Annotated in this window: 204 protein-coding genes, 2 pseudogenes, 2 riboswitches and 1 other annotated feature; of the genes and pseudogenes, 169 read left to right on the top strand and 37 right to left on the bottom strand. The window is 43.3% G+C overall.

The genetic code is table 11. The features are described from left to right. Positions 1 to 370 precede the first annotated feature (370 nt). From MHH60_RS10740 to MHH60_RS10630, 23 genes are all read left to right on the top strand, one after another. Entirely contained in the window at positions 371 to 784 is a 414-nt protein-coding gene (locus tag MHH60_RS10740; RefSeq protein ID WP_076138340.1) for a phage tail terminator family protein, read from the top strand. Then, on the top strand, positions 781 to 960 hold the full coding sequence (locus tag MHH60_RS10735; RefSeq protein WP_076138341.1) for a hypothetical protein: 180 nt from the start codon (positions 781 to 783) through the stop codon (positions 958 to 960). The genes MHH60_RS10740 and MHH60_RS10735 overlap by 4 nt, the downstream gene beginning before the upstream one ends. Next, positions 960 to 2282 carry a phage tail sheath family protein gene (locus tag MHH60_RS10730; protein WP_076138342.1) on the top strand — a complete coding sequence of 441 codons (1323 nt, stop codon included), beginning with the start codon at positions 960 to 962 and terminating at the stop codon, positions 2280 to 2282. Before MHH60_RS10735 ends, MHH60_RS10730 begins: the two co-directional genes overlap by 1 nt. 1 nt (position 2283) lies before the next feature. Then, positions 2284 to 2754 carry a phage tail tube protein gene (locus MHH60_RS10725; RefSeq protein ID WP_036681245.1) on the top strand — a complete coding sequence of 157 codons (471 nt, stop codon included), beginning with the start codon at positions 2284 to 2286 and terminating at the stop codon, positions 2752 to 2754. A gap of 126 nt (positions 2755 to 2880) precedes the next feature. Continuing rightward, the gene (locus MHH60_RS10720; RefSeq protein WP_076129761.1) at positions 2881 to 3303 is read left to right on the top strand and encodes a phage tail assembly chaperone; all 423 of its coding nucleotides are present in this window, start codon (positions 2881 to 2883) and stop codon (positions 3301 to 3303) included. Between the two features lie 194 nt (positions 3304 to 3497). After that, the gene (locus MHH60_RS10715; protein WP_076138343.1) at positions 3498 to 5405 is read left to right on the top strand and encodes a hypothetical protein; all 1908 of its coding nucleotides are present in this window, start codon (positions 3498 to 3500) and stop codon (positions 5403 to 5405) included. Between the two features lies 1 nt (position 5406). Next, positions 5407 to 6159 (top strand): LysM peptidoglycan-binding domain-containing protein, encoded by a 753-nt coding sequence (locus MHH60_RS10710; RefSeq protein WP_076138344.1) that lies wholly within the window; start codon positions 5407 to 5409, stop codon positions 6157 to 6159. A gap of 9 nt (positions 6160 to 6168) precedes the next feature. Beyond that, positions 6169 to 7131, top strand: a complete 963-nt coding sequence (locus MHH60_RS10705) for an XkdQ/YqbQ family protein (RefSeq protein WP_076138345.1) — start codon at positions 6169 to 6171, stop codon at positions 7129 to 7131. A 5-nt stretch (positions 7132 to 7136) separates the two neighbouring features. Then, positions 7137 to 7433, top strand: coding sequence for a DUF2577 domain-containing protein (locus MHH60_RS10700; RefSeq protein WP_076138387.1), 297 nt, complete (start codon positions 7137 to 7139; stop codon positions 7431 to 7433). Then, positions 7430 to 7861 carry a DUF2634 domain-containing protein gene (locus MHH60_RS10695; protein WP_076138346.1) on the top strand — a complete coding sequence of 144 codons (432 nt, stop codon included), beginning with the start codon at positions 7430 to 7432 and terminating at the stop codon, positions 7859 to 7861. The genes MHH60_RS10700 and MHH60_RS10695 overlap by 4 nt, the downstream gene beginning before the upstream one ends. After that, positions 7854 to 8912, top strand: coding sequence for a baseplate J/gp47 family protein (locus MHH60_RS10690; RefSeq protein WP_076138347.1), 1059 nt, complete (start codon positions 7854 to 7856; stop codon positions 8910 to 8912). Before MHH60_RS10695 ends, MHH60_RS10690 begins: the two co-directional genes overlap by 8 nt. A 1-nt stretch (position 8913) precedes the next feature. Further along, positions 8914 to 9327, top strand: a complete 414-nt coding sequence (locus MHH60_RS10685; RefSeq protein ID WP_036681259.1) for a hypothetical protein — start codon at positions 8914 to 8916, stop codon at positions 9325 to 9327. A gap of 1 nt (position 9328) precedes the next feature. Then, positions 9329 to 10351, top strand: coding sequence for a DUF2793 domain-containing protein (locus MHH60_RS10680; protein ID WP_076138348.1), 1023 nt, complete (start codon positions 9329 to 9331; stop codon positions 10349 to 10351). An 11-nt stretch (positions 10352 to 10362) separates the two neighbouring features. Beyond that, the gene (locus tag MHH60_RS10675; RefSeq protein WP_076138349.1) at positions 10363 to 10698 is read left to right on the top strand and encodes a hyaluronate lyase N-terminal domain-containing protein; all 336 of its coding nucleotides are present in this window, start codon (positions 10363 to 10365) and stop codon (positions 10696 to 10698) included. A gap of 3 nt (positions 10699 to 10701) precedes the next feature. Next, complete coding sequence (locus MHH60_RS10670) at positions 10702 to 11313, top strand: putative phage tail protein (RefSeq protein WP_076138350.1); 612 nt, start codon at positions 10702 to 10704, stop codon at positions 11311 to 11313. A gap of 11 nt (positions 11314 to 11324) precedes the next feature. After that, positions 11325 to 12839 carry a hypothetical protein gene (locus tag MHH60_RS10665; protein ID WP_076138351.1) on the top strand — a complete coding sequence of 505 codons (1515 nt, stop codon included), beginning with the start codon at positions 11325 to 11327 and terminating at the stop codon, positions 12837 to 12839. A 12-nt stretch (positions 12840 to 12851) separates the two neighbouring features. Beyond that, positions 12852 to 13295 (top strand): XkdW family protein, encoded by a 444-nt coding sequence (locus MHH60_RS10660; RefSeq protein ID WP_076138353.1) that lies wholly within the window; start codon positions 12852 to 12854, stop codon positions 13293 to 13295. A 25-nt stretch (positions 13296 to 13320) separates the two neighbouring features. Next, positions 13321 to 13539: a hypothetical protein gene (locus MHH60_RS10655; protein WP_076138354.1), complete on the top strand. Its 219-nt coding sequence runs from the start codon at positions 13321 to 13323 to the stop codon at positions 13537 to 13539. Positions 13540 to 13633: 94 nt separating this feature from the next. Next, positions 13634 to 13915, top strand: coding sequence for a hypothetical protein (locus MHH60_RS10650; RefSeq protein WP_036681272.1), 282 nt, complete (start codon positions 13634 to 13636; stop codon positions 13913 to 13915). A gap of 2 nt (positions 13916 to 13917) precedes the next feature. Next, on the top strand, positions 13918 to 14118 hold the full coding sequence (locus MHH60_RS10645) for a hypothetical protein (protein WP_036681274.1): 201 nt from the start codon (positions 13918 to 13920) through the stop codon (positions 14116 to 14118). After that, positions 14087 to 14500 (top strand): hypothetical protein, encoded by a 414-nt coding sequence (locus MHH60_RS10640; protein WP_143766775.1) that lies wholly within the window; start codon positions 14087 to 14089, stop codon positions 14498 to 14500. Before MHH60_RS10645 ends, MHH60_RS10640 begins: the two co-directional genes overlap by 32 nt. After that, positions 14472 to 15164, top strand: a complete 693-nt coding sequence (locus MHH60_RS10635; RefSeq protein ID WP_076138356.1) for a M15 family metallopeptidase — start codon at positions 14472 to 14474, stop codon at positions 15162 to 15164. Before MHH60_RS10640 ends, MHH60_RS10635 begins: the two co-directional genes overlap by 29 nt. 12 nt (positions 15165 to 15176) lie before the next feature. Then, entirely contained in the window at positions 15177 to 15458 is a 282-nt protein-coding gene (locus MHH60_RS10630) for a holin (RefSeq protein WP_076138357.1), read from the top strand. Between the two features lie 103 nt (positions 15459 to 15561). On the opposite strand, the gene MHH60_RS10625 is transcribed toward MHH60_RS10630, so the two are convergent. From MHH60_RS10625 to MHH60_RS10610, 4 genes are all read right to left on the bottom strand, one after another. Beyond that, positions 15562 to 16872, bottom strand: a complete 1311-nt coding sequence (locus MHH60_RS10625) for an MBL fold metallo-hydrolase (protein WP_076138358.1) — start codon at positions 16870 to 16872, stop codon at positions 15562 to 15564. Beyond that, entirely contained in the window at positions 16869 to 18548 is a 1680-nt protein-coding gene (locus tag MHH60_RS10620; RefSeq protein WP_076138360.1) for an ABC transporter permease, read from the bottom strand. The genes MHH60_RS10625 and MHH60_RS10620 overlap by 4 nt, the downstream gene beginning before the upstream one ends. A 5-nt stretch (positions 18549 to 18553) precedes the next feature. Beyond that, on the bottom strand, positions 18554 to 19633 hold the full coding sequence (locus MHH60_RS10615; protein WP_076138388.1) for an ABC transporter substrate-binding protein: 1080 nt from the start codon (positions 19631 to 19633) through the stop codon (positions 18554 to 18556). Positions 19634 to 19723: 90 nt separating this feature from the next. Continuing rightward, on the bottom strand, positions 19724 to 20692 hold the full coding sequence (locus tag MHH60_RS10610; protein WP_076099886.1) for an ABC transporter ATP-binding protein: 969 nt from the start codon (positions 20690 to 20692) through the stop codon (positions 19724 to 19726). Between the two features lie 165 nt (positions 20693 to 20857). On the opposite strand from MHH60_RS10610, the gene MHH60_RS10605 reads away from it, so the two are divergent. From MHH60_RS10605 to glmS, 8 genes are all read left to right on the top strand, one after another. Then, positions 20858 to 21751 carry a LysR family transcriptional regulator gene (locus MHH60_RS10605; protein WP_076138362.1) on the top strand — a complete coding sequence of 298 codons (894 nt, stop codon included), beginning with the start codon at positions 20858 to 20860 and terminating at the stop codon, positions 21749 to 21751. 234 nt (positions 21752 to 21985) lie between these two features. Beyond that, complete coding sequence (gene ppc, locus MHH60_RS10600) at positions 21986 to 24778, top strand: phosphoenolpyruvate carboxylase (RefSeq protein WP_038573414.1); 2793 nt, start codon at positions 21986 to 21988, stop codon at positions 24776 to 24778. Positions 24779 to 25292: 514 nt separating this feature from the next. Further along, positions 25293 to 25859 (top strand): RNA polymerase sigma factor SigW, encoded by a 567-nt coding sequence (sigW, locus tag MHH60_RS10595; RefSeq protein ID WP_036681288.1) that lies wholly within the window; start codon positions 25293 to 25295, stop codon positions 25857 to 25859. A gap of 121 nt (positions 25860 to 25980) precedes the next feature. Next, positions 25981 to 26595, top strand: coding sequence for a zf-HC2 domain-containing protein (locus MHH60_RS10590; RefSeq protein ID WP_036681404.1), 615 nt, complete (start codon positions 25981 to 25983; stop codon positions 26593 to 26595). 214 nt (positions 26596 to 26809) lie between these two features. Beyond that, on the top strand, positions 26810 to 27640 hold the full coding sequence (gene cdaA / locus MHH60_RS10585; protein ID WP_036681290.1) for a diadenylate cyclase CdaA: 831 nt from the start codon (positions 26810 to 26812) through the stop codon (positions 27638 to 27640). Continuing rightward, entirely contained in the window at positions 27633 to 29093 is a 1461-nt protein-coding gene (locus tag MHH60_RS10580; RefSeq protein WP_081389163.1) for a CdaR family protein, read from the top strand. The genes cdaA and MHH60_RS10580 overlap by 8 nt, the downstream gene beginning before the upstream one ends. 88 nt (positions 29094 to 29181) lie before the next feature. Beyond that, a complete protein-coding gene (glmM, locus tag MHH60_RS10575; RefSeq protein WP_076138365.1) occupies positions 29182 to 30522 on the top strand; it encodes a phosphoglucosamine mutase in 1341 nt (446 codons plus the stop codon). A 640-nt stretch (positions 30523 to 31162) separates the two neighbouring features. Next, the gene (gene glmS / locus MHH60_RS10570) at positions 31163 to 32995 is read left to right on the top strand and encodes a glutamine--fructose-6-phosphate transaminase (isomerizing) (protein WP_076129781.1); all 1833 of its coding nucleotides are present in this window, start codon (positions 31163 to 31165) and stop codon (positions 32993 to 32995) included. Between the two features lie 1198 nt (positions 32996 to 34193). Here glmS and MHH60_RS33255 read toward each other — a convergent pair. Next, positions 34194 to 34937, bottom strand: a pseudogene (locus tag MHH60_RS33255) (ATP-binding protein). 3 nt (positions 34938 to 34940) lie between these two features. After that, on the bottom strand, positions 34941 to 35384 hold the full coding sequence (locus MHH60_RS10555; RefSeq protein WP_051491182.1) for a hypothetical protein: 444 nt from the start codon (positions 35382 to 35384) through the stop codon (positions 34941 to 34943). Between the two features lie 212 nt (positions 35385 to 35596). On the opposite strand from MHH60_RS10555, the gene MHH60_RS10550 reads away from it, so the two are divergent. Further along, entirely contained in the window at positions 35597 to 36019 is a 423-nt protein-coding gene (locus MHH60_RS10550) for a hypothetical protein (protein ID WP_036681299.1), read from the top strand. Between the two features lie 1051 nt (positions 36020 to 37070). On the opposite strand, the gene MHH60_RS10545 is transcribed toward MHH60_RS10550, so the two are convergent. After that, a complete protein-coding gene (locus MHH60_RS10545) occupies positions 37071 to 38831 on the bottom strand; it encodes an ABC transporter ATP-binding protein (protein ID WP_141118566.1) in 1761 nt (586 codons plus the stop codon). Between the two features lie 600 nt (positions 38832 to 39431). Here MHH60_RS10545 and MHH60_RS10540 point away from each other — a divergent pair. The 7 genes from MHH60_RS10540 to MHH60_RS10510 all read left to right on the top strand — a co-directional run bounded on the left by MHH60_RS10540 (position 39432) and on the right by MHH60_RS10510 (position 44683). After that, positions 39432 to 39929 (top strand): hypothetical protein, encoded by a 498-nt coding sequence (locus MHH60_RS10540; RefSeq protein WP_036681303.1) that lies wholly within the window; start codon positions 39432 to 39434, stop codon positions 39927 to 39929. Between the two features lie 20 nt (positions 39930 to 39949). Beyond that, complete coding sequence (locus MHH60_RS10535) at positions 39950 to 40531, top strand: MauE/DoxX family redox-associated membrane protein (protein ID WP_036681306.1); 582 nt, start codon at positions 39950 to 39952, stop codon at positions 40529 to 40531. Beyond that, positions 40532 to 41071, top strand: coding sequence for a TlpA family protein disulfide reductase (locus MHH60_RS10530; RefSeq protein ID WP_036681307.1), 540 nt, complete (start codon positions 40532 to 40534; stop codon positions 41069 to 41071). It abuts the gene before it with no gap. A 132-nt stretch (positions 41072 to 41203) separates the two neighbouring features. Beyond that, on the top strand, positions 41204 to 41647 hold the full coding sequence (locus MHH60_RS10525; RefSeq protein WP_036681309.1) for a hypothetical protein: 444 nt from the start codon (positions 41204 to 41206) through the stop codon (positions 41645 to 41647). Positions 41648 to 41660: 13 nt separating this feature from the next. After that, positions 41661 to 42086 (top strand): hypothetical protein, encoded by a 426-nt coding sequence (locus MHH60_RS10520; protein WP_036681312.1) that lies wholly within the window; start codon positions 41661 to 41663, stop codon positions 42084 to 42086. Positions 42087 to 42166: 80 nt separating this feature from the next. Continuing rightward, positions 42167 to 43318: a cysteine desulfurase family protein gene (locus MHH60_RS10515; RefSeq protein WP_162164268.1), complete on the top strand. Its 1152-nt coding sequence runs from the start codon at positions 42167 to 42169 to the stop codon at positions 43316 to 43318. Positions 43319 to 43963: 645 nt separating this feature from the next. Next, positions 43964 to 44683 (top strand): hypothetical protein, encoded by a 720-nt coding sequence (locus MHH60_RS10510; protein ID WP_036681316.1) that lies wholly within the window; start codon positions 43964 to 43966, stop codon positions 44681 to 44683. Positions 44684 to 45031: 348 nt separating this feature from the next. On the opposite strand, the pseudogene MHH60_RS10505 reads toward MHH60_RS10510, so the two are convergent. Then, positions 45032 to 45928: pseudogene (locus MHH60_RS10505) on the bottom strand (IS4 family transposase); the annotation flags it as partial. 12 nt (positions 45929 to 45940) lie between these two features. Continuing rightward, the gene (locus MHH60_RS10500; RefSeq protein ID WP_051491185.1) at positions 45941 to 46162 is read right to left on the bottom strand and encodes a hypothetical protein; all 222 of its coding nucleotides are present in this window, start codon (positions 46160 to 46162) and stop codon (positions 45941 to 45943) included. 832 nt (positions 46163 to 46994) lie between these two features. Between MHH60_RS10500 and MHH60_RS10495 the strand changes: the two genes are divergently transcribed. The 10 genes from MHH60_RS10495 to MHH60_RS10450 all read left to right on the top strand — a co-directional run bounded on the left by MHH60_RS10495 (position 46995) and on the right by MHH60_RS10450 (position 61125). Continuing rightward, entirely contained in the window at positions 46995 to 47276 is a 282-nt protein-coding gene (locus MHH60_RS10495; RefSeq protein WP_036681325.1) for a hypothetical protein, read from the top strand. Between the two features lie 78 nt (positions 47277 to 47354). After that, a complete protein-coding gene (locus MHH60_RS10490; RefSeq protein ID WP_036681329.1) occupies positions 47355 to 48875 on the top strand; it encodes an SAVED domain-containing protein in 1521 nt (506 codons plus the stop codon). An 18-nt stretch (positions 48876 to 48893) separates the two neighbouring features. Beyond that, the gene (locus MHH60_RS10485; protein ID WP_036681332.1) at positions 48894 to 50018 is read left to right on the top strand and encodes an SMODS domain-containing nucleotidyltransferase; all 1125 of its coding nucleotides are present in this window, start codon (positions 48894 to 48896) and stop codon (positions 50016 to 50018) included. Then, entirely contained in the window at positions 50002 to 51834 is a 1833-nt protein-coding gene (locus MHH60_RS10480) for a ThiF family adenylyltransferase (RefSeq protein WP_141118569.1), read from the top strand. The genes MHH60_RS10485 and MHH60_RS10480 overlap by 17 nt, the downstream gene beginning before the upstream one ends. Next, entirely contained in the window at positions 51834 to 52334 is a 501-nt protein-coding gene (locus tag MHH60_RS10475) for a Mov34/MPN/PAD-1 family protein (protein ID WP_051491186.1), read from the top strand. Before MHH60_RS10480 ends, MHH60_RS10475 begins: the two co-directional genes overlap by 1 nt. Positions 52335 to 52907: 573 nt before the next feature. Next, a complete protein-coding gene (locus MHH60_RS10470) occupies positions 52908 to 53711 on the top strand; it encodes a heteromeric transposase endonuclease subunit TnsA (protein WP_036681337.1) in 804 nt (267 codons plus the stop codon). A gap of 13 nt (positions 53712 to 53724) precedes the next feature. Next, positions 53725 to 55884 (top strand): Mu transposase C-terminal domain-containing protein, encoded by a 2160-nt coding sequence (locus MHH60_RS10465; protein WP_036681340.1) that lies wholly within the window; start codon positions 53725 to 53727, stop codon positions 55882 to 55884. Next, positions 55874 to 57589 (top strand): AAA family ATPase, encoded by a 1716-nt coding sequence (locus tag MHH60_RS10460; RefSeq protein ID WP_036681342.1) that lies wholly within the window; start codon positions 55874 to 55876, stop codon positions 57587 to 57589. The genes MHH60_RS10465 and MHH60_RS10460 overlap by 11 nt, the downstream gene beginning before the upstream one ends. Before the next feature lie 20 nt (positions 57590 to 57609). Beyond that, a complete protein-coding gene (locus MHH60_RS10455; RefSeq protein ID WP_036681344.1) occupies positions 57610 to 59526 on the top strand; it encodes a TnsD family Tn7-like transposition protein in 1917 nt (638 codons plus the stop codon). Between the two features lie 12 nt (positions 59527 to 59538). Continuing rightward, complete coding sequence (locus MHH60_RS10450) at positions 59539 to 61125, top strand: TnsD family Tn7-like transposition protein (RefSeq protein ID WP_081383675.1); 1587 nt, start codon at positions 59539 to 59541, stop codon at positions 61123 to 61125. A 766-nt stretch (positions 61126 to 61891) separates the two neighbouring features. Here MHH60_RS10450 and MHH60_RS10445 read toward each other — a convergent pair. After that, entirely contained in the window at positions 61892 to 62566 is a 675-nt protein-coding gene (locus MHH60_RS10445; RefSeq protein ID WP_076138367.1) for a DUF4097 family beta strand repeat-containing protein, read from the bottom strand. A gap of 254 nt (positions 62567 to 62820) precedes the next feature. Here MHH60_RS10445 and MHH60_RS10440 point away from each other — a divergent pair, with 254 nt between their 5' ends. Then, complete coding sequence (locus tag MHH60_RS10440; protein ID WP_076138368.1) at positions 62821 to 63615, top strand: MerR family transcriptional regulator; 795 nt, start codon at positions 62821 to 62823, stop codon at positions 63613 to 63615. A gap of 465 nt (positions 63616 to 64080) precedes the next feature. Beyond that, positions 64081 to 64485: a GNAT family N-acetyltransferase gene (locus tag MHH60_RS10435; protein ID WP_076138369.1), complete on the top strand. Its 405-nt coding sequence runs from the start codon at positions 64081 to 64083 to the stop codon at positions 64483 to 64485. A 176-nt stretch (positions 64486 to 64661) separates the two neighbouring features. On the opposite strand, the gene MHH60_RS10430 is transcribed toward MHH60_RS10435, so the two are convergent. After that, positions 64662 to 65864, bottom strand: a complete 1203-nt coding sequence (locus MHH60_RS10430) for a polysaccharide deacetylase family protein (RefSeq protein WP_076138370.1) — start codon at positions 65862 to 65864, stop codon at positions 64662 to 64664. A 234-nt stretch (positions 65865 to 66098) separates the two neighbouring features. Between MHH60_RS10430 and MHH60_RS10425 the strand changes: the two genes are divergently transcribed. From MHH60_RS10425 to MHH60_RS10390, 8 genes are all read left to right on the top strand, one after another. Next, entirely contained in the window at positions 66099 to 66587 is a 489-nt protein-coding gene (locus tag MHH60_RS10425; RefSeq protein WP_076138371.1) for a DUF2199 domain-containing protein, read from the top strand. 522 nt (positions 66588 to 67109) lie between these two features. Beyond that, on the top strand, positions 67110 to 67328 hold the full coding sequence (locus MHH60_RS10420) for a helix-turn-helix transcriptional regulator (protein ID WP_036681352.1): 219 nt from the start codon (positions 67110 to 67112) through the stop codon (positions 67326 to 67328). After that, a complete protein-coding gene (locus MHH60_RS10415) occupies positions 67329 to 67745 on the top strand; it encodes a hypothetical protein (RefSeq protein WP_076138372.1) in 417 nt (138 codons plus the stop codon). Positions 67746 to 67803: 58 nt separating this feature from the next. Further along, positions 67804 to 68175: an iron chaperone gene (locus tag MHH60_RS10410; RefSeq protein ID WP_076138373.1), complete on the top strand. Its 372-nt coding sequence runs from the start codon at positions 67804 to 67806 to the stop codon at positions 68173 to 68175. Between the two features lie 249 nt (positions 68176 to 68424). Next, positions 68425 to 69399 carry a phosphotransferase gene (locus MHH60_RS10405; RefSeq protein WP_076138374.1) on the top strand — a complete coding sequence of 325 codons (975 nt, stop codon included), beginning with the start codon at positions 68425 to 68427 and terminating at the stop codon, positions 69397 to 69399. Between the two features lie 16 nt (positions 69400 to 69415). Then, complete coding sequence (locus tag MHH60_RS10400) at positions 69416 to 69937, top strand: AAA family ATPase (RefSeq protein ID WP_076138389.1); 522 nt, start codon at positions 69416 to 69418, stop codon at positions 69935 to 69937. 24 nt (positions 69938 to 69961) lie between these two features. Continuing rightward, positions 69962 to 70825 (top strand): hypothetical protein, encoded by an 864-nt coding sequence (locus MHH60_RS10395; RefSeq protein WP_076138375.1) that lies wholly within the window; start codon positions 69962 to 69964, stop codon positions 70823 to 70825. A gap of 41 nt (positions 70826 to 70866) precedes the next feature. Further along, positions 70867 to 71355: a hypothetical protein gene (locus MHH60_RS10390; RefSeq protein ID WP_076138376.1), complete on the top strand. Its 489-nt coding sequence runs from the start codon at positions 70867 to 70869 to the stop codon at positions 71353 to 71355. 78 nt (positions 71356 to 71433) lie between these two features. Here the strand turns inward: MHH60_RS10390 and MHH60_RS10385 are convergent, their stop codons facing one another. Continuing rightward, the gene (locus MHH60_RS10385) at positions 71434 to 72267 is read right to left on the bottom strand and encodes a helix-turn-helix transcriptional regulator (protein WP_076138377.1); all 834 of its coding nucleotides are present in this window, start codon (positions 72265 to 72267) and stop codon (positions 71434 to 71436) included. 170 nt (positions 72268 to 72437) lie between these two features. Here MHH60_RS10385 and MHH60_RS10380 point away from each other — a divergent pair, with 170 nt between their 5' ends. From MHH60_RS10380 to MHH60_RS10320, 13 genes are all read left to right on the top strand, one after another. Then, positions 72438 to 74489 carry a beta-galactosidase gene (locus MHH60_RS10380; protein ID WP_076138378.1) on the top strand — a complete coding sequence of 684 codons (2052 nt, stop codon included), beginning with the start codon at positions 72438 to 72440 and terminating at the stop codon, positions 74487 to 74489. A 71-nt stretch (positions 74490 to 74560) separates the two neighbouring features. Further along, a riboswitch (TPP riboswitch) is annotated at positions 74561 to 74670 on the top strand. A gap of 103 nt (positions 74671 to 74773) precedes the next feature. Beyond that, positions 74774 to 76516: a phosphomethylpyrimidine synthase ThiC gene (gene thiC / locus MHH60_RS10375; RefSeq protein WP_076138379.1), complete on the top strand. Its 1743-nt coding sequence runs from the start codon at positions 74774 to 74776 to the stop codon at positions 76514 to 76516. 85 nt (positions 76517 to 76601) lie between these two features. After that, entirely contained in the window at positions 76602 to 77588 is a 987-nt protein-coding gene (locus MHH60_RS10370; protein ID WP_076138380.1) for a phosphotransferase, read from the top strand. Between the two features lie 254 nt (positions 77589 to 77842). Then, positions 77843 to 81394 carry an alpha-amylase family glycosyl hydrolase gene (locus MHH60_RS10365; RefSeq protein ID WP_143766776.1) on the top strand — a complete coding sequence of 1184 codons (3552 nt, stop codon included), beginning with the start codon at positions 77843 to 77845 and terminating at the stop codon, positions 81392 to 81394. Between the two features lie 359 nt (positions 81395 to 81753). Beyond that, entirely contained in the window at positions 81754 to 82317 is a 564-nt protein-coding gene (ahpC, locus tag MHH60_RS10360; RefSeq protein ID WP_076138381.1) for an alkyl hydroperoxide reductase subunit C, read from the top strand. A 14-nt stretch (positions 82318 to 82331) separates the two neighbouring features. Further along, positions 82332 to 83861: an alkyl hydroperoxide reductase subunit F gene (gene ahpF, locus MHH60_RS10355; protein WP_076138382.1), complete on the top strand. Its 1530-nt coding sequence runs from the start codon at positions 82332 to 82334 to the stop codon at positions 83859 to 83861. Between the two features lie 257 nt (positions 83862 to 84118). After that, complete coding sequence (locus tag MHH60_RS10350) at positions 84119 to 84940, top strand: methyl-accepting chemotaxis protein (RefSeq protein ID WP_076129804.1); 822 nt, start codon at positions 84119 to 84121, stop codon at positions 84938 to 84940. Between the two features lie 116 nt (positions 84941 to 85056). Then, positions 85057 to 85773, top strand: coding sequence for a purine-nucleoside phosphorylase (gene deoD / locus MHH60_RS10345; protein ID WP_076138383.1), 717 nt, complete (start codon positions 85057 to 85059; stop codon positions 85771 to 85773). Positions 85774 to 86074: 301 nt separating this feature from the next. After that, complete coding sequence (locus MHH60_RS10340; RefSeq protein ID WP_341161130.1) at positions 86075 to 92881, top strand: S-layer homology domain-containing protein; 6807 nt, start codon at positions 86075 to 86077, stop codon at positions 92879 to 92881. A 230-nt stretch (positions 92882 to 93111) separates the two neighbouring features. Beyond that, positions 93112 to 94143 carry a cation diffusion facilitator family transporter gene (locus MHH60_RS10335; RefSeq protein WP_081389086.1) on the top strand — a complete coding sequence of 344 codons (1032 nt, stop codon included), beginning with the start codon at positions 93112 to 93114 and terminating at the stop codon, positions 94141 to 94143. A 74-nt stretch (positions 94144 to 94217) separates the two neighbouring features. Then, on the top strand, positions 94218 to 94538 hold the full coding sequence (locus tag MHH60_RS10330) for a metal-sensitive transcriptional regulator (RefSeq protein WP_076128794.1): 321 nt from the start codon (positions 94218 to 94220) through the stop codon (positions 94536 to 94538). Positions 94539 to 94643: 105 nt separating this feature from the next. Next, positions 94644 to 94973 (top strand): four-helix bundle copper-binding protein, encoded by a 330-nt coding sequence (locus tag MHH60_RS10325; protein WP_076137074.1) that lies wholly within the window; start codon positions 94644 to 94646, stop codon positions 94971 to 94973. 221 nt (positions 94974 to 95194) lie between these two features. Beyond that, positions 95195 to 96193 carry a globin-coupled sensor protein gene (locus tag MHH60_RS10320; RefSeq protein WP_076137072.1) on the top strand — a complete coding sequence of 333 codons (999 nt, stop codon included), beginning with the start codon at positions 95195 to 95197 and terminating at the stop codon, positions 96191 to 96193. Between the two features lie 85 nt (positions 96194 to 96278). On the opposite strand, the gene MHH60_RS10315 is transcribed toward MHH60_RS10320, so the two are convergent. Beyond that, positions 96279 to 96449, bottom strand: a complete 171-nt coding sequence (locus MHH60_RS10315) for a hypothetical protein (protein WP_162636851.1) — start codon at positions 96447 to 96449, stop codon at positions 96279 to 96281. Positions 96450 to 96586: 137 nt separating this feature from the next. Here MHH60_RS10315 and MHH60_RS10310 point away from each other — a divergent pair, with 137 nt between their 5' ends. From MHH60_RS10310 to MHH60_RS10280, 7 genes are all read left to right on the top strand, one after another. After that, positions 96587 to 96910 (top strand): PadR family transcriptional regulator, encoded by a 324-nt coding sequence (locus MHH60_RS10310; RefSeq protein WP_076137071.1) that lies wholly within the window; start codon positions 96587 to 96589, stop codon positions 96908 to 96910. A gap of 16 nt (positions 96911 to 96926) precedes the next feature. Then, positions 96927 to 97463: a DUF2812 domain-containing protein gene (locus MHH60_RS10305; protein ID WP_076137069.1), complete on the top strand. Its 537-nt coding sequence runs from the start codon at positions 96927 to 96929 to the stop codon at positions 97461 to 97463. A gap of 237 nt (positions 97464 to 97700) precedes the next feature. After that, complete coding sequence (locus MHH60_RS10300; RefSeq protein WP_256715184.1) at positions 97701 to 98933, top strand: glycosyl hydrolase family 8; 1233 nt, start codon at positions 97701 to 97703, stop codon at positions 98931 to 98933. A gap of 40 nt (positions 98934 to 98973) precedes the next feature. After that, positions 98974 to 99096 carry a hypothetical protein gene (locus tag MHH60_RS10295; protein ID WP_256715183.1) on the top strand — a complete coding sequence of 41 codons (123 nt, stop codon included), beginning with the start codon at positions 98974 to 98976 and terminating at the stop codon, positions 99094 to 99096. A gap of 623 nt (positions 99097 to 99719) precedes the next feature. Continuing rightward, entirely contained in the window at positions 99720 to 100529 is an 810-nt protein-coding gene (locus MHH60_RS10290; protein WP_143766748.1) for a CPBP family intramembrane glutamic endopeptidase, read from the top strand. A 137-nt stretch (positions 100530 to 100666) separates the two neighbouring features. Then, positions 100667 to 103048 (top strand): ATP-binding protein, encoded by a 2382-nt coding sequence (locus MHH60_RS10285; RefSeq protein WP_076137065.1) that lies wholly within the window; start codon positions 100667 to 100669, stop codon positions 103046 to 103048. Then, a complete protein-coding gene (locus MHH60_RS10280; RefSeq protein WP_038573390.1) occupies positions 103026 to 103682 on the top strand; it encodes a response regulator transcription factor in 657 nt (218 codons plus the stop codon). The genes MHH60_RS10285 and MHH60_RS10280 overlap by 23 nt, the downstream gene beginning before the upstream one ends. Here MHH60_RS10280 and MHH60_RS10275 read toward each other — a convergent pair. Next, the gene (locus tag MHH60_RS10275; RefSeq protein WP_076137063.1) at positions 103663 to 104028 is read right to left on the bottom strand and encodes a hypothetical protein; all 366 of its coding nucleotides are present in this window, start codon (positions 104026 to 104028) and stop codon (positions 103663 to 103665) included. The two genes, MHH60_RS10280 and MHH60_RS10275, sit on opposite strands and share 20 nt — an antisense overlap. 122 nt (positions 104029 to 104150) lie before the next feature. Between MHH60_RS10275 and MHH60_RS10270 the strand changes: the two genes are divergently transcribed. The 9 genes from MHH60_RS10270 (at position 104151) to arsC (ending at position 111893) form a co-directional block, all read left to right on the top strand. Continuing rightward, positions 104151 to 104669 (top strand): DinB family protein, encoded by a 519-nt coding sequence (locus MHH60_RS10270; RefSeq protein WP_076137102.1) that lies wholly within the window; start codon positions 104151 to 104153, stop codon positions 104667 to 104669. Positions 104670 to 104685: 16 nt separating this feature from the next. Beyond that, a complete protein-coding gene (locus tag MHH60_RS10265; protein WP_162636847.1) occupies positions 104686 to 104829 on the top strand; it encodes a hypothetical protein in 144 nt (47 codons plus the stop codon). A 207-nt stretch (positions 104830 to 105036) separates the two neighbouring features. Continuing rightward, on the top strand, positions 105037 to 106998 hold the full coding sequence (locus tag MHH60_RS10260) for an ABC transporter ATP-binding protein/permease (RefSeq protein ID WP_076137061.1): 1962 nt from the start codon (positions 105037 to 105039) through the stop codon (positions 106996 to 106998). Between the two features lie 28 nt (positions 106999 to 107026). Further along, a complete protein-coding gene (locus tag MHH60_RS10255) occupies positions 107027 to 107695 on the top strand; it encodes a response regulator transcription factor (protein WP_076137059.1) in 669 nt (222 codons plus the stop codon). Beyond that, a complete protein-coding gene (locus tag MHH60_RS10250; protein ID WP_081389084.1) occupies positions 107696 to 109039 on the top strand; it encodes a sensor histidine kinase in 1344 nt (447 codons plus the stop codon). It begins immediately after the preceding gene. Positions 109040 to 109081: 42 nt separating this feature from the next. Beyond that, positions 109082 to 109624: a GNAT family N-acetyltransferase gene (locus tag MHH60_RS10245; protein ID WP_076137057.1), complete on the top strand. Its 543-nt coding sequence runs from the start codon at positions 109082 to 109084 to the stop codon at positions 109622 to 109624. 83 nt (positions 109625 to 109707) lie between these two features. Beyond that, entirely contained in the window at positions 109708 to 110034 is a 327-nt protein-coding gene (locus tag MHH60_RS10240; RefSeq protein ID WP_076137055.1) for an ArsR/SmtB family transcription factor, read from the top strand. Positions 110035 to 110162: 128 nt separating this feature from the next. Continuing rightward, the gene (locus MHH60_RS10235; protein ID WP_076137054.1) at positions 110163 to 111452 is read left to right on the top strand and encodes an arsenic transporter; all 1290 of its coding nucleotides are present in this window, start codon (positions 110163 to 110165) and stop codon (positions 111450 to 111452) included. Between the two features lie 21 nt (positions 111453 to 111473). After that, entirely contained in the window at positions 111474 to 111893 is a 420-nt protein-coding gene (arsC, locus tag MHH60_RS10230) for an arsenate reductase (thioredoxin) (protein ID WP_076137052.1), read from the top strand. Between the two features lie 18 nt (positions 111894 to 111911). Here the strand turns inward: arsC and MHH60_RS10225 are convergent, their stop codons facing one another. Beyond that, positions 111912 to 113096, bottom strand: coding sequence for an oxalate decarboxylase family bicupin (locus MHH60_RS10225; RefSeq protein ID WP_076137050.1), 1185 nt, complete (start codon positions 113094 to 113096; stop codon positions 111912 to 111914). Between the two features lie 164 nt (positions 113097 to 113260). Here MHH60_RS10225 and MHH60_RS10220 point away from each other — a divergent pair, with 164 nt between their 5' ends. From MHH60_RS10220 to MHH60_RS10205, 4 genes are all read left to right on the top strand, one after another. Next, positions 113261 to 114115: a copper amine oxidase N-terminal domain-containing protein gene (locus MHH60_RS10220; protein WP_076137049.1), complete on the top strand. Its 855-nt coding sequence runs from the start codon at positions 113261 to 113263 to the stop codon at positions 114113 to 114115. 55 nt (positions 114116 to 114170) lie between these two features. After that, a complete protein-coding gene (locus tag MHH60_RS10215) occupies positions 114171 to 115727 on the top strand; it encodes an SAM-dependent methyltransferase (protein WP_076137047.1) in 1557 nt (518 codons plus the stop codon). A gap of 45 nt (positions 115728 to 115772) precedes the next feature. Beyond that, positions 115773 to 116033: a binding site (T-box leader), on the top strand. An 81-nt stretch (positions 116034 to 116114) separates the two neighbouring features. Beyond that, a complete protein-coding gene (locus tag MHH60_RS10210; RefSeq protein WP_076137045.1) occupies positions 116115 to 117794 on the top strand; it encodes a glutamine--tRNA ligase/YqeY domain fusion protein in 1680 nt (559 codons plus the stop codon). 205 nt (positions 117795 to 117999) lie between these two features. Next, on the top strand, positions 118000 to 119292 hold the full coding sequence (locus tag MHH60_RS10205) for an Nramp family divalent metal transporter (RefSeq protein ID WP_076104178.1): 1293 nt from the start codon (positions 118000 to 118002) through the stop codon (positions 119290 to 119292). A gap of 94 nt (positions 119293 to 119386) precedes the next feature. On the opposite strand, the gene MHH60_RS10200 is transcribed toward MHH60_RS10205, so the two are convergent. After that, a complete protein-coding gene (locus tag MHH60_RS10200) occupies positions 119387 to 120535 on the bottom strand; it encodes an N-acetylmuramoyl-L-alanine amidase (protein ID WP_076137043.1) in 1149 nt (382 codons plus the stop codon). Between the two features lie 149 nt (positions 120536 to 120684). Here MHH60_RS10200 and MHH60_RS10195 point away from each other — a divergent pair, with 149 nt between their 5' ends. Both MHH60_RS10195 and MHH60_RS10190 read left to right on the top strand, forming a co-directional pair. Next, a complete protein-coding gene (locus MHH60_RS10195) occupies positions 120685 to 121692 on the top strand; it encodes a TIR domain-containing protein (protein WP_179088930.1) in 1008 nt (335 codons plus the stop codon). After that, complete coding sequence (locus tag MHH60_RS10190) at positions 121689 to 121928, top strand: hypothetical protein (protein ID WP_036680302.1); 240 nt, start codon at positions 121689 to 121691, stop codon at positions 121926 to 121928. Before MHH60_RS10195 ends, MHH60_RS10190 begins: the two co-directional genes overlap by 4 nt. A gap of 60 nt (positions 121929 to 121988) precedes the next feature. On the opposite strand, the gene MHH60_RS10185 is transcribed toward MHH60_RS10190, so the two are convergent. Then, on the bottom strand, positions 121989 to 123074 hold the full coding sequence (locus MHH60_RS10185; RefSeq protein WP_076137039.1) for an LLM class flavin-dependent oxidoreductase: 1086 nt from the start codon (positions 123072 to 123074) through the stop codon (positions 121989 to 121991). A 246-nt stretch (positions 123075 to 123320) separates the two neighbouring features. Here MHH60_RS10185 and MHH60_RS10180 point away from each other — a divergent pair, with 246 nt between their 5' ends. The 3 genes from MHH60_RS10180 (at position 123321) to MHH60_RS10170 (ending at position 126340) form a co-directional block, all read left to right on the top strand. Next, a complete protein-coding gene (locus MHH60_RS10180; RefSeq protein WP_076137037.1) occupies positions 123321 to 124673 on the top strand; it encodes an outer membrane protein assembly factor BamB family protein in 1353 nt (450 codons plus the stop codon). 163 nt (positions 124674 to 124836) lie between these two features. Further along, positions 124837 to 126120 (top strand): ArsB/NhaD family transporter, encoded by a 1284-nt coding sequence (locus MHH60_RS10175; RefSeq protein WP_076137035.1) that lies wholly within the window; start codon positions 124837 to 124839, stop codon positions 126118 to 126120. A 46-nt stretch (positions 126121 to 126166) separates the two neighbouring features. Continuing rightward, positions 126167 to 126340, top strand: a complete 174-nt coding sequence (locus tag MHH60_RS10170) for a hypothetical protein (RefSeq protein WP_218640687.1) — start codon at positions 126167 to 126169, stop codon at positions 126338 to 126340. Between the two features lie 431 nt (positions 126341 to 126771). Here MHH60_RS10170 and MHH60_RS10165 read toward each other — a convergent pair whose 3' ends face one another. Further along, the gene (locus MHH60_RS10165; protein ID WP_081389082.1) at positions 126772 to 129882 is read right to left on the bottom strand and encodes an S-layer homology domain-containing protein; all 3111 of its coding nucleotides are present in this window, start codon (positions 129880 to 129882) and stop codon (positions 126772 to 126774) included. A gap of 282 nt (positions 129883 to 130164) precedes the next feature. On the opposite strand from MHH60_RS10165, the gene MHH60_RS10160 reads away from it, so the two are divergent. The 8 genes from MHH60_RS10160 (at position 130165) to MHH60_RS10125 (ending at position 137995) form a co-directional block, all read left to right on the top strand. Further along, on the top strand, positions 130165 to 130986 hold the full coding sequence (locus MHH60_RS10160; protein ID WP_081389081.1) for an ABC transporter ATP-binding protein: 822 nt from the start codon (positions 130165 to 130167) through the stop codon (positions 130984 to 130986). 106 nt (positions 130987 to 131092) lie between these two features. Next, entirely contained in the window at positions 131093 to 131896 is an 804-nt protein-coding gene (locus MHH60_RS10155) for an ABC transporter permease (protein ID WP_076137033.1), read from the top strand. A 35-nt stretch (positions 131897 to 131931) separates the two neighbouring features. After that, positions 131932 to 132819, top strand: coding sequence for an ABC transporter permease (locus tag MHH60_RS10150; protein WP_076137031.1), 888 nt, complete (start codon positions 131932 to 131934; stop codon positions 132817 to 132819). 24 nt (positions 132820 to 132843) lie between these two features. Next, on the top strand, positions 132844 to 134451 hold the full coding sequence (locus MHH60_RS10145; RefSeq protein ID WP_076137029.1) for an FAD-dependent oxidoreductase: 1608 nt from the start codon (positions 132844 to 132846) through the stop codon (positions 134449 to 134451). Then, complete coding sequence (locus MHH60_RS10140) at positions 134448 to 134780, top strand: 4Fe-4S dicluster domain-containing protein (protein ID WP_036680289.1); 333 nt, start codon at positions 134448 to 134450, stop codon at positions 134778 to 134780. Before MHH60_RS10145 ends, MHH60_RS10140 begins: the two co-directional genes overlap by 4 nt. A 47-nt stretch (positions 134781 to 134827) precedes the next feature. Continuing rightward, entirely contained in the window at positions 134828 to 135886 is a 1059-nt protein-coding gene (locus MHH60_RS10135; protein WP_076137027.1) for an ABC transporter substrate-binding protein, read from the top strand. Positions 135887 to 136046: 160 nt separating this feature from the next. Continuing rightward, on the top strand, positions 136047 to 137657 hold the full coding sequence (locus MHH60_RS10130; protein ID WP_076137025.1) for an FAD-dependent oxidoreductase: 1611 nt from the start codon (positions 136047 to 136049) through the stop codon (positions 137655 to 137657). Continuing rightward, the gene (locus MHH60_RS10125; protein ID WP_076137023.1) at positions 137654 to 137995 is read left to right on the top strand and encodes a 4Fe-4S binding protein; all 342 of its coding nucleotides are present in this window, start codon (positions 137654 to 137656) and stop codon (positions 137993 to 137995) included. The genes MHH60_RS10130 and MHH60_RS10125 overlap by 4 nt, the downstream gene beginning before the upstream one ends. Before the next feature lie 66 nt (positions 137996 to 138061). Here MHH60_RS10125 and MHH60_RS10120 read toward each other — a convergent pair whose 3' ends face one another. Next, positions 138062 to 138607: a glutathione peroxidase gene (locus MHH60_RS10120; RefSeq protein ID WP_038573366.1), complete on the bottom strand. Its 546-nt coding sequence runs from the start codon at positions 138605 to 138607 to the stop codon at positions 138062 to 138064. 623 nt (positions 138608 to 139230) lie between these two features. Between MHH60_RS10120 and MHH60_RS10115 the strand changes: the two genes are divergently transcribed. From MHH60_RS10115 to MHH60_RS10090, 6 genes are all read left to right on the top strand, one after another. Beyond that, positions 139231 to 140307, top strand: coding sequence for a bifunctional 3-deoxy-7-phosphoheptulonate synthase/chorismate mutase (locus MHH60_RS10115; RefSeq protein WP_036680279.1), 1077 nt, complete (start codon positions 139231 to 139233; stop codon positions 140305 to 140307). A 195-nt stretch (positions 140308 to 140502) separates the two neighbouring features. Continuing rightward, complete coding sequence (locus MHH60_RS10110) at positions 140503 to 141948, top strand: SulP family inorganic anion transporter (protein ID WP_076137021.1); 1446 nt, start codon at positions 140503 to 140505, stop codon at positions 141946 to 141948. A gap of 218 nt (positions 141949 to 142166) precedes the next feature. Then, on the top strand, positions 142167 to 142649 hold the full coding sequence (locus MHH60_RS10105; protein WP_076137019.1) for an RrF2 family transcriptional regulator: 483 nt from the start codon (positions 142167 to 142169) through the stop codon (positions 142647 to 142649). Positions 142650 to 142670: 21 nt separating this feature from the next. Next, positions 142671 to 143669, top strand: coding sequence for an LLM class flavin-dependent oxidoreductase (locus MHH60_RS10100; protein WP_076128737.1), 999 nt, complete (start codon positions 142671 to 142673; stop codon positions 143667 to 143669). 192 nt (positions 143670 to 143861) lie between these two features. After that, positions 143862 to 144635, top strand: a complete 774-nt coding sequence (locus MHH60_RS10095) for a hypothetical protein (protein ID WP_076137017.1) — start codon at positions 143862 to 143864, stop codon at positions 144633 to 144635. A 105-nt stretch (positions 144636 to 144740) separates the two neighbouring features. Next, positions 144741 to 145574, top strand: coding sequence for a prohibitin family protein (locus MHH60_RS10090; protein WP_036680268.1), 834 nt, complete (start codon positions 144741 to 144743; stop codon positions 145572 to 145574). 175 nt (positions 145575 to 145749) lie between these two features. Here the strand turns inward: MHH60_RS10090 and MHH60_RS10085 are convergent, their stop codons facing one another. Together MHH60_RS10085 and MHH60_RS10080 are read right to left on the bottom strand one after the other, a co-directional pair. Further along, the gene (locus tag MHH60_RS10085) at positions 145750 to 146742 is read right to left on the bottom strand and encodes a ketoacyl-ACP synthase III (RefSeq protein ID WP_076137015.1); all 993 of its coding nucleotides are present in this window, start codon (positions 146740 to 146742) and stop codon (positions 145750 to 145752) included. A gap of 10 nt (positions 146743 to 146752) precedes the next feature. Then, positions 146753 to 147094: a hypothetical protein gene (locus MHH60_RS10080; protein ID WP_076099934.1), complete on the bottom strand. Its 342-nt coding sequence runs from the start codon at positions 147092 to 147094 to the stop codon at positions 146753 to 146755. A 297-nt stretch (positions 147095 to 147391) separates the two neighbouring features. Between MHH60_RS10080 and deoC the strand changes: the two genes are divergently transcribed. The 7 genes from deoC to MHH60_RS10045 all read left to right on the top strand — a co-directional run bounded on the left by deoC (position 147392) and on the right by MHH60_RS10045 (position 156785). Continuing rightward, positions 147392 to 148069: a deoxyribose-phosphate aldolase gene (gene deoC / locus MHH60_RS10075; protein WP_076137013.1), complete on the top strand. Its 678-nt coding sequence runs from the start codon at positions 147392 to 147394 to the stop codon at positions 148067 to 148069. Between the two features lie 311 nt (positions 148070 to 148380). Next, complete coding sequence (locus MHH60_RS10070) at positions 148381 to 149673, top strand: homocysteine synthase (protein ID WP_036680260.1); 1293 nt, start codon at positions 148381 to 148383, stop codon at positions 149671 to 149673. A gap of 210 nt (positions 149674 to 149883) precedes the next feature. After that, positions 149884 to 150954 (top strand): hypothetical protein, encoded by a 1071-nt coding sequence (locus MHH60_RS10065; protein ID WP_076137011.1) that lies wholly within the window; start codon positions 149884 to 149886, stop codon positions 150952 to 150954. 976 nt (positions 150955 to 151930) lie between these two features. Beyond that, entirely contained in the window at positions 151931 to 153070 is a 1140-nt protein-coding gene (gene aroB, locus MHH60_RS10060) for a 3-dehydroquinate synthase (protein WP_076137009.1), read from the top strand. Positions 153071 to 153393: 323 nt separating this feature from the next. After that, a complete protein-coding gene (locus tag MHH60_RS10055; protein WP_081389080.1) occupies positions 153394 to 155358 on the top strand; it encodes a heavy metal translocating P-type ATPase in 1965 nt (654 codons plus the stop codon). Positions 155359 to 155541: 183 nt separating this feature from the next. Then, a complete protein-coding gene (gene trxB / locus MHH60_RS10050; protein WP_076128718.1) occupies positions 155542 to 156483 on the top strand; it encodes a thioredoxin-disulfide reductase in 942 nt (313 codons plus the stop codon). Between the two features lie 68 nt (positions 156484 to 156551). After that, a complete protein-coding gene (locus tag MHH60_RS10045; RefSeq protein ID WP_076137007.1) occupies positions 156552 to 156785 on the top strand; it encodes a glutaredoxin family protein in 234 nt (77 codons plus the stop codon). A gap of 138 nt (positions 156786 to 156923) precedes the next feature. On the opposite strand, the gene MHH60_RS10040 is transcribed toward MHH60_RS10045, so the two are convergent. Continuing rightward, a complete protein-coding gene (locus MHH60_RS10040; RefSeq protein ID WP_036680251.1) occupies positions 156924 to 157124 on the bottom strand; it encodes a hypothetical protein in 201 nt (66 codons plus the stop codon). A gap of 192 nt (positions 157125 to 157316) precedes the next feature. Continuing rightward, a complete protein-coding gene (locus tag MHH60_RS10035) occupies positions 157317 to 158477 on the bottom strand; it encodes an ROK family transcriptional regulator (protein ID WP_076137005.1) in 1161 nt (386 codons plus the stop codon). 268 nt (positions 158478 to 158745) lie between these two features. Between MHH60_RS10035 and xylA the strand changes: the two genes are divergently transcribed. The 4 genes from xylA to MHH60_RS10015 all read left to right on the top strand — a co-directional run bounded on the left by xylA (position 158746) and on the right by MHH60_RS10015 (position 165352). Continuing rightward, positions 158746 to 160062 carry a xylose isomerase gene (gene xylA / locus MHH60_RS10030; protein WP_076137003.1) on the top strand — a complete coding sequence of 439 codons (1317 nt, stop codon included), beginning with the start codon at positions 158746 to 158748 and terminating at the stop codon, positions 160060 to 160062. 250 nt (positions 160063 to 160312) lie between these two features. Beyond that, a complete protein-coding gene (gene xylB / locus MHH60_RS10025; RefSeq protein ID WP_038573349.1) occupies positions 160313 to 161809 on the top strand; it encodes a xylulokinase in 1497 nt (498 codons plus the stop codon). 208 nt (positions 161810 to 162017) lie between these two features. Further along, complete coding sequence (locus MHH60_RS10020; RefSeq protein ID WP_076137001.1) at positions 162018 to 163805, top strand: sensor histidine kinase; 1788 nt, start codon at positions 162018 to 162020, stop codon at positions 163803 to 163805. Further along, entirely contained in the window at positions 163802 to 165352 is a 1551-nt protein-coding gene (locus MHH60_RS10015; RefSeq protein WP_076136999.1) for a response regulator transcription factor, read from the top strand. The genes MHH60_RS10020 and MHH60_RS10015 overlap by 4 nt, the downstream gene beginning before the upstream one ends. Positions 165353 to 165430: 78 nt before the next feature. On the opposite strand, the gene MHH60_RS10010 is transcribed toward MHH60_RS10015, so the two are convergent. Continuing rightward, positions 165431 to 165682, bottom strand: coding sequence for a hypothetical protein (locus tag MHH60_RS10010; protein ID WP_179088929.1), 252 nt, complete (start codon positions 165680 to 165682; stop codon positions 165431 to 165433). Positions 165683 to 165839: 157 nt separating this feature from the next. Beyond that, positions 165840 to 166748 (bottom strand): hypothetical protein, encoded by a 909-nt coding sequence (locus MHH60_RS10005; RefSeq protein WP_076136995.1) that lies wholly within the window; start codon positions 166746 to 166748, stop codon positions 165840 to 165842. A 427-nt stretch (positions 166749 to 167175) separates the two neighbouring features. On the opposite strand from MHH60_RS10005, the gene MHH60_RS10000 reads away from it, so the two are divergent. The 5 genes from MHH60_RS10000 to MHH60_RS09980 all read left to right on the top strand — a co-directional run bounded on the left by MHH60_RS10000 (position 167176) and on the right by MHH60_RS09980 (position 174794). After that, on the top strand, positions 167176 to 168156 hold the full coding sequence (locus tag MHH60_RS10000) for an ABC transporter permease (protein WP_036680239.1): 981 nt from the start codon (positions 167176 to 167178) through the stop codon (positions 168154 to 168156). A 65-nt stretch (positions 168157 to 168221) separates the two neighbouring features. Then, the gene (locus MHH60_RS09995) at positions 168222 to 169127 is read left to right on the top strand and encodes a carbohydrate ABC transporter permease (RefSeq protein WP_172628863.1); all 906 of its coding nucleotides are present in this window, start codon (positions 168222 to 168224) and stop codon (positions 169125 to 169127) included. Between the two features lie 141 nt (positions 169128 to 169268). Then, positions 169269 to 171026, top strand: coding sequence for an ABC transporter substrate-binding protein (locus MHH60_RS09990; protein WP_081389079.1), 1758 nt, complete (start codon positions 169269 to 169271; stop codon positions 171024 to 171026). 116 nt (positions 171027 to 171142) lie between these two features. After that, entirely contained in the window at positions 171143 to 173515 is a 2373-nt protein-coding gene (locus tag MHH60_RS09985; RefSeq protein WP_076136991.1) for a glycoside hydrolase family 95 protein, read from the top strand. A gap of 139 nt (positions 173516 to 173654) precedes the next feature. Next, positions 173655 to 174794 (top strand): transglutaminase domain-containing protein, encoded by a 1140-nt coding sequence (locus tag MHH60_RS09980; protein ID WP_076137092.1) that lies wholly within the window; start codon positions 173655 to 173657, stop codon positions 174792 to 174794. A gap of 109 nt (positions 174795 to 174903) precedes the next feature. On the opposite strand, the gene MHH60_RS09975 is transcribed toward MHH60_RS09980, so the two are convergent. Both MHH60_RS09975 and MHH60_RS09970 read right to left on the bottom strand, forming a co-directional pair. Beyond that, positions 174904 to 176385 (bottom strand): amino acid permease, encoded by a 1482-nt coding sequence (locus MHH60_RS09975; RefSeq protein ID WP_076136990.1) that lies wholly within the window; start codon positions 176383 to 176385, stop codon positions 174904 to 174906. A 199-nt stretch (positions 176386 to 176584) separates the two neighbouring features. After that, positions 176585 to 176796, bottom strand: a riboswitch (Lysine riboswitch). A gap of 101 nt (positions 176797 to 176897) precedes the next feature. Next, complete coding sequence (locus tag MHH60_RS09970) at positions 176898 to 178034, bottom strand: virulence factor (protein ID WP_076136988.1); 1137 nt, start codon at positions 178032 to 178034, stop codon at positions 176898 to 176900. 223 nt (positions 178035 to 178257) lie between these two features. Here MHH60_RS09970 and MHH60_RS09965 point away from each other — a divergent pair, with 223 nt between their 5' ends. Beyond that, the gene (locus tag MHH60_RS09965; RefSeq protein WP_076136986.1) at positions 178258 to 179223 is read left to right on the top strand and encodes an MBL fold metallo-hydrolase; all 966 of its coding nucleotides are present in this window, start codon (positions 178258 to 178260) and stop codon (positions 179221 to 179223) included. A gap of 155 nt (positions 179224 to 179378) precedes the next feature. Continuing rightward, entirely contained in the window at positions 179379 to 181004 is a 1626-nt protein-coding gene (locus tag MHH60_RS09960; protein ID WP_036680232.1) for an ABC-F family ATP-binding cassette domain-containing protein, read from the top strand. Positions 181005 to 181332: 328 nt separating this feature from the next. On the opposite strand, the gene MHH60_RS09955 is transcribed toward MHH60_RS09960, so the two are convergent. After that, entirely contained in the window at positions 181333 to 181518 is a 186-nt protein-coding gene (locus MHH60_RS09955) for a hypothetical protein (protein ID WP_036680230.1), read from the bottom strand. Between the two features lie 134 nt (positions 181519 to 181652). On the opposite strand from MHH60_RS09955, the gene MHH60_RS09950 reads away from it, so the two are divergent. Together MHH60_RS09950 and MHH60_RS09945 are read left to right on the top strand one after the other, a co-directional pair. Continuing rightward, the gene (locus MHH60_RS09950) at positions 181653 to 182522 is read left to right on the top strand and encodes a cation diffusion facilitator family transporter (RefSeq protein WP_076136984.1); all 870 of its coding nucleotides are present in this window, start codon (positions 181653 to 181655) and stop codon (positions 182520 to 182522) included. A 204-nt stretch (positions 182523 to 182726) separates the two neighbouring features. Further along, positions 182727 to 183836 (top strand): C40 family peptidase, encoded by a 1110-nt coding sequence (locus tag MHH60_RS09945; RefSeq protein ID WP_076136982.1) that lies wholly within the window; start codon positions 182727 to 182729, stop codon positions 183834 to 183836. 221 nt (positions 183837 to 184057) lie between these two features. On the opposite strand, the gene MHH60_RS09940 is transcribed toward MHH60_RS09945, so the two are convergent. Both MHH60_RS09940 and MHH60_RS09935 read right to left on the bottom strand, forming a co-directional pair. Then, positions 184058 to 184435, bottom strand: a complete 378-nt coding sequence (locus tag MHH60_RS09940) for a hypothetical protein (RefSeq protein WP_036680226.1) — start codon at positions 184433 to 184435, stop codon at positions 184058 to 184060. A gap of 223 nt (positions 184436 to 184658) precedes the next feature. Further along, entirely contained in the window at positions 184659 to 184826 is a 168-nt protein-coding gene (locus tag MHH60_RS09935; RefSeq protein WP_036680225.1) for a DUF1328 domain-containing protein, read from the bottom strand. Positions 184827 to 185015: 189 nt separating this feature from the next. On the opposite strand from MHH60_RS09935, the gene MHH60_RS09930 reads away from it, so the two are divergent. The 9 genes from MHH60_RS09930 to MHH60_RS09890 all read left to right on the top strand — a co-directional run bounded on the left by MHH60_RS09930 (position 185016) and on the right by MHH60_RS09890 (position 195495). Beyond that, the gene (locus MHH60_RS09930; protein ID WP_076136980.1) at positions 185016 to 185522 is read left to right on the top strand and encodes a DUF948 domain-containing protein; all 507 of its coding nucleotides are present in this window, start codon (positions 185016 to 185018) and stop codon (positions 185520 to 185522) included. A 59-nt stretch (positions 185523 to 185581) separates the two neighbouring features. After that, complete coding sequence (locus MHH60_RS09925; protein WP_076136978.1) at positions 185582 to 186106, top strand: hypothetical protein; 525 nt, start codon at positions 185582 to 185584, stop codon at positions 186104 to 186106. A gap of 237 nt (positions 186107 to 186343) precedes the next feature. Beyond that, complete coding sequence (locus tag MHH60_RS09920) at positions 186344 to 187510, top strand: SpoIIE family protein phosphatase (protein WP_076136977.1); 1167 nt, start codon at positions 186344 to 186346, stop codon at positions 187508 to 187510. Between the two features lie 2 nt (positions 187511 to 187512). Continuing rightward, positions 187513 to 191181, top strand: coding sequence for a response regulator (locus MHH60_RS09915; RefSeq protein WP_076137090.1), 3669 nt, complete (start codon positions 187513 to 187515; stop codon positions 191179 to 191181). Between the two features lie 79 nt (positions 191182 to 191260). Then, positions 191261 to 192127: a CheR family methyltransferase gene (locus MHH60_RS09910; protein WP_076136975.1), complete on the top strand. Its 867-nt coding sequence runs from the start codon at positions 191261 to 191263 to the stop codon at positions 192125 to 192127. A gap of 21 nt (positions 192128 to 192148) precedes the next feature. Beyond that, positions 192149 to 193819 carry a response regulator gene (locus MHH60_RS09905; RefSeq protein WP_076136973.1) on the top strand — a complete coding sequence of 557 codons (1671 nt, stop codon included), beginning with the start codon at positions 192149 to 192151 and terminating at the stop codon, positions 193817 to 193819. A gap of 96 nt (positions 193820 to 193915) precedes the next feature. Beyond that, a complete protein-coding gene (locus tag MHH60_RS09900; RefSeq protein ID WP_036680220.1) occupies positions 193916 to 194254 on the top strand; it encodes an STAS domain-containing protein in 339 nt (112 codons plus the stop codon). An 18-nt stretch (positions 194255 to 194272) separates the two neighbouring features. Continuing rightward, positions 194273 to 194728 carry an anti-sigma B factor RsbW gene (rsbW, locus tag MHH60_RS09895; protein WP_076136972.1) on the top strand — a complete coding sequence of 152 codons (456 nt, stop codon included), beginning with the start codon at positions 194273 to 194275 and terminating at the stop codon, positions 194726 to 194728. Then, positions 194725 to 195495: a sigma-70 family RNA polymerase sigma factor gene (locus MHH60_RS09890; protein ID WP_036680216.1), complete on the top strand. Its 771-nt coding sequence runs from the start codon at positions 194725 to 194727 to the stop codon at positions 195493 to 195495. The genes rsbW and MHH60_RS09890 overlap by 4 nt, the downstream gene beginning before the upstream one ends. 189 nt (positions 195496 to 195684) lie before the next feature. Here MHH60_RS09890 and MHH60_RS09885 read toward each other — a convergent pair whose 3' ends face one another. The 3 genes from MHH60_RS09885 to MHH60_RS09875 all read right to left on the bottom strand — a co-directional run bounded on the left by MHH60_RS09885 (position 195685) and on the right by MHH60_RS09875 (position 198683). Then, positions 195685 to 196017 (bottom strand): DUF5665 domain-containing protein, encoded by a 333-nt coding sequence (locus tag MHH60_RS09885; protein WP_036680215.1) that lies wholly within the window; start codon positions 196015 to 196017, stop codon positions 195685 to 195687. A 148-nt stretch (positions 196018 to 196165) separates the two neighbouring features. Continuing rightward, positions 196166 to 196663, bottom strand: a complete 498-nt coding sequence (locus MHH60_RS09880; RefSeq protein ID WP_038573324.1) for a YtxH domain-containing protein — start codon at positions 196661 to 196663, stop codon at positions 196166 to 196168. 253 nt (positions 196664 to 196916) lie between these two features. Further along, positions 196917 to 198683 (bottom strand): glycoside hydrolase family 13 protein, encoded by a 1767-nt coding sequence (locus MHH60_RS09875; RefSeq protein ID WP_305953781.1) that lies wholly within the window; start codon positions 198681 to 198683, stop codon positions 196917 to 196919. A gap of 446 nt (positions 198684 to 199129) precedes the next feature. On the opposite strand from MHH60_RS09875, the gene MHH60_RS09870 reads away from it, so the two are divergent. From MHH60_RS09870 to MHH60_RS09855, 4 genes are all read left to right on the top strand, one after another. Next, positions 199130 to 200479: a sugar ABC transporter substrate-binding protein gene (locus MHH60_RS09870; RefSeq protein WP_232061461.1), complete on the top strand. Its 1350-nt coding sequence runs from the start codon at positions 199130 to 199132 to the stop codon at positions 200477 to 200479. Positions 200480 to 200497: 18 nt separating this feature from the next. Beyond that, complete coding sequence (locus MHH60_RS09865) at positions 200498 to 201805, top strand: carbohydrate ABC transporter permease (protein WP_076136970.1); 1308 nt, start codon at positions 200498 to 200500, stop codon at positions 201803 to 201805. After that, positions 201802 to 202638 (top strand): sugar ABC transporter permease, encoded by an 837-nt coding sequence (locus MHH60_RS09860; RefSeq protein ID WP_076136968.1) that lies wholly within the window; start codon positions 201802 to 201804, stop codon positions 202636 to 202638. Before MHH60_RS09865 ends, MHH60_RS09860 begins: the two co-directional genes overlap by 4 nt. A gap of 308 nt (positions 202639 to 202946) precedes the next feature. Continuing rightward, positions 202947 to 203951 (top strand): asparaginase, encoded by a 1005-nt coding sequence (locus MHH60_RS09855; protein WP_076136967.1) that lies wholly within the window; start codon positions 202947 to 202949, stop codon positions 203949 to 203951. 130 nt (positions 203952 to 204081) lie between these two features. On the opposite strand, the gene MHH60_RS09850 is transcribed toward MHH60_RS09855, so the two are convergent. Continuing rightward, positions 204082 to 204306: a DUF1128 domain-containing protein gene (locus MHH60_RS09850; protein ID WP_036680203.1), complete on the bottom strand. Its 225-nt coding sequence runs from the start codon at positions 204304 to 204306 to the stop codon at positions 204082 to 204084. Positions 204307 to 204449: 143 nt separating this feature from the next. Here MHH60_RS09850 and yyaC point away from each other — a divergent pair, with 143 nt between their 5' ends. The 6 genes from yyaC (at position 204450) to MHH60_RS09820 (ending at position 212185) form a co-directional block, all read left to right on the top strand. After that, positions 204450 to 204974: a spore protease YyaC gene (gene yyaC / locus MHH60_RS09845; protein ID WP_232061460.1), complete on the top strand. Its 525-nt coding sequence runs from the start codon at positions 204450 to 204452 to the stop codon at positions 204972 to 204974. Between the two features lie 108 nt (positions 204975 to 205082). Then, positions 205083 to 205889, top strand: coding sequence for an alpha/beta fold hydrolase (locus MHH60_RS09840; RefSeq protein WP_076136965.1), 807 nt, complete (start codon positions 205083 to 205085; stop codon positions 205887 to 205889). 193 nt (positions 205890 to 206082) lie between these two features. Next, entirely contained in the window at positions 206083 to 206754 is a 672-nt protein-coding gene (locus MHH60_RS09835) for a DUF6483 family protein (RefSeq protein ID WP_076136963.1), read from the top strand. Beyond that, positions 206712 to 207572 (top strand): PhzF family phenazine biosynthesis protein, encoded by an 861-nt coding sequence (locus MHH60_RS09830; RefSeq protein WP_256715181.1) that lies wholly within the window; start codon positions 206712 to 206714, stop codon positions 207570 to 207572. Before MHH60_RS09835 ends, MHH60_RS09830 begins: the two co-directional genes overlap by 43 nt. Positions 207573 to 207660: 88 nt before the next feature. Then, positions 207661 to 208851 carry a class I SAM-dependent methyltransferase gene (locus MHH60_RS09825; RefSeq protein WP_081389078.1) on the top strand — a complete coding sequence of 397 codons (1191 nt, stop codon included), beginning with the start codon at positions 207661 to 207663 and terminating at the stop codon, positions 208849 to 208851. A 1618-nt stretch (positions 208852 to 210469) separates the two neighbouring features. Beyond that, positions 210470 to 212185: an O-antigen ligase family protein gene (locus MHH60_RS09820; RefSeq protein WP_081389077.1), complete on the top strand. Its 1716-nt coding sequence runs from the start codon at positions 210470 to 210472 to the stop codon at positions 212183 to 212185. Here MHH60_RS09820 and MHH60_RS09815 read toward each other — a convergent pair. Both MHH60_RS09815 and MHH60_RS09810 read right to left on the bottom strand, forming a co-directional pair. Further along, positions 212174 to 212830 (bottom strand): SdpI family protein, encoded by a 657-nt coding sequence (locus tag MHH60_RS09815; RefSeq protein ID WP_052097330.1) that lies wholly within the window; start codon positions 212828 to 212830, stop codon positions 212174 to 212176. The genes MHH60_RS09820 and MHH60_RS09815 overlap by 12 nt on opposite strands. Continuing rightward, positions 212830 to 213168, bottom strand: coding sequence for an autorepressor SdpR family transcription factor (locus tag MHH60_RS09810; protein ID WP_076136957.1), 339 nt, complete (start codon positions 213166 to 213168; stop codon positions 212830 to 212832). The genes MHH60_RS09815 and MHH60_RS09810 overlap by 1 nt, the downstream gene beginning before the upstream one ends. A 216-nt stretch (positions 213169 to 213384) precedes the next feature. Here MHH60_RS09810 and MHH60_RS09805 point away from each other — a divergent pair, with 216 nt between their 5' ends. The 18 genes from MHH60_RS09805 (at position 213385) to MHH60_RS09720 (ending at position 228889) form a co-directional block, all read left to right on the top strand. Then, positions 213385 to 214143: a glucose 1-dehydrogenase gene (locus MHH60_RS09805; RefSeq protein WP_076136955.1), complete on the top strand. Its 759-nt coding sequence runs from the start codon at positions 213385 to 213387 to the stop codon at positions 214141 to 214143. 350 nt (positions 214144 to 214493) lie between these two features. Next, complete coding sequence (locus tag MHH60_RS09800) at positions 214494 to 215108, top strand: DedA family protein (protein ID WP_036680184.1); 615 nt, start codon at positions 214494 to 214496, stop codon at positions 215106 to 215108. Continuing rightward, complete coding sequence (locus MHH60_RS09795) at positions 215105 to 215671, top strand: thioredoxin family protein (protein ID WP_076136953.1); 567 nt, start codon at positions 215105 to 215107, stop codon at positions 215669 to 215671. The genes MHH60_RS09800 and MHH60_RS09795 overlap by 4 nt, the downstream gene beginning before the upstream one ends. Before the next feature lie 4 nt (positions 215672 to 215675). Beyond that, on the top strand, positions 215676 to 216305 hold the full coding sequence (locus MHH60_RS09790) for an MBL fold metallo-hydrolase (protein ID WP_076128651.1): 630 nt from the start codon (positions 215676 to 215678) through the stop codon (positions 216303 to 216305). A 545-nt stretch (positions 216306 to 216850) separates the two neighbouring features. Continuing rightward, positions 216851 to 217396 carry an RNA polymerase sigma factor SigY gene (gene sigY / locus MHH60_RS09785; RefSeq protein WP_076136949.1) on the top strand — a complete coding sequence of 182 codons (546 nt, stop codon included), beginning with the start codon at positions 216851 to 216853 and terminating at the stop codon, positions 217394 to 217396. Then, positions 217383 to 217712, top strand: coding sequence for a YxlC family protein (locus MHH60_RS09780; protein WP_076136947.1), 330 nt, complete (start codon positions 217383 to 217385; stop codon positions 217710 to 217712). Before sigY ends, MHH60_RS09780 begins: the two co-directional genes overlap by 14 nt. Then, positions 217709 to 217921 carry a hypothetical protein gene (locus MHH60_RS09775; RefSeq protein WP_076136944.1) on the top strand — a complete coding sequence of 71 codons (213 nt, stop codon included), beginning with the start codon at positions 217709 to 217711 and terminating at the stop codon, positions 217919 to 217921. The genes MHH60_RS09780 and MHH60_RS09775 overlap by 4 nt, the downstream gene beginning before the upstream one ends. Positions 217922 to 217976: 55 nt before the next feature. Next, positions 217977 to 218168: a PLDc N-terminal domain-containing protein gene (locus MHH60_RS09770; RefSeq protein ID WP_036680175.1), complete on the top strand. Its 192-nt coding sequence runs from the start codon at positions 217977 to 217979 to the stop codon at positions 218166 to 218168. Further along, positions 218168 to 219082, top strand: coding sequence for an ABC transporter ATP-binding protein (locus MHH60_RS09765; protein WP_076136942.1), 915 nt, complete (start codon positions 218168 to 218170; stop codon positions 219080 to 219082). The genes MHH60_RS09770 and MHH60_RS09765 overlap by 1 nt, the downstream gene beginning before the upstream one ends. Further along, entirely contained in the window at positions 219079 to 219849 is a 771-nt protein-coding gene (locus MHH60_RS09760) for an ABC transporter permease subunit (protein ID WP_076128640.1), read from the top strand. Before MHH60_RS09765 ends, MHH60_RS09760 begins: the two co-directional genes overlap by 4 nt. 147 nt (positions 219850 to 219996) lie before the next feature. Then, the gene (locus MHH60_RS09755) at positions 219997 to 220380 is read left to right on the top strand and encodes a hypothetical protein (RefSeq protein WP_036680170.1); all 384 of its coding nucleotides are present in this window, start codon (positions 219997 to 219999) and stop codon (positions 220378 to 220380) included. Positions 220381 to 220629: 249 nt separating this feature from the next. Beyond that, positions 220630 to 220917 (top strand): Asp-tRNA(Asn)/Glu-tRNA(Gln) amidotransferase subunit GatC, encoded by a 288-nt coding sequence (gatC, locus tag MHH60_RS09750; protein ID WP_036680166.1) that lies wholly within the window; start codon positions 220630 to 220632, stop codon positions 220915 to 220917. 27 nt (positions 220918 to 220944) lie between these two features. Continuing rightward, entirely contained in the window at positions 220945 to 222402 is a 1458-nt protein-coding gene (gatA, locus tag MHH60_RS09745) for an Asp-tRNA(Asn)/Glu-tRNA(Gln) amidotransferase subunit GatA (protein ID WP_036680165.1), read from the top strand. An 11-nt stretch (positions 222403 to 222413) separates the two neighbouring features. Continuing rightward, positions 222414 to 223859, top strand: coding sequence for an Asp-tRNA(Asn)/Glu-tRNA(Gln) amidotransferase subunit GatB (gatB, locus tag MHH60_RS09740; RefSeq protein WP_036680163.1), 1446 nt, complete (start codon positions 222414 to 222416; stop codon positions 223857 to 223859). A gap of 122 nt (positions 223860 to 223981) precedes the next feature. Next, complete coding sequence (locus MHH60_RS09735) at positions 223982 to 224452, top strand: GNAT family N-acetyltransferase (RefSeq protein ID WP_076136940.1); 471 nt, start codon at positions 223982 to 223984, stop codon at positions 224450 to 224452. 45 nt (positions 224453 to 224497) lie between these two features. After that, complete coding sequence (locus tag MHH60_RS09730; protein ID WP_232061458.1) at positions 224498 to 226399, top strand: DUF4097 family beta strand repeat-containing protein; 1902 nt, start codon at positions 224498 to 224500, stop codon at positions 226397 to 226399. A gap of 126 nt (positions 226400 to 226525) precedes the next feature. Continuing rightward, positions 226526 to 226957 (top strand): peroxide-responsive transcriptional repressor PerR, encoded by a 432-nt coding sequence (gene perR, locus MHH60_RS09725; RefSeq protein WP_036680160.1) that lies wholly within the window; start codon positions 226526 to 226528, stop codon positions 226955 to 226957. A gap of 210 nt (positions 226958 to 227167) precedes the next feature. Beyond that, the gene (locus tag MHH60_RS09720) at positions 227168 to 228889 is read left to right on the top strand and encodes a glycosyl hydrolase family 18 protein (protein ID WP_076136938.1); all 1722 of its coding nucleotides are present in this window, start codon (positions 227168 to 227170) and stop codon (positions 228887 to 228889) included. A 117-nt stretch (positions 228890 to 229006) separates the two neighbouring features. Here the strand turns inward: MHH60_RS09720 and MHH60_RS09715 are convergent, their stop codons facing one another. Then, on the bottom strand, positions 229007 to 229372 hold the full coding sequence (locus tag MHH60_RS09715; protein WP_036680151.1) for a DUF2614 family zinc ribbon-containing protein: 366 nt from the start codon (positions 229370 to 229372) through the stop codon (positions 229007 to 229009). Positions 229373 to 229499: 127 nt separating this feature from the next. On the opposite strand from MHH60_RS09715, the gene MHH60_RS09710 reads away from it, so the two are divergent. Next, the gene (locus MHH60_RS09710; RefSeq protein ID WP_076128632.1) at positions 229500 to 230378 is read left to right on the top strand and encodes a nucleotidyltransferase-like protein; all 879 of its coding nucleotides are present in this window, start codon (positions 229500 to 229502) and stop codon (positions 230376 to 230378) included. Positions 230379 to 230686 lie beyond the last annotated feature (308 nt).

Here is a 230686-nt window from a genome sequence, read left to right as displayed (position 1 = left end):
AGCTTGTCTTCAATCGTGTACCTCCAAAAAACCGCTCTATACCATCCCAAAGCTAGTCAAAACCTCGTCCGTTTACCCTCTCCGCAAGGAAAATATGGGGGTATGATTATAACATGGCAAATGAAGCAAAAGAACACCGCAAGAGCATGAATGCTCTGCTAATAGTTCCGCCCTAAGGGTGATGAGAACAAATCGAGCGGTGAAAGATTCTTCTCGCATTTGCCTAATGAAGAAGGGATATTATCCAACCTCGGATAGTATCCTTTTTTCTTAAATCTAGTTGAGGGGGTGTCTGCTTAATGTTCATGCAGTTGAAGGTTAACACCATCAAGGATCGACGAACGGTCGCAGATCAGAAAGGAATGGAGTGATGTCGGTACAACAATTGCGAGAACACATTACAAGTACACTTGAACGGTATTTTCCTGATGTGCCTGTATATGTAGAAGGAGAAAAACCTCAAACCGCTTATTTTCATCCCGGATTGATCTCAGCAACACTGGATCGGCAGCGGGAGGGCAGGTATTTAGCGGTCTACCGTTTTGGCATCCGTTATGAGCAAGGCAATTTGCTGGAAGCTGAGGGAATGGCAGATAAGCTAAGTGAGGCGATGGCAGGAATGGAGCAGGAGGGTGGAGCTTTTCGTGTAGTTAGGCAAGCTTGGGAAGCTGGAACTGAAGGGCATGGACCGCTGTTTACAGTTGACTATATGTTGTATTTGCAAAACGACAAGCCTGACAGCATTAAGATGGGACAAATGATTGGAGGAGAACGATTAAAATGAGTACTAGAGGGAGTAACGGGAATGGGTTTAGTAAGGAACAGATTGTGAATTCCTCACTTTTTACGCCGAGGGAAAAGGATATATTGAACGTTATTTTGCAGGATGGTAAGAACTATACGCTCGAAGAAGCAAAGCAATCTATGGGATTGTTCAAAAATAAGGAGGTAATGAACTAATGGCAGGCGGAACATGGACAACGCAAAATAAGGTGCGCCCTGGGGTGTACGTAAATGTAGCATCAAATCAAGGTGCCATCGGCAAAATGGGAGAACGCGGGATTACGGCATTGGCGCTTGCCCTATCTTGGGGAGAGCCGGGAGTAATCATGAAGATTACCCCGCAGGATGATGTGAATAAGCTGCTGGGTGTTGATTTGGAACATCCGACTCTACTGCCAGTGCGTGAAGCGCTGAAACGGGCGGGAACCTTGCTGCTCTATCGATTGAATGAAGGCGTTAAAGCGGCAGTCACAAATAACGGCCTCCAGGTAACAGCTAAATACGGCGGTGTACGCGGAAATGATCTTTCGATTCTGATTGAGAAAAATATAGAGAATGCTGCTCTTTTTGATGTAAAGACGTTGCTTAATGGAACTGAACTGAACAAGCAAACGGTTGGAACGGCTGAGGAGTTGGTCGCGAACGATTATGTTCAATTCCAGAAAAATGGTGCAGAAGGCTTGAAGCTAATTGCAGGTATGCCGCTTACAGGGGGGGCTAACGGAACCGTGACGAATGGAGCACATAGTGACTTCCTGTCTGCTCTTGAGGTGCAGGAATTCCAAACCGTGGGTCTAGTATCGCAGGATAGTGCTCTGAAGGCACTTTACAGTTCTTTTGTGAGACGGCTTCGGGATACAGAAGGGAAAAAGATACAGGCTGTACTATCCGATTATGCGGCTGCAGGTCATGAAGGTGTGATTAGCGTGAATAATGGGGTAGTACTGAGCGACGGAACTACGATTGATAACGTCAATGCCGTTGCTTGGGTAGCTGGTGCTACAGCAGCAGCAGCTGTTAATGAATCGCTGACTTATCAGGGGTATGATGATTCGGTGGATGCTGATGTAAGACTTAGTCATTCTGAGACTACTGCTGCGTTGCTAAAAGGAGAGCTTATCTTTACTTACAGTGGCGGACGGGCTGTGGTGGAACAGGATATCAATACATTTACCGCGTTTTCACCGGACAAAGGCAAAGCATTCTCCAAAAATCGTGTACTGCGCGTGCTGGATGGAATTGCGAATGATATGAAGCGTATTTTTGAGAACTACTATATCGGTAAGGTCGCGAATAATGAAGATGGCCGTGCTCTTTTCTGGTCGCAGTGTGCGACTTATATGAATGATTTGCAGGATATGGGTGCGATTGAGGGCTTTAACGCGCAGACAGATGTTGTAGTTGTGGCTGGTGCAGATAGTGATAGTATCGTGCTGGATGTGGCTGTGAAACCGGTAGATTCCGTAGAAAAAGTATATATGAAAGTGAAGGTGGTTTAAGATGGCATTTTTAAAAGCTAGTGATACGATTTCCGGCCAGGAGGGCCGTGCTTATGCTGTGATTGGTACGCAAACCGAAGAGATGTTCTATGTGAAAACTCTTGAGGCTACAGTAGAAAAAACAAAGGCAGAGGTGAAAACACTGGGCCGCCGGGGTGTTCAGCATAAAGCGACTGGATGGTCGGGCAGCGGTTCGATGACGATTTTTTATATGACTAGTCGTTTCCGCCAGATGATGCTTGATTATATGAATACGGGTGTTGATCAGTACTTCGATATTGAGGTTACGAACGAAGATCCATCGTCCAGCGTGGGGGCACAACGGATTATTCTAAAAGGGGTGAACCTCGATAGCGTCATCATGGCCTCACTCGATACAGAGTCAGACGCTCTGGAAGAAGAAGTTAGCTTTACCTTTGAAGATGTGCAGATTGTGCAAGCTTTTGGTGCTCCGGCAGGTTCCGGGCTTTAATTAAGACAACTAGATAGATTGGAGCAAGCAAGACCCGAACGTAGAATGAGCGGCGGGTCTCTTCTCTGTCTATTGGCAGCTAGTAGCAGGAGAAGCATCTAAATAAATAATTCTAGGAGGAAGACAATGAGCGAATTAAGTTTGTTTTTTGCCCAAAATGTAGCATGTGACACGACCGAGGAGTTTGTAGTATCCCAGCGTTTTAAGGATAAGGAAGGAAATGCGGTAGCTTGGAAGCTGCGCAGTATGACTGAGGATGAGAATCAGGAATGCCGCAAGGCCGCAACCCGCAAAGTCAAAGGTAAAAACGGAGTCTATACCTCTGAAATTGAGCCTAACGATTATATGGCGAAGCTGATGACCTCAAGTGTAGTGCATCCGGATCTAAAAAATGCTGAATTGCAGCGTTCTTATGGCGTACTTGGCGCTGAGACACTGCTGCGTAAAATGCTGCTTCCGGGTGAATTCGCGGCGTTAGGTGAGCGGGTGCAGGCCTTAAATGGTTTTGGCACGGACATGAACGAGCTGGTGGATGAAGTAAAAAACTAATCAACGAGGGCGATAGTGAAGCTAATTTTGCTTATTACGCCCTCCATGAGCTGCACATTTTACCCCATGAGCTGATGAAGCTGTCTTCCCGCGAACGCGCCGCAATATATGCGATGATTGCTGTTCGTGTGGAGAAGGAGAAGCGGGATCAGGCACGGAGTAAGGCGAGGAAGAGATAGTTAGGGGGTGAGAGAATGAAGATAGACGCATCTAAAGCCGTAATGCTACCGATGAAATCTCTGGCAATTTGGAAGAGTGTTAATAAACAATGTGTTCGTGTGAACAGCAATCTGGATATCGTTAATCGATTGGTCAAGGGAGTGCAGGTAGTTGTTAAGCGGTCAAGCGATGAGATGAGCCGTTCTCTGAATCTAGTGAACCAATCTTTGCAGGACATCAATGATACGCTGCTTGAAGGTTTTAAGAGACTTCCTCCTAAGGTCATAGTTTCCAGAGATATAGTTATCGAGCAAAGCCAACAAGCGGGACAATCACAACAGTTAGCGCTTCGAACATTGAATAACTCCCCAAGTGTGCAAAAAGGTAAGGCTGAAGAAGAAGAAAAGGCGAAAAAGGTAGAGTGGTGGAAAGGGCTAAAAGCGAAGGAGAAAAAGAAAGAAGAGGAGAAAAAGCCTGAGGTTAAGGCTGATCCGATCCCCAAGCCCAAAATTAATCTGAAAAAGGAACCTCCGGTTCCACCATCCCCACCAACTCCTGACTCAAGAATTATGAAGTTTCTCAAGACAGTTGATGTGGTAAAGCCATTTAATGCCGTAAAGTCTTTTGGGGAGAAAGCTGTAAAAGCTGCGGCAAAACCAGGAGATATTGAAGACTGGAATGAACTGAATAAGAATACCGATGCAGCGTTTGGGAAAATCGGTGAGAAAGCAATGGGTGCCCTAAGGCCAGTGATGGATACCTTGAACAATGCGCTGACTTCAGGCCAATTTATGCCGATTATAGATGCTATGGCTAATGGATTTCTGATCATTGCTAATGTGATTGGCATGGTAGTGGATGGCTTATTATGGTTGGTTGGAGTGGTGCAGGAGAACTGGTCTTGGATTGAACCGATCCTTGAAGCGATAGCCATTGTCTATCTAGCAGCTATGATTGTGCAGGTGTATTCCCTTGCAGCAGCATGGATGGTAGCGAACTGGCCTATTTTAGTAGTTATTGCTGTTATTGCAGCTCTTATTTTGATTTTTCAGTTGTTAGGTATTTCTGCAGGGGATGTTGTTGGAGCTATAGCAGGGGCATTTGGCTGGTTAGGGGTCCATATACAGAATATTATAATATATTTGCAAAATATATTTATAAGTTTTAAGGATTTTCTTCAGAACTTGTTTATAGATCCTGTTTATGCCATTAAGAAGCTCATTTACGACTTAGCAGTTAACTTCTTGGATCTTATGTATCAGATGGCAATTGGTGCTGAAAACTTTGCAGGCGGATTTATGAAGGTAGTAGCACAAGCTATTAATAAAATGTTACCAAGTGTTAAGAAACTACTGGATTTGTTGAGCAAAATACCAGGATTAGAAGGATTAGCTAATATAAAAATAGATTATTTAAATCCTGAAGAACCCCATGCTGTGAGCGGAATGATTAAAAATTTGAAGGGCCAATTGGTTGCCCCAACCAGTGATAAGGCTGTGAAAAACTCTGAGAAGAAAGAATTTTTAGAATATGCGGATACAGTTAATGCTTACGCCCAAAAGGGGAAGGATTTCGCTGGAAAATTTAGTGATTTAGGGAGGAAGGCAAAAGAGGTTACGGAAAAAGCTAAAGGGGAAACAGGTGGATCAACAAGCTCACAAACAGGAATTTTAGCTAACCAAAGTACTAATCTGAACACCGTCAACCGTGTGAACGAGCTCGGCTCCATCAACGACACCGTAGACATCTCCAGTGATGATCTGAAAATGCTGCGCGAGCTGGCCGAGATTCAGGCGATCCAGAATTTTGTGGAGCTTACGCCGACGGTGCAGGTGACGACCGGGAATATTAACAATGCCGGAGACATTGATACGATTATCAACAAGATCGGGCAAAAGCTGAACGAGGAGTTTGTCTCTACGGCGCAGGGGGTGTATACGTAACGTGGAAGAGTACGGGATTTTTTTGGGTTTTAATAATCAGGAGGATGCAATCCGGCTGCCAGTCAATCCAGAGACCTTGGAAATCAAGGAGAGTGGAGATGGAAAAAGCTATACCATTATCGATCTGGGTGAGATCAATACGATTGCTTATCCGAAGCTTACGGAGATCACAGTTGAAAGTATTTTCCCGGCACAAAGGTATCCGTTCGTATTGGTGCAAGAGGATGGACTGAAAAGGCCTTTTGAATATGTGGAGCTTATTAAGAAATGGATGAATAGTCGTCGGCCTATTCGGTTTGTGTTCTCTGGTGTGAGGTATCCCGATGATACAAAAAAAGATGAAAAGAAGTTAAACAGACCGCAGAAATGGCTAGAGGAATCTTCAATTAGTGAGGATAGATCTTTAGAAATTGATTTTGCTGTGAATATGGCTATGAGCATTGAAGGTTTCACTTGGAAGCTTAGTGCGGGTACGTCAGGGGATATTGAATATTCATTATCTCTCAAAAAATACGTATTCTATCAGGCGGTAGCTGTGAAGGTTGTCAAAGGTGAAGTGAAGGCGGAACAGAAGCGGGCCAATGAAAAAGCAAAGCCTACCACCTATACCTTAAAAGCTGGAGACAGTCTATGGAGCATCGCTCAAAAAAACCTAGGAGATGGCTCGAAGTACAAAGCCATTCAGAAGCTTAATGGCATTCCGGATAGTGAGCTGAAAAAGCTGCCCATCGGTAAAGTCATCAAGCTGCCGTAGGAGGATGTTATGGAACTGCTAGTGAAGAATAAAGAAGGGAATCTATGGGATATTTCTGGCATCGTCTCAGATATTTCTTGGAAAACCGCACGGTCAGGTAAACCGTCAACGCTAGAGTTAACGCTTGTGGACAGCGGAATCTATCAGCTCCCCAAATTCGGGATCAGCAATGGTGATATTATTCAGTTCAGTAAAGATAATGTGGATGTATTTTACGGATTTGTGTTCAGCATTGATACCGGCTCGAATCAGGAGATTAAGCTGACTGCCTATGATCAGATTCGTTATTTGCTGGGCAATGGTAGTTATGTTTTGCAGGATGTTACGGCTAGTGATGTGATCAAGAAAATAACAACGGACTACGGATTAAAGACAGGTGTGCTGGAGGAGACAGAGTACCGGATTCCTTCTTTAATTGAAGATGACAAAAAGCTGTTGGACATCATTATGGGAGCCATCGGCAGTGAGCTTCAGTATAAGGGGCGGTTGATGGCTTTTTACGATGATTTTGGGAAGCTGACGCTGCGTAAACCGGATTCTATGCTGCTTAACCTGGTGCTCGGAGCGGGTCATTATCTGTACGATTATTCGCTCAAAAAAAGTATTGATGACGATACGTACAACACGATTTTTCTGTACAAGGATAACGAGGCATCGGGCAAACGTGATTTCTATCCGGTTAGTGACAAGGACAATGTGAAACGCTGGGGTATCCTGCACTTGTATCAGAAGGCTGATGACAAAGCGAATGCTGCCCAAGTTCAGGAGAAGGCAAACAATTTACTGAAAATGCACAACCGTGAAAAGCTCAGTCTCTCCGTGCAGGCGATTGGTGATATGCGTGTAAGAGCAGGCAATTTCATTTATGTCCTATTGGATGAATTCGAGACTCAATTGTTTCTGGTAGACCAATGCAGCCATAAGATTTCTGGAGGGGAGCATACAATGTCCCTCGATATTAAGGTGGTGTAGAAATGATGTTAGATATTATTAAAAAAGCTAGTCTAGGAGCCGTGGGAAGTACAAATCCCGTGGCTTTTTCTTATGGAACGGTAACGGAGGCAGCGCCTTTGCAGATCCAGGTGGATCAGCGGTTTATTTTATCGGGGAATGCGTTAGTGCTGCCTGAATCGGTAATGGAAAGCAAGATCGCCATCGAGGGCAAAGAAGTAATACTTCGGCGGGGATTAGCGAGTGGGGACCGCGTATTAATGGTTCGAATGCAGGGCGGACAAAGCTACATTGTTCTAGATCGGCTGGTGAGCCCGATATGATCCCGGCGATTGGAAAAGCTGGACCGATAACGGCCCTGCTTGAGGGGGAGGTCAACCTTGAGCGTGGGGAAAGTCCTAGTCTTACGTACCGAATGGATTGGGAGAGAAGAAGGATTACAGGCCAAACGGATGGACTAGAAGCAGTTCAACAGGCAGCGGCAAAAATTTTGCGAACTGATCGGTTTGAACATCTGATTTACAGTTCAGATTACGGAACAGAGTGGCGGTTGGTGCTTGGCAAGGATCGGCTGCTGGTTAGAGCTGAAATCAGACGTATCGTTAGTGAGGCACTACTTCAGGATGAACGAATCCTTAGCTTAGAGAATATTGTTGTTTCGTTTACCGCAGATAATCTAACTTTTGACTGCAAGGTCGTCACACGTTACGGAAATTTTCAGCTGAGAAAGGAGTGGAATGAGGATGTATGAGGATCAGACGTATGAGGCTATTTTAGAGCGGATGTTGGACCGGATTCCATCAGGATTGGATAAACGCGAGGGCAGCATCATTTATGACGCATTGGCTCCAGCAGCCGCTGAGTTGGCACAGATGTATATTGAGCTGGATGTGAATAATAATCTGTATTTTGCAGATACGGCTACCGGAGAGTACTTGGAGCGAAGCATCTCCTGGTCAGGCATTGTAAGGCGTGAAGCCAGCAAGGCACAGCTGAAAGGGATTTTTTATAAGGCGGATGGGGGATTGCTGGATGTTCCACTCGGCAGCCGCTTCTCACTCGAAATGCTGAATTATACGGCTGTGGAGAAGTTATCTCCTGGAGTGTATCGCTTGGAAAGTGAAACCGCTGGAGAAGAAGGAAATCGATATTTTGGCTCTTTACTGCCAGTGGATTATATTTCAGACCTCGCGCGCGGAGAAATAGCTTCTCTTCTGATCCCTGGGGAGGACATTGAAACGGATGATGCGCTACGCCAGCGTTATTTGGATTCAGCCAGACGCCCAGCTACTAGCGGAAATAAATATCACTATATGGAGTGGGCACTGCAAGTTTCGGGTGTGGGAGGTGCACGTGTTTTTCCATTATGGAAAGGTCCTAAAACTGTGAAGGTGATTATTGTGGACGCCGAAAAAAAACCCGCATCCGAGCTGTTGGCGGCTCAGGTGCAGCAATATATTGATCCGGTCTCAGGAGCTGGTGAGGGACAAGCACCGGTAGGGGCTGTTGTGACCGTGGCGCCGGCTGCGGGCAAAAACATCAGTATAAGTGCCAAGGTAACCCTTGCTTCTGGCTATGCACTGCAAGCTGTAAACCAAGGCTTTCAGGTGATGCTTGAGAAATATCGCAAGGAGAAGGCTTTTTCAGCAACCTATATCAGTCAGTCTGTCATCGGGGCATTATTGCTTGCTACTGAAGGAGTCGCGGATTACACAGAGCTGAAGTTGAACAGTGGAGCGGGCAATGTGATGTTGAACGAAGAAGAAGTACCGTTGTTCGGTAACGTTCTACTGGAGGTGTAGCATGGGTTATCCAGAGCAAATTGATATTTTTCAAGAAAAACTTAATAAAAAAGCAAACGGTAGCAGCTATGTTATCGAAGAGAGATTACCGCTTGTAAATGGCGTTTATAGTGGTCTTCTAGCGCATGACAATATTAATAATCAGACCATTGCGGTGTACACAGGGTCACAGTATTCCGGGATCGAGCTACGCAATTTCACTGTGTCTTTTCCGGATGAGGCGCCCTGGCGGCGGTTGATTAAGATTTTTGCCGATGTGCCTGAGGTATATGTTACTTACGAAACCCCCGGTGATACGGTTGAAGCAGAGGATATTAACGGTTTGCAGGTGAGTCTTACCGCTGTCCAAACTGAAATAGAGCGTTATAAGAACAAGGGCCAGATTGACGGAGGATCATTTAGAAGAGAGGTGTAAAATGGCACAGACCATACAAATAAAGCGGGGTACAAAGGCTGAGCTAACGAGTTATGGCGTGTTGAAGGCAGGTGAGCTTGGTTTTTGCAGTGATACTAAGGAAGTTTATATTGGTGACGGCACGTCCAATTCCATGGTCGGCAGGGCGCTGTCAGGGCCAGAAGCTTCGCGTCCGGTTGCAGGATCCGTTGGTCGTTTGTATTACGTGACTACGGGTTCGAACAGCGGATATTTATATTTTGATGATGGGGCAGCTTGGCGGCGGGTGAATGCGCAGAAGCTTACCGATCTGACAGGTACAATTGATGATATCGCTGATGGAGCAACCTATGCGAAGGTGCTTAAAGCGGATATTAGTGCGGGACATATCAATAAAGTATCGGATGGCACAAACGTAAAGACTGCCGCTGAGATCAAGACTCACATTGATGATGTGGCCAAGCACCGGACAATCAATGATGCAGGGACTACGATTACAGACTTGTGGTCTGCGCAAAAGATTAAAAATGAAATTGAGCTGGCTAAGCATAACATCGAACCGCAAGCATCGGTAAAAGACCAGAACCTGCTGGCTCCACCTGCCAGTCCGGTTGAGGGTGATCGTTATATTATTCCAGCAGGGGCAACCGGGGGATGGGCGGGCAAAACGAATCAAATTGTTGAATACCAATCTGCCGCTTGGGTATTTTATGTTCCTGCCGTCGGTTGGACCGCTTACGTCGATGATGAGCAGAAGATTTACAGCTGGAACGGCAGCGCATGGGTACGTACCGGTGGTGCACTACAGACCATTACAGCCGGGAACGGGCTGATTGGTGGGGGTCAGGCCGATGCTGTGACGCTGAACATTGGTGCGGGCAATGGGATCACAGTCACTGCAGACGCGATTGCGGTTACCGCTGGAAAAGGAATCACCGTGGATGCAGCTGGTGTAGCTGTAAGTGTGGATGGAAGCAGTATCGTTTATGATGCTGCGAATGGCAATAAACTTACCGTGGCCAGTATTGATGGCGGAACATTTTAGGGGGCGGGACAATGGCTCTAAAAACATTGATTCAAATACGCCGCGGCTTGGAAAGCGCCATTGAAGCGCTGGCTATTGGTGAGCTTGGGTATTGTACAGACAGTGGCAAGCTGTACATTGGTTCTGCCGCTGGTAATGTCTTACTGGTAGCCGCGCAGAGTACCGGGGATATGCTGAAAAGCATTTACGATACGAATAACAATGGCAAGGTGGATTTTGCGCAACAAGCGGATAGTGTAGCTTGGGCGGGGGTAGCGGGTAAACCAACGGTATTTCCTCCAGCGGCGCATACACATGACTATTTGCCCAAAGGCCCCCTAACCTGGAATCAACTGAAGGGGGTGTAGAGGATGAGTTACGGCAGCTCTTTATACAGCGAATTGCAATATTCCGCAGATAAAGATTCGAGCCATCCGGGTGAAGTCGAGGCGCCTGATCTAATGCAGTATTTGCCGGATTATTATAAGGATGTCCGCGAAATGGAGAAGCTTCAGGAGACTATAGGGCTAGAAATTGGTGGACTGAGGTTAGGCACTATTGACGTACTGGATCAGGCGTTTATTGAAACGGCTACAGTGAGCCTTGGTCGCTGGGAATCCGAACTTGGACTCAGCAGCGATCCATCCAAGTCTTATGCCACTCGTCGAGAGATGATTAAGGCAAAGCTGCGTGGAAATGGGACCACCACACCGGAGATGATTCAGCGGACGGCGTCAGCTTTTTCAGGTGGAGTGGTTGAAGTGAAGGAAGTGCCTGAGGAGTACCGTTTTGAGATTCATTTTGTGAGTACACTGGGGATTCCTCCGAATATGGCAGGGTTGATTCAAATCATCGAAGAGATTAAACCTGCGCATTTAGCTTATGAATTTGTGTTCAGCTATACCTGGTGGGACTCTGTTAAAGCCTTGACTTGGGAGACTGCTCACAGTAAAACATGGAACGAATTAAGAACTTATAGATAGGAGAGTGACATATGCAAACCACAGGAAATTTGGGCTTAAAGAAGCCAGAGGGAACAGATATCGTTGATATTGCCGATCTGAACGGGAATATGGACATTTTGGACAATGCCGTTAATGGCAAGGTCGATAAAGTTACTGGCAAACAGCTATCTACGAACGACTACACCGCAGCTGAGAAAACGAAGCTGGCGGGTATTGCTACGGGAGCGAATAATTATGTTCACCCTAATCACACGGGGGATGTTATTAGCACTGGTGACGGGGTTACCGCGATTGCGGCTGGGGTGATTGTAAACGCCGATGTTAATGCTTCAGCCGGAATTGATGCTTCGAAGATTGGGACTGGCGTGGTCTCGAACGCAGAGTTTGGGTATTTGGATGGGGTGACTAGTGGGATTCAGGGGCAGTTGAATGGTAAGGCGCCGTTGGTTACTACGCCTCAGCAGACGACAGCGGATATTACGTACTACGTACGGACGGACGGGAATGACAATAATACGGGATTGGTGAATACGGCGGGTGGGGCGTTTAGGACGATAACAAAAGCTGTGACCATGATTCCGCAGATTGTTAACCACACGATAGTTATTAATATTGCAAATGGGACTTATGCGGAAACTGTTTCTGTATATGGATTAGGTGGGTCAGGGTCAGTTGCATTTAATCCGAGTACAGGTGCTATTAATGATTCATTGATGATTAACGATATGATTGTTGCAAGATGTTCCATACCTATTCTTATAAGAGGTATTAAGGCTATATCAACTTCAACCGATGCGTTTTCAGTTTGGGATAGTATTAATGTGCAATTCCTCTACTGTAAATCTGATTCTACTGCCTTGAACAATACAGGAATATTAGGAAATTCTTCAAAAGTTTATATGTATGGATGCATCACATCTAATAAGAGATACGGAATATATGGTGCATTAAACGCTGATATGTTTAGCTTCAGTAACTTAGGATTGGGAAACGTTGTTGGTACTTATGCTGCCGAAGGTGGGCGGATTTCTATTACGGGAACCTCGCCAGTTGGAACATTGCCTTCGACTACTGGAAATAGTGGGCTAATTCTATCTACTGGAGTGATAAACCCATGGGGAGATAATACAACTGCATCTAGAAGTGGATTCTCAGCAAATCTTTCAGCTAACCAAGCAATTACAGGTAGTGCGACAACTAAGCTATTGTACGCGGCAAAGGGCTGGGATAATTTATCAGAATATAATACAACCTTAGCGCGGTTTACTTCAAAGTCAGGAGGAACTTATCTTGTGTCAGCGTCAATAAGTTTGCTATGGGTACCGGATGCGGCTCGTTTAATAATGGATGTTTTCAAAAATGGTTCATTCCATACACGATTACAAGACATAACAACGGGGCAGCAGAATGATGCATCTATAGCGGGAGCAGCTGTTATGGGGCTTTCCAGCGGAGATTATATCGAGATTTATGTGTATATTGGAGGCTATAACATAACAGCTTTTCCAATTGGTAGTCATTTTACTGTTTTAAGATGTGCATAAAGGAGGATAAACATGAATAAAGCACTAGCAATAATGTATCTATACCCACAGGCTGATCCATCGAGGGACTTTATGATACAGAATGACGGTCCTGAACCTCGATACCTTAAAGACCCACCCATGAAGAAGTATCTTCGGGAGTCAGCAGCTGAGAAAAGGCCCTCCGAATGGATAGAGGGTATTGATTATGTGTTGCTCCCACAGCCGTTGGATGAATTGGTTGAAGGCATTGACTATGTGCTAGAGGAACGTGGCCCATACATCGCAGCTTGGAACCTAGACGCCCCGCAACCAACGGAAGAAGAACTCGAAGCCGCATGGGAAGCATATCTAGAAGCAGAAGCTAACAAACCACCAGAATTAAGCGAAGTCGAGCAACTCCGTGCTGAGAATACTGCTTTGCAAGACAGGCTTCAAGATATAGAAGTCATTATGGCTGAATTACTCAGCATATAAACCCAAAAGGAGGTGAGTTGTAATCATGAAAATGAATTCATTAACAGCTGCCAAAATCCGCTTGATGGCCAATGCCTGCATCACTCGTTCTGATCGTGAGGAAGGTCCGATAGAGAATATCATTTCTTCCTATAACATGCAGCCGGATAATGAGATTTTGGTAAAGGATCAGATTATCGAGAAACGATCAGATATTCATTTTGCTGAAAACGATTCGACTGAGCAAGCTTCATCAGCCAAATAATTAGCACGCATCCACACAGGAGCGTGTTTTTTTGTGCCCTCGGTGGTGCCGGGGGCTATTACGCATCAACATCATTATAGAAAGGAGCGGACGAATGGGCGAAGGGGATATTGCGCAATTGGAGAAGCTGCTGCCGCTGGCGGATAAGTATGGGCTGGCTTATATTGTTGCTTTCATTTTGATGATCGTGCTGATGGTGTTATTGCGTGCGATTGTCAAAGGGAACCTTGTACCGCGAGAAATGCTGGATCGGGCAGAGGAGGATCGGGATCGTCTGCAAGCGATTTTGGATAAGGAGCGCTCGGAGTTTATGCAGCCCACACTGGACGTCTTAAAGAAACTGAAGATTGACCATACGGAAGACAGGGGGAGTTAGGAATGCTGTCACAATGGATTCGGCGGCTGCTTCTCCCCCGGCATGTTGATAAAGAGATGGAGCTCCGCAGAGCCTCTACCAGCGTTACACTGACCATAAGTCATTATAAAAATGTCTCGCAGGAAATTCAGGAGGAGATTGATCGTAACCGGTTCGCCAAATATTTAGTTTATGATCGAGGGGATCATGATGCACATGATTGAATTTTTATTATTGGTGCTATATGGCACTACTATGGCTTGCGGATTATACATTATTTATCGCCACAGGCAATATTTTTACGAAAGATTCCAAAAAGGTGTGGTCAGCGTGTTTATGCTGGCTATGCTTTTTTTCTTATTGGCTTATACATTCAATATGCTTATCGTTCTACTATTCCGTTTGGCAGAATTACTAGGAGTGGACATGGCAACATGGCTGACTTGGCTAAATTATAGCTGGGCTATTGCCCAATTCGGTACAACTGGTGGAATTATCATATTAGCGATACTGACACGTTCCGGCAAATATGACCAATTTATTTATCTGAAAAAGATAGACAGAAAAGAGGAACATCATGCTGACATTAACTCAGGTGAAAAATAAATCAGCCCAACGCCTAACAGGTCTACACCCCGTAGTCCGTTCCGCTGCTACTGCTTTAATCGAACGTTGCTACAAACTCAATATCCCCATTCTCATTACGCAGGGACTTCGCACAATCGCCGAGCAGGATGCTCTATACGCACAAGGACGAACTAAGCCCGGAGCTATTGTCACCAATGCACGTGGCGGATTTAGCTATCACAATTTTGGATTGGCCGTAGATTTTGCTCTTTTGCTGCCGAATGGATCTAGTGTGTCTTGGGATATGTGCCGGGATGGAAATAACAACCAGATCCCAGATTGGCAGGAGGTTGTGAAGGAGGCAAAAGGGCTGGGCTTCGAGTGGGGAGGCGACTGGACAAGCTTCAAGGATTACCCCCATTTTCAAATGGCGTTTGGGTTAACACTCACACAGTTACGAGCAGGGACAAAGCCCTCAACAGCTGCGGTGGAGTCAGCGTATAAGGTCATCAATCGGAAGGAGGAGGAAGAATTGAAGAGTGATGTTATTGCTGTCGTAAAGGTTAACGGGGTTAAGGTTGCAGATGGAGTGCTTGAAAAAGGCATCACCTACGTCCCTGTACGTGTTATTGCAGAAGCGCTGGGTGCTCAGGTAGGTTATGATTCTGCGACTCGAACGGTTGAGATTATAAGTACCCGCTAAGGAGGGAAAAGGATGGAAACTGGAACAATTTTAGATGATGTTATGGCGTTCGCCTCTATATTAGCAGTATTCGTACTGGCACTGGTTCAGTTGGTCAAAAATAGTATCAACATCCCACGTAATGCAGTACCGATTATCGGACTATTGATAGGTTTGTTCATCGGCCTAGTAGCGTATCCTTTTACCGAACTTGATTTAGTGCTTCGCCTTTGGGCTGGGGGTCTTGCAGGCTTATCTGCAACCGGGTTGTTTGAGCTAGCTTTTAAGGATCGCCCGGGCACGACGAAAGAGTAAGTAGATAATAGGTACGAATCATAAAAAGGGCTGTTCCAAAAGTCTGAACTAAGACCTAAGGAAGAGCCCCACTGTTTTTCTCATGATATTACATAAATTAGTTTCAGAACGAAAGCGTGCTGCCGGGTTGTAAAGAATATAGTCCTGTGAAACCTTCTTCTTTTAATATAGAAGCTACATGGTCGATATGTGGTTTGGGAGCATGGACGAGCACTGTCCGGTGGCTGGGAATCGTTTGGAGCATTTTGCGAATGTCCGGCAAGCCTTGATGGACTTTATAGCGGATAAGTGAGATTGTACAGCGTACGCTGCTAGATTCTTCGATCATAGCTTGCTTAACGAGACGATGTCCAAAGCTTCCCGCCGCTAAATGTCCCGTAAAAATCACATGGTTGTCAGGAGAAAGAGAGAGCTGGTGAAAGTATTCTTGTGCTTTAGCCGACTGCATCATCCCGTCATTGGTAAATACGATAGCTCCCTTAAGATTCAACATTGCCTTCGCGCGTTCGTCCGAATTAGATACAACACACAAGTTTTTTCTGTTAAAAAGCGCATTTACGCGCTGAATAGCGTCCTCTTTCAGCCATTCCACCTTGTCGCTTAAAGCTCGTAAAGGAGCGACGAGTGCTTCTTCAACGATCAATTGATGATCTGGAAAACATTCATTTGCCCATACGATCAATTCCTGGCTTCTGCCATGGATAGGCACGGGAAGGAGGACGGAGCCCCCTTTTTGCAAGGTGTTATGGATGGCTATCTCTAATTGCTGTAATTTTACAAGCTGCTCATCAGGATCTGCCCCATATGCGGCATCGATAATGGACAGATCAGCCACATTTTTAGCTTCGGCTTCCATAATTGCTGGTGTGTCTGCCGTGAGCAGCTGCGATTCCTCCGAATAATCCCCCGAGAAAAATACAGTCTTGCCCTCCCATTCTAGGGCCAGCCAAACCGAACCTGCTAAATGCCCGCTACGTCCCCATTGAACTCGAAGGTTAGGCGCAAGCGTCAGCCAAGTTTGAGGGGAGACATGCTCCTCTAAATACATGAATTGAATAGCTTCTTTATCCATTTCCTCATAGGGGAGCGGGGCGGATTGAGCCGCCACATATTTATCCCAGGCCTCGAAATAATCAGGAAGCTGTAATGAGGTCGATCTAGTAGTCCATACCTTACCTCTGTATCCGTGTTTATAAAGTAAGGGCAGTGCTATGGAATGATCCTCATGCGCATGAGACAGAAATACTGCCTGCAAATGTGGAATAATATCCTTATCAAGTAGGGGGTATTCCCCTGGGCCTTCTTTTTTTACGCCACAATCTAGCAGGATGCCATTTCGTGAATCCTTGCCCTGCAAAAGATAGGAGGAACGGCCATGCTCTCCGGCCCCTCCCCAAATCGTTAGTCTGCTCATTGTTGTCTCCGCTTTCTATCTGGGCTTAAATATTCTAAGACTAATAGTAGTAGGGTAGTAATGCCTACAGAGATAACAGCCATGGCCATCCCCATGGCTACCGCACCTTGTTCAAATTGGGCAAAAATATAGGTTGCCGAGGTCTGCATTGAAGGTGGCAGAATGAGTAATGAGGCTACCAGTTCCCGATTGGAAATGGTGAAGGTCATCATCCAGCCAGCTACCATCCCCGGAAGGATGAGGGGAAGCAGGATACGGCGGAACACATACAGCTTACTTCCTCCGAATACTTGTCCCGCTTGCATCAGAGAGGAATCGATCTGCCCATAGCTTGCTTTTACATACTGAACAGTATAAGGAAGGAAAAGTACGACATAAGTCAGTACAACCATCCAGTAGGTATTATAGAGCGGGATAGGCATCCAGCGGGCATTCCACAGCAGAATTAGCCCTACTACAATTACAATTCCCGGGACTGTATTTGGAAGCAAGCTGAATAAATCTGTAATTTTCTGCTTGAATGTAGCCCCTTTTCCTACCGTTAAGGCAAACCAAGTCCCGAGAATAACAGCGATACTGGAAGCAACGATAGCTAATGTAAAGCTATTTAATAAGGCCTCAAGTCCTTGCGAACCCGGGGATAACAGCTCTGCATAATGTTTTAAGGTTAGATTGCTCCAGGATACGCCTTCTCCCCGAAGCTTCAATAATGAGGCTGTTATGATAGAGAAATAAGGAATGCCGACGGATGCCAGAAGCAACATAAGAACATAACCCCAGCTAAGAAACCCTACGATTCCTGTACTCTTATAACGTTTAGTACGAGTTCCTTTTCCGCCAATCAGACGGTAAGAGTAGCGGCTGCTGATGAGAGTTTGGATGTACCACATGACAAGACAAACTCCGAGCAGCAAGGAGGCTAGTGAAGTAGCCTTACCAAAATCAATCGGCCAACTGGAGATATATTTATGGATCTCAGAGGTCAGAACGTAAAAGCCGATCCTGCGGCCAAAGGTCGCAGGGGTACCGAATTCAGCAATTGTTTTGACGAAGATGAGCAGTGCTCCAAGCCCATAGCTAGAGAGCAGTAAAGGAATAATCACTCTTTTAAATCTGTAAAAGAAGGGGGCGCCGTGAACCGAGGCTGCTTCCTCCAGATTGCCCCCGATCTGCAAAAGCGCATTGCGCAGCAGCAAATACAAGAAAGGGAACAGATGAAGGCCCATGATCAGCACCATACCCCCATAGCTAAAGAAATATGGTGTAAGCACGGAGGAGGAGGGCAGAAACTGCTCCATATATCCGCCCGTCTGCATAAACAACATCCAGCCCATAGAACCAATGTAAGGTGGCGTCATAAATGGAATTAACAGCACGACATCCAGCCAGTTGTGGCGCCCTAAGTCGGTTTTTGCCATAATCCAGGCTAGAGGCAGCGCAAACAACGTAGTTAGCAGAATAACGCTTACCCCAAGCCCGATAGAATTCAGCAGCACCTCTACTAGGTCATTGCTCCCCATAATGGTTCGTAGTGGTGCGGCTATGTCGAGATGCCCCTCTGGATAAATACTGGTCCAGAAAATGAGCAGGAGTGGCAGCAGCACGAGCACGGTTAGTATAAATAAGGCCAGTCCACCGCTCACCCATTTAAATGAGCGCAAAGAGTTAGTATTCATTACGCTTATTTAAAAATTTGTGTGAAGGTCGAGGAAACTTCATCGCCGTGCTCGTTCATCCATTCCCAATTCACATCAAATGTTTTGATTTCTTCAAGATTGGCACGATTTTCTGCCTTCACGTCAGTTCTGCCTGGCAGCAAATAGGCTTTGGCAACAAGGGCTTGCGCTTCATCGGAGAGCAGGTAGTCGATAAAAGCCTTAGCGTTATCTACATTCGGGCTTGTCTTAATGATCGCAGCCGGACGAGGGCTGATTACAGTTCCTTCAGCAGGGTAGACGATATCCACTGGTTCTCCGTCAGCTTTTGCTTTATAAGCCATGTAATCTACGCCAGCAGCAACGACGGATTTAGCACCGGTAATCACCGGATCAAGTGCCTCTTGATTGGCGCCTGCCATAGCTACTTCATTGCTTTTATATTGTTTAAAAAGTTCCCAGCCACTGTCCCCTTTAGCACTTAAATACCCAGTCATGAAATCAAGAGCCGAGCCGGAAAGTGAAGGATCGGGGATATTGACTGCACCCTTCCATTCCGCTTTGCTGAGGTCATCCCAGGAGGTCGGCGGTGAGCTTACTTTTTTGGTATTGTAGACAATACCGAGTGCGGATGCACTGTAACTGAAATAGTTACCTTCATCTGTATCTGACCAATCGCTAACCAGCTTGTCTGCATTAATCGCTTCTTTATATGGAAGTAATAATCCGTCGTTTTTCATTCCTTGCATGGACGGAAGAGAGGCGAGGACAACAACATCAACGACCGGATTGGATTTTTCTGCTTCCATGCGGGCAAGTATTTTTCCTGTAGTGCCTTGGAACATTTCAACTTTAACGCCAGTTTTGGCTTCAAAGCCGTCTTTGATTTTATTGGCTAAACCTTCAGGGCCTGCACTGTAAACGACAAGATTGCCGCTTAGTATCTTTTCTGTTGGTTGAGGGGCTTCAGTTTGCGTCGCCGCCGCAGTATCGGTTTGGTTGTTGCTTGCGTTAGCCGCAGGGGTGTTCGAGGAGCCGCAGCCTACTAAAGTAATACCAAGTGCAGTTGTTAGAAGAAGTGAACTTAACCCTTTTGTCTTTTTCATTTGATTCAATGTAATTGCCTCCCTAATATTGTTGTGTGCATCTTGCTGCATGGAACAGCTACATATAGAGCCATTCCATGCAGTGGACGCTTAATTCAGATGATGGATCTGGTGTTCTGAAGCGTACAGCTGGATCTTTTCTCCTACAGGTAGGCGCCGATCATGATAAGCGGTCCAAGTCCCATTGTGCTCCATATTCAGAATGATCTCATAGCGATCCCCCATATAACTCACATGCTGAATAGTCCCTGTAAAAGGAAGAAAGGAAGCATCCTCCTGAGACCAGCGTAAATGTTCTGGACGCAGCATCTGTTTATCCGGAACGATCCAGTTGGATTTTCCAATAAAGTGTGCTACAAAGGGATGACTCGGTTTACGATAAATGTCCTCAGGAGATCCACTCTGTAAAATAGTGCCACCTTGCATTACAACTACTTCATCTGACATAGACATCGCTTCGGTTTGATCATGCGTCACATACAGGGCTGTAATGCCCATGTTTTTCACCAAGGAGATTAACTCCAGCCTCATTTCATCTCGCAAGACCGCATCCAGCGCACTTAATGGCTCATCGAATAATACAAGCTGAGGGCGCATGACTACGGCTCTGGCAAAAGCAACCCGCTGCTGCTGTCCACCAGACAACTGATGTGGAAAACGCAGTTCCAGCCCCTCCAGCTTGACCGATCGAAGCGCCTCCTGCACCCGAACCCGTAAATTCTTTTTTTGTTTGGAAGCTCGAAGTCCGAAGGCTACATTCTCGAACACAGTCAGATGCGGCCAGAGGGCGAAATCTTGAAAAACCATGCCAAAGTTACGGCGATGAATGGGGTGGCTAATTCTTTTGCTGCCTGAAAAAATAAACTCATCATCGATCAGAATTTCTCCTGCATCCGGTGTTTCCAGCCCAGCAATCAGACGGAGTAGTGTCGTCTTTCCACAACCTGAAGGACCGAGTAATGTCGTAAAGCTTCCAGCGGGAATCTTCAGATCTGCAGCCTTCAAGGCATGCACATCTCCGAATTTCTTTTCCAATCTGTGGATTGTAATTTCCTTCATTCTATCTACCTGCCTGTTCTTAAGCTTGTTCTTAGTGTAAAGGTAAAGAATTCCCGCTATATTTGCTGAATGTAACTGTGATATTAACTTTTTTGCCGATTTATTTTAACATTCATAGAATTCTTCTATGTTACCGTTTAGGAAAAGGCGAGGGAGTGGAAGAGAATGAACCTTAATCTAATGAAGCTGGAAATTGTAGAACTGCTGAATAAACATAAAAAAGTTACCACGGTAGCAGATAAACTCGGACTAAAGCAGCCCACCGTTACATATCATTTGAAGAATTTAGAGCAGCAATTGGGGGAAAAGTTATTTGAATCCAGAATGGATAAAATGATTCTTACGGAGAGTGGCAAAGCTTTTCTTCATTATGCGATTAAAATCAATGCGCTTGCTGCGGAAGCGGAGCGGGTGGTAAAAGAGTTCAGTCAGGCAGGTCGGGGGACGCTGAAAATTGGCGCCAGTTATGTTCCAGCTACTTATATTCTTCCACAAATATTGGGGCTGTTTGGCGAACAACATCCGGGGATTACCATTTCTTTATCGGTTAAGCCTTCACCGGTGATCAAAGAAATGCTTGCCAGTCATGAGATTGATCTTGGTATTTTGTCTACGGAATCTTTTTATCTGCCTGATCTGCATACTCAAGCCTTATGCGAGGATGAGCTTGTCCTTGTTTTTGCACCTACACATGATTTTGCCGGATTTTCTAATTTAAACTCAGCGATGATTGCTTCAGCGAGCTTTATTTTGCATGACAAGGAATCAAGCACACGCCAGTTGACGGATAAATGGTTTGAACGAGAGGGAAAAGAATCAAAACCGCATATTTTGCTCGATTCACTGGAGGCAATTAAGCAATCGCTCATGAGTGGACAACATGTTTCATTTATTTCACGACTTGCTGTGGAGGACGAGGTAGCCAGAGGAAGATTGCTAATGCGAGCCATTCCGGATTATAATTTTGAAAGACATATTTATTATTCGTATAACCGTGATCGCCATTATTCTCCTTTAATTGGACTGTTCATTGATCAGCTCCGCACAATCCGAATATAAGCATACATAGAGAATATACGATAGAGCCATTATATATATGAAAGAATACATAAAATATAAGGACTGTATAAATTCAGAAATTGGTGTATAATCTTAGGTACTGTGTCGCTTTACAGCACAAAAAAGTTGCAGATTTTCAAACGGTTTTATTGTATGATATGAGGAAGCTTTAATAGACGATATTTAGACAGACAAACTTAACACATTGATCCGGAAGAGAATGGGGGGAGCAGCATGACCGAACTTACGACTACCGTCAGCAAAAGCAACTCTAACAATCTGCTGCGACGGGACGTACGGTTCTTGGGGAACATTTTAGGAGAGGTCTTGGTTCACCAAGGCGGTAACGAACTGCTAGAGATCGTGGAGAAGATCCGCGAGACCAGTAAATCGCTACGCTCACTATTTTTACCTGAACTGCATAGTGAATTTAAGGAGTTAATCAATTCTTTGGATCCGGAGAACCGTCATCAGGTAATAAGAGCGTTCGCCATTTATTTTCAATTGGTGAATATTGCCGAACAGAACCACCGGATTCGCCGTAAACGTGACTATGAACGTTCAGCTGGGGAGACAGTACAACCCGGTTCTATAGAAAGCGCTATTCAAGAGCTTCGTGAACGTGATTTCTCTCATGAGGAAGTTAACGAGATTATTGAAGGATTGTCTCTGGAACTTGTAATGACGGCACATCCAACGGAAGCTATGCGCCGTGCGATTCTCGATATTCATAAACGGATATCCGATGATGTTATGGGTCTTGATAACCCTACTTTAACTTTCCGTGAACGTGAACAGCTTCGTGAGAAGTTATTAAATGAAGTGATTACGCTTTGGCAAACGGATGAGCTGCGTGACCGCAAGCCAACAGTACTCGATGAAGTGCGTAATGGAATGTATTATTTCCATGAGACGATTTTCCATGTATTGCCCGACGTGTATCAAGAGCTTGAACGCTGTCTGAGCAAATATTATCCAGGACAGAATTGGCATGTGCCAACCTACTTGCGTTTTGGATCATGGATTGGCGGAGACCGTGATGGTAACCCTTCGGTAACCTCAACAGTCACTGCGCAGACTTTACGCATGCAGCGTAAGCTGGCCATTCGTGAATATCAGCGTATTATGCGTGAACTCATGAAATATCTAAGCTTTAGCACAAGTATTGTTAAAGTGACGCCTGAGCTAGTAGAATCCATCGAAGCTGATCGTCAGATCATTAACCTAGGCAAGATGGAAGAATGGCGCAATGACAATGAACCTTACCGTATTAAACTTAGCTACATGATCTCTAAGACACAAAATGTTTTGGATGATGAGAAAAAAGATACTCCTGAGCGTTATGCTACACCTGAGGAGTTCATAGATGATTTGAATGTCATTGACCGCAGTCTACGGCATCACTACGCCGACTATGTGGCCGATACTTATATTAAAAAGCTAATCCGCCAAGTGGAGCTGTTCGGATTCCATACGGCAACTCTTGACGTGCGTCAACACAGTCAAGAACATGAGAATGCCATGACAGAAATTTTGGCGAAGATGAACATTTCGCCGGATTACTCTAAATTAACGGAGATTGAGAAGATTGATCTGCTGGAGAAATTGCTGAATGATCCACGTCCGTTGACCTCTTCTTATCAGACGTATACTGAAAGTACAGAGGAGTGTCTGGCTGTTTACCGGACGATCTTCGCATCGCAGGAAGAGTACGGCAAACAATGTATCACCAGTTATCTGATCAGTATGGCTGAAGCTGCAAGTGACATTCTGGAGGTTATGGTCTTCGCCAAAGAGGTAGGACTATTCCGCAAGGATAACGACGGTACAGTTGTATGTACCCTGCAAGCTGTGCCACTTTTTGAAACGATTGATGACTTGCATGAAGCACCGCAAATTATGAATACACTGCTCAATATGCCGATCTACCGTGATGCGGTAAGAGCAATGAATGATTTGCAGGAAATCATGCTTGGATATTCAGATAGTAATAAAGATGGCGGCGTGGTTACTGCTAACTGGGAACTGCGTGTTGCCCTAAAAGAAATTACAGCGACAGCGGATAAGTTCGGAATCAAGCTGAAGTTCTTCCATGGTCGTGGTGGAGCGCTCGGCCGCGGGGGTATGCCACTTAACCGCAGTATTCTTGCTCAGCCAGCTTCGACAATTGGCGGCGGGATTAAGATTACCGAGCAGGGAGAAGTGATCTCCTCCCGTTACTCGATGCAAGGGATTGCTTACCGCAGTCTGGAGCAAGCGACATCTGCACTTGTAACTGCAGCAATTAGTGCGAGAGTGCCACAAGCGGATCTTTATGAAGAGAAATGGGAAGAAATTGTTGCCCGGATTTCTGAAGTCTCGCTGAACAAGTATCAGGATTTGATCTTCCGTGATCCGGATTTCCTGACTTATTTCAAAGAATCAACACCTCTGCCTGAGGTTGGAGAGCTTAATATCGGTTCCCGTCCTTCCAAGCGGAAGAACAGCGACCGTTTTGAAGATCTGCGCGCAATTCCTTGGGTATTTGCATGGACACAAAGCCGTTATTTGCTCCCAGCCTGGTACGCTGCTGGAACCGGACTGCAGAGTTTCTATGAGGGTAAGGAAGAGAATCTGAAGATAATGCAACATATGTATGAGAACTTCTCATTCTTTACTACACTGATAGATACGCTGCAAATGGCTATTTCAAAAGCGGACTTGATCATTGCTAAGGAATACGCCAGCATGGGCAAGAACGAGGAAGCACGTCAACGGATCTTTGGCCAGATTGAAGATGAATTTAATCTGACCTCTGAGCTGATCCTGAAGATTACAGGCCAGCAGGATATTCTGGATAACGTTCCTGTGATTCAAGAGTCGATCAGACTCCGCAATCCATACGTTGATCCGCTTAGCTACCTGCAGGTTCAATTGCTATCCGAGCTTAGAGCGCTCCGTGAAATTGATGGAGATGATAGCGAGCTGCTTCGCGAAGTATTGCTTACCATCAACGGCATTGCCGCCGGTCTTCGGAATACCGGCTGATATAGTCTTAACAACAAAAAGTCCGCCCTATTTGGGGCGGACTTTTTTTGCCTAATACAAGTTGTTGTGATCATAAACTGTATATTGTTGCTGTGGATTTTACTTGTTCCTAAATATTGGAGAGTCAAACCCGAGATTTCTTTTTTTACCCTACCCAAGTAACCGAGATGTAATCGGAGGTGAATTAGGAGGGATATAAAATTAGGGGAAAGAGTGCATGGAAAAGAATTTTGGAACTGTAGGAGCGCCAGCATTCGCCTTTATCCTCAGATTTCGACCGCTATATGCGGTTTATAATCAGGAAATGTGAGGATAACAGCGACCGAAAGTCTAAATGTTTCTCGGAGCTGCACTTAATCGCCTATACCAACTTGTCCAGTTTTTAACTCAGTTTACATAGAAGGTTACAATACAATCCTTGATTTTTACACAAACTTGAATTACGATTTAATTGCTTGTACCGTGGATATTTGCGAAGAAATACCAAGGGCGGCAAGTCTGGGGGAGTTAACAGGTGGAGAATTTGGAAGGCAGATTGACAAAGCTCGCCTTGAAGGGCGACCAAAGGGCATTTGCCGAGCTTGTGGAACTATATAAAGACAAAATATATCATTTAGCTTATAGGATGTTGAACAATCGCCATGAGGCGGAGGATATTGTTCAGGAGACCTTTTTGCGTGTGTATAGGAATTTGGATCGTTATGATGATAAACAGAAGTTCTCCACATGGATTTACCGGATTGGAACGAACCTCTGTATTGATAGATTGCGTAAACGAAAACCAACCTATTCGCTGGATGCTGAAATGAACGATCAGGAGGGCCTTGATGGCTATTCGTTGATTCCGAGCGACAATGTGACACCTGAGACCGAGCTATTGCTCTCGGAGACGCAGGGGCTAATTTATGAAGCGATTGACAGTCTGCCTGTGAAATACAGGTCGGTGATGATTCTGAGATACCTGCAGGATCTGTCCCTTCAGGAGATTAGTGATGTCCTGGATATGCCCGTGACCACGATTAAGACGCGTGTACACCGAGGCCGTGAATTTTTGCGTAAAAAATTAGGCCCAAAAATGTAAAAATAGATTTTATTTATGAAACATCTTTTCGAGAGCGACGTATGTAAGTTAAGCAAGTCTTATGTGTCCTGACCCTTTGTCTTAGGATAATTAAATAGCACTCATGAAAGGATTGGCTCCTATGGAATGCAAACTGGCCGTCTCTATGATGCATGACTACTTGGATGACGACTTGCCCGAACAGCAGCAGAGGGAATTGAAGGAGCATCTTCTATCCTGTCCAGATTGCCGTGCAAAGTTTAAAGAATTGGAACAGACAGATATGTTGATGTTCTCCCTAATGCATCAGAATCCTGTAGCTTCAGATGATCTTGTGAGCCGGATAATGAGTTCATTGCCAAAGACTAAGAAAGAAAAAGCCTTTATTACCTGGATCAAGAGACACCCTGCACTTACAGCGGCATCTCTATTCCTTGTCGTTATGCTGATGAGCACCGTAACTTTTTGGAGTCCAGACCGACAACTTGTAGTTAGAGGTGTTGATTTGGATCAAGTGGTCATCAAAGGGGATACTGTAATTGTACCTTCCGGCAAAATTATTACCGGAGACCTTACCATAGAGAACGGTAAAGCACAGGTATATGGAGAAGTGAACGGCAACGTGACAGTCATTGACGGATCTCTATATCAGGCTTCAACAGCTCATATTTCTGGGCAAGTCAAAAGCATAGACCAGGCAGTAAGCTGGTTCTGGTATAAAGTGACGAACATGTTCTCTGAAGTTGCCTACCGTTAATGCGGGCAGTGGTTACCTTGAGCAGGAATATTAATTAGCGCCTCTTTTTCCGGAAAGATGGCGCTTTTTTGTTTCCTTAAACTGGGTGGTTTCGGAAAGGATTGAGGGACTAAACTTGCAACTGAAGCCCGAACGTTATAACCTAGATATGATACAGAGCTAACAGACATTTTACATAAACCCAGCTAATTTGAAATGACGGGGGTTTTAGGCAATGAGTTATTTTACTGAGCTAACATGGAAAGATTCCATTAAAGATATAATTGATATCCTAATCGTCAGTTACATTATTTATAAAGTGCTTAATATGGTACGCGGCACGCGGGCGATTCAGCTTTTAAAAGGGATACTGGTTCTGGTCTTGATTTGGGCGGTAAGCACAATCTTGGACTTGTATACACTTAAATGGCTAATGAATCAAATGTTTACTTTCGGGGTCCTAGCTGTCTTTATCATTTTTCAGCCGGAACTACGAAGGGGACTGGAGCAGCTTGGACGGGGCAGATTTTTCGGACGGGCTGGAGAAAGTGACGAAGAGATCAGTAAGTTAATCGGCGAAGTGATTAAAGCCGTGAATTATTTATCTCGCAGAAAAATAGGGGCGTTAATCGTTTTTGAGCGGGAGACGGGGCTAAATGAATATACAGAGTCAGGTATACCCATGCGTTCCCTGGTCAGCTCCGAATTGCTCATTAACATCTTCATTCCCAATACACCTCTGCATGACGGAGCCCTTATTATGCAGGGAAATCAGATTGCTGCGGCTGCTTGTTACTTGCCATTGTCCGAGAATCCTTTTATCAGCAAAGAACTGGGAACCCGGCATCGGGCTGCTATAGGAATAAGTGAGGTTGCGGACTCAGTGTCTGTCATTGTCTCAGAGGAGACAGGGCAGATTTCCCTTGCAATTAATGGCCAGATCGTGAGAGACATTAAGGAAGAATCCATGATATCGAAGCTCCATCAAGAGCTTAGTGTAAGCTCATCGCTGAAGGAGAAGGGTTCAACTTTCTGGAAACGGAAGGGGGACAAGAATCATGGATAAGTGGATGAACAATAACAATTTCAATAAGATTCTGGCCCTTGTGTTTGGGATCATTTTGTTTACGATGGTTCATGTCGATACTGCGCCTTCTGGACAGACAACAGTGGATATTAAAACAAAAACTATTGAGAATGTGAAGATTGAAGTGACCGGCCTTGACGAGGACAAATATGTCCTTGAACCCTTGGCTGTCGATAGTGTCAGTCTGGAGGTAGCGGGTAAAAATTCCGATATCTCCTTTCAGTTCTCGGATGACTATAAAGTGATGCTTGATCTGAGTAAGGTTGAACCTGGGGACACCACGTTGCCACTTTACTATAAATTACCCAAAGGTGTATCTCTGGTAAGAATGAATCCTAAAGAGGTTACTGTACATGTAGAACCGCGAAACACGAAGTCTTTTCCCATAACATTGGTTACAAAGGGAAAACCTGCAGCGGGCTATCAAATAGGCACGCCTGTCTTGCAGCCTACAGATACTGTAAAAGTGACACTTGCGGATAATGAACTAAGCAAGGTAGCCAAGATACAAGGGACTATTGAGCTTAACGGTGAGAACGAAACCTTTGTAGAAAAAAAGCTGAAGCTACACGCTTATGATAATAATGGAAATGAAATTAAAGATGCTGTAATTGAGCCTTCTACTGTATCTGTGGAATTGCCGATTACCTTACCTTTTAAGAGTGTGCCGCTGGAGATTGGCTTTACTGGGCAACTTCCAGATTCACTCGTATTATCCAAAGTGACCCCTGAGCAGGAAACGGTCGTAGTGTATGGACAAGCAGAGGCTTTAAAAGCTTTATCTGCTTATGAAGCTACAGTCGACCTTAGTGCAATAGATTCTGCGGGGACGAAACAAGTAAAGGTGGATCTGAAGCCTCCGGCTGGAACGGAGAAAGTTATGCCCGAAGCTGTGAATGTTTCATTAACCATCTCAGAAATTGCTGAGCGGACGATTGAGGCGGTACCCATCAAGCTCCAAGGCGTGGGGGATGATTTGGAAGGAAGTATTGTTAATCCTTCAAGCAAGGAAATTGCGCTTACCTTAAAGGGTGCACCTGCTTTACTTGATCAACTTGATAAGAAAAATATAGGGGTTGTGGCTGATGTTAGCGGACTTTCAGCTGGAACTCACGAGGTTTCTTTGCGGGTATCATTACCCAAGTTCATCGCACTAGCCAATGCAGGGGTGCCACTTACTGTGACCGTGCAACTGCTATCGCCTGCAGCACCAGTCCCTACGCCTCATCCAGATACGGGGGGTGTAACTACTCCTGAACCGAGTTCTGAACCTGTTATAGGCGATGTGGAACCTACGGAGAAGCCCACGCATAGCGGAGAGGCTGGTGGAGCAACACCAACGCCTGTCCCTACGGATAGCAATCCGGAGAATAACGGCACAGCTAACACAAGTACCAATTCCGAGAATCCTGTAGGTACAGGCGGGACGTAATCTTTTGAGCCCAGAGGTACACCAAAATAGTATGCAATTCATATGATAGTACATTAAGCTAACGTAGCGTATTCAAAGGAGAAAAATAATGGGGAAGTATTTTGGAACTGACGGTGTGCGGGGAGTAGCAAACCGTGAATTGACTGCAGAAATGGCTTATAGTATTGGCCGTTGTGGAGGATATGTACTAGCGGGTAACTTGGATAAACCGAAGGTTGTTATCGGAATGGATACACGTATTTCCGGTCCTTTATTGGAATCCGCACTGATAGCGGGCTTATTGTCTATTGGAGCCGATGTAATCCGTATAGGCGTTGTGAGTACCCCTGCTGTTGCTTATATTACGAGATTGTTGAAGGCAGACGCAGGCGTCATGATTTCAGCTTCTCATAATCCTGTAGAGGATAACGGCATTAAGTTCTTTGGTGGGGATGGCTTCAAGCTTACAGATGAAACTGAACTGCGCATTGAAGAGCTTATGGATGCTGAGGTAGATGAATTGCCACGTCCTATCGGTTCGGGTTTAGGTATGGTTACCGTAGATAATGATGCTAAGTATCTTTATCTGGAGTATTTGAAAACCACCATTTCACAGGACTTTAAAGGAATCAAGGTTGTACTGGACTGTGCGCATGGCGCAGCGTATGAGCTTGCTCCAAGACTGTTCAGAGAGCTTGGCGCTGAGGTTATTTCTATCGGGGCTGAGCCAGATGGATTGAATATTAATGATGGATTTGGTTCGACACATCCAGAGACTTTGCGTGAAGAAGTCTTGCGTCAAGGAGCCGATTTGGGACTTGCTTTTGACGGAGATGCTGACCGCCTGATCGCTATTGATAATAACGGTGATGAAGTCGATGGTGACTTTATCCTTTGTATTTGTGGTGATGCCATGAACCGTGCAGGTAAGCTGAAGGATAGCACGATTGTATCAACCGTTATGAGTAACATCGGATTCTATAAAGCTACCGAGAAATTATCCCTGAATACTGCTAAGACAGCTGTAGGGGATCGTTATGTTATGGAAGAAATGCGTCGTGGGGGCTTTAATCTAGGCGGAGAACAGTCTGGACATGTTATTTTCCTGGATTACAATACAACTGGTGATGGTATTCTTACAGCTATTCAGCTGGTAGACACGCTTAAGGCTACAGGCAAACAGCTTAGCGAAGTTAAGAGTATGATGACTAAATACCCGCAGGTGCTGGTTAATGTTCGTGTACAGGATAAGACTAACTACCCTAATAACCCGGCTATAGAAGCGGCTATCGCTGAAGTGGAAGGTAAGCTAGGTGACAATGGCCGTGTGCTTGTACGTCCGTCAGGTACGGAATCTCTAATCCGCGTTATGGCAGAGGGACCGGATAAGTCAGATCTAGATCTTTATGTGAATCAAATTGTGGAAGTAGTTCAACGCGAATTGGTATAATCCATTACCTTAACTATAAGGCTGGTGCAGTGAGCGGGAGCGATTCGGACTCGTTGCACCAGTGTTATTTTATTTTAGGATTGGATCGTTTGAACTGGTTTTGTAAAATTTAGGTTGGTGCGCCATTGCCAAAGTACTACAAGGTGCATATAATAGATTAAGTGTCATTCTAGAAGGAAAGCGGGGATTGTGAGGTTAGCAATAGCAAGCGCCAGAGCTTGGTCTAGCGCGGGGGAGAAGGGAAAGCTGCTTACTTGTTATGTAGGCTATGGCTTGAACGGATCACGGCAGACGTAAGCTGACGAGGTGGAGGTGTTCGAAATGTTCGGCGGGGACCTCCCGGTGATGCACCAGAGCCGTAAATGGATACGGAAAATGAAAGGGCGACCTTTCACACAACGTTTTCATGGGTGCAACAAATTATATTATTCATGTGTGCGCGCATCAGAAGGAAACACGTTATTTCTGCCACGGCAGAGGAGAAGGCTGTGCATTTCATGAACATTAGAATGTAAGTGACAGTTTATTTTGTTGATCCTAAAATACAACAGAATATTTGCTTTTTCTCAAAAACATGCCGCACGGCACGTTTCTTTCCTTATGCCGCCACATTACGATAACTCGGACGGGGGAAATTATAATGTGTGGTATTGTAGGATATATTGGTAATCAGAATTCGCAGGGGATCTTGGTTGAGGGTTTGAAGAAATTGGAATATCGTGGATATGATTCCGCTGGTATTGCTGTATTCACCCAAGAAGGACTGCAAGTAGTGAAAGCTCAAGGCCGTTTGGCGAATCTGCAGTCGAAGCTCGAAGACAGCCCGCTGGCAGGTAGCGCAGGTATCGGACACACACGCTGGGCGACTCACGGTAAACCATCCGATGAGAATTCACATCCACATACGGATAACAGCATGAAGTTCTCGGTAGTTCACAACGGTATTGTCGAAAACTATCTGGATCTGAAAGAAGAGCTGATCGCTGGCGGATGCCACTTTGTCTCTGAAACCGATACAGAAGTTATTTCACATCTGATTGCTCGCGAATATGACGGAGATATCGTGAAGGCTGTACAAAAAGCGATTACGTTCATGCGCGGTGCGTTTGCATTAGGCGTCCTGACTGAATATGAACCAGATAAACTGGTGGCTGTGCGTCAAGCTAGCCCGCTCATTATCGGTCTTGGCGAAGGAGAAAACTTTATCGGGTCAGATATTCCGGCACTGCTTGAATATACCCGTAACGTATATATTTTGAACGACGGCGAAATGGCTGTGCTGACAAGAGATGCTGTCGAATTGATGACGATTGAAGGCAATTTTATTTCTCGGGAAATGATTACTGTCGATTGGGATGCAGTTACCGCAGAAAAAGGCGGCTACGAGCATTTCATGCTGAAAGAAATACACGAGCAACCTAAGGCTTACCGCGACACCATGCGTGGTCGTATCAATGCCGAAGGCAACAAGGTTGTATTGCCTGAACTGAACATGACTGAAGAACAAATCAAGAACATCCGTAACATTCAAGTCGTTGCTTGCGGAACGGCATACAACGCTGGTGTGGTAGGACGTACTATGATCGAATCTTTGGTTCGTATTCCGGTTGAAAATGATATCGCTTCGGAATATCGTTACCGTTCACCAATCGTGACTCCAGAAACTTTGGTTATCGTAGTCAGCCAATCCGGTGAGACTGCAGATACTTTGGCAGCTCTGCGTGAAGCACAAGCTAACGGGGCACATGTATTGGCGATCACTAACGTTGTGGGCAGTTCTATCGCTCGCGAAGCAAATGATGTGTTGGTAACCTTGGCAGGTCCAGAAATTGCAGTAGCTTCGACCAAAGCCTACACTTCACAATTGATCGCATTCGGATTGTTTGCTCTTTACTTGGCTGAAGTTCGTGGAACACAAACCGAAGCACAAGTTACTAAGATTCTTGCAGCTATGCAATCTCTACCAGAGCAAGTGGAAGAGATCCTAGCTCAAAAAGAAGCGATCAAAGGTTATGCTGAACAAATTTCTGAACACAAAAACTTGTTCTTCATCGGCCGCGGCGTAGACTACGCTGTTGCTCAAGAAGGATCCTTGAAGCTGAAAGAAATTTCTTATATTCACTCCGAAGCTTATGCTGCAGGTGAATTGAAACACGGTACATTAGCTCTGATCGAAGAAGGCGTTCCAGTTATTGCCCTGGCAACTCAGGAAGCTGTACTTGAGAAGACCGTCAGCAACATCAAAGAAGTGAAAGCTCGGGGCGCAGATGTGCTGGCAATCACGCACCAAGAGCATTTAACTGACCTGCTTAGATCAGTTGATCAAGTGTTCGTGATTCCTAAGACACTGCCAATGCTGACAGCAGCTTTGTCCGTAGTGCCTCTGCAATTATTGTCTTATTATGCTTCTCTTGCACTGGGTCATGATGTGGATAAACCACGTAACTTGGCGAAGAGTGTTACTGTGGAGTAGGATTGGTGATGTAAAAGTATAGATGTTAGATGTCCAGTGACATTAAAGATGTGAAGTGGACATTAAAGATGTGAAGTGGACATTAAAGTTATGAAGTGAATATTTAAGCTGTGAAGTTGTTTAATGTAAAGATTGGACAACAACCTAGACTATAAAGCCGTCCTGAGATCATAGGACGGCTTTATATTTTACTTAATAGGATCTAAACTAAATTTGAATTTTTGGTTTCTTTAAATTCGTTCTGTTGATGTTGGATGACAACTAAGTTAATAACTGACGGAAGTCATCAAATAAAGTGCCTTTTGTGCTTTATTTTTTTGGATATGACATAACGAATATTGAAAGTTGACTATAAGAAAATCGCCTAATTATTCGAAGGCGGTTTATTGAGTTATTGTGTCCCGTTAGTGTAACAATCATTTTGTGGAGTCAAATTACTATCTTCAAAATAAATTGACATGATTTTAGACACGTTATCTGTAATTTTATTATTAATGGATTGAGTAAAGTCTCATCAAACCAAAGGAATTGCTGATTGCCCTATTTTGAGGTGATTTCAAATGTACAAACATAAAATGTAATGTTATTAATTCAAGCTTTTGCAGTATTGGGTTTATGCGTTATGATTTATCGTGTAAAATCGCATCGGATTCTGTAGCTCTACTAGCATATGGTATGTATATTCTACTATCGTATGTGTATTGGAAATCGAAGTACGCAGCCTTCATTGTATTTTTAGTCTTTTTGTTTTTTATGTTCTTTATGTTATTTCTTGATATCATCATTCCAGGAGGATTGTTAGATACTTCCAATATAATTTTGCAAAATAGTATGATTGTTATTGGTACAGTTGCACTTGTTTCATGTACGATTTGGTTCTTTGTACTTAGAAAGAAAAACAAGTATAGACTTGATAAAACAAGCTTCACAGAAAACTGTGAGGCTTGTTTGTTACTCTTATGTCATGAAAAAATCAACTAAAGAAAGAAGATGAAATAAATGTTAAATAGGTTCTCCGTGTTCATTGATAAGAGAACATCCGTAACTGTTGTGAAAAGAAAATATCGTGATTGACTAAAAAATTACTAGAGTGAATATTTCGATGAAATAGAGCCATCGTTCACGTAATGAGTGAGCCAGTTCTTCGGAAAAATTAAGCCACCCTCGAGTGGCGGCTCCGTGATGATGATTTGGCTAGTTAATTTATAAGTCCTTTACGTTTACTCATCGATTCCATGCCTTCAAGTGTGATCGTGTATGATGAGTATACGGTTCGATCAAGAATAGCGTCTGCCAGTGTACTTTCTCCAATTTTACCGTGCCAACCAGCATGAGTAAATTGTGAACAGAAAATTGTTGATCCAATTTGATGGCGTGCTTCTACGATCTCAAGCAGGTCTCAGGCCTCAATTTCTTTTAACGAAACTAGGAGCCATTCATCTAGAATTAACAGGGGAACTTTTTTGTAGGATTTCATGACTCGTTTATAAATACCCTCGCCTCGAGCTACTGCCAATTCATTTATTAGTTCAGGCAAACGAATTTATTTAAACGGATAGAAATTACGTTATGCAGCAGTACCGAATGCACAGGCCAAATAGGTTTTTCCTGCACCGGATGTGCCCATGATAATGTTATTAAGTTTATCTTGAATATAAGAGCCTGTGGCTAAACGAAGGATCTGCGTCCGGTCAAGTTTTCGGTCAGCACGATACTCAACATCCTCAATACAGGCGTTGCTTTGTTGAAAATCCTTCTTTCGAATTGGTGAGGTAAGACGGTTGTTCTTGCGTCTGGACCATTCAATATCTACTAGCAATTCAAAGTGTTTTTAAAAATTTAGGGTTTAAAAACTTAGAACTAATAATTGATTTTGATAGTTCTCAGCCATTGCTGCGAGTCGCATTTCGTAAAGTTTGCGTAACGTAGGTTCATGTGACATGGTTTAACCCCTCCCGTGATAATCTGCACCACGAACGAATTCATGGTTTTCAGAAGAGAGTGGTTGTGGCTTAACTTCATTTATTGTTTCGAGCCGATCTTGACTGGTAGTTAAGATCGTTTTGATATTTTGAGAGCTAGGCCTAGGGGTGTAGGAAAATGCTTTGGCAAATGCTATTTCGAGGCGAACAACGCTGTTCTTATCTTCAAGTTTAAGGAGTGCCATGCAGCTTCTGTAGCCTTGTTGTTCGACCTTATATGAGGATAGAATTGCTTGAACACAAGAGGCTGTATAAGCACCAACGCTTTCTGCCCACGAGATAAAGCGACTAACATTCCATTGAATAAATTTCTTATGATTTTCTGGCGTGTGATCTCTTACAGTGCTGTCCTGTCCTGGCTTTCCTTTTGATGAGGGATGGGTAACTTGACTATTCTTCCTTAACATTAGGGGATTTTTCTAGGGAGTGCCAGTGAATGAAGAACATTATATTCATAGTAATGAAATTAATTCAACCTATGAATTTCATGTCAGTTTCGGCGCAAGGCTAGTGTGTTTAGTTAGGGTTATAAACAGATGAGTGAAATTACGAATTTTTTCATGAATAGTTTAATGAAGATTGGAGAATTATAATTTATAAAAAAAGGAGTGAGTGTACAGTGAGAAAAAAATTAGTAATATTGGTTGTTTTTTGTTTGGTTTACAATATTCTGAGCCTTAGTGTTTCAGCACATTCAAATTTACCTAAAACAATTACCTCAGGAAAATGGGCTGTTAAAGTTAATACAAGTATGTTGCCATCACCCGAACCCAGTAAATACAAAAGCTATAAATTAACAGCAACTAACCTGAGTAAAGAGAAGCTTGACGCCACATTTGAATTTTATCGTTCTGTGGAAAAAGAAAGTAAAGAAAAGATAATATTAATTGACCCAACTAGTTTTCCGGTTAAATCTAATGAGACAATTGAGTTTACTCGATTTTTCATCGATAAAAATGCAAAAGAATTCGAAGTATTAATTTCTTGGTTAGACCAAAATAAACGTAAGCATCTAGAGTGCATGAATATAGATCTGAAATAAATAACATGGTGCTGCAAATTTAAATTGGCAGCACCACTGTTTTTGCCGGGTAAAGTATTCATCCAAAGCTAAATTTGACTTTTAGCAGATAGTTTTTTACCTACTTGGTAGGTGATTTCTTTCATTAATTCCACTATTTTCTATAAATTCAATGATCACACCAGGGTACAGGCTACATGGCAAAGTAAATAAAACATTCCTTCGAGCGTACGTTTATGGGTGCTTTGCCAATGCAGTCAGGCCAAAAACATGTAACGAGAAAAGGCAATTGTGTTTTGGCTAATAAGCAGATCGTAGGGCGACCTTGGAACTCTTTTTGAAGGCGCAGCAAGGGTTGGCTCATTTGAAAAAGACTATCAAAGAGTACGTAAGTCGTTGAAACACCTGTGGTGATATCTCACGATTCAGAAGCTAGATCTGGGCAGCACGCAGAGCTTCTTTCCGCCGTTTGATACAGAAGATCGCTTGTCAATTTCCTGGGAGCTCCCGTGGAGTTCAGTCTTAATGAAACCTAGCAAGACGAAGTTCAAGGGGAGGAGTGTATGACCGTCCAACCAGCCTAAAGTAAGCATGCGAAATTTCTTAGAAAACGCACTGGTGAAATGATCCTTGATCCAAATCCGAGTGAGAAGTTCTAAGGAGTTACTAGTTTTTTATTAAAACATGTAATCGTCTACAATAAACACTGAAAATCGTGTTACAGAGTGTTTCAATTCGTTGAACGGTGTCACTGTTGAGCGAGATCAAAAAACGGTACCTAGCAAACCTGCTATAATTTAAGAAATCGGTAGGTAACATTTTTGTAAGCGTCAAATAGCCTACACCTTGACATCAAGATACGGGCTATTTTGACGCTTTTGGAACGATGCCTCAAATTTAATGGAGCTGTCCATATCCATATGAGATCCTCAATCTTATTTACACAATTTATATAGTTTCAAAAAGTTTACACAAAATTATTGACAAACCCTAGCAAACCTAAAATATAAACCTCGGATAAAACTTTGACACATAATATCTTGTTTTGCAATTTGAAAAATTCACCACTTTATCAAACTAAAGAAAAATAGTTTTGTGTAATCTGACTTGCTTGTAAAGAATACAACTTTTTAAATTCACCGTTTTTTTCCAACAGTTCACTTAGAGAACCGCTCTCAATAATGTTTCCAGACTTCATAACAATTATTCTATCAGCAAAATCTAAGGATATTAACTTGTGGGATATGAAAATCGTTGTTTTATCATTACATATTTCCCGGAAATTTTTATAAAAATCACTTTCAGACCTAGGATCCATCGCTGATGTTGGTTCATCCAAAATTAATATCTGAGAATTTCGCATAATTGAACGAGATAAAGCTAATTTCTGCCATTCCCCTCCGGATAGATCTTCACCTTCATATAATATTTGAGTTAAATATGTATCATATTTCATCTTGAGATTATCGATAAATAAATCTGCACCGGTTCTTTTAGCGACTTCTTTGATTAACTCGGAATTTTTAATCTGGGAAATTTGACCAAAACCTATGTTTTCAGAAACGGTGTAGGGATATTTAATGAAATCTTGAAATAATATAGAAATATTATTATTGAGTTCGTCTTGTGAAAAGTTGTTGATTGGAACATCATCTATTAAAATTTCTCCTTGTGAGATGGGGTAAATCCCCAATAAACATTTTACGAGTGTGGATTTGCCAGAGCCATTCTCACCAACAATAGCTATTTTTTCACCAACATTAACATTCAAAGTTATATCATTCAGAACTGGTTGTGAGTTTTGATTGTAATTAAAAGTAAGATGATTAACAGTAATTCCTTTTTTGATTGAATTAGGGAATTTCATTAATGAGGTGTCATCAGCTAAAATATGCTTTTCCTCAATAAATGAGAAATATTCTTTTAAATATAGTCCATTTTCAAAAATATTTGAAATATTAGTAGTTATAGAGTTTACTGAATTCTGCATTTGAACAATTGCTTGTGTAATAACGACAAAATCACTTATTTTGTAATTTTTTTTCAGTGTAATATTTATTGCTAAGATTAAATTAATGGCATAACATATTCCTTTTAAAATATCCGCCATAAAAGTAGCGATTTGAAAATTAGAAAATAACTTGAGTGAATCTTTACTATTTTCTTCGTATTTTCGACTCCAACGATCAATTAAGTATTTATGTAAATTCAACATTTTAATTTCTTTTGCGAACTGAGGTTCTAGTATCAGTCTTGATGTATATCCAATATCTCTTTGTGTTATAGAGTGAAATCTGAATAATTCGAATCTTTTATAACCAAATTTAATATTAACGATAAGCGCAGCAGTAGTATTTATTAATATGATTAATAAGAAGATCCAATGGAGAGAGAGCAAATATGCTCCAATTGATATTGTTGTAATTAGGTTTTTAATTAAACTAAATATTTCTGTTAAAGGAGCCAAAAACCTTTCGCCAGATGAACTTTGAATTCTAGAAAGATTATTTTGATAAGTGTGATTCTCTATAAGTGAGAGAGGGGAGTTTGAAACTTTAGAAAAGATATTGCTCTTTATGTTTAGTCCGAGACTATTTTCGGTTTTTTTTGTTAAAAAGTTCTGTGTTTTTGTCAGAAATGATAGAAAAATAATTATGAGAAATTGAAGGGTTATTATTATTAATACTGTTTGATAATGAAATTCCTTGGTATCTATTAAATTAATGATAGTATCTAAAAGTTTTTTTGAGAGTATCAAAGAAATAATGGGTTCAACACCAGAAATAAGAGCAAAAAATACACTGAAAAATAGCCAAGTTTTACTTCCATTCATTAAGATTGTCAGAACTTTATATATATTTGAAGATCGCACTTTTTGTCACCTTCTTTAAATGTTTTTCTGTGTTGCATGCTATTAATGGGTAAAATATGAGTAGAAAAACGAGCCTCTAGAATTACTTCTAAGGCTCGTTTTTCTTCAAGTATACTAATTAGAAAACTAAGAGGACTTTGTAGTGTTGAACATCTGATGTTAAAAAATTACAATTGGTCTTAGTAATAACAACATGTTTGAGTCATTGTTGAATTACAGTAGGATCCGTCGTAAGCATCTACCCATACATAAAAAATGTTTCCTGTTGAAGATGCTGGAGGGCAGTTGTATGGCTGGCAAGATTGTTGAACCTTTTTGTTAGTACAAACAACGCCCATAGGTGAAGCCGAACCGTCAAATCCAAGAAGTTTACCAAATAAATTTTCCATTAAAAAACCACCTTGTCATCAAATTTTTGTTTCTTTTTGTTATTACAAAAGGTGTGCCTCTACTATATACTTTTTTTCAATTAAAGTAAATGATTGACATATCGAACATAAAATTCTATCATATAAAATAATTAAATAGATTTATCGGGGAGGGAGCGAGATCAATAATACTGTGCTTTATGGACCTGTTTCAATTTTTATAATCTTTTTAGTGGTAATAATTATTTCTTTTAAATCGCTAAAAAAAGAATTATTGTACCTTACAACAAATAGTTTAATAAAATCAAATCCCCCTATAGTTGGAAAAAAGATTAATACACTTTACAGTAACTATGATATTTTTTTAGAAGGTTATTTTATGGTTTTTTTTGCTGATGCAAATTGTTCTAGTTGTTTTCCTGAACTTGAAGATTTAATAGATTTGAATAAGAAATTTGGAGCAGTTCCAGTCAAGGTTCTAGTCTTTGGAGAGCAGAAATCTGTGCATAACTTTATTAGAACCTATAGTAAATTTTTTGAAATTGTTGAAGCCTCTCCTAAAGATAATCTACCAGCAGATATAACTTTGTCATTTCCATCGATAGCTCTAGTGAACTCACAATTGTATATAGAGCGTCTATTCATGACTTCAAGGGAAGCTTATAACGTTTATAAAGCATTATCATCTTAAGGATAATTGGAGGGGTCCTAGTGTACTATGAAGGTCTAATGTTTTCACTTAGAATTTTTCTTGGGTTAATTTTCTTAACTTCTGGTTACGGGAAAAATAAAAACTTAAACTTACATAAGTACAAAATTGAAGGATACGGTTTTTTTCCTAAAAACCTGGTTAATTTCATCGCTATATTTGATGTTATTTTAGAGATTTTTATTGGAGTGTCCTTTATTTTTGGGATTCTTATTAATCAATTTCTTCTAGTGGCAATCTCTCTCTTTTTTATTTATGCCATAGCAGCCGTAATAAGCTTATCAAAAGAACAGGAGAAGGTATCTTGCGGCTGTGGTGGAATACTAGGTGATAAAGAAGCATCCTGGTTAGTTATAATTAGAAATTGTTTTTTTATTGGTATCTGTTTTGTTTTGTTAATCCGTGAAAACTTACTTGGGAATATAGACCTATTTTTAACAAATCAACATCCAATAGATCAAATATATAATTTTAACTATATATATTTTTTTTGTTTCTCTTTAATTTCTACATTTATTTATCAGACAACATCTAATTTATTAAATATGTATAAAACTATTCGTCTTTTTAGGGGAGGAATATAAGTGGAAACAGCAATTGTTCTTCTATGGATTACTGTGATTATTGAGGCTGTTCTTATTTTCTATTTATCAAAATTCGTATCTACTTTCCTGAAAAAGCTAAGAATCAACAATCAGAGTGAACTAATACCTGATAAGTTAAAAATAGGTGAAAAGGTGCCTCTTTTTAGAGAAGAGGATCAAGTAGGGCGGCTTATTTCTTTAGCTGAAAACTCAATGAATAATAATACTCTTATTATTTTTTCCTCTAGCCAATGTGTTTATTGTCATGAGGTTTTATCGAATATCTCTCTTATATCTTCCAATTTTAAAACATTGCGAATAATTGTTGTAGGAAAGGATGAGTTAGAAATTAAAATAACAGATGATGTCCATTATATTAAATCTAAAGTTATATTTGATAATTATTTAGTCCATGTAACTCCTACAATATTATTATTAGATAACCGAAATCATCTAATTAATTATTTGGATGTTCAACATTCACATGGATTGAATATTGTACTGAAAAATTACTTAATACCTACATTGTCTGTCTCATGATTTTCATTTTCTATATTGCCATTTACCACAAGCACCATTTGTACTGTTCTATATCAGGATAAGTAATTAATTCGGGATAATACCTTCTTTATATAGTAAATTAGTTCAAAAAATTGAGGTGGTAATTTTATAATGTCACTTACCATAGCTGAATTTTACAAAAAGACTAAAGATAAATTAAATCGTAAGAAAAATGGACAAGACTTTAGAGTGGGAAGTATCTTCCCGATAAAAAATAATAAACAAGAATTAAATAATAATGGGATTCTTGTTTTGTTCTTATCAACTTCATGCTTGTTATGTCTGGATATTCTTTCTATGATAAAGGAAATTAAAGATGATCTAGGAGATAAAGATCTTATTTTATTTATAAAGGGAGGAAAGAATGAACTTAGAAGTCTAGATGAGAATATATTTGCATCGATTAGTAATTATTATCTTATAAAAGATACGAGAAAATATAATGTCAAACTGCTACCATATTTTTTTTATTTATCAAACGCAGGAATAATTCTTTCTAAAGGAACTATAAATCGCCATGAAGAAATTAAAAATATCAATTTCAGTCGGTTATAGTGGAGGTTGCCAAATGAATAAAAATATAGCACAAATCAAACCGAGGAAGGTCTATAAAGATCAAAATAGTAATGTTATAGATTTAAATAATCCAACTTTCAGAAAGACTTCATTATTAATATTTATATCTATTTACTGTGTTAGATGCATTGAATTATTGACTAACTTAAATAAGTTGAAAAGCATATCAGATTTACCATTAATTATTTTTTCCGATGGAGACAAAAAGGAGAATAGAGAAATTGGAGAGGCCTTCTTAGATCAAATTTCGATTATTTCTATTACTGAAGAACAAATGTATAAAGATTTTCAAATTAAAACACATCCTTCATACATTATACTTGGTGAAAATAAAAATTTCATTGAATCAGGAAATATAATCAACATTGATGCTCTAATAGAAAAGTTTATTCTACATAACACAGGTAAAACTTTCTAAGGATATAAAGGTATCTACCGATTGTGACAACCTTTACTTATTAATAAATATGGAGGCGTTTAAAAATTAATAATATATATTTGGACTATTGTTCCTCTAGCCCATTATACCCACAGGTATATGATCTTTTGCTTAAAACATCGCAAGAATATTATTCTAATCCGTCGTCTTCACATTCTATGGGATATGAAGTAAGTAATTTAGTAGAAGAATCTAGAGAGACAATTTCCTCTATATTAAATGTTAAACCCTCTGAAGTTATATTTACTTCAGGAGCTACTGAGAGCAATAACATAGCAATTTTAGGAGCTATAAAATGGCTAATGGATAATAAAAAAAAACCTATTCATATAATCACAACAAGCATTGAACATTCCTCAGTTTTTAATTGTTGCAAAGAATTACAGGATGCAGGAATTGAAGTCACCTTTATTCCTGTTGACAGGAATGGGATTGTAGATACTTCTTTAGTTATAAAGCATATTAATGTAAATACAGCTCTAATCAGTATTATGCATGTTAACAATGAAACAGGTTCAATACAACCTGTAATGGAAATAGGTGCTCTTATTAAATCCTATGATTCAAATATTATCTTTCATGTAGATGGAGTACAAGGCTTCGGAAAAATACCGTTGAGTTTAGATGATATTGATATGTATACACTCTCAGGACATAAAATTGGTGCTCCTAAAGGAATTGGAATTTTAATAAAGAAAGATTTGGTGTGTATTAAACCATTAATCTTTGGAGGGAATCAAGAGTATGGACTAAGGTCGGGTACTACTAATGTTACAGGGGTATTATGTATATCTGAGGCTATAAAAATTTCCTATGAAAATCTAGAATTGAACATAAAACATATTTACATGTTATACAAGTATATGCTGGAGAAGCTTCAAGATTTTCCGGATATAATCATTAATAGTCCCAAAACACCACTTTCATCTCCACATATATTAAATATTTCTTTTTCGGGTGTAACATCAGCGGTATTGATACATTTATTTTCTGTTCGGGGTTTAATTGTTTCTTCCCAGTCAGCATGTTCTTCAAAATCAAAAAAGGTAAGTAGAGTATTAATGGAGATGACAAATAACGAAAAGATTTCTTCTAGCAGTATACGAATCAGTCTTAGTGAAAGAACTAGTTTTGAGGAAGTAGAATACTTTATAACTATACTAAACGATGTAGTAAGCCAAATTAAATCAGGAAAGAAGTACATTATTTAATTCATATTCATGGCAGCTGATGTTATACAAATTTGGACGGTAGAAAAATGAATAGAGACAAAGTGCTTTCCTTGTGTTGAAAAGTAGTCATCATAACCGACTTCTGAACGAAGGATTTTTCAATAATGTTTCATACTGTCATCGTACCTTGGCATCATTAACCTCCAGGAATTGATTCATGTTCTTTTCGAGGGTCGCCTATTAGATTAAGCCGCCACAAAGACGATGGCTTAATCTTGTAGGCGACCCTTCTTTGCCTGAGGGCGAGCAGGCGCATCTGGCAGCGATATAACGTTGACTGATTCCTTGACTATAGAGCCCGTAGGATTTCACGATATTGGGTCATTGTATGGCATCATCAGAATGATTTACACTGATCTTTAGATTGTCTATGAAAATCTTTCTTACAAGAGATTCATACCATGGATCTTACTAACCAGTATGATGACTCTTTTAGCTACGTAATATTCAATAGACTCGAATAATGTAGATACAGCCTGAAGCCTGAGAAATTATAGTACTAAACTGATCACAACATATTACGCTAACGGACGGGTTAAGATTAAAATCACTTGGAAATTGGAGGAGATTTAACGCGTTGATCCAATACGAATTAAAGTAACTTAAATTAAGGAGGTATGAAGAATGTATGATTTAACAATTTCGTTAGACTACGGAGAACCTTTAAAGCTAAAACCTGATTATCGGTATGACTTTGTTACTTTTGACATTAATAATGACCACGGAAGAGGGTTACTGAACAATAGCGTGTTCGTCTTACGAACAATAACAGGAGGGAACGTAAAAGGCAATGTTCTTATTGATTTAATACACACATCAAATGTGAATGCTTTCGATGTAGCTTCTCATGCGAATTGTCATTTTCATCTATTAGAAAGCGACAAGCTACGAGAAGAAGGAATACTTATTAACGATAAAATCAATTTACAAATAACAGAGACCTCGGTCTCGTCTCAATATTTTGCAGAAATAAAGGATCAGGCCGTTACGAATAATAGTCCCTTTGGAGATAATACTAAATTGACTTTTACTACTTGCAGATACATTCTATTTACTCTTCACCATGAGAATACAGTAAATTCCAAAAATATTGAGCTGGCTACAATTTTTGATCTGCAAAAAGAACATATTTGGCATAACAATCGCTATCGTAATTTTAATAACTTACATACATTGGACATTGACCGTTATGTGAATCGTAAACTCGCCCCTTCGACTCCTTGGTCCGAAGTTAAAAAAATAATTGAAAGTGAAAATAAGAAGTGGCGAGATCTCTCGAATCAAAAGTTTAATCAATTGCTAGATAAAAGGGGAGAGCTTCCTTTTCTGGTGATTGAACGGTAGCCGTATTCTCTATCTTTAAATCGTATTTTGGACATTAATAGTGAGTTCTATTTTTCTTTACATATTTATTCATGGACTGATGAATGGGGAATAATCTTGCTATTATTCAGTATGGGGACTATTTAGTGAAGTAGATTTCTGGCACGTAGAGAATTTTGACGATTGAGCTAACGCGAAACGTTAGTTCTATAAAACAAGAAGACAGCCGATCACTCAACGTGATCGGCTGATTATGTTTATTAAATAGGCAGTTTAATAGAATGTATCCCGACTATATTGCCTCTTAATTAGAGGGGGTTCACTTTGTAATGAATGTTGTATCATTTACAGGCGTGTTGATTTACCACATTATGGGGTGGCAAAAATACCGAAAACCCCTTTACTCCTGAGCAGGCTAAACTGAACCTGCCACTCCGTCGGAAGATTAAACATCCGCAAATACTGCATAAATTCCCAAAAGGTCAGTTGAGCAAAGGTAGGCACTTTGGGATGAATTTGATCAAAAACGTATTTCAGGAGCACATAGACGGCAAGGGCCACAAATAACTGACAATATACCGCATTTTCTGTCGTTCCAAATAGACAAGGCACGTTCAAATGCTGTTTAATCCACCGGAAAAAGACTTCAATTTGCCAGCGTACCTTGTAAATCTCAGCGATAACGTGGGGGGACTCTTTTCTCAAATCGGTCACAACCCGCACGACTTCACCCTTATTATTTTTAAATTCAACAACCCGGTGCCGATTGGCCGATTGGCATTTCCCCTGACCGATATAACAAGTGATATCGCGTACAATTTTCGTATCTCCTTCTGCCGGTCGATTGAGTTTTCTCGGCTTCACCAAATGGAGATTGTCTTTGAGCCGAATCACAAACGACTGGCCAACGAGTAAATATTGATCCAATCCGCCTATTTTTCCATATGCCCGATCCTGCACCAAAATGTAGTTAGGATCTGCCAAAAGTTCTCCAAACGGAGCGTCATTGCGCTTTGCGATCGATTCCTCCACGTTTAAAGGTGTACACTGGTCATGAGACAGGGCGACATGCAGCTTAATGCCCCCTCTGAATTTTTTATACGGAGCCCAAGGTATTCGAGAGTTTGCCGCCGTGACCGTAGTGGAGTCAATTAATAGAAGATCTTTGGGAAAGTTCAGATGGCGCCGCGTTTGACGATTACATTTCTTGACGAGCATTTTAAACATACGTTTGAAGATATCATAAGGGGCCTCACCGGCTTTGTCGGAAAGTGTGGATTAATTAACCTTAGGCAAGTCGAAGCTTGGGCCCATGTTGGCACTTTGACGGAAGCTTTTCCATCCGTGACAGCTGGCTTGAACAAAGTAATCGAACAACAAACCGACAGTCATTTTGGTTCCTGTCTCTACGTAGTCTTTGGTTTGACCGATCACAGTTTGAATTTCTTCTTTTGTTAACACTTGTTTGAAAACAGCAAAAAATTGGGTATATTTATTCATGAGGTCGCCTCATTTCGGTTTGGTTTGGTGGTACTTACCATTACCCGAAATGGCGGCCCTTCTTGTCCCTTTTTTTGGTAAATCAACACACTTGTATCATTTATATCTTTTTTTCACCGTAAACTTCACGTAGTCTACCATGTTGATTTGTTGGCACACACAAACGATGAATTCGTCGAACCGTTTTTATTTTGACGTCAAACATATGAAATTTCCAGGGTATTTCGAAAATTTCACTGTTCCTCACGGTGGTTCTTTGACGATTACTCAAGCGCATGGATGACCTCCACAGGAGTATTTTGAAAAGCTATTTTCGTACAATGTCAGTAGGAAATAGTTATATGTGTGGGCGCTTTGTCGCAGCTGAAGAACCGCAACTACTGAGGAGAAAATTCAAAGATTTTTTAGACAGATTATGAGTTCAAGAGACATTAAAGAAGTCTGAATTGTAAGATTTAACGAACCGTATTCTAAGAAGAATAAAACATCAAATGGTGTTGTGTTTTTATATGTAAAAGAAGATGCAAAATTTAATTAGTATTAATCGTGTATTAATTATAGAGTAGGAGATAATATATTATAAATAGTCATACCTTTTTGCCTAAAATATAAATTTTCAACTAAATAATATTTATGAAAACACCATGGGGGTACTGAAACTTATCAGCAGCAGATCATATTATACAAAGCAGAATGTTAATATGCTGAGTTAGGATGTAATAACTGGGATTCATAATTGTTTACTTTGAAATGAAATTATAGAGAAAACTTTGTTTTAGATCCTACAGAATTTGCTGTAATCTATAACAACTAGCTTTAAGGAGGGGAATAATTGCTTAACACTCATATGCTAGATCGACCATATATTCGAGATGTATTAGAACATTTGCAATGTTTAGGCTATGAACTCGATAAAACAAAAGAATTATTAATACGATTTTATCGATCTATTAAACGAACTTGCGGCTTTAATCCTAATGCGAGGGATTTTGCGATGATCGTACATGAGCTAAACGAAGCAGTCCACCGAAAATATGATCCAGCAGATCCTAATCAAATATTCATTGGTCATCTAAGAGGAGTAATTCAGAAGGTTAGAAAACCAGCAGAGTAGGCTTGAATATATAAGGTTGTTGTGAGATAATTATTAAGGGAACATAAGTTCTTCAATTTACTTTTAGGACTGTGATATATGGGAAAAGCAATTGATGCAATTAATGCTGGTTTGACATATCAGAATCTGTATTTTTGGTTGTTTGCTTCTGAGTTGCTCCATAATGATACCAATATTAAGGAAGTATCATACGAGGATGATCGTATTAAATCTCTCGACGATGTTGTAGTTGAATATATTGAACCTATAAGAGGGGATTACAGCATCGATGATGAAATTACTTTGGACTTTTATCAGGTGAAATATCATGTTAAGAATTCGCAACAGATAGAACTATTGGACCTCATTGATCCTTCATTTATTAATGCCTCTACACACTCCTTCTTAAATCGTGTACACGATGCTCTGAAACAAGGTTATACTACAGCACGATTTCATTTAATTACACCATGGAATATAAAAAAAGGCGACCTACTAGAAGTTTTATTGGACAATCATGATAATAAACTACACTTGAATGCGATATTTGACGGAAAACAAAAGAGTAAAATGGCCTTAGCTCGAAAATCTATGATGCAACATTTGAAGTTAGATAATGAGGCGGAACTAAGTACCGTTTTAAGTACTATTCGTATTCAACATAGCAAACCAGGCATTTCCTCGTTAATCAAGGAACAACTCAATACTAAATTAATGCTAGCAGGACTCAAACCTCTTGATTTTAAGGTTCTTGTAAATCCTTATAATGATTTGATAGTAAACTGTGCAAGTAAGGGAAGTAAACGCTTTAATAAAGATTCCCTTCTTAAGCTCTGTCGCACAGAGCGATTGTATACAGGCCAACCGCTATTATACAAAGATGATGTCCCTGTAGGAATTCGCAGTTTTCTTCCGTATACGGAAACTCTGGAGGAAGAAACAAACCATCTATTATGTCTTAGTGAAAATTTTGATGGACGATTACTTAAATCAGATAAAAGTTGGAATGGAGATATTTACGCTAGATTAGTAGAGTTCTCAAAACAAATCTTTTCTCCGGGTAATGCATACCTCATTCAATTCAATACACATCTTTCTATAACATTTGCTGCTGGTTTAATTCTTAATCCAAAATCAGGTGTCAAGGCATTTCCTGTTCAGCGTGGAGATGGTTTGATTGCATGGATCCCGGATATACCTCATGAAATAACATCAGTTTATCCAATGTTCAATGAGGAGTATACAGATAACTCTCCTATTGAAGGTGATACAGTTGTTGCTATCAGTATAACTCGGAATGTTAAATCTCATGTTGAGTGGTACAATGAGGAGAATAAATTAACTCTAAAATCGTCGTATCATTTTTATTTACCTTTAGAGGGGATTAAGGCAATTCAAGATGGTACACATGCCTGGTTATTAGCAGAACAGGTCATTCGGACTTTAGATAGACGTAATCCGAAACAGAGAAAAGGTAAGGTTCATTTTTTCATTGCTGCTCCTGGTGGTTTTGTTTTCTTTCTTGCTCAACAAGCTGCAAATATCCCGGAGATCATTTTATACGAACATAATTTTACTGGGGATGGATCATATTCCCCTTCACTTATACTACCTGTTTAAACACTCGGAGGTGTTATTGTGAATATTCCTACTTACTTTGCTAGATTTCTTAAAGAAATTCGTTTAACTGAAAATCAAGTCAATGATTTAATCAAAGGACATACTACGTTAAGAAAAAGATTAAAAGAAGATGAAGATATGTCTAAAATTATTGTAAGTACATTCCTGCAAGGAAGTTATCGGAGATCTACTGCTGTTCGTCCAAAGGGAGATAGCCGTTCAGATGTAGATGTAATTTTGGTGACTAAATTGAGTATGGAGGAATACAGTAATCCAGAAGATGCTATCAATGTATTAAAACCATTTATGGAAAAACATTACGCAGGAAAATATCAAATTCAAGGTCGTTCTATAGGAATTTCCTTAAGTTATGTAGATTTAGATGTTGTCATAACAGCCGCACCCTCAGAGAGCGAAGAAGGTATTTTGGAGTCAGCTAGCGTTACTGATATGCGTGCACTGGAAGATATTGAAACGTGGTCATTGAAGGGGTCATGGGAAGTTCTGAATGAAACAATAGAAACAAGCTCTATTTTTAAGACTTATTCGAATGCTAATGAACCAGAGTGGAAAACAGTTCCTCTTTGGATTCCAGATAGGGACGCTGAGGAATGGAAACAAACAGATCCCCTGGCACAAATTAAATGGACACAAGAAAAAAATAAATCATGTAACCGGCATTACGTCAACGTAGTTAAGGCTCTAAAGTGGTGGAGAAGAATAAACAATGTGCCAAAACATCCAAAAGGATATCCGCTGGAGCATCTCATTGGTTTATGTTGCCCAGATGGAATACAAAGTGTTGGTCAAGGTGTAACCGAGGTTTTGGAGGCTATAGTGAATAACTATTCAACAAAGCCGGTTATGTCAGATCACGGCGTACCAGAGCATGATGTAATGGGCAGAATTACTGAAGAAGAATACGGAGAGTTTTATGAGCTGGTTAAAAAAGCTGCAGAAATTGCTAGAAAAGCATCAGATGCCACCACTGTTAAAGAAAGTGCCGAAGAATGGAATAAACTCTTTGGTTCGAAATTTCCGACATCTGAAGCTACAACAGCTAATAACCAGAGTAGTTCTCTAGTTTTTTCAAAAAGAGAAAGCCCAATTAGCTCTGATATTGTGGGTGGACGGTTTGGATAATCCTTCAATACCGGAAAGTATATTAATCGGGTGTACCCAATTAGAAACTGTTGAAGGATATCAGCAACTCCAAGACCTTTATTGGTATGGGGATTTTAAGAATTGGATTCTCCAGTTTAGTATAAATGTATCAGGGGTAGATGGACAATCTATTCCCCACACTACGAATTGGTATATGTTAATAGATCCTCTTTATCCGAGAGGATCTATTGGTATATATCCGGACAAAGTCAATAGTATTACTCAAACCTATCAGCATATGAATGAGAATAAAGAAGTAAATGAAATTCCTTGGCGATTAGGTAAGATTTGTACTGATTGGGATAATGGTTTACTTGAATTATTATCAGATACTGAAGAACAGATGGATGCAGATCAGCGTATTTCGTGGCATGTAGAGCGATTAAAAAATTGGTTACTCAATGCCTCAAATCATTCGTTAGCAAGACCAGGAGATTTTTTCGAATTACCACACGTACACTTTAGTACTGAGTTGCAAATCGTTTTTGCTGAAGAGCAAAAGAATATTAGTTATTGGAATGGAATGAGAAACAGATCTGGGTGGGTATCCCTTAAAGAAATATCAGAATATCAAAATATCTTATTCGTGTCTGCGTTTTTGGATAATAAGTCGAATGTAATACATGAATATGAGTGGGGGAAACTTGTTCATGCTGGTGTAGAATCTAAACATCATAATGGGGTATGGCTGCTACTTCCATTTCAGCCTATATTGGAACCTTGGTATTATCCTAAAACAATAAAGGAATTAGAAGCTATTTGCAAGAAACATCATTTTGACTTATGGCGAGAAATATACAGGCACATGTATATCTTTAGAGAACAGGAACAACACAATTACCTATTGCTTGGATTTCAAATTCCTCAATTAGTCGGAGAGCAGAATGTAATTGTTCATTGGATAAGTATAGAAATTGGGAAGTTAGCCAAAAAGGTAAACAAGATTACCGGATTCAGAAGAGCAAATGACTTCTATTTTCAACGAGATCGCATAAATCTGTTACATCCAGATAAGAGCTTAAGGTATGTTCGCACAGAGAACTGGAGTAAAGAATCCGTGCTTAGCCGAGGGAGTATAAATGAGAAAACACATCATGATGGTGTATTTTTAATCGGTGCGGGTGCTCTTGGCTCAGCCATCGGGGAACTACTTTCTCGTATAGGTATTTCTAAAATAATTGTTTGTGACAAAGATATTTTAAAAGTTGGTAATTTATCTCGACATACGCTAGGTATTAATCACTTATCCATGAAAAAGGCTGAGGCATTATCATATAGAATCAATTACAATAATGTACACACTTGGTCTGTAGCCATCAATAGTGCTTTTCCCAATTTAAGCGACGATGAAGTGGAGGTACTGGAGAGTCAAGATATCATTATAGATACTACAGGAAGTGATGCAGTTATTGATCATTTATATTCCTTTGACTGGACGATTCCGAAAAGATTCGTTTCAGTATCACTAGGATTTGGAGCAAAAAGAATGTTTATCTTTTTGTCCAATAAGCATCCCTTTCCTCGCCAGTCTTTCTACAACTTCCTCAAGCCGTGGATTGAATTGGAGCGAGAAGAGAATAAAGACATCATCTTGCCTAGGGATGGTATAGGATGTTATCATCCTCTATTTCCTGCTCGCGCAGATGACATTTGGATGATGGCAGGTCTAGCAATAAAAGAAATCGAGGCATGGTGGCTTAAACCATTTGGTCCCAACATCTTTGCTGTTTATGAACAACAACATATAGATGGATTATCCGCAGGTGTTTTACTAAAGCAACGAGAGGTGTTTTAATGCTTGTTCATAGATACAGAGATATTGAAGGCAATCTTGAGATTGAATTTAGTGACGATGTATTAACATTTATGTTAGCTCAATGTACCTTAAGCGGAGAATTAGAAACAGGTGGTATTCTGGCCGGATACTATGATGATGCGTTGAATAGGGCAGTTATTATAAAGAGCAGCCCTGCCCCTATCGATTCAAAACAAACAAGAACTAGATTTTATAGAGGAGTACAAGGTCTCAAAGATTGGCTTAATACCTTATGGAAGTTAGACAAGGCCTATTATGTGGGGGAATGGCATTTTCATCCTTTTGCATCAAGTAAAATGAGCTTAATTGATTCCAAGCAAATGAACTCAATTTCTAATAATAAGTCAATGAACTGTCCAGAACCCATATTACTTATCATTGGAGGAAACCCTCGAAAAAGGTATTCTGTTTCTATCAGTATTTTTATGAAAAATAAGAAACCGATAGAGCTTAATGAGTACTTACCGGAAATAATCTAGAATAGAAGTTTAAGTTAAGTATCTGAGACGTGACTCGAATAAAGGGCACCCGATGGGTGTCCTTTATTCGAGTTCATTCAAGTATTTATTTAGATAGTTTTCTCTTAGAGCGTTTTAATTAATGTGAGGTGGAGATAATAGAGATAGAGCCCCAGTGAGGTGCTTAGCGATGAATTAAAGATGACGTTTATAAGTTGCATCAATTTACTGAGTTTATATGTAATAACTCGGAAACAACAAAATCAAATAGATTAATACAAAAGGAAATTGTTCACGTTTGCTGAAGATTATATCCAACGAATTTTTGTTTTAAATCAACTGCTAAAAATTCATGAGAAGACTCGTGAAGATCTCGTTAATTATTGTGCAGATAATTATTTTTCATGTACGAAGAGAAACTCTATAAAAATATGATAAATATTGAAATTATTTTCTTGAATTTCTGACAATATATATCCTCATTATTACTTGTTTAAGAATAGGATACTGAGGTTAATGGGGTACATATACTGCAGCCAGAGACGCATAACAAATTAGTTATGCGTCTTTATGTTTTAAGAGGAGGTTAGCTTGATGACAAACACCGTATATAGAACTCATGTAAATCGACTTAAGGATGGAAGAGGGCAAGGCAGAGGGGCAGACTACATTCCTTTTATTCAAGCGAACGATAATAAAGTGGCATCAGAGGGATGGTTAACCCGTACTCCAGGGTGGCATTCAAATCGAATACATCATACACTGTCCAAATATGAGTATCAATACCTGCTTGTACAGGATTGGACAGATCAAGTTATAGATATCAGAGAGCAATATCCCCTTCCAATTGAAGAAACACAACGAATAGCGAAGAAGTTAAATATAATTCATGCGAATCTAAAGGGACAAGATGTAGTTCAGACTTCTGATTTTATGTTAACAGTTCCAAATGGTGAGAATGGAGTAAAGGATGTAGCCAGAACGTTTAAGCCAACTAATAAATTGACCAAAAGGACGCTTGAGTTATTTGAAATTGAAAGGCGTTATTATAAAGAAATCGGCCTTCAGTGGAAAGTTGTATTTGATGTAGGAAGACCTATTAATTTCATAAAAAATATTGACTGGTTGCACGATGCAAAGCGGCCAGATGTACGTCCAGGATTGGATAACGAAATGGTAAATATGATTGCTGAACCTTTATTTGAATTATTGATTAAAAATGATCAACGCTTATCAATAAGCAAGAGTTGTTTAAAGTGCGATCAGAATATTGGTCTAGAACCAGGAACGTCAATGTTTATGGTTAAACATATGCTCGCTAATAAGCGTTGGATAACAGATATGAACGTATTAATACGTGAAAGCGCTCCTTTGGTGATAGAGAAACCTATAAAATAGAGGTGGTGAAAAAATGATTTATCAAAATTCTATTATCTGTTTCCTTGATGTTGGTCTTAATAAAAAACGAACTTTTGAACGTGTATTGTGGATCGCTCCTGATCGATCTCAAGTTGTCCTCATTAACATTGATGATAAAAAGAAAATACCATTTCCTTATTTCCGAGATTATAAAGATTTATTATTTGACCTGGAATGCGGTAATGCCCAAATAGAACCTATCGACCCCGACATGCGTTTGATCGCTCCTGATGAAAAATATCTAAATAAATACTCCAAAAGAAGAGATGAAAAATTCGCGATTATTGAGAATATTGTATGTAAAGAACCCAATATTTACATACCTGAAAAAAGAGGAAAGCTAGTTAGTGAGGTAGCAGATCAATTCAAGAAACAAGTGAATTGGGTCTATAGTTTATTGAAGAAGTACTGGTTCTATGGAAAGAAAGTGAATGGTCTTTTAAATGATTATTTTGACGTTGGGGTTTCAACTAGCCCATTAAAAAGAAATATAAATACAGGCCCGAAACCTGAGAATGGTAAAAGTTTCATTATAACCAAGGAGGACAAAGACAAGTTTAAAAAAGCAATTAAGAAATTCCATACGGACCAAGGAATGAATCTTAGAGCGACGCACAAACATATGTGTGAGGAAGAATACTCTGATGGACATTATAGAAAATATAACGAGTTAATTCCAATAGTTGCTGGCCCTTCATTGAGGCAGTTTATGTATTGGTATAATAAGGAGTTTAATAAAAAGAGAAAAACTGCTGCTAAATTTGGCCCGCGAAAAGCTGAAATGATTGCAAGATCTCATCTTAAATCTGCAAATGGTGACCTCCAAGGACCTGGAGCACTATACGAAACGGATTCAACACCTGCTGATGTTATATTAGTCTCGATCGATCATAGAACTGTTATCGGAAGGCCACATGTTTATTTTGTAAAAGATGCCCTAAACAGATTGATTGCAGGGGTACACGTGTGTAAAACCCCTTCTTGGGAAGAAGAAATGGTAGCACTTGAAAATGCCGCAACTGATAAGGTCGCATATTGCGCACAGTTTGGGATAGCAATAAATGAAGAAGATTGGCCAGCTAAACATTTACCTAGATATATTGTTGGTGACCGAGGAGAAATGAAAAGCAAAAATTCTAACAACCTGGCACTTCTCAATGTACGTATAGGTAATCCTCCTTCCTATCGTGCGGATTTAAAACCCTATATAGAACAGCAATTCAGAAGTTTTTGCATGCGGATGAGAGAGGTCATGCCTGGAGGAGTGGATAAGGAACATAGAGTTAGGGGGGATAAAAATCCCGAAGAGAAGGCTGCGTATACATTTGAAGCATTCACAAAACTAGTTATTTTATTCGTCCTGGAATATAACCGAAAGGCATTAAGTGATGAATTTTTAGTTTCAAAGGAAATGTTCGTTGATAATGTGGAGTTGACTCCTCTATCAATGTGGAATTGGGGGATGGAACATAATCTTCTACAGGAGCAACCACGCAGTTTAATTCGACACGCACTTCTTCCTAAAGAAAAGTGCAAGATTACCCGAAGTGGTGTGATTTTAAAAAAACTGGGATACTTCTGCCAACGTGGTGAAGAAGACGGTTGGTTTGAGGACGAGATGATTGAAGGTAAAAGTGAGATAACCGTTAGTTATGATCCTCGAAATTGCAGCAGTGTATTTATCATGCTCAAAAACGGAAAAGAGGAGCAACTCTTTCTAACTGAAAGGTTTAAGGAGTATGAGGGTCTTCATTTTGAAGATGTAAATTCAATTATGAAATTCAAGAAAAAACAGTTAATGAAGGTGAAGGCAGATAGAAATCAAATTGAAGCAGAGCTAGATACAGTGGCCAAAAACCTGACTCAAGTAGAAGTAGCGAAAATAAAAGAAGCCCAAAAAGGCAAGCCCAGATCAGCTAAATTTAAAAATAAACGGAGTGTTAGGAAGCTTGAGAAGAGAATTGAATCCAGTGCAAATGCTTGGACAGCTACTACCGAATCTCAGAAGTCGCAGGTTATATCTGAAAATGCTAAACATGAGAACCGGGCTCCAATGATTTCTTCTATGGAAGAACCCCAGAAGTTGAATAAGATGCAGATATTTCTTTTAGGAAAAAATCAGGAAAGGAGGTCATCCAATAATGGTGGGTGAACAAGAACGTTATATTTATCTAAAGGGCAGACAAATTAAAGCATCATATCATAAACAGATTGTTGAGGCCTATCAGGGAAATCCATTCATAGAAGCAATACCGCCTAGGCTAAATCAAGATCAATTGTATCAGATGCTGGATTCAGCCCCTCGCTTTTCTGGAGATCTAAATCAGCTGGATCTGGAAGAGCGCTTAGAACTTATTCAACAAATCAAGCCGGGATATTGGAAGCCATTAATAACTCATTTCGAGAGATATCGAAATATATACAACATGATAAAAATTGGATATCAATCTCGAAACCCATTAAGCGCCATTTACCAAAGAGAAATGGCAATAGGTTTAGATGAAATTTTATCCCATGGCACAGATGAAGAGGGTAGAAATTTAGCTGGAAATATTCAAACGGCTCAAATGATGGCGGATATTGGACTTAGTGGCATGGGGAAAACGAAATCTTATGAAAGACTGCTAAGGCTTTTTCCACAAGTTATCCACCATGTGGCGTACGATGGAGAGCCCTTCCCGGTAAAACAAGTTGTTTGGCTTCACATTGAGTGTCCTAGTAATAAATCGGTAGGTGCACTTTGCCGAAATTTTTATTGGGCTGTTGATCAGTTATTAGGAAGCAACTATTATGAAGAATTAGCCGAAAAAGATGGTCGTGCTGAAGTTCTGGCCAAAAGAATGGCAAAGGTTGCCGGAAATATCAGTTTAGGTGGCTTATTCATTGATGAAATACAAAGGATTCACAAAGGGCACTCAGGTGGCGAAGAGAAAATGATCGATTTCATAACTGAACTTACAAATTCACTTGGTATACCAATTGTGCTAATTGGTACGTTTAAAGCTCTTTACTTATTTAAAACCTCTCTTGCTAATACTCGGCGCGGAATTCCAGACGGATACGCGGAGAATATTACGGATCGGATGAAGGATGATCTAGAATGGGATATTTTTTTAGAAGGAATTTGGGAACTACAATACACGAATAAGTTTACACCACTTACTCCGGAGCTAAAGGCGATAATGTATTATCATACACTGGGCATACCCGACTTTGCCGTGAAATTATTCATGCATGTTCAATGCCGGGCAATTTTATATGAAGATAATGAAATTATTACTACTGAATTGATTGAAAAAGTAGCAAACAGAACCTTTCGACTTGTTCAGCCGATCTTCGAACTTATAAGGAGAGGTGTAGACATTGATCCTAGTGAATATGAGGATTTAAAGCCGGATTGGATCACCTTTAAAGAATATCTGAAGGATTCGCAGCATCGCATTACTATAGATGGGCACCTCTCAGAGGAACATAAGCTTATTATGCTGCAGCATAATAGAAAAGTATTAATTGAGCAGCTTGTTACATTTGCGATGAAAATGGGTTGTGCTGAAGAAATTGCATTGTGCTATGCCGAAAAGGTCGAACTCCATAACCGGGAAGCTGGCCATGATATGGAATTATTATATTTAGAGATAGCTAAACTTGTTTTTGAAGGTAAATCTGATAGCCCAAATTATAATACTTCAGAAGTTGTTGGAATTACACGGAAAAGGGGAAGGAATAAGTCCACAAAGCTTGATTTAGACGAATGTGATATTCGTTTTATTGTTTCACAAGGGAGAACAGATAAATTAAGTGTTGATGAGGCACTTCGGAAAGCAGGGTTAGTTGGGGAATATGACGAGTTCTTATAGAGAGTAGATAGGAGGTACTTATGGGAAATATAGTGGCTTTTCCTTCAACGTATCCTGACGAAGATTTTCGGAGCATTGTGCATCGATATTACCTTCGATCTCCATTGACTTTCACGATGAGTAATATTGAATTGTTTGGAGAAAAAGGTGCTAGGAAAAAAGCAAATATAATTCCACTTAACCTTTCTCGAATTACTGATGAATTTGGACTAACTATTGAGTTTGCGCAAAGAATAATCGAAAATCACACCTACCTTCCTTTCTTTAGATCATTTCTAACTGTTGATAAACAAATAAAACTATGGGAGGTTATGTATTCGAAAAATTATGAATTAAGTGATCGATTTATGCTTCAGAGATTGACCCAATCTCTACTCCATAATACCTCTCATTATTGTCCTATTTGCATATACGATGATTTCTCTAAATACGGGATTGTTTACTTGCATCGTACACACCAATTTTCCTTTCTTAAAATGTGCCATATACATGGTAGTGGTTTAATTGACGTGTGTCCTATTTGTAATACATCATTAACTGATGAAAAAGGAAGTCAAATGCTTATTGAGCCAAAATGTCCAAATGGACATGAAATACTAATAGACAATAATAATGGGGTACAAGATAGCTTAGAAAATAAACAGTTACTTTCAGATTTTAATACTTTATTTCAGCTAAAGAGTATCAATCTGGAAATTATATATATAAAATTAATTTCTTATCTTGGAGTCAAAGGCTACATTCACTTTCGGGGAGAACATATATATAAGAAAAAATTACTTACTGATGTGATAAAGTTTTATGATAATTCTTACCTATCTACAATCGGACTTGATTCGATTCATCTTTTAGGTTCAAGAAGTATAATGTGTTTTCTTCAGAAGGATAACCTTAAGGAGAGAATAATTTTATATTTGTTAGTTATAAGGTTCCTTGCAGGTAACTTAGAAGATTTTATATATATAGATCAAAATTATTCTTTACCTGTACCTTTTGGTAATGGACCATGGCTTTGTATCAATGCAATCTGTCCGAAATATAATCAAAGAGCTATCCCTAATGTTAAACGCACAGCTCATGCTTGGATCACTGGTCGATTTATCTGTCCTTATTGTGGAATGATCTATACTAGAGGGGGACTTCCGCACCCGGAAGATGAAAAGCAATATACGATAGAAACAATGGGAGCATTATTTATGAATCGTGCAATCCAACTTTTTGAAGAAGGCTTGATAATGGATAAAATTGCAGCGCAACTTTTAACGAATCGAAGGACTTTAAGGAAATATCTAAAACCGTATAGAAATTTAAAACGTGATAGGTCATATCAAGACAAGCTTGAACAAGCAGCGATTTTGAAAATGGGTTATCACGAAACTGCTGCAAGTACATCGCTTAAAATAGAGGAGTATCGGAATACGGTGAAGGATGCCATAGAGGTTTCAGGTCCTGCTGCTTCGCGTTTGCAAATTCGTAAGTACAGTACTCGCCGTTATGACTGGCTTATGAAGAATGATCGGGAATGGATAGATGGGATTTTGCCCCCAAAACAAGGTAACCAGAAGTTTAATTTAGACACGGTAGATGAGGAAATGTTCCAAATTATCAATAAAGCTATTAAGCAGGTAAAAGCATACCCATCAACAAATCAATTTACTAAAGAGTGTTTTTTACGTGCTATACCTAAAACACTGAAAATTCGATATTACCACTTTCGTAAATATTTGCATCGCACAACAGAGCTAATGGAATCCAATGTAGAAACAATAGATGAATGCGCAATTAGAATATTTCCATATATATTAGAGAAGTTTATGGGTTCGAGTTATAGGAGATTAACAAAAAAACGACTACAGCATCTTAGTCATGTTTATAAAAAATGTTCTCCGAAAGCATTAGAGTGGGCAGAAAATGAGGCACTTAAATACTACAAATAATTATTAGAGAGAATGGGGTTATCGATGATTTATTTTCCACCTCCACTACCTGACGAACTATTGTACAGTGTTTTAGCCCGTTATCATGCTAGGTCTGGTAATGAAAGCACAAAAAAAACGATGATGGATATATTTAATAAGCAAACTGTGTGTGCAGTAACAGATCTTCCGAGCCACCTCATGCAGTTATATTCGCTGATCCCTGGTAAAGCAATTTCAGTAGACAAATTGTTAGATAAGCTTACCTTGCTGCCTTATTTTAAACCATTTATCTCTATAGAGCGCTACAACTGGGTTTATGAAGAAATGCTTTATGGAGATGGGCAGTCAATAAATATGAAAATGGGATTCCCAGCAAGTGGTGTCTGCAAACCAGCATATCTGCGATACTGTCCAGCATGTATAGGATCTGATCGCGAAAAATATGGCATAGCGTATTGGCATCGAGTTCATCAATTGACTGGTGTCTCAGTTTGTCCATTACATAATGCCACCCTTAGCGACTCTTCTATTTTGTTCTCTCAGCGAAAGAATAAGCATGAGTTTGTTATGCTCGAGTCTGTCTTAAGAGATGAACAAAATTTGGTTTCCTTCCGTGGTGAAGATAAAGAATTTTTGATTGCTACACGCTCAGCGCAAATATTGAAGATGAATAGCCAGCCTTTAATTCAAGAAGGAATAAGAAATATATATTTGCGGAGATTAGCTCAACGGGGGATGCTCACAGCAAAGGGAAATATCAGATTTAAGGAATTACTTCCTGACTTCATTACTTTTTATGGTATGGCATATCTAGACAAACTTGGTTGCTCTATAGATGAAGATAGTCAATTTACTTGGTTACATAAAATGCTTCGAAAACCGCGTCATCTTACACATCCTCTAAGACATATTCTGCTGCAAATATTTTTAGAGATAGAAATGAAGGACATTATAGAAGGAGGGAGCACTACTATTCTATCTCCATTTGGAGATGGGCCATGGCCTTGTTTAAATAAGGCAGCTACTCATTTTCGAGAAAAGATAATCGCTGACGTTGTTGTATCGAGATGTTCTGATACCGGAAAGCCGGTGGGGACGTTTAGTTGCGGTTGCGGATTTGTTTATTCAAGGCGTGGACCAGATAGCGATAAAAATGATGAATTCCGCATTGGGCGTATTAAACAGTTTGGCTCTGTCTGGGTCAATAAGCTAGAGGAGCTGAATAATGGGACTCTTGGATTATGTGAGAAGGCTAGAAGACTTGGTGTTGATCCTAGAACAATAAAAAACCAAAATGAGAAACTAAAGCTGGGGCGTACAGTAGTCTACGACGAACTGAAGATACTTATTAAACCTGTAGAGCGGAAAGCGAAAGAACACACGAAAAGGAGAACAAACAAAAAATACATAAGGGTGGATTGGACATTACGTGATACAGAATTTGTACAAGAGATTGATCGGGTAGCTAATAAGATCAGAGAATCCAGTGATAGATCTTTATCAAGAAATGAGGTGGGAAGACTCCTTCATCGCTCAACAATGTTACGTACAAAGTTGGAGAAGTTGCCATGTACCTCAGAACGGTTACATAGTTTAACGAAGAAAAGAAATGAATAAGTATGGTGAATAATTAAATCAATACTTTGAGTAAAGGAAATCATTGAGGAGTTAGTAACATTATTTTGCAAATAATGCATATCTATCTGGTTAACAAATTCTACTTGATTTGGGGCAAAAGAGGACCAAAGCTTGCTTTAAATATTTTATTAAAGCTGGTTTATAACGATTTAGTGAAAAGGTAGTTGGGATATATAATGAGTTTCTTGAACTCGTTAACCATTTTGGCTATCGTTTCAAGATATAATTATAAAGAAACGTATTACTTCACAACTATAATGTCATTAATAATTTTAACCCATTGTCACTTCATAACTTTAATGTAGTTTATAAATTTAAAGAAACAAGAAAAAACCTTGATATACAAGGTTTTTTCACTTCACAACATTAATGTATCTGAACATTAGAAGAAAATAAAGTATTAGACTGAGATGCTTCATTAAGCGAACTGGCAGGATGGTTTGAATATCCAATATACGGTATTATAATAATTATATCGATAGTTGTACTTTTTATATGCATCGGATACATTCAGTTCCAAGGGATGGTTCGAAACAGTGAAACAAAATCAATAAGGTATAAGCCGCTGTAATGCGGCTTATACCTTATTTTGATGGAATTCACGATCAAGCTTCATTTTGCCCTTCGGGTACATCATAAGATAATCGATTTACGGTCGGATTAATAACTTTATCAAGGTGCTTTTCCATTACAAGAGGGAGGGATATTGTATCTGACTTCATACAAGCTAGTATTTAACTGCTGGCTACTCAGAAAATTGTAAGGTAATATCACCGTTATTTGTATAAGCAGATAATTTTTTTGAACCATTCTCTTTATTGGCAGGCAAATTGCTATCTCCTTTCTTTACCTTGCTTAAGATCGCGAAATCATCATATGACCCTAGAATTGAACCGCTAATATTTCCGTTTTTTGTTTCAAGGGTTATAGCCGTCCCTACATTCAATTTGTCCAGTTGGATATTTCCGTTACTTATGTTTACTTCCACTGTCCCCAAAAACGCGATTGTTGGTAATACAATACTTTCATTTGATGTTTTTAAAGTCAAATTTTTTAAAGTTGCATCAGGTATCCATACCTGAATAGTTCTGGTTACTTGTGAGCCTTTTCCTCCGATATAGTCGTTCCATTCCTTATTACTGTCACTTACCATTGACAGTTCTTTATCATCAGATAGATCAATCTTGTAAAAATCTTTTTCGCTTTCATAGTAAACAATATGAATTTGTTCATCTTTAGATTGTTGGATAGTTATTTTTTTGTCCTTTACATCAATTGTTAAGGTATCAATCTTTTGGGCAGGGATGATGTAATTTTTTTCCTCCATGGAAGTGGTGTGGGAGGAGCATCCTGCCAATGATATCAATAGTGTCACCAAAATGCCTATAGTAGTTAGTAATTTTTTTGCAGTACTTTTCATTGTAAAATGCTCCTTTGTTAAATCATTTTTATTTTTAATATAGCCAGTCCTACGAATACCAATCCTAAGCTGCTCTGCAAAAAATTGCGATATGCAATTAAGCATTAGAGTTGAACATAATGATCTTGAAAAAGTCTACCCAAATATGTTGTAAGAGTTGGATCGGATCATTTTTGTATTTCGTTGCGTTTATCAGTCGCATATGTTTTAATCATCATAAACTTTTGTGTTACAAAAAGGTCAAGAGGGTAGATATGAACAACTATTTTACAATTAAGCAAGCAGCTGAAATCGTAGAGATGACCAGTGAGACCTTGCGGCACTATGATCGGATTGGATTAGTCAAGCCATGCCATAAAGATGAATTGTCGGGATATCGATACTATTCCGAGCAGGAGCTCGTAAAGCTGCAAACCATTGAACTGCTCAAAGCAATGGATCTTACTTTAATGGATATTAAAGATATATTGCAGCAGAATGATCTCTCTAAAGTAATTGAATTTCTAAAACAGGCAGAAAAAAGAGCAGACGATAAAATTGCTCGTCTGCAGTATGCAAAATCGAAAATTAAACGTGCCTATCTACATTATGAAAATAAGTTCCACAACGGTTATAGTCAAAGTGAAAATTACTTTGTCAGACACATTGAGGAAAGGGTAATTATGCTTTCGGATAAAATGGAAAGCCCAACACTTAAGAATTTATGGGACTATCACAGACATTTCTATCAACAAATTGAGACTTCTCTGCATTCACAATTTCTGTTTGAAGATATGGCGGGAATGTTCACGACTGAAGGAATAACACGGTTATTTGCTGTTTGCTTGAAATATCCGTCTTTAGAGGGGTTAACTGTGCTACCAGAAGGGGACTATCTGTGTGCAAACTGTACCGAAGAGAATAAGAATGCTGTATTACAAAATTTACTTGAAAGGGCAAAGACGGAATACGATGTGTGTCCAGATTTTGTTCTTCATAACATTATTGTGACTGGAATATTGCAGTGGGATTATCAGATACAACTGTTCATTAAGAAACGCACATGTTAGATTAAATACAAAGGAAAAGGTTTAGGAAGAGAGAATCGTTTGATTAAAAGTCGCTAATTTAGCGGCTTTTTTTGATTAAGCAATCACGTTTCTTGCCCCAGGCTGAGGACAAGAACGTTATACTTCGCCGATTAGCTAAATATTTAACTATAGTTCAATGTTATCTATTTAGCTAACTAGCAGATTAACGCTATAAGCCTCTTAGGATTAGTATGCTTAAGTAAAAAAGTATTCTCAAGAATTCTCTGATGTGAATAAATACAAATTCCACTTCAGTTAATCTATTTTCTATACATATTTTTAATAGTATATTGAGGTAAATAAAGTGATTATTCACTTTGATAAATCCGAAATTGCTTTGTCGGTATTATTTTATGACTTCGTAAGGATTGCAAAACCATCGAAATATGGGAGTTTAAAACAGATGCTGTGTCGTAGTTAGTTTTATGAAAGGAAGATATAGGGGTGAATATTTATTACACTTCAAGCAAAGAGGATGTCACTAAGGATGCACTCCAAGAGTTATTTCTTTCGGTAGAATGGGAGTCTGGCAAGTATCCAAACGAGCTTTTACAAGCAATCGGAGAGTCTCATTCAGTTGTTACCGCTTGGGAAGGAGGAAAGCTTGTCGGTTTAATAAATGCTTTGTCAGATGGTGTTTTAACGGTATATTTTCATTATATGCTTATTAATCCGAGTTATCAGAGTATAGGTATAGGTAAGGAAATGATGAATATAATGCTTGATAGATATAAAGGGTGTAAAACAAAAGTATTAATTTCTTATCCGCATGCAGTGGATTTCTATAATAAGGTTGGCTTTAATACAGAGGATGGAGCTACACCAATGTTTATCTCAGAGTTGATATGATTAAACTAACGGGTCACGATAATTGAACAACAACAGCGGTAGTCAAATACTTATTTTTTATGAATTTGACGATTTCAGCCACGTAGGTAAAAGATTCCTCCATGCGTCCGATTATCACTCGCTTGATACCGTTCGTATTCCCTCTGATATCTATGGTGCGAAATTTGAGTTATCACTCAAGCCTTGTTCAAGCTGCTGTGTGTCAGTTTCAATGTCCGGCTGCGGCGGTCGTAATGCATCTCTATCCCCAGTGATCTGCTTAGCGGGCCTAACGGAACCATCAATTTCCCATTCCTCAAATGCGGCTGAGTCCCGATAAGAGGCACCTTTCTGGAATTCACAGTCAACTCCATCAGCGGCTCAGTATGCTTCAGCTGTTCTATGGATAAAGCCGCGGTGAGGGTTTCGTCCCCTTCGTTAATCCGCGGTGCGTTCAGATTCGTTCTGGAGCTTAAGCCCTCCCGGGTATTGAATTTCAATTTGATTCCGAGTGAATCGCTTGCATCCAGCAGCTTTTCATTATAGGAACCGTAGGGAAAAGCAATAGCTGAATCCGTATTGCCTAGCTCTTCCTTTAGCCTGCGTTCCGCCAGAGCCAGGTCCCCGGTTACCCTTCTGTAGTATTCTTCATTTAGCTCATTGCGGTTCTCATCATCAATGTACAGCAAGGCACTCGCCGACGGACGGGTACCTCCTTCTGCATCGACAATGCCATAATAATGCAGATTGTACGTATGATTATAGAAGCCCATTCCGGCACGTTTCATCTCCCTCATCTGCTCCCAGGTCAGTTTTGGTACCTTCCGCCCATCCGGGTTATCAACATCAGAAACAATGATGAAGTTAATTGCGGTGTAGCCGTGCTTTTGCAGAATAGGAAACGCCAGTTTATAAAAGCTCTCATAACCATCATCAAAAGTCAGCAGAACTGCATTATCGGGAACCGGAGCATTCTCCAGCATAAACCGCCGGTATTGCTCCATCGTAATGACCTGAAAGCCCTCCTGCTTCAGCAGCCGCATTTGTTCATCAAACTGTTCTGCGGATAATACACCGGGATAAAGCGATAACGATTCTTCTGTGAGATGATGGTACATGAGTACCGCCACCTGATCTTTGTAGTAAATGCCCTCGGGAAGTGGAGTCTGCTTCTCCCAGCCGATACGGGCATTAAGAACCTGCTCAGCTACGTCTTTAGCAAGCATAAATTCATGATCCGGATACAGAACATAGGCATCTGTTGTGATCTTGTGTCCGTCAACACTGGTGATTTCCAGCTTAGACATAGTTTTATACGTAAGAAGTGAAGACAAGCAGACCATTAGCGATAAAATAACGAGGATATAATATTTTTTTAGTTTCAGTTTGTTTAGTTTCAATGTTCAAGTCTCCCTACATCCTGATTGCATTAATATATATATAACGCTTCAGACACCAAAAAATGTGACAGGGATTCTTGAACAGTTTTTCAGCCGATCAGAGCTGCCCTTTTTTATAGAAGTAAAGGGCAGGATAACTAAGTGATTTCGCGAATACTCAACAGATGGAATTATCACAAAGTTCCCGAATAAGACGTATAAGAAATCGGCGAGAAACTATAAGGAGCAGAAAACATGAAATGCCCTCACTGTAACAACGAATTAAGTGAACTTCCTTTATGTTACGGAAGTGAAGCACCATATTATTTTTACACTGTACCAGAAGAGAAAAGAACAGAATTAATTAGAGATTTTTGTGTAATTGATGAACAGCATTTCTTTATTAGAGGCCATATTGAAATACCAATAATTGATAGCAAAGAGAAATTTATATGGAGTGTGTGGGTTTCTCTTAGTGAAGAAAACTTTCTGAAATCTAATGAATTATTGCACGTAGAAGGAAGGGAGACGGAAGAACCTTATTTTGGTTGGTTATCGACTGAACTTTCCATATATCCAATAACTACATTATCGTTAAAGACAATGGTGCATACACAAAAGGTTGGTGCTGTTCCGTTAATAGAATTAGAACAAACGAATCATCCACTTGCAGTTGAACAAAGAGAAGGAATTACAATGGAGAGAGTGAAAGAAATTGCTCATTTAATAAATCATAGTCAGTAAGAGAAGAATTTGAAAGTATAGTTGAAGAAGCTGCCGACAGCTTATTAAATCATATCTACGCCAGCAGACAACCCTGCAAGGCTAAACTCGGTGCGTAATGTCGTTTAAGCTAACAGGAGACTTTTGTTCAATGTAACAGAGACAGTCTAATATTTTATTTTCTGCTGACAATGCCGATGATGTGAATAATCATCGGGACTTTTTTATCCAAAAGGCAAACTTTCGGAGGGTATATTCTTGAGGTAGGCTAAGCTAACTGAAGTTTTCTTTCATAAGTTGTCGCCCGTGAAACACTCAACGTCACCCCGTACTCCTATAAGGGAGTTAACGGGTGTCGTTTTTTCATGCCCAATTTTACAGATGTACTATCAACAAGACGTGTCCTAAATCATTACACCTATAAAGATCACGGGTTAAATTGCAATCAATTTCAACTGATGGAAAGTTAGCTTTACATACACATTCCAATGTGTTATTCTTACGGAAAGTTAACTTTCCATAATTGCTTCAGGAGGTAAGATATTGAAAAACAGGCTTGAAGAGATTAGAAAAGAAAAAGGTATTAAACAAGAAGAACTAGCGGATAAATTGGAAGTATCAAGGCAAACGATTGGTTCACTTGAAAATGGCCGGTATAACCCATCCATCATTCTTGCATTTAAGATTGCGCGATTTTTTGAAATGAGTATTGAAGATATTTTCATTTACGAGGAGGAGCTGGGTAATGAAAACGGCAAGTAAATGGGTGCTCTAACAATTGCAGGTGCTATTATGGTTTATATGGGTGGATTCATTTTAACTGACGAGAAGCTAAAAGGAATTTCCGGTTTGCTCATTGGTGTGGGTTCAGTCCTTGCAGTGCTTGGAGTAGGAAATATGGTGTATTCGTTATGGCTAAATAAGCCCCAGAACAAAGTGAAAAATGATGAGAAAGTTAGAATGAGTAAAATTGAGGCTAATGATGAACGTAAAATAAGAATAAGAGAAAAAGCGGGTTGGAAAACTAATATTGTTAACTTTTACATCCTAATGGCTCTAACTGTTGTATTTAGTTTAATGGGAGTAGATCAAACTGTAGTCACTGTGTTATGTGGTGTTTTTGTTTTTCAAATCTCCTTAGGAATCTTCCTGTTTAATTATTATGCTAAGAGAATGTAATTGGAATGACGTAACATCAATTAGAATATTCGAAAATATTTTGTTAGGAGAGAATGACATGGAAGTATTTGCAGAATATTTAGCGCAGATTGATAACCCGCAACATCGGGAAAGAATGGAAGAGGTTTTAGCTTGGGTAGCTGGAAAATTTACTGATTTAAAGCCAAAAGTCGCGTGGAATCAGCCTATGTTTACCGATCACGATACTTTTATTATTGGTTTTAGTGTATCCAAACATCATTTGGCGGTTGCCCCTGAAATTGCAGGAATTAATCGTTTTTCTGATGAAATTGTGCAGGCAGGTTATGATCACACCAAGCAGTTGTTACGCATCCGGTGGGAAAGTCCAGTTGATTTCTCATTACTTGAAAAAATGATCGAGTTTAATATTTTGGATAAGGCAGACTGTTCAACTTTTTGGAGGAAATAAAACATATTATTTAGCGTTCAATTCATTTTAAGCAAATTTATAAGTGGAAGCACCAGAGGACAAGTCACTTTTAATATGTGATTTGTCTTTTTTATTAGAATTCTCAGCACAAATATTCAATATTTTGGAAGGTGGATGGAATGTTGGAAGCGAATTTATACACGTTAGTTCAACCTGATGAATGCTGAAAAATGGAAGTGAGACAAATGGCTACTGTAGGCGAGAGCCAATTCAGATTGGGGGATGAAAATGCCACTAAACGATGATCAACTATTAGAGCTATTAAGAGGTCAGGGTGTTCCTGAGATTCTTGAGATTATAAGAGCAAAACAAGAAATACGCAATCGAGCAGCACTCAATAAAATAGAAGTGTATACGAAAGACAATAAGGTTTTGTCGTTATTAGAGAAAATCACAAAGTCAGATCATATTCCATATGAAAATATGATTTATAATCATTACTCTACCAAGGATGTATCTATTCCGAGAGTCTTTTTTAATAAATATGATACAGCTGGACAAGTGGGTATATTGTTGATGGAAGATCTGACCCCGACACATACCAATTTAGCTGACTGGGAAGTGCCTATTGATTCTAATAAATTAGCAAACATTATTGATGTGATCACACAGTTTCATTCTGCTTCTTGGGAGACAAGCGAGTTAGCTCATCCCGAGCATTTGAAAAGTATAGAGCATTATTTAAAGCATATTTCGTATTTGGAGAGAGATTATCTGGCTTTTAGAAAGCACCAGACATATAACCTTGGGGAAGAACAGTTTAGTATTTACGAGAAGAGTTTACTTAGCTTGCGTGAAAATGCCCAGAAACATATTAGTCGTATCTCCAGATATCAAAATACAACATGCATCCATGGTGATCTAAATGTTGGCAATTTATTATATCCGATGTTCAGCAGTTCAAGGCCGTGCATCATTGATCTTGAAGCAGTGAAGGTTGGGCTTTGTACGGAGGATCTCGTTATGTTATTTATCCACGATTTGTTTCATGGCAGTGCCGAGACTACACGTATTTTTGATCTGTATTTTCATTCAATTAACAATAAAATCAGGAGCGCATATACGTACACACAATTTGTGGAGGACGTTAGATTATCGATTATGGAAGGAATCTTTTTTCCAATAAAGTTATTTGTTCATGAAGGAATTAAGGATGAGGAGCTTATATGGAAGTCGATAAATGCTTATAAGAATCTCGTCTGAAAGGAAGTGGCCCTCGTTGTTTTTTCTTCAGATGTCTGGATACCCCGGATCAGGGAAGTCTTCATTAGCCAGAGTAATAGCGCAGCATACTTCTGCTGTTATTCTTGATCACGACATTGTAAAGTCTTCTCTTATGGAATCACTTGGAGCAAACTTTGGGTTCAAGGAAGTTGGGAAAATTTCGTATGATATTGAATGGGCCTTGATAGATTTTCACTTATCTCAAGGTCATAATGTTATACTCGATAGCCCTTGTTTATACTCTGAGATGATAGAGAGAGGATTGAATCTGACCCAGAAATATAATGCGGAATATAAATATGTAGAATGTTTATTAAATGACTATGACGAGCTCAATAATAGACTGCGAAATAGAAAAAGAATGATTAGCCAGATTGAAAGAGTGCCTTCTGAAGAGACATTGCTTAAAACTATTGAAAATGCTAAAAAGCCATCTAATGTCAGAATACATATTGTTAATACAAAGGAACCGATTGAATCCTATATTAAAAGTGTCATTGAATACTTAAATACTTAGCCTGAATTTTGAGGAGGGGAACAGATGGATTTTGAGAAAGCAGCCCATTTCATTTGGACACATGGCAGATTACTAGAAAGAAGGGTTTTTGAATATATTTTCCACGGTGGATCAATGAGCAATGTTGTGACTTCACTAACAGCCTACCGGAACGAAGATGGTGGGTTTGGAAATGCAATAGAGCCGGATTTGCGGGCACCCGGTAGTCAGCCACTTTTCATGGAATTTGCACTACGTTTTTTATATGACTGTAACATAAAAGATGAAGAACTTTCTCAAAAAGCATGTGATTATATTTCAAAGCATGCTGACTTAAAAAAAGGGATTCCAACAATATTTCCTTCATCAGCAAACTATCCAAGAGCAGAACATTGGAATAACCCTCTTTCTACAGAGCCATCATTTAGCAGACTTACTGGTCTTGTCGGGCTTCTTAAATGGCAAGGGATAGAACATTCCTGGCTTGATAAAGCGACAGAAATTTGTTTGGAAGATATTCGCGCACAAGCCTATGATGATGCGCATACAATTTTGACTGCATTTTATTTATTGGAAAGCTTACCTCAATCGGATTTTATCAAAGGATTATTTCAAAAATTATCTAAGGAGCTTATTACTGCCAACTTTTTTTGCTTGGATGCGGCATCCCACAGTTATGGACTCTCTCCTCTAGAATTTTCGCCATCACCAACTTCTTACTGTAGCAGCATATTTTCTGATGAAACCATTCTTGATCATTTAAAAGTATTAGAATACCAACAGGAGGATGATGGAGGATGGCAGATAAAATGGGAGCCTCCCGGTGAAACAGCGAGGTTGGAATGGAGAGCCTATAAGACGCTAAAGAGTTTGATGATACTAAATTCATACAATAAGATTAATCTATAAATTGATCGCGGAGATAATAAACACTCCAAGGAGAGGAACCTATGAACAAATTAAGGGTGATTATAATTCCGTTATTCTTAATCTTTTTATTGGGATGTAGTGATGAGCAAATTAGCGATAATTCAAAAAAAGAATATAGCCAAGCTGAACAATTTATTACCGATATGGGCTATTTGATCATTAGTAATGAAGGAATTGTTTCTGAATATTTATTAGATAAAAAGCTGCTGACGGACATGCCATACATGCAATACTGGAGTGTTCAAAGTGTTGATCCAGTCGATTATATAGGCAAGGAAATAACTACAAGTAAGTTCATCGTTAAAAATCACCCCTTAGATAATGAGAAGGATAATACAAAAAAACAAACCCTGATTTTTCTGCTAGAAGCAGACGATCAAGTGATAGGAGGCTATAGTTTTCCTGATTTCGCTGAATTACATATGGGCTGGGTTTACACCATTGATGGAAAAACACTCGAAGAATTGACCGGAGAAGCATTCCCAAAATGGTCAAAGGAGTGGAATTAAAAGTACAAATAAAAATAATAATTTCATCTAGCCAAATTTTACGGAGCCCGAGCTCTTTAGTGAATAGGGGAAGATCGTCTACGCCCCAAAAGCCTGCCGGTATTTCACAGGAGACATGCCTTCAAACCTTCTGAACACTTTAATAAAATAGCTGGATTGGGCAAAACCGGACTGAGTAGCAACCTGAGCAATGGAGAGTCCTGTGGAAACCAGTAAAAGCTTGGCTTTAGCCAGCCGACAATCGGTTAAATAACGGTTTGGAGTTTTACCCATAACCACCCGGAACAGCCTTAGAAAATGATAGCTGCTGTAACCGGTCAATCTTGCCATCGATTCAAGAGACCAAGGGCTGGCACATTCGACATGAATGATATCTGCAGCACTGCGGATGGACTGCCTAACCTCGTGCGGTACTGAGCCGTGAAGTGGCTCGGAGTTCTGCAGCAATTTTACTAGAAGCTCATACAGCAGAGCAGATAGTCTTGGCTCGCTACGGGTCACGTAGGAAGCACTCAGTAGGTACATTTCCTCGAATAGCTCGTCCAGCTTAGCATCCAAATCAAAAGTGAACAGGTATGCACGAGACTGGTCCACTTCTTCTAATAAGGGAAGGACAATTTCAGTGTTAAAATGAACCCAGCGGACATCCCAAGGCTCGCCTGGGTCAGAGCCGTATTGCTGATAAGCCCCTTTAGGGTACAGAAAACCTCGTCCTCTACTCATCGGAATACGTTCGCCCTCATGGAATACATAACCCTCCCCACCAAAGATCAAATGCAGGTTATAGCTCCCCAGAAACCCTTCGCTTCTTCTCTCTGTATGTTTTGGAAAGTGAGTGTAATGTCCCAAAAATTCAGGATAACAGACATATTTTGAAAAAGCCGGGGTCGGCAAATACCATTGTTTCTTCATGTTTGGCAGCACCCATTTCTGTAGCGCAACAGAGCGCAAGTTGGATTAAGGCAATAAACGCAAGATTGTTATATGATAGCAATATTTTGTTATATAAGACCTCTTATCATTGATACTACAATAGAATTATAAAATATTGAAAGCATATTTTTAATACTTTGGAGGTAATGATGAAGAAACCTGTCGCAACTGAAAAATTCGAGCTTGGCGTCTGTTATTATCCGGAGCACTGGCCAGAAAACATGTGGGAGGACGATTATCGCCGGATGCGTGAACTCGGCTTTACGATCATTCGGATGGGGGAGTTTGCTTGGTCTATTTTTGAACCGGCAGAAGGGGAGTTTCAGTTCGGGCTCTTTGATCGGGCGATTGATCTAGCACATAAATATGGTCTTCAGGTTGTACTTGGTACTCCGACGGCGACGCCTCCAGCTTGGTTGACTGATAAATATCCCGAAGTTTTAAATGTAACCTACGAAGGTGTTACACTTCAGCATGGCATGCGCCGTCATTATAATTACAGCAGTCCTAAATACCGGGAACTGTGTGCACGTATTGCAGAACAAATGGCTGAACATTACGGCAATCATCCGGGTGTAGTTGGCTGGCAAATTGATAATGAACTCAACTGTGAGATCAGTGAATTTTATTCGGAGAGTGACCATAAGGCTTTCCGGGAATGGCTACAGCAGAAATATGTTACGCTTGAGCATTTGAACGAGGCATGGGGAGCTGTTTTTTGGAATCAAAGCTATAGTGACTGGTCTCAGGTCTATCTTCCACGTCCGACTCCAGTACCGAAGCAACCCAATCCTCATCAGGCATTGGATGAAAAACGGTTTATTTCGGACAATACAATTTCTTTTGCCAAAAACCAAGCGGATATCATCCGTAAACTTTCCCCTAAGCAGTGGGTAACCACGAACGGTCTGTTCGGGCATCTCGATAGCCATGAAATGACGGATGAACTGCTGGATTTCTTCAGCTATGATTCCTATCCTCAGTTCTCTACTATTTTTTATGACCCGAATGAGCAGAATCCGCTGAATGATAGAGGCTGGGGACTGTCGTTATCTGTTGTTCGTTCGATATCCCCGAATTTCTGCATTATGGAGCAGCAGTCGGGCCCGGGTGGCTGGGTGAACCGGATGGATATGCCTTCTCCAAAGCCTGGGCAGATGCGGTTATGGACTTATCAGTCGATCGCTCATGGAGCAGATATGGTGTTATATTTCCGCTGGCGGACAGCTACGATGGGCAATGAAATTTATTGGCATGGAATCAATGACTATCATAATCAACCTAACCGGAGAGTGCGGGAAGCGGGGCAGATCGGTCAGGAGCTGGCAGCAGCAGGTCAAGCGTTTGTCGGTACTCGTAATCAGGCTAACATTGCTATTGTTCGTGATTATGACAATGAGTGGGATGGAGAATACGATGTTTGGCATGGCCCGTTTATGTGGAAGAGCAATAAGGAGTGGTACAAGGCGCTTCAACGGAAGCATATCCCGAATGACGTACTCTATTTACGCAAAAAAACAACGCTGGAGGAGCTTGCAAGGTACGACGTGCTTATCTATCCTCACCCAGCGATTATGACAGATGAGACAGCAGCACTGCTGGATGAATATGTTCAACAAGGCGGCAAACTGATCTTCGGCTGTAGAACTGGCTATAAGGATGAGCGCGGTCAATGTTATATGCGTCCTTTCCCAGGTGCTGCTAAGGATCTATGCGGGATCACAGTTGAAGAATTCACAATGGTTAAGGGCAGTCGTCAGCCAACAACAATTAGCTGGTCGGGCGCGACCGAAGTCGTTACAGGAGCAGATGACTTTAATGATATTCTCAAAATAGAGGAAGCTTCGGTTGAAGTGATGGCGGTTTACGCCTCTGATTATTATGCAGGAAAACCGGCGGTAACTAGAAATCGTCGCGGCAAGGGTGAGGTTTGGTATTACGGAGCCGTATTTAATGAACAGGCAGCGGCTGAGATCATAAATTTAATGGATCTACAATCGCCAGCAGATTGGCTGGAGCTCCCAGAAGAGGTAGAGCTGCAAGTTCGTACCGGAGCTTCTTCCAGTTATGCTTTTTTGCTTAATTATAGTGAGGCTCCTGTCACGATCCATCTTCATGAGACCAAAACAGATTTACTGAGCGGCACAACATTCTCGGGCGAGGTGCTTCTGGAAGGATTTGGGGTACTGGTGCTATACTAACGTACACGTTGATCTCACATTTGAGTAGATTTGGATAATTCTCTCTTTTCGGTTATACTTGAAAGTAGCAATTATATAGTTACGGGAGCTTGGTGGGACCAGGCTGAGAGGATAGTTATAACTATCGACCGTCAAACCTGATCTGGATAATGCCAGCGGAGGAAATGGAGCTCTATTTCTATTTGTCTACTCTAAGGCCGCATCTTATACAGATGTGGCCTTTTCTATGTGTGGGGGAGTAGACCGTCTCCGCTTGATCAAATCACCTTATAGGAGGAATTGAGATGACAAGCGAATTGAACAACGATCCAATCAATTTATCAGCTTTTCCAGCAAGTCAAAAAGTGTATGTAAAGGGTTCACGGCCTGATATTCAGGTGCCTATGCGGAAGATCTTACTTAGTCCAACTGCGGGCATAGACGGCGAAGAGGAGAATGCCCCAATTCATGTCTATGACACAAGCGGGGCTTACACGGATGCTAATATTCATACTGATATTCGTCAGGGGTTAGAGCCCAATCGTCAAAGCTGGATTGAGGAACGAGGGGATGCGGAAGCGTACGAAGGAAGAACCGTGAAGCCTGAAGATAACGGGAATGCAACGGGAAAAGCTGTGGCGGAAGTGTTTCCAGCGCTCCATAGAAAAACTTTGCGAGCGAAAAAGGGGCGTAATGTCTCTCAAATGCATTATGCACGCAAAGGAATTATTACTTCCGAAATGGAATACGTTGCGATTCGTGAGAATGTGGCACCGGAATTTGTAAGAGATGAAGTGGCCCGCGGCCGCGCCATCATTCCAGCGAATATCAATCATCCAGAGAGTGAACCGATGATTATTGGACGAAATTTTTTAGTGAAGATCAATGCCAATATAGGAAATTCCGCAGTATCCTCCTCCATAGAGGAAGAGGTAGAGAAGATGAGATGGGCCACCCGCTGGGGTGCAGATAATATAATGGATCTTTCCACAGGTAAAAACATCCACACTACACGCGAGTGGATCATCCGCAATTCTCCTGTTCCTATTGGAACGGTGCCTATCTATCAAGCGTTGGAAAAAGTGAATGGAAAAGCGGAAGATTTAACGTGGGAAGTGTACCGTGATACGCTCATTGAGCAAGCGGAGCAAGGGGTTGATTATTTTACCATTCATGCGGGGGTTCTGCTTCGTTATATCCCGTTGACTGCACAACGTATGACAGGTATTGTTTCAAGAGGTGGCTCCATCATGGCGGCATGGTGTCTTGCGCATCATCAAGAGAACTTTTTATATACACATTTTGAAGAGATATGTGAAATCATGAAGCTATACGATGTTTCTTTTTCCCTAGGCGATGGATTACGTCCGGGTTCGATTGCTGATGCGAATGATGAAGCACAATTTGCCGAGTTAGAGACGTTAGGTGAATTAACAGCTATAGCTTGGAGTCATGATGTACAGGTGATGGTAGAGGGTCCAGGACATGTACCGATGCACTTGATTAAAGAGAATATGGATAAGCAACTTGAAACTTGCAACGAAGCCCCTTTTTATACATTAGGTCCACTGACTACAGATATCGCGCCTGGTTATGATCATATTACTTCTGCTATAGGTGCAGCGATGATTGGTTGGTTCGGTACAGCAATGTTATGTTACGTAACTCCGAAGGAGCATCTTGGCCTGCCTAATAAGGAAGATGTACGTGTAGGGGTCATTACTTATAAAATAGCGGCTCATGCCGCAGATTTGGCGAAAGGGCATAAAGGAGCACAAGACCGGGATAATGCTCTTTCAAAAGCCCGTTTTGAATTTCGTTGGCGTGATCAATTTCATTTATCGATAGATCCTGAGCGAGCGCTAGAATATCATGATGAGACATTGCCTGCGGAAGGCGCTAAAACAGCTCATTTCTGTTCCATGTGCGGGCCGAAATTTTGCAGTATGAAGATCTCTCATAATATCCGTAATTCGACGAGAATTGAATCAGGAATGCAAGAGAAGACAGAAGAGTTTCTCCAAGGCGGGAGCCTCATTTATAGATAACTTTTTCTGCTAAAAAGAAATATCTAAAAGAAGTCGTCATTGGCGGCTTCTTCTTTTATACTTTGAATAGATAGGAGTTGATGAAATGGAAGCGATTCGTTCAGAGGAAGCCATTTTAGAGGATTTAAGTAATAGTTTCTATCATTTTTTTGGATTGAAAGTCCTTCATGCTACCCCAATAAAACGTGGCTGGTTAAATCTTAAATGGAAAATCACAACGGATTCAGGGCAATTTCTACTTAAACAATACAACAAAAAAAGATATAAATTGTATAACCCAGAAGAGCTGAACTTTGCTTTTTCTCAACAGAAAAGATTGTATCTACAGGGGCTCCCCTGTCCCGGATTGTTGGCTTATAACCATAAAGTTTTACTGGAATCAGATCAGGGAGAAACGTTTATGGCTATGGAATATTGTGAAGGGCGTGTCATAGAGCCGGGTAAAATTAATATCCATCAAATGTTTGATTTGGGTCGTGCCACAGGTAAAATGCATCGTTTATTAAATGATGGGACCCTTAGTTTGAAAAGAAACCCACAATTTATTCCCCAAAGCCCTGAGGAACGTTTAGAACATTGGAATGTACTCCTACAACAATCAAAGGAAATGGGCAAAACCTCACTTATCACTGACCTAGAGATACAACTAAGAGCGACTGAAGAAATAGATCCGGAAATATTCGAAGGACTTGAAGCTGGATGGGCACATCGTGATTTATGGGTTGATAATCTTTTATTTCAAGATAGCCAATTGTCTGCAATTCTAGATTTTGATCGGTTCAAATATGATTATCCGCAGCTTGATGTTGCACGAGCAGTGATGTCATGTGCTCTAGATGAAGATTTAGATGGAGCACTAGCCTCAGCATTTATTGACGGATATCGTGAGGAACGAACGGTGGAGCAGGGGGATTTAACAAAATCATTGCAGTTATTGTGGTATATGGAAAGCCCATGGTGGATTAATGCCGAGATGGACAAACATAGTGTACCTCCAAAACGTTTTGCAAAAGAAATGAATTGGCTTGCTAAGAATCTGAACAACTTACCTGCTATCATAGGGAACTTATAGTGAAAACGATTGAATTATAGCCTAAAAGATGCATTGACCAGCAAAAGGTTTGGCGCCTATAATCTTAACAAGGAAAATCCATCAGATATTGAACTGTTTGTAAACGCATACAATGAGTTTTTTCCTTATTTTTTATTGAAGGAGGAGATCAAACCTATCAAGTATTTCTTTTTTTCTCATTTTTGCAAACGTTTGCACAACACGATAAGCATAAAAATCGTAGCTGCACTAAAAATTATGAGGAGGTTATTTACTTGGTATCCAAACAATCCAGGCGTTATATTTCGTGGTTAATTATTTTTTCGCTCATTTTTAGTTTATTTGGTTTATCGGGTGGCGCATCGGCCAGTAATACGGATCATACAGTCACCTATAGCAATCCTACAGCGACAGCTGTGACCTTACATTGGACTACGAATAACTGGGCTAATACTATGGACACGGTGATGACCAAAAATGGAATCACGTTCACCGCCAACCTCAATGTTCAGGAAGGCGCCACCCTAATTTACTGTTATCACATCACGGCTCCAACGGATAGTTGGGACAATAACGGCGGGAAGAACTGGACGGTTGTTATTCCGGTTGCCGGGAAATACGAAGCAGAGAGTGCATCCCTGTCTGGTGGTGCAAAAGTAAATACGAATCACACCGGATATTCGGGCACTGGTTTTGTTGATGGATATACAACTACAGGAGCAGCCACCACTTTTAACGTCCAGTCTTCCGCAGCAGGGTCCTATAATGCCACGCTTCACTATGCTAATGCATCCGGCAGTGCCAAAAAGGTGTCCATTTATGTCAATGGAATAAAGGTTACACAGACAACTTTATCGAACCTGGCCAACTGGGATACATGGGCAGACCAAACAGAAACGCTCTCCTTACAGGCAGGAAATAACACGCTTGCTTATAAATATGACTCGGATGATAGCGGGAATATTAATATCGATTATGTGACCCTTTCGGCCGGAGCTACACCAACACCTACGTTAACTCCTACACCAACGCCAACAGTTACCCCAACACCTACCATAACACCCACACCAACGCCAACACCTACGGTAACTCCTACACCAACGCCAACAGTAAATCCTACACCAACAGTAACGCCAACACCTACCGTAACACCCACACCAACGCCAACAGTGACGCCAACACCTACACCAACTTCAGCGGGGCTAACCGTTCACTTTAAGAAACCAGCAAGCTGGAATGCAGCGATTCGCATCCATTATTGGAATCTGAATCCGGCAACCGTTCCGACTAGTGGAGCGTGGCCGGGAATACTGATGAAATCGGACGGAAACGATTGGTATAGCTATACTGTTCCAAATGCTACAGGTGCAAGCCTGATCTTTAATGACGGCAATGGCAAACAGACGGCTGACTTATCTCGCAGCGTAAAAGAGGGCTGGTATAACTCAGATAACGTATGGTATGACGCCAATCCAGACGTTCCCAAGGTTCCGGTGATATCCGTCTCTCCTGCGCCCAAAACCTATGATTCTGCCCAAACGGTGACACTATCCAGTACAAATAGCGGCGATAAAATTTATTATACGACCAATGGCTCGACACCTACGACAACCTCAACGTTGTATACGACTCCAATCCAAGTCCCTTCATCTTTGACTATCAAAGCATTCGGCGTTAACTCTATAGGGCAAGCAGGTAATGTAGGCTCTTTTGCTTATGTGATTGATCTGAATGCCGATCTGCAAGCTCCGATTATCACAGCGAATCTGCCTGTTGGGAATTCAAGTTCAGCAGTTTCCGTATCTTTTAATATAAAAGACAACAAGGCGGCAACGACCACAGCATATTACACAGATAATGGTACGGAACCAACAACGAGTTCAAAAGTCTATATTTCAGGCAATGCACTGACTACTCTTGCGGGACCGTCTATCTTGATTAACAAGACGACAACCTTAAAATTCCTTGTGATCGATGGTGCCGGAAATGAAACTAAACAGAGCTTTGTTTATAACATTGGTAATAAGGGCGATTTTCGTGAAGATACGATTTATTTTGTAATTACTTCCCGGTTCTATGATGGCGATCAGAGTAACAACGAGCATGCATGGGAGGATGCCAAGGCAGGAAATCCGGACTCAGATCCAGCTTGGAGAGGGGATTTTAAAGGACTGATTCAAAAGCTCGATTACATTAAAGCCCTAGGCTTTAGTGCCATCTGGATTACACCTGTGGTGCAGAATGCCAGCGGTTATGATTATCATGGGTACCATGCAATAAATTTTGCGAAAGTAGATCCAAGATATGAATCCGCTGGGGCATCTTATCAGGATTTGATCAATGCAGCGCACGCGAGAGGGATAAAGGTTATTCAAGATATTGTCGTCAATCATACCGGTAATTTTGGAGAAGAAAATCTGTTCCCGATGTTTAAAAAAGATCCGACGGCGGCGGACACCGTGAGTAACATGCTCAAAATTACGGATAAACTGCCAGCTAACTATGATTCCATGACCCCTGATCAGCAATATCAGGCAAGACTCGCCTTAATGAAGACTGCGGAGACTAACAATAACATTTACCATACGGAAAAAAGTCTTTCTTGGGAGTCTTACACCGTCCAGACAGGACAGATTGCGGGAGACTGTGTAGACTTAAACACAGAAAATCCTCTAGTGAATCAGTATCTGATCGACAGCTATAATCAATATATTGATATGGGTGTGGATGCTTTTCGGGTCGATACTGTAAAGCATGTAAGCCGGTATATTTTCAACAAATATTTTGTGCCGGCATGGAAAACAAGAGGAGGCTCAGACTTCTTTGTCTTTGGGGAAGTGGCTACTCGGTACAGAGATGTCTGGAACAGTGGAATTCCGGCGATATCAACACCATTTTATACTTGGAAAAGCTCAAAATCCTATCCAGGTGATGGTCAAAATGATTACGCTTCCAACAAGCTATCGGTGGAGCAAGAGTGGGCAGATAACTCTACTACAGCAGGACAGCCTACCTCGAACAATGCATTTTTAACAGGAAATACTTATCATACGCCTGACTATTCGATGAAATCGGGTATGGATGTCATTGATTTTCCAATGCACTGGGCCTTCAAGACTGCTCAGGAAGCATTTAGTATGAGAAGCGGTGATCAATTCTATAATGATGCTACTTGGAATGTAACTTATATTGACTCTCATGACTATGCACCTGACCAGGCACCAGAAAATCAAAGATTTGCCGGCACACAGGACACTTGGGCTGAGAATCTCGCTCTGATGTTCACCTTCCGAGGAATACCTGCGATCTATTATGGTTCTGAAATTGAGTTCAAAAAAGGATCAGTCATAGATGTAGGTCCAAATGCGCCGTTAAGTACAACAGGCCGTGCTTACTTTGGCGATCATATTGAGGGTAGTGTTACTGTTCAAGATTACGGTAAATATACCAATGCTACTGGCACACTTGCAGACTCGTTAAATTATCCTCTGGCGAAACATATCAGACAACTTAATTTAATCAGAAGAGCTGTTCCTGCTTTGCAAAAAGGCCAATATTCTACAGAAAATGTATCAGGTGATTTGGCATTTAAAAGAAGATACACTGATAGTACCAAAGGAATCGATAGCTTTGCTTTGGTTACGATCTCAGGAAATGCAACATTCACTGGAATTCCTAACGGAACTTATGTGGATGCAGTGACTGGTGATACCAAAACCGTTACCAACGGTGTGATCACAATCAACTGCTCCGGTAAAGGAAATGCACGGGTGTATGTATTGAACGGTAGTGGTGGAATCGGAGAGTCAGGAACCTATCTGAAGTAGAACCTTGTATATTAGTTATCAAAAATAGCCTCAGTTCGGGATGAACCCGTACTGAGGTTACTTTATAGTACAGAATAGTTCAGCGAATAGTAGAAGACATCGAATTGTAGAAATTGAACTACATAAAACATGTAAACTAAACCATAATAGTCAATAAGCACGAATGAGCATCCGTCAGATGATAAAGTGTTGTATTTAAATCCGAAAGAAAGGAATTTGTATGAACATTTAGCGACTGACAACGATTATCATATTAGAATTATTATAAATAACTTGACAGGCCTTAATTTGGTTAATTATAATAATTATAAATAGTATCCACTCTATTCATAAATTAAACCCAAAGGAGATTAAACAATATGTCATTAATCGGAACAGAAGTACTACCATTCAAAGCAAGCGCATTTCAAGATGGGAAATTTATCGATGTTACAGAAGAAAACTTCAAAGGTAAATGGAGTGTAGTTTGCTTTTACCCAGCTGACTTCACATTCGTATGCCCAACTGAACTAGAAGATTTGCAGAACCAATATGAAACCCTCAAACAACTAGGTGTTGAAGTATATTCCGTTTCTACTGACACACACTTTACACATAAAGCATGGCATGAAAGCTCCGCAGCAATTGGCAAGGTGAAATACATTATGATCGGCGATCCTTCCCATGTGGTTTCCCGCAACTTTGATGTATTGATCGAAGCTGACGGTCTTGCTGATCGTGGTACATTCATCATTGACCCAGACGGTGTTATTCAAACTGTTGAGATTAATGCTGGTGGTATCGGCCGTGATGCTAGCTCTCTTGTTAACAAAATTAAAGCAGCGCAATATGTACGCAATCATCCAGGTGAAGTTTGCCCAGCGAAATGGTCGGAAGGTGCAGAAACTCTTAAACCAAGTCTCGATCTTGTAGGTAAGATTTAAGGAGCGAAAGCTAAATGAAACTAGATCAAGAAATAAAAGCTCAACTAGCGCAATACCTAGAACTCTTGGAAGGCGATGTAGTACTGAAACTCAGTGCAGGCGCTGACGAGGCATCACAAGAGATGACTGAACTAGTAGATGAAATTGCCAAAATGTCAGCTAGGATTACGGTGGAAAGAACCGAACTATCTAGAACCCCGAGCTTTAGTGTAAATCGTGTGGGTGAAGATACGGGTGTAACCTTTGCCGGAACTCCGCTTGGACACGAATTTACTTCATTAGTATTGGCACTGTTGCAGGTTAGCGGAAGAGCTCCTAAGGTTGAGCAAAGTGTAATTGATCAGATCAAAGGCATTAATGGTGAATATAAGTTTGAAACTTATGTTAGCCTGAGCTGTCATAATTGCCCTGATGTTGTACAAGCACTGAATCTTATGAGTATCTTTAATCCGGGTATTACCCATACGATGATTGACGGTGGAGTATTCAAAGAAGAGGTAGAAAGCAAAGAAATTATGTCTGTTCCAAGCGTCTACCTTAATGGTGAATTTTTCGAAAGTGGTCGTATGACGGTTGAAGAAATTTTAGCTAAAATGGGCAGCAGTGTGGACGCATCAGAGTTTGACAATAAAGCTCCATATGATGTGCTTGTTGTCGGCAGCGGCCCAGCTGGTGCAAGTGCAGCCATTTATGCGGCACGTAAAGGGATTCGTACAGGTATTGTTGCTGAACGCTTTGGCGGACAGGTTAACGACACGCTTGGTATCGAGAACTTTATTAGTGTGAAGTACACTGAAGGTCCTCAACTCGTAGCTAAACTTGAAGAGCAAGTAAAAGAGTATGGCATTGATGTAATGAAATTGCAGCGTGTCAGACGTCTAGACAAAAATGACTTGATTGAAGTTGAACTCGAGAACGGCGCTGTTCTAAAGAGTAAGACGGTCATTCTGTCTACAGGTGCTCGCTGGCGGAATATGGGCGTGCCTGGTGAAGCTGAATTCAAGAACAAAGGTGTAGCCTACTGCCCACACTGTGATGGTCCTTTGTTTGCAGGCAAAGATGTTGCAGTTGTTGGCGGCGGTAACTCAGGTATTGAGGCAGCTATTGACCTTGCAGGTATAGTGAAGCATGTAACGGTTCTGGAATTTGCTCCAGAGCTCAAAGCTGATGCTGTACTGCAAGATCGTCTTTATAGCCTTCCTAACGTTACTGTTCTTAAAAATGTGCAAACTAAAGAAATTACCGGAACTGATAAGGTAAATGGTATTTCTTATGTTGATCGTGCGACAGAAGAGACTCACCATGTTGAATTGCAGGGTGTATTTGTACAGATCGGTCTGGTTCCAAATACAGAATGGCTAGGTGACACAGTTGAACGTACTCGTGTAGGTGAGATTGTTGTAGATAGCCATGGTGCTACTAGCTTACCAGGAGTATTTGCTGCTGGTGACTGCACTAATAGTGCTTATAAACAAATCATTATCTCGATGGGATCCGGTGCAACTGCAGCGCTAGGAGCATTTGATTATCTGATCCGTAACTAATCGATATTGTTAGTAACAGCAAGAGAACGAAAGCCCTCACTTTTCACAAAGTGGGGGCTTTTTTTATCTTTTGTGAGAGAAAAATGGGGATTTGTAAACTTTTTTGGAGGATTTTATGAAGATTTTCGCGAATACATATCTAAAATATGAATTAAGCAAAATTAAATATTTAGATTAAATGCATGTATGTAAGGCATGATCTGGTTAGACTTGGTGCGCTATAAATAACGTTTTGCTGGAATGGAGACTATATTTCTGTGATTAACAACATTGAATCTTTAGACAAATTTATCTCACTTATACCTATTATAAAATTATCTATCCCCGCTGATTTATCAATAGCGATATGTGATTTGGAACGGTTCGTTGCTTATTTTCCTGGCGACACCATAAATTTAAATATTAACGAAGGACAACCTTTACACAAAGAAGAACCGCTTTACTTAGCGATACAAGAGAATCGTACCTTGAAGTCCGATGTTCCAGCCCACTTTTATGGATTTGAGTTTACAGGGACAGCAACACCTCTTCACGATCAAACGGGACAAGTCATTGGCGGGATTGCAGTTCAGATTCGAAGACAAAGTGAATTAAAAGCCATTGTAGAACAAATCTCGGAATCATTATCCCAAGCCAATGAGCAAATTAATAATATTTCCTATGGCGTAAGTTCACTTTCGGATCACTCTCAGGAACTACTCATTCAATCTCAGCAGGCTGGAAAAGATGTAGAGAATACAACAGAAGTCCTATCCATTATAAACAGGGTTGCTGATCAAACGAATTTACTCGGGCTGAATGCTGCAATAGAAGCAGCGCATGCAGGTGAGAAAGGTAGAAGTTTTGAAGTTGTAGCCAAGGAAATCCGGAAATTTTCAAGGGAAACCGTCGCCTCGACGCAAAATATAAATAAAACCATGTTACAGATCAAGGGAATTACGAATCAAATGGCTAATTCGATAGAGAAGATAGCAGCTATCGGCCAAGAACAAGCGGCATCTGTTCAGCATACTTCTACATTTATTGAAGAAATAAAAATAATGTCTCAAAAACTTAACGAGTTTGCTAATAAATTATAAATAGAGATTCAGTAGCAGTATTTTTGTCGCAATAAAAGAAAATTTTAAACGTATATTTAAAATCATGAATGGTATAGTAAGATAGTAATGAGTAATCAACATAGGAGGAATAAATTATGTCAACGCCGCACAATGCAGCACAAAATGGTGAAATCGCCAAAACAGTATTAATGCCAGGAGATCCTTTGAGAGCGAAGTATATTGCAGAAACCTATTTGGAGAACCCAACCCAATTTAATACGGTACGTAATATGTTTGGATATACAGGAACTTATAAAGGCAAAGAGGTTTCGGTAATGGGTTCGGGAATGGGAATGCCAAGTATCGGTATTTATTCTTATGAACTATACAAAAACTATGGTGTGGAAAACATCATTCGTATCGGTAGTGCTGGAGCATACACTGATAAATTGAATTTATTTGACGTGGTGTTGGCGGATAGCGCGTGGAGTGAATCTACATATGCCTATGTGCAAAGCGGTGTAGAAGGAGATATCCAGCTGCCAAGTAAAGAATTGAACGAAGTCATTGAAGCAGCAGCTACACGTATTAACAAGCCAGTTCTGACGGCGAGAATTCATTCCAGTGATGTATTCTATCATGAAGACAATGTGCCTGGAATTAATGAATTTTACAATGAACATGGCTGTGTTTGTGTAGAAATGGAGAGTTATGCGTTGTTCCATAATGCGAAAGTGTTAGGTAAACAAGCTGCATGTATTCTTACCATTTCCGATTCGTTAGTTACTCATGCTGTAACCACGGCAGAAGAAAGACAAAATTCTTTCAACGGCATGATGGAAGTAGCTTTAGAAGCAGCGATTTCTATTTAATAAAAAAGATTAAGCAGCTTAAAAAGTTCTACGAGCAAAAGCTTGAAAGCCTATTAAATTCAGGATTAAGTCCTGATATTTAATAGGTTTTTTTCTCATTTGTAAGGTTGTGGAAATGGATCGGTGAAGCGTGTAAATTATTGTTGTTTTTAATCAAAATTTAATGTTAAATTCGTAATAATTCTCTCGGATTATACCGATATAAAAATCAAACCAAATGGCTACAAATCTTAGAAAAGACATCTAATCTCCATATGGTGGAAGTATTTATATTTTGGTGTAATGCCAAAGGGGGAAAATTGTGATTAAGCGGAGTGGCAATCTTTTATTAGCAATAAGTTTAGTATTCTCTATCGTCAGTTCTCTGTTTATGCCTGCAGTAATTTATGCAGCACCCAGCAATAGCAATATCATAGATCAAAGCTCCACATCAGCTGGAAATTTGAGCAGTGTTGCATTTGGTAACAATGTTTTTGTAGCGGTGGGCCAAGGAGGGATATCTACATCATCAAATGGCGTAGATTGGTCTATTTCAAAAAAGGCGGGGAACCCCAAACTAACTTCTATTGTGTTCGCTAATGGGCTGTTCTTAGCTATTGATGGTAGCGAAAAGGCAGTATACAATTCACTCGATGGTGAAAATTGGACAAAAAAAACGTTAGCTATCACACCGGAAAGGTTGAAAGCGGTCAATGGAAAGTTTTTTGTATGGCAGTCAGTATATAAACCTGGCACCAATCCACCTTCTTATGATGTAACTCTACTACAATCCTCGGATGGCATTAACTGGACAGACACAGGAATCACTTCTACCAATGCAATATTCGGAATGCAAAGCTTAACGGATATTGCTTATGGCAACAACAAATATGTGGTCTCTGCTAACAATGCTGTCTATTATACCTCAACAAATCTGATCAATTGGACAACGGTCACCTTAACCGATCTTGTGATCAACCACTATAATTCTAGTTGGCCTTATGTTACGAATGTAATCTATTTAAATAATCGTTTCTTTAGTTATATCGTGACTCCTTATGCTAAAAAAGTATTCACCTCTACAGACGGTGCTAATTGGACCGTTGATGCCTCATGGGATAACAAGCAATTTTATGGGGGAGGTTCTTTAAACGGGAGCTATTTGTTGTTTGGGCAGGGTGTAATTTATAAATCTTCTGCGGCTCCGCTGGACAGCACCCAGTGGACATCTTCGGATACCCATACAACAATGATGGTGAACAATATGGTTTACGGAAATGGCAAATATGTTGCTTCAGGGGGCAACGGCTTACTGGTTTCTTCTGACCTATCGGCGTGGAGTAATGTCAGCGGTAATCTGAAAAGTACTGCTAAGGATGGTAATGGCAATTATGTTGCCGTCTCATCCGGGGAATATGGCTCTATTTACAAATCTAATAGCTCCGCAGTATGGAACGATGTCACACCCTCCAAGCTGCCGGGAATGAATGCGGTCACTTATGGAGCAGGGAAGTTTATTGCGGTTACAGATAAAGAAAACTACAATCTTAACGCCAAAGTGGTGACCTCGACCAACGGTGACACTTGGACTACGACAGATACCGGAGTGCAGGACAATCTGACAGGTATTGCTTTTGGCACAAATCAGTATGTTGCTGTTTCTGATTATGGCGGAATTTATTCTTCAGTTAACGGAACCTCATGGACAGAGAGATTTAAAAATGGGGATTTTGCATTTAATACAGTAGCTTACTTGAATAATCAATTTGTAGCTCTTGGGATGAAATACAATAGTACTACTTATGAGCAAGAGAGCGTTGTTATCGCAAAATCATCAGATGGAATACAGTGGAATGTGCCCTTAGAGATTGGGTTCCCCAATACTTCTTTAAAGGGAATTGCCTATGATGGCAGAGCTTATATTCTGGTTGGAGAAGATACACTTAGCCAGCAGGCAGTAATTCTAATCACAGAAGATTTGGTAACTTTTACGAAGGTTACAATATCAGCTAGCGCACTAAATAATATCAGCTTTGGTAATGGAAGTTTTCTGGCTGTTGGATTGAAGGGGGAGTTATTCTCTTCGGCAGACGGATCCACGTGGACTCAGGAAATATCAGAGCTTACTTCTAATCTTAATGGCATTATTTACGATGGTACTAACTTTAAGGTCGTGGGGGATTATTTCACTAAAATGACCCTGAACCTAGGACCTACTCTTGCATATAGCATCACCGCCTCAGCGGCGACGTTGACACCTGTTGTAGGTGTAGATAATGGGATTACGCTGACCGTGAAAAATTCGCTGGGCGATACGGATACAACGTTCACCGGATCAAAAGAAGTGACGGTAACGGGTTATGGTGTTGCGCCGGACGGAACGTACGGAAGCTTAGGAAGCACCGCTTTAGCGGCTTCACCGAGCAAGATCAACGTTAATTTCGTTGATGGTGTAGCTCAGGTGAACCTGAAGCTGAATAAAGCGGGAGCACAGGCTGTTGTGTTCAGCCAAGCAGGCGTAACCTCGCCAGCGGCAACAGCGCTGAACATTGCACCTGTCGCAGGTAGCACAGCGACAATGAAGCTGACTACGGGCGTAAGTGCTCCGCAGGCTAACGGCGGCAGCTTCGCGCAGCAGCCAGTGATAACGCTGCTGGACCAGTTTGGGAATGTGAATATTGGCGACAACAGTACGGTTGTTACTGTGTCGAAGAAGGATGCAGGAAGCTGGACGTTAACGGGAAATACGACGTTGACGGCAGTAGCGGGCGTCATTTCCTTTACGGATCTGGGAGCTACGAATGCAGCTGGAATCACAGGAGCCCAACTGGCATTTGATGCGACAGGTCTTGCAGAGATCACTAGCGCTACCGTGAATCTTCCACAGCCACAGGGAGCGCAAAGCATTACCGCCTCAGCGGCGACGTTGACACCAGTTGTAGGTGTAGATAATGGCATTACGCTGACCGTGAAGAATTCGCTGGGCGACACGGACACTCTGTTTACCGGAACAAAAGAAGTGACGGTAGCGGGTTATGATGTTGCGCCGGACGGAACGCACGGAAGCTTAGGAAGTACCGCTTTGGCCGCTTCACCGAGCAAGATCAACGTTGATTTCGTTGAGGGTGTAGCGCAGGTGGATCTGAAGCTGAACAAAGCTGGCGCGCAAGCGGTTGTGTTTAGCCAAGCAGGCGTAGCCACGCCAGCGGCAACAGCGCTGAATATTGCACCCGTCGCAGGTAGCACAGCGACAATGAAGCTGACCACGGGCGTAAGTGCCCCGCAGGCCAATGGCGGCAGCTTCGCGCAGCAGCCAGTGATAACGCTGCTGGATCAGTTTGGAAATGTAAACATTGGCGACAACAGTACGATTGTTACTGTTTCGAAGAAGGACGCAGGGAGCTGGACATTGACGGGAAATACGACATTGACGGCAGTAGCGGGCGTCATTTCCTTTACGGATCTGGGAGCCACGAATGCAGCTGGAATCACCGGAGCCCAACTGGCATTTGATGCGACAGGTCTTGCAGAGATCACTAGCGCTACCGTGAATCTTCCACAGCCACAGGGAGCACAAAGCATCACCGCTTCAGCGGCGACGTTGACACCTGTTGTAGGTGTGGATGATGGGATTACGTTGACCGTGAAGAACTCACTGGGCAATACAGATACAACGTTCACCGGAACAAAAGAAGTGACGGTAGCGGGTTATGATGTTGCGCCGGACGGAACGTACGGAAGCTTAGGAAGTACCGCTTTGGCCGCTTCACCGAGCAAGATCAACGTTGATTTCGTTGCGGGTGTAGCGCAGGTGGATCTGAAGCTGAACAAAGCTGGCGCGCAAGCGGTTGTGTTTAGCCAAGCAGGCGTAGCCACGCCAGCGGCAACAGCGCTGAATATTGCACCCGTCGCAGGTAGCACAGCGACAATGAAGCTGACCACGGGCGTAAGTGCCCCGCAGGCCAATGGCGGCAGCTTCGCGCAGCAGCCAGTGATAACGCTGCTGGATCAGTTTGGAAATGTAAACATTGGCGACAACAGTACGATTGTTACTGTTTCGAAGAAGGACGCAGGGAGCTGGACATTGACGGGAAATACGACATTGACGGCAGTAGCGGGCGTCATTTCCTTTACGGATCTGGGAGCCACGAATGCAGCTGGAATCACCGGAGCCCAACTGGCATTTGATGCGACAGGTCTTGCAGAGATCACTAGCGCTACCGTGAATCTTCCACAGCCACAGGGAGCACAAAGCATCACCGCTTCAGCGGCGACGTTGACACCTGTTGTAGGTGTGGATGATGGGATTACGTTGACCGTGAAGAACTCACTGGGCAATACAGATACAACGTTCACCGGAACAAAAGAAGTGACGGTATCAGGTTATGGCGTTGCGCCGGACGGAACGTACGGAAGCGTGGACGGCATTGCTTTGGCAGCTTCACCGAGCAAGATCAACGTTGATTTCGTTGCGGGTGTAGCACAGGTGAACCTGAAGCTGAACAAAGCGGGAGCACAAGCTGTTGTGTTCAGCCAAGCAGGCGTAACCTCGCCAGCGACAACAGCGCTGAACATTGCACCTGTCGCAGGTAGCACAGCGACAATGAAGTTGACTACAGGCGTAAGTGCGCCGCAGGCCAACGGCGGCAGCTTCGCGCAGCAACCAGTGATAACGCTGTTGGATCAGTTTGGGAATGTAAACATTGGCGACAACAGTACGGTTGTTACTGTGTCGAAGAAGGACACTGGAAGCTGGACGTTGACGGGGAATACGACGTTGACAGCAGTAGCGGGCCTCATTTCCTTTACGGATCTGGGAGCTACGAATGCAGCTGGAATCACCGGAGCCCAACTGGCATTTGATGCGACAGGTCTTACAGAGATCACTAGTGCAGTTATTGACCTTACCTGGCCTGAACTTGCTGCGCCAAGCATTGAGTCTGTAACAGCAGGGAACGGACATATTCGAATTACTTGGAGTCCCGTATATGGTACCGATAGTTACGCTGTATATCAGTCTACAGCTTCAGGTGTTTATGGAGCTGAGATAGCTACTATAAGTGGCTCTGAGAACAGTTATGATGCTGTAGGATTAATTAATGGAACTGCTTATTATTTTATTGTTAAGGCTGTTAATCCTGATGGTATCAGTGCGGCTTCCAATGAAGTAACCAGAACGCCTCAAGTTCCAGCACCGGGTGCGCCAATACTTCATTCACCTGTGGCAAGTAATGGCCTCATCGGCTTAACATGGGATCCGGTGAAGGGTGCGATTGGATACACTATATATCAAGGTATTACTTCCGGAATCTATGAGACCCAAGTGGCTACAGTAAGCGAATCCGTCTACAACTATGATGTGACAGGGTTAACTAATGGCCAATCTTATTATTTCGTAGTTAAGGCATCTAATCCGGGCGGGGAGAGTGCAGCTTCTAACGAAGTCAGCACGAAACCAAGAACATCACCATCTGCACCTACGGACTTAATAGCAGTAGCGGGAGATGGCGAGGCGACTGTGACATTTGCAGTTCCTGATTCGAACGGGGGAACTCCAATTACGAATTATGAGGTTACTGCTTCTCCGGGTAATATCGTAACAGTTGGGGCAACAAGTCCAATAAAGGTAACAGGTCTAGCGAATGGAACCACTTATTCGTTTACAGTTAAAGCGATTAATAGCGCTGGTAGTAGTGTAGTTTCTGAAGTTTCGAACTCCGTGACACCGAAGTCATCAACGGAGGTTGAGGTTACACCTACACCGCCAACACCAACGCCAACAGAATCACCGACATCAACACCGACTGCACCACCTTCAACAACTGCACCAACTGCAACAGCAGGATCCACTGCTACAGCTACAGCTACACCATCTAGCAGCATGGTTGAGGTATTGGTGAACGGTAAGGTTGAAAATGCCGGAACAGCAACGATATCTGAGCAAAACGGGCAGACGGTTACCACGATTGTTGTAGATCAGGCAAAAATAGAGCAACGTATCGAAAAGGAAGACCAGAATGCAATTATAACTATTCCTGTGACTGCGACTTCAGATGTGATTATTGGTGAGCTTAATGGCCAAATCATAAAAGATATGGAGCAGAAGCAGGCGCTGCTAATTATTCGTACTCCAAAAGGTACTTATACAATATCAGCAGCACAGATTGATATCAGTGCAATTTCAAAACAGTTTGGCACAGACATTGCTCTACAAGATGTGAAGGTGCAGATTTCAATTTCTGTTCCGACTGCGGATGTACTGAAAAGAATAGAAATGTTGGCAGCCAATGAAAAGCTAACGCTGGTAGCTCAGCCATTAGATTTCACGGTGAAAGTTACTTACGCTGGAAATACTGTTGAGCTGAGTAAGTTTAAGACTTATGTGGAAAGAACTATTCCTCTTGTAGATGGTGTAGACCTTAAGAAGATCACAACTGGGCTAGTGCTTGAAACGGGGGGGACGATCCGTCATGTACCCACACAGATTGTTGCCATTGATGGCAAACACTTTGCGAAAATACACAGTTTAACGAACAGTACGTATTTTGTAGTTCAAGACTCACAGAACTTCAAGGATGTCGTCAACCACTGGGCTAAGGACATTGTCAATGAGATGGCTTCCCGTAAGGTTATTAATGGAGTCGGCGACGATTTGTTTAACCCTAATCAGGAGATTACACGTGCAGAATTTGCGGCGATTATCGTACGTGGATTGGGATTGAAGTTGGAAAGCGGGACAACATCCTTTACGGATGTAAAGGTCTCAGATTGGTATAATGATGCGGTGCAGACAGCTTACTCCTATAAGCTAATCAACGGTTTTGAAGATGGAGCGTTCCATCCAACAGACAAGATTACTAGGGAACAGGCGATGAGTATTATTGCTAAAGCTATGGTGATTACCGATTTGAAGACTAAACTTTCTTCCAAAGAAGCAAGCGAGCTGCTGAGTATTTACACGGATGCGATTGAAGCATCGGGCTGGGCGAAGAGTGGCATCGCAGACAGCCTGCAAGCAGGAATCATCACGGGCAGAAGTGGAAATGTACTTGCCCCACAAGCCTTCATTACGAGAGCAGAAGTTGCGGCTATCATCCAAAGATTGCTGCAACAATCAGATTTGATTTAATACACGGTTCTGGTTTGAGAGGATCCTTCATGCAGGAAGAGCTGCGGAGGGTCCTCTTTATTTTATTAGGTCAGAGACAATCATTTGTTGCTTTTTTATTGACAAGAAGAAAAATCCAGTTAATAATAACATATGAACACATGCTCATATGTTATTATTAACTGGATTTTTTGAATGTAACTGCGCAGGGCTACGAATACTATCTAGCTGAAGGTAATAGGAGGTTAAGCATGATGAACAAGAAGAACAAACGCAATCATCAGGTCGAGAATGTACACGGGCAACAGGCCAATCACGATCACACTAACCACGACCACGCTCATGAAGGACACAGTCACGCTCATGAAGGACACAGTCACTCCCATGGCTCTCACGGGCATCAACATTTTGATCCTAGTGGAAATAAAAAAGGGCTTTTGATTGCGTTGATCATTACGGTTGGAATTATGTTTTTGGAGTTTTTTGGTGGGTTGATTACTAACAGCTTAGCCCTGTTATCGGACAGTGGGCATATGCTAAACGATGCAAGCTCTCTAGCATTAAGCCTAGTAGCGGTCTGGTTCGCAACTAAACCTGCTTCCCCGAACAAAACGTACGGATTTCATCGATTTGAAATTTTGGCAGCACTCTTAAACGGAGTTACTCTATTTGTAGTTGCTGGATTTATCATTGTAGAAGCTTATGGGCGATTTTTTGAGCCGCCGGCGGTTGCCAGTGGTTCTATGATGCTGATCGCAAGTATTGGTCTTTTAGCCAATGTGGCTAGTGCATGGTCGCTTATGAGAAAAGGGGATGTGAAAAATAACATTAATCTCCGTAGTGCTTATCTCCATGTGCTTGGTGATGCTTTAGGTTCAGTAGGGGCGATTATTGCCGGTTTAATTATGATGATTTTTGGCTGGTATGTTGCAGATCCTATCATAAGCGTATTGGTTGCTCTATTGATTCTTAGAGGGGCGTGGGGAATTATCAAACATACCGTTCACGTCCTTATGGAAGGCACACCGATTACAATCAATCCAGCTCAAGTAAAGGAAATCCTCGAAAGCATTGAAGGGGTTAAAAATGTTCATGACCTGCATATCTGGACCATAACTTCGGGATTAGATTCACTCAGCTGTCATATCTTAATTGAAGAGGAAGCAGATGACCAACGCATTTTGCAGCAAGCGATTCGGTTAATTGCCGATCATTTCAAAATTCAACATACAACCATTCAGGTTGAAACTTCCGCTATAGTTCATGAAGAATTGAAAATCTGATCAATGATTTATTTTTTGAATAGAATAGGGGGGCTATAGTATAATAAAAATACGAGGAAAGGAGTGATCGGTGCATGGATAATCTGACTCACGAGCATGAATCATGCAGTACGGATGAGCGGAAAAGTCATCACTCAGATAAAACTAAAAAGAATTTGATTAGCCGGCTCAATAGAATTGAAGGTCAAGTTAGAGGGCTAAAAGGGTTAATTGAAAAAGACACCTATTGTGATGATGTGCTGCATCAAATCTCCTCGGTCCAATCTGCATTGAACGGCGTGGGCAAGCTTTTGCTGGAGCATCATATGAAAAGTTGTGTGGTGGAACGTATCCAGGAAGGTGAGAACGAGGTACTGGATGAACTATTAGTTACCATCAATAAATTAATTAGATAATTGATCAATCGGAAGGATTCCCCGGAATCCTTTTTTATTTGCTCAAATTGGGTATATATAGAGTAGGGGACTATCCTAATTAATGAATTGAGAGGAGAATGTGTTATGGCACATCAAAACTACAAAGAGTGTATCGAAGAGTGTTTAAAATGTATGATAGCTTGTAATCACTGTTACTCAGCTTGTTTGGATGAGGATCATGTGGGGATGATGAAGGAGTGCATTCGCCTGGATCGTGAATGTGCAGATATATGCGAGTTTGCAGCTCATGCCATGTCGATGAATAGTAAATATGCAACAGAGATTTGTTTAGCTTGTGCAGAAGCTTGTGAAGCCTGCGGCAACGAATGCCAAAAGCATGATCATGAACATTGCCAGCAATGTGCAGAAGCTTGTTTTGCTTGTGCAAAAGTTTGCCGTGAAATGGCGGCGTAAATTTAAGCTTGAAACTGAAAGGGCTGCTGCGGCAGCCCTTTATTCATGAATAGGAAGCCAAATCTAAGGGCAACTAGTGAGGTTTTGTAAAATTATTAAGCAATATAGGTAAATATAGTGTTAAAATTTATTGAAATAATACCTTTATAATCAAGAGATATAGATGCCATAGGGGATGGCTGAGAAAAATAAACAGTTATGAGAGGGATGTTAACGACGGTATGATCAATCTTAGTCCAGAACGACTCCAGCAAGTTAGCTACATAGGGATTACTGAGGCTGATTTAGAATTATTAAAAAGCAAGGAGAAAGAATTCAACTTAATCGTTAGCTCATTGGTTGAGGAGCTGTATAAACAGATGACGATGGAGCCAGAACTGCTCCACATCATTGAGCAGCACAGTACACTGGATCGATTGAAAGAAACACAGCAGTGGTATTTTTTATCTATGGCCGCTGGTGTGATCGATGAAGCATTTATTGAAAGACGTTTGCTTATCGGGAAAATCCATTCTCGTATTGGATTAACAACAAATTGGTATTTGGGGACGTACATATTATATCTGGATTTGGCTACTGCTTATTTTGAACGGATATTACCAAACGAGTGGAAGCCTGTTATTCATGCCTTAACCAAGATGTTTAATCTCGATTCACAGCTCGTTCTTGAAGCCTATGAAGTGGATGAAAAAGCAAAAATAGAAAACTTGCTGGAGAAGCAAAATCACCTGCTTACAGGAGTGAGTTCAGCCGTTCAGGAGCTGGTATCTTTGATGGTTCAATTAAAGGATAGCAGTGAATCGATAGAAAGTTTAGCTAGTAAAAATGCTGATTATCAAGAAAAAACGCATCAAACGGTATTATATTTGGACAAAGAGGTGGAGTCTATTCATCAAGTGGGTACGATGATTAGAGAAGTGGCAGATCATACGCATCTTTTAGGCTTAAATGCGGCTATCGAAGCCGCCAGAGCTGGGGAGTTTGGAAGAGGTTTTGAAGTTGTGGCTAATGAAGTTCGTAAGCTAGCCCGCCGCTCAAAGGATTCATTGGTAACCATTGACCAGAAGCTAGACAATATCAATGCCACACTCTCCAAGGTGAAAAAAGAATCGGAACATAACTCGATGTATTCCAAGGATCAGGTCAAAAGCTCTCAAGAGCTGGCTTCATTCGTGAACTTAATTGAAAAAGTGACCGCTGAGTTAGAGAGCTTGAAATGAAACTGCCACGGATTGAAACACTCCTTCAGAAAATTCTGAGGAGTGTTTTTTTGTTTGAAATATAAAAAGTAATTAGCGGTATAGCTTAGACATCAGTTTTGGAGACACCGTTTAAGCTGGGCACATAATCAGCAGCCTTATCGATGTTCACCATCTGAGCGGCTTCATTGAAATTGTTGTTATTCTCCGCATTGTTTTTCTTACTTGGTTGATGTTTACCTGGAGCTTCTTTGGGATTGGCGTTATTTTTGGGCATGACATTCACCTCCATATTCTTCACCTAGTATGAGAAGGTAGTTTGAATTTTATGCCAGCAGTTGACAAGTGTATCATTAAAAGATATAGTTCATTTAATGATATATCTTTTAATGATATATATGGGGAGGTGATTAAGTGTCAAGAACAGACTCATTGGAAATGGGAGAGCTCACAGACACTGCTTTTTATATTCTCTTGTCTTTAGTCGAAGCCAAACATGGATATTTGATTATGAAATCGATCGAAACGATGACGAACAATCAATTTTCAATTGGGCCTGCTTCCATGTATACAACCATTAAGAAGCTGGTAGCGGCTGAATTTATTGAGCTGTATAAAGAAGAAGAGGATGACAAACGAAAAACGTATATTGCAACAGAAAAAGGGATTGGATTGCTAAGAAAAGAAGTAGAGCGCCGAAAAGAAATGATTAAACATGCAGAACAAATTCTCAAATAAAAGGTGGGGAATAGGCATGAAGAATACAAAATATGTGACCAGCGGGGGCTTAGCTTTTACTGAAAAAGGAGATATGCAGAAATTGAGTAAGTATGCCAAAAAGGGCTGGCTCCTGGAAAGCTTTGCACCATTTGGTTATAAGTTAAGAAAGGGAGATCCCCAGACTTTTGAGTACAGTGTAGATTATCACACGAATGTTGATGAGGAGTATTATTTGATTTTTGAAGATGCCGGATGGACCTATGTCTGTTCTGCCGGAAATGGGTTTCATATCTTTCGGGCAGCTGCAGGTACGGCGCCTATCTACTCAGACACTGGGACCCTCATTGACAAATATGAACGTGAAAAGAAAACGATGAGCAAAGCAGCCTTGCCATTGCTTATAGCTTTGATTGTTTTTATCTTCCTAGCGATCTTGGGCGTTAATGGATGGTTACCTGAGATGGTGAGGAATATCAGCCTAGTGTTAGTAGTGGTCACACTTTGTATGTTGGTCTTTCCGGGTCTTCCATACATTGCGTATCGACTTAAATTAAATAAATTACGAGAATAGCGAATGAATTTTTATCTAAAGGATGTTTGCACAGCCATGAATGAAGTTGGTTGTGGGATCCTCCTTTTTTAGTTGAGGAGTGAGAACAAATCTAAGTCTCAGATATATAGTACTAATGATCTATTAATGGGATTCATTATATATTAATTCCATATTCTGTATTACAATGATGACGAATACGAATTAGCTTGCTGTTTTCTTTCAAATTTATTACCACAATTGAAGAGGAGGCAATGAATGATGAAGAAGAATGCAAAGCTTAGGTTGAGTTGGAGAAGCCTTATTGTCGTATGTTTGATAATTAGTATTCTTCCTGCCGGTTCCGCGTTTGCAGCAGTGAACAAACCTTTTCCGCAACACACCACCTATACGAGTGGATCTATCAAGCCGAACAATGTAACCCAGACCAGTATGGATAATTCAGTGAAGACCAAATGGGATGCGTGGAAAACGGCCTATCTCAAACCAGCTGGCACTGGCAAATATTACGTTAAGTATAATTCAGATGGAGAAACGGTATCTGAAGCACATGGTTACGGGATGTTGTTCACAGTTTTGATGGCTGGTTATGACAGCAATGCTCAGACTTATTTTGACGGCTTATATAATTATTACAAGGCTCATCCAAGTGCAATTAATCCTTATTTGATGTCCTGGAAGCAAAACAGCAGCTTTCAAAACATTGAAGGCGAGGATTCTGCTACAGATGGAGATATGGATATAGCTTTCTCATTGCTGCTTGCGGACAAGCAGTGGGGAAGTAGTGGTACGATCAATTATTTACAAGCTGCAAAAGATATCATTAATGCGATTATGGACAATGAGATTAACCAGACACAGTGGACGATCCGTCTAGGTGACTGGGCGAATAGCGGCTCGTATAATACGGCAACTAGACCTTCGGATTTCATGCTAAATCATCTAAAAGCATTCCAACAGGCTACAGGAGATACCCGCTGGACGAATGTTATCGATAAAACGTACACGATTATAAATAGCCTTTATACGGGTTATAGCTCTAGCACTGGACTCTTGCCTGATTTCGTTGTTTACTCTGGTGGTGTGTATAAACCTGCTGCGGCGAATTTCCTTGAGGATGCCAATGACGGGAATTACAATTACAATTCTTGTCGTACCCCATGGCGGATCGCAACAGATTATTTGATTACTGGAGACAGCAGGGCACTTACTCAGCTCAATAAGATGAATAGCTGGATTAAGACTAAAGTAAGCAGTACACCCGGTAGTATAAAAGATGGGTACAAGCTAAACGGAACCGTATTTGGAAGTTACAATAGCGGTGCTTTCTATGCTCCATTTGGAGTCAGTGCGATGACCTCATCAACTTACCAAAGCTGGTTGAATTCTCTCTGGAGCCACACAGCAAGCAGTGCTGCAGAAGATTACTATGAAGACAGCATCAAGCTGTTTTCGATGATCGTTATGTCTGGTAACTGGTGGACCTATTAAGAGAACGTATAGTTAGAAAAAGGCTGTCCCCAAAACGTTCATGCCCAAAACCATAAAAGTCAAACAGAACAGCGATTTCCCTAATATTGGGCAATCGCTGTTCTGCATTTTTGGTCAACTACTGTTTGCTTCAGTAGATTATGGGCAAGTGAAAGCCACCTGATCTCTATCGTCACTTTTTTGTGCCGCAAAGCAGAAATCACTGGAATCCCCGAAATCCCCGAAATCCTCGTTTGTTCTTCGGTTATCCAAATACACTTTCCGGTTCCGTCACTCGGCGTACGGCGGAGCATCCTTTATTGAAAACCAATTGAATCAAGGGGCGTACCTAATGATGCTCCAAATGATGCTCCAAATGATGCAATAAGTGAAGCACTGATACAGCAATTAGGGAATTTCTCCCTGAAATTCAGAGATTTCTGTTCATCAGACATATAATTAGGGAAAACTTCCCTAAATTTTGGCCGATTCAGTAACTAATAAAGAAATCCCCCTGATTATTAGGGAGGAATTCCCTGATTTTGTCCTTTTAGAGCGAATATCGGCTATTTTCAGGGAGTATTTCCCTAATTAGTTTACACTTACGCTGCCCATCGCACATCGCACATCGCATACCATTTCACTATTTTTGGGACAACTTTACTGAAGACTTTGCGGCATACAGATAAGCAGTACCGCAAAAGAATTGTGGTTTTAACGAACGTTGTTTTCGGTGAAACGTCCTGCCTGTTTATATACAATTGGATTAAATAGGAAAATATAGTTCCTTATATCTAAAAAGGGTAGGTGATAATATTGCTCTCAGACAAGAAACAATCTCTTCTATTTATTATTATCGTATGGGCAATGGCGTTAGGGATGTTGCTGCTTCCGGAATCGGCGCAAGGTCTGTATGGATTTACTCCTTTTTTCACAGTATGTATCATGATGTTTCTAATTGTGAGAGATGGATACAGTGCTGAGGGATGGAGAAGGTTGGGCTTCAAATTTAGGGGAGGCAAAGAATACATATTGGCTTTAGTTATTCCCTTAGGTTCACTGGGAGCGGGATATGCTGTCTATTGGATGGGATGGAACTCAAGCTTAATTTCTTCAGATTCATGGATCAAGACTGCTATATATTTGCTCGTTTACATTGTTCTTGGTTCATTATCTGCTTTGGGGGAAGAGATCGGTTGGAGGGGCTGGCTGCTCCTGCGTTTTCAATGGATGGGAAGAGTAAGTTCTGGTGTAACAATGGGCTTAATCTGGGCTATATGGCATTATCCGGCGATTCTTGGGCCGCGTGCTTATCATTCCTCTGGAAGCCGCTGGCTCGTGGTGGTGCTCTTTACCTTATCTGTTATGTTTGCGGGCATCATTATAAATGAACTGCGTCTGTCCTCCGGTAGTATTTGGCCGGCAGTGCTTTTACACGGAACTAATAATGCTGTAGACAGTGTTTTGCACAATATTACTGTCAGTTCTTCACCTATGTTGGAGTATGTAGCCGGGGAGAGTGGTTGGGTTCCAGTGATTTTATATGGCTGCGCAGCTATATGGATTCTGAATCGAAACCACAGAGTGAACCAGCAAAAAGCCAGGATAGAGCTATAATTCAATGTGGATATTTAGAGGAGAAGGAATATCATGCATAAAAGTATATAATTTCCTTTGTGATTCATATAAAATGGTAGGGGAATACCAAATAAGAATAGAGATATGTATAATTTTGTTCGTTCGGGGGATTTGAAATGACAGTAAAACTCCGCCAGTTATTCATATCAGGGTTACTTTGCATTTTTGTTTTTCTTATTATTCATTTTGTGTGGGTCATTCACTCTAACATCTTGCTTGGCGTTGGTCTGGAGCAGAATGAAGAAGGCCAATATTATATTGCTGAGGCAGACGTTTCAAGCGAAGGGTATAAACAGAATCTAAGGGAAGGGGATATCTTATTACGGGTTAATGGGAAACCGATTGATAAAGTGGATGAAGCTGTGAGATATGGAAGCTTAACTCAGGTTCAATCCGTTGACCTTCTTCGTAACTCCAAAGGGGGGGCTCCACTTGCTTTGCATTATGATATTGAGAATAAATCCTCCATATATCATACGTTTACCCAGCTTGTAGTCCCTGGAGCGACATTTGTTTTTTTTGCAGTGTTAAGCCTTCTATTATACCGCAGGAGAAGCGGGGATCGCTCAGCAGAGCTGCTGATTTTATTCTTTTTATTAGTCGGAATAACTTACTTTGCGGGATATGCCTCAAGTAGATCTGATCTTATAAGTAGAATCGCGATGGGTTGCGTGTTGCCTTTGATTCCACTGGTTTTTATTCACTTTCTCCAAGTATATCTGAAACGATTTGATGTATTAGTTCTATCTACTACTGTAATCAAAATATACTATGGCCTGGTCATTTTACTAAGCCTATTTTCCACCTCCAGTCTAATGGTTTACTCATGGGATAGATCCTTGTATGCCTTCATAAGGTTAATTATTATTGGGTTCTTTGTTTTTGGGATTTTTTACAGCATATTTAAGCTGCTATATTTATACATTACTTATCGAAACACAGCGCTTAAATCGATGTTTAAAATTATGCTTACCGGACAAATCCTTGCGTTTACACCGTTTGTTCTCTTCTCAGCTGCACCCATTGCTGTTGGGGTGAACTTGATCCCTTACGAAATTACTACGATCTTTTTGTTTTTGATGCCAGTTACTTATTTTTATCTGCTGACGGCTAGGCAACTATTTGATATTGATTTCGCTTTTAATCGGTTTAAATATTATTTACTAATTGCTTTTTTTCCCGCGCTAATGATTGTAGCCGTGCTTGCGATCATTCAAAGCAGGCAAGAGTATGATTGGATCAAATGGATTCAGATGTTTTTGGTTGTATATTTATCTATTACAATCTTTTTATTCTCTAAGGAGAAAATAGATTATTATTTCCGGCCTAAACTGTTCCGTGAGCTTTATCATTATCAAGGTAGTCTGGAGCGATTCTCGAAGCAAATCTCCAAGGTGATGAAGCGGTCTGATTTGGAGGCTGCAATTTACAAGGAAATCAATGAGATTTTACCGGTTAGTCGGTCTGCTTTTTTTGAGAGAGATGAGGATATGAGTAACCTCGAACAAATAGTCGACAATTCGGGCCAAGAGATCAACATAGAATTTGTATCGAAATCTCCAGTTTTTAAGGTAGGAGAAGTAGTTCAACTCAAACAGGGGATCTTGCTCGTAATCGGACGTCACCAAAAAAAATTTCATCTCCTCTGGATTGATCATAAGAAGAACCATACAAAGCTTAATTCGGATGAGCTTAACTGGTTAAATACCCTCGCAAATTATGCGAGTATTGTCTATGAGAATTTATATCTTATTGAAGGCTTGATTGAAGACCTTGAAGCAGAGATGAAAAAAGAGCTACATGCAGCACCATGGGTTCTACGCCTGATCTTTAATTTATCAGAGAAAGAACGCAGAAAGCTTGCGGCGGATTTACATGATTCTGCTCTTCAGGATCAGCTCATTTGGCTTCGCAGGCTGGAAACACTAATCTCCGATCACGATATTGACGCGGATATTTTACCAGAGCTGCTTCAGATTAAAGAGGGACTTCTGGATGTGATATATCAGATTAGGGAGACCTGCAATGAACTGCGTCCGCCGCTGCTAAGAGAGACCGGAATTGTGAAGGCACTGGAACTATTGTTTGAGTATGCCCAGCTGCAGTCCAACTACATTATCACCTTTACATCCAGTCCGATTGGTGAGCTAAGTGATGACCTGGTGATTGCGTTGTATCGAATAGTACAGGAGCTCCTGCGGAATGCCGGGAAACATGCCAAGGCGAATCAGATTGAAATTGAGCTGGACCAGCAAGAGCAGCTCTATTTCCGATATAAGGATGATGGGATTGGCATGAATATAGTTGATATCAGGGAATCTTTTCAGCATATGGGCCTGTCCGGCATCAAAGAACGTGTTGCGAGCTTAGAGGGGCAATGCACTTTTAACTCGGAGAAAGGGAAGGGACTGGAGGTTATTATTTATTTACCGACAATGGCTTTTGTAGAAGAAAAGCACAGAGGAGGCGATGACGATGATACGTATCTTGTTGGTTGATGATCATCCTTCTGTCGGAGAAGGAACTAAAACTATGATTGAGCAGGACGCGGATATGGAGGTTACTTTTGTTTTGTCAGCGATGGAAGCTTTGGATAGGCTGGAGCAACAAGAATTTGATGTAATCTTATGCGACCTCAACATGCCTACGATCAGCGGACTTGAATTCGCCAAAAGAGCCGTTCAACGTGATCCTGAATCTAAAGTGGTGATTTATACCGGATATGAAATCAGTGCTCATTATAATCTTTTGATGGAGTCAGGGGTCACAGGATTTATCTCTAAGACAGCTTCCCGAGAACAGTTGTTAAATACTATTCGTTGTGCGCTGAGGAATGAGGCGGTCATTCCGGTGTCTTTACTTAAACAGCTACGAAGAAATGATATCAAGATATCTAATCACCGGGATAATCGTCTGCTTGAAGAAGTGTCCATTAATCAAAGAGAACAGGAAATACTCCAAGAAGTAGCTAGTGGAAAAAGCAATAAAGACATAGCCAGCAAGCTTTTAATGTCACAACGAACTGTGGAGTATAACCTGACGAGAATCTTTGAGAAGCTTAGTGTACATTCCAGATCCGAAGCTATAGTGGAAGGAAAGCGACTGGGTCTTGTTAGGATGGAGACTTTCTAAGTTGAATAATCATAAGAGTGCTGGAGACAGCGAGGGTTCCCAGTAGAAGAAATATGTCTCCTTCAAATTGCCCACCTAAGATCATCATTGCAATAAATTGAATAACGGCGACGATCAATCCGATCTGGAAAAATCGGTATTTGCCTTGCTTGATCGCAACATACATCTGAATGACCCCTACATTTAATAGAACATAAATAACAACGGCAATCGCTATCCACAGCCATTTAGCTTCCTCTGTTCCAGCAAATGTGGACCACATCGCTAGTGGAAGGGCATAACAATTAATCCCTATTAGAGTAATGGCCCATACAACCCAATACATAGTTTTGTTAGTTTTATTCATGGTGTTAAGCACCTCACTTTTGCATCTTGATCGTCATTACCTGTAATTCATAATTCTGAACCATTCCGGTATTTAGTTGTATTATTCTGAAGAATTCAAGGAGGAACATCCATATGATTGACATGAACCAAATATTTTTGATTACAGATATCCCAGGTTACTCGCCGCAAATCAGCCGACTTTTATCCATGATGAACTATGCAAGATATACAACATTAGAAGCCGTTAAGGGTCTATCTGTGGGACAACTGGATTATTTATTAGACCCACAGAGTAACTCTATTGGAGCGTTATTATTGCACTACGCTGCGGTAGAATTTGCATATCAAGTGGCAACGTTTGAGCAAAGAGATTTGTCTGAAGAAGAGCTAAAAAGATGGGGGCCAGCATTAAATTTAGGCGATGAAGGACGAGCCAATATTAAGGGGAATGACCTGAGCTATTATTTAGATCGCCTAAATGAAGTTAGACAAAAGACTTATGAATTATTCGCAACCGTCGATGATAATTGGTTATATACTGAAGAGGAATTCTGGCATAACAAACCTGCGAACTACTATTTTATGTGGTTTCACGTTTTTGAGGATGAAATCAATCATAGAGGCCAGATTAGGCTGATCCGAAAAAGAGCACTAGCTTAAGAAAGGAGGCGCGCGAATGGAGTACATAGAGAAAAATATAAAGCCTTTATTTAAGAAATATCCGCTGCTCTCGAAATTTGTATTAACAGTGGTGATTATAGACATCGTTTATTACGCCGGAAAACAAGTTGGAGGATTAGCTTATTACCTCATGCACTAATTTCTTTCGAAAATAAGTCGAATAGAGAAGGCGAGTTCCACTCATTTTGAGTGTGAATTCGCCTTTTTATATTGCTTAACCTAAATATCTGCTGTAGCTCTGACTCTTCCATGTGGCTATCCAGTTCATTATCAGTTCACACAAATTTGTTAGGATATGAAACATCAAAAGAGATATAGAGCATGACCAGGAGAGGAAGAGAAATAAATGAAAATATTAGAAGTTAAACATGTAAAGAAATCATATACTTTGTACGGTAAAGAAAAGGTGCCAGTACTCCATGATGTGAATCTAAGCTTTGAGACAGGTGAATTCGTCTCTATTCTAGGTGAGTCTGGCTGCGGAAAGTCCACACTGATGAACATCATTGGGGGAATGGACTCCGATTATGAAGGCGAGGTCCTTGTCCGCGGAAAGAATTTAAGCACGATGACCGAAAAGGAAATGGATGATTATCGCAAGAACAATATTGGCTTCGTTTTTCAAAATTTCAATCTGATCCCGCATCTGTCAGTTTTGGAGAATGTTACAGTGGCGATGCAGATGACGGATACCAGTGAGAAGGACCGTAATAAACGTGCTATAGATATTTTGACTGAGGTAGGCTTGAAAGAGCACCTGAAAAAACGTCCGAATCAGCTGTCCGGTGGACAGAAGCAAAGAGTGTCCATCGCCCGCGCGCTAGCGAATAATCCTGATATTATTTTGGCAGATGAACCTACAGGGGCCTTGGACAAGGATACCGGCGATCAAATTTTAGCCTTATTGGACAGCATAGCCAAAAGAGGGATATTGGTCATTACCGTGACCCACTCACAGAAAGTAGCCGACTCTGGTACCCGTATCGTAAAGGTTGAAGAAGGAAGGATTAAAGATGATATTCAGTTAAAGGACCGCTCTTTGATTAGTTACGATGGAGGAGAGGGGTCATCCCGGAATCTCAGTTTATTTGCATCTTTTAAAATGGCTCTGCAGAACATGAAGCTCAACGCCAAACGTAATGTATTGGTAGCTTTGGGTGGGTCTATTGGTATTTTAAGCGTACTGTTGATGCTTTCCTTAGGGAATGGAATTACGAACTATATGAATGACGAAATTAATTCAAGTATGGATCCTTTACTCGTGGATATAACTAAACCCAATGAAGAAGCTAAAGGTATGCAAGGTCCAGAGGCAATGATGTTGCCCGGCGAAACGTTTACGGCTGCCGATATTGAAACCATCAGAAATATTCCAAATGTTGATTATGTAGAAACCATCACTTCCATTTCGGGCAAATCTACTATGGTTTATGCAGATCAGACGGTTAGTCTTACACAATTAACAACCTTAACGGATGCTTTTGCTAAAGAGACGATTACCGCAGGGGCTTTTCCAGAGGGCAAAGAGATATTATTACCCGTGAAAACGGCAAGTAAATTAAGCGGAAACGACAGTCCGGAGTCTTTGGTAGGGAAGTCGATTTATCTATATATTAATGAAATGGATGCTAAGCATAAACCGGTCACATTGGAACAAGAAGTCACTATCTCTGGTATATATGAAAGCACTGATCCAAGAGCGCAAATGCAACCCACGGGTTATCTTCCAGCGCAGACTCTGGAGCAAATGTATGCTGACAAGGCGATTACAATAGGTCCAATACAAGTTAATGCTTTTGCAACCGATATGAAATATGTGAATGATATTAATGCAGCCGCTGTTGATGCTGGGTTCTCAGGTTCTCAATCGGCAAAAATCATGGAGCGAATCACAACTTATGTGAATATGGCTACTATAGTTCTCTCTGGTATTGCCGGGATTTCACTTCTCGTATCAGGAATCATGATATTGGTTGTGCTATATATCAGTGTAGTGGAACGGACTAAGGAAATTGGGATCCTTCGGGCAATTGGCGCAAGGAAAAAAGATATCAAACGTATATTCTTTTCTGAATCAGCTTTATTAGGTGTATTCAGTGGTATCTTTGCAGTACTCTTTGCTATTGTCATTAGTTATGTGTTAAATATTCTCTTGGACAATGCTTTTGGAGTGAAACTTATTAATCTATCCGGTTATTATGTGTTATTTGGGATCGTTGTGAGTACCCTGATTAGTATTATCGCAGGTTTGATGCCATCCTCTAAGGCTGCCAAACTGGATCCAATGGAATCTCTACGATATGAATAAATAGGTTAGCGGAGAGGAAAATTGAGAGATGAACACGATTCTAGTGGCGGATGATGATTCTCATATCCGTAGATTAATACGATTATATCTTGAAAAAAACCAATTTTCCGTAGTGGAAGCAGCAGACGGTCAAGAGGCATTAGACATTCTAGCGCATACAAAGATCGATTTGGTTATTGTAGATGTGATGATGCCAAATGTAGATGGTATTGAATTGACCGAAGATATCCGGTCTTATATCGATATTCCAATTCTGATGGTTACAGCTAGAGGAGAATCTAAGGACAAAGTCAGAGGATTTAATGCCGGATCAGATGATTATTTAGTCAAACCGTTTGATCCCATAGAATTGGTCCTGCGTGTAAAATCACTATTAAAAAGATATCATTTAACCTCCTCGAGTGTGATTCAATTAGGCGCAGTGATGATTGATCTGGGGAATTTGAACGTTGTTGCGGCTCAAAGAACGGTGGAGTTGAAGAAAAAGGAATGTGAGTTGTTATTTGCTCTGGCGGGTTCGCCAGGGCAAATATTCACGCGTTCTCAGCTCATAGAAAATATTTGGGGTGTCGATTATGAAGGCGACGAGCGTACGGTAGATGTGCATATCAAACGTCTGAGAGAAAGATTGGAATCGATCCCTGAGCTAATTATTTCTACGGTAAGAGGACTTGGATACCGTCTGGAGTTGGCCTAAATGTTGAAAAAAAACCTGCGGTTGGGCATCGTTATTACGTTCATTGGGATTGTGATCATCAGCTTAATGATCTCTTTTTTGCTAAATGTACGGTTTTCCGAAAATAATGTGACCCCAAACCATATCTTCATTAGAGTAGCTGGAGACGTAGCCAAAGTGCTTACCCTAATCGATGATCCGGAAAAAGCACAGGCATTTACTAAACTACTCAATAAATATGGTGTCGATATTGCGAAAGTGAGAGTGAATGAGTGGAGTGATGCTGTTTTTTCAGTGGATAAGGAGAAGCTTGCCGCTCTATTTAAGCCAGATTCCACAGACGCAGTGATGCTTAATGATAAGTCTGGTGTTGCTATTGTTGGCATTCCCATCGTAGATAAGGAGAAAGCCGCGCTCATCATTAAAATTGATTTTTCGTCGAGCTTGATCACATTCAGACGCAACGTATTTTTTACACTTCTAACGGTCTTAGTCATCGGAAGTTTACTGATTCTCTTGATGTCTGGATTCATTGTGAAGCCTATCAAACGTCTGACGGAAGCAGCTAAGAAAATGGCATCAGGGGATTTATCTGTTAGATTGACGTATAAAAATCAAGATGAGTTCGGTGAACTGATGGAAAGCTTTAATCATATGGCTAGTGAGCTGCAAAAGATAGATTCAGTTCGTGATGATTTTGTCAGCAATGTGTCCCATGAAATGCAGTCTCCACTTACGTCGATTAGAGGGTTTACTCGAGCGCTGCAAGATGGGGTCGTTCCAATAGAAGAGCAAAAAGAACATCTGGATATTATTTATCAGGAAACGCTGCGCTTATCCCGCCTAAGTGACAATCTGCTTAGATTAGCCTCGCTGGATTCAGAACATCATCCGGTTAATCTCACCACTTTTCAGCTGGATGAACAGTTAAGAAGAGCGATCGTTCTGGCGGAGCCACAATGGGCACAGAAAAACATTCAGATAGAATTAGATTTATTGCCCTGCGAAATTACGGTGGATAAAGATTTGTTTGATCAAGTCTGGCAAAACCTAATCAATAATGCTATAAAATATACAAGCCAAGAGGGTATCATTCATGTCGAAATCGAGAGGTCTATAGCGTTTGTGAAGGTTTCTATTAAAGATTCTGGTCAAGGCATACCAGAGGCAGCATTGTCCCGTATTTTTGATCGTTTTTATATGGTGGATAAAGCGCGGAGCAGCGTTCATAAAGGGAATGGACTTGGATTATCTATTGTATTAAAAATTCTAAAAATGCATGATTGTAAAATAGAAGTGGAGAGCAAGGTTGGGGAAGGAACCCAGTTTATCGTCTCGATCCCTGTCTCTCAACCCTATGAATAGTTAACAGGCTGAAGCTTAAGGCAAACGCTGAGGGGGAAGATGATGATGCTAGAGCGAAATCCTATCTATTTACGTGAACTAAAGTTTACGGACTGGCAAGATGTTCATGCCTATTGTTCGCAAGAACGTGTATGCCGTTTTCAAGCTTGGGGTCCAAATACTGCTGATCAGACCCTTTTATTTGTTAACCAGACACTAGAAGACTCTCAAAAAGTTCCCAGAACTCGGTTCGCGCAAGCCATAGTTGCAGTAGGAACTGAACATTTGATCGGCATGATTGAATTAAATATTAGAAGCCATACGGACAGAAGCGGCGAAATCGGCTATATTGTCCATCCTGATGCCTGGGGACAGGGAGTCGCTACAGCAGCGGCCAGACGAATGTTGAAATTTGGTTTTGAAGAACTGCAACTACATCGAATATATGCGACCTGTGACCCTAGAAATAGCGGATCATCCAAGGTACTCACCAAGATAGGTATGACCTATGAGGGAAGATTAAGGGATGCTTTGCTTATTAAAGATGGATGGCGGGATTCTTTGATGTTCAGTATGTTGGAGCATGAGTGGACGGTAGCCCGCTAAAAAATTAACTCTTGATTCCCAATGGTAAGTTCACTAGAATATAAGTAATAGCTTATATACTTTTGAGAGGAGGAGAGAAGGAAATGCAGACACTAATGGAAATTGCTGAAGACTTGAAGTTGTTCGGAGATAAGACACGATTGGCAATGCTTTCTCTTCTGAAAGAGCGGGAATGGTGCGTGTGTGAATTCGTTGATATCTTTGATATTTCCCAGCCGGCGATTAGCCAGCATTTACGGAAATTGAAAAGTAGAGGAATCGTTAGGGAAAGCAAGCGGGGACAGTGGGTACATTATTCGTTAAATGTCGAGGATAAACCACATCTTAAGGCTGTTCTTCAACAGATGCCTAGTACCAAATCGATATTGGCTGAACTGAATAAAGAGGCTAAAGAGCCATGCTGCGACTAAATTTCAGGTAGGGATTTTTATGATTTATATATAACCATATAGTTATATGATGATGTTGGATTGAAGTCACATGCTTATATAGGAGTGTTGAAAAAGATGTGGATTGGCAGTAAAAGGGGGATGGCACTTTGGCTATTGTAGCTATCCTTATATTTTTAGTAACTTTAATCCTTGTAATCTGGCAGCCCCGTAATTTATCGATTGGATGGTCAGCCTGCGGTGGCGCGATCATAGCTTTGCTAGCTGGGGTAGTCAGCTTTAATGATGTTCTGGATGTAACGCTTATCGTGTGGAATGCTACTTTAGCATTTGTGGCTATTATTCTGATTTCTTTAATTCTGGATCGAATCGGATTTTTTGAATGGGCTGCATTACATATGGCACGGGCAGCCCGCGGGAATGGCAGACGAATGTTTGTGTATGTCATCGTACTTGGTGCGTTAGTGTCTGCATTTTTTGCGAATGATGGAGCGGCTCTGATTCTTACGCCTATTGTGCTTGCGATGGTAAGGGCGTTGCATTTTGATGAGAAAAAAGTTTTTCCGTTTATTATCGCCAGCGGTTTTATTGCCGATACCACCTCACTGCCGCTCGTGGTCAGCAATCTGGTCAATATCGTATCGGCGGATTTTTTCGGAATTACGTTTATGGAGTATGCAGGCAAGATGATTATACCTACGCTGTTCTCACTTGTGGCGAGCATCGTGGTGCTCTATTTCTTTTTTCGTAAAAGTATTCCCAAGCACTTTAACGATTCACAGCTAAAAGATCCGCATGAGGCGATTAAAGACAAAAAAATGTTCCAGCTGTCATGGATTGTATTGGCTGTTCTTTTGGTAGGGTATTTTGTCAGTGAATTTTTGGGTATTCCGGTATCTGTGGTTGCGGGGATCATAGCTATTTTGTTCCTGCTTCTCGCGAGAAGAAGCCCTTACGTCAAGGTGAAAGAAGTGATTACAGGAGCGCCTTGGGCGATTGTGTTCTTTTCCATTGGAATGTATGTCGTAGTATATGGACTTCGAAATGTTGGGCTGACGGATTTACTTGCTAAGATGATTGGGTCTATTGCTGATCAGGGCTTATTTGCCGCAACGATGGGTATGGGCTTCATAGCTGCATTGATCTCATCACTGATGAATAATCTGCCTACCGTTCTGATTGACGCGCTTGCCATTGATGCGACGCATACCACTGGAATCATTAGAGAGGCTTTAATATATGCGAATGTTATAGGCTCGGACTTAGGACCGAAGATCACTCCGATTGGCTCACTCGCCACACTGCTGTGGCTACATGTACTTTCGGCTAAAGGCGTGAAGATTTCTTGGGGAACGTATTTTAAGACAGGTATTATTTTAACCATTCCAACGTTATTTATTACGCTTTTAGGTCTTTATATGTGGTTGTTGATTAACTAATTTGGACAGGGGAAGATCAAGATGAACAAGAGAACGATTTATTTTTTATGTACAGGGAATTCCTGCAGAAGTCAGATGGCTGAAGGCTGGGCTAAGCAATATCTAGGAGAAGAATGGAGCGTGTTCAGTGCAGGTATTGAAGCTCACGGTCTAAATCCAAAAGCTGTACAAGCCATGAGCGGAGTAGGTATAGATATTTCCGGCCAGACTTCGGATATTATTGATGCTAATCTGCTGAATAATGCCGATCTGGTCATTACCTTATGTGGAGATGCTGCGGATAAATGTCCAATCACCCCTCCGCAGGTCAAACGGGAACACTGGGGCTTCGATGATCCGGCAAAAGCGCAAGGGACGGATGAAGAGAAGTGGGCAGTGTTCCAGCTTGTGCGTGACCAGATTGGTGAGAGAATCAAACAATTTGCGGAGACGGGTGAATAAGCAAAGGGAGGAAGTAACCTATTCTTTTAACTTAGGGTATTTCACCACGGGCCATTTCACTTTCCGTAAGGCATTGATCACTTCGGGCCCAACGTTCAAATTACTTTCAACTAATTCATGGGGAGTGAGAGCCATCCATTGGTTCAGAGAAACGTCGGCAAAACGGTCACTTTTGAACATTTCGAGGAACCACAACGATTCTTCTCCTGTATTCTGAATATAATGTCCAAATGCAAAAGGAACATACCCAACATCGCCTGCCCTGTAATTAAAGGTACGTGCTGCACCGTTTCCGGCAAACACAGTCATCCGTCCTTTTCCCGTAAGATAATATTGCCACTCATCGTTGTTGGGGTGCCAGTGGAGCTCTCTCATTCCTCCAGGTTCAATCTCTACCAGTGCAGCAGCCACGGTCTTAGAGACCGGAAAGTTGCTGGAGTCAACGATTCTGACGCTCCCGCCAGGAGTCTTTAATGGAGGCTGTGCCAACAGCGAATGTTTGAAGCTCTGTGGAATTTCTCCATATGGCGATTGCACCTTTTGGCTTTGTAATGAGCCGGGAACTTGATCCTGATAAATATAGACTTGTTCAGTGGGGATGGAGTCAAAGGCCTCAGCAGGTATTCCAAAGTTAGCTGAAAGTACCTCTTTAGGCGTATGAGCGAACCAATCGGAAATAGACAAGGTATTCAGATCGGAGAAGCTCCCGTCGTCAAAGACTAGGAGGAATTCGCAGCCTTCTTCAAGACCTTGTATAGAGTGAGGAATACCCGGCGGAAAATACCATAGATCACCAGGTCCTACATCTGATATAAAGTTCCGTCCATTCTGATCCACAGCAGTAATCCGGGCGCGGCCTAACAGCATATAAGACCATTCCGCTTGCTGATGCCAGTGAAGCTCTCGTACTCCACCGGGGGTCAGGCTCATATTCACACCTGCCAGTGTAGTTGCGATAGGGAGTTCTCTGACGGTTACTTCTCTGGACCAGCCACCATGATTAAGCTGCATATGCGCATCGGAGAAAGAAAATTTCAAATTGGGAACCAGGCCCGCATCCGTTACCGGAGGTACGAACATATCCGGGTTCTCAAGATCCCGTATAACATCGCGGGGTCCTTTATCTAGTCCCCCTGTGCCATCGCTTCGGATGGGCTGGGGGATGTTTGTTTTGTTTGCCGAATCCTGTCCAGCAGAAGTCATAAGATGTTCTCCTTTCTTGTTCCTTAAGAGTTCAATGAAAATATATGCTGAATGCTGTCTTTTATGATGGATAGCAGAAGTGGTACAAGTTGACATGTGTAGGGTCATCATTGATTATTACTAATAGAGGCTAAGGTTCTAGATGAACTGGAGAGGGGTTTGTGATGATTCACATCAAGGAGTCCTTACAACGATTAGGGAAAATAAAAGCTTATGTAATAGGTCTATTAGTGATTATGTTCGCCGCGGGATCTGCGGTTACACCTACATCGGTGTCGGCAGCTGTCCAGTTAGGGACACAGGTAATGCCACTGTCATACGGGGGATATTACGTGCTTTTTCCAGGTAAACTAGCCCCTTATTTCAAAGCAGGTAAATTAATGGTGCCGATTCGAGCCTTCTCCAATGCGATTGGCGCAGATTTGCTCTATGACGCTCTGAGCAAGAGTATTACTGTTTCACTGCTGGACCGATCGGTAGGAAATATTAAAGCAGGGCAGCTAGAGGCAGATTTTAATGGGGAGACCGTAGATTCATTAGGCGTTGCTCCAGAGATAAAGGATGGCACTCTGTTTGTTCCGGCTTCCCCCATTTTAGAAGGGCTTAAGTCTTTTCGCTGGGAAGTGCAATTTAATAATGTGAATAAATTAACCCTTGGCATTGGGGCCAGAAAAGGGGAGGAATGGGTGAAGCCTGAGGCAGATCGTGCGCTTGCTCCTTATCCACTCGAAACGACAGCACATCCGTATCCTTTATATCCTACTATGCTAACGCAGGCTCAATCCGGGAAAGAATATAGATTAACCTTAAGCGTGCAAAATACCTCCGGATTCATCATCCCTCAAGGAAACGCGGAATTAGAGCTGGTGAGTGTGGACAGTAAAGGGAATTCTTTTTATCAAACGTTGAAAGGACCTGATTCCTCAACCTCCAAAGCGGCATTATTATCATTTTCCGCTACCATTCCAACAGAGGCTGAATACGTCATTTTCAGGTCACGCACATTGAGAGCGCAGTAAGGCAATTGCTATAGATTATTCAAACAAGCTAGACAGAGAGCGGGTAAAGAAACAGATGACAGGTAACAAAGAACAGCAATATCGCTTCAGCGAAGCACCGATTTGGGAATTGCAACGAACATATTATGAAGAGCAGGGATTAAAGGCTTGGAATAATGATCAGGTCCCGCAGTACATCACGAGTAACCCTATGATTGCGACAGCATACGCAGAGATGATCTTTGGATTCCTGCAAGACCGGGCTGGACAAGGGCATCTCTCAGAGACCGTTACGATTCTAGAACTTGGAGCGGGAGCTGGCCGTTTAGCCTTCCATGTGCTTAAAAAGTTATGTGAAATCGTAGACTACGCAGATATTCCTCTTCCTCCTTTTCGTTATGTGATGAGTGATTTACCTTCCAAAAATATATCCAGCTGGCAGCAGCACCCGAGCCTACTTCCTTACGTAGAGCAGGGTATTTTGGACTTCGCTCGTTTTGATGCTGTGCAGGATGTAGAACTACATTTAGTACACGCTAAGCTCAGCATTCGGCCGGGTGATTTACAGCAGCCATTGGTGATTGTGGCAAATTATTTTTTTGACAGCATTCCGCAAGAATTAATTTATGTGGATGAAGGAAAAATATATGAATGTGAGGTTTCGATCCAGTATTCGGCGGAAGTTGATCCGGATAACCCCTCCGATGCGCTCGGCAAAATCATCCCGCAGTACCATTATCGGCGTGCAGCTAGTTATGAAGAGGAGACTTATCCCTATCATGACGTTATAGCGCTTTATCAGCAGAAGCTGGAGGATTCACATATACTCTTTCCGGTGGTGGGGCTTACTTGTCTGGAGCGGCTTGCGCGGCTCTCTACAGAGGGATTCGTGCTGCTTACAGCGGATAAGGGAGACCATCGCTTAGAGAACTGGGAATTTGCAGAACCTCCATTGCTGATTCATCACGGAAGCTTCTCTTTGACCGCGAATTATCATGCGATAGAGCATGTGCTGAAACAAAAAGGGGCGCATTCAATATTCACCAGTCATCACTATAAAAACCTGAACATCGGCTGTATTCTTATGCTTCCAACACCGCTGAGCTATACAAACACTCGGCTGGGTTACAAGCGGTTTATAGAACGTTTTGGCCCGGATGATTTCTTTAGTATGAAGGAATGGATGGATCAGCAATTAGATACGATGGGGCTGCAGCAAATTTTGGCCTTTTGGCGTCTGGGTGGGTATGATGCTGAATGGTTTATCCATAGCGCTGAACAGATTTCGGAGCTACTGCTGGGTGCCAGTGATGAAGAAATGCTGGATCTACAGCGAGGTATACAGTTGATGTGGACTGGCTATTATCCGATGGAACAGAGTTATGATCTGTCGCTAGATGCGGGGTTGCTGCTGTATGAAATGGATAAATTCGCGGAAGCATTGGGTTACTTAGAACGCTCCATGCATGCGAGTACGGAAGAACCATTGGCATCAGTGCTTTATAGCATGGCAATTTGTAACTACGAGCTAGGAGCTGAAGCTGCTGCATTGGAATACGCGCGTAGAGCTTTGGTTGCAGAGCCTGACAATGAAGTAGTATTGGAACTTCTAACGGCGCTGAGCGGGGAATAAGCACATTTACATAGGCTTATCTTTTTGGTATCCTATACAAAATAATCAAACGCGATGACGAGAAGAGTACATGAAATCATTCCTTCACAGAGAGCCTTGGATGATGAGAACAGGGTAAGGGGGATTTTATCGAAACAAGCCTCTGAGCGGCATATCGGAACCGGACTAAGGGGATGGTATGACGGGAGCTCCTGTTATAGAGCTAGAGTATAAGCACTGCGCAAGATGTTTTGCCGTACTTGATGAGATTAATATGGCGACATATTAATGAACCTGGGGTGGTACCGCGAGAATTTCGTCCCCAAGACCATAAGTCTTGGAGGTGAGGTTCTTTTTATTTTGCAGATTAAGCAGGCGGATATCACTTATAAACAGGAGGTAACACCAATGAACGAGGAACCGGAAGTATTAGCTGAGAGTTACATCGACAGATTGATTCAAGAAGAGCTGGAAGCAGGGACTTACAGTAGAGATATATGCACGAGATTTCCACCGGAGCCTAACGGGTATCTGCATATTGGCAGTGCGTATGCTATTCACACGAACTATACGACTGCGAAAAAGTATGGCGGGAAGTTCCATTTGCGCTTTGATGACACCAATCCTTTAAAAGAGGATCTGGAGTATGTAAATGCCATCATCGAAGATATTCAATGGATGGGCTATCCACCGGACCATATTTTTTATGGATCAGACTATTCTGAGAAAATATACAATAGCGCAGTTACGTTAATCCGAAAAGGAAAGGCGTATGTCTGTGATTTATCACCTGAAGAGGTGACAGCCTATAGAGGGACGCTTACGGAGCCGGGAAAAAACAGCCCGTTCCGGGAGCGTTCTGTGGAAGAGAATTTGCGGTTATTTACGGAGATGAAAGCTGAAAATTATCCGACGGGAGCCAGAGTGTTGCGGGCTAAAATAGATATGAGCTCACCTAATATCAACTTACGTGATCCGGTGATTTACAGAATCATTCATGCGGAGCATTATAGAACGGGTAACGAATGGTGTATCTATCCGATGTATGATTTTGCCCATCCTATTCAAGATGCTATCGAAGGGATAACGTATTCCTTATGCTCGATTGAATTTAAGGATCATCGGCCGCTCTATGAGTGGGTACTGAATGAGCTGGATACCCCTGAGGCTCCTAAGCAAAGAGAGTTTGGACGGGTGAACATCACCGGAGTTGTGACGAGTAAACGGTATATCAGACAACTGGTTACAGGCCATTATGTGGATGGCTGGGATGACCCGAGACTTCCTACGCTTCGTGGTTTACGCAGAAGAGGTTTTACACCGGAGAGTATCCGGAATTTTGTGAAGGAAATTGGCTTTGTCAGAAATAGCACCATTGTGGATATTGCCATGTTAGAGCATGCGCTTAGACAAGATTTGAAGGCAAAGGTTCCAAGTGTGATGGCTGTTCTTAAGCCTTTAAAAGTGGTCATTACTAATTATCCTGAGGATCATAATGAAGGGCTGACGATTGAGAATAACAGTGAAGATAAGTCACTTGGAGAAAGAGAGGTTCCTTTTTCACGAACCCTTTATATTGAACAAGAAGATTTCATGGAGGAGCCGCCAAAAGGTTATCACAGGCTGACTATGGGGAATGAAGTAAGGCTAAAGGGTGCTTATTTCATTAAATGCAATGAAGTAATCAAGGATGAAGTTACCGGAGAAATCTTAGAGCTTCGCTGCACCTATGATCCGAGAACGAAGAGCGGAAGCGGGTTTAATGAACGGAAGGTTAAGGCGACCATTCACTGGGTATCGGCAGACCATGCTATCAAGGCTGATGTTCATCTATATGAGCGGCTGCTGAAAGATAACGACGGTCCTAAAGAAGACGGTGAGCGCTGGGACGCGTATCTTAATCCAGATTCCTTAACGATCCTGAAGGATTGTTTACTGGAGCCATCAATGGGCAGCGCAAGGCCAGAGGATAAATTTCAATTGATCCGGCACGGATTCTTCTGCGTGGATAAGAAGTATACCACGGCAGATAAGCTGGTGCTGAATCGAATAGTACCGCTGAAGGACACATGGAAGAAAAATTCATAAGCAGCTTAAGCTGGGCGAAGATCGGGTAATTCCTGATCATCGTCCAGCTTTTTTTGTGCCTTGTCGTTGGTGAACAAGCAAATGAAAATTCCATATGAAACATGTTTACATTTTTCAGAAATAAGCATATACTTTAAATATAAGTTGCACAGGGGAAACTTTCGTGTATATAGACAACTTTTTCAGGGCAAGAGGAGGAATTGAAATGCTCGAACAAACTTTAGTAGAACAACCACATATAAAACAACATAAGAACTCGGTTTCAGCACAAGCCGTACTTAACGGGGAGATCAAAGGGATTAAACGATTACTTCCTTTTCTAGGCCCAGCTTTTATCGCTGCTGTTGCTTATCTGGATCCAGGTAATTTTGCCACCAATATTACGGCGGGCTCCAAATATGGATATCTCTTATTGTGGGTGATCGTGGCCTCTAATCTAATGGCTGTGCTAATCCAAGCGTTATCCGCCAAGCTGGGGATTGCGACAGGCAAGAACTTGCCTGAGATCGCTCATGATCGTTTTCCGAAGAGTGTATCTATCTTCTTATGGATTCAAAGTGAGCTAGTGATTATAGCTACGGATCTGGCAGAGTTTATCGGGGCGGCATTAGGGCTATATCTCTTATTCGATATTCCCATGCTGCCAGCAGCACTGATTACTGCGGTGGGCTCATTTGCTATCTTAGAGCTGCAACGCCGGGGATACCGCTCCTTAGAGGCAGGGATTGCCGCGATGATCCTTATAGTCGTATTAGCCTTCGCTTTTCAAGTTATTGTAGCTAAACCGGATATGGGAGCAGTTGCCGTAGGCATGTTTACACCTAAGTTTGAAGGGGTGGACAGCATCCTTTTGGCCGCAGGAATTCTAGGCGCAACCGTGATGCCACATGCGATTTACCTGCATTCATCACTTACACAGAACCGTATCGTCGGGGTGAATGAATCGGAGAAAAAACAGATTTTCAAATTGGAATTTATAGATATTATTATTGCGATGATTATCGCAGGTGCAGTAAATCTGGCTATGGTAATTGTCTCCGCGGCATTGTTTTTCAAAAATGGTCTCGTGGTTGAGGATTTGGATGTCGCGTTTCAGCAATTTGGTCACTTAGCTGGGCCAGTAACGGCGATCTCGTTTGGGCTGGGACTACTCATTGCGGGACTGTCGAGTTCCTCTGTTGGGACTATGGCTGGCGATGTGGTTATGCAAGGATTCATCAACAAAAGAATTAACCTGTACTTGCGCCGTGCGATTACCATCATTCCGCCACTAGCGATCATTGGTTTTGGTGTGAATCCAACCAAAGCGCTCGTGATCAGTCAGGTGATCCTGTCTTTTGGGATTGCATTCGCGTTGATTCCGCTGGTTGTGTTTACAAGCAATCGCCAGATTATGGGCGGGTTAGTAAATCGCAAAATGACAGCCACTCTGGGCTGGATTATCTCCGGTCTGGTTGTATCATTGAACTTGTTCTTGGTCTATCAAATGCTCGTATAAGGAAGCAGTCAAAAGAGCCCGACCCACAAATCCCCTCAGGTTATACCTGAGAGAGAGATGGGGCGGGCTTTTTTTGGAGTGTTGTTCCAGCCAGTTATTTAAAATAATCTGCAACGCCTTCGGCGATGGCTTTAGCCGCTTTTTTCTGATAGGAGGTCTTGCGGACAATGGACTCGTCTGTAGGATTGGTGAGGAATCCAAGCTCAACCAAGGTAGCTGGAATCCGATTCTCCCTTAGGATGTGATAATCGCCAAAGGACAACCCGTTGCTTTTCAGACCGATGCCTTGCCCCAACCGGGTTTCAATCGCCCGTGCCAGCTTCAAATCATCTGCTTCTGAATAAAAGAAGGTCAACGTTCCGGACACATTTTTAGGTGAAGAATTATAATGAACACTTACAAAAGCATCAGCACGCAGGGCTTGGCTCATCTGAACACGACGCGCTAACGTCGGCTTCTGATCATCTCGGGTGCGCGTCATCTCTACCCGTGCTCCTTTAGCAACAAGAGCATCGCGGACATAAAGTGCAGTATGCAGATTCAAATCTTTCTCCATGGTGTTATATGTAGTGCCAAGCATGCCCGGATCACTCCCGCCATGACCAGGATCGATGACGATCAGCTTTCCTCGTAGTCCGCCTTTATGCTGGACGGTACTTATGCTGCTCGTACTGCTTGATATGCTTCCACTTCGGATATACTGCTCTGCCACCCAACCGGTTTCACCGCTGGCTGTACGAATTCGAGCCCAGCCGTTCTGATGAAGAAGGAGAGTGACTGTATCCTTGGCTTTTAAAGAACCGAGCACCTTATATTGTGTTCCTGGGCCACTTCGGATGCGCAGAGAATCAGCCGTGACTGTAGCCTTTGAAGTTCTACTAGAAGCATTGGCTGATGTTGACGAGGCAGTATTGGTTTTAGTAGCAATAGACGTTCCAGAAGCGCTGGATTGCAGGGAGTTGCTGTTTACCTTTTTTAGGTAATAACCCGCTACCCAGCCAGAGGTGCTCCCCGCCTTAACCTTTAACCATCCGTGCTGCTCATCAGTCACAGTAACCCGAGCCCCATTCTTAATTGATCCTACAACAGTTGCATTCTTAGCCGGTTCATCGCGTACATTTAAAGAACTCGCATATACCTGTGCGGTATAACTTCCCGCTGCTGTCTTTGCTTCAGCAGACTGTGGCGCTGCTATACCCAAAAGGCAAGCTGTGAGCAGGGTGACACCTATCATTTTGTTCATAGTATCCTCGCTTTTTGAGAGTAGTCGTAATTCCTTACCCAATTTACGAGGTTTAGAATAATATTTTTTGAGAATTTGGCCTCTTTTCTGGTGGTCTAAAGACTTGTATAATTATTACATATCGGGAAAGAGGATGAAGGAGCATTGCCGTGACTAAACCAAAGCTATTCATTGGATCTTCCAGGGAGTCTATACGTTATGCAAGAGCGATTCATGAGCAGCTGAAGAGGAATGCTGAAGTGCATCCTTGGTATGCCAACGCTTTTCGGGCGAATGAATACACTATGGAGGCGTTGGAGCGAAATTTGGATGAGAGCGATTTTGCCGTATTTGTGTTCTCGCCAGATGATGTTGCCAAAATCCGTGGTAAATATTATTATGTGACCCGCGATAATACGGGGTTTGAAATGGGTTTGTTTTGGGCTAGATTACGGCGCAGCCGTGTTTTTTGTCTAGTGCCTGATCAGGTAACTGCGCGTGATGATCTCATCCCTGGAGAAAATGTAGAAGAATATCATCTGCTATCTGATTTAGCGGGAATTACATCTTTAGAGTATGAAGTGCATCACGATAATCCTACGGCTGCTGTGGATGTGAGCTGTGGTAAGATTATTGATAGTATTCAAGAGCGTGGAAGATTCCGTGACCCGCTTAAAGATTTAGAGCAGCTAAAGATGGATTTAAGGCGCAAGGAAAGTATCCTTCATTTTTTTTGGCAATATAATAGTAATGTGACCATCTCCGAGAATGGAGATAAGTATCACGCACTTAGTGAGGCGATACGCAATTCCTTTTTACCTCCGAAGCATTGTCGTGTAATCGGTGCAGCCATCTGGCAGGCACAAGAGAAGGAACAACTTGTTCAGGTGGGGGGGAATGTCGGACGCGGTCACTCCTATCCCTTGTCTGTAACGAAAGGGTATGAGAAGCAGCCTAGTGTGGTAGATGCATTTTTATCGAGTAAATGGACTTTTTTTCAACGCACGGAAGTTGCAGAGGTATATATCCTATGCTATCCTCTAGGTAAGAAGTATGTTCTTTCCGTTCATTTCTCAGGAAGTGATGGATTATCTGCAGATGATCTTAAGGCGGTAGTTGGGAATAATCAGGATTTATTCCGTACCATCAATCATTTAGTAGGAGAGGATTCAGCATGAAGAGAATAAAAGGTATTAACAGCTTATCCGATGCTGTTCTCCGATCTGCGAGTGGTGGGAGCAGGAGTGCAGGCGGCGATGACAAAAGCACCAAAAGAAAAGCAGGCTCGAGTCATTCTGCTCAGCAGCCAGCTTCAGCTCAGATTTATACTGCACCTTCTTTGGACGGCGGAGACGACGAATATAAGAAGCTTATCAGCGGAAAAGTAGATAATAATAAACCATCCTTTGCGTGATTTTTTTATAAAAAGGGGGCCTCAGCCGTTGGCTTGAGGGCCCCTTTTTGGTATTCCATTCTAACGGCTGTTCTTCTTGGCGATTTCACGCCGTACGACAGGTGCAACCTCTGTTGCCAAAAGCTCAATGGCTTTGGCTACCTTAGCGTAAGGAAGGCCGCCGATATCGAGCTGAGTCATAAAGCGGCTATGACCGAACAGCTCATGCTGATAGAGAATTTTTTCGATAATTTGCTGCGGGCTGCCCACAGCCATCGTGTTATCAGCAGTTACATATTGCCCAAAGTCATCACGAGACACCTTGTACTCTTGACCCGGTTTTGGACGGATAGAGTTACGGTAACTATAGTAGTAAGGGTAATATTCATCCAACGCCTGCTGTGAGGTTTCAGCAATGTAGCCGTGGCTAGTGATCGCAATCTTTAGATCCTCAGGTGCATGTCCTGCTTGAATTCCGGCACGCCGATAGGTGGCGGCAAGCTCTTGAAAAGGCTCTGGACTGCCGCTTAGGATGGCGATAGCCATTCCGGTTCCGAGCATCCCGGCCTTCTCCGCGCTTTCTGGAGAACCGCCTACACCAATCCAGAGCGGAAGATTCTCCTGTAATGGACGTGGAGCAATCTCCGAATCCTTCAGAGATGAACGGAAGAAGCCCTCCCAGTTCATAACTTCATGTTTGTTAAGCTCCAAGAGTAAATTGATATTCTCGGAGAATAGACGGTGATAATCATCAAGCTCATACCCGAAGAGCGGAAAAGACTCCACAAAAGCACCACGCCCCGCAATAATCTCTGCACGTCCATTCGACAGCAAATCAAGTGTGGCGAAATCCTCGAACACCCGTACAGGATCAATGGTGCTTAATACGGTTGTTGCGCTCGTTAGTTTAATTCTGTTAGTAACCTGAGAAATGGCAGCCAGCACCACTGGCACCGAAGAAATTACAAAATCAAGACGATGATGCTCACCTACACCAAATACATCAAGTCCCGCCTCATCTGCCAGCTTAGCTGCAGCTACAACTTCGTCGAGACGTTGTTTTGGACTGATCTTCTTCCCTGTATGACAATCCGCTACGATGTCTCCTAAGGTATAGATACCAAATTCAAAATCGGTTGCTGGTGCTGCGGTTGCTTCGTTACTCATGCTCACAAACCCCTTGTTATTCATATATTTGCTAAAGCCTGTCCGTTTATGGAGGAATGTGATTATTATAACACAATGACTTACAAAATGTAAGTTTGTGAGTAAATGTTTTGATTTCTTCTGTTGTTTTTGACAAAATGGAATAATAATCCATAAGGGTTATGTCCTGCTCGTCCAATATTATTATATTTGATTTTAAGAAGCTATCCAAATGAGGCAGTTACTTATATGAGGAGGAGTTTGGTGGTGAGAGGAACAATATTGAAATCTTATCTTCGTACTGCAGTTATTGGTTTAGGGGTATTTCTTATGGTAAATCCGGTACAAGCAGCTGCGGTTGATCCACACACCTCTTTTATAGGCTCGAATGTTGATGATTACTATGCAAACCTGCCTGCCGCGAAGGTGGAATGGTCAACAACAATGGATTTGCCAGCTTTGAAAGATGTGCCGTCGGATTATATCATAGGTAAGGGTGTTGTTGCAGTCGGAGCGGGCAAAGCTTTTATCCTTCAAAAGGGTCAGCTTTTAGCGATTAACGTCCAGACTGGAAAAGTAATGTGGAAGTACGGCTCCAAATTAACAACGCCGCTGCTCTATCAGGATGGCGTGGCTTACGTCACTTCGGAGGCAGGTACAATCTATGCAGTTAACGCGGCTACGGGCAAAAATAAATGGAGCTCATCGGCAACCAGTAAAGGTGTTAGTAAATTGTTAATTGATAAAGAGCAGCTATTTGCTGCTAATGGCGATATTCAAGCCTACAATCTGAAAGATGGCAAGTTGCAGTGGCGCGATAATTTCAGCGAAATGCTGTTTGAACCATTTATGGTTGAGGGGAATCTGGTGCTAGCTCAAAACTCAGAATCCGGAGCATATACGTATGACATTTTACATGCATTTGATCGAACAACAGGTAAAGAGCTTTGGAATAGTGGTAATCATAGTCTTCCGATTGCAGCAGATGGGACTACGCTTATCTCACAACGGGAAGCTACATTGGTAGACCCTCCTCCTTTGACGACACTCGATCATTTGGATGTGAAGACAGGTAAGCTTGTAAAGGCTGTAGAGTATAATCCCACTCATATAGATCCTAATCATCCGAAACCAGAAGAAGAATATATGACTAGCGGAGGCAGAGCCTGGATCATTGGGGACAGGATATATATTGGGGGACAAAAAGGAGTCTATGGCTACCCAGTAAATGTTGATCCAGCTGCCGTAACACGAGATAATTATTCGTATGAATCCATCGGAGCTAAGTTAGCCTACGCGGCGGGTCCTTATGATGGAAGAATTCTTTTTAGTAACGAACAGAGCATTTATGGTGTTAAAATGTCTAATAAATCTGTGTTCCAGTACGGAGGAATCAGCAATCCGATTGCCCGCTTCGATCTGCTCGGACATGGCATGTATGTTGCCCAGACCGATGGGAAATTGGTTGCTATTGATCTAATTACCGCCAAACCGATCGTGCAGCTCAAAACATCAGGTAGAGTATTCGGCCCAACCTTGCTGGAGAACGGGATGATTATTGTGCAGAGTAAAGGGACGTTAACTGCTTTCAAGGAGCCTCAGGCTCTGAAAATGAAATAATCGAATCCACAACGGCTCTCCGATAACCATCCGGCAGAGTCGTTTTTAGTGGAATGATTCCACAATCCCAGTGCGAAAAATACAAATCTATTTTATGATAATAAGGTTATATGATGAGTAGACTGTAAGTTAACCAAATTACATAGAAGGACCGAGGGATATTATGGAACAGCAAGCGGTTTGGGCGATAGGTATTTTTCTGCTTATTTATGGACTTATTATTTCCGAAAAGATTCACCGTACCATTCTGGCGATGTTAGGCGCTATCGTCATGATAGCGATGGGCATTGTGGATCAGGAGACGGCACTGCAGCACATCGATTTTAATACTATAGGATTGCTTGTAGGAATGATGATGATTGTAGGGATTACCGCTGAGACGGGGCTCTTTAAATACGCAGTTGTGAAATCAGCTAAGTTGGCGAAGGGGAAGCCGAAGAGAATACTGATTGCTTTGTTTGTGATTACCGCAGTGGCTTCAGCATTTTTGGATAATGTGACGACAGTACTGCTTATGGTGCCAGTCACCTTCAGTATTACAAGACAACTGCGCATACATCCGCTGCCTTTTTTAATGTCACAAATTATCGCATCTAATGTAGGCGGAACGGCAACCTTGATCGGAGACCCGCCTAATATCATGATTGGCAGTGCTGTTAAGGAGCTGACCTTCATGGCTTTTATTAGCAATCTGACACCCGTGATTATCATCATTGTTTTGGCGTATATCCCGCTGCTGTTATTGATGTTCGGTAAACAAATTAAAACCACACCTGAATTGCAGCAGAGCATCATGGACATGGATGAGAAGGTTATGATTACGGATCATAAGCTGCTGCGAAAATGTCTGATCGTACTGGCAATTACGATTGCCGGGTTCTTTTTACATCAAGTGTTACATTTGGAGTCCGCTACGGTTGCGCTGGCTGGTGCATTTTTACTGCTGCTGCTGACCGGAGGGGAACATATGCTGGAAAAAGCTTTTCACAGCGTGGAATGGATTACGATCTTCTTTTTTATCGGACTGTTCGTGTTGGTGTCAGGGCTTGTAGAGACAGGTGTGATTGCAGAGCTGGCAGCAAAAGCGATTGAAATAACGAATGGTGATGTGCTGATGAGCTCAATGATGATTTTATGGGTCAGCGCCATTACCTCAGCATTTCTGGATAACATTCCTTTTGTAGCAACTATGATCCCTCTGATTCAGGAGATGGGCAATATGGGGATCAGCAATTTGGAGCCGTTATGGTGGAGTTTGGCTTTAGGGGCTTGTCTGGGTGGGAATGGCACATTGATTGGTGCGAGTGCTAATTTGATCGTAGCGGGTTTGGCAGGAAAAGAGGGGTACCCGATTACATTCATGAAGTATTTGAAGGTCGGTTTTCCTTTGATGCTGTTGTCCATTGTGATCTCCAGCGTGTATTTATATTTAAGATATCTGATGTAAGCAGCGTTACTAAGAGCCGGGGGAGCGATATGCTTGAAGTGATATTTTGATACGGCAGGTAGAAGTAGTCGAGGAAGTAGAAGGAGTAGAGGAAGTAGAGGAAGTAGAGGAAGTAGAGGAAGTAGAGGCAGCAGAGGCAGCAGAGGAAGTAGAGGCAGCAGAGGCAGCAGAGGCAGCAGAGGAAGCAGAGGAAGTAGAGGAAGTAGATGCAGGAGTATAAGTAACAAGTGGAGGCAAAATGCAGATTTTGAAGCGGTGAACATATGTTGAAGTGACGGTGGGAGCATATAAGTGTACTTTGTACAGTTATAACTCATCGAATAAATTGTCCCCCCAAAAATAGCTGTATTCAGTACACTTATTTTCATGATTTCCTCAGCTAAAGGTGATTTTTCTGGATTTTAATTGTATAGAATACAGTTATATTCAGGACGCCCCCTTTTTTATACGAAATAAGTGTACAGAATGCAACTAAATCAAAGATTGGGTTTAGATTTGGTAATTAAAATATACGGGGGGATCCGGAGGAGTTATTCCGAGGTTTACCCAAAGTCGACTTAACGCTACGCAATGCAGATAAACAAGCAGGCAGTGATTCTCCAATATCTGGAGGCTCACTGCCTGCTTGTTTTTTACATTAGAAAGGGCTGCTTAAGGAGTATGACTTCCAAAATACTGGTAACTTCCTTTGGGATATTGATTCCACTCGCCCTCAAGTGAATACTGCTGTGATCCAGTGTATATACCAGATTTACGGACAATAGTTCCACCTGTGGAGAGGAATTGCTGAGTAGAGGTAGGGTCACCGAGAACATCTACGATTTGGCCGTTTTTCTTCAGTACTAATGCTGTAATATTATATGTTTTTGGATTATAAAGACTCAGCTCATCATTGTAATAGGAGATATTCATTAAATCAAATGCGTCCCCAAAAGTAGAATCTATAAACATATACGGCATTGCTACAGGTACAGGATATAATGGCCGGGAATAAACCTGTTTGGTTTGGGTGGCTTTCATAAATTGGTAGACTTCAAGGGTGTAACCTTCTGCTTTTCCTGCGGGATTACCATTTCCTTTATAGTACAGCTCAACTGCGATTCTGCCGTCACCGCCGTCCAGATACTCTGAGAAGAATAGCTCGGAGGTGCCCTGTGAAGCCACACTTATAGATAAAACAACCGCTTTACCATCAGAACCTACTATCCATACCGTTCCTGGACTTGTAGGACCATTCCATATAGCTCCATTCAGAATTGCAGGTCCGCTCAATGAACCTGTGCTGCTTTCTGTATACACTTTAAATTGACTCTGATTAGGAATCAGCTTGGAAATATCGAAGGAAATATTGGATACACCTTGCTTGGTGGTTATTGGCACAAAGCCGTTGTTTACAAGCTGGGCTGTAATCAAGGTGAAAGTTGAGGTAGTTGAACCTCCTTTATTATCCGTTGCTGTGAGGGTCACTAAACCACTCGCTGAACTATTAGCTGCCGGAGTTACCGTTAGAGTGTTGCCATTAATGCTAAGTGTACCAGCATTTACGTTATCTATAGAAGCTGAATAAGTAAGCATGTCATTGTCTGGATCTTGAAAAAGCTGGGCCAGATCAAATATACGTGGTGCCGTGATACCTGGTGTTAAGAGTTGAGTAGTGATTCCAGATATCGCAATTGGTGGCTGATTAGACGTTACAGTGAATACAAAAGTAGAAGTGTTAACGCCACCTTGGCCGTCCATTGCTGTTATTGTAATCATGGCCGTACCTGAATTGACCGGCACAAGGTTGAGATGATTCCCATTTACAGATACAGTGGCAACGCTAGTGTCAGAGGATGCAGCTGCGAATGTAAGCGGGTCGCCATCCGGATCAATGAACACATTACTGATGTCGACGTTTTGGACACCACTTGTGATCAGAGCAGATATTGGATCAATATTATTTTGCACGACTGGTGCATGGTTCACCGGAGTCGGCGCCGGAGTAGGCTCAGGAGTCAGCACCGGAGTAGGACTAGGAGTCGCTACGGGAGTAGGCTCAGGAGTCGCCACCGGAGTAGGACTAGGAGTCGCTATCGGAGTAGGCTCAGGAGACGCTACCGGAGTAGGGCTCGGAGTCGCGACTGGAGTAGGCTCAGGAGTCGCCACCGGAGTAGGACTAGGAGTCGCTATCGGAGTAGGCTCAGGAGTCGCTACCGGAGTAGGACTAGGAGTCGCTATCGGAGTAGGCTCAGGAGTCGCTACCGGAGTAGGACTAGGAGTCGCTACGGGAGTAGGCTCAGGAGTCAGCATCGGAGTAGGACTAGGAGTCGCTACCGGGGTAGGGCTCGGAGTCGGTGCCGGAGTAGGCTCAGGAGTCACTACGGGAGTAGGCTCAGGAGTCGCGACTGGAGTAGGACTAGAAGTCGTCACCGGAGTCGGCTCAGGAGTGGCCACCGGAGTCGGGCTAGGAGTCAGCACCGGAGTCGGGCTCGGAGTGGCTACCGGAGTAGGACTAGGAGTCGCTACGGGAGTAGGCTCAGGAGTCGGATCGCTCACGGCGGCGTTAGCAGACGTGGACGAAGTATACGCAGGAGCAACGGCTCCAGATGCATTTTGAATCGTTTGGATATTATCTTGAATGGCTGTGTAATTTGTTATGAAATGTGAAGGCAGACTGTTGCCAGGCAACTGCAGATTTTGAATAGATAAGGAGGGAGCGATGGTGATCTTAGCGCCGCCTTCAACTATTTTTAAGGTTTGCAGGAAACTGCTGCTATGAATAGTAAATGGAGTTATAGAATCCACAATGATCTGCCCAATTTGGCCCTGAAAAGTTATACTCGAAACGCCATTTTTAATCTTCAAATCACCGGTAACATTGCCTTTAATAACAACATCATTTCCAGAAATATTGAGCAAAGAACCGGAGGGTAAGCCGGAGGTATTTAGTTGAACCCCTTTTTGTACAATTTCAAGCTCTTGCAAACCATCTATATGACGATTCAAGGAATTGAACTTAAGGACAGCTCCTCTTAAAGCATCATGGTTGCTATCACCCATTAATTCTTTGAGTTTACCTTCAATGAGGTAAGGCGTGCCATTGATCGTTACGAAATCTCTATCTATATTGTCGATCGTTGCAGTTTGTTGTTCTTCTTTAAAAATATTCAGCAGAAAAGAAGCCATATCCTGCCGCTGAACAGTACCTTTGGGGCTGAACATATCTTCGGGAGAGTCTATAAGTTTAAGACGTAATGCGACATCGGTATACTCTTTTGCCCAATTGCTGATTGTGGATTCGTCATTAACCTTCTTGGCTTGTCCACCTTGCGCTCCAGTTCCGCGGATGGCACGAACAAATATAACTGCAAGCTCTTCTCTAGTTACAGGTCTGGATGGATTAAAATTACCTGTAAGATCACCCTCCATAAATCCTGCCTTTTTAACAGCCTCAATAGCGGAGACACTCCAACTGGAGTCAGATACGTCTCTAAAGGTAGAGGTGGAGTTCACTGAGGAATCTAGCTTTAAGGTCTTCGCTAAAATGGCTGCGAGCTCTTGGCGAGTCATTGTCGCAGTGGGTCTGAATTGTCCATTCGGATCGCCTTTAAGCAAGCCTAGACGAGCAGCCTCGAGGATTGCGGCACTTTTCGTCTGTTGTATTTCGGTTAAGTCGGAGAACGGTGGAGTGATTTCAGCTGCAGATGCATAGAGAGTACCACCGAACAAGGTGTTAAGGGCAACAAGTGTTGCTCCCCATTTTAATGATATGCTTTTCAAGCAAAAGCCCCTTCCTTAGAACCAATTTGTCATAAGCTTACTTCATTATATCGACGCAAAAGCAAGGTTTTTTAATACTTTCATCCTAGTAAAAGTGATTAAATTCATTGCATTTCTAACTAACGCACTAGAAATAAATCCACTTCTGTTCCATAAAGGGGCTTGTTTTTTGTTGACAGCTTATAAAATCGATGATATTTTAAATATTATAATTCCAATTGATTTACTTTGAATAATGATTGCCGACTGTTCCTACAGAGGTATTGCGAATGTAAAAACGCAATGCCTCTGTTTTTTTTGTCCATACAGATTAAAGGAGGGGTCAAGGTGGGAGAAGCGTTGCTGTCAATTTCGAACCTAAATAAACGTTTTGAGTCTGCTGGGGGTCATGTTCAAGCACTCCATAATGTAGATCTCCATGTACAGGAGGGCGAATTTATTACAGTCATCGGCCCCAGCGGCTGTGGAAAAAGTACATTATTACGCATCGTAGCCGGTCTGGATAGCGGGTACACTGGCAGTGTCACCCTGGAAGGGGCGGAGATTGGGGGTCCTGGAATCGATAAGGGTTTTATTTTTCAGGAGCATCGCCTCTTTCCCTGGCTTACCGTTGAGAAGAATATTGCCTCTGATTTACCACTAGGGAACAAGGAGGTTAGGCGGAAGGTCGATGAATTGATTGATCTGGTGAAGCTAAATGGATTTGAGAAATCTTATCCCCGCGAGTTGTCGGGAGGGATGGCCCAGCGGGTAGCAATAGCTCGTGCACTTCTGCGCAATCCGAAAATACTGCTGCTGGACGAACCGTTTGGAGCACTGGATGCATTCACTCGGGCCCATATGCAGACGGTATTGCTGGACATTTGGCGGGCTAACCAAACAACCATGATTTTTGTGACGCATGATATTGATGAGGCTGTGTTCTTGGGGAATCGGGTAGTGATTCTAGAGCCGCGTCCCGGGAAAATACGTAAAATTGTACCGATAGATTTACCGTATCCACGGAAAAAAACAACGACCTCCTTTCAAGAGCTGCGTTTGAAGGTGTTGAATTATTTTGAAAAGGTAGATGAGCTAGAGCTTACAGACGGAGCCGGAATATAAAATAGGTCGACCATACCCATGGAGACTTTCGAAGACATTAACATTCGAAGGTCTCTTTCTGTTTATTTAAAGTGATTGTAAAGCTGAAAAAAGGTGGGTTCAAAGTATGACAAATCGGGCTGTAGCCATAAGAACTTCCGGACGCCCCGGAAAGGTGGCAACACTAGGACTTGGTCTTTTGCTGCCGGGCAGTGTGCTGATTCTGTGGCAGACGCTTGGGCATTATGGAATGATCTCGGAGATGCTGTTCCCTACGCCGTATACGATTGCGGAATCTTTTGTAACTTTAGCGGCTTCAGGCGATTTGTGGCCGAACTTTAGGATCAGCTTGGTCAGAGCCTTTTCTGGATTCCTGCTAGGTGGTGGACTGGGTCTGCTGTTAGGACTTCTCGTAGGCCTGTTCCGCAGATCGGAGAAGCTGTTAGATCCTTCCCTGCAAATGATCCGTATGATTCCCAGTCTGGCGGTAGTACCGCTGTTCATTTTATGGTTCGGGATCGGTGAGGAGTCGAAGGTGCTATTGATTGCTAAGGGAGCTTTTTTCCCACTTTATATCAATACGTTCATGGGAATTCGCGGCGTGGATAACAAGCTGTTCGAAGTTTCCCGGGTACTTGGCTTCAGCCGGTTGAAGCAGATTGGCAGGTTAGTACTTCCAGCAGCGCTGCCGAACATTATTCTCGGAGTGCGTCTCTCTCTAGGGCTTTCTTGGCTGGGGTTAGTAGTAGCAGAGCTTATTGCATCTACCTCAGGCATTGGATACATGATGTCCGATGCGCGTCAATTCGCGGACACACCAGTGGTGTTCGTGGGAATTATTATTTTTGCCGTAGCTGGATTGTTGAGTGATTCCATTGTTCGTTACATTGAACGACGGTTGTTGAGATGGCAAGACAATTATCGCGGATAACCTTGAACGCTCATTAAACAAAAGGGGGATGCACCATGAGCGATGGAGTAGAAGCTATTATCAAAAATACTAAAAGAGCCAGAGAAACGCTGGATAGCAGCGGCACAGCTCCTTTATCCAAGAAGACACTGAAGAAACCCGCAATACAAGTTGCATGGAAACCCTTGCTCTCTGATTGGGGAATGGGTGCAATTATCCCGGTGGTGACGTTAGTCCTTTGGCAGCTGGCAGGGAGTACGGGGCTGGTCTCAGCAACCTTTTTGCCGACTCCGCTTTCGATTGCAAGAGCTTTTACTGACTTGTTGGTTACTGGAGAGTTAACTCATCATCTGGGTGTCAGCATGGGTAGGGCGGGCATCGGATTTCTTATTGGAGGTGTATTGGGTCTTCTATTCGGCGTACTGACTGGCTTGTTTCGCAGTGTAGAATATGTGCTCGATCCTAGCGTACAAGTGCTTAGACTTGTTCCCCATTTAGCTATAGCGCCGCTCATTATTCTCTGGTTCGGGTTTGGAGAGATGTCTAAAGTTGTGATCATTATGACAGGCTCATTTTTTCCGCTCTATATTAATACGTTTATGGGCATCCGCAATATGGACAATAAATTGTTCGAAGTAGCTCGGGTTTTGGGATTCAGTCCATATCAGAAGCTGCGCAGGCTTATACTCCCGGCGGCGCTGCCTGGAATTTTGTTAGGGCTAAGGTTGTCGCTGGCTGTAGCTTGGATTGGTTTGGTTGTAGCAGAGCTTATTGGATCACAGTCAGGTATTGGGTTTCTTATCAATGAGGCGAAGCAGAACTCTAATACGGAGGTTGTATTCGTAGGCATTATTATTTTCGCAATTGTCGGTAAGCTGATCGATTCCTTGTTCCGGATTATTGAACGAAAGTTCCTGTTCTGGCGCGATAGTTACGAAGGCTAAACAAACTGAGGAGGTCTTGAACATATGAGTGGATCGGTGAAAAAAGGATCGGTGAATTTGGTGGCAGACGTGCTCGTTATCGGAGGAGGTCCGGCAGGAACGTGGGCAGCCCTTACTGCATCAGCGAAGGGGGCCAAAGTAATCCTTGCAGATAAAGGGTACTGCGGTTCAAGTGGGGCAACGGCACCGTCGGGAACGGGGGTCTGGTATGTGAAGCCGGATGAGAAGCTCCGGAAAGAGGCAAAAGCAAGTCGTTATGCGCTTGGCGGTGAGCTGGCTGAATCTCGCTGGATGGACCGGGTGCTGGATCAAACCTATGCCAATATGAACAAGCTTGGTGTTTCCGGTTATCCATTCCCTGTAGATGAGCGGGGCAATCAATTCCGAAGAAGTCTGCAAGGACCGGAATATATGAAATTAATGCGTAGGCTGGTGAAAAAGGCAGGCGTCAAAATTCTAGATCACAGCCCAGCCCTGGAACTCCTGGCAGATGAGCATGGCGTAGCTGGAGCGGCTGGAGTTCATACCCAGAGTGGAGAAACCTGGACTGTTCAGGCAGGAGCAGTCGTCATTGCTACCGGAGGCTGCGCCTTTCTAAGCAAGGCACTTGGCTGCAACGTGTTGACCGGAGATGGCTATCTCTTCGCTGCTGAGGCTGGGGCGAATCTGTCCGGCATGGAATTCTCCAATGCCTATGCGATCTGCCCTACGTTCTCTTCGGTGACCAAGACGGCGTATTACAGCTATGCCAGCTTTTATTATGAGGATGGAAGCATTGTGGAGGGAGCCGGTTCCAAGAAAGGCCGTTCTGTAATTGCCCGGAATCTGTTGGCAGGTAATCAGGTGTACGCCAAGCTGGATGGGGCACCAGAGGATTTAAGACCGCTGCTGCGGGTAGCGCAGACGAACTTTTTCCTTCCATTTGACCGCCAGGGAATTGATCCGTTCAAGGATGCGTTTCCGGTTACTTTGCGGCTCGAAGGCACGGTTCGGGGGACGGGTGGCATTCATATTACAGATGAAAGCTGCGGCACAGGTGTTCCCGGACTTTACGCGGCAGGAGATGCGGCTACCCGCGAGCTGATTTGCGGAGGTTTTACTGGCGGAGGCAGCCATAATGCGGCGTGGGCGATGTCTTCAGGTTCTTTTGCTGGTGAAGGAGCTGCTGTCTATGCACAGAGTCTGGGGTCGCACGCTGCGCAGCGTAGTCCAGTCGGCTTATCATCATCACCACTGGTGCATCAGGAAGTGAAGCCGGGTGTGGCAGCCCAAACGGCAGAGTATGTGTCTGCTGTGCAAGCTGAGGTGAAGCCGTATGATATCAATTTGTTCCGGACAGAACAAGGGCTGACTTCTGCACTAGATCGTCTGGATGGATTGTGGAAAGAGCAACGAAGCCGAGAAATTCAGCGTACGCCAGAAGGGGTCAAGGCACGGGAAGCCGAAGCCATGACCGCAACAGCCCGCTGGATGTACAATTCTGCACTTGCTCGTACAGAGACGAGAGGCATGCATAAGCGTGAGGATTTCAAGGCTACAGATCATGGCCAGCATCACCGCTTGATCAGTGGCGGATTAGATCAGGTATGGGTGAAGACGGAAGCCGTGGCTAAGGAGGGTGTTCTATCGTGATTGAGGTGATCAGCGCTGCCAGATGTGTAGAGTGCAACCAATGTGTATCTGTCTGCCCGACTAATGTTTTCGAACGGGTAGAGGATGGCATTCCTGTTATTGCCCGGCAGAGCGATTGCCAGACTTGCTTTATGTGTGAGCTGTATTGTCCTGTCGATGCTCTCTACGTTGCACCAGACTCTGAGAATATTATTGGTGTGACAGAAGCGGAACTTCAGGAGCAGGGACTACTTGGCGGTTATCGTGAAAAAGTAGGCTGGGGTAAGGGCAGGCAGCCGGTGGCAAGCCATGACTTTATGTATAAATTGGCGTCGAGGGCAGGGTTCTGAGCTTGATCAAGATTTAAATAAATAGCATAAACCTAGGGGGAGAAACAATGAAACAAGCGTACAAAGAGATTCAAGGGAAACGTTCTAGGAAGATTCGGTTTGCACTTTTAACTACAATTATGATGGCCATGCTGGTGCTTCAGGCTTGCGGAAATAATACGGGCGGCAATGGAGCGTCTGCCTCCGGGGGATCAAATACGGAGAAGGCGGGAGAAGAGGCCACGAGCAATGTTCCAGCGGTATTGAACTTTGGGTTTATCGGTTCCAACAAATTGAATGTGCCCGGCGGTGCAGAGGGTTGGGGCTTTTATAAAGGGATTATTCAAGAAGAGTTGAAGAAATACGGCATTACTGAAGTGAAGCTTACTGGCTTTCCAAACGGTCCGGATCAGACAGAATCCTTGATTAGTGGTCGGCTGGATATCGGCAGTCTTGGAGATACACCTGCTATTATTGCCTACGCTTCTGGGGCCAAGACCCGTCTGATTTCACAATCTTCCGCGAACACGATTGGTTATTTGATCGGCAAGAAGGATGGTCCCAAGACAGTTAAAGATCTGCAAGGTAAAACTATCGCGATTCAAAAAGGATCCTTCATGCACCGTTATGTAGTTGGATTACTACAGGAAGAAGGCGTGACCGACTACAAACTCGTGCATATGCTCATTCCTGATGCTACCGCAGCTTTAGCCCGTGGAGATGTAGATGCTACAACAAATCTAGGTGTTCCTGCACTGAAGCTGATTGACCAGGGCTATACTCACTTGGATGATGCCTCGAAGCACCCGAACCTGCTTGGTTCTAGTGCAACAGTTGTGTCTGAGGATTATCTGGCGAAGTTCCCTGATTTTCCGAAGGTATGGAACGAAGCTAGAGAGAAAGCCTTGGCAGACTTGAAGCAGCATGAAGATGAATATTATCAATTTTTGGCTGAAATCGGAGATACAACGCCTGAGCTGGCGAAGCAAGTGAATCCGATTAGTGATATCAAGGATACTGCGTTCACTGATGAAGGAACAAAGCTGTTGGAAGGTACCAAAAACTTCCTCGTCGAAGAGAAGTTAGCGAAAAAAGACTTCAATATTAGCGATTGGCAGCTGAAATAAAGTTGCTTAAAGGCTGCTTTAATTGAACTTAAGATTCTTTTATAAAGGTAATTGAGTGACTGCGGTGAATGTTTGGACTTTCGGCCACCTCTCCGCCACTCCTCCCTTTAGTGATTTTTAAGTTCAACTAGCTCAGCTAATGGTGTAGGAGGAAAAAAATATGTCGCAGCTTAAGAAGGAAATGACAGTGGATGTCCTCGTGCTTGGCGGAGGTCCTGCTGGGGCGTGGTCGGCATGGAGTGCAGCCTCGCAAGGTGCAAAGGTAGTCCTGGCGGATAAGGGCTACTTGGGCACAAGTGGCGCAACTGCACCGGGTGGAACAACGTTGCTCGTTATCCCTCCCATTGCCGAGCTGCGGGAGCAGGCAGTGCAGGCCAGACTTAAGTCCGGCGGATACTTATCGGAGAATGCTTGGATTCACCGGGTGCTGGATCAGGTAGAGCAGAACCTGGCTCAAGTGGAGCAGTGGGGGTATCCGTTTCCGAAAGATGAAGAAGGAAACTCACTGCGTACCCATCTCCATGGACCAGAATATATGCGGATTATGCGAAAAGTTGTGCGCAAAGCAGGGGTCACAATTCTTGATCAGTCACCAGCGCTGGAACTTCTTCACGATGAACACGGTGTTGGTGGAGCGCGTGGGATCAACCGCCTGACAGGAGAGTCTTGGGAGGTGAAGGCAAATGCCGTTGTGATGGCTACCGGAGGCTGTGCTTTTCTCAGCAAAGGCCTTGGTTGCAACGTCCTGACAGGGGAAGGATTGTTGATGTCCGCAGAGGTGGGAGCTGATCTTTCGGGCATGGAATTCAGCCGCCAATACGCCCCAAGCTTTGCGGACGGAACCGTAACACGTGGACGCATGCTGGCTTGGGCCACCCTTTATGATGCGGACGGTCATCCGTTGCATAGAGGGGACCGGACCTTTGGCAGCATTCCTGAGCTGATGCTGAAGGGTCCGGTTTACGCTTCGCTGGATCTGGCAGACACCGCGGAGAAACAGGATTTTCTGCGCAAAGCGCATCCGATTTTCTTTATGCCGCTGGAGCGGGCGGGAATTGATGCGTTTAAGCAGAAATTCCCGCTCACCCTGCGCTATGAGGGCACTATGCGCGGCACTGGGGGTCTGCGCTTGAGCGGCACGGATTGCCAGACGACCGTGCCCGGACTCTATGCGGCCGGAGATGCCGCATCTCGCGAGAAAGTGACCGGCGCCATCTCCGGCGGCGGGGCTTACAACGCTTCCTGGGCCATGTGCAGCGGAAGCTGGGCTGGACAGGGAGCCGCGCAGCATGCGCTGTCCTGCCGAGGACAGGCGAACAGCCGCAAGCTGACCGCAGCGGGACGCTACGGGCTGGCGGCTGGCGCCGATGCCTCGGAAACGCTGGAGGTGAAGCCGCTAATCGCGGCAATCCAGCGTGAAATCTTGCCGCTGCAGATCAATTATTTCCGCAGCGAGCCGGGTATTTCTTCAGCCTTGAAGCGGCTGAATGCCTTGATGCCCTATTTGAACGGGCAGGCTCCTGCCAGCGTTCAGGGCATCGTGCAATCGCGTGAAGCCGCGGCTATGCTCGCGGTCGGCAGGTGGATGTACACCGCGGCACTCGCCCGGAAAGAGACCCGCGGACTGCAAAAGCTAGCGGAATATCCGGAGCTTGATCCGCGCCAGACTCACCGGCTGATCTTATCCGGTATTCAACATATAAGCGTCAGTACAGAGGCTGTGCCCCATGCTCATGAACTGAATGCGCTGAAGGAGGGGCAAGCGATTTGATCGAATTAATCAGCTTGGAGCGTTGTGTTGGTTGTAAGCTGTGTACGAAAGTATGTCCGACGAACGTATTCGAAATGCAGGGGAAGATTCCGGTCATTGCCCGTCAGGAAGATTGCCAGACCTGTTTCATGTGTGAAGCTTATTGTCCTGTAGATGCTTTATACGTGGCACCACAGGCGGATCTGCTGATCGGTGTAAATGAGGAGGCGCTGATTCAGTCAGGTGTGTTGGGGAGCTGGCGTGCTGAAATCGGCTGGGGACCAGGTGCGAATGGTTCGATGGCGGAGAGGGACACGACTCCTTATTTTGAAGTGTTTACCGAGCAGTACCGTACATGATTAAGCAGAGGCTTAAACCCAAAAAATCCGCCCGAAAGCTGGGCGGATTTTTCATATATTAGAAACTTACAGCAGGGCTTCGATAGCTGGTTCAATATCCAGCGGGTCCACCGTAGATTCGAATCTAGTGACAACGTTGCCTTCGCGATCAATCAGGAATTTAGTGAAGTTCCATTTGATTTCGTCATTGTTCAGAGCCTCTGGATCTTTGTCTTCAAGCATGCTTTGCAGCAGCTTTCCTGAAGAATGGTTGATATCGAACCCTTCAAATCCAGCCTGTTCTGTAAGGTAGGTGAAAAGAGGGTGTTTAGCTTCGCCTTTTACGTCAACCTTTTCAAAGAGTGGGAAGGTTACCCCGTAATTGATTTGGCAAAATACATTAACCTCTTCATTGCTGCCGGGTTCTTGCTCTCCAAATTGATTGGAAGGAAAGCCGAGAATTTGGAGGCCGCGTTCCTCGTACCGTTCATAGAGCTTTTGCAGATCTGAATATTGGTGGGTAAATCCGCACTTACTTGCTGTATTCACTATCAGTAGCACTTTACCTTTGTATTGCTCTAGCTCGATATCTTTTCCCCGAATACTGCGTGCTGAATATTGATAAATGCTCATGGCTGCTACATCCCTTCAGTTATCTATGCTTTTTGAAAAAGAACAGGAAATATTTATAATAATTAAATTGTAAACAATTAAATTATCGCTGTCAAACAATACAGCTTGAAGGAATTGGAACCGTAATTGCCAGGTTGGAATAGGATAGATAATGGGTATGGATCAGTCAAACAAATTTATTGCGTTAAAGCTACTCTGCGTTCCATTATTATCTTGCATCGGGAACGTTTTTTGATTAAGATAGCAGAAACCAGCGCAAAAGCCGCGCTGACATAGATAAGGACTATGACGAAGAGAGTAAGCATTATAGCGGATCTTAACAGGGAAGGCGTGCCGGAGACTGAGAGCACCCTCATGAGACGATTAATGCCGAAGTTCACTTCCGAGTCGGCCCCTGAAGTAGTTTGTCACAGGTTGTGGCAGGTATGAGTAGGGAGGCCCGCGCCCCGCGTTACCGGGTGAAAGACAGAATTAATTCTTAGTCAGGGGAACATGAGATTCTATTCCTTTGTGCTAGTATTCGGGTTAATTCTAAATAAGGGTGGTACCACGGCTCCTCGTCCCTTGCGACGGGGGGCCTTTTTGCGTTCCAAATTATAACAAAAAGAGGGAGTGGAAGGGTAATGAGTAACGTGGAATTGGATGTTCTTAGAGGTCGTCTGGATGAAATTAATGGGCAATTGCTGGAGCTGATCTCCGAGCGGGCTAAGATTGTTCAGGAGATTGGAGTAGTTAAAGAAAAACAAGGTGTCCCTAAATTTGATCCAGAACGGGAAAAACAGATGCTGGATAAGCTCGTAGCGAGCAACAAAGGCCCTTTCACTAACGGGACGATCCGTAGCCTCTTCAAACAAATTTTCTCAGCTTCTCTGGACTTACAAACAGATGATCATAAAAAAACTTTACTGGTAGCCCGCAAGAGCCACAAAGAGGATACAGTGATTGTTCTGCCGGGAGATGTAACGGTTGGCGGTGCTTCTTCACTGATGGTAGCCGGTCCTTGCTCCGTGGAAAGTGAACTGCAGACTCGCACCGTAGCTGCCGCCCTGCAAAAAGCCGGAGTACGTGTAATGCGTGGCGGTGCCTTCAAGCCTCGGACTTCACCTTATGATTTCCAAGGGCTGGGAATGGACGGTTTAAGAATATTACGAGAAGCAGCAAATGAATATGGACTGCTGACCATCAGCGAAATTGTAGATCCAAGACATATTGAAGAGTCCCTTGATTATGTGGATATCATCCAGATCGGTGCACGTAATATGCATAATTTCGAGCTGTTAAAAGCGGTCGGAGAAGTCGACAAGCCGGTGCTGCTGAAACGTGGATTGGCTGCCACACTCGATGAATTCATCCATGCAGCGGAATACATCATGTCTCGTGGAAACACACAGATCATGCTGATTGAACGTGGAATTCGTACCTATGAAAAAGCGACCCGCAACACGCTTGATATCTCAGCAGTGCCCATTCTCAAACAGGAATGTCATTTGCCAGTACTGGTTGATGTAACTCACTCGACAGGCCGCAAAGACATCCTTATTCCATGTGCGAAAGCCGCACTCGCAGCTGGAGCTGACGGCATTATGGTGGAGGTGCATCCTGATCCTGCAACCGCATTGTCTGATGCCGCTCAGCAGCTGAACATTGATGAATTCAACACCTTCTTTAATGAAGTGAAGGCTTCCGGATTGTACCGGTAATCTAGAAATATAGAATTTGCATGATATTTTAAGGATTTGCTAGAAAATGAGGTGTATAAGCGCTTACAAGTCTAACTAATCTTTTTGTGAAGGTGAAGGCGGGTCGAGTACAATAAGCAACATTAGCGTTGCACCGGCCCCGGGTCTTTTCTGACAAAAGATCTACACATTTTAATAGTCACAGGAGGAAACTAGATTTTGAAGCAGCTTACCTTAAATAATGGGTGGTTTTCTAACACTCGAACCGATATTTTATCGGGGATGACCGTAGCCGTTGCGCTGATTCCTGAAGCGATCGCTTTTTCGATCCTGGCGGGAGTAAGTCCGATGGTTGGTTTATATGCCTCTTTTTGCATTGCGATTGTAACGGCACTTGCCGGAGGCAGACCCGGAATGATCTCGGCGGCTACGGGAGCTATGGCTCTGTTAGTCGGAAGCCTCGTACTAGAACACGGAATAGAGTATCTGTTCGCGGCAACTGTACTGGCTGGTGTGTTTCAGATATTGATGGGGATGCTAAAGCTGGGGCGGTTTATCACCTTTTTGCCACAGCCGGTCATGACAGGGTTTGTCAACGCGCTGGCGATACTGATTTTTATGGCACAGCTTACCCATTTTAAAGGACAAGGCTGGGTGATGTACGGACTGGTAGCTCTGACCTTGCTTATTATCTACACGGTTCCTCGGTTTACCAAAGCCGTACCTTCAGCACTTGTAGCGATTGTTATCGTTTCTGTTCTTAGCATCGCTCTTCATCTGGACGTAAGAACCGTAGGCGATATGGGGAATATTACAGCAACTTTGCCACTATTTCATCTTCCGCAAATCCCGTTCACGCTGGATACGCTGCTTATTATTTTGCCATATTCACTCTCACTGGCTGTAGTTGGGCTATTGGAATCACTGATGACTGCCACCTTAATAGACGATATTACGGGCACAGGTAGTGATAAGAACAGAGAGGCGAAGGGACAGGGGCTTGCGAATGTAGTCACTGGTTTTTTCGGAGGGATGGCAGGTTGTGCGATGATCGGTCAGTCAATGGTTAACATGAAGTCTGGAGGACGCACGCGTCTGTCTACGTTTGTGTCAGGGATCTTTTTATTGTTCCTAATTATCGTACTTGGCGATGTGGTGAAGCAGATCCCGATGGGCGCGCTCGTCGGGGTAATGATAATGGTCTGTATCAGCACCTTTGAATGGGGCTCACTCAAAACTTTAACCCGTGTTCCGCTAAGCGATGCGCTGGTTATGATTGTGACGGTGGTCACTGTGGTGGTTACGGACAACCTTTCTATTGGGGTTTTGTTTGGGGTTCTGCTAAGTGCTTTAACGTTTGCTTGGAAAATAGCTTCGATCCGCCTAACTGTTCAGGAAGCGACCTCTTCCAAAACATATGCGGTTTCCGGCCAGCTGTTCTTCGGCACGACAAGCCACTTCATTCATGAATTCGCCTACGATAGCGATCCGGATCATATTATTATCGATTTTTCACACTCCCATGTGTGGGACCAGTCCGCAGTCCATGCCATAGCGAAGACGATGAGTAAATACGCCGAGCATGGCAAAAAAGTCACCATTACTGGACTTAACGACCAGAGCTCACAGCTGGTTCAGCGGGTGGGATTATCATTACAGTAGGATATACAAAAAAATAACAGATACCCTCAAAAAAGATTGCGCTGTATGCGTGATCTTTTTTTTATAGCAGATATTAACTGAAAGAAAAGGCCAGCAAGGTTTTACTTTGGGTTTAAAATAATATAAAGTATAAAGTAGATAATGTTTATCCGCTTTATACGCGGACGGTATTATCTACAGTTTGTATCAAACTATTTACGTAAATCGAGGTGCTATACATGCATATGAAAACAGGGGTAGAGCAGTCGGTATATGCACTGGTTCTACTCAACATGCTGCCGGATAAGGCGGTGTTGTCTGGGGAAGCGATTAGCCAGCAGCTCGGAGCATCGGCGACCTATTTTCAAAAACTGTTAAGAAAGCTGGTAACTGCAGACATCATCACGTCTGTTCCCGGCATTAAAGGCGGTTTTAAATTAAAGAAAAGCCCTGAAGATATTCGTGTATATGACGTTTACCTCGCGGTGGAAGGCCAGCAGTCGCTGTATTCATCGAATGGTATTCTGGTAGACATGTTGGATTTAGAAAAAGAAGACAGCTGCTGCCTGCTATCGAATCTGATGGAAGAAGCTGAATCCTCTTGGAAAGCCGTGTTAAAGCGGGAGACTATTGCTTCGTTGTCGGAGGAAATGCGTGGTGAACGCTTTAAAGATAAGATTGCAGCCTTAGAGGAATGGGTCAGTAATAAAATGGTCATCTGACCAAAGAAGGGATGTATTCGCATGAGATTAAGCATATTGGATCAGGCACCCGTGACAAGCGGCAACACTGCGGAAGGTGCCTTGAACAAAGCAGAAGAACTGGCTATTTTAGCAGATGAGCTGGGATATAGCAGAATGTGGATGGCAGAGCATCATGGCGGAAATACATTTGCTAGCTCAGCTCCGGAAGTAACGGCTGCCCGTTTAGCCGCCAAGACCAACCGTATTCGAATCGGCACCGGCGGTGTAATGATGATGCATTATTCTCCGCTTAAGCTGGCTGAAGTATTTAAAACGTTAAGTGCTTTTTCCCCGGGGAGAATTGATTTTGGTGTGGGACGAGCTCCTGGTGGCGATACAAGCGCCATGTACGCTTTATCTGAAGGCCGCGAGTTAATGCTGCATAATATGTATGACAAGCTTGGCATTACCATGCAGCTGCTTAGTGATCAGATTCCGGAAGATGAGCTATATGCCAAAAATCTCGCTGCTCCAACGAAAGTGGCGCTCCCTGAAGTATGGTTGTTAGGCTCGAGCGGCAATAGTGCGCGAAAAGCTGCACAAATGGGAGTCGGATACTCCTTCGCACAATTTTTTAATGGTGCGATGAGTAATGAGATTTTGGACCATTACCGGAATAACTACCAGCCTTCTATCTTTATGGACAAACCAGAGATCAGTGTATCTTATATGGTGACCACAGCAGAAACAAAGGAAGAAGCTGAGTATGAAGCATTACCGCAGGATATTTTTCGGTTGATGATGAGTAAGGGCCGGATTACTCAGGTGCTGACACCAGAAGAAGCTCAGAACATTTCGTTATCGGAAATTGACCGGATGTCAATCAAGGAAGGGCGCAAGATTCATTTGGTTGGTGCGGTTAAAGACATCGCCGTACGTTTGCAAGAAGAACAAGCACAATATGGATTCCAAGAAGCAATGATATGCAGCATCCCACATTCGCAGGAGAAACGGCTAGAGGTTTACCGACTACTGGCGCGTGAACTGCTAGGCTCTTGATTCTGGATAGCTAACCTTAACCCGCATTTGATGCGGGTTTTTTGTATGCTAATTTAGCTTTTGGATCGGCGCATCCCCTCAAAAGACAATAAATTAACCCTACCGCCTCCTAAAAGTAACATTTGAATGCCTAACTTCATCTATGATTAATGAAAGATTTAATTTTAAAAAGAGGATAGGAAGTGATCAAGGATGTTTCCTCTACATAAATCCGTTACGCTGACAGCCTTGTTTCTAATGAATCTGCTGGCAGGTTGCCAACATCAGGTGGACCCATCCTCCCTTCAATCGGCTAACGACTACCACACCTCAAGACCGAAGCCAACGGACACCGCTGCAAATCTCATTAAGCTAGAGTGGAAGCTGGTGGATACAATCCCCGTAGTCTCTCAACTAATTGCTCCACCTACAGGCGCTACTTTGATTACAGAGAAGAAGCTGGAAGATTTCGGAGGAGTCAAAGTGAGTGTGTATACGATGCCTAGTGACGAAGACTATGTGTATGCCAGAACTTCTACTTCCAAAGGGCAATACAGTCTAGGGGCGATAGGAACTTATAATTATCGTCAACCGGAGGATATCAAGGTAGAAGTAGTGCGGCTGTTTAGCGAAAAGGTGTTGAAAATCACTGGAGGACTAGGAGCAAATAACTCGCTCAGTAACTATTATTTAATCGACGAGAGCGGTAACCCCTCGGGTTTGCTGCAAATTGATACCGGACATTCCAGAGAGCTGGATGTTGATCAGGATGGATCTTTTGAGGGTGTAGCCGCACATGGAAATCCGATGAGTGCCTACATTTACCGCTGGAATGTTGATCACGCTGAGATAACTTTCGTTAATGATGCTTTAAAGGCGGACTCCGTGGTGCTAACGGATGAAGGAATATATGAAGCTTCTAATATCGGGGACAAGCAGAGCAAAAAATTCCGGTTGACCGTAGAAGGACTGATCCCAGAGCGGTAACGCCATGACCACTGCTGTTGAAATATTTCCTGCGACCATTTACCCTAAACCTCCGTATAGACGGTTAAGCTTGAATGATTATCCATAATCTAGGAGGGGTATTGGATGAATATGCAAATGAATCCGAAATTGAAACAGCTGCGTCCGGGGAAAATAGTCAGCGGTATTGCAGCGGTGCTCATTGTATTGTTGATCGGCGCGAACTCTTTTGTATCTGTGGAATATGGGCATGTAGGTTTATACAAAACCTTTGGTAAATTAAATGACAATACATTGTCACCCGGCATTCATTTTAAAATCCCTTTTATTCAGACAGTGATTCAGGTCAATACACAGGTAACGAAGGCGGAGACCGATACTTCAGCCTCTTCAAAGGATCTTCAGCCTGTGTCCACACATGTGGCGGTGAACTATTCCGTAAATAAGGCTTCGGCCTTTAATCTGATGAACAATATCGGAGGTAATTTTGATAGTGTAATTATCAATCCGGCTATTCAAGAAATCGTTAAAGAAGTGACAGCCAAATATCCAGCAGAGGATTTGATTACGCGTCGTGATGTGGTGTCGAGTGAGATTAGTGAGCACTTAACCGCTAGGCTGGCAAAATATGACCTGATCGTCAACGATATTAACATCGTTAACTTTAAATTCTCGGAGGCGTTTAACCAGTCGATTGAAGCAAAGCAGGTTGCCCAGCAGCAGGCGCTGAAGGCGGAAAATGATCTCCGGCGGATTGAAATTGAAGCGAAGCAAAAAATCGCCCAGGCGCAAGCAGAGGCCGAATCTTTAAGACTTAAGAAGCAAGAGGTTACACCTGAGCTGGTGCAGCTGAAGCAAATTGAGGTTCAGGAGAAAGCACTGGAAAAATGGAACGGCGTGCTGCCATCTGTAACAGGGGGAGCCACACCTTTTGTGGATGTTCAATCCCTGACTAAATAATTCATTACTGGCTTTCTGATTAATTTCACAATTTGCTGTTCTGTGATTGAGATCGTAGCTGTCTATTTTACCTTATATAATTCCGGGTTTGGCAATAAGGACAGCCCATAGTTTATTAGCATCTGATCCTCTGATAGGAAAGCCCTACTTCTATAGAAGTAGGGCTTTTATGCTATTAATATTGATAAAGCATCGTAGGGATTTGCCAGCCAGCGCCAACTGACCAAAAGAAGACATAATCGCCACGTTTGATTCGTCCGTCCTCGACTCCGCGTTGAAAAGCGATAAAAGGACTGCTTGTGGCTGTGTAGCCGAACTCGTCGCCTACATAGATGAACTTTTCTGCGGTGAGCCCAAGTCCGATTTGGATGAGCTCGATATTTTTCAGTGAGAATTGTGAAAGGCAGAATGCTGAGATATCATCCGTAGTCAGACCGTTGCGTGAGAGAAGCTCCTTCATATCCGCTATAGCCGCGTCCACACACACTGTACCGTCAAAAGGGGTCCAACGTATCCGAATCTGCTCTGGGGTCATACCCTCTTGATAAATATTCGACAGGCCGCAGGCCGGGAACATAATATTCTCGGAGCCCTCAGAATCGGTGTAATAAAGGGAATCTATGAAGCCTGCATGCTCGTTGCTGCGCTCCAGAATCACTGCTGCTGCGGCGTCCCCAAAGTTAGGGTAAGTAATTTCATCATCTGTATTGCAGTTCACTGAGCTGTAGTCGCTTCCTACGACGAGTGCGTACCTGATGCTGGGATTGGCTTGCATATAACGACTTGTCTGCTCCACGGCGGAGACCATTCCTGCGCAGTTAGCATTGGAATCCTGCGTAATGGTCCGGTGTTTACCTTGAAGCATACGGTGTAGGAGAAGTGCATTGGTAGGATAGGTGTACTCTGGTGTCTGTGAAGCGAACATGATCATGTCCATATCCTCACCTTGCAAATTCGCTTCGCTAAGCACTTTTTGGGCAGCCTTTAATCCCATCGTCAGAGCATTTTCACCCTGTTCTTTTACGATGTATCTCCGGTCGCGACCCATGACTTCTAGGAATCGTTTGATGTCCTTGCCCATACTCTGAAAATGCTTCAGATAATATTCGTTATCTACGATATGCTCTGGGTGGTAATAAGCAGCTTGGCGAATCGCTATATGTCCCAAATGGCGCCTCCTATGCTTCAATAATTTCGTAATTTTCTAATTTCGTTGCCCGTGCCACTCGGCTTAACTGCATTTTTAGGACAGGGCTTTTGGCAATAATAAAGGTTACTTTTTTAAATCCGGATTGTTTATACAGTATGTAGCATTGCTCAAGCATGGGAAGTGTGTCCTTTGAGGATACATTCAATGTCTTGCAATCTAGGATAATCTCATATTGTTTGGGGTCGAATGCACTTATGATTTGGTTGTACTCATTAATGAAACGTCCTGCATCTTCTGGCGACATAGTTCCTTCGACTTGTACATTCAGTTTTTGATCTGCAGCATTTGTGGCGAAATTGAAGTTTCCCATTTTTGATTAATCTCCTCCTAAGTTTTATCTAAGAAAAATTTTGATGAATAGGATAAAAAAACCTATTTATCTAAGACTATTATCGTATTTTTAATTGGGAAAGTTTAGGGGATTAAACCTTTATTTTTTTTAAAAGATAATTTAGGGAATGATAAACTACTTAAAATCCATAAAATCTGCACAAATTAAGGTTTGAGGTAGGCATGCCCACCCTGTTTGCTTTGCAAAGCACAGTTCTATTGGTATGATTACAGAGATGAAAAAAACTACTATCCAAATCATGGAGGAATAATAAAAATGAGCGAAATTACACTATCGGGGATCATTGATCATACACTGCTTAAAGCAGATGCACGGAAAGAAGACATTATTAAATTGGCGGAGGAAGCTAAAACTTATAAGTTTGCTTCTGTTTGCGTAAACCCTGCTTGGGTAGCTACTGCCCATGAAGTGCTGAAAGATACGCCTGAGGTTAAAGTATGTACAGTAATCGGCTTCCCGCTGGGATCATCCACAACAGAGAGCAAAGCATTCGAGACTACCGATGCTATCGATAAAGGTGCAGGCGAGGTGGATATGGTCATCAATATCGGAGCATTAAAAGATGGCAACGATGAGCTGGTTAAACGTGATATTGCAGCTGTTGTAGATGCAGCGCGCGGCAAAGCCCTGACAAAAGTCATCATTGAGGCTTGTCTGTTAACGGAAGAAGAAAAAGTTCGTGCCTGCAAGCTATCTGTTGAGGCCGGAGCAGATTACGTAAAAACATCCACTGGATTCTCTACAGGCGGGGCAACGAAAGAAGATATCGCGCTTATGCGTGCTACAGTTGGACCTAATATCGGTGTAAAAGCTTCCGGTGGTGTACGTAGTGCAGAAGATGCACATGTAATGGTACAAGCAGGTGCAAGCCGTATTGGAACTAGTGGTGGTGTAGCGATTGCTAAAGGCGAAACAAGCCAAAGCAATTACTAAGCCGAAGGGCTGAATCGGAAGCGGCGAGTGAGGAGGACAAGCTCATTCGCCGCTGTCCTGATTCAAGCTATTAACGGATCAATTTGATTAGCGATTGTGTTTTATACATAAGGTTGAGGTTTTTATTAATTTATATTGAAAGCGTTATCCAGTAGGTAGAGGGCACTAGCAGAAGCATTTGACCAAAGTATAATAATTCACACCGGAATAATGAGATTTTTTTCTTTTCAAATGACGTGGTTTGTGAGAGAATGGGTACAATTCAAAATTGTTAATCATTTCTATACTTAATTATAGGGGAGGAAATACCTATGTCAGAAGATCGCAAGCTGTCGTTTGAAACTTTGGCTGTCCATGCAGGCCAGGAAATTGATCCAACTACTTTCTCACGTGCTGTACCGCTTTATCAGACCACTTCCTACGGGTTCCGTGATGCTGATCATGCAGCGGATCTGTTCGCGCTTAAAGAATTCGGTAATATTTATACTCGGCTGATGAACCCAACTACGGATGTATTTGAACAGCGTGTGGCAGCACTTGAGGGCGGTGCGGGTGCGCTTGCTACAGCTTCCGGTGCAGCGGCTATTTCCTTTTCCATTTTAAATATTGCGGGCGCTGGGGATGAAATTGTATCTGCGGCAAGCCTATATGGCGGAACTTATAATCTATTCTCGACAACACTGCCTAAGCTTGGTATTAAGGTGCATTTCGTAGATTCGGATAATCCTGAGAACTTCCGTGCTGCGATTACAGATAAGACCAAAGCCTTGTATGCAGAAACAATCGGCAACCCGCAGGGAAATGTTCTGGATATTGCGGCAGTTGCAGCGATCGCCCATGAACATGGGATTCCTCTCATCGTAGACAACACGTTCCCAAGTCCATATTTATTGCGTCCGATTGAGCATGGCGCGGACATTGTTGTCCATTCGGCAACCAAATTCATCGGTGGACATGGTACATCCATTGGCGGGATTATTGTTGACGGCGGTAAATTTGATTGGAAGGCAAGCGGTAAATTCCCAGGTCTTACGGAGCCAGATCCAAGCTATCATGGAGTGGTGTATACGGAAGCAGTGGGCCCGATTGCTTATATTATTAAAGCCCGCGTTCAATTACTTCGCGATTTAGGGGCGGCGATTTCTCCGTTCAACTCTTGGATGCTGCTGCAAGGTCTGGAGACTCTTCATTTGCGGATGGAACGTCATAGCCAAAATGCGCTGAAGGTAGCGCAATATTTGGAGGCACATTCAGATGTGGAATGGGTAAGTTATTCGGGACTTCCTACGCATCCATCTCATGAATTAGCGCAAAAGTATTTGCCTAAAGGTCAAGGTGCGATCCTTACTTTTGGTATTAAGGGTGGAAGTGCTGCGGGACGTAAGCTGATTGAGAATGTGAAGCTGTTCTCTCATTTAGCGAATGTTGGGGATTCCAAGTCATTGATCATCCACCCAGCGAGCACAACCCATGCACAGCTGTCGGATGAAGAGCAAATCACAGCCGGAGTAACGCCGGAATTGCTGCGTTTGTCGATCGGGACGGAGTCCATTGATGATATTATCTATGATCTGGAGCAAGCAATTGCTGCCAGTCAACAATAGAAGTTTATATTTCGAAAAGCATTACTGCTCTGCGGTAATGCTTTTTTGTTGCCTAAAAAAGTTGGAATATTCATCAGATTTGGCAACGCTTGCATATTTCAGGTGTGGCTCCCGTATTTATAAGTGAGGTAGGTAAATGAAATGTCGGTCGCTTATGTTATATAGCTTGGCATACCGGCAGCAATCCAAAGATAAAGGGTGGGTGCGAGGATGAAGGGTGAACGTCAGCAGGATGGTTTGCGGAGTAGTGAAGAGCGCCCGTTCAAGTTCATGTATAAGGCTGGTGATCGGACTGTGGGAATGGAAATGAGCCAAGCTGGATCCGTAGCCTCCGCTGCCGCAGAATTTATCGCTGGAGTAGAGCAGAGGGATGTCATTGAGCCTTTGAAGCGGTCTTATTTTAAGCGGCCGGGGGAACCATCGACATTCCTAGTGCTGCGTGAAGGAAGAGAAGAACGTCTTGCTGGACGGGAAGGAACAAGGACTGTTCAAGCGGGCCCGTGTTTGATACGGAGTGAGGAATGGCTGCTGGAACCAGAGCTGTTCTGTCTTTATGAGAATTGGTTATCTAGCGAGGATGAACTGCAAACAGCGCGTATTCTGCAGCGAATCTCTTATCGTCTGCGCGCAGCTGTTGCTGAGCTGCTTGAATCGCCGGATGGCGAATGGGCAGCGGTCACCCTGCTGCATCCAGAGTCACTTGCGGTGGCGCAGCCCGCCAAGCTTGCCGCGCTTCAGGACGCTCAGCTCGAAGCGCTGTTCGCTGCGGTGGCGGAGAGCCAGCGGCAAGGCGGCGATTGCCGCCTTGACCTGCTGGTCGCCTACACCGCAAGCGCAGCCGAATTCGCCGCAAAGCGCGAATTCATCGAAGACGTGGCCGATCAGACACTCGGCCACGCTTATGCGGCGGCATGCCGCATCGGAGCGCTGATCGCGCCCGATGTGGAGCCTGCCGCCGCTGCGGAAATCGCGCGTATCGCCGATTTCCTAGTGCTGGACGGCGCGGCGGGCGAACACGCGCCGGAAGAGACCGCCGCAGAGGGCTTCGCCCTGGCGGCGGGGGAGATCTTTGCCGCCGTGACGAGCGTGAAGCCGGCGGCGGTGGTACTTGCCGCGGGGACACCGGCGGCGTCGGCTTTGGCCGATCTGTATCAGATCGGGCTCAGCGGGATCTTTTGCAGCGCCGGTCAGCGGACCGAAGCGCTGCTGAGAGCGGCCTGCCTGATCTGGATCGCCAGGCAGCGTGAAACGCTGGATACTGCCGCCGGGGGAAGGCAGTAAGCTTTTTCTGCTGAACGATACGGTGCTGTTCATATAAGAATCGTAAAAAGACTTCAGAGCAGCGATTATCCGGTTATCGGAGAATCGTTGCTTTGTTTTTTTGGTCGTTAGCTGCCTGCTTCAACAGCGTATATATAACCCATTACTCAATCACTATACTCAACCTCCGTGCTCAATACTGTACTCAACCTACGTACTTAAACTAATCTGTATTCATGCTTTGTATTTAAACGCCGTGCTCCTACCTGTGCTCAACCTCAGCGCTTAAACTAATCTTCACTCATGCTTTGCATTTAAACGCCGTACTTCCACCCTGTGCCCAAACACTGCACTCAACTCCGCACTCAACTCCGCACTTAAACTAATCGTGCACCTCTGCACTTAAACTAATCAACACTCAAACTCGGCACTAACCTCGCACTCCTCAACTCCCGATGCTTAAGGACCCAGATGACGCTATTTGCCTGATTTTAGCTTTTTAAGCATGGTTTCGGACACGAGAGACGCTATTCGTTAGGAAGAGGTACATATTTGGTGCTTTTCAGGTCAATAGCTGCAATGAGGTCCGTTAGATTACCAAATGTGTTTAAAACCAGCGATTAGGGTCAACTGAGTCCGATAGTAGCTACATACGCGAGCAACTTGCATCATACGTTCATCAATCTTGTCGTACTCATACTTTACGCTCAACCTCCAGACTCAACCTCCTGTACTCCCACCCTGTGCCCAAACTCCGCACTTGAACTAATCTGCACTCATGCTTTGGATTTAAACTCCGAACTCAACCTCTGAACTCATCCCCCGCACTCAAACTAATCAGCATCGAACCTCTGTACTATCATCAGGACCAACAAGAAAACATTAGTTTTGGAACATCCACATTTGTTTCCAGCTTCTTCTCACATTTTACATAAACAGGATATTGACAGTGGAGGCTCGAATTTTATTAGCATCTTGCTGAATAGGGGTGCTGTAGATGTCTACAAATTTTAGAGTTGGCCTGCAAAAGGTCGTAGATCATTCTTACGATATTGAGATTGGGGAAGGTCTTTTTAGCACTCTGATCGAGGATTTGAAACGTGGAATTGTCGAGAATGTAAGCAAATTCGCGATTATTACAGATTCCAAAGTTGAAGCCCTGTATGGGCAAGCCTTGCTGGAACAACTGCTTCAGAATGATTTTCAAGCGGAGTTATTTTCTTTCCCTGCTGGAGAGAAGTCTAAAACCCGAGAAACGAAGGCACAGCTGGAGGACCGGCTATTAAGCCGTTCTTATGGACGGGATTGCTGCATCCTTGCCATTGGAGGTGGAGCGGTAACGGATATGGCAGGTTTTTTGGCTGGAACATTTGGTCGGGGAGTGCCAAGTTTGAACTATGCAACTACCCTTTTAGCAGCAGCGGATGCTTCTATTGGTGGCAAAACGGGCGTGAATACACCAGTTGCAACCAATCTAATTGGTGTTTTTCATCAGCCGAAAAAGGTCTACATCGACTTAGCCACATGGAGAACGCTTCCGGTACGTGAGCTTCGCAGTGGTTTGGCTGAAACAATCAAACATGCCTGCATCGCGGATGCTGAATTTTTTGAGTTTCTTGAACAGAATATGGAGCGAGTTGTTTCCTCAGAAGGCAATCTTGTATTAGATAGAGAGGTTTGCGAACAGATTGCTTTTCATAATTGTGAGATCAAGTACAGTGTGGTGGAAAAGGATGAATTGGAGAGCAACTTGCGCCAAATTCTAAATCTGGGGCATACTGCCGGCCGGGCGTTAGAGGCTTTAAGTGGTTATGAATTATTACATGGTGAAGCTATTGCGATTGGACTCGCGGTTCAGGTGCAGCTGGCAGAGCAGTTGGGGTATGTATCGGCTGACCAAACTCAGCGTGTAATTGCTTTGTTGAAGAAGGCGGGACTTCCGACTGAAATACCAGCAACCATTACAAATAGAATGCTGATTGATAAGATGTATACGGATAAAAAGGTTCGCAAAGGGCGTATACGGTTTGTGTTCCAAGCCGGAATTGGAGCGATGAAGTCTTTTGAAGGTGGAGCTTATTCGACGCCAGTCGAAGAGCAAGTCCTATCCGAGCTTTTAAATAAAATACGCAGCTAAGAGAGGAAAACGCTATTTTAAATTTATGATGAATAGCCCAGAAGGTAGGGTTTACTTTTTCGTTCAAGGTGGTATTATTAAAATATAAGTTGCACTAAGGAAATATAGTTGTACTATTGCAACAATGATTATCATTCTCACTACTCATAGTTATCATTCATGCTGTCCCGGCTAAGCCGGGGCAGCATGTGTCATTTTAGGGGTCTTAAGAATGGCTCTCATTATCATTTAGACAAAACAAAACGTATGCTTCCGAAGCAAGTTTTGTTGCGAAGAGAAATCAATGAAGTAGTCCTACACAAACTTTCAGGATGGTGATTATTATGCAAGCAACATCAAAACATTTACCCCAGCAAACCTCAATCTCCGGCAGTATGAAGAAACCAGGCGCTCCAAAACGCCGGTTCGATCTGAGAGCCATGCTCAGCAACTCCGAGATGCAGGCTGCGCTTGGCAGCGGAGTGCTTATGCTTTTTGCTTGGGCTATGGGCAGCTGGTCAGAAGTTTTTTCTGTAGTACTTTATGTTATTTCGTATACCATTGGTGGCTGGAACAAAGCCAAAGAAGGCGTTGAGACGCTCGTCAAAGAACGTGATCTCGATGTGAACCTGCTGATGATTGCGGCCGCACTAGGCGCAGCTACCATTGGGTACTGGAATGAAGGTGCTATGCTCATCTTTATTTTTGCGCTTAGTGGAGCTTTAGAGAGTTATACGATGGAACGGAGTAAGAAGGATATTTCCTCACTTATGGCCTTGAAACCTGCCACAGCCATGCGGATTGAAAAAGGAAGCATGAACGAGGTAGCTATTGATCAGTTAGTAATCGGAGATCTGTTGCTTGTACGTCCAGGGGATCTTATTCCTGCAGATGGTAAGGTGTACAGAGGAGAATCGGCAGTAGATCAGGCTTCCATTACAGGAGAGTCAGTGCCTGTTGAAAAATGCGCCGGCAGCGAAGTATTCGCAGGTACGGTCAATGGAGAAGGTCCACTTTATATTGAAGTAACGAAATCAGCAGAGAACACACTTTTTTCAAAGATCATTAAGATGGTAGAAGAAGCAGAGACGGATGTTCCAAACTCACAGCGATTCATTAAAAGACTGGAAGCCATCTATGCACGGGTAGTCGTTGCCTCGACTGTGGCTCTTATTTTCCTTCCACCCTTTTTGCTGGACTGGAGCTGGAGCGCAACCTTTTATAAAGCGATGGTTTTTCTTGTAGTAGCCTCGCCTTGTGCGTTGGTCTCATCGATTATGCCTGCGATGCTGTCGGCCATTTCCAAAAGTGCGCGAAAAGGGATTTTATTTAAAGGCGGGGTCCACCTCGAAAATATGGCTCGGACCTCGGTTGTAGCTTTTGATAAGACAGGGACCCTTACAGAGGGAACTCCGCAGGTGACTGACTTTATTGCAGGTGAAGGCTACAACCGGGAAGAATTACTGGCGATTAGCGCATCCATTGAGCATATGTCCCGCCATCCATTGGCGGAAGCCATTGTGCGTAAAGCTGAGGAAGAATATCTGGAGCTGCGGGGGGTGCAGGAAAGTAAAACCATCACTGGCTGGGGAATTGAAGGTCAAGTTGACGGGCATCTCTGGAAAATTGGAAAGTCCAATTTACTGGATGAGCTGACTTCGTCTGCGATGGACTCTGAGCTAGCATTCTGGAGAACTAAACGGCAGCAGTTGGCGGAAGAGGGGAAGACAGTCTCCATTATTTTGGACGGTGAGCATATCGCAGGTATGATTGCATTGCAGGATACAGTTCGCCCACAAGCAGAAGCCGCAGTGCGGAAGCTGCAGGAGCTGGGGATTAAAGTGGCTATGCTTACGGGTGACCGGGAAGCTACAGCAAAAGTTATTGCGGCTTCAACCGGAGTAGATCTGGTATTTGCCGACCTTTTACCAGAGGATAAAGTAAAGCATATTAAGGCGCTGCGTGAAGAGCACGGTAATGTTGTGATGGTGGGTGACGGTGTGAATGATGCGCCTGCTCTGGCTACAGCGACTGTTGGCATGGGTATGGGCATGAAAGGCAGTGGTGCAGCGCTTGAGATCGCCGATGTAGTGCTTATGAATGATAATATTGAAGAGATCGCCTCGACCATTTCATTGGCACGGCGCTCACAGCGTATTGTGAAGCAAAATATGATTTTTGCTGTAACAGTAATCGCGGTTCTGATGATCAGTAACTTTGTGCAGGGCATCGCCCTTCCTTTTGGCGTGATCGGTCATGAAGGCAGTACGATATTGGTTATTCTTAATGGGCTGCGATTGTTGCGGTAAGAGGTCAGAGATGTTATTGCACATTATTTATTGCCAAAAATTAAATTGTTCACAAATGATTTTTTCCTGAGGGAGTCTGGCTTATTGACATTTTTGCTTTCAGTTAGCATAATTAAGACTACATTATAATTATTTTAAATAAGAAGCGACGTCACTGCCGTCTAACTCAAGGAGGATATAGATATGTATAAATCAATAATTGTTGGAACCGGACCGGCGGGGTTGACTGCTGCTATCTACTTGGCTCGTGCCAATTTGAACCCACTAGTAATCGAAGGACCTCAGCCTGGCGGACAATTGACCACCACTACAGAAGTGGAGAATTTCCCGGGATTTCCTGATGGAATTATGGGTCCAGACTTAATGGATAATATGCGTAAACAGGCTGAACGTTTTGGTGCGGAATTCCGTACGGGTTGGGTGAACAGTGTAGAACTTGGAGAGCGTCCTTTTAAGCTTAATGTTGAAGGTTTGGGTGTTCTTACGACGGATACCTTGATCATTTCCACTGGCGCTACGGCAAAATACCTCGGTATCCCAGGCGAACAGGATAATGTGGGACGCGGTGTGAGCACCTGTGCTACCTGTGATGGATTCTTCTTCCGTAATAAAGAGATCGTGGTTGTTGGCGGTGGAGATTCTGCGCTTGAGGAAGCGGGTTTCTTGACTCGTTTTGCTTCCAAAGTAACGCTGGTACACCGTCGTGAAGAGCTACGTGCTTCCAAGATCATGCAGGATCGCGTTCGCGATAATGTTAAAGTAGCTTGGAGCCTGAATCGTACTCCTTTGGAAGTAACTTCTGGAGACAAAGGCGTGAGTGGACTAAAAGTGCTGAACAATGAGACCGGACAAGAAGAAATCATTGAAGCAAGCGGAGTGTTTGTGGCGATTGGCCACCATCCTAACACTGCATTTTTGGGTGGACAAATCACAACTAATACTGAAGGTTATATCATGACTAACCCAGGTACTTCTGAAACTAATATCCCAGGCGTATTCGCTTGTGGTGATGTGCAGGATACCCGTTATAGACAAGCAATTACGGCAGCAGGCAGTGGATGTATGGCAGCTATGGATGCTGAGAAATACATTGAAAGTCTGGAACATAGCGCGGTTATTCTATAATTTGGTTTAGCAAACTCCCAGTGCTACAATAGATAACATAACTGTAATCTTCCATAGGAGGTCTAATGATGGAAAATGTAATTGTATATACATCAACAAATTGTCCACATTGCCGTCAGGTGAAGAGCTTTTTGAGTGAAAAAGGCGTAGCCTATGAAGAACGTAACATCGAGCAGAATGATGATTACGCGCAGCAGGTTTGGGATATGGGAATGAGAGCTGTTCCTGTAACTGTCATTGGTGAGCACAAAATTGTGGGGATGAATATCACTCAGTTCGACAAAGCATTGGCGACTGTTTAATCAAATATAGTTCTGTGAGGAAATTGCAAAAGGTCGCTTCCATTTTGGAGGTGATCTTTTTGTAGTCTAAGTATACAAAAATAGCCTGACGCTAATATGCGCAGGCTATTTTTTATGATGTAAATCGCAAAGTTCAATTTAAGCTTGAGTGAAAGAGGTAATGATCTGAAATAGGACGTATACAGCAACACCGCTGCCGATCAGAATGAATCCTGATTTCTTTTTGGCTTGAAAAAAACGGAGCACACCGAGACTGATCAAAGGGGCAATAATGAGCAGAAAAAGCAACACAGTGATGAACATCTGTGCCGAGATATCAGACGTATCAACATAGGTCATGGACTCGCTCTCCATTTCAAAAAAGGGGTTGTAGTGATAAATGTCACACTAACTTATCCTTTATTATATAGGATTTAAGTTGCTTTTACTGCACTTTTGATCCACCTAAATGCGGCAATTTTACGTCAATTCTATCCGCTCTTGAATTTCACTTGTGAAACTGTCCCGCAAAACGTTGTTCACTAGACTACCTTAAACGGTCACCCGAATATCACCTAGAAAATGCATAACCGCAGAGAACCCCGCGCCTATCATGGTTCCCCGGCTGCCCAGCTTGGAGAAGGTAATCTCGAGCTGCTGCTTATGATAAGGAAGCGTACGCTCCGCTACAACCCGGCGAAGGGGCTTACCTAACCAGGCTTCTGCTTCGGATAAGGCGCCACCGATGACAATCAGCTCTGGATTAAAGCTATTGATTAGATTCGTTACTCCGATGCCGAGATATTCACCCATAGATGAGAAGTGGCGCAAGGCGTCTTCTTGTCCAGCGGCTGCATAACGGACCAGTTCTTGTGTGGTATGAGCAGGGAGGGAGAACTCTGAATGGTCATAGGTTTTTTCCGAGGCATATAGCTCCCAACAACCACGGCTCCCACAGCTGCACGGCTTGCCTTGGGCTTCGATCGTCATATGTCCGGTTTCGCCGGCATATCCTCGTGCACCTTTGTACAGCTCTCCGCCAATAATAATACCAGATCCGATCCCTGAACCCGCACTGATATAGAGCAGATGTCTAACATCTTTTGCCGCCCCAAAGTTCAGTTCACCTTGTGCACCTGCGTTAGCTTCGTTATCAATAGTGACTGGAACCGCGAATTCCGCCTCCAAAATACCCCGCAGGTCAACCATTTCCCAGCCAAGGTTGGGAGCAAAAAGAACAACCCCGTTCTCATCCACCATCCCGGGGACACCTACTCCGATGCCGACGATACCGTATGGGGATTCAGGTGCTTTATCAATCAAGTCTGAAATTGTTTTTTTCATCCGTTCCAGAACATAAGGCAACGCATGATTGTCCAGGGAGAAATCGCTTTCGAAAAGAATGCCACCACTTAAATCACATAAGACGGCTGTCAGCTGCTTCACTCGCAGCTCTATGCCGATTACGCTGCCAGCCATGCTATTAAAATGCAGCATTAGCGGTTTACGGCCGCCACTGGATTGACCTGGTCCAACTTCAGTCACTAATTCTTGAGCGCATAGCTCTGCCACCAGATTGGATACGGTAGCTTTATTCAGTCCGGTCATCTCTGAAACCTTGGCGCGCGAGAGCGGAGAGTTCCTTCGAATAGTATGTAGTACGATCGATTTATTGATTTTTTTGACCAGCGCCTGATCTCCGGTAACCTTCACGAATCACACATCCTTTTTAGCATAGTTCCCTTTTGTTGTATGCCACTTAGTCTAGAGTGATGTGCTGGAAATTGCAATACATCGGCAGAAAAGAGAAAAACTAAGTTTGTTGGATTTTTTGAATATTAAACGGATAGGCAAGGGAGACTTAAAGAGGCGGAAATTTTATAAAAAAACTTTGTTTAACCAATATACAAAGTCGAAAAGATATGTTAAGATGATGCTGTAAACGCTTGCTAGCGTAGCACAATATGAGGAGGATTACACAATGGCTTATTTTGAGACAGTGAACAAAATCTCTTACGAGGGAAGCCGTTCCACCAACCCTTATGCATTTAAATTCTACAATCCTAAAGAAGTCGTAGCCGGCAAAACTATGGAGGAACATCTGAAATTTGCAATGGCTTATTGGCATACATTAACTGCTGGCGGTTCTGATCCGTTTGGCGCTGAAACTGCAATTCGCAGCTGGGACAAATTGAGTGGTCTGGATAAAGCTAAAGCTCGCGCTGAAGCAGCATTCGAATTTATGGACAAGATGGATCTGCCTTACTTCTGCTTCCATGACGTAGATATCGCACCAGAAGGCGCATCTTTGCGTGAGTTCTACAGCAACATCGACACTATCATTGATATCCTTGAACAAGGCATGAAGACTTCCGGCAAGAAATTGCTGTGGAATACAGCTAATATGTTCACTAACCCACGTTATATGCACGGTGCAGGTTCAACACCGAACGCTGATGTTTTCGCACATGCAGCAGCACAAGTGAAGAAAGGTCTGGAAGTTGGTAAACGTCTGGGCGCAAGCAACTATGTATTCTGGGGCGGCCGTGAAGGTTATGAAGAATTGCTGAATACAGATATGGGTCTTGAACAAGACAACATTGCACGTCTGTTCAGCATGGCTGTAGATTACGCTAAGGAAATTGGTTTTGATGGTCAATTCCTGATCGAACCTAAACCAAAAGAGCCTACTAAACATCAATATGATTTCGATGCAGCAACAACAATTTCGTTCTTGCAAAAATACAACCTCGACAAGCACTTCAAGCTGAACCTTGAAGCTAACCACGCTACGCTTGCAGGTCATACTTTTGAACATGAACTTCGTGTAGCTCGTATTAATGGCATGCTTGGATCACTTGACGCTAACCAAGGGGATACACTGCTTGGTTGGGATACTGACGAATTCCCAGTAAACATCTACGATGCAACACTTACTCTTTATGAAGTATTGAAGAATGACGGTCTTGGCAAAGGCGGAATTAACTTCGATGCTAAAGTACGTCGTCCTTCCTTCGAGCCAGAAGATCTGTTCTTGGCACACATCGCTGGTATGGATACTTACGCAAAAGGCTTGAAAGTTGCTGCTAAATTGATCGAAGATCGCGTATTCGAAGACTTCGTTGACAAACGCTACAGCAGCTTCACTGAAGGCGTTGGTGCAGACATCGTTTCAGGTAAAGCAACATTGGCTTCTTTGGCTGAATATGCTTTGAACAATGAGAACCCACGTCCTAACCAATCCGGACGTCAAGAATACCTGAGAGCTACCCTTAACCAATACATCTTGGCTGAGTAGTTTTTACAGGGAGCTTGAAGCTTAGACTTTGAGTCCAGTTTGAACAAATGCAACGGGGGTTGCTGAAGAGAGCATTCTTCGGCAGCCCCCTTTTTGTAGCCAAAACTAAGCAGATGCTTACGAAGCGAGTTTTATTACGAAGAGAATCAAGAAGCTAAGCTCCATAAAACTAAGCGGATGCTTTCGAAGTAAGTTTTATTCGAAGTAACTCAACGTAGTAAACGCTCATAAAACTTTTAGGAGGTCAAAAATGAAATACGTTATAGGTGTTGATTTGGGGACTAGTGCAGTGAAGACTGTTCTAGTGGACCCGCAGGGGAAGGTGGCTTTTGAGCATTCCGAGTCCTACCCGCTAAGCAGACCCCAACCGAACTGGAGTGAGCAAAATCCTGAGGATTGGGTAAAGGGCACGCTGGTCAGCCTGCGCCGTCTGATTGAAGTATCAGGCATAGACCCGTCACAAGTAGACGGTCTAAGTTTCTCCGGACAAATGCACGGATTGGTACTGGTAGATAAAGAAGGGCAAGTGCTGCGTCCAGCTATTCTTTGGAATGATACCCGTACTACTGCACAATGCCGTAAGATTGAGAAGACGCTTGGAGCGAAGTTGATCGATATCGCCAGAAACAAAGCATTGGAAGGTTTTACACTGCCTAAGATTCTGTGGGTTCAAGAGAATGAACCAGAAGTATTATCACAGGCGCATCAGTTCCTGCTGCCAAAAGATTATGTGCGTTATCGGTTGACGGGTGATTATGCAATGGATTACTCCGATGCTGCCGGAACGTTGCTATTGGATGTAGGTTCTAAAGAATGGAGCGCAGAAATCGCAGAGGCTTTTGAACTTCCGCTTTCTCTTTGTCCTAGATTGGTAGAATCCTTTGAACAGACTGGAACCTTATTGCCGGACATTGCTGAAGCGTCAGGTCTTTTATCTTCAACGAAGGTATTTGCTGGTGGTGCAGATAATGCTTGTGGTGCGCTCGGAGCGGGTGTATTGGGAGAAGGCCGGACCATGTGCAGTATTGGTACATCTGGTGTAGTACTTTCTTATGAGAGCAATAAAGATTTGAATCTCGAAGGCAAAGTCCATTTCTTTAACCATGGTGAAAAAGATGCCTACTATATTATGGGGGTTACACTAGCTGCTGGTCATAGCCTTACGTGGTTCAAAGAAACCTTTGCGGCGGACAAAAGCTTTGATGAGCTGTTAAGCGGAGTTTCCTCTATTCCAGCTGGCAGCGGCGGCCTGTTATTCACTCCTTATATTGTTGGAGAACGTACACCACATCCAGATGCGAATATTCGCGGAAGCTTTATTGGTATGGATTCAGGGCATACGTTGACGCATTTTACACGAGCAGTATTAGAAGGCATTACCTTCTCACTGCGTGAATCCATTGAGATTGTACGTGAGTCAGGCAAAGAGATTACAGAGATCATTGCAATTGGTGGTGGAGCTAAAAATGAGGCTTGGCTGCAAATGCAGGCTGATATTTTCAATGCATCCATCGTGAAGCTGGAAAGTGAGCAGGGTCCGGCAATGGGAGCAGCTATGCTGGCGGCTTATGGAAGCGGATGGTTCACATCCCTTGCGGAATGTGCAGAAGCGTTTATCCGTCCTGCTGATGTATATAAACCAGATCCGAAACAAACGGCAATCTATGATGGTCTATTCAACCTCTATCAGGAAGTTTACGGCCAGACCCGCGAATTGAATAACAAGCTGGCTGCATATCGCCAATAAAGCGCCATTTATCTATCTGTCTGATATAAAAAAAGGTCTTTCGCATCTGGCGGAAGGCCTTTTTAAAGACCATCTTCTTTATAGAGGTGATGAACGGCAATATTCAAAAATGTTGCCGTTTTCATTTTTCTTCTGTAAAGTATGGAATATCTCCAAGGTAGTGGCAGCCTGTACATGAGATAGTGAAGGTTTCGGGGGGCGAAAGGCCATGTTTCAATGGTTTGTTAAGGTGCTGAATGACATCAAAATCCGCAATAAGCTGCTGCTTGCTTTTTTACTGACTACACTTTTACCGGTATTACTGGTAGGTGGTTATCTTACGATTGAGATGAGGACCATGGCGTTTGAGAATGCACTGGAGCAAGCTTCAATTAACGTAGATCGGGTAAAAAAAAGAACAGAAGAAGTCATCGGTGTATCGCAAGATATAGCGTATCGATTGTCCAATGATGCCCGGCTGAAAAAACTTGCCATACGCCAGTATGTAAGCACTTATGATGTGGTTGAGGCTTATCGGGATTACACTGATATGCGTGAATACCTAAGATTATATAAAGACATATCCAACATACGTTTATACACTGATAATGCTACGCTGCTTAACAACTGGGAGCTGATCAATCCTTCGTCTGCCATTAAGGAGAGCCAGTGGTATCAGAGAGCACAGCGGTACGATAGCCTCGTCGGTTGGGAATATATAGAGGATGAGCGTGATCAGCGGAATTATTTAAGTCTTGTCCGCAAAATCGAGCTGGAGGGCTCCAGTAAAATTGGCGTGCTCGTTATTAATGTAAACAGTCACCAGCTAACCTCGATTCTGAGCCAGGAATCATTTGACACCATGATCGTGGATGATCAGGACAATATCATTGCTGCGAACCGGAGCGATCGAACAGGAAAGAAACTGGCAGATGTTTCTTTTGATACAAAGCTTTTGGGGCAAGGAAGCGGGAGCTATGAGGCAGAAGTAGATGGTGAAGCCTCCAAAATAGTGATAGAAGAACTTAAACCACAAGCCAGCCGTAACGCCCTGCGAATTATTTCTGTTTTTTCTATTGATAGTATAGTCAAAGAACCTAATCGGGTGATTAAGCTTTCGATTACCGTGATTGCCGTAAGCGTTTTATTGGCCTTTTTAATCATATATAGTTTCTCTTCGTTATTTTCACGTCGATTACTGCAGTTAAGCAGACATATTAACCGCGTGAGTACGGGTGATTTTGACACTTCATTAAAAATTGATGGCAAAGATGAAATTGCTCTGTTAGCTCGTCAGTTCAATTCTATGGTGCGGAGTATTAACGATTTGATGTACGAGGTACAGGAATCTAATGACCAGAACAGTCTGCTGGAACAGAAACAGAATGATATCCGTTTTAAAATGCTGGCAAGCCAGATTAATCCTCATTTCTTGTTCAATGCGCTGGAATCTATTCGTATGGAGGCCCATATGAAAGGGCAAGTGGAGATTGCACGGGTAGTGCGTCTTCTTGGCAAAATGATGCGCAGTAATCTGGAGGTAGGCCGAAGTAAAATTTTGCTTAGCCAGGAGCTTGAAGTGGTTCGGTGTTATTTGGATATTCAGCAATTCCGTTATGAGGATCGTTTGAAATATCAATTTATTGTAGACCCTGCCGTCGAATCACTCTACATTCCGCCGCTGATTGTGCAGCCGCTTGTGGAAAATGCGGTGATTCATGGGTTAGACAACACGATGGATGGAGCAATGGTTACGGTGAATATCAAGCGGGAGCAGAATCATGCGGTCTTTACCATTACCGATAATGGAGCCGGGATCACTCCGGACAAGCTGGAGCAGATCCGTTATACCCTTGAGATTCGTGATGAGCAGGAGGAGGCACGGATCGGGCTGCGCAATGTACACGACCGTTTGAAGTTATCCTACGGTGTTGAATATGGACTGAATATCGAAAGCCGGATGAATGAAGGAACATCTATTACGTTTCGTATTCCAATGGAGGACATAAATCTATGATCAAAGTATTGATTGTTGATGATGAGCCAAAGCTGCGGGAAGGCCTTCGGGCTCTAATCCCTTGGGAAGAACTAGGGTATACGGTGGTGGCTACGGCCGCCAACGGCTTGCAAGCTCAGGAGAAATATCATATTTTTTATCCGGAACTGATTGTGGTGGATATCCGCATGCCTGGTATGGACGGGCTGGAGTTAATCGGTGAGCTGCGCGAAGAAGGCTCGACCAGCCATGTGCTGATTTTAAGTGGTCATGCGGACTTTGAGTATGCCAAACGAGCCATTTCTTACCGCATTGACGGCTATTTACTGAAGCCGGTGGATGAGGAAGAGCTGATCAACTATTTGGAGGAACTCAGAGTCACGATCGCTCAGGAAGATCGCTTTAGCCGCTGGAATGAAGAGGAGCCTGCCCGTAATCGTGAAAGCCTGCTGCGTGCATTGCTGCAGCCTTCAACTGCGGAGGAGGGGGAGAATGATCCTGCTAAGCAGGCGGCAGCACTGGGTCTTAAATCAGGCCGTGTCGAAGTGATCTTACTCGAATTACTCGCGCCTGCGGGCGGCAGTGAGGAAGGAGAGCGGGCCGTTAAGGCCGCGGTAGAACAGTATTTTGGCAGCAGTGAAGAGCGGATGTTTTTCACGATGCCGCCATATATTGGATTCCTGCTGCAAGAGCCGCTGCCAGGAAAGCAGGAACAGGAGCGGCTGATGGAAGAGCTTTCTTCCTTAATTTGCCGTGAGGGGTACGACTTCAGTGCAGCAACTGGAGGCCCAGTAGCTGGACCAGAAGAGGCGGCACAGTCTTTTCAAGTGGCGCGTGAACTGCTGCGCCGGGCATTCTTTTACCGCAAAGGGATTCTGATCAGTGCCGATCTCTCCGGTATGTTGTTTCCTGGAGTGGAGGAGACGTACACCGAAGAAGGGCAGGATGCGGAGAGCCGCCTAATGCTGGCTGTTGAAACCGGAAGCCGCGCTGCCATTGAACCGCTGGTGGATACGATCTGCGCGGAGCTACTGGCTGCGGGCAGTGAGGAGCAGCAGATTAAAGATACATTTGTGCGGATTCTCAGCACGGTGTTGGCCCGTCTCGAACCGGTCTATCCAGAGATTCGCAGCAATGCCGCTAAGCATTCCCCGCCGATCGGTGAGCTCTACCATAGTCATTATCTGGCAGACCTGCAAGAGCAGGCCGTCAATTTCATGGCGGAGATCGCCGATCAAATGTCCAGTGGCAGCAAAGGGAATGAGATCAAAAAAATTACGGAGCTAATCAACCGCCGTTACAATGAGAACCTTAAGCTTGAGACCTTATCCGAGTTATTTAATTACAACAGCGCATATCTAGGTAAAATGTTCAAGAACACTACCGGGGAATACTTCAATACGTATGTGGACAAAGTGCGGATTGAGAAGGCGAAGCAATTCCTAGCGCAAGGTATGAAAGTATATGAGGTGGCCGAGAAAGTAGGGTACATGAACCCCGATTACTTCAACGCCAAGTTCCGTAAATATGTAGGGCTCTCCCCGAGTTCTTTTCGCAAAAACATCTAAAATAGAAGCCCAAAAAGCCACAGTTGCAGTACAGGTATAACCTGAGCTTTAGCTGTGGCTTTTTATCTTACATTAAAGCTACTTCACTAATAATAAATCTAATCGTTGCTGCAATTCTAGATTTGCAGGGTCCTTTAGAAGGGCCAGAAGTAACGCTTGAATTTGGTCCATCTCTTTAAAAGGTTCATTTTGTACATATTTGTCATGTATTCTGGTTTCCAAGGTATATCCATAATCGAACCCTAATGTTGAATACGTCGAAAGGGCAGCAATTTTACTCGCTTGCTCTACAGCAAGAATGCTTGGTGTTGAGGATCGTTCTAATTCCACTCTTAGACCGTCGAGTTCTGATGTCAGATTCAGGTCTAGCCTATCCATAAATCTGTTATGGCTTACGTTGTTATTGAATTGAAATAAATTTAGTGTCAATAATACTGTGGCGATAATCAATAATAATATCTTGATGTTTTTGTTTTTCATTGCTCTCCTACCATTGGATACTTGCATGTCCTGGCACAGTATCAAATTTACTTTCTGGGCTAACCCTTACACTGCCTCCTCCAGGAAAAGAAACAGAAGGTGCAACAGATAATGCAGACTCGGCATGTGCATATAAAGAATATGCATCTGCGACAGTTAAAGTACTGACGTTTGGTTGGAAGGTGAATTTCATATATCCAGCATGGTATAGACTATTACTGGTTTTAGTTAGACTCATATTATATGAGATACCGATTGAAGCATCAGTATTCGGATGAGTGTAATCAATCTGATCTGTTACAATATTACCTGAATCTGTATAAAAAGTATACTTGTATAAGGCAGATGAGCTTCCGGGAACAACGCTGGAATTTGCATTTAGTCCAAGAGCCAAGGCATCCGTACCTCTAAAAAACGGTGAAGTGAGCCATTCGAACCTTGCGGATGCTCCTCCAGTATTTGTCGTATATTTGGAAATCGAAGTTTCAAGCTTTAGCCAACTTGTTGTAGTTGTTACAGTTCCGAAGGGAGTAATATCTGATGAGTAATTATTTTGAAGTGCTACTGCTCTTTCGGCTTCTTCCTTAGAAGTTTCTGTGACAGTCTTAGTATAGTTTTGTGGTTCAAGATTAGATTGTATCGATAACAAATCTGATTTGGGAACATACTCAATTTTATAGTATTTTTCATCGTAAGAAGCTGACTCTAAATTTGGGATATTAGAAAAATAACCCAATAAGTCTTTGGAGGAAAGATCATCTACAAAATTTTTGGAAATATGATACTTCTCATGAACTGCCTGTTTCATTTGAGTATCGGGTATAGAAACATTTTCATCAGCAAAAGCGACTACAGGAACACTGGTAACCAATAAAATAGACAATGATAAACTACATAAATTCTGTTTTAATCTCATATTACTAATACATCTCCTTTTAGGGAAAATTTTCTAATCTAAGATAATATTAACTCAATCTTATCTTATTGAACCAAATTATTGAAAAAATAAGTACAACTTACAATTTCGAATCTCAGTCCGCGCCTTGGCTTCCGGCCACGTTCACTTATAGAACGTTAGCTCGGGGCATTTTTTTTAATTATAGGGTGAAGTATTAATTGTGTGAAATAGACAGGGGATTAAGTATCGTATCGATTTATGAAATCAAATAATTTCACTTGATTTTATTTTCAGTAAATTCATGTTTGTTTTCAGTGTTTTCAGCGATGTATCCGCTTTATTTGAGCTATAAATCTCTAATTTTCACCTGATTTTAGGTCGAATTTATAGGGTACTGCAATCGCTTACAGAGATTTAGAATATAGACATAGAGAGGAGGGGCTTTATGAAAGCGGACACAGTAACTTCTCAAATCCCGCCGGATACCCGAACACGCAACAAAAAGCCTGCTTCAGGAGGACGGTTTTGGAGAAGCTTTAAGAATCAAAAGTACTTATGGATGATGTCGATACCTTTTGTGATCTGGGCATTCGTCTTCAGTTATCTCCCATTATGGGGCTGGACGATGGCTTTTCAAAAGTACAAGCCCGCACGTGGCTTTTTTGAACAAGAATGGGTAGGTTTTGAACACTTTAAGACACTGTTCAGTGACTCGCAATTCCTTCTGGCACTGCGTAATACGCTAGCGATGAGTGGAATGGGCTTGGTCGCAGGCCTTATCTTTCCGATAACGTTTGCAATATTGCTCAATGAAGTGCGTCTCGGCTTCTTTAAACGATTTGCTCAAACAGTCTCGTATTTGCCCCACTTTGTATCATGGGTGGTTGCGGCAGGGATTGTAACTAAAATGTTATCTGGTGAAAATGGTATTGTAAACGATATCTTGTTAGGAATAGGATTCATAGACGCACCTATCCAGTTTATGGCCCAGGGCCATCTCTTCTGGGGAATCGTTACCTTATCGGATATTTGGAAAGAGACCGGATGGAATGCCATCATCTACCTTGCAGCTATCGCAGGTATTGGGCCTGAATTGTACGAAGCGGCCCGGGTAGACGGTGCCAGCAGGCTTCGTCAGGTATGGCATATTACACTTCCGGGTATTCGCCCAACAATTACTGTACTACTTATTATGTCGATTGGTAATTTGCTCAATATCGGCTTTGAGAAGCAATTCTTGCTCGGAAACAACCTCGTTACCGACTATTCTCAAGTGCTAGACCTGTATTCACTGAAATACGGACTGGGCATGGCGAGATATTCCTACGGTACAGCGATCAATATATTCAACTCAGTGATCAGTGTAATTCTACTGTTTACGATTAATGGAATCTTTAAACGCACAACAAAAGAGAGCCTTCTGTAATACAGAGGGCCCTTCAACCCAATCGTGGCAGCAAATTGCCCTTTTCATGAAAGGAGAGCATTACCGTGGGAGAATCAGCTATCACCAGAAAGTCATGGTCAGACCGGATCTTTGATTTCTTTGTATATTTTGTAATACTGTTCGTGGTTGTAGTCACGATTTATCCGTTTTTGAACGTGCTTGCCATCTCACTGAATGATTCAGTGGATAGTGTACGCGGTGGAGTGACCATCTATCCCCGCCAGTTTACTTGGGACAATTACTTGAAAATTTTCACCTTCTCGGGATTAATCACCGGGTTTAAAATATCCGCTTTGCGGACAGTTGTCGGTACTTTATTCGGACTGATCAGTGCCTCGATGCTGGCGTTTACGATCAGCCGCCCTGACTTTGCAGGCCGTAAATTCGTTTCCACATTCTTGGCAATGACCATGTATATCTCTGGAGGAATGATTCCTATATACATGCTGATCAAGGATCTGCATATGATGAACAGCTTTGCAGTTTATGTCCTACCTGGATTGGTCAGTGCTTTTAACGTTTTTGTTATTCGTTCCTTTATCGACGGCTTGCCATATGCACTGCAGGAATCGGCGAAGCTGGATGGAGCCAATGACTTTACCATCTACTTCCGGGTCATTTTGCCACTGATGAAACCAGCGTTAGCAACAATTGCGCTGTTCCTAGCAGTAGGTCAATGGAATGCTTGGTTGGATACGTATCTGTACAATGGTTCGAGCCCTAACTTGACTACATTACAATTCGAACTGATGAAGGTTCTACAGACCACAACCAGTGGTAACGGAGGCGACTACCGCTCCAACATTGCTTCGCTGGCTTCCAATCAGGTCTCACCGGAGTCGCTCAAAATGGCGATTACGATTGTCGTAACCGTACCGATCCTGTTGGTTTATCCGTTCATTCAGAAGTATTTTGTTAAAGGTATGACACTTGGTGCGGTGAAGAGCTAATCACAGTTCAACGGGGGAGCTTAGTCTCCCCTATGCTTAAAACCTGTTGTGTATCCGTTTTCTTTTGGCAAGCTGGGTAAAGTATTAACAGGTCTTCACCTGTGATACGATAGATAAACAATTTTAAGGAGGGTTTATTTAATGGGAAGTAATAGAAAGATAAAAGCCAAAGCTACGGCATTAACGCTCACTTCTATTATGCTGCTCGGTGTGCTTGCAGGCTGCGGTGGTAACAATGGCAACAATGGTAATGCTGCAGCTGGAAATACAGGCGGCAACGCAACTAATGCTGGAAATGCGACCAATGCGGCTGAGGATATTTCCCCGCTCACGATGACCTTCTTCAGTGCAGACCCTAACCCGAACTGGACAGGTATGCAAGATGAAGTTGGTAAAGTGCTTACGGAAAAAACGGGAGTAACCCTAAATGCTGAATATGCAGTTGGTGATCCTCAACAAAAAGTAGCCTTGATCGCAGCGAGTGGTGAATATCCGGATTTGATCAGTGCTAAGACTGATGTCAGCAAGCTGGTGGATGCAGGCGCAATGCTTGATCTAACAGATCTGATTGAAAAATATGCTCCGAATATCAAAAAAGTATTGGGCGAAGAAGGCATGAAACGTTCACGTTACAGTGACGATGATCATGCGATTTATGCCATCCCTACCTATGCAGGTGTGGACAACAAATATTTTGATGCTGGTGGCGGATTTGAACTACAGCACCGTGCTGTTAAAGAAGCTGGATATCCTGCAATCAAAACTGTTCAAGATTATGAGAACGTAATCAAGGCTTACCTGGAGAAACATCCTACGGATGAAAATGGTAACAAAAACATCGGCCTGACTCTGAATGCAGACGATTGGTACATGTACATTACAGTAACTAACCCAGCATTTATTACTACTGGTTCTCCTGACGATGGTGAATATGCGATTGATATCGACACCCAAGAAGTAACTTATCACTTCCGTCGTCCGGCTGAAAAAGAATATTTCCGCTGGCTCAACCACATGAACGATATCGGATTGCTTGATCCAGAAAGTTTCGTTCAAAAGTATGATCAGTACAAAGCTAAAATCGCTACCGGCCGCGTTATTGGTTTGATTGACCAAGACTGGGGTTATGGCGATGGAGAAAGAGCATTGAAAGCTGAAGGCAAGCTGGATCAAGGCTATGGACACTATCCTGTAACCTTGTCTGAGGAGTACAAAGAAACCTCCTTCTGGCCTACAGGCTTCATGGGTGGTAACGGAATCGGGATCAGCGTAGATGCTAAAGATCCAGTTCGTGCGATTAAATTCCTGGACTATCTAGCTTCCGACGAAGGTCAAGTATTGGTTAACTGGGGTATTGAAGGCAAACACTACAATGTTGTGGATGGCAAACGCGTCATTCCTGAAGATGTGAACGACCGTAAATATAATGACACTACCAACTTCCAAAAAGAAACTGGTTTGGGTAATGTCGGATCAAACTATGCATTGCTGAGCGCTCACTATGGCGACGGTGTATTGGATCCATCTGGTAACTACTACACAACTCGTTTCCCTGAGCAAGTAACTGTAGGTTACAATGCGGTTGAAAAAGAAACACTTGCTGCTTACAAAGCAACAACTTGGAAAGACCTCTTCCCAAGTGAAGATGAGTTCAAAGTTAAACCTTGGGGCGCGGCATGGAACATCACGATTCCTGGGGATAGCGAAATTGTCGTTCTTGACAACAAGCTGAAGGATATCAGTTGGAAACGGATCCCAGAAGCAATCTTGTCTAAACCAGCTGATTTCGATAAAGTTTGGGATGCTTACATGGCTGAGCTTGATAAAGCTGGTGTAACGAAAGCTGAAGATTTGCGTGAAGAGCTGGTTAAACAACGCGTGAAACTTTGGAATGATTAATTATTTAAATTTCGTCTAATCCAATAAAAGCATGAAGATGGCGGGAAGTCCGAACGAAAGTCCGGGCCTCCCGCTGATTGCTTTTCACCGGTAATAACAGGACAGGAGGAATATACATGGGAGAGAGCAAGAACTCCGGACGGCATGAGTTATGGTACAAGCAGCCGGCGGCTGTATGGGAAGAGGCGCTGCCCGTAGGTAACGGCAGGCTGGGCGGTATGGTCTTTGGTGGAATCGAAGAAGAACGGATTCAATTAAATGAAGATACTCTATGGTCAGGTTTTCCGCGGGATAAAGCCAACTATGAGGCACTGCGGCATTTGGCTCCAGCTAAACAGCTAGTTGCAGAGGGGAAATACAAGGAAGCAGAAGCACTGGTGGACGCCAAAATGTTAGGCAGCCGGACGGAATCCTATCAACCGCTTGGAGATTTGCGATTGAAGTTTAATCTTGCTGGTCCTGTAGAGGATTACCGGAGAGAGCTTGATCTGGATCAGGCGTTGGCTAAGGTATCCTATACTGCCGGCGGTGTAAGGATCGTTCGTGAGGTATTGGCCAGCAGACCGGATGGAATTATAGCTCTTCATATCCGTGCGGAGGGGGGAGAGGGCCAAGCTACTCTGCCAGATTTCTGGGCGGATCTGGCAGCACCACATCCTTTCAACTCGGAGATTACTCCGGATGGCATGCTGATTATGACTGGCCGTGCTCCGTCGCATGTGGCTGATAACTACGTAGGGGATCACCCGCGTGCCGTATTATATGAAGAGGGGCTTGGCATAAGTTTTGCTGCGGTTATGGAGATCCAAACGGAAGGTGGCACTTGTGCAGTGGAGAACGGCTCGCTGTCGATTTCTGGCGCGCACTCCATTACCCTTCGTCTGGCTGCGGCAACCGATTATGCCGGGTATGACCGGATGCCGGGAAGCGGTGGCAAGCTGCCAGCGGAGTTATGCCTAGTGCAGTTAGCTTCAGCCTCTAAAGAATACGCAGAGCTTAAGCAGCGCCACTTAGAGGATCATCAATCCTTGTTCCACCGTGTGGAGTTGACGCTTGCATCTGCTGCTTCCCGCGGAGAGCTTCCGACTGATGAGCGCCTGGCACAATACCGCGAAGGTCAGACAGATCCTGAACTGGAAGCACTGCTGTTCCAGTATGGCCGCTACCTGATGATTGCTGGCTCACGGCCGGGGACACAAGCCCTGAATCTGCAGGGCATTTGGAATCCCTATATTCAGCCACCATGGAACAGCAATTATACGACAAATATCAACACCGAAATGAATTATTGGCCGGCCGAATTATGCGGATTGGGCGAATGCCATGAACCTTTAATAGATTTTATCACGGAGCTTAGCGTGGCTGGCAGCCGTACAGCGAATATTCATTATGGCGCACGGGGCTGGACAGTACACCATAATACCGATTTGTGGCGGATGACTTCTCCATCAGACGGTAAGGCGATGTGGGCTTTTTGGCCGATGGGCGGGGTATGGCTCTCTCGCCATCTATGGGAGCGTTACGCTTTCCGTCCAGATGAGGACTATTTACGCACAGCTTATCCCATATTAAAGGGAGCCGCATTGTTTTGTCTGGATTGGCTAGTAGAACTGCCTGATGGAAGATGGACGACAGGTCTGTCTACCTCACCAGAGAATGTATTTCTGACTGCTGACGGCACACCATGCAGTGTCTCGGCTGGCTCAGCTATGGATTTATCGCTTATCGGTGAGTTGTTCAAGCACTGCATTCAGGCTGCTGACATTTTAAATACCGATGTAGAGCTGCGTCAGGAGCTTATGCAGAAACAGAAGCAGCTTGCCCGCCAGGGGATCGCACCGGACGGAACTGTCCGCGAATGGAATGAGGATTTTGCTGAACAAGAGCCTGGGCATCGTCATGTTTCTCATTTGTATGACTTGTACCCTGGGAACGTAATTAGCCCTTTCTCCACACCAGAGCTAGCAGAGGCGGCAGCCTTAACACTGAAGAAACGCATAGAACACGGAGGTGGCCATACAGGCTGGAGCGCAGCATGGTTGCTTAATCTTTATGCGCGTCTGAAGGATGGCGAGAGTGCGGTTAGCTGTCTACGTCGCATTTTGCAAGATTCCAGTTTGCCGAACCTGTTCGGCAATCATCCTCCGTTTCAGATTGATGGAAACTTCGGCACTACAGCCGGAATAGCAGAAATGCTTTTGCAGAGTCATCAGGAGGGTCTGGAACTATTACCTGCTCTTCCTGAGGAATGGTCTGAAGGCAGCGTGAAAGGGTTGGTGGCACGTGGTGGCTTTGTCACGACTATAGAGTGGAGCGGGGGCTGTTTAACAAGGGCAGAGGTTACCTCGACTCATGGCCGATCCTGTAGAATTGTTCAACACCAGTCTTTGCTCATTCAAAAACCGGATGGTTCACAGATTGAAGGAGCGGGGCTGGAATTTGAAACAGTAATCGGAGAGACCTATTTCATTACCCCCCTAAAGAAATAATTCATATTGATCTGGCTTACAGACTGTTCTCAGAGTAGAATTATTCTACAGAGAACAGTCTTTTTTTGCCCAAGTCTTCATTATCTATTAAATGGAGGGTTTTGAATAAGTCTGTAGGAGCCGGAGGATCAGAATAATGATGTGGAAAAAACGCTTCACGTTGGCAAAAGTCATTCTTGGAGGAGTGATTATTTGCGCAGCCATTCCCCCGACATTGTATTGGACCTGGGGGCATGCTTATGCGGCCACGACTTCACCGACTGTTCGTTCTGTAAGTGAAATTGCCCAGAAGCTAACCGGTGCGATGAATAATCGTAGAGAAACTATCACTTTTACTTATGAGGGGAAAACCTCGAATTTAAAAACACAGATACAAACGGGTATAGATCAAGCGATGAATAGCGATCCTTATTTGTATTACATCATAGACAGCTACGGATATACTTATCGAGGGAGCAAAAGCTCAGTAAAGGTTACGGTAGAAGTGAAATACTTGGAAACGCTGGAACAGACCGCTTTTGTGAACAAAGAAGTAAAGGCAACGCTCAAGAAGATCATTACACCGGGCATGAATAATCATCAGAAGGTTAAGGCTATCCACGACTGGGTGGTGCTGCGTCTGAAGTATGATACCTCTTATCGTAAATATACGGCTTATGAAGGCCTGAAGAGTGGCAGTGCCGTTTGCCAGGGGTATTCGCTGTTGACTTATAAGCTGCTTAAGGAAGCGGGATTCAGTAATAAAATCGTTGAGGGCACTGCAAAACAGCCGGGAGGACGCAGCCAGTCTCATGCTTGGAATCTAGTGCTGCTCGAAGGGAGATGGTATCATCTCGACACAACTTGGGATGACCCGACACCTGATAAAGCCGGCGTGGTAAGCACCGCGTATTACTTGAAGACTGATGCACAAATGCGTCAGGATCATAGCTGGACGAAGTCTTATCCGGCAGCCTCGGTTGCCTATTATAAGACCTTGTCAGCACTTGCAGAGCGTGGAGGACAGAGCGCCGGGGTGTATAAGCAGCTTCAGAAGGACCTTAATTATGAGCTGTATGCCGAGGAGCGGATTGTACGTTCAGCAGCAGATTTAATTCAGCTGGCGAATAAGGCTGTTGCTTCAGGAGAGGGATCTTTATTATTCCGTTATCACGGTAGTGGAACCCAGCTGAAGAATGATTTACAGGAGTTATATAAACTTGGATTAGAGGAAGTGTCTTATTCTAGTACTTCTTTTGATAATACGGGTGATCTAAAAGTATATGTGACTTGGGAATAGGCAAAGGGCTAAGTGAAATCAGGAGTTGAATATACTAGATTGATTTATATAAAAAGGGATATCCCGCAGCCTTTCAGGCTTCTGGATATCCCTTTTTTGCGGAGTCTATTTATTCTGGGTGAGTACTAAGATCGCATTTTTCTAAAGGAATAATATTACTCTTGCGGAAGAAGCGATAGCCGGCCCAAATCAAGACGAATAATGGCAGGCTGATATAGGAAACGGCGATACCGTACCAGTCGATGCTTCCACCTGAGAAGGCACCCATATTCTGGCCAAGGATGGCTACCGTACAAAGTACTAAGGCAAATATAGGCCCAAACGGGAACCATCTAGCCCGGTAAGGCAGCTCATCAAGGGAATGACCTTGAGCTATGAAGGCGCGTCTGAAACGATAATGGCAGACAGCGATGCCGAGCCAGTTAATAAATCCACACATACCGGAAGCATTAAGCAGCCAGTTGTATACAGCACCGTCACCAAAGAATGATGCTAAAAAGGCTAACATACCCACGGCTGTGGTCACGAGCAAAGCACCAACAGGAACACCGCGGCGATTAAGCTTGCCTAGAGCACGTGGAGCCATTCCGTCCTTAGCCATAGCGTACAGGACGCGGGTGGAGGCGTACATTCCCGAGTTCCCGGCTGACAATACGGAGCTGAGAATGACAGCATTCATGACGGAGGCGGCAATAGCAAGTCCTGCTTTATTAAATACGATTGTAAACGGACTGACTCCGATATCATCAATACCACCGCGCAGCAGATCTGGATTCGTGTAAGGAATCAGCATTCCGATTACTAGTATAGCGAGGATATAAAAGATTAATATACGCCAGAATACTTGGCGAATAGCAATAGGTACGTTGCGGCGAGGGTTCTCACTCTCACCTGCTGCAACACCGATTAGCTCTGTGCCTTGGAAGGAAAATCCCGCAGCCATAAAGACACCGACGAAAGCAAAGAAGCCACCGTGGAACGAGCTGCCCCCGATCTGGAAATTGCTGAAGCCTACGGCTTTTCCGCCCATGATTCCGAAAATCATCAAAACTCCGACAATAAGGAAGGCGATAACAGTAATAATTTTGATAATGGCAAACCAATATTCTGATTCTCCGTACCCACGAGCAGACAGGAAATTAAGACCGAACATCAGCAGCAGGAACACGAGACTCCAGAGAAAGGAGGGACTGTCCGGGAACCAATATTTAATAATGACGGTGGCGGCAGACAATTCTGCTGCAATCGTAACCGCCCAGTTATACCAGAAGTTCCAGCCGATGGCGAACCCAAAAGCGGGGCTGACGAAACGTGTGCCGTAAGTGCTGAATGAGCCCGAATCCGGTAAATAGGTAGCGAGCTCTCCCAGACTGGTCATTAGGAAATAAACCATAACACCAACAGCCGTATAGGCTAGAAGTGCTCCACCGGGTCCGGCTGAAGCGATAGCGCCACCACTGGCCAGGAAGAGTCCGGTACCAATAGATCCTCCAAGCGCAATCATGGTCAAATGCCTTGCTTTAAATGATTTTTTTAGCTCAGGCGGGTTACTTACGTTGCCTTGTGCTAGATTTTGCTGCTTGCCCTGCATGATTTGACACTCCTTATGATCTAATCTTTCAATTCATGAACGGGGAGTGCTGAGCTGCTTCCTCCCGCAGAGCGGGAGAGTGTATTTGGTGGTCTCCATAAGGTGATGGATAAACACTAAATATACAAAATCTGTAAACGCAAAGAAACCGCAGACTATATCTGCGGTTTCCATCTATACAGCTCCGCATCATACTCCCTGTGAAGATAGCGCAACACATTATGACCTGCTACTTATACTTATGCAGGTCATATAATGTGACAGTTCCGTGCCTTTCGGCAACGGCCCCAGCCTGCACCGCTGTATGAGCGACAGTGCAAACTTCGGCAGATATTCCTTTCGACGCGATTCATAGACGGCTCTAACGTCTCCACGCGCGTACTCTTTATATCCGCGACCTCTACCTCATCTTAGTATGACGAGGCTATCTTTACTTCATTCATTTATAAACAACAGGGATTAGTATAAAGCAAGTTCGCAAGGCAAGCAATGACAAAATCCGGTAGGGAATGTTAGCTGCGACGACGCTCTGACATTTGCTGCCAAACGGTACCGGCAGCAGCTTCACCGGAAGCGATACGTTCCAAAGCCATTTTGGCCTGAAGTCCAACCTCGAATTCCGGATCTTCTGCCGCAACTGACAGCGCTGCTTGGGCATCGGATGTGCCCACCTCATAGAGGAAACGAGCTGCGCGCCAGCGGACAAGCTTGCTCTTATCCGTCAGTGCTGCCGTCATCACTGGCGTGGCGGCAGGATCGCCGATGTCGGACAGCGTATCGCCTGCCGTACGTCTCACGGCTGGTGCGCTGTCTGCCATCGCCTCATAGAGCAGCTCCATCGCTTCGGGCGTGCGAAGGTCGCCTAGATATACGACCGCAAGCCTGCGAATATGCAGCTTGGGATCGTGCAGCGCCGCCTTAAGCTCCGGCAGGAGCTCCGCCGTCGGCGCTAGATCCTCCAGCGCGGCGTAGCGCACGCGCCAATCCTCATGCTTCAGGTCTCGCAGCAGCTCATCCTGACTGCGGGTTCGTCGCTGCTCGACGAACTCGCCTTCGGCGCCGTGCGCAATGGCTTGCTGCACGAGAGAGTCGAGGCGTTCCTGCGGATACGCCGCTTCGACTTCTTGCTCCACCTCGCGTGCAATCTCCGCGGGCTCGCCATAACGCACGCCGTAATCAGTGAGCTTACGCTCTTTAATCATCACGGCGCTAGCCACATCCATAACCGCCTTCGTGAAGCGGTTTGCTAAGGAGATACGCTCTTCATTCGCGCCGGTCTTAACGCGGATTTGCAGCGGAATTCCGCGGAACATCTGGACGAAGACTTGAGCTTCGCCGAAATGAGCGCCAGCGTTCTCATCGGCAAGATTCCAATCGTCATTTAAGCCTTCGCTGTTGCCGAAGCGGTTCTGAACTTCTCTTAGAATCGCTGCCCAATCCGCATTGCCCTTGCGTTCGAGCGCTGCAAAGTCAGCAGCATGATAGATGCTAATAACGCCCGGTATCGTTAACATTTCGCGTGCCCAGGCAGGTGCGGAACGTTCACTTTCTGGTGTATAGGTTCTGCGGATTCCAGGTTCCAGACTTTCGTCCAAATGAAGCTTCATCGTATTTGGACTTGGAGTCGGTTCAATAAAAGTAATCTTCATACGTAGCTCCCCCTTGAACGGTATATGCACCGCCATACTTTATACACATATTATCTCATTTCTGGCGTGAAACACAAAAGGGTACTTAGATATTTTGCGGAAAAAGGGCGCACCATTACCAAGTAACTTGTATATTTTGCAAAATACTCTGCCGTTCAATATAGTTGTATTATATTCGCTAAAGTAAAGCGTGCTCGGCAAACTTCTAAAGATGAGGTGCTCTATGGCTAAATTTCGCTACAATAACCTCGACAATGTGAGTACCGATAAAACACTTAAAGAGTTTCGTAAGTGGCGGGAGGAACGTCGACGGAAGATAAAAGATTATTCATATGTAGTGCCAAGTACGCCACCGAGGTTAGCTTATCTGGCGGAGAATCGCCTGGAGACTACCATTACGTGGATTGGGCATTCAACGTTTTTCCTTCAATATGAAGGGATGAATATCATTACTGATCCAATCTGGGCGAGAAGACTGGGCTTTGAGAAAAGATTGGGGCAACCCGGGATTCCGCTCAGCGAAGTGCCTCCCATTGACCTGATTCTGATCTCGCACTCTCATTATGACCACTTGCATATGGCTTCTATCCGTAAATTATATAGAGCAGGGACAACCCTTGTTGTTCCTATAGGCTTGAAACGAAAGATGCTCCGCAAAGGATTTCGCAACTGCATAGAAATGGAATGGTGGCAGGAAAATACGCTGGGTAAAATTAAGCTTACCTTCGTGCCGACTCAGCACTGGACGCGGAGAACACCTTGGGACACGAACACTTCTCATTGGGGAGGATATATTCTGCAGCCGATCGAATCGGATAGCGACAAGCTGCCCCCAAACCTCTATTTCGCAGGAGATAGCGGTTATTTTCCGGGTTTTAAGGAGATTGGGAGCCGCTATAAGCTTCATGTTGCACTCATGCCGATTGGAGCTTATGAACCGGAGTGGTTCATGACCTCGCAGCATGTAACCCCTGAAGAGGCTATACAAGCATTTGTAGATGTTGGAGCGGAGACCATGATTCCGATGCATTACGGCACCTATAGACTTGCTGATGATACAGCCCGGGAAGCGCTGGATCGGATGGAAAGTGCCCGGCTTAAACAGGGTATTTCTGAAGAAAGAATCCGTACGCTCAGCTATGGCGAAACGCTTGTTATACAACCCGAGAATCGCAAAACTGGACAATAATTGAAAAAATTCCTCCTAACTGGCGACCTCTGTACAGCAGCTGGAATAACTTTAGTATTGGAGAGAACAGCTGAAAAGGCTATTTTACGGGCTTTTTGCTCTCTATTTATGCTATAATGAGCCGAAACCCTAAGTGAAAAGGATGGTAATGCGTAATGATTAGCACAAGCGGCGTAACACTCCGCTACGGAAAACGCGCTCTCTTTGAAGATGTAAACATAAAATTCACCCCTGGTAACTGCTACGGTTTGATTGGCGCCAATGGTGCCGGTAAATCAACCTTTCTGAAAATTCTGTCTGGTGAGATCGAAGCAAATACCGGTGAGGTACATGTTACACCAGGCGAACGTCTCGCAGTACTCAAACAGAACCATTTTGAGTATGATGAATTCCCAGTACTTGAGACCGTAATTATGGGTCATACACGTCTTTATGAAATTATGAAAGAAAAGGACGCGCTTTATGCGAAGTCCGATTTCACAGAAGCGGATGGCCTGCGTGCAGGAGAGCTTGAAGGTGAGTTCGCTGAGCTTAACGGCTGGGATGCTGAGCCAGATGCAGCTGCCATGCTGATTGGTCTCGGAATTATGCGTGAACTGCATGACAAAAAAATGGCCGAACTGAGCGGCAATGAAAAGGTTCGGGTACTCTTGGCGCAAGCCTTGTTTGGCCGTCCAAATAACCTGCTGCTAGATGAGCCTACCAACCACTTGGATCTCGAATCTATTGGCTGGTTAGAGAACTTCCTCATGGACTATGAAGGTACTGTTATCGTCGTATCCCATGACCGTCACTTCCTGAATAAAGTATGTACGCATATTGCGGATATTGATTTTGGCAAAATCCAGATGTACGTCGGCAACTACGACTTCTGGTATGAGTCCAGTCAGCTTGCGCAAGCTTTGCAGCGTGATTCGAACAAGAAGAAGGAAGATAAGATCAAGGAATTGCAGGCATTTATCCAGCGGTTCTCGGCCAATGCTTCCAAGTCTAAACAAGCGACATCACGTAAGAAGCAACTTGAGAAAATTACACTGGACGATATTCGTCCGTCCAACCGTAAATATCCGTTCCTAAACTTCAAACCTGAACGTGAAGCGGGTAAACAATTGCTGACAGTCAGCGGTTTGTCCAAAGCGGTTGAAGGTGAAAAGCTTCTTGATGAAATCAGTTTTGTAGTAAACAAAGGGGATAAGATTGCTTTTGTAGGCCCTTACTCCCAGCCTAAATCCCTTCTGTTTGATGTGATTATGGGAGAGCAAGAAGCGGATGCGGGAGAATATACATGGGGAGTAACTACAACTCAAGCGTATTTCCCGAAAGACAACTCCAGCTATTTCGATGGTGTGGAAATGAATCTTGTAGAATGGCTACGCCAGTATTCTAAAGATCAGGACGAAACTTTCCTGCGTGGATTCTTGGGCCGTATGTTGTTCGCCGGAGAAGAAGCACTGAAGAAAGCAAGTGTGCTGTCCGGGGGCGAGAAGGTTCGCTGTATGCTGGCCAAAATGATGCTCAACGGCGCGAACGTGCTTGTGTTCGATGAACCAACCAATCACTTGGATCTGGAATCCATCACGGCACTGAATAACGGGCTGATCGATTTTGATGGCACGATTCTATTCACTTCCCATGACCATCAGTTCATCCAAACCATTGCTAACCGCATCATCGAGATTACACCTACAGGTGTAATTGACCGCTCCATGAGCTACGATGAATATTTGGAGAATCCAGAAATTAAGGAAATGCGCCAGCGCATGTATCCTGTAGAAGTATAATATTTAAATTCCGCTATGCGGAAGGAACCCCATGAAGCAGCTACTCTAATCCTTTTTGGGATCAGGGTAGCTGTCTTTATAATTTCGATTTTGAAAAGTTATTAATAAGTAGAATTCTACGGGGAGTATATGCGGGGCTTCCAAGACAGGAGTCTTTAGCCCTTGAGGTTTCCCAAAGCGCATGTTTTCAGCTGGCTAATCGTACAATAAAGAGAAGCAGTTATGAATTTGAAGAGTTCTAATCCATCCTATCAGGCAGGACGAACGTATAAACGGCTGCGTTTCCCCGAGGGATTCGCAGCCGTTTATGTTTAAGTATAAGTAAATACTAAGATCCGCCAGTACGACGGCGTTGGTTGTTAGGCTTTTTGTTATTTTGGCTTTTTAGCGGTTTGGCGGAACCGGCCTGAAATGTGGATCCAGGTTTGGAGGAAGATTGTTGCTTCTTCTGTTCCAGTTTTTTACGGATAGCTTCCGCTAAGTTGATTTTTCCTTTATCGTTGCTTTCGCTCATTATGATAACCTCCTTCGAAGCAAGTCCTTACACTTTATTCTAATTGTTTTTAAATGCTGCCACAAGGGCAAGAATAATTGAAAGAATTCTTTTCCGTATTTTAAATAATCGGGGGAAAAGAGGGGGAGCCAAGAATGACTGATATTTACGAAGATATACGTAAAGGCGAACGAGGAGCTTGGGTGAGCATAGCGGCTTACCTCATCCTATCATCATTTAAGCTGGTTTGTGGTTATTTATTTGCATCTAGCGCACTCGTAGCGGACGGGGTCAACAATTTAACAGATATCGTGGCATCCATAGCTGTGCTGGTGGGGTTACGGATTTCGCGGAAGCCACCTGACTCGGACCACGCTTACGGGCATTTCCGCGCAGAGACCGTAGCGGCGTTGTTGGCTTCTTTTATCATGGCGGTAGTGGGCATTCAAGTGATTGTGGAGGCGGTGCGGTCCTTTTTCGATCGTACAAAAGAAACGCCACAGCTCTGGTCGGCAGGGGTGGCTATTGTATGTGCAGTAGCTATGATGGGGGTATACATATATAACAAAAGACTGGCCAAACAAATTAACAGTGGAGCACTTATGGCAGCGGCTAAGGACAATTTTTCTGATGCAATGGTCAGTGTTGGAGCCGCAGTTGGGATTGTAGGCGCACAGTTTGGTTTGCCATGGATTGATTCCGCAGCAGCTGTTCTTGTCGGACTCATTATCTCCAAGACCGCTTGGGATATTTTTCGTGATTCGACTTATCGGCTTACGGATGGCTTTGATCAAGATAAATTGATGGATCTACGTAGTACGATTGCTCGAACGCCGGGAGTAGAAGAGATTAAAGATGTGAAGGCACGGGTTCATGGTAATCATGTGCATGTGGATGTTGTAGTGGAGGTGGATGCGAATATTTCTGTGACAGAAGGTCATGAAATAAGTGATTCCATCGAAGAAAGAATGAGCAAAATGCATAATATTATGAATGTGCAGGTGCACGTGGAGCCTAAAAAATAAATTACAAAATGCTATATTAAGGAAAAAACACACATATTCAAGGAGAAATCAAGACTTTAGACCTGTATATTACCATAAAGTGGCATGATTATATGTGAAATTTGGAGCATGTTCCAAATCCCGGGCAAGCCTATAATGAGGGCATAAAGGAATAATGTAGCACAATCCTTTATTGAAATCTCATCATGGAATTTGGGGGAACGTATGATCAAATCACATAAGCAAATTACAGCATCTTTGTTAGTATCTGCTGCAATTGTTGCAGGTTTAGGAGTATCTGCTCCTGGACAAGCAGCGGCAGCCTCAAGTTCATCTAATTCAGTTACAGCAGCTTCAGCCGTTCAAACAGGTGTAATCGAGGCTAGTGTTCGCCTTCGCAGCACCCCTTCTACTGACGGAGAAATAGTGAAGTACTTGCAAAAGGGAGATCAAGTGCAGATCCTTTCGCAGCCTAACAGCTATTGGTATCAAGTAAAAACGGCTGATGGTTCAGTGGGTTATACAAGTGCAGGAGATAAGTATATCAGCGTATCCTCTGCTTCAGTAACGACACCATCGGCACAAACTGGCACCATTAAGTATGGTGTGAATCTTCGGGTTTCACCTTCAACAAGCGGAAAAGTAATGAAGCTTTTGAATAAGGGAGAAAAAGTAGAAGTTCTGGCACAGCCTAACAGTTACTGGTATCAAGTTAAAGCGGCGGATGGTAGCATCGGATATATAAGTTCAAGTGAACAATATAGTACACTTTCAGGAAACGGTGGGGGATCTGGAACGGTAACACCAACGCCTACACCTACACCTACACCTACACCTACACCTACACCTACACCTACACCTACACCCAATCCACCTATAACAACACCGGGGGCTTCAGCCCAAATCGAACGGGTAATTGCTGCGGGCATGGGATATCTAGGAACGCCTTATGAGTATGGCTCCAGCAGAAATGATACAAGCACCTTTGATTGCTCGGACTTCATCCGGCAAATTTTTATGGATGCTGCCAATCTCAAACTGCCGGCGGATTCCCGTCAACAGGGAGATTGGGTGAAGTCGAATAGTACGGTGGTTACGTCTATTTCCAATTTGAAGCGCGGCGACTTAATGTTCTTTATGGATTATAAGGGGAATTTAGCTTCTTCTTATGAGGGAATCGACAAATCTACAGCTAGAATATCGCATGTTGCAATGTATCTAGGAGATGGACAAGTTCTACAAACTTATTCCGTAGCTTCAGGCGGGGTAAGAGTAGATAAACTAAGCGCTTCTTGGATGAATCGTTTTCTCTACGGAGGTTCGGTCATTCGCTAAATATATGAAAAATGCAGGAAGCGACAGCATCGCATGTTTGTGACGGGTGAACGATGGCGGGCGTACGCGCAAGAGGGCTATCCTTTTAGTAGAATTCTCTACTGAGGGGGTAGCTCTTCCTGTTTTATCTGTTCAGAATATGTACTCTCCACATAAAAAAAGGGCAGTACCATCGGCCATTTTCTTGGCTCTTGGGACACCCTTTTTTCGCATATTGAAAATTAAGGTAAGATCACATTGGCTGTGACAGGAACCTTAACCCATGCTTTTCCTAACCAAGTGTAAATTTCTCTCCATTCATTACCCCAAGTGTCCGAAATGACTTCACCTGTTGTATCAAGAGTCTGAACGCCAAGCCAGCCTGCTGGAATTATACCTCCGACGGAAAAGTAGAAAGGTGTTTTCTCGGTCAGCACTATTTGTGGTGTTGCTGGAATCATATCCGCTGGAGTGATAATGGTTTCAAAAGAATTGCTGTAAGTGCTTCCAGTTACGGTTGCAGGATCCGTAGTAGTGTTAGTTACTTCAGCTGCTGAAGCTGTAGCAGCAATGGAAGCCATAAGTCCTAAGGCTACTGTAAGGCTGGCGATTTTTTTCATGTTTAGTTCCTCCTAGTGGGGGTTGGATGTATTTTTTTCCAAAAGCGCTGTTTGCTAATATGCTAGTAAACGTAAATGATGCGTGATGAACCACCCATTCAACATTTCTTATTTTCTCAAGTGACATCCGTGCAGGAATGACCTATACTTTCTGCATGATGAATAAGATATATGGATAGATATGGGAGGGATACGAAAGTCACACCATTAAAATGAGAGGCTACTACATAGATCTACCTCTGCGTCCCGTGAAGAGAGAAATTACAAACAGAACCAGGAAGACGAAGAACAAAATCTTAGCCAGACCAGCAGCGGCAGCTACAAGGTTGAAGAAACCAAAGATTCCGGCGATTACTGCGACTACAAGTAGTATTGCGGACCATTTTAACATTACATATCACCTATCCTTTTTTGATTAATGTAGTCATTGTATAAACGGGGACTTTGATTTTGAAACAAAAGGGAAGAGGGACTCTTGACAAGACTCGACAAGATGTTTCGGCTTATGGGACCAGGGGTAACTATGCAGTATACAAGGCTGATTAGCCGATATTTATGAGATATGGAAGGGGTTATGAATATGATCATTGAACTTAGTGTAGCTCTCGTGGCAATTGCATTCGCAGTACTTGTTTTCTTTTTAATTAAAACCTTAAAGTCGGCAAAGGATTCACTCGACAAAGTCAGCCAAACCTTGGTGGAAGTACAGAAGACGATGGATGAGCTTACTTATGAAGTGAAAACGACGGTCAGACACGCAAATGAAATCACTGCCGATGTACAGCATAAGATTCAAAAGATTGACCCAGTTATCGATTCTGTCAAGAATCTGGGTGATGTCATGAATGAACTGACCTTAACGGTCAAACAAGTGTCAGTCACGGTGATTGAGAAATATCGTAAATCGCGTGAGCTGAAGGAGAAAAGTAAGGAAGTCTCTATAAAAGAAGCTCCGCTAACTCCTGCTGAAGAACGTACTGTTAACTCCTATGATGCCATTTATGCTGAGAAGTCACCGGGAAAAATAGCTACAATGCTAAAAGGTGTAGACGTAGCTGCAACTCTTTGGAAGAAATTTCGTCATTAAGCATAAGATAGTAAGGCTTCTGTAATCGGTGGCTGCAGATAAGAAAGGTGGGACACAACATGAACATGATGATCCTTTTATTTGGTCTTCTTTTCCCATACTTTGATGCGTCTCCACAGTTGGCGCCTATCTCTACTTTTATTGAACAACCTAAGTCGGTTCTCGCATTTGAACATGCTTCAGGATCCAGCCCATATATAAATCGCTTTGATTCTCTCCAAGGTGTCGCTTTATACACCACAAAGGAAGAACTGCTTCTGACCAAAGGCAATCCGCTTGCGGTGACAAATGATCCATTGCTAGAGACAGTGGAGTACCATTACGCAGATGTGACAGTGGGTGTGGGCGAGGGTGTTGTACTTTATGTACATGTTGCACCTCCGCAAGCACAGCAGTTCGGTTTATATGTAGATGGTGTAGAAATCGATCCTTTAACAGATAATCTGCAAGATACTTTGGGCAAACCGTATTTTATAGCCGAAGATGGGGATGTATATCTGAGAGGGAATAATGCACTCAAAATATATCGAAATTTGGCGGGTGAATTCGAAGGAATTGATTTATTTGATAGTATTTCTTCCTAATCTGTTTCATAATTGAGCAAATTGGTTAATAAACATAGGCTGTCTTTAGAATAGAGTAACCTCCAGCCCCACTAGGTATAGTGGGGCTGGAGGTTACTTTGCTGAATACGTAAATTGATCCTATGACTATATTTACATATTATGAAAATAGAAATAACACTGTAAAATAGCGTATGATATAGTTAATAGGTTTGCAGAATTTTACGGTCGTAATACTACTCGTGTGAGGTGAAGATGATGAGAATCTTAATCGTGGATGACAATCCGACTAATGTTATCATTATCCGTGAAATCCTGAAAAAAGAAGATTACCGAAATTTCGTAACCGCATCCTCTGCCAAAGAGATGCTGGAACGGCTTGGAATCGGTTCGGGAAGTGAAGATGGACGTCCCCGGATGTCAGATATTGATCTGATTTTACTGGATATGATGATGCCAGAAATGGATGGGATCGAAGCATGTCGTGTTGTGCAGCAATACGAACATCTTAAGGATGTTCCAATAATAATGGTTACAGCTGTAGGCGATTCTAAAAAATTAGCCGAAGCGCTGGATGCAGGTGCAGTAGATTATGTTACGAAACCTATTAATAAAGTGGAGCTAATGGCCCGGATTCGGCTTGCTCTGCGGTTGAAACGTGAGAAAGATTGGCATAAGGAACGGGATCAGCGGATTCAGGAGGAATTGAGACTGGCTGCACTCGTGCAGAATGCTGTTCTCAGCCTACCCCTGCAGGAAGAGAATTTCGAGGTGCATGCTATCTATCAGCCTTCCTCTGAATTGGCGGGTGATTTATATGCCTGGTATCCCCTTGGGGATGGCCGATATGGCGTAATCCTCCTGGACATTATGGGACACGGTATATCGTCCTCTCTTTTTTGCATGTTCCTTGCGTCAGTATTAAAGGACACGGTAACTACTTATGTAGAGCCGGAAAAGGTAATTCAGGAACTCAATCGAAGGTTTAACCAACTTTATATTGAGAAAAAGCTGATTCAATACTATTTTACGACGATTTATCTTGTGATCGACACTCGTATAAAGCGTATTGACTACGTTAACGCCGGGCATCCACCTGCGCTATTTTTTGAGGGCGCAGCCAAGACTCCGGTCTTGCTGGAAAGCAATTGTCACCCTGTAGGCCTGTTTGAACGGATCGATATTCAGCCACAGAGCTTGACCTATCAAGATGAAGGGCATTTGGTTCTCTATACAGATGGTCTGCTGGAGCTGGTTGAGGGTGAACAGGAAGAGCAGCTGAAATTCATGATTAAGCATTTAAATGTTGAGCATGAATGGAAGGAAGAAACTATACGGGCTGCTTTTTTCAATGCTGATGTTCCTAAAGAGCGTGACGATGACAAATGTATAGTGTGGATCTCACTGAAGAAGGGAACAGAATGAGGATGAAAATAAAGGCTAAACTCTTAATTGGTTTTAGTGCGATGCTGGCGATTATGCTGGCACTTACTATGATTGGATACGATCGTTTGGATTATATGAATGGTCAGCTTGAGGGTTACCAGGATAGATATATGAAGGGACGTTCTTCTTCAGGTATGCGTGGAGAAGTGAATGATATGGCGCGAATATTAACGACGACCATGTTAAGCGCTGATACATCAACAGTAGAATCACAAAAAAAAGAGATTGATAAAAAAATAGCTAAGGCTAATGAGCACTACGACAAAATAAAAGAATCAATGACTAGCGCTGAAGAGATGCAGATCGTTAATCAAATTGATGATTCTTATACGATCTATCTAAATTATCAGGAAAAAATATTGAAGCTGCTATCAGCTGGTTATTTCCAGAATGCCAGCACGTATTCTAACACAGAGGGACAAGCGATTCAGAATGCCGTGTTAAATGCTCTGAACAGTCTCTCTGATTATAATGCCTTTATTATGAATGAAGAGAGCACAAAAGCTAAAGATGCCTATCAAAGCTCTACTCAAATGGTCATCTTGATGATGATTGTGGGTCTGTTACTTGGACTTGGAGTTGTTCTATGGATCATTCCAAGCATTACGCGAGGGCTTAACGTCGTTTCGATGATGATTACCAGCTTTGGCAACGGCAGAATTCGGGCCATAAGGCGCATAAAGGTTACTTCGAAAGATGAGATTGGTGAGGTTGCCCTTGTCTTTAAGAAAATGGCGTTAGATCTTGAAGAGAAACAGCAAATGGAACAGGCTTATGCACAGGCCCAGAATGATCAATCCTGGCTGAATGCAAATGTTGCTCAGGTGACAGAACTTCTCCGGGGGGTTAGCTCATTGGATCAGGTCTCACAGACCTTTATCAACGAGTTCACCCCTGTGCTGGGAGCCCAGTTTGGGGCAGTATATTTGAAGGATGCTAACCGTCCCGATTTTCTGCGAAGCAGTGGTTATTATGCAGTAGATAGCGATAAGAAACCAAAGGAAGGTTTTGTGATTGGAGAAGGACTCGTAGGACAAAGTGCGCTTGATATGCACCCAATCAGATTGGAACGGGCTCCTGAAGATTACATCTCCGTGAAATCCGGCTTTGTGGATTCACAGCCAGGATATATTTCCATTCATCCGCTTATTTTTGAAGACGAGTTGCTCGGTGTAGTAGAATTCGCTTCATTCCAGCCATTTAGCAGTCTGAAAAATGATTTGCTGCAACAACTTGCGAATAATTTAAGCATTATTTTCAATAATATTAGTCGTCGTCTGACTGTAGAGAAATTACTGCGTGAGTCACAGGCACTTACGGAAGAACTGCAATGTCAGTCAGAGGAGCTGCAGACTCAGCAAGAAGAACTGCGTCGTTCCAATGAGAATTTGGAAGAGCAGACGGACGCGCTTAAGCGTTCAGAAGAACTGCTGCAACGTCAGCAGGAGGAACTGGAGCATTACAATACGGAACTCGTCGCCAAGACTCGTGCACTAGAGGAGCAAGTGCAGGAGGTCGAGGAGAAAAAAGATGAAATTGAGCATGCTAAGGTTCAGCTAGAGAAACAGGCTATGCAATTATCCGTGACTAGTAAGTATAAATCGGAATTTATGGCGAACATGTCCCATGAATTGCGGACGCCGCTCAACAGTCTGCTGATCTTGTCCCAGCTGCTTACCGAGAACAAGGATGGTAATTTAACGGAGAAGCAGGTTGAATTTGCCCATACGATTTATATGTCAGGTGCTGACCTGCTTAAGATGATTGATGAAATTTTAGACCTGTCCAAGGTTGATGCAGGAAAAATGGAACTGAATCATGAAGAGATTAAACTGACTGAGCTGAAAAGCTTTGTGAAGCAGAATTTTGCTCCACAGGCGATCAAAAAAGGACTCTCCTTACGGATAGCCTTTAACGAGCCGCTGCCAGATAGCGTAATTGCCGATAGTCATCGGTTGAAGCAGGTCTTAAGAAATCTGCTTTCCAATGCCTTTAAATTTACAACCGAAGGTTTTATCGAGTTTTCAGTTAGCCCGGCAGATAATAATCTCTTGCCACTAAATCTGCCGAGTGATAATGAATATATTGCTATTGCTGTGAAGGACAGTGGCATTGGTATTCCGGCTGACAAAACAGATATTGTATTCGAAGCCTTCCAGCAAGTAGACGGAACAACCAGCCGTAAATATGGAGGCACGGGTCTGGGATTGTCGATCAGCCGTGAATTGGTTCGTATAATGGGTGGAGCTATTGTGCTCGAATCCCGTGAGGGACAAGGCAGTACCTTCACTTTGTATTTGCCGGTGAAGGCAAATTACAGTAAACAACCTGCAGAAATAGAAGCTGCTGTGTCCAAAGAGGATTCAACATATGATGAATATATTGGAGACATGCTTCCAACCTTAGTGCCAGCAGCCGTTAACGTACCCCTTCCACAACTGACAATTGAGGATGACCGTGACAATTTGACGGCGAATGACAAAGTCCTGCTTATTATTGAAGATGATGAAAGCTTTGCGAAAATCTTGTTAGACATGGCTCGTGGTCGCAGATTTAAAGGCTTAGTAGCGCTTCAAGGCGATATTGGACTACAGATGGCAAAAACTTATTTGCCAGATGCGATCATTCTCGATATACAGCTGCCTGTAATGGACGGTTGGACCATCCTTAGAGAGCTTAAAAGTGCATCTCAGACCCGTCACATTCCTGTTCATGTTATCTCTGTGAACGATGAAGTGAAGCAAGGATTGATGATGGGAGCTATGGCATATCTAAGAAAACCATCTTCAAGAGAAGCATTGGAACGGGCTTTCTCACAAATTGAGAATTATACGTCCAGCACTGTGAAGTACCTTCTGATTGTAGAAGATGATGAGATTCAACGTCGTTCCATTATGGAATTGATCGGTCATGATGATGTAGCTATCACAGCAGTATCAACCGGCAACGAGGCACTGATGGAGCTGCGTAAGCAGAGATATGATTGTATGGTTCTGGATCTTATGCTTGGGGATATGAACGGCTTTGAACTGCTGGATCAGATTCGTGATGATGAGGAATTAAACGATCTTCCTATTATTATTTATACAGGTAAGGATTTAGATAGCAAAGAAGAGACACAGCTCCGCAAGTATGCTGAATCCATAATTATCAAGGATGTTCGTTCTCCGGAACGACTACTGGATGAGACAACGCTGTTCTTGCACCGGGTAGAAGCTAATCTTCCGGAAGATAAACGTAAAATTTTGCAGAAGCTGCATAACAAAGAAGAGTTATTCGAAGGGAAGAAAATACTGCTCGTCGATGATGATATTCGTAATGTTTTTGCACTCTCTAGTGTACTGGAAGAATACCACATGGAAGTGAAGTTTGCGGAGAACGGACGTGAAGCGCTGGAAATGCTGGTAGAGCAAGAAGATTTTGATCTCGTGCTTATGGATATGATGATGCCGGAAATGGACGGATATGAAGCTATGCGCCGAATCCGTGAAATGCCGCAATATCAGAAACTGCCTATTATTGCGCTTACCGCCAAAGCAATGAAAGAGGATCGCGCCAAATGTATTGAAGCGGGAGCTTCTGATTATATGAAGAAACCGATCGCAACAGGTCAACTTCTTTCGTTAATGCGTGTCTGGTTGTATTCGTAAACTCAAATTTGGGGTAATACCTTTTTAAGAACTAACATGACTAGAATTACGGTGTGTTAATAAGGGAGTCGGGATAACAATGAAAGCGATAGAACACGGATATGAGGAGCAGCCCGTTATGGCAGGAAGTGACGAGTTGGAGCAAATTGAGATCGAGCTGCTCCTTGATGGAGTACACCGTTTATATGGATATGATTTCCGGAATTATGCGTTGCCTTCTTTGAAGCGACGTATCTGGCATCATGTGCATGCGGAGAATGTACACAGCATATCCGCGCTGCAAGAAAAGGTGCTGCATGATCGTGCCTGTTTTGAACGATTTGTCTATAGTCTCTCCATTCCGGTTACCGAAATGTTTAGGGACCCGGGGTTATTTTTAACGTTTCGCCAGAAGGTAGTTCCGTTGTTGAGGACTTATCCCTATATTCGTATCTGGCATGCTGGATGCTCCACTGGTGAAGAAGTATACTCTATGGCCATCCTGCTTCATGAAGAAGGGCTTTACGATAAGGCTCGGATTTATGCCACAGATATGAATGAGCGTTCTTTACAGCAGGCTAAGGAAGGCGTCTATGATATTAGCAGAATGAAGCAATACACTAAGAATTATTTGGAGGCGGGAGGTACCCGGGCATTCTCTGAATACTATACAGCGAAGTATAACTCGGTTATTTTACAGCCATATTTACGCAAAAACATTATATTCGCTGAGCATAACTTGGCTACAGATACTTCTTTTAATGAGTTTAATGTTATTTTCTGCCGCAATGTGATGATCTATTTCAATGATGAGCTGCGGGATCATGTTCACGGCTTGTTTCATGAAAGTTTAAGTCGTTTTGGAATACTTGTTCTAGGCTCTAAAGAATCCATTCACTTTACGAAGTACAGCGATTGTTATGAGTCTTTGGACAGAGTAGAAAAAATATACCGTAACATAAAATAACGCATGAAGGAGGGTGGTCCTATGGGGTTTCAAGAACCAATTCATATACTACTAGTAGATGACCGTCCTGAAAATCTGCTGGCGCTGGAGGCGGTACTTGAAAGCCAGCATTATGAGCTAGTCAAAGCCACCTCCGGCGAAGAAGCGCTGCGGTGTTTGTTAAGGTATGATTTTGCTGTCATCGTACTGGACGTGCAGATGCCAGGTATGGATGGGATCGAGACCGCAAAGTTGATTAAAGCCAGAGAAAAAACAAAGGAAATTCCGATTATCTTTATCTCTGCGAATAGTAAGGAAGCGGAGCACTTATTCGCGGGCTATTCTGCAGGGGCTATTGATTATATGGTCAAGCCCTTCATTCCACAAATTCTGAAGTCTAAGATACAAGGTTTTGTCGAGATGTATATTACGAGCAAAAAACATCAGACTCAGACCATGCTGCTGCAGCAAAAGACGAAAGAGCTGGAAATCATAAATAGTGAGCTCGTGAAGGCTAAGGAAGAGGCAGAGATCGCCTCCAAAGCGAAGTCGGAATTTCTGGCTATGATGAGTCATGAGATTCGTACACCTATGAATGGCGTAGTGGGTATGATTGATTTATTAATGGAGACTGACCTTGCTCCTGAGCAGAAGGAGTATTCCGAGATCATTCGGAAAAGTGCAGACACGTTGATTACGGTTATAAACGATATTCTTGATTTCACCAAAATGGAATCCGGTAAAATGGAAATCGAAGAGCAGCTGTTCGAACTTCGTACATGTATTCAAGAGGTGTTCAGCCTCTTTTCGGTGGAAGCGGGAAAAAAGAACCTGGAGCTCGCTTATTTTATCGATCAGAAGTTGCCTAGACTTTTATATGGAGATATGGCTCGTCTACGCCAAGTATTAATTAATCTGATTGCTAACGCAGTTAAATTTACGAATCAGGGCGGTGTCTATTTAGTCGCTTCCATCAAAGAAACATCTGGGCACAAGGTAGAAGTCGAGTTCACGATCATGGATACAGGGATTGGTATTTCTCCAGAGAAATGCGACCGATTGTTCCAACCGTTCTCACAGCTGGATTCTTCAATGACGCGGAAATACGGGGGGACAGGGCTTGGTTTAGCCATATGTAAATCCCTTGTAGGCATGATGGGCGGAGAAATACGGGTAGAATCCATGGAGCAAAAAGGAGCTACCTTTATTTTTACGATTCAAGCATCCGTACCTGGAGAAGATTTAACAGGAGGTTATCAAGAAGAGGAATCGCCTCATCTTCTTCTTAATCAGGAGAGCAGAAGCCGAATCCTTGTTGTAGATGACCATCCTATCAATCAGCGTCTGATGGTTAGCATGCTAGATAAGCTCGGTTATGAAGCGGATATGGCTGAGGACGGGAAACAGGCTGTGCAAATGGCGCTTCAGCAGCCCTATGATTTTATCTTTATGGATCTCCAAATGCCAGTAATGGATGGTCTGGAGGCAACCGCCCAAATCCGTCGAGAAGGCGGTTCGGCGGCTGAGAAGACTATTATTATTGCAATGACTGCGAATGTCATGGATGGCATCCAGAATCGCTGTAAAGCCTCAGGAATGGATGACTATATCAGCAAGCCACTTAAGATGAGCAGTATTAAGCAGATTATCTCTCGGTATTCTAGCAGCGATAATCGGATGGTTGAACCAGATACATCTATTTTTCAGGCGTAACCCAAGATTTACTAGTTTATATTTTAATGTTATTTGTTTCAAAGGTAGGACTATGAGGTTATTAATATAGAAAATATTTATCAGGAGAGATCGTCTATGAACACGCATAAAAGTAATAAGTTTCACGCTAAGACAGAGACAAAAGAAAATGTATGTACGGTTTTCCTGAATGGTGAACTCGATCTATCCGTTGCTTCCGATTTCCGTTTGGTAATGGAGCCGCTTGTAGGTGATACGAAGCATGATTTAGTAATAAATCTTAAAGAATTAAAATACATCGATAGCACGGGTATTGGTATTCTACTTTCGATTCTGAAATCAAGACAAGGTATGGACGTTAAGTTTATGGTTGAGGATGTTCCTCCCCAAATTCAGAAGCTGTTTGACATGACTGGTATAACCAAGTTTTTTGCCTCCCAAGAGAATTCCCACTAGGAAAGGATAGAACAAAGAATGAGTGATGATGTGCAAAAAGTAATTCTTCAGCTGCCGGCTAGCGCAGAGTATGTGGATATTGTTAGGTTGAATTTATATGGTATTGCTTCAAAAATGGGCTTCACCTACGAAGATATTGAAGATATGAAGGTAGCTGTATCAGAGGCGTGTAACAACTCAGTATTGTACGCCTATGGACAACAAGACGGAATGGTTGATGTAATCTTTGAGGTGGGCGAAAGTGCCCTATCCATTACAGTCAAAGACGAGGGGGAGAGCTTTGACGGTTTGGAAGACTCGTCCAATGAGCGTATGACACTGCATGATAAAGAGTTAAGTGACGTTCAGGTCGGCGGTTTAGGGTTCTACTTAATGCAAGCGTTGATGGATGACGTGAGCGTCGTAAGTGAGGCCGGAAGAGGGACGGTAGTAACTTTGAAGAAGCACCTTAACTTTAGCGAGGAAAAGGTATGAGTGATAAGGTGACTCCCCCCGAGTCCATGAATGAAGCAGTCACCCAAATTTGGGAATATCAGCAGACTAAGGATAATGAACGCGCAACAGTGCTGATTCAGAAATATGAGCCTATGGTAAAAATGGCTGCTGGAAAAATTTCTCGCAACCGCCCCGACTTGTATGAGGATTTATATCAGGTCGGGCAAATGGCGCTCATCCGGTTATTACAGCAATATGATATTAGCCTTGGAATCCCTTTTGAGCCCTATGCGATGAAAAGCATGATTGGACATATGAAGAATTTCCTGCGTGATAAATCTTGGTACATACAGGTACCTAGACGGATTAAAGAAAAGGGAGCACTTGTTCAACACGCGATTGACGAACTAACAGTGAAGCTGGAACGTTCGCCTGCGGTGGATGAGATTGCTCATTATCTTGATTTGTCTGTTGAAGAAACTGTAGAAGTACTGGCGGGCAGAGAATGTTATCATTACGTCTCCCTAGACTCGCCCCTTTCTCAAGAGGAGACAGGAGCCACACTAGGCGAGCTTATCAGCTCTGACGCAAATGATTACGAGACCGTAGAGAAACGTATGGATTTGCAACAAGCACTAGGTCAATTGAAGGAACAGGAGCAGCAGGTGCTGCTGTTAGCGTTCCAAGATGGACAATCCCAGCGGGCGATCGCCCAGAAGCTGGGGGTATCACAGATGAGCGTTTCACGCATACAGAAGCGGGCCACTGAGAAGTTAAAGCAGATTATGGCCAACTCTTCCTATTGAGTTCCTGTATGGGTAATATACATTTTCGACGATAAGGACATGCCTCTCTCCGCTGACTGGAGACCCGCATGTCCTTTATTTGTGTACTGTTGTAGACTTATTCCCCCGCTTGTCCGTCCAACCTAGAGGATTAGACGGACAAGCGGGGGAAGCGGTCGATAGTTGGGGAATAGATCGATAGTCTTGCGGTTAGCTATTAGCATCAATGTATTTTTTAATTTCGCCAAGATACTCTCCGATTACTGGAACATTAAGAAAAAGACTAAGAATGTAGCCTAATAAACCAAGGACTACAAATGTTCCGAGAGATAGTCCAAGTCCCCGAGATATACCGGCCATCAGGTTTGTGATGATTCTTTTTTTCGGATCTGAATAGTTGTCGAGAATGTCTTTGAATTCTGATTTTTCCAGTGAGTGAGCGATCTTGTCAAGACGACTGTTTAAGCGTTTCACTTCATGTCGCAACTCGAAAGGATGCTCATCAATTTCATAAGGTTTTGTTTGGTTATTTGAATCTGCCATGCGCCATCCCTGCTTTCTATAGCCCGAACGGGCATTAATTAAATGTCTAGTTGTATCTGCTGATGTGAATAAAGGTATAACTAAACAACAGCCAGCTGCGGTCAGCTGGCTGTTGTTTGTTAAAGTGATAGCTGCATGATGCCGCAGATTAGTAATTGGATTTATAGGAGGATTTTACATCCTCTTTCGCATCCTTAGCCTGATTGGCAACCTCTTTAGAGGATGCTTTGGCTTCATCAGCTACGTCTTTAGAGGCGTCTTTAACATCCGAGCTTACATTGCTTGAGGCTTCACTTACAGTGTCACCAATTTTACTTCCAGCCTCTTGAAGAGTGGCGGCAATCTGTTGTTTGCTGTCACTGACAGTGGTATAGATATCAGAGGCTTTATCTGATACCGTACTAGCCAAATCGGTTGCTTTTTCGCCAACGGTTGTCGCAATAGCTTTGGTTTTGTCAGTTACGGCACCAGCAACTTCTTTGGTCTTGTCTGTAGCTAGAGAAAGTTTATCTGACAGATCACTGCGCATTTCACGGCCAGGCTTTGGTGCAAATAGCAGGGCTGCTGCGGCACCAATTAAGCTACCAATAAAGATACCTTTTAATAAGCTGCTTCCGTTCTCTACTTCATGTTCTACGTTACTCATCACCAATCACTCCTTATAATTTATCTTACTTCGTATATAAACTTTGGCGTATGGGCTGAAACAGTTGAAGAGCAAGGGGGAGATTACGGGAGGTTAAGGGAGGATACGGTAACCTAGATGGCTTTAGGTCATATAAACGGCGTTTTTGAGGCTTTATCAGTATTTGTTTATGCGCAAAAAGAAGGGCGAAGACAGGCTGTGATATGCAGCATATGTCTCCATCCTTCCACGATTGAATTTAGAGTGTTACGGATTAATCATTAACGGCTTGAAGTACCGCATAGCCGAATTCAGGCAGATTCAGATGCAGCTGGGATGTGGAGGTTTCAGTCCGCTTCTGCGTCTTTAGGTTAACCCATATCGTGTCTGCCCCGGTTACAGGAATGACGACTTCGGCCATAACATCTTCATTGTTCAATACGATTATGAACCGGCTTTGTTTGTCCCACCGCTCATATACAAGCAGCCTTGGATAACCCGGAATCTCCAGCGCTTTAAATCCACTGCTCCGGAATGCGGAATGAGATTTACGAAGGCTGATCGTCCAGCGATAGTATTCGAGCAAATCTTGATTCTGTTTCTGGGGGTCCCACTCCATACATTTTCGGTTGTCCGGGTCGTATCCGCCATCCATGCCGATTTCATCGCCATAATAAATACAGGGTGCTCCCTGAAAGGTCATCTGGAACAAAACGGCCAGCTTTAACTTCCTGATGTCACCGCCACAAAGTGTCAGGAAACGAACTGTATCATGGCTGTCTAGCAGATTAAAGGCGGCTTCCGTAATTTGTTGCGGATAATTCGCTAGCATAGTAGCAACCGACTGAGAGAATTGTGCAGCATTGATCTGTCCGTGAGCGAAAAAATTAATTTGAATATTCGTTAACGGGTAATTCATAACGGCGTCAAATTGATCGCCAAGCAGCCACGGCAAGGAATCATGCATGATTTCTCCTACGAGATAGGCTTCTGGATTAATGCCTTTGATCGTACTGCAGAATTGCCGCCAGAACGAATGGGAGACTTCATTTGCGACATCAAGCCGCCAGCCGTCTATACCGATTTCCTCGATCCAATAGCGGCCTGCATTCAGTAGATATTCTATGACTTCAGGATTCTCAGTGTTGAATTTAGGCATGATAGGCTCAAATGCAAAGGTGTCATAGGTGGGAATTCCGTCGATGACCTGTGGCGGCCACTCGCGTACATGGAACCAATCCGCATAACGCGAAGATTGCCCGTTCGCGAGCAGATCAACAAATGGCGGGAAGGTATGGCCGCAATGATTAAAGACACCGTCCAGGATGACACGGATGCCTTTGGAATGACAGGAGTCCACAAGCTCTTTCAGCAATGTATTGGTGCCAAAATGAGGATCGACCAAGTAATAATCTTTTGTATCGTATTTATGATTGGTGGTTGCCGCAAATAAAGGATTAAAATATATAGCATTGATGCCCAATTCACAGAGATAATCCAAATGATCTAGTACACCCTGCAAGTCTCCTCCGAAGAAATTCCGAGGACTCGGCGTACCGCCCCATTCCAGTACATCTGTCGGATCGTTGGTGGGATCACCATTTGCGAAACGCTCCGGGAATATTTGATAAAATACTGCATCTTTCACCCATGATGGAGGAGAGTGCACATCTTCACGATTCAAAAATGGAAAGTCGAATAAGCCCTCATATACAACAGCAGGTGGCTCTGGATAAAATCCTTTTTCCAAAAAATAAAGAACTTCGTCTTTGTCATAAAGTGCAAAGTAATACGCGAGTCTGCGGTAAACGGGACGGACGGAGGCTTGCCAGTAATCGAACAAGCCGTCAGAAGTGAGGCGCTGCATTGGAATGACCTCATGCGTTTTGTCCCAGCCAAATTTATCTCCACAGAAAAGATCGATCTGTGATACGTTGTCCCGCTTAGTTCTTATGCGAATATGAAGTGTAGACTCATCGTAGGCATATGACCAATTTTGTCCCATACGGTGATAAACGGCTTCCGGTTGAATCATACTCATTTTCCATCCCTTCGGGCATGTAAACGCAAAAAAGGGCCAACCTCATGATTTTCAGAGGTTGAACCCTTGGCGGTTTCATTGCCTTTAAATTTGTCTGCATCTTACCATAACCCTCAAGAGCAAAGCAAGAGGTTATTTCACAAGAATTTACAATATGGAATATTTAGTATGTGGTAGGGATAAAGAGAAAATAAAAGAAAAGATAAGATAAACTTTGTTAAACCGTCTTGTTTGGACTTATACTCTGATTGCAATCAAAATTATGGATATTATAGAATGAGGGCGAACGAACTTGATTTTTTATAACACGCATTCAAATTAAAGGCACTGTTACCTGGAAAGGTACAACCTCGGCACTTTGTGCAAATGAGGTTGTACCTTTTTTATATGCTTTTTTTCAATGCGGGTTAGGTTTAATCACTCATGAACGAAGGGGAGATGAGCAAATGAAGAAGAGTAAACGTTCCAAAATGCAAGCGGTAACATTTAGTTTAGTCCTATGCCTGCTGTTAACTTTGACGGTCACCGCATGCGGTTCAGGCAATGGGAACTCCGCATCAAAGCCGGATTCGAGTCCGAATTCCGCAGTGAACGAGCCGGGGGGAACCACAAATGAGACAAATACTTCCGGAGAGAATACCACCGATGAGGAAATGAAACCAGAAGCAGGGGCCAAACTGATGGTCTGGGAAGCCAAGGAGCAGCTTGAGTACATGAAGCAGGTTGCTGCTGATTTCGAAAAAGAATATGGGGTTCCCGTCACGGTTGAGGAAATGGCAGGTGGTGATCAAGGCGCAAGACTGGCGACGGATGGTCCGTCTAAACTTGCTGCTGATGTGTTGACTCTGCCCCATGACCAAATCGGGCAAGCCGTAAAAGCAGGGCTGCTTTTGCCAAACGATGTTTTTGAGGAAGAAACCAAATCAACGATGGTGGCAACAGCTGTTCAGGCATCGTCTTATGATGGCATTCTTTACGGTTATCCTAAATCGGTAGAAACCTATGCGCTGTTCTACAACAAGGACCTGATTCCTGACGCTCCTAAAACGTGGGATGATGTGATTGCTTTTGCAGATACGTACAACAATCCGAAGGAAAACAAATTCGCAATCATGTGGGAATTCGTCGGATATTACAGCTATCCGTTTATTGGCAGCTTCGGGGGATATATTTACGGAGACAACAATACGAATTTCAAGGATATTGGATTGAACAATGAGGGCACTATCAAAGGATTTACGTTTCTGCAGAGCCTCAAAAAAATTCTGCCTTTGAATGCAGGAGATATCACTTATGACGTGAAAACACAGTTGTTCCAAGAAGGTAAGCTGGCGATGAATATCGACGGGCCGTGGTCCATAGCGGCGTTTAAGGAAAATGTTAACCTGGGTGTGGCGCCTCTTCCAAAGGGACCTGACGGTCAAGACAGTCTTTCTTTCTCCGGTGTGAAATCGTATTATGTCAACTCATATACGGATTATCCGGTCGCAGGCCGTTTGTTCGCACATTTTGCAAGCAACAAGGAGAATCAGCTTAAGAACTTTGAGATGACGGGAGCGATTCCTGCGAGTATAGAAGCTGGAGAAGCCCCGGAAATCAAAGATGACCCTATTATTGGCGGATTCTTCGAGCAATTCCAAAATTCCGTTCCAATGCCTTCCGTTTCAGAAATTAAATCGGTCTGGGAACCCCTAAAAGCAGCGTTTGTGTCCCTGTGGAACGACTCGAATCTTGATGTTAAACAGACGCTGGATCAGACTGTAACCACGATTCAGGCCGATCTGGAGTCGAAGTAAAGGGCAGGTGATTTATCCATGAGGAAAAAAACAGGCGCAGCGCTACTCTCGGCTATTATTCCGGGACTGGGCCAGTTCTACAACCGGCAGTGGCTGAAAGGCTTGGTATTCCTGCTGGTGGGATCTGCTGGAATCTACTATATTGCTCATGATCTGATGGGACATTTGCATGGCTTAATTACGCTTGGGGAATTTCCAAGCCGTATGGTCAAGGTAGGCAAATTAACCCGGATGGTGGAAGGCGACCATTCCATTTTTATGATGATCAATGGTCTAATGGCATTGCTGGCGCTGCTCTTTTATACAGCATTTCATTTATTAAACATCAGAGATGCATTCCTAGTTGGAGCTGCACGGGACCGGAAAGAGCCCATTCATTCATTCGCTGAATCGCTCAGAGCTTTGGGGCGGAGGAATTTTGCCTATCTTGTCCTCGCGATTCCCTTTGTGGCCGTGGTTTTTTTGACGATATTGCCACTTGTTTTTTCGGTGCTACTGGCGTTTACGAACTATGCCGACCCGATTTTACCGCCAGCACATCTGGTGGACTGGGTAGGTTTCGGTAATTTTAATAAAATGCTTAGTCTGGATGTCTGGAGTTCCACCTTCGGTGGAGTGCTGACTTGGACCTTGATCTGGGCGGTTATTGCTACTGCGACGACTTACATTGGAGGTGTGCTCATTGCAGTACTTATTCACCAGCCCCGTGTCCGCTGCAAAAAGCTTTGGCGCACACTTCTGATCGTTCCGTTCGCTATTCCCAATATGATTTCTCTGCTCGTCATGCGCAATATGTTCAATAATCAATTCGGACCGATCAATAGTTATTTAAGAGCCTTGGGACTGGAGGGTGTGGCCTGGCTAACCAATCCTTTCTGGGCTAAGGTCACTGTAATTCTGGCTAATATGTGGATCGGCATTCCGGTGACCATGATTCTGGCCTTCGGGGTGCTGACAACAATTCCGAAGGATATGTATGAAGCGGCAGAAGTAGACGGTGCTGGGTCATTTTATAAATTCCGCATGATTACGCTGCCAATGGTATTGTTCGCAACCGCACCTATCCTGATTATGCAGTTTGCCGGCAACATTAACAGCTTTAATGTCATTTATCTAATGACTAACGGAGAACCGGTTAATCCCAACTACCAGTACGCGGGCCACACTGACCTGCTGGTGACTTGGCTTTATAAACTGGCGCTGAACCAGTCGCAGTACAGCTTTGCTTCTGTCATCGGGATTGTCATCTTCCTGATGGTCGCGACATTCTCCATCTGGAGCTACCGGCGGACGCGATCCTTTAAAGAGGAGGATATGATTGCATGAAGCTAAGACTGACGGAAGCTTTCAAAACGTTTGGAAGCCATTTATTTCTAATTGTGCTCAGTTTTATTAGTCTTTTCCCAGCCTTCTGGATTATTATGTCTTCGTTCAAAACAGGAAACAGTTTGTTCAGTGACTCATTGATTCCTAAGAATTTTACCTTTGTTCATTACAAGGAACTGTTTGAGCAAACTAAATATTTGTTATGGTTCATGAATACGCTAAAGATTGCGGCGTTGTCTACGCTGCTCGGCACCTTTTTGCTGCTGCTGACTTCGTACGCCATTTCTCGTTATCGTTTTACGGGCAGAAAAACTACACTAACCGCGCTGCTAGTTCTGCAGATGTTTCCGGGATTTATGGCTATGATTGCAGTTTACGTGCTGCTGAACACACTTGGGTTATTGAATTCTCATTGGGCACTTGTGCTCGTGTACAGCAGCGGCGCTATTATCACGAATGTTTTTGTGGCTAAAGGTTTTTTTGATACGATCCCTAAAAGCTTGGAAGATGCTGCGCGAATGGATGGGGCGAGCCATATGAAAGTATTTCTTTCTATCATGATCCCGTTATCTAAGCCGATGCTCACCTATGCCAGCCTTATGATTTTCAACGGCTGCTTTGTGGATTTTATATTCGCCGACCTTGTATTGCGCACGGAGGATACAAGAACGCTCGCTGTTGGGCTTTACCGGATGGTGAACCAGAGCAACTCAACCGAGTTTACGTTGTTCGCTGCCGGAGCGGTATTGGTCGCTCTCCCAGTCACGCTGCTTTTCATTTTCCTACAGCGTTTCTTGGTGGATGGCCTCACCGCAGGTGCAAGCAAAGGATAAGGCGAACTGCGCTACCCTTGGGAAGCTACGCTGAATTCGATAAAAACCGCTTTCTACTCAGAGATTAAGCTTCTGAGAAGGAAGCGGTTTTTTATATTTTATCCGGTTTCTAAAATCTTCTTGGTGTGGACAGGATTGAAGAATAATGAAAATAGGAGTAGAATTCCTCATGGAACCAACACTTAAGGGAGTTTGTGGAGTACTCAAAAATCCCCGGAGCACGGGGTTATTTTCTAGCATTTATTAAATGAGAATACTAATAAGTCCTTGTGAGTTATAGAGCATCTAGAGAAAAGAGGAGAGATATCATGGAAACCGTATTAGTACGAGAGTATCGGGCGGATTTGCTGGAATGTGTCCATAGTGGTCATATTGCCATCGTAGGAGAGAACGGAAATTTAAAGGGGTATGCAGGTGATCCGGAATTTGTATCGTTCACCCGTTCAGCTGCTAAACCCCTTCAGGCTATTCCAGGCGTACGTGGAGGGATTGTGGAGCATTACGGCTTTACACCCGCAGAGGTTGCCCTGATGACCGCCTCTCATCGGGGAGAGAGCTACCATGTAGCTGCGTTAGAGAGCATATCCTCCAAGATTGGCATCGATGAGCAACAAATGATCTGTGCAACGAGTTACCCGCTGGATTATTCCAGCAGGGAGAACGCCATTCGTGGCGCGGGCAAAAGAAAGTTCTATCATAACTGTGCGGGCAAGCATATGGGCATCTTATCTTACAGTAAGCTCAAAGGTTTGCCGCTTGAAGAATACTCACAGCCCGAGCAAACAGTGCAGCGTGAGATTATCGACACCATTGCTTATATGGCTGGTGTGGCCCCAGACAGTATCGGTTTAGGTACGGACGGATGCGGGCTGCCGGTGTTTGCTTTGCCTCTGACCGCCTTGGCGACGGCCTATTTGAGATTAGCGAATCCGGATTTGATTGCAGATGAAGCTACTCGCAAAGCGGTTACTACTATTACAACGGCAATGAATGCATATCCGGAGATGGTTTCTGGATCTGGTCGCCTTGATTCTATTCTTTTGGAAGATGATAATATTATTGCTAAGGGTGGATTTAAGGGTGTCTATTGCTTCGGTTTACGCCGTGAGCGACTGGGGATTGCTTTCAAGATTCTGGATGGGTCGGAAGAAGAGTGGGGACTTATTGTACAGGGAATTTTAAATCAAATTGGTTATAGTCAGAAAAATACCATGGAAAAGCTGCGTAATGCATTTTCAGGCGTGATTTACAATGACGGGGGTACACGAGTAGGCCATGCGGATACCGAGTTCAAGCTTAATTTCATAAAGTAGGATCATATAAAAAGAGCCCTTCGACTACGAATCCATCTTCTGGATACGCAGCGAAGGGCTTTTTTCTACGAGAAGCGGTGGTCATCTTTAAAGGACGGCAACATCGTTTCTTCTTGTATAGGGAGAACTATTATTTATGACGTAGACGGCCGAGTTCGGAGACGAGTGCTTCCACCTGAGAAATACTCAGTCTGTCGCTGCCCATGGCTACCTCATATACATCATAGATATCTTCATAATGATCTACTGAAAAAGCGGAGGCTTGCATCGCCGCGGCACTGGCCATTTTTAATTTGTTTTTGATAGCCTCGATCATATACTCAACATTTTCCTGACTAGGCTTTGTTAAATCCATTAGGTTAAAACATCCTCTCTGTATACTGATTCATGTATTTTACCATGTTTAGCAGCTTGACCACCATTTTTTTGTCGGGTTCACTGAAATCATGTTAAATTAAAGGCATGAGATCAAAAATATCATCGAAGGGAGGAAATGTATTGGCAATCAGAGAACAGGGAAGCGGAAAACGCATTAAAATGGACGATGCTGGACTGGTGTCCTTTTTTATGGAAATAGCTGCTCTGCATTCCGCCGAGGAAGTCACGTTTCTTTGTATCGGAACAGATCGATCTACAGGAGATGCACTCGGTCCGTTGACGGGCAGCAAACTTGTGGAATATGGCTTCCGACATGTAATCGGTACGTTGCCGTCTCCTTGCGATGCAGATAATTTGGTGGCCAGAGTGGCTGAGATTCCCTCCGGGCATATTGTAGTTGCGGTAGATGCTTGTCTGGGTCCTCCGATCGCGCTTGGATATTACTTCGTTTCGAGTGAGCCACTGCAGCCTGCACAATCGGTGGGGGCAAATCTTCCAGCCGTAGGTCACTATAGTTTGGCGGCCGTTGTAGATATGAATGGCCCGAAACCCTATAGAACGTTGCAGACCACTCCACTGCATAGAGTGATGGTTATGGCAGAACATATCGCTATAGCGGCAGCAAAAGGATTCGGACTCCAGTAGTACCCATTGGGCACTTAAAAATAAGTTGTCCGTTTCAAGGCGGGCTGTTTTGCTTAATAATAGATATTAGACACATTATCTTAGTATTCTAGAAAGAGGGAAGCAGCCATGGAAAGAGTTCGTTGTGACGGAAGCAATATATGCTACAGTGATCAGGGGAAAGGCGAAGTTATTGTATTGCTGCATGGCTTTTGTGGAAGCGCTGAATATTGGGAACAAGTCATTCCTGTCTTAAGCAGCGGCTACCGAGTGATTGCTCCCGATTTACGTGGTCACGGGGCTTCGGAAGCTCCATTAGGACCTTATAGTATTGAACAAATGGCAGATGATGTTCTGGGTCTGTTAGATTCGCTGGAGATTGCTGAATGCATCATGCTTGGTCATTCGCTTGGCGGATATATTACGCTATCGTTTGCTCAGCGTTATGCTTCGCGATTGAAGGGCTTTGGATTAATTCATTCTACTGCTTATCCAGATAGTGAAGAAGCTAAGGAAAAACGACTGAAGAGTGTCAGCGCGATTCAAAATGAAGGGATTACTCCTTTCGTAGACAGCTTCGTACCAGGCTTGTTTGCTGAAGCAACCGCTTCTGCATCCCCACAGCTGCTGGAGCGCGCTAAAGAAATCGGTTACAAAACGCCTCCACAAGGAGCGGCAGGAGCTGCACTGGCGATGCGTGAGCGTCCAGATCGACGGGATGTAATTACGGCCACTACGTTGCCGGTATTGCTTGTTGCTGGCGAGCAGGATGGATTGATCCCTGCTGAACGAATCTTTACTGCGGATAAACCGAATATAACGCAAGCAACGATATTGGGTGCAGGCCACATGAGTCTGTTTGAAGCTCCTGAACGGTTAGCTGAGATCATAAAGGATTTTGTTCAGGCTTCCGTTTTAGACAATAGCCGCGTATAAAAAATCATCTACAAAGAGGCAGCACGGCGCCATTCTGGCGTGTGCTGCCTCTTTTTTTTAGGGCTATCTAATGATCTGGTATTCTCCTTAACTGGCATAGAATTCGGCAATGGTTTAAGATAAATCAATAGAATAACTTAAGTCGTCTGAGTCCTGAATTTTTGCTACCACAGTACGGAAAAGGAGGAATTGCATGTTTCGAAGAGACTATATTGTCCGGATGATCGAAGATATGACGGCGATGGTTGCCAAGGTATTTTCTCTCAAGCAGGAACGGAAGACGACAGAAGCTTTATGGGAAATCGATGAGCTATTGAACCGGCATTTTCCGCTGAATTCACGTCTTTTAAATTCACTATCCGTAGAAGATATCATAGATATGTTTCGTTTTGGCGGTGTGGTTGAGTCCGATAAGCTTCAAGGTCTGGCCAAACTGCTGAAGGAAGAAGGCAGCATTTATGCGGCAAATGGCGATAAGGATGCAGCATTATTTAGAAGTATGAGAGCCTTACATTTATATTTGTACGCGGATCTTCACGGAGCAGACCGGGAGCTGCTGCATATGACTCAGGAAATGGATGAACTCTTGCAGGATGTGCAGGCCTATCGGCTCCCGGCTAAAACGGAGCGGCTACTGTTGGAGTATATGGAGTCGGTAGGACGATATAGCAAAGCGGAGGACAGCCTCTACCGGCTGTGGGAGCAAGGAGAAGATATTGTAATAGAAGGGGATAAGCTATACAATCGGCTGCTGCTCAAATCATCTGCAGAATTGGAACAAGGTGCCCTTCCTCTGGAGGAAGTAGAGCAGGGGTTAAAAGAGTGGAGCAGGATAACAGCGATACGAAAGGAATCAGGAACCTGATGAATACGATGAATATCCCTTTATATATTATCGATGCTTTTGCAGAACAGGCTTATTCAGGCAATCCTGCGGCGGTATGTTTACTGGAGCATCCCGTGGATGAAGGTTATATGCAGAAGACAGCAGCGGAAATGAACTTGTCAGAGACAGCTTTTCTCTGGCCAGAGGAAGATGGATATCGCCTGCGATGGTTTACACCTAAAGTTGAGGTCAAGCTATGTGGTCACGGGACTCTAGCAAGTGCGCATGTACTATGGGAGAGCGGATTGCTAGCTCCTGATATGGAAGCAAGGTTCTATACACGCAGTGGGTTGCTCAGAGCTTCTCGTTCAGGAGATTTGATCTCACTGTACTTCCCGCCTTATCAGCTTCAACCCTCTCCTGTAATTTCAGGTCTCGCAGCAGCGCTTGGTATTGTAGAAGCGAACGTAGTGGAAACTATGCGATATGCTGACAATGTGCTTGTACGACTGGATCAGGAAGCCCGGGTTCGCGAACTCAGCCCTGACTTCGGAGCTTTATCCGGGCTTGAAGGGAGAGGCTTCGTGGTTACCGCAGAAAGCTCTAGCGAGGGTATTGATTGTGTATCACGCTTTTTTGCGCCGAAGGTAGGAGTGAATGAGGATCCGGTTACAGGCTCAGCGCATACTGCACTGGCACCTTTTTGGGCGGAAAGACTCAATCGTACGCAGTTGACCGCGTATCAAGCTTCGAAACGTGGAGGTTTGCTTCAGTTAGAGATAAGTAAAGACGAGATTAAGATGTCTGGGCGAGCATTAACTATAGTTAGTGGAGAGCTGCATGTTAAGCCCTGCTAGAACGAGGAACGGCTCTTGTTAACACGTGATATAATGAACGATGATGGTTAGGAGACATAGATTCTCCATTTTTAATCCCGAAAGTGAGATGTGCGTTGTGGAATCTTTAACAGCTCTAATTGAACAACTAATTAACGACCGTACTTTGATTACGGCTACCCTAAGTCAAGTGCGTTATAAAGGCGAAAATTGCACCAAAGTGCAGGTTAAACCTGTTGAACTAAAGGGGAAGCTGCATTATCAGTTTGCGTCCTATATTGGTACAAAGGTAGAACATCGTAACGTACCCGCAGAATTAGCGGCGGAAGAGATATCTCTTTTATTTAGAGAAACGTATCGGCAAGGTTTGTTGTGTACAGTAGAAGCCGATTATCAGGTGCTTATTAGCAAGAAATTCAAAGTATCAATCCTAACCAAGTCTCCAAGTAAAAAAGAAGAGCCGGATCTAGCTCACAACCGTCGCAAACGTTATGTGCTGGAGGATGGAGAGCCTGTGCCATTTCTGGTGGAGCTTGGAATCATGAATAAAGAAGGCAAAGTGCTGGCCAAAAGATACGATAAGTTTCGGCAGATCAATCGTTTTCTGGAGATGGTAGAGGACGTGCTTGCCGATCTGCCAACAGGCCGACCGTTGACGATTGTGGATTTTGGCTGTGGGAAATCATATTTGACCTTTGCACTGTATCACTATCTGACCGTTCGCAAGAAGCGGGAGCTTAATATCATTGGATTAGATTTAAAAGCAGATGTGATTGAGCATTGTAACGAACTTGCTGCCAAAATCGGTTATGATCACTTGAAGTTCTTCGTGGGTGACATTGCCGAGTATAATGAGCTGGAGCAAGTGGACATGGTGATCACACTTCATGCTTGCGACACAGCTACCGATGCTGCCCTTGAAAAAGCAGTACGTTGGGGAGCGTCTGTAATTTTATCTGTGCCTTGCTGCCAGCATGAATTATTCGCACAAATCGAAAATGAAGTAATGAGCCCTATGCTTTCGCATGGCATACTGAAAGAGCGTTTTTCTGCCTTGGCTACAGATGCCATTCGGGCCAAATTGCTCGACATGATGGGCTATAGCAGCCAACTGCTGGAATTCATCGATCTGGAGAATACACCGAAGAACATTTTGATTCGTGCCGTTAAGAGCTCAGCCGGGGACAACTCCGTCAAATGGCGCGAATACACCGCATTCCGCGATTTTCTGGGAGCAAAACCCTACCTCGAACGCGTATGCGCTGATCTGCTTCCTGCTGAGAGTTCGGTAGAAGGGTAGAGGGCATTAAGGTAGAAAGCGTAGAACGGTAGGACTGTAGGACTGCAGCATGGTAGAACGGTAGGACTGTAGAATAGGCACTTATAGGTGCAGGCTAATTCGATCAGTTGTACTTTTTACAACTATATAGCTTTTTTGATGAGGAATTGGATGGCGCAGCTAGTGCGATCTAATGGTTAGGACGCTACGGCTATTGTGATCTAATGGTGAGTTGGTTTAGTTGTACTTTGTGCAACTAAATATGCTCTGAAGCTGCGTTTTAGTGATTTAGTTGCACTTTGTACACTTAAAAATGAACAATACTCCACATTTGGCGGGATTCTTGAAAAATAGTTGCACAAAGTACAATTAAAGTGGAAGTAAGCAGCGAAAGTACAGGATTAGTTGTACTTTTTACAACTATATAGCTTTTTTGGATGGGAATTTGGATAGTACAGCTAGTGCGATCTAATGGTTAGGATGGTGCAGTGAGTGCGATCTAATGGTTAGGACGGTGCAGCTAGTGCGATCTAATGGTGAGCATATTTAGTTGTACTTTGTGCAACTAAATATGCTCTGAAGCTGCGTTTTAGTGATTTAGTTGCACTTTGTACACTTAAAAACGAACAATACTCCCCATACGGCGGGATTCTCGAAAAACAGTTGCACAAAGTGCAATTAAAGTGGAAGTAAGCAGCAAAAGCACGGGATTAGCTGCACTTTTTACAACTATATAGCTTTTTTTGGATGGGAATTTGGATAGTACAGCTAGTGCGATCTAATGGTTAGGACGGTACGGCTCCTTTGTGGAGAGGTATCGTCTTTTTGCGTTCTAGTCTTGTATAAGGGAAATGTGGAAAGGATAGAGATAAATTAACGAGTACAGGGGTATCTAAATGTGGCGTTTTAAAAAAGACCGGAGTCTGGAATCATCAATTGCATATATTTGTGGAGCCTTAGTGATAGCGGCTGGTGTGGGTGCTTGTTTGTTGCGGGGATTGTTTTTTACTGAGGAGATGTATCCCTTTCTAACCTTATGGTTTGTGCTGTGTTGTGCGTGCTCGCTTTATTATCTTGTTGGGGTTGGTGCATGGAGAAAAAGTGGGGGAGGAGTAGGTGCAGGTGCAGTAAGAGGTATTACGGGAGTCAATGGAGTTAGTGAAGTTAGTGGGGAAAATAGAGCGTTAAGAATATTATTAAGCGTCCCTTTAATTATTCTATCGCTTTATGTGATTCATTGGTTGCGCGGGCCGCTTTCCTCCCAGGGAACTATGAATGAAATGCTGCGGTGGGGCTTGTATGCTAGCTTTGCAATATTGGTTTGTTTTTGTGCGGTGAACCGGGTGGGGCGGCGGATTGTAAATGTAACTTGGTCTATGGTGGGTATGTTTTTGAGCATGAGCGCTTTGTTGGCTGTTTGCGGAGTGGTAAAGTTGCCTTTCGCTGTGGCCTACAGTAATTCAGCAGAAGTGAGCGCCACAGGGGTTAGATTAGCAGGATTGATGGAATATCCGAATGCTTTTGGTGCTGTGATGGCTGTTTTTCTGCTGGAACGGCTATTTGCTGTTGCTGTTTATTATGGGGATCCAAAAAAGAGCGTGAATATGTTGGGAGCAAGAAGTGTTGGGCTGGGGATGGAGTGCACAGAAGCAGAACGGAGGAGCAAAGGGGCAGGAGGCGTGGAGGCGGAGCACGGAAAAGCGGGAAGCACGACCGCCGCGCTGCTGCGCTTGCTGCCGCTGTTCCCGTACACCGCCGCGCTGCTCCTCAGCGAGTCGCGCGGCGCATGGCTGACGGCGGCTTGCGCCTGCGCCGCCGCCTTGCTCTTGAAGCGGCAGCTAATCGCGCCGCTTCTTGCTGCTGGCGCCGCGCCCGTGGCCGCCGCGGCGCTACTCTACCGCCAACTGGCCCGTGCCGGGTTGGCGGTAGAGCCTGTACCCGGCCTGCTGTTGCTGGCCGGGCTTTGGGTCGGCGCGCTGCTAGCCGGCCTATGGCTGTGCCGCCGCCAGCGCAGCGCGGCGGGCACTGCCCGAGCCGCCATGCTGGCATTGGCGGTGGCAGGTTGGACGGCGGCGGGGATCGCCGTCCTCCTGCACGTGCGCGAGCGGATCACCGGACCGTCATCGACGGTATCCGCGCGCTGTTCTACCGCGACGCCTGGCGGCTAGCGGCAGAGGCACCTTGGCTGGGACGTGGGGGTGAGACTTGGCGGCATGCATACCTTGCCGCCCAATCTCGCCCTTATGTAGGCAGCCAGGTGCATAATGGATACCTCGACATCCTGTTGAACGTAGGATTCGTTGGTCTTGCAGCCATACTCCTTATGCTGTTGGCAGCAGGCTGGCTGCTGGCTACTAAATCGCCGCGGTTGCTGCCGCCGTTTCTGGTCATCGTCTTACACAGCGTCGTTGATTTTGACTGGAGCTACGGATTATTTTGGCTGCTGCTATTCTGGCTGCCAGCGCTTGCTCTGGCTGAGGATAAGCAGAAATATCAATCTGCGTCTACCCACCCTCAGTCTGAGACCAAGCTGTCAACTCACTCCACATCCACGAACCCGCTCACCAATGTCACTACACCAGCGAATCCACTAATCGCTCACTCCACATCCACGAACCCGCTCACCAATGTCACTACACCAGCGAATCCGCTAATAGTTCACCCTACATCCACGAACCCCCTTACCAATGTCACTACACCAGCGAATCCGCTAATTGCTCATCCCACACCCAAGAACCGGCCCCAAATCCGCCTTCGCCGACTAATCGGAACTGCGGCCTGTTGTTTTTCGCTTCTGCTCGGGGTGCTATCTTTTCACGCCGCTCAAGGAGAGAAGCTCTATCGACAAGCGATTATGTCGGTGGATCCTTCGGTGAAGGTAGAGTTGCTACAGCAATCGCTGGCGTGGAATCCCCGGTCACCTCGAACGGCTATAGCATTATCTAGGCTGCTGTCGGGTGAACAGAGCGTGAGTCTGCTTCGGCAAAGTTTGTTGTATTCTCCCGAGAATGCTAGCTTAAGCTGGGAGCTGGCTGAAGTATGGATGAGCAGTGACCATCCGGGGGCAGCGTTATATTGGATAGGCCAGAGCCTTAAGCTGGATACGTACAACAATGCCAAGTGGGTGAAGGCGATTGAAGGGATGCTTCTTATGGGGCAAAAGAAGCTTGCAGAAGGAAATCGAAAGGAAGGCCTAATCTGTGTCGCCTCTGGGAATGAACTTCTTTTGGAATATAGAAGGTTGGCAGAAGAGGAGGCTAATAAAGGAGGGCAACATAATGACCGCGAGTTCCGAATGACAGAACAAGCCGACGACTTGAGTCGACGGCTTAGTATGTTTGCTTTACGATTTTAGCGGACGTGAAATCATCCAGGAGTAGAGAATGGGCACGATAATTGCAAGTACGAGTGCCGTAATAATAAGAAGCTGAGACAAGGCTCCGCTCAAAAAGGCTCCAGCAAAAATAAGTAGGCCACCGATCATCCACATTATCCCGGATAGGCGATGTGTTTTTCGCCATACCTCGGGGTTGGCGAGCGTCCAGGCTGTACGAACCCCAAACAAGTAATTATCTTTTACCTGTGGCATGTAGTTGCCAAGAGCAATGAACATTATTCCAACAGCGCCTATGGCGATCTTCCCAACGTTTATATCTTTACCTAGACCGTAAGCAATCGACAGCACCAGCATTAGATTAAAAAGCATCCCAATAGCAAGTCTGCTCATGGCATAGGCATTTTCGAATTTTTTATAATTGTCCCGCTTAGGGTCGATGCTGCGTGTGAACTGCATGATTAGCGGGAGCACAATGCCTAAGATTCCGAACACAAAAATAGCTATATTTTTGTCCCAGTATCTGTTGACCTTACCCGTAATTCCAAACTGTGCCGGTAACTCCTGCGGCAGCTTGCTGTAATTGATCAGAGCGTAGGCTAATGTAGCTAAACCTAATATTACGATGAGGGTATCCTGCCATCTCCATTTGAAATCTTTCATCATTAATCCGCCTCCTTTTTGAAATCGATATCCTGACGTTGCTGCTTTCCGTCCAGCGATTTACTCTCCGTCTCCGTTTGCTTACCTGTCCCAGTGAGCTCTAATAACCAACCGAGAACCTCTTCGAGGACTGTTGTGTTTAGCGAGTACATAATAAATTGTCCTTTTCGCTCATCCTGTACCAGATCGGCATGCTTTAGCGCATTCAGATGGTGAGAAATGCTTGGCTTAGACATGTTGAAAAAATCTGCGATTTCACCTGCGGTTCGATCTTTCTCCCTTAGTAACCGAATGATTTGGCGACGGGTAGGGTCAGCTAGTGCTTTAAAGGATTCATTCATATTCCACCCTGCCTTTCGATATTTAAATAATTATCTAAATATATAATAGCCCTTTGCTTTGATAGCTGTCAATGCAGTATTCACTCAGCAATAGCGTGTGTAAAAGTGTCACCGAATCTTTAAAATTAAGGACCGTCCAAAGCCTACTCCTGTTAATACTAACGATGGGCATGCATTCTTTGATGCACCGAACATACGACGCAGAGGAGCGGATATATGATACTAACCAATAAAGTCGCAGTTGTTACGGGTGCTGGATCGGGGATTGGAGAAGCGATTACTCTGCATTTTGCCCGACAGGGTGCTAAAGTGATTGCTGCGGACATCCATCTGGCGAATGTAGAAGCGGTAGCCAAAAAGGCGGAAAAGGGCGAGGGACACGGAGTGGTCTATCCCGTAAAGGCCGATGTCTCGAAGGAAGAGGACACACGGCGAATGATTGATGCCGCAACCACACAGTTCGGAGGCCTTCATATCCTTGTTAACAATGCCGGTATTATGGATAAAATGACGCCAGCGCACGAGATCACTGATGACTTGTGGGAGCAGGTGCTTGCGGTCAATGTAACCGGCCCGATGAGAGCCATTCGTAAGGTTTTGCCGATTTTTATGGCGCAGGAAAGCGGATGTATCATCAATGTAGCCTCTATTGGCGGCTTAGCGGGCTCGCGTGCGGGAGTGGCTTATACTTCCTCTAAACATGCTGTAATCGGGATGACCAAAAATATAGGATTTCAATACGCTAAGCTTGGAATTCGCTGTAATGCCATAGCGCCGGGCGGGGTAAAGACAAATATTGATCTGTCTGATCCAAGTCCTTTTGGGAGTCAAAAAGCGGGCGAAGGTATGGCGTCGATGCCACGGACAGGGGAAAGCAGTGAGATTGCTTCGGTAGCCTTATTTTTGGCTTCAGATGCTGCAAGCTTTTTGAATGGATCGGTGATAACGGCTGATGCCGGTTGGATGGCTTATTAATTGAGCGCAGATAAAAAGGTGTTCATTTTCCCTTTATTGGTGGAATTTGTTCACCTTTTTTGTTTATGCCTGTTACTCAAACTCTTTTTAAGTGTGGATTGGAAGATAGAAGCTGCTTGCCCCGTAAGTAGAAGTGATAAGGTTGCTTGTGCTAGAATAGGCTAAGAGAAACTGGAAAATATAGCAGAGCGGCAAAGCTTTTAAAAATATAAGAAAGTATAAGATTAGTATCTATGCTTTTATGTTCTTATATTTCACTCGCTTAAACGCTTAGTGTCTAATAAAGATGCCAAAGGCGATTAGCTTGATACATGTAGCCATATTCTGCGGAAAAGGGAGGAGGAGCACGTTTGCATTTTATTTCTGATCTGATCTCGACATTATTTGAATGGATTCAGAGTCTTGGTTATTTTGGGATTATGATCGGACTGATGATTGAAGTTATTCCTAGTGAAATTGTATTGGCTTTCGGTGGTTTCTTGGTATGGAGTGGAGATATTAATTTTTTTGGCGCAGTATTGTTTGGTACGATAGGCGGAGTGATTGCCCAGATCTTTGTATATTGGATTGGCCGTTATGGGGGCAGGCCTGTACTGGAAAAATACGGCAAATATATTCTTATCCAAAAAAAGCATATTGATCATTCGGAAGAGTGGTTCAATAAATATGGGACAGGCGTAATCTTTACGGCACGCTTTATTCCCGTTGTTCGCCATGCCATTTCCGTTCCAGCGGGGATTTCTCGTATGCCTTTAGGTAAGTTCACTTTATTGACCACACTTGCTGTTATTCCATGGAGTGCTTTGTTCGTATATCTCGGTATGACATTGGGGAATAAGTGGGAAGATATTGACGAAGTAGCAGCTAAGTATACCAACGAAATTATTCTCGTAGCGTTAGCACTAATCATCATTTATTTTGTGTATAAGTGGTTTAAATCCAAGAAGAGGGGGACTGCAAAATGAAACCGAATGTAGCTCATAAAATTGGAAAAGGTCTTACACCGCGCCAATTTGTAGAAAGCATGACGAAGAACCAGCAGGCTTTTGAATCCTGGTATGAGAAGTTTTCTTGGGAAGATGAGAGTGACAAGGAATTTTTTGAAAGCCTGAACCATCGTGATGATTTGCGGGTACTTATCCTTGCCGCTGATTGGTGTGGAGATGTAGTTCGTAATGTCCCTGCGGTTTTCCGTATTTTGGAGACTGCCGGAATGAAGACAGAGGTATTCATTTTGGAGGAGAACCAGGAGCTTATGGATGAATTCTTGACCATGGGCGGAAGATCTGTTCCGATTGTGATCTTTGCAGATACCGGCGGATATGTGCTTGGACATTGGGGTCCTCGTCCAGAGCATGTGCAGAGCCTAATGAGAGAGTTCAAACGTGAGAATCCTGATCGCGAGGCCGCTGATTACGACAGCAAAATCGCAGAAGTACGTAAGGCTATGGGGCAAGCTTATGGGGAAGGAACGGAATCACAGGCAGTTATCGCAAAAGAGCTGCGTAGTCTGATTTCCGGATTCTAGACCAATGCTAAATATACGTTCGTTTAATTTAGGTCCGCTGCAGACCAATGCCTACTTGCTGACAGGTGCAGATCCAACGAAGGGTATCATTATTGATCCCGGTATGAATCCTGCGGCATTAGTGCGGAGTATTGAAGGGATGGAGATCGAGGCTATTTTGCTGACGCATGCGCACTTTGACCATATGGGCGGCGTAGACGAAATTCGTAAAGCTAAGAAATGCCCTGTTTATTTACATCCACTAGAGAGTGAATGGCTCAGCAGCCCTAAGCTGAATGGTTCATTGATGTGGCCTGATGTTTCATCTCCTTTAACTACAGATCCTGCAGAATATGATCTGGCAGAAGGACAAGTTCTGCAATTCATCGGACATACCTTCCGTGTGTACCATACACCTGGGCACTCTCCGGGCAGTGTCAGCTTCCTCTGCGGGAATGATTTATTCTCTGGAGATGTGCTGTTTAAGATGGGAGTTGGGCGCACCGATTTGCCTGGTGGCAGGGAACGTGATTTGTTCGATTCTATTCGTGGCAAGCTGTACAAAATGGATGATGAAGTGAAGGTTTATCCAGGTCATGGCTCCCGAACAACCATTGGTTTTGAAAAAGTTCGTAACCCTTATATCCCTCAATAAACAATCATTCTAGTAGAACTGACAAGAATCGAGGAATTTTTGATAGACAAAGGGATACAAAAGGACTACAATATTGTTAATTAAATGTAACATTAACCTCGCGAAGCACGCAGACTGCGGAATTAATCCCGGTTTGCGTTCTTTTTTTGTCTACATATAGGTTTAAAAGCATGGGGGGAAATAGATTGGAGAAGAATATATATTACCCGTTGGATTACGGATGGTATGACTCCAAGGAGAAATGGACTAGTTTTTGCAGCAGTAAATGCCGATGTTTTTCAGAATGTTCTGGAAAGGGCGGTTTTTGTACTTCTATAGAACGCAGGGACATACAATCTGAGAATAAGGATGGGAGAATACCAGTGATTTCAGGAGGCGAACCCAGAAGAACGCCTCTTTTTTGGCATTTTCCAGCAGAAGCAGGATTGCTTCAGCCATGGCGGCGTAAGCTCTGGGAGCTCAAAAAATAAAATTAAAGCGCATTGAACGAATCACTATACATAATCGTATTAAAAATAAGAACGAAATCCTGAATGGAGGGGCAGATGAGCGATCAGGCGCTGGAGAAAATCAGACGGGCACAGCAGGGAGATGCTTCAGCGCTGTCTTCACTGCTGCGAGAACATTATACTTTTTTGTTCAAATATCTACTCAAAGTGACTATGGATCCGTTGCTGGCAGAGGATCTTGTACAGGACACGATGGTCAGATGTATGGAAAAAATCAATACCTATAACGGTTCTTCTTCGTTCTCCTCTTGGTTAATTACCATAGCCACCAGAATATTTATCGATCGAAAGCGGCGCTGGAAACGTGAGGCAGAATGGAAGAAACGGGAACAGCAGGCACAGGGCACCCGTTCGATTCGTTGGCGGTTTGAGAGCAGGGGGGAAGAATGGAGTGAAGTACTTGATTCCATCTCCAAGCTACCCTCTGCTCAGAGGGTAGCTGTGCTGTTGAAGCATTATTATGGCTATAGCTATGAAGAAATCGGTGTGATCATGCAAATTCCTTCAGGCACAGTCAAATCGCGTGTATCCCTTGGTCTTAACCAATTGCGAAAGGAGCTGAATGAGGATGGAGAAGGATAAGGAGCCAGAACTGTATTTGCACAAGCTTACTGAAGAGCTTGAACGTTTGGATGCGCAATATGATGACATCACCCCACCTTCGTTACAGGAACTGGAGTGGTTAATGGCTGATGCAGCTGTGCAGAGAAAGAGAAGGGAACGCAAAGAACTACTGTTATTCTGGGGGGTCTCATTGATCCTGATCTGTGCATTTCTATCCATTCTCACTTCTGCACCCATGATCTATTGGATTATTCAGGCGATCATTCCTATTGTAGGACTGGGTGGCTTAGGGATTGCCAGGATCAGAAGAAATAGAGAAGGTGTACAAGAATGAATGAGCTGCAGGATGTGCCTCTTTGGTTGTGGTTTGGCATAGCAGTAGCGTTAATGCTGCAGGGGACCTTACTGTTCCGGGATGCAAGACGGCGCGGGAAAAAAGCTTGGTTCTGGGGATTGTGGGCGATGACTACAGTTCCGTCACCCACATTAGTCTACTTACTTGTTGTTATTCTTCCAGACCGACGTAGACGGAAGAAGCAGTAGTGAAGCTTTAGTAAGAAGCTCGTTCCTTTCATCCTATTATAAGGAGTGGTACTTCATGGAAGAGGTAAAATGGGGTTTAATCATGCCGTTAATTATTCTGCAGGCTTTGCTTGCTATTATTGGACTGATATCTCTGGCCAAAGCGGATAACGTCCGTGGTCCAAAATGGATGTGGATTATTATCATTATTTGCGGAAATATATTAGGCAGCGTAGCTTATTTTACAATAGGAAGGAAAGATGTCTGATGTCACTCCTTCAAGTTACGAATTTGCGTAAAAGCTATGGGGCGCATATTTCCGTAAATGATATAAGCTTTGAAATTGAGAAAGGACGGTGCGTCGCTTTACTGGGGCCTAACGGTGCTGGGAAAACGACCACACTTCGTATGCTGGCAGGGCTGCTAGAACCCACCTCTGGAATGATTTCATTTGAGGGAAGCCGTCCTGGAGCCGAATATCGCAGAGGATTAGGATATGTGCCACAGTCTCCAGCTTTTTATGGGTGGATGACTGGACATGAATATGTTGTTTTCGCTGCAAAGCTTAGTGGAATGGGAACTAAAGACGCATCCAGCAGGGCATTGGAATCGCTTGAGCGCGTAGGGCTTAAAGGTGATGCTCGTCGCCGGATTGGTGGATACTCCGGCGGGATGAAGCAGCGGCTGGGTCTGGCTCAGGCGCTTGTGCATCGGCCTCGTCTACTATTGCTTGATGAGCCTGTATCTGCACTTGATCCGATTGGCCGCAGAGAAGTAATGGGTCTGCTGCGGGAGATACGTGAAGAGACAACTGTAGTTTTTTCTACACATGTGCTGCATGATGCAGAAGAAATTTGCGATGATATTATTTTAATGAATCAGGGCTTGATTGCTGAGAAGGGGTCTTTATCACAGCTGCGTACACAATACAGCCTTCCTGTTATTCGTTTACGTACAGAGAAGCAAGAAAAAGCTATTCAGTGGCTGGAGTCTCTTGCTGCCAAACCGTTTGTACTAGAGGCTCAGTTGTTTGGAGATCAGGCTATTTTTAATGTGAACGATGTAGACATGGCCCGTTGGACGATTCTGCAAGAAGCAGCGCAGCTTGAAATTCCATTACTGCAATTTGAAGCGGGTTCTTCCACGTTAGAGGATTTATTTATGAAGGTGGTGGGAGTATGAGAAGCGCCTGGGTCCTTTATCGCAAAGAAATGCTCGAAATGGCTCGCAGTTATAAGTTAATCTGGATACCTGTCGTTTTTATCCTATTAGGCATTATGCAGCCGTTAACTACTTATTATTTGCCGGAAATCTTAAAAGCTTCAGGTGATGTTCCCCCAGGTCTGTTAGAGGGGTATGAAATACCGAGTGCCGCAGCTGTAATGGCGCAGTCTCTGGGACAGTACGGAACGATCGGAATGTTAGTATTGGCGCTTGGTGCGATGAATGTTTTAGCCGGTGAACGCTATAGCGGAACTATGGAATTAATTCTGGTAAGGCCGGTTTCTCCAGCCGCAATAGTGTTCGCTAAATGGGCAGCACAGCTGACCCTGTTGATCGTTGCTCTAGGATTAGGTGCAGCGGGCGCGGCTTACTACACGGAGCAGTTAATTGGTTCACTATCTTGGGGAGATGTCATCGCAGCTTCTGGAGTATATGGATTATGGCTGTTATGTGCTGTCTCGGCTACGTTGTTGTTTAGTGGGTTTTTAAAATCTCCAGTTGCCGCTTTTTTAGCATTGGCGCTAATGGCAGGGTTATCATTAGGCCAAAGCCTATTGCCTTCATGGTTTGAATGGGCACCTGCCGGGCTTTCTGGGTTATCGGCTGGAATCCTTATGGCTGGAGAAGGCTTCAGGGTTGGACCCTATCTTTCAGCAGCTATTTTGATCTTGATTTGTTTAGTGGGTGCTGCACTTTTGACAAGGAAGAATAACTTACCCGCTTGAACCATAAGTTGTGTTTTTATTAAATATAGTATATTTTCATAGAATTTGTAGGATCGGCCAGCCTTCAACTAGACAGTTCTATCTTTTTTTAGTAGACTGTTGAAACAAGCAAAATCTTGAAAGATTTTGGGGTTAGGAGGTAGGGCGATGCTGCGTTTAGGAGAGAAGATTGTCATTGTTGCGGACGCTTTCGAGCAGAGTCTTCCTATCGGGGAATACGGCTACCTAATTGCTTACGACCGCAATCCCGATAATGCGTTTGACTATGTTATTCGTGTACCAGAGGCTAATAGGAACTTTTATGTTCCGGCTGAGGACATTGAGGCGGAAGAACATTTATTAGTAGCTGAGGCTGAGAGAGCAACGCATGAAGCGTTGATTGATTATGCTTTGTCCACGTACAATGAGAAGCTGTTCCATCATTTGATGAACGGTGAAGATATGGATATAGAAGAGACGGAATCAACGTCAAGCGAAAGCATGTCCCAAGCGGATTTCATCAAACAAGTGAATCTTCGAGCTTGGATTTAAGGAAGGCCGGCGCAAGCCGGTTTTTTTGTTTTGTCATACCGCTGCTAAATGCTGTGAAATCACTGACTGTCAAAACCTTTCTCTATGAATATACTAACGAAACGCTCCTTTAAAATGTGTAGGAATCTCCTTCACTTTGATAAAGGAGCGTTTGTTTTACAGCCCATCATTGAATTGTCCAAGCTTCTACAATATAATTAAAAACGTTATCCGGGCGCTTTAGCCCTTTAAACAGGAGGGATTTTTCTTATGAGCATTACCGTTAAAGATGTGCAGCATGTGGCCAAGCTGGCTCGTCTGCAGCTGAGCCCGGAAGAAGAGGCAACCTTTACAGAACAAATGAATGCTATTTTACAATATGCCGAGAAATTAAATGAGCTAGATACGGAGAATGTAAAGCCGACCACGCATGTGCTGCAAGTCAGCAATGTAATGCGGGAGGATGTTGTGAAGGATAGCCTTACGCAAGAGGAAGCACTTCTTAACGCTCCAGATGATGAAGACGGACATTTCAAGGTTCCAGCTGTTTTGGAATAACTACATAATTAGAGAGGGGGAAGAATCTTGAGCCTGTTTCAAAATCGATTGCCTGAAGTACACCGCATGTTAACTGCTAAAGAAGTATCGGTCAGTGAACTGACTGAAGAATCGCTGGCGATTATCGCTGAGCGGGATAAGAACGTAAATGCATTTTTGACCTTGAACGAGGAGGGCGCACGCGCGACAGCACGCGCTTTGGACGACAAACTGGCATCCGGAGCAGCACGTGGGTTGCTGTTTGGTCTTCCTGCCGGAATTAAGGATAATATTGTAACTAAAGGCCTGCGCACGACCTGTGCCAGCCAATTTTTGAGCGATTTCCAGCCGATTTATAACGCTACTGTAGCTTCTAAACTGCAGCAGGCAGATGCCGTAACGATCGGTAAATTAAATATGGATGAATTCGCAATGGGCGGATCTAATGAGAACTCAAGCTTTGGTCCTGTACGCAATCCTTGGGATTTAGAGCGTGTGCCCGGCGGTTCCAGTGGCGGATCTGCTGCAGCAGTAGCTGCGGGCGAAGTGTTCTTCTCACTAGGTTCGGATACTGGGGGTTCCATCCGCCAGCCAGCTTCCTATTGTGGTGTTGTAGGTCTCAAACCTACTTATGGTCTTGTATCACGTTACGGGCTGGTAGCCTTTGCTTCCTCACTAGATCAGATTGGACCATTAACACGTAATGTAGAGGATTCTGCCTATGTGCTTCAAGCAATTGCCGGTTATGATGCCCAAGACTCTACTTCGGCTAAAGTAGAAATTCCTGATTATTTGAGTTCACTTACTGGTGATGTTTCCGGACTTCGCATTGCTGTTCCTAAGGAATACCTGGGAGCAGGTGTTGATGCTTCTGTGCGTGAGACAGTTTTGTCTGCACTTAAAGTGTTAGAAGGAATGGGTGCTGTCTGGGAGGAAGTTTCATTACCACATACGGAATACGCAGTAGCAGCTTATTATTTGCTGTCCTCTTCGGAAGCTTCATCTAACCTCGCGCGTTTTGACGGTGTGCGTTATGGCGCACGTGTAGATGAAGGCGGAGGATTGCTTGATCTATATCTTAATTCCCGCAGCCGCGGCTTTGGACCTGAGGTCAAACGTCGTATTATGTTGGGTACTTATGCACTCAGCTCCGGGTATTACGATGCTTACTATTTAAAAGCACAAAAGGTGCGTACTTTGATTAAACAGGACTTTGATGACATCTTTAAAAAATATGATGTGGTCATCGGCCCAACAGCACCAACGACAGCATTCAAATTGGGTTCACAGACTGAAGATCCGCTGACCATGTATCTGAACGATATTCTCACGATTCCTGTAAGCTTGGCGGGTATTCCGGCCGTGAGTGTTCCTTGTGGTTTTGCGGAAGGTATGCCTGTAGGTCTGCAAATTATCGGTAAGGAATTTGACGAGAGCACAATTCTGCGTGTCGCTCATGCTTTTGAACAAAATACAGATCATCACAAGCAGCGTCCACAGCTGTAGTAAAGGAGGGAATGGGATTACTTATGTCTAAATACGAAACGGTCATCGGCTTGGAAGTTCACGTAGAGCTTCATACCAACTCCAAAATCTTTTGCGGATGCTCCACTGAATTTGGAGCCCCACCTAACACTCATACCTGTCCTGTCTGCTTGGGTCACCCCGGCGTATTGCCAGTGCTCAACAAACAAGCGGTAGAATACGCTATGAAAGCAGCGATGGCGCTGAATTGCACCATTGGTGATGTTAGCAAATTCGACCGCAAGAACTATTTTTACCCGGATTCACCAAAAGCTTATCAGATTTCACAATTTGATCAGCCTATCGGCCTGAACGGTTGGATCGACATTGAAGTTAACGGAGAGACCAAACGGATCGGCATTACTCGTCTTCATTTGGAAGAGGATGCAGGTAAGCTTACGCACGTAGATGGCGGTTTTGCCTCGCTTGTCGATTTTAACCGGGTGGGAACACCGCTTATCGAAATCGTATCCGAACCTGATCTGCGCTCCCCTGAGGAAGCTCGTGCTTATCTGGAGAAAATCCGTGCGATTATGCAGTATTGTGACGTATCCGATGTCAAGATGGAAGAAGGATCGATGCGCTGTGACGCGAACATCAGTCTACGCCCAGAAGGACAAGAGGAATTCGGCATTAGAGCAGAGCTTAAGAACATGAACTCCTTCCGCGGTGTATTGCGTGGACTGGAGTATGAACAATATCGTCAGGCTGAGATCCTGGATGATGGTGGAGTTGTTGTGCAAGAGACCCGACGCTGGGATGAAGCACAAGGGAAAACATTATCGATGCGCGGGAAAGAAGAAGCGCATGATTATCGTTACTTCCCGGACCCGGACTTGATCGTTCTGCATATTGATGATGCTTGGAAAGAATCCATTCGTTCAACGATTCCAGAACTTCCGGATGCTCGGAAAGCACGTTATAGCGAGGAACTGGGCCTGACAGCTTATGATGCAGGCGTCATTACATCCTCTAAACTGTTAGCGGACTTTTTCGAAGGCTGTCTTGCCTATACGCAGGATGCCAAGGCTGTAGCTAACTGGATTATGGGTGACTTGCTTGCCTATTTGAATGGTAATAATCTGGAGTTGTCGCAGGTGCAAATTACACCACAAGGGCTAGGCGAGATGATCGGGCTGATTGCAGCCGGAACCATCAGCAGCAAAATCGCTAAAACAGTATTTAAAGAAATGCTAGAGAGCGGTAAACTGCCAGCTGTTATCGTTGAGGAAAAAGGTCTGGTGCAGATCAGCGATGAAGGTGCCATTAAAGGGATTGTGGAAGCAGTGGTAGCCGCCAATCCGCAATCAGTGGAAGATTATAAAGCAGGTAAACAGAAAGCAATCGGCTTCCTGGTCGGACAAGTCATGAAAGAAAGTAAAGGTAAGGCGAATCCGGGTCTTGCTAATAAACTTCTCATCGAGGTATTGAGCAGCTAAACGCTTGTCGTCCATAAAAGGACGCCGAAGGCGTTTATAATTGGGGTAATATACTTATGTAATAAGCTAAGGGCTTGTCGGCAACGGCAGGCCCTTAGCGGCATATAAGGGGACTGGTTAGGATGAATACAATTAACAAGCTAAATCTGCAGGATGAAAGCACCGTTAATGAATTATGGAGTCTTCAGCATAAGGCCTATAGACTGGAAGCTGAACTTATAGGCTTTCGTGAAATACCACCTCTGATAGAGACGAGAGAAATGCTCAGCAGCTCTAAAGAGGATTTTTATGGCTGCTTCGATAAAGATGAGGAACTAATGGGTGCTGTTGCTGTAGAGGAAGAATCTCCTGGCAAATTGACGATTACACGAATGATGGTGGGGCCGGACTATTTTCGTAGAGGTATCGCTAGCCATCTTTTGGAATATGTATTTGAGCATTTTGCAGGGATGGAGCAATTCATTGTGTCGACAGGCAAAAAGAATACACCCGCCGTTTCGTTGTACAGTAAACATGGTTTTCTGCCCACCGGTGTGGAGGAAGTCGCTCCAGGAGTTGAATTGATTGAATTTCATCGGAGTGGTTCTCTTTGAAAAAAGATATTCATAGACAACTATTTACGAAAGGAGGAGTCCAAAATGAAACATGACTCTGCAATGCTCCCAGAGCAGGAAGAACTGCAAGGTTCTGTTGATATAGAGACTAAGGAGAATGAGATACAGAAGAGGATTATTCCTCCGCGTCCGAAAAGGCGCCACCGCAAACGTAAATTTATCGCTGGACTGCTGGCAGCTCTCATCCCTGGGACGGGGCATTTGTATTTTGGGCTTCTCCGAAAAGGGATCACCTTCATCTTTCTAATTCTTTTGGATATCTCAGCCTTATTGTATTTCTCATCCATCGGAATGCAGATCAATGTTCCACTGCTTATTTTACTTGCGCTCATTATTCCAGCGATCTATTTTTATAACGTGTATGACGTATTGCAATCAGCAGACAGGCTTCTTCGCTTCCCAGAGGATCATGATCTTGCTATTCCTGTGATCAAAGCAAACGAGGCTCCTAAGCGTCGTAGTATCGTCAGCGAGCCTGGGATATCCTTTGGACTCTTATTGCTCTTAGGGGGCGCCCTGCTTATTCTGTTCCGGCAAAAACCAATATGGCTCCAGTTCTTTATTGAACATTATGCCGAAATGGCCGTGTCTGTCATTTTAGTATGCGGTGGCTTATTTATAGGAGCTAGAGAAATTGCCAGAGCAGTTGTGCAGCGTAAAGACAATGAACCTCGCAAGCGGCGCGTGGGAAGATATACGGCTTCTGTATTACTGATAGCTATTTCTGTTCCTTTGTTTTTGGATTGGAAAGAGGGAACTGACTTTATGCTCCTGCTCTTGAAGTGGTGGCCTGTCATCCCGGTGTTGTGGGGGATTGAGTTCCTGCTGATGTTTATCTTCTCTAACCGTTCAGCCAAGGGAACCAAAATCAGATTGGATTTACGTGGGCTTTTATCTGCTATATTACTAGCTGCGAGTGTATTTATTGTTGCAGAGCAAGAACATTATTTATACCTATGGAAAAATGTCAGTCTTAATCTGACGGCAGCAGCAGTGGACTATGGTGAGGCTAAAGGCAGCAAATATCAGAAAGCCCCACTAATTGTTCCGGTGGAGTTAAATACAGCCAAAATATCTATTGATAGTATTAATGGTGATATTTTATTACACCGTGCTCCAGTGGACGATATTCAAATTACGACGACAGTTTGGGTAGATCAGTTGGATGGACCGATGGCTGAAGCTATATCAGAACAGTCCTTTGTGGACGTTGTTGAAGGGCCCAACATAAAAATCACCTCGAATAGCAAGGCCTATGGTGAATCCGGTAAACGCCAGCCACGCATGGATTTAGACATTTACTTGCCGGAGGATCGCCGTTTTAACCTCGATGTTCGCACTATGAATGGCGGGATCACGTTGCAGAATGTAGAAGCCATTGAAGACATTTCTCTGGAAACGGGGAATGGAGAGCTGATCCTTCATCGTATCTTTGGTAATGTTAAGGGAAAAACACTGAATGGAGCTGTCCGTGCCAGATCTGTTCAAGGCAGCGTTGATTTAACAACGAGCGGAGGCAATATGAATGCTTGGGATGTTACCGGTGCTTTGAAATTATCGACGGCTGTCGGCAATATTAGTGCGATCGGAAATAGCAATGATATCGATATTACTACCAAAAACGGTAATTTAGAGGTTGATGGAGCCAGATCCAAGCTACATGCCGAATCTCTAAATGGCACCATTGATGTTCGCTCTTCTGATGTTGCTGGAGACTGGGATATTTATAGCGCAGTTGGTGACATCCAATTGTATTTGCCGATGTTAAGCAACTATACAGTGAATGGTTCCAGTGGATATGGTGATATTACTTCAGATTTGCCTGAACTTACAATTGATAAGAAAAAAGTATCAGGTGAAGTGGGGACCGGCGAGTTCAAGCTTCATGTTGAAGGAAATAGCAATCTAAATGTCAGGAAATATTGAAAAAAGTAATTTTTCTTATATAATAATAAATATAATGTATAGACTTCGTTGACAATATTGAAAAATCGGTCTTACAATCTTAAGAAGTATTTCTTTTATTTTTAAATTCAAAAGGCGGTGACAGTAATGGGGAGTGGAGTACAACATGCACTGGAACAATTAAAGACAACAGGTGTCCGTATAACGCCCCAGCGTCATGCGATTCTTACGTATTTGATGGAAGCAATGAATCATCCTACAGCTGACGATATATACCGGGCGCTAGAGCCGAAATTTCCGAGCATGAGCGTAGCAACTGTATATAATAATCTCAAGATGTTTATGGAAGCCGGCATGGTTCGCGAGTTGACCTACGGGGATAGTTCCAGTCGTTTTGATGCCAATGTATCTGATCATTATCATGTCATCTGTCAGCTATGCGGTAAGATTGAAGATTTTAGTTATCCTTCGCTTCATGATGTAGAGATACATGCAGAGCAGGAAACGGGCTTCAAAATTACGGGTTTGCGTATGGAATTGCATGGAGTTTGCAAATGTTGCAGAGAGAAGCAACAATAAGACAGAATACTACTGTACTCAAGGGCGTATAGCCAAGCTACACAATAAACGTGTGAAATCCGAAAGCGGAGGACTCACGTTTTTATTTTTTTCGAAATAACAAAATATAGTGAAAATGACTAACTTATACTGGTTATCCGGAACCAAGTGGATGTTATAATCGTATTGTTAGACTTAACTTAAAATTATCTAGTATTTGGAGGATATATTTTGGACAGAAGATATAGACAGAAACGCGTCAAAAAGCGCGGAGGTCTTTTCCGACGCTTTTTTGGACTTTTGCTCATTGCGGCAGCAGCTTATTGGGTTGTGTTTTTTGTATTGCCAAATCGCCAGCACATCGATCCAGACTGGAAAGGCCTAGAACATCCTATCTTCGTAAAAGGAGAGCTAACAGGATATTCCGCCTCAGGAACCGGTGATAGCATGCTTTTACCTCTACCATTACTGCAGGAACATGTGGACTCATCTATTCGTTATGAAGAAAAGACTAAATCGGTCATCCTATCAACGGAAAGTGAACTTCTATATATGCAAGAGGATAAAACCGATGCCAGTTTGAACAATCGTCCGCTGCAGCTGCGGCTGGCACCTGAAGTTAAGGAAAAGATAACTTATCTTCCTGCGGATGTTTTAGAAGACCTGTATGGGTTTGAGATTCAAGAGGATACGACTACCGGGGCTGTGCTGTTAATGACAGCAGGGGAGACTGTACCACTGGGGAAAGTGAAAGGTGAAGCGGAAGATAAGACAGTCGCTCTTCGCAACGAAGCGTCGATTCACGCACCCATCGTGGCGGATATGTCCCCAGGAGCCAGTGTTAGTATTTGGAATGAGGAAAAAGAGGACTGGCTGTATGTGCAGTTAAGCAGCGGTTACGCGGGTTATGCCAAGGCTAGTGATATTATCTCGGACGGTCAAAAGACAGTGGAACCCAAAAGCACCACTCCCTCACGGGCAGAACGAAGCTGGAAAGGGAAGTCAGTAAATCTGTATTGGGAAGCTGTTTATCAACGCAAACCTGATCCAAGTAAATTTGGTGAGCTTTCAGGCGTTAACGTGGCTAGCCCGACTTGGTTCAGTATCATAGATGGTGATGGGAATGTGCGAAGTCAGGCTGACAGTGCGTATGTGCAGTGGGCACATGAGCGCGGGTTGGAAGTATGGGGGCTGCTCAGCAATAGTTTTGATCCAGACATAACCACTGAGGCATTATCGAGCTATGAGAAGCGGATGAACGCGATCGTACAGATCCTCGAGTATTCAGATTTATACAAGCTGGATGGAATTAATATTGACTTTGAGAATGTATATACGAAAGACGGGGAGAATGTTACACAATTTATGCGAGAGCTAAAACCTATGGCTCAAGCCAAAAACTTAATCGTCTCCATAGACGTAACGCCTAAATCCAACAGTGAGATGTGGTCAGCTTTCCTTGATCGTAAGGCTCTTAATTCAGTAGTGGATTATCTTATTGTTATGGCTTATGACGAGCATTGGGCTGCAAGTCCTATCGCGGGCTCTGTTGCGTCTCTGCCGTGGGTAGAAAGCTCGTTAAGCCGGATCATAGAGGAAGACGATGTACCGCCTGAGAAGCTGATTCTGGGGATTCCACTGTATACTAGAATCTGGACTGAGGCCCAGGTGGATGGCAAGACCAAAGTAAGCTCTAAATCGGTTAGTATGAATGCCGTTGAAAAAATTATTAAAGAGAAGAAGCTGACCCCAACCTTTGATAAGGCAGCAGGGCAGAATTACGTTGAGTATAAGGAAGATGGCGCTCTTAAAAAAATATGGATCGAAGACAAGGTTTCTTTAAAAGCTAGAGTTGAGCTTGCTAAGTCTTTAGGGCTTGGTGGCATCGGTTCATGGAATCGCAGCTTTAGTAATCTGTCTGCGTGGGAGGCATTACAAGGAATTCATAAGTAATTATTATTTCATTCATAATAAACAAAGGGGCTCCCAATTACGGGGCCCCTTTGTTGAATTAAGCAAATGTTTGATTGCATTATAAATCGCTAGTAATAAGCTTCTGTAAGATGTGTTTTATTGATTAAGCTGCTGACTCTTAAGCTGTTCCGCAGTAATATTGGCCTCAGCTGGATCCATAGTAAGGATAGTATGACAGAACATACAGCGGTCTGTTTTGCCCAGCATTTTGGTCAGCTTGTGACATTCAGGGCATTCCAGCTGGACTGCACTAGTAGACAGCATCCCAGCCCAGAAATAGATTGCAAGACTTGCCATCATTGAAATTAAACCGATTACAAGACCGATTCCGGCGAATACTTTTCCAGTTGAGCCCCAAAACACGATGCCCGCTGTACCCAAAACCATTAGTCCCATTCCGAGCATTGTGAGCAGTAATCCCCATGTGCGAAAAGCGTTAATCTTAGCCGTTTTAAACTTCATGAGTGTTTGCTCCTAACTAAATATAGTTGGGTTGTCCAGAAGGAACTGTCTTTCATATGTAGAATAATTATTACAACTGAATTATAACTGACTGGACGCAAAATCGCCAAATTTAATGGAGGGAAGCATGGAACTGTCCAATGTAACTTTGTTGAGTGGAGAAACGTTTGATGAGAATGTTTTAGGAGCGGTCGTTTTGCGGCAGAATGGGGATATTCCGTTTCAAAGCGCTCTTCTTCAAGATTTTGATATGGTAGTGTTAGTATTGCATGAAGAACAGGATAGAGAGCATATTGTTCGCCATACCATTGCCGGTGACCAACGGACCCAGTCAGTCCATATCGGCCTTTTTGCTTTGGAGCAGGCTGTTATGGCAGGGGATAATAACGAACTTCTTATCAGTTTGATGAGGGGGGAAGTGATCTGGGACCCCAAGGGAATACTCGAGGAAATGCGCCGCGAGATATTGCAATTCGAAGGACCGATCAAGGAACGGGTCGCATTTATGGAGTTTGCCCGCTTTTTGCATATGTATGTGAAATCCAAGCGCTATATAGAGGCTGGCTTTATTATGGATGCTTACAACTGTGTATTGATAGCCTTATATCATTGGGCAAGAATAGAAGTGAGTGAAGTGGGGGCTTTCCCCGAGCCGGCTATTTGGGAGCAGGTTAAAAGCATGAATACCTCCGTTCATAAACTTTATGAGGAGCTAACGGTCAGTACTGAGACCTTAGAGCAACGTGTGGAGCTTGTGCTTCTTGCATGTGAGTTTGGGATTATGTCCAAAATGACGGACTGTTGTCTATTGCTCTTTAATATTTTGAATAGCCGTAAGGAAGCATGGAGCATTAAAGAATTACTGCAGCATTCAGGTCTGAGTCAATTAGAGTCTGAACTGCCCCTTGTTTTACGAAAGCTGGTTTCTCGTTCGCTAATCCGAGAGATTACATCCTGGGCTGATGTTCACGAGGGAGAAGGGCATGCGATCCGCTATACATTATAGAGATGAATTAGATATAGTAGAAGATGATTAATTAGAGAGAGATGAGCAAGGATAGGGAGAGGCTGAGCACTCTCTTTTTTGTTTGTTTACTAATATGAAACGCTCATATTTATTCAGGAAAATTAATGGTTGACTCTTTCCTTGTTCATGTGTTAAATTATAACTCGTCCCTCTGACACAGAGATTTGCTTTCGAAAACATTCGAAAGACAACCGAAAAAAGAAATTAAAAAAAAGGTTGACTAAAACGAGGACGCTGTGATATATTATAAAGGTCGCTGCTGAACAACGCATCGACGAAATAAACAG

Origin of the sequence: Paenibacillus sp. FSL H7-0716 (assembly GCF_038002705.1) — a bacterium.
GTDB classification, from domain to species: domain Bacteria; phylum Bacillota; class Bacilli; order Paenibacillales; family Paenibacillaceae; genus Paenibacillus_AQ; species Paenibacillus_AQ odorifer.
Note: the sequence above shows the minus strand (reverse complement) of the source record. Positions and strands in the feature narration are given on the sequence as shown.

Bases quoted from the DNA above. Each gene is read 5' to 3' on its own strand.
- MHH60_RS10740 (WP_076138340.1), top strand. From the start codon at position 371: ATGTCGGTACAACAATTGCGAGAACACATTACAAGTACACTTGAACGG.
- MHH60_RS10735 (WP_076138341.1), top strand. From the start codon at position 781: ATGAGTACTAGAGGGAGTAACGGGAATGGGTTTAGTAAGGAACAGATT.
- MHH60_RS10730 (WP_076138342.1), top strand. From the start codon at position 960: ATGGCAGGCGGAACATGGACAACGCAAAATAAGGTGCGCCCTGGGGTG.
- MHH60_RS10725 (WP_036681245.1), top strand. From the start codon at position 2,284: ATGGCATTTTTAAAAGCTAGTGATACGATTTCCGGCCAGGAGGGCCGT.
- MHH60_RS10720 (WP_076129761.1), top strand. From the start codon at position 2,881: ATGAGCGAATTAAGTTTGTTTTTTGCCCAAAATGTAGCATGTGACACG.
- MHH60_RS10715 (WP_076138343.1), top strand. From the start codon at position 3,498: ATGAAGATAGACGCATCTAAAGCCGTAATGCTACCGATGAAATCTCTG.
- MHH60_RS10705 (WP_076138345.1), top strand. From the start codon at position 6,169: ATGGAACTGCTAGTGAAGAATAAAGAAGGGAATCTATGGGATATTTCT.
- MHH60_RS10700 (WP_076138387.1), top strand. From the start codon at position 7,137: ATGTTAGATATTATTAAAAAAGCTAGTCTAGGAGCCGTGGGAAGTACA.
- MHH60_RS10695 (WP_076138346.1), top strand. From the start codon at position 7,430: ATGATCCCGGCGATTGGAAAAGCTGGACCGATAACGGCCCTGCTTGAG.
- MHH60_RS10690 (WP_076138347.1), top strand. From the start codon at position 7,854: ATGTATGAGGATCAGACGTATGAGGCTATTTTAGAGCGGATGTTGGAC.
- MHH60_RS10685 (WP_036681259.1), top strand. From the start codon at position 8,914: ATGGGTTATCCAGAGCAAATTGATATTTTTCAAGAAAAACTTAATAAA.
- MHH60_RS10680 (WP_076138348.1), top strand. From the start codon at position 9,329: ATGGCACAGACCATACAAATAAAGCGGGGTACAAAGGCTGAGCTAACG.
- MHH60_RS10675 (WP_076138349.1), top strand. From the start codon at position 10,363: ATGGCTCTAAAAACATTGATTCAAATACGCCGCGGCTTGGAAAGCGCC.
- MHH60_RS10670 (WP_076138350.1), top strand. From the start codon at position 10,702: ATGAGTTACGGCAGCTCTTTATACAGCGAATTGCAATATTCCGCAGAT.
- MHH60_RS10665 (WP_076138351.1), top strand. From the start codon at position 11,325: ATGCAAACCACAGGAAATTTGGGCTTAAAGAAGCCAGAGGGAACAGAT.
- MHH60_RS10660 (WP_076138353.1), top strand. From the start codon at position 12,852: ATGAATAAAGCACTAGCAATAATGTATCTATACCCACAGGCTGATCCA.
- MHH60_RS10655 (WP_076138354.1), top strand. From the start codon at position 13,321: ATGAAAATGAATTCATTAACAGCTGCCAAAATCCGCTTGATGGCCAAT.
- MHH60_RS10650 (WP_036681272.1), top strand. From the start codon at position 13,634: ATGGGCGAAGGGGATATTGCGCAATTGGAGAAGCTGCTGCCGCTGGCG.
- MHH60_RS10645 (WP_036681274.1), top strand. From the start codon at position 13,918: ATGCTGTCACAATGGATTCGGCGGCTGCTTCTCCCCCGGCATGTTGAT.
- MHH60_RS10640 (WP_143766775.1), top strand. From the start codon at position 14,087: ATGATCGAGGGGATCATGATGCACATGATTGAATTTTTATTATTGGTG.
- MHH60_RS10635 (WP_076138356.1), top strand. From the start codon at position 14,472: ATGCTGACATTAACTCAGGTGAAAAATAAATCAGCCCAACGCCTAACA.
- MHH60_RS10630 (WP_076138357.1), top strand. From the start codon at position 15,177: ATGGAAACTGGAACAATTTTAGATGATGTTATGGCGTTCGCCTCTATA.
- MHH60_RS10625 (WP_076138358.1), bottom strand. From the start codon at position 16,872: ATGAGCAGACTAACGATTTGGGGAGGGGCCGGAGAGCATGGCCGTTCC.
- MHH60_RS10620 (WP_076138360.1), bottom strand. From the start codon at position 18,548: ATGAATACTAACTCTTTGCGCTCATTTAAATGGGTGAGCGGTGGACTG.
- MHH60_RS10615 (WP_076138388.1), bottom strand. From the start codon at position 19,633: ATGAAAAAGACAAAAGGGTTAAGTTCACTTCTTCTAACAACTGCACTT.
- MHH60_RS10610 (WP_076099886.1), bottom strand. From the start codon at position 20,692: ATGAAGGAAATTACAATCCACAGATTGGAAAAGAAATTCGGAGATGTG.
- MHH60_RS10605 (WP_076138362.1), top strand. From the start codon at position 20,858: ATGAACCTTAATCTAATGAAGCTGGAAATTGTAGAACTGCTGAATAAA.
- ppc (WP_038573414.1), top strand. From the start codon at position 21,986: ATGACCGAACTTACGACTACCGTCAGCAAAAGCAACTCTAACAATCTG.
- MHH60_RS10590 (WP_036681404.1), top strand. From the start codon at position 25,981: ATGGAATGCAAACTGGCCGTCTCTATGATGCATGACTACTTGGATGAC.
- cdaA (WP_036681290.1), top strand. From the start codon at position 26,810: ATGAGTTATTTTACTGAGCTAACATGGAAAGATTCCATTAAAGATATA.
- MHH60_RS10580 (WP_081389163.1), top strand. From the start codon at position 27,633: ATGGATAAGTGGATGAACAATAACAATTTCAATAAGATTCTGGCCCTT.
- glmM (WP_076138365.1), top strand. From the start codon at position 29,182: ATGGGGAAGTATTTTGGAACTGACGGTGTGCGGGGAGTAGCAAACCGT.
- glmS (WP_076129781.1), top strand. From the start codon at position 31,163: ATGTGTGGTATTGTAGGATATATTGGTAATCAGAATTCGCAGGGGATC.
- MHH60_RS10555 (WP_051491182.1), bottom strand. From the start codon at position 35,384: ATGTTAAGGAAGAATAGTCAAGTTACCCATCCCTCATCAAAAGGAAAG.
- MHH60_RS10545 (WP_141118566.1), bottom strand. From the start codon at position 38,831: ATGAATGGAAGTAAAACTTGGCTATTTTTCAGTGTATTTTTTGCTCTT.
- MHH60_RS10525 (WP_036681309.1), top strand. From the start codon at position 41,204: ATGTCACTTACCATAGCTGAATTTTACAAAAAGACTAAAGATAAATTA.
- MHH60_RS10520 (WP_036681312.1), top strand. From the start codon at position 41,661: ATGAATAAAAATATAGCACAAATCAAACCGAGGAAGGTCTATAAAGAT.
- MHH60_RS10510 (WP_036681316.1), top strand. From the start codon at position 43,964: ATGTATGATTTAACAATTTCGTTAGACTACGGAGAACCTTTAAAGCTA.
- MHH60_RS10500 (WP_051491185.1), bottom strand. From the start codon at position 46,162: ATGAATAAATATACCCAATTTTTTGCTGTTTTCAAACAAGTGTTAACA.
- MHH60_RS10490 (WP_036681329.1), top strand. From the start codon at position 47,355: ATGGGAAAAGCAATTGATGCAATTAATGCTGGTTTGACATATCAGAAT.
- MHH60_RS10475 (WP_051491186.1), top strand. From the start codon at position 51,834: ATGCTTGTTCATAGATACAGAGATATTGAAGGCAATCTTGAGATTGAA.
- MHH60_RS10470 (WP_036681337.1), top strand. From the start codon at position 52,908: ATGACAAACACCGTATATAGAACTCATGTAAATCGACTTAAGGATGGA.
- MHH60_RS10465 (WP_036681340.1), top strand. From the start codon at position 53,725: ATGATTTATCAAAATTCTATTATCTGTTTCCTTGATGTTGGTCTTAAT.
- MHH60_RS10460 (WP_036681342.1), top strand. From the start codon at position 55,874: ATGGTGGGTGAACAAGAACGTTATATTTATCTAAAGGGCAGACAAATT.
- MHH60_RS10455 (WP_036681344.1), top strand. From the start codon at position 57,610: ATGGGAAATATAGTGGCTTTTCCTTCAACGTATCCTGACGAAGATTTT.
- MHH60_RS10450 (WP_081383675.1), top strand. From the start codon at position 59,539: ATGGGGTTATCGATGATTTATTTTCCACCTCCACTACCTGACGAACTA.
- MHH60_RS10445 (WP_076138367.1), bottom strand. From the start codon at position 62,566: ATGAAAAGTACTGCAAAAAAATTACTAACTACTATAGGCATTTTGGTG.
- MHH60_RS10440 (WP_076138368.1), top strand. From the start codon at position 62,821: ATGAACAACTATTTTACAATTAAGCAAGCAGCTGAAATCGTAGAGATG.
- MHH60_RS10425 (WP_076138371.1), top strand. From the start codon at position 66,099: ATGAAATGCCCTCACTGTAACAACGAATTAAGTGAACTTCCTTTATGT.
- MHH60_RS10415 (WP_076138372.1), top strand. From the start codon at position 67,329: ATGGGTGCTCTAACAATTGCAGGTGCTATTATGGTTTATATGGGTGGA.
- MHH60_RS10410 (WP_076138373.1), top strand. From the start codon at position 67,804: ATGGAAGTATTTGCAGAATATTTAGCGCAGATTGATAACCCGCAACAT.
- MHH60_RS10405 (WP_076138374.1), top strand. From the start codon at position 68,425: ATGCCACTAAACGATGATCAACTATTAGAGCTATTAAGAGGTCAGGGT.
- MHH60_RS10395 (WP_076138375.1), top strand. From the start codon at position 69,962: ATGGATTTTGAGAAAGCAGCCCATTTCATTTGGACACATGGCAGATTA.
- MHH60_RS10390 (WP_076138376.1), top strand. From the start codon at position 70,867: ATGAACAAATTAAGGGTGATTATAATTCCGTTATTCTTAATCTTTTTA.
- MHH60_RS10385 (WP_076138377.1), bottom strand. From the start codon at position 72,267: ATGAAGAAACAATGGTATTTGCCGACCCCGGCTTTTTCAAAATATGTC.
- MHH60_RS10380 (WP_076138378.1), top strand. From the start codon at position 72,438: ATGAAGAAACCTGTCGCAACTGAAAAATTCGAGCTTGGCGTCTGTTAT.
- thiC (WP_076138379.1), top strand. From the start codon at position 74,774: ATGACAAGCGAATTGAACAACGATCCAATCAATTTATCAGCTTTTCCA.
- MHH60_RS10370 (WP_076138380.1), top strand. From the start codon at position 76,602: ATGGAAGCGATTCGTTCAGAGGAAGCCATTTTAGAGGATTTAAGTAAT.
- ahpC (WP_076138381.1), top strand. From the start codon at position 81,754: ATGTCATTAATCGGAACAGAAGTACTACCATTCAAAGCAAGCGCATTT.
- ahpF (WP_076138382.1), top strand. From the start codon at position 82,332: ATGAAACTAGATCAAGAAATAAAAGCTCAACTAGCGCAATACCTAGAA.
- deoD (WP_076138383.1), top strand. From the start codon at position 85,057: ATGTCAACGCCGCACAATGCAGCACAAAATGGTGAAATCGCCAAAACA.
- MHH60_RS10335 (WP_081389086.1), top strand. From the start codon at position 93,112: ATGATGAACAAGAAGAACAAACGCAATCATCAGGTCGAGAATGTACAC.
- MHH60_RS10330 (WP_076128794.1), top strand. From the start codon at position 94,218: ATGGATAATCTGACTCACGAGCATGAATCATGCAGTACGGATGAGCGG.
- MHH60_RS10325 (WP_076137074.1), top strand. From the start codon at position 94,644: ATGGCACATCAAAACTACAAAGAGTGTATCGAAGAGTGTTTAAAATGT.
- MHH60_RS10320 (WP_076137072.1), top strand. From the start codon at position 95,195: ATGATCAATCTTAGTCCAGAACGACTCCAGCAAGTTAGCTACATAGGG.
- MHH60_RS10315 (WP_162636851.1), bottom strand. From the start codon at position 96,449: ATGCCCAAAAATAACGCCAATCCCAAAGAAGCTCCAGGTAAACATCAA.
- MHH60_RS10305 (WP_076137069.1), top strand. From the start codon at position 96,927: ATGAAGAATACAAAATATGTGACCAGCGGGGGCTTAGCTTTTACTGAA.
- MHH60_RS10300 (WP_256715184.1), top strand. From the start codon at position 97,701: ATGATGAAGAAGAATGCAAAGCTTAGGTTGAGTTGGAGAAGCCTTATT.
- MHH60_RS10295 (WP_256715183.1), top strand. From the start codon at position 98,974: ATGCCCAAAACCATAAAAGTCAAACAGAACAGCGATTTCCCTAATATT.
- MHH60_RS10285 (WP_076137065.1), top strand. From the start codon at position 100,667: ATGACAGTAAAACTCCGCCAGTTATTCATATCAGGGTTACTTTGCATT.
- MHH60_RS10280 (WP_038573390.1), top strand. From the start codon at position 103,026: ATGATACGTATCTTGTTGGTTGATGATCATCCTTCTGTCGGAGAAGGA.
- MHH60_RS10275 (WP_076137063.1), bottom strand. From the start codon at position 104,028: ATGAATAAAACTAACAAAACTATGTATTGGGTTGTATGGGCCATTACT.
- MHH60_RS10270 (WP_076137102.1), top strand. From the start codon at position 104,151: ATGAACCAAATATTTTTGATTACAGATATCCCAGGTTACTCGCCGCAA.
- MHH60_RS10265 (WP_162636847.1), top strand. From the start codon at position 104,686: ATGGAGTACATAGAGAAAAATATAAAGCCTTTATTTAAGAAATATCCG.
- MHH60_RS10260 (WP_076137061.1), top strand. From the start codon at position 105,037: ATGAAAATATTAGAAGTTAAACATGTAAAGAAATCATATACTTTGTAC.
- MHH60_RS10255 (WP_076137059.1), top strand. From the start codon at position 107,027: ATGAACACGATTCTAGTGGCGGATGATGATTCTCATATCCGTAGATTA.
- MHH60_RS10250 (WP_081389084.1), top strand. From the start codon at position 107,696: ATGTTGAAAAAAAACCTGCGGTTGGGCATCGTTATTACGTTCATTGGG.
- MHH60_RS10245 (WP_076137057.1), top strand. From the start codon at position 109,082: ATGATGCTAGAGCGAAATCCTATCTATTTACGTGAACTAAAGTTTACG.
- MHH60_RS10240 (WP_076137055.1), top strand. From the start codon at position 109,708: ATGCAGACACTAATGGAAATTGCTGAAGACTTGAAGTTGTTCGGAGAT.
- arsC (WP_076137052.1), top strand. From the start codon at position 111,474: ATGAACAAGAGAACGATTTATTTTTTATGTACAGGGAATTCCTGCAGA.
- MHH60_RS10225 (WP_076137050.1), bottom strand. From the start codon at position 113,096: ATGACTTCTGCTGGACAGGATTCGGCAAACAAAACAAACATCCCCCAG.
- MHH60_RS10220 (WP_076137049.1), top strand. From the start codon at position 113,261: ATGATTCACATCAAGGAGTCCTTACAACGATTAGGGAAAATAAAAGCT.
- MHH60_RS10215 (WP_076137047.1), top strand. From the start codon at position 114,171: ATGACAGGTAACAAAGAACAGCAATATCGCTTCAGCGAAGCACCGATT.
- MHH60_RS10210 (WP_076137045.1), top strand. From the start codon at position 116,115: ATGAACGAGGAACCGGAAGTATTAGCTGAGAGTTACATCGACAGATTG.
- MHH60_RS10205 (WP_076104178.1), top strand. From the start codon at position 118,000: ATGCTCGAACAAACTTTAGTAGAACAACCACATATAAAACAACATAAG.
- MHH60_RS10200 (WP_076137043.1), bottom strand. From the start codon at position 120,535: ATGAACAAAATGATAGGTGTCACCCTGCTCACAGCTTGCCTTTTGGGT.
- MHH60_RS10190 (WP_036680302.1), top strand. From the start codon at position 121,689: ATGAAGAGAATAAAAGGTATTAACAGCTTATCCGATGCTGTTCTCCGA.
- MHH60_RS10185 (WP_076137039.1), bottom strand. From the start codon at position 123,074: ATGAGTAACGAAGCAACCGCAGCACCAGCAACCGATTTTGAATTTGGT.
- MHH60_RS10175 (WP_076137035.1), top strand. From the start codon at position 124,837: ATGGAACAGCAAGCGGTTTGGGCGATAGGTATTTTTCTGCTTATTTAT.
- MHH60_RS10160 (WP_081389081.1), top strand. From the start codon at position 130,165: ATGCCTCTGTTTTTTTTGTCCATACAGATTAAAGGAGGGGTCAAGGTG.
- MHH60_RS10155 (WP_076137033.1), top strand. From the start codon at position 131,093: ATGACAAATCGGGCTGTAGCCATAAGAACTTCCGGACGCCCCGGAAAG.
- MHH60_RS10150 (WP_076137031.1), top strand. From the start codon at position 131,932: ATGAGCGATGGAGTAGAAGCTATTATCAAAAATACTAAAAGAGCCAGA.
- MHH60_RS10145 (WP_076137029.1), top strand. From the start codon at position 132,844: ATGAGTGGATCGGTGAAAAAAGGATCGGTGAATTTGGTGGCAGACGTG.
- MHH60_RS10135 (WP_076137027.1), top strand. From the start codon at position 134,828: ATGAAACAAGCGTACAAAGAGATTCAAGGGAAACGTTCTAGGAAGATT.
- MHH60_RS10130 (WP_076137025.1), top strand. From the start codon at position 136,047: ATGTCGCAGCTTAAGAAGGAAATGACAGTGGATGTCCTCGTGCTTGGC.
- MHH60_RS10120 (WP_038573366.1), bottom strand. From the start codon at position 138,607: ATGAGCATTTATCAATATTCAGCACGCAGTATTCGGGGAAAAGATATC.
- MHH60_RS10115 (WP_036680279.1), top strand. From the start codon at position 139,231: ATGAGTAACGTGGAATTGGATGTTCTTAGAGGTCGTCTGGATGAAATT.
- MHH60_RS10105 (WP_076137019.1), top strand. From the start codon at position 142,167: ATGCATATGAAAACAGGGGTAGAGCAGTCGGTATATGCACTGGTTCTA.
- MHH60_RS10100 (WP_076128737.1), top strand. From the start codon at position 142,671: ATGAGATTAAGCATATTGGATCAGGCACCCGTGACAAGCGGCAACACT.
- MHH60_RS10095 (WP_076137017.1), top strand. From the start codon at position 143,862: ATGTTTCCTCTACATAAATCCGTTACGCTGACAGCCTTGTTTCTAATG.
- MHH60_RS10090 (WP_036680268.1), top strand. From the start codon at position 144,741: ATGAATATGCAAATGAATCCGAAATTGAAACAGCTGCGTCCGGGGAAA.
- MHH60_RS10080 (WP_076099934.1), bottom strand. From the start codon at position 147,094: ATGGGAAACTTCAATTTCGCCACAAATGCTGCAGATCAAAAACTGAAT.
- deoC (WP_076137013.1), top strand. From the start codon at position 147,392: ATGAGCGAAATTACACTATCGGGGATCATTGATCATACACTGCTTAAA.
- MHH60_RS10070 (WP_036680260.1), top strand. From the start codon at position 148,381: ATGTCAGAAGATCGCAAGCTGTCGTTTGAAACTTTGGCTGTCCATGCA.
- MHH60_RS10065 (WP_076137011.1), top strand. From the start codon at position 149,884: ATGAAGGGTGAACGTCAGCAGGATGGTTTGCGGAGTAGTGAAGAGCGC.
- aroB (WP_076137009.1), top strand. From the start codon at position 151,931: ATGTCTACAAATTTTAGAGTTGGCCTGCAAAAGGTCGTAGATCATTCT.
- MHH60_RS10055 (WP_081389080.1), top strand. From the start codon at position 153,394: ATGCAAGCAACATCAAAACATTTACCCCAGCAAACCTCAATCTCCGGC.
- trxB (WP_076128718.1), top strand. From the start codon at position 155,542: ATGTATAAATCAATAATTGTTGGAACCGGACCGGCGGGGTTGACTGCT.
- MHH60_RS10045 (WP_076137007.1), top strand. From the start codon at position 156,552: ATGGAAAATGTAATTGTATATACATCAACAAATTGTCCACATTGCCGT.
- MHH60_RS10040 (WP_036680251.1), bottom strand. From the start codon at position 157,124: ATGACCTATGTTGATACGTCTGATATCTCGGCACAGATGTTCATCACT.
- xylA (WP_076137003.1), top strand. From the start codon at position 158,746: ATGGCTTATTTTGAGACAGTGAACAAAATCTCTTACGAGGGAAGCCGT.
- xylB (WP_038573349.1), top strand. From the start codon at position 160,313: ATGAAATACGTTATAGGTGTTGATTTGGGGACTAGTGCAGTGAAGACT.
- MHH60_RS10020 (WP_076137001.1), top strand. From the start codon at position 162,018: ATGTTTCAATGGTTTGTTAAGGTGCTGAATGACATCAAAATCCGCAAT.
- MHH60_RS10015 (WP_076136999.1), top strand. From the start codon at position 163,802: ATGATCAAAGTATTGATTGTTGATGATGAGCCAAAGCTGCGGGAAGGC.
- MHH60_RS10005 (WP_076136995.1), bottom strand. From the start codon at position 166,748: ATGAGATTAAAACAGAATTTATGTAGTTTATCATTGTCTATTTTATTG.
- MHH60_RS10000 (WP_036680239.1), top strand. From the start codon at position 167,176: ATGAAAGCGGACACAGTAACTTCTCAAATCCCGCCGGATACCCGAACA.
- MHH60_RS09990 (WP_081389079.1), top strand. From the start codon at position 169,269: ATGGGAAGTAATAGAAAGATAAAAGCCAAAGCTACGGCATTAACGCTC.
- MHH60_RS09985 (WP_076136991.1), top strand. From the start codon at position 171,143: ATGGGAGAGAGCAAGAACTCCGGACGGCATGAGTTATGGTACAAGCAG.
- MHH60_RS09980 (WP_076137092.1), top strand. From the start codon at position 173,655: ATGTGGAAAAAACGCTTCACGTTGGCAAAAGTCATTCTTGGAGGAGTG.
- MHH60_RS09975 (WP_076136990.1), bottom strand. From the start codon at position 176,385: ATGCAGGGCAAGCAGCAAAATCTAGCACAAGGCAACGTAAGTAACCCG.
- MHH60_RS09970 (WP_076136988.1), bottom strand. From the start codon at position 178,034: ATGAAGATTACTTTTATTGAACCGACTCCAAGTCCAAATACGATGAAG.
- MHH60_RS09965 (WP_076136986.1), top strand. From the start codon at position 178,258: ATGGCTAAATTTCGCTACAATAACCTCGACAATGTGAGTACCGATAAA.
- MHH60_RS09960 (WP_036680232.1), top strand. From the start codon at position 179,379: ATGATTAGCACAAGCGGCGTAACACTCCGCTACGGAAAACGCGCTCTC.
- MHH60_RS09955 (WP_036680230.1), bottom strand. From the start codon at position 181,518: ATGAGCGAAAGCAACGATAAAGGAAAAATCAACTTAGCGGAAGCTATC.
- MHH60_RS09950 (WP_076136984.1), top strand. From the start codon at position 181,653: ATGACTGATATTTACGAAGATATACGTAAAGGCGAACGAGGAGCTTGG.
- MHH60_RS09945 (WP_076136982.1), top strand. From the start codon at position 182,727: ATGATCAAATCACATAAGCAAATTACAGCATCTTTGTTAGTATCTGCT.
- MHH60_RS09940 (WP_036680226.1), bottom strand. From the start codon at position 184,435: ATGAAAAAAATCGCCAGCCTTACAGTAGCCTTAGGACTTATGGCTTCC.
- MHH60_RS09935 (WP_036680225.1), bottom strand. From the start codon at position 184,826: ATGTTAAAATGGTCCGCAATACTACTTGTAGTCGCAGTAATCGCCGGA.
- MHH60_RS09930 (WP_076136980.1), top strand. From the start codon at position 185,016: ATGATCATTGAACTTAGTGTAGCTCTCGTGGCAATTGCATTCGCAGTA.
- MHH60_RS09925 (WP_076136978.1), top strand. From the start codon at position 185,582: ATGAACATGATGATCCTTTTATTTGGTCTTCTTTTCCCATACTTTGAT.
- MHH60_RS09920 (WP_076136977.1), top strand. From the start codon at position 186,344: ATGAGAATCTTAATCGTGGATGACAATCCGACTAATGTTATCATTATC.
- MHH60_RS09915 (WP_076137090.1), top strand. From the start codon at position 187,513: ATGAAAATAAAGGCTAAACTCTTAATTGGTTTTAGTGCGATGCTGGCG.
- MHH60_RS09910 (WP_076136975.1), top strand. From the start codon at position 191,261: ATGAAAGCGATAGAACACGGATATGAGGAGCAGCCCGTTATGGCAGGA.
- MHH60_RS09905 (WP_076136973.1), top strand. From the start codon at position 192,149: ATGGGGTTTCAAGAACCAATTCATATACTACTAGTAGATGACCGTCCT.
- MHH60_RS09900 (WP_036680220.1), top strand. From the start codon at position 193,916: ATGAACACGCATAAAAGTAATAAGTTTCACGCTAAGACAGAGACAAAA.
- rsbW (WP_076136972.1), top strand. From the start codon at position 194,273: ATGAGTGATGATGTGCAAAAAGTAATTCTTCAGCTGCCGGCTAGCGCA.
- MHH60_RS09890 (WP_036680216.1), top strand. From the start codon at position 194,725: ATGAGTGATAAGGTGACTCCCCCCGAGTCCATGAATGAAGCAGTCACC.
- MHH60_RS09885 (WP_036680215.1), bottom strand. From the start codon at position 196,017: ATGGCAGATTCAAATAACCAAACAAAACCTTATGAAATTGATGAGCAT.
- MHH60_RS09880 (WP_038573324.1), bottom strand. From the start codon at position 196,663: ATGAGTAACGTAGAACATGAAGTAGAGAACGGAAGCAGCTTATTAAAA.
- MHH60_RS09875 (WP_305953781.1), bottom strand. From the start codon at position 198,683: ATGAGTATGATTCAACCGGAAGCCGTTTATCACCGTATGGGACAAAAT.
- MHH60_RS09870 (WP_232061461.1), top strand. From the start codon at position 199,130: ATGAAGAAGAGTAAACGTTCCAAAATGCAAGCGGTAACATTTAGTTTA.
- MHH60_RS09865 (WP_076136970.1), top strand. From the start codon at position 200,498: ATGAGGAAAAAAACAGGCGCAGCGCTACTCTCGGCTATTATTCCGGGA.
- MHH60_RS09860 (WP_076136968.1), top strand. From the start codon at position 201,802: ATGAAGCTAAGACTGACGGAAGCTTTCAAAACGTTTGGAAGCCATTTA.
- MHH60_RS09855 (WP_076136967.1), top strand. From the start codon at position 202,947: ATGGAAACCGTATTAGTACGAGAGTATCGGGCGGATTTGCTGGAATGT.
- MHH60_RS09850 (WP_036680203.1), bottom strand. From the start codon at position 204,306: ATGGATTTAACAAAGCCTAGTCAGGAAAATGTTGAGTATATGATCGAG.
- MHH60_RS09840 (WP_076136965.1), top strand. From the start codon at position 205,083: ATGGAAAGAGTTCGTTGTGACGGAAGCAATATATGCTACAGTGATCAG.
- MHH60_RS09835 (WP_076136963.1), top strand. From the start codon at position 206,083: ATGTTTCGAAGAGACTATATTGTCCGGATGATCGAAGATATGACGGCG.
- MHH60_RS09825 (WP_081389078.1), top strand. From the start codon at position 207,661: ATGTGCGTTGTGGAATCTTTAACAGCTCTAATTGAACAACTAATTAAC.
- MHH60_RS09815 (WP_052097330.1), bottom strand. From the start codon at position 212,830: ATGATGAAAGATTTCAAATGGAGATGGCAGGATACCCTCATCGTAATA.
- MHH60_RS09810 (WP_076136957.1), bottom strand. From the start codon at position 213,168: ATGAATGAATCCTTTAAAGCACTAGCTGACCCTACCCGTCGCCAAATC.
- MHH60_RS09805 (WP_076136955.1), top strand. From the start codon at position 213,385: ATGATACTAACCAATAAAGTCGCAGTTGTTACGGGTGCTGGATCGGGG.
- MHH60_RS09795 (WP_076136953.1), top strand. From the start codon at position 215,105: ATGAAACCGAATGTAGCTCATAAAATTGGAAAAGGTCTTACACCGCGC.
- MHH60_RS09790 (WP_076128651.1), top strand. From the start codon at position 215,676: ATGCTAAATATACGTTCGTTTAATTTAGGTCCGCTGCAGACCAATGCC.
- sigY (WP_076136949.1), top strand. From the start codon at position 216,851: ATGAGCGATCAGGCGCTGGAGAAAATCAGACGGGCACAGCAGGGAGAT.
- MHH60_RS09780 (WP_076136947.1), top strand. From the start codon at position 217,383: ATGGAGAAGGATAAGGAGCCAGAACTGTATTTGCACAAGCTTACTGAA.
- MHH60_RS09775 (WP_076136944.1), top strand. From the start codon at position 217,709: ATGAATGAGCTGCAGGATGTGCCTCTTTGGTTGTGGTTTGGCATAGCA.
- MHH60_RS09770 (WP_036680175.1), top strand. From the start codon at position 217,977: ATGGAAGAGGTAAAATGGGGTTTAATCATGCCGTTAATTATTCTGCAG.
- MHH60_RS09765 (WP_076136942.1), top strand. From the start codon at position 218,168: ATGTCACTCCTTCAAGTTACGAATTTGCGTAAAAGCTATGGGGCGCAT.
- MHH60_RS09760 (WP_076128640.1), top strand. From the start codon at position 219,079: ATGAGAAGCGCCTGGGTCCTTTATCGCAAAGAAATGCTCGAAATGGCT.
- MHH60_RS09755 (WP_036680170.1), top strand. From the start codon at position 219,997: ATGCTGCGTTTAGGAGAGAAGATTGTCATTGTTGCGGACGCTTTCGAG.
- gatC (WP_036680166.1), top strand. From the start codon at position 220,630: ATGAGCATTACCGTTAAAGATGTGCAGCATGTGGCCAAGCTGGCTCGT.
- gatB (WP_036680163.1), top strand. From the start codon at position 222,414: ATGGGATTACTTATGTCTAAATACGAAACGGTCATCGGCTTGGAAGTT.
- MHH60_RS09735 (WP_076136940.1), top strand. From the start codon at position 223,982: ATGAATACAATTAACAAGCTAAATCTGCAGGATGAAAGCACCGTTAAT.
- MHH60_RS09730 (WP_232061458.1), top strand. From the start codon at position 224,498: ATGAAACATGACTCTGCAATGCTCCCAGAGCAGGAAGAACTGCAAGGT.
- perR (WP_036680160.1), top strand. From the start codon at position 226,526: ATGGGGAGTGGAGTACAACATGCACTGGAACAATTAAAGACAACAGGT.
- MHH60_RS09715 (WP_036680151.1), bottom strand. From the start codon at position 229,372: ATGAAGTTTAAAACGGCTAAGATTAACGCTTTTCGCACATGGGGATTA.
- MHH60_RS09710 (WP_076128632.1), top strand. From the start codon at position 229,500: ATGGAACTGTCCAATGTAACTTTGTTGAGTGGAGAAACGTTTGATGAG.